The 230,686-nt window shown below is 44.9% G+C and carries 208 protein-coding genes, 4 tRNA genes, 3 rRNA genes, 2 pseudogenes and 1 riboswitch (1 of these 218 only partly in view); of the genes and pseudogenes, 113 read left to right on the plus strand and 104 right to left on the minus strand.

Annotation, left to right across the window (positions count from 1 at the left end; all coding sequences use genetic code 11):
* The 3 genes from ACRRS0_RS05050 to rrf (ACRRS0_RS05060) all read left to right on the plus strand — a co-directional run.
* Positions 1–2,404, plus strand: a 23S ribosomal RNA gene (locus tag ACRRS0_RS05050); it begins 484 nt to the left of the window's first position.
* 110 nt (positions 2,405–2,514) lie between these two features.
* Positions 2,515–2,630 (plus strand): 5S ribosomal RNA (gene rrf, locus ACRRS0_RS05055).
* A 90-nt stretch (positions 2,631–2,720) separates the two neighbouring features.
* Positions 2,721–2,836: ribosomal RNA gene (gene rrf, locus ACRRS0_RS05060) — 5S ribosomal RNA — on the plus strand.
* A gap of 110 nt (positions 2,837–2,946) precedes the next feature.
* Here the strand turns inward: rrf (ACRRS0_RS05060) and ACRRS0_RS05065 are convergent.
* The gene (locus ACRRS0_RS05065; protein ID WP_432454280.1) at positions 2,947–4,698 is read right to left on the minus strand and encodes an EAL domain-containing protein; all 1,752 of its coding nucleotides are present in this window, start codon (positions 4,696–4,698) and stop codon (positions 2,947–2,949) included.
* A gap of 345 nt (positions 4,699–5,043) precedes the next feature.
* Positions 5,044–6,021, minus strand: a complete 978-nt coding sequence (locus tag ACRRS0_RS05070; protein ID WP_432454279.1) for an aldo/keto reductase — start codon at positions 6,019–6,021, stop codon at positions 5,044–5,046.
* Between the two features lie 103 nt (positions 6,022–6,124).
* Here ACRRS0_RS05070 and ACRRS0_RS05075 point away from each other — a divergent pair, with 103 nt between their 5' ends.
* The 3 genes from ACRRS0_RS05075 to ACRRS0_RS05085 all read left to right on the plus strand — a co-directional run bounded on the left by ACRRS0_RS05075 (position 6,125) and on the right by ACRRS0_RS05085 (position 8,584).
* On the plus strand, positions 6,125–7,003 hold the full coding sequence (locus ACRRS0_RS05075) for a LysR substrate-binding domain-containing protein (RefSeq protein ID WP_432454278.1): 879 nt from the start codon (positions 6,125–6,127) through the stop codon (positions 7,001–7,003).
* Positions 7,004–7,101: 98 nt separating this feature from the next.
* Positions 7,102–7,668 carry a DUF1415 domain-containing protein gene (locus ACRRS0_RS05080; RefSeq protein ID WP_432454277.1) on the plus strand — a complete coding sequence of 189 codons (567 nt, stop codon included), beginning with the start codon at positions 7,102–7,104 and terminating at the stop codon, positions 7,666–7,668.
* A 70-nt stretch (positions 7,669–7,738) separates the two neighbouring features.
* The gene (locus ACRRS0_RS05085; protein WP_432454276.1) at positions 7,739–8,584 is read left to right on the plus strand and encodes an HDOD domain-containing protein; all 846 of its coding nucleotides are present in this window, start codon (positions 7,739–7,741) and stop codon (positions 8,582–8,584) included.
* Positions 8,585–8,639: 55 nt separating this feature from the next.
* Here ACRRS0_RS05085 and ACRRS0_RS05090 read toward each other — a convergent pair whose 3' ends face one another.
* From ACRRS0_RS05090 to ACRRS0_RS05105, 4 genes are all read right to left on the minus strand, one after another.
* Positions 8,640–10,793 carry a TonB-dependent hemoglobin/transferrin/lactoferrin family receptor gene (locus ACRRS0_RS05090; RefSeq protein WP_432454275.1) on the minus strand — a complete coding sequence of 718 codons (2,154 nt, stop codon included), beginning with the start codon at positions 10,791–10,793 and terminating at the stop codon, positions 8,640–8,642.
* 340 nt (positions 10,794–11,133) lie between these two features.
* Positions 11,134–12,042 carry an EamA family transporter gene (locus ACRRS0_RS05095; RefSeq protein ID WP_432454274.1) on the minus strand — a complete coding sequence of 303 codons (909 nt, stop codon included), beginning with the start codon at positions 12,040–12,042 and terminating at the stop codon, positions 11,134–11,136.
* Between the two features lie 632 nt (positions 12,043–12,674).
* The gene (locus ACRRS0_RS05100; RefSeq protein ID WP_432454273.1) at positions 12,675–13,151 is read right to left on the minus strand and encodes a PaaI family thioesterase; all 477 of its coding nucleotides are present in this window, start codon (positions 13,149–13,151) and stop codon (positions 12,675–12,677) included.
* Between the two features lie 249 nt (positions 13,152–13,400).
* A tRNA-Phe gene (locus tag ACRRS0_RS05105) sits at positions 13,401–13,476 on the minus strand.
* A gap of 428 nt (positions 13,477–13,904) precedes the next feature.
* Here ACRRS0_RS05105 and ACRRS0_RS05110 point away from each other — a divergent pair.
* Positions 13,905–14,378 (plus strand): Lrp/AsnC family transcriptional regulator, encoded by a 474-nt coding sequence (locus tag ACRRS0_RS05110; RefSeq protein ID WP_432454272.1) that lies wholly within the window; start codon positions 13,905–13,907, stop codon positions 14,376–14,378.
* On the opposite strand, the gene ACRRS0_RS05115 is transcribed toward ACRRS0_RS05110, so the two are convergent.
* Entirely contained in the window at positions 14,371–15,105 is a 735-nt protein-coding gene (locus ACRRS0_RS05115; RefSeq protein ID WP_432454271.1) for a DUF3581 family protein, read from the minus strand. The two genes, ACRRS0_RS05110 and ACRRS0_RS05115, sit on opposite strands and share 8 nt — an antisense overlap.
* 348 nt (positions 15,106–15,453) lie before the next feature.
* Here ACRRS0_RS05115 and ACRRS0_RS05120 point away from each other — a divergent pair, with 348 nt between their 5' ends.
* Positions 15,454–15,948, plus strand: a complete 495-nt coding sequence (locus ACRRS0_RS05120) for a hypothetical protein (RefSeq protein WP_432454270.1) — start codon at positions 15,454–15,456, stop codon at positions 15,946–15,948.
* Here ACRRS0_RS05120 and ACRRS0_RS05125 read toward each other — a convergent pair.
* Positions 15,910–16,965: a gluconeogenesis factor YvcK family protein gene (locus tag ACRRS0_RS05125; protein WP_432454269.1), complete on the minus strand. Its 1,056-nt coding sequence runs from the start codon at positions 16,963–16,965 to the stop codon at positions 15,910–15,912. The genes ACRRS0_RS05120 and ACRRS0_RS05125 overlap by 39 nt on opposite strands.
* 189 nt (positions 16,966–17,154) lie before the next feature.
* Here ACRRS0_RS05125 and ACRRS0_RS05130 point away from each other — a divergent pair, with 189 nt between their 5' ends.
* The 6 genes from ACRRS0_RS05130 (at position 17,155) to ACRRS0_RS05155 (ending at position 21,043) form a co-directional block, all read left to right on the plus strand.
* Complete coding sequence (locus ACRRS0_RS05130; RefSeq protein ID WP_432454268.1) at positions 17,155–17,973, plus strand: UDP-2,3-diacylglucosamine diphosphatase; 819 nt, start codon at positions 17,155–17,157, stop codon at positions 17,971–17,973.
* A 126-nt stretch (positions 17,974–18,099) separates the two neighbouring features.
* Positions 18,100–18,175 (plus strand) — tRNA-Thr (locus tag ACRRS0_RS05135).
* A gap of 128 nt (positions 18,176–18,303) precedes the next feature.
* A complete protein-coding gene (locus ACRRS0_RS05140) occupies positions 18,304–18,741 on the plus strand; it encodes a TerB family tellurite resistance protein (protein ID WP_432454267.1) in 438 nt (145 codons plus the stop codon).
* Positions 18,742–18,940: 199 nt separating this feature from the next.
* Positions 18,941–19,016 (plus strand) — tRNA-Trp (locus tag ACRRS0_RS05145).
* Between the two features lie 167 nt (positions 19,017–19,183).
* The gene (locus ACRRS0_RS05150) at positions 19,184–20,641 is read left to right on the plus strand and encodes an FAD-dependent oxidoreductase (RefSeq protein WP_432454266.1); all 1,458 of its coding nucleotides are present in this window, start codon (positions 19,184–19,186) and stop codon (positions 20,639–20,641) included.
* A 54-nt stretch (positions 20,642–20,695) separates the two neighbouring features.
* On the plus strand, positions 20,696–21,043 hold the full coding sequence (locus ACRRS0_RS05155; protein WP_432454265.1) for a RidA family protein: 348 nt from the start codon (positions 20,696–20,698) through the stop codon (positions 21,041–21,043).
* 65 nt (positions 21,044–21,108) lie between these two features.
* Here the strand turns inward: ACRRS0_RS05155 and ACRRS0_RS05160 are convergent, their stop codons facing one another.
* Positions 21,109–21,279: a hypothetical protein gene (locus ACRRS0_RS05160; protein ID WP_432454264.1), complete on the minus strand. Its 171-nt coding sequence runs from the start codon at positions 21,277–21,279 to the stop codon at positions 21,109–21,111.
* Positions 21,280–21,493: 214 nt separating this feature from the next.
* On the opposite strand from ACRRS0_RS05160, the gene ACRRS0_RS05165 reads away from it, so the two are divergent.
* The 4 genes from ACRRS0_RS05165 to ACRRS0_RS05180 all read left to right on the plus strand — a co-directional run bounded on the left by ACRRS0_RS05165 (position 21,494) and on the right by ACRRS0_RS05180 (position 26,323).
* A complete protein-coding gene (locus tag ACRRS0_RS05165; protein ID WP_432454263.1) occupies positions 21,494–22,735 on the plus strand; it encodes an imelysin family protein in 1,242 nt (413 codons plus the stop codon).
* Positions 22,736–22,818: 83 nt separating this feature from the next.
* Positions 22,819–24,216: a di-heme oxidoredictase family protein gene (locus ACRRS0_RS05170; RefSeq protein WP_432454262.1), complete on the plus strand. Its 1,398-nt coding sequence runs from the start codon at positions 22,819–22,821 to the stop codon at positions 24,214–24,216.
* A gap of 9 nt (positions 24,217–24,225) precedes the next feature.
* Positions 24,226–25,209, plus strand: a complete 984-nt coding sequence (locus tag ACRRS0_RS05175) for an imelysin family protein (RefSeq protein WP_432454261.1) — start codon at positions 24,226–24,228, stop codon at positions 25,207–25,209.
* Positions 25,196–26,323, plus strand: coding sequence for a DUF1513 domain-containing protein (locus ACRRS0_RS05180; protein ID WP_432454260.1), 1,128 nt, complete (start codon positions 25,196–25,198; stop codon positions 26,321–26,323). Before ACRRS0_RS05175 ends, ACRRS0_RS05180 begins: the two co-directional genes overlap by 14 nt.
* A gap of 35 nt (positions 26,324–26,358) precedes the next feature.
* Here the strand turns inward: ACRRS0_RS05180 and ACRRS0_RS05185 are convergent, their stop codons facing one another.
* The 3 genes from ACRRS0_RS05185 to ACRRS0_RS05195 form a co-directional block, all read right to left on the minus strand.
* Complete coding sequence (locus ACRRS0_RS05185; RefSeq protein WP_432454259.1) at positions 26,359–27,264, minus strand: DMT family transporter; 906 nt, start codon at positions 27,262–27,264, stop codon at positions 26,359–26,361.
* Between the two features lie 229 nt (positions 27,265–27,493).
* Positions 27,494–28,132 (minus strand): GTP cyclohydrolase II, encoded by a 639-nt coding sequence (locus tag ACRRS0_RS05190; RefSeq protein ID WP_432454258.1) that lies wholly within the window; start codon positions 28,130–28,132, stop codon positions 27,494–27,496.
* 244 nt (positions 28,133–28,376) lie between these two features.
* On the minus strand, positions 28,377–29,240 hold the full coding sequence (locus ACRRS0_RS05195; protein ID WP_432454257.1) for a virulence protein: 864 nt from the start codon (positions 29,238–29,240) through the stop codon (positions 28,377–28,379).
* 279 nt (positions 29,241–29,519) lie between these two features.
* On the opposite strand from ACRRS0_RS05195, the gene ACRRS0_RS05200 reads away from it, so the two are divergent.
* Entirely contained in the window at positions 29,520–30,146 is a 627-nt protein-coding gene (locus tag ACRRS0_RS05200; protein ID WP_432454256.1) for a hypothetical protein, read from the plus strand.
* 36 nt (positions 30,147–30,182) lie between these two features.
* On the plus strand, positions 30,183–30,329 hold the full coding sequence (locus ACRRS0_RS05205) for an AraC family transcriptional regulator (RefSeq protein ID WP_432456094.1): 147 nt from the start codon (positions 30,183–30,185) through the stop codon (positions 30,327–30,329).
* A 150-nt stretch (positions 30,330–30,479) separates the two neighbouring features.
* Here ACRRS0_RS05205 and ACRRS0_RS05210 read toward each other — a convergent pair whose 3' ends face one another.
* From ACRRS0_RS05210 to ACRRS0_RS05250, 9 genes are all read right to left on the minus strand, one after another.
* The gene (locus ACRRS0_RS05210; RefSeq protein ID WP_432454255.1) at positions 30,480–30,980 is read right to left on the minus strand and encodes a GNAT family N-acetyltransferase; all 501 of its coding nucleotides are present in this window, start codon (positions 30,978–30,980) and stop codon (positions 30,480–30,482) included.
* 544 nt (positions 30,981–31,524) lie between these two features.
* Positions 31,525–31,680, minus strand: a complete 156-nt coding sequence (locus ACRRS0_RS05215; protein WP_432454254.1) for a hypothetical protein — start codon at positions 31,678–31,680, stop codon at positions 31,525–31,527.
* A gap of 51 nt (positions 31,681–31,731) precedes the next feature.
* A complete protein-coding gene (locus ACRRS0_RS05220; protein WP_432454253.1) occupies positions 31,732–32,601 on the minus strand; it encodes a hypothetical protein in 870 nt (289 codons plus the stop codon).
* Between the two features lie 530 nt (positions 32,602–33,131).
* On the minus strand, positions 33,132–33,911 hold the full coding sequence (locus ACRRS0_RS05225) for a heme ABC transporter ATP-binding protein (protein ID WP_432454252.1): 780 nt from the start codon (positions 33,909–33,911) through the stop codon (positions 33,132–33,134).
* Positions 33,912–33,918: 7 nt separating this feature from the next.
* Entirely contained in the window at positions 33,919–34,986 is a 1,068-nt protein-coding gene (locus ACRRS0_RS05230; protein ID WP_432454251.1) for a FecCD family ABC transporter permease, read from the minus strand.
* A gap of 72 nt (positions 34,987–35,058) precedes the next feature.
* The gene (locus ACRRS0_RS05235; protein ID WP_432454250.1) at positions 35,059–35,925 is read right to left on the minus strand and encodes a heme/hemin ABC transporter substrate-binding protein; all 867 of its coding nucleotides are present in this window, start codon (positions 35,923–35,925) and stop codon (positions 35,059–35,061) included.
* Positions 35,918–36,340, minus strand: coding sequence for an ExbD/TolR family protein (locus ACRRS0_RS05240; RefSeq protein WP_432454249.1), 423 nt, complete (start codon positions 36,338–36,340; stop codon positions 35,918–35,920). The genes ACRRS0_RS05235 and ACRRS0_RS05240 overlap by 8 nt, the downstream gene beginning before the upstream one ends.
* Entirely contained in the window at positions 36,337–37,056 is a 720-nt protein-coding gene (locus tag ACRRS0_RS05245) for a MotA/TolQ/ExbB proton channel family protein (RefSeq protein ID WP_432454248.1), read from the minus strand. Before ACRRS0_RS05245 ends, ACRRS0_RS05240 begins: the two co-directional genes overlap by 4 nt.
* Before the next feature lie 4 nt (positions 37,057–37,060).
* On the minus strand, positions 37,061–37,918 hold the full coding sequence (locus ACRRS0_RS05250; protein ID WP_432454247.1) for a TonB family protein: 858 nt from the start codon (positions 37,916–37,918) through the stop codon (positions 37,061–37,063).
* A 172-nt stretch (positions 37,919–38,090) separates the two neighbouring features.
* Between ACRRS0_RS05250 and hutX the strand changes: the two genes are divergently transcribed.
* The 9 genes from hutX (at position 38,091) to ACRRS0_RS05295 (ending at position 52,058) form a co-directional block, all read left to right on the plus strand.
* The gene (gene hutX, locus ACRRS0_RS05255; protein ID WP_432454246.1) at positions 38,091–38,603 is read left to right on the plus strand and encodes a heme utilization cystosolic carrier protein HutX; all 513 of its coding nucleotides are present in this window, start codon (positions 38,091–38,093) and stop codon (positions 38,601–38,603) included.
* Positions 38,603–39,127 carry a pyridoxamine 5'-phosphate oxidase family protein gene (locus ACRRS0_RS05260; protein WP_432454245.1) on the plus strand — a complete coding sequence of 175 codons (525 nt, stop codon included), beginning with the start codon at positions 38,603–38,605 and terminating at the stop codon, positions 39,125–39,127. The genes hutX and ACRRS0_RS05260 overlap by 1 nt, the downstream gene beginning before the upstream one ends.
* 1,509 nt (positions 39,128–40,636) lie before the next feature.
* Positions 40,637–42,223 (plus strand): methyl-accepting chemotaxis protein, encoded by a 1,587-nt coding sequence (locus tag ACRRS0_RS05265; protein ID WP_432454244.1) that lies wholly within the window; start codon positions 40,637–40,639, stop codon positions 42,221–42,223.
* Between the two features lie 1,041 nt (positions 42,224–43,264).
* Positions 43,265–44,125, plus strand: a complete 861-nt coding sequence (locus tag ACRRS0_RS05270) for a helix-turn-helix transcriptional regulator (RefSeq protein WP_432454243.1) — start codon at positions 43,265–43,267, stop codon at positions 44,123–44,125.
* A gap of 80 nt (positions 44,126–44,205) precedes the next feature.
* On the plus strand, positions 44,206–45,858 hold the full coding sequence (locus ACRRS0_RS05275) for an ABC transporter ATP-binding protein (RefSeq protein WP_432454242.1): 1,653 nt from the start codon (positions 44,206–44,208) through the stop codon (positions 45,856–45,858).
* On the plus strand, positions 45,851–47,560 hold the full coding sequence (locus ACRRS0_RS05280) for an ABC transporter ATP-binding protein (protein ID WP_432454241.1): 1,710 nt from the start codon (positions 45,851–45,853) through the stop codon (positions 47,558–47,560). Before ACRRS0_RS05275 ends, ACRRS0_RS05280 begins: the two co-directional genes overlap by 8 nt.
* 73 nt (positions 47,561–47,633) lie before the next feature.
* Positions 47,634–48,890, plus strand: coding sequence for an MFS transporter (locus tag ACRRS0_RS05285; RefSeq protein WP_432454240.1), 1,257 nt, complete (start codon positions 47,634–47,636; stop codon positions 48,888–48,890).
* 71 nt (positions 48,891–48,961) lie between these two features.
* Complete coding sequence (locus ACRRS0_RS05290; protein WP_432454239.1) at positions 48,962–49,918, plus strand: helix-turn-helix domain-containing protein; 957 nt, start codon at positions 48,962–48,964, stop codon at positions 49,916–49,918.
* Between the two features lie 106 nt (positions 49,919–50,024).
* Positions 50,025–52,058 (plus strand): TonB-dependent siderophore receptor, encoded by a 2,034-nt coding sequence (locus ACRRS0_RS05295; protein WP_432454238.1) that lies wholly within the window; start codon positions 50,025–50,027, stop codon positions 52,056–52,058.
* A gap of 101 nt (positions 52,059–52,159) precedes the next feature.
* On the opposite strand, the gene ACRRS0_RS05300 is transcribed toward ACRRS0_RS05295, so the two are convergent.
* The 3 genes from ACRRS0_RS05300 to ACRRS0_RS05310 all read right to left on the minus strand — a co-directional run bounded on the left by ACRRS0_RS05300 (position 52,160) and on the right by ACRRS0_RS05310 (position 56,944).
* Positions 52,160–53,074, minus strand: coding sequence for a pseudouridine-5'-phosphate glycosidase (locus tag ACRRS0_RS05300; protein ID WP_432454237.1), 915 nt, complete (start codon positions 53,072–53,074; stop codon positions 52,160–52,162).
* Positions 53,067–54,158 (minus strand): PfkB family carbohydrate kinase, encoded by a 1,092-nt coding sequence (locus ACRRS0_RS05305; RefSeq protein WP_432454236.1) that lies wholly within the window; start codon positions 54,156–54,158, stop codon positions 53,067–53,069. Before ACRRS0_RS05305 ends, ACRRS0_RS05300 begins: the two co-directional genes overlap by 8 nt.
* A 200-nt stretch (positions 54,159–54,358) precedes the next feature.
* Positions 54,359–56,944 (minus strand): pectinesterase family protein, encoded by a 2,586-nt coding sequence (locus tag ACRRS0_RS05310; protein ID WP_432454235.1) that lies wholly within the window; start codon positions 56,942–56,944, stop codon positions 54,359–54,361.
* 361 nt (positions 56,945–57,305) lie between these two features.
* Here ACRRS0_RS05310 and ACRRS0_RS05315 point away from each other — a divergent pair, with 361 nt between their 5' ends.
* Positions 57,306–57,917 (plus strand): LysE family translocator, encoded by a 612-nt coding sequence (locus ACRRS0_RS05315; protein WP_432454234.1) that lies wholly within the window; start codon positions 57,306–57,308, stop codon positions 57,915–57,917.
* A gap of 90 nt (positions 57,918–58,007) precedes the next feature.
* A complete protein-coding gene (locus ACRRS0_RS05320) occupies positions 58,008–58,415 on the plus strand; it encodes a nuclear transport factor 2 family protein (protein ID WP_432454233.1) in 408 nt (135 codons plus the stop codon).
* A gap of 280 nt (positions 58,416–58,695) precedes the next feature.
* Here ACRRS0_RS05320 and ACRRS0_RS05325 read toward each other — a convergent pair whose 3' ends face one another.
* The 4 genes from ACRRS0_RS05325 to ACRRS0_RS05340 all read right to left on the minus strand — a co-directional run bounded on the left by ACRRS0_RS05325 (position 58,696) and on the right by ACRRS0_RS05340 (position 62,444).
* Positions 58,696–59,631: a DMT family transporter gene (locus ACRRS0_RS05325; protein WP_432454232.1), complete on the minus strand. Its 936-nt coding sequence runs from the start codon at positions 59,629–59,631 to the stop codon at positions 58,696–58,698.
* A 137-nt stretch (positions 59,632–59,768) separates the two neighbouring features.
* Positions 59,769–60,479, minus strand: coding sequence for a helix-turn-helix domain-containing protein (locus ACRRS0_RS05330; protein WP_432454231.1), 711 nt, complete (start codon positions 60,477–60,479; stop codon positions 59,769–59,771).
* A gap of 143 nt (positions 60,480–60,622) precedes the next feature.
* Complete coding sequence (locus tag ACRRS0_RS05335) at positions 60,623–60,910, minus strand: hypothetical protein (protein WP_432456093.1); 288 nt, start codon at positions 60,908–60,910, stop codon at positions 60,623–60,625.
* 352 nt (positions 60,911–61,262) lie between these two features.
* Positions 61,263–62,444, minus strand: coding sequence for an EAL and HDOD domain-containing protein (locus ACRRS0_RS05340; protein ID WP_432454230.1), 1,182 nt, complete (start codon positions 62,442–62,444; stop codon positions 61,263–61,265).
* Positions 62,445–63,179: 735 nt separating this feature from the next.
* Between ACRRS0_RS05340 and ACRRS0_RS05345 the strand changes: the two genes are divergently transcribed.
* Entirely contained in the window at positions 63,180–63,440 is a 261-nt protein-coding gene (locus tag ACRRS0_RS05345; RefSeq protein WP_432454229.1) for a hypothetical protein, read from the plus strand.
* A gap of 197 nt (positions 63,441–63,637) precedes the next feature.
* Positions 63,638–63,991: a hypothetical protein gene (locus ACRRS0_RS05350; RefSeq protein WP_432454228.1), complete on the plus strand. Its 354-nt coding sequence runs from the start codon at positions 63,638–63,640 to the stop codon at positions 63,989–63,991.
* A 1,468-nt stretch (positions 63,992–65,459) separates the two neighbouring features.
* On the opposite strand, the gene ACRRS0_RS05355 is transcribed toward ACRRS0_RS05350, so the two are convergent.
* A complete protein-coding gene (locus ACRRS0_RS05355) occupies positions 65,460–66,023 on the minus strand; it encodes a VOC family protein (RefSeq protein ID WP_432454227.1) in 564 nt (187 codons plus the stop codon).
* A gap of 187 nt (positions 66,024–66,210) precedes the next feature.
* Here ACRRS0_RS05355 and ACRRS0_RS05360 point away from each other — a divergent pair.
* Positions 66,211–67,184: pseudogene (locus tag ACRRS0_RS05360) on the plus strand (IS110 family transposase).
* A 489-nt stretch (positions 67,185–67,673) separates the two neighbouring features.
* On the opposite strand, the gene ACRRS0_RS05365 reads toward ACRRS0_RS05360, so the two are convergent.
* From ACRRS0_RS05365 to ACRRS0_RS05385, 5 genes are all read right to left on the minus strand, one after another.
* On the minus strand, positions 67,674–68,273 hold the full coding sequence (locus ACRRS0_RS05365) for a Vat family streptogramin A O-acetyltransferase (RefSeq protein WP_432469377.1): 600 nt from the start codon (positions 68,271–68,273) through the stop codon (positions 67,674–67,676).
* Between the two features lie 157 nt (positions 68,274–68,430).
* Positions 68,431–68,847, minus strand: a complete 417-nt coding sequence (locus ACRRS0_RS05370) for a hypothetical protein (protein ID WP_432454226.1) — start codon at positions 68,845–68,847, stop codon at positions 68,431–68,433.
* Positions 68,848–69,067: 220 nt separating this feature from the next.
* Positions 69,068–70,152, minus strand: a protein-coding gene (locus tag ACRRS0_RS05375; RefSeq protein WP_432451743.1) for an IS3 family transposase whose coding sequence is annotated in 2 segments (ribosomal slippage) — positions 69,068–69,903 and positions 69,903–70,152 — 1,086 coding nt in all. Because the reading frame shifts where the segments join, the coding sequence is not laid out codon by codon here.
* A gap of 1,902 nt (positions 70,153–72,054) precedes the next feature.
* Positions 72,055–72,819, minus strand: coding sequence for an alpha/beta fold hydrolase (locus ACRRS0_RS05380; protein WP_432454225.1), 765 nt, complete (start codon positions 72,817–72,819; stop codon positions 72,055–72,057).
* Between the two features lie 186 nt (positions 72,820–73,005).
* Positions 73,006–73,695 carry a pseudouridine synthase gene (locus ACRRS0_RS05385; protein ID WP_432454224.1) on the minus strand — a complete coding sequence of 230 codons (690 nt, stop codon included), beginning with the start codon at positions 73,693–73,695 and terminating at the stop codon, positions 73,006–73,008.
* A gap of 623 nt (positions 73,696–74,318) precedes the next feature.
* Here ACRRS0_RS05385 and ACRRS0_RS05390 point away from each other — a divergent pair.
* Positions 74,319–75,431, plus strand: a pseudogene (locus ACRRS0_RS05390) (HNH endonuclease signature motif containing protein); the annotation flags it as partial.
* 82 nt (positions 75,432–75,513) lie between these two features.
* Here ACRRS0_RS05390 and ACRRS0_RS05395 read toward each other — a convergent pair.
* Entirely contained in the window at positions 75,514–76,737 is a 1,224-nt protein-coding gene (locus tag ACRRS0_RS05395; RefSeq protein ID WP_432454223.1) for a threonine/serine ThrE exporter family protein, read from the minus strand.
* Positions 76,738–77,045: 308 nt separating this feature from the next.
* Between ACRRS0_RS05395 and ACRRS0_RS05400 the strand changes: the two genes are divergently transcribed.
* Entirely contained in the window at positions 77,046–78,761 is a 1,716-nt protein-coding gene (locus ACRRS0_RS05400; RefSeq protein WP_432454222.1) for an NAD-dependent malic enzyme, read from the plus strand.
* A 103-nt stretch (positions 78,762–78,864) separates the two neighbouring features.
* Positions 78,865–79,051, plus strand: a riboswitch (FMN riboswitch).
* Positions 79,052–79,209: 158 nt separating this feature from the next.
* Positions 79,210–79,863, plus strand: a complete 654-nt coding sequence (ribB, locus tag ACRRS0_RS05405; protein ID WP_432454221.1) for a 3,4-dihydroxy-2-butanone-4-phosphate synthase — start codon at positions 79,210–79,212, stop codon at positions 79,861–79,863.
* 214 nt (positions 79,864–80,077) lie between these two features.
* On the opposite strand, the gene mgrA is transcribed toward ribB, so the two are convergent.
* Together mgrA and ACRRS0_RS05415 are read right to left on the minus strand one after the other, a co-directional pair.
* On the minus strand, positions 80,078–81,103 hold the full coding sequence (gene mgrA / locus ACRRS0_RS05410; protein WP_432454220.1) for an L-glyceraldehyde 3-phosphate reductase: 1,026 nt from the start codon (positions 81,101–81,103) through the stop codon (positions 80,078–80,080).
* Positions 81,104–81,200: 97 nt separating this feature from the next.
* A complete protein-coding gene (locus ACRRS0_RS05415) occupies positions 81,201–82,736 on the minus strand; it encodes a phospholipase effector Tle1 domain-containing protein (RefSeq protein WP_432454219.1) in 1,536 nt (511 codons plus the stop codon).
* 1,023 nt (positions 82,737–83,759) lie between these two features.
* On the opposite strand from ACRRS0_RS05415, the gene ACRRS0_RS05420 reads away from it, so the two are divergent.
* The 9 genes from ACRRS0_RS05420 to ACRRS0_RS05460 all read left to right on the plus strand — a co-directional run bounded on the left by ACRRS0_RS05420 (position 83,760) and on the right by ACRRS0_RS05460 (position 92,568).
* Positions 83,760–84,683: a LysR family transcriptional regulator gene (locus tag ACRRS0_RS05420; protein ID WP_432454218.1), complete on the plus strand. Its 924-nt coding sequence runs from the start codon at positions 83,760–83,762 to the stop codon at positions 84,681–84,683.
* A 296-nt stretch (positions 84,684–84,979) separates the two neighbouring features.
* Entirely contained in the window at positions 84,980–86,473 is a 1,494-nt protein-coding gene (locus tag ACRRS0_RS05425; RefSeq protein WP_432454217.1) for an ABC transporter substrate-binding protein, read from the plus strand.
* Between the two features lie 65 nt (positions 86,474–86,538).
* A complete protein-coding gene (locus ACRRS0_RS05430; protein WP_432454216.1) occupies positions 86,539–87,483 on the plus strand; it encodes an ABC transporter permease in 945 nt (314 codons plus the stop codon).
* Complete coding sequence (locus tag ACRRS0_RS05435) at positions 87,480–88,298, plus strand: ABC transporter permease (RefSeq protein WP_432454215.1); 819 nt, start codon at positions 87,480–87,482, stop codon at positions 88,296–88,298. Before ACRRS0_RS05430 ends, ACRRS0_RS05435 begins: the two co-directional genes overlap by 4 nt.
* Complete coding sequence (locus tag ACRRS0_RS05440; protein ID WP_432454214.1) at positions 88,295–89,122, plus strand: ATP-binding cassette domain-containing protein; 828 nt, start codon at positions 88,295–88,297, stop codon at positions 89,120–89,122. Before ACRRS0_RS05435 ends, ACRRS0_RS05440 begins: the two co-directional genes overlap by 4 nt.
* The gene (locus tag ACRRS0_RS05445; protein ID WP_432454213.1) at positions 89,119–89,934 is read left to right on the plus strand and encodes an ABC transporter ATP-binding protein; all 816 of its coding nucleotides are present in this window, start codon (positions 89,119–89,121) and stop codon (positions 89,932–89,934) included. The genes ACRRS0_RS05440 and ACRRS0_RS05445 overlap by 4 nt, the downstream gene beginning before the upstream one ends.
* 58 nt (positions 89,935–89,992) lie before the next feature.
* Positions 89,993–91,378, plus strand: coding sequence for an amidase (locus ACRRS0_RS05450; protein ID WP_432454212.1), 1,386 nt, complete (start codon positions 89,993–89,995; stop codon positions 91,376–91,378).
* 297 nt (positions 91,379–91,675) lie between these two features.
* Positions 91,676–92,092 (plus strand): UPF0158 family protein, encoded by a 417-nt coding sequence (locus ACRRS0_RS05455; protein WP_432454211.1) that lies wholly within the window; start codon positions 91,676–91,678, stop codon positions 92,090–92,092.
* Between the two features lie 347 nt (positions 92,093–92,439).
* On the plus strand, positions 92,440–92,568 hold the full coding sequence (locus tag ACRRS0_RS05460) for a hypothetical protein (protein ID WP_432454210.1): 129 nt from the start codon (positions 92,440–92,442) through the stop codon (positions 92,566–92,568).
* Between the two features lie 303 nt (positions 92,569–92,871).
* Here the strand turns inward: ACRRS0_RS05460 and ACRRS0_RS05465 are convergent, their stop codons facing one another.
* Positions 92,872–93,198 carry a hypothetical protein gene (locus ACRRS0_RS05465; protein ID WP_432454209.1) on the minus strand — a complete coding sequence of 109 codons (327 nt, stop codon included), beginning with the start codon at positions 93,196–93,198 and terminating at the stop codon, positions 92,872–92,874.
* A 774-nt stretch (positions 93,199–93,972) separates the two neighbouring features.
* On the opposite strand from ACRRS0_RS05465, the gene ACRRS0_RS05470 reads away from it, so the two are divergent.
* Positions 93,973–94,290: a YciI family protein gene (locus ACRRS0_RS05470; RefSeq protein ID WP_432454208.1), complete on the plus strand. Its 318-nt coding sequence runs from the start codon at positions 93,973–93,975 to the stop codon at positions 94,288–94,290.
* A gap of 227 nt (positions 94,291–94,517) precedes the next feature.
* Here ACRRS0_RS05470 and rnr read toward each other — a convergent pair whose 3' ends face one another.
* Positions 94,518–96,860: a ribonuclease R gene (rnr, locus tag ACRRS0_RS05475; RefSeq protein WP_432454207.1), complete on the minus strand. Its 2,343-nt coding sequence runs from the start codon at positions 96,858–96,860 to the stop codon at positions 94,518–94,520.
* A gap of 524 nt (positions 96,861–97,384) precedes the next feature.
* Between rnr and ACRRS0_RS05480 the strand changes: the two genes are divergently transcribed.
* Positions 97,385–98,179, plus strand: coding sequence for a PEP-CTERM sorting domain-containing protein (locus ACRRS0_RS05480; protein ID WP_432454206.1), 795 nt, complete (start codon positions 97,385–97,387; stop codon positions 98,177–98,179).
* Between the two features lie 64 nt (positions 98,180–98,243).
* Here ACRRS0_RS05480 and yjjX read toward each other — a convergent pair whose 3' ends face one another.
* From yjjX to ACRRS0_RS05495, 3 genes are all read right to left on the minus strand, one after another.
* The gene (yjjX, locus tag ACRRS0_RS05485) at positions 98,244–98,789 is read right to left on the minus strand and encodes an inosine/xanthosine triphosphatase (RefSeq protein ID WP_432454205.1); all 546 of its coding nucleotides are present in this window, start codon (positions 98,787–98,789) and stop codon (positions 98,244–98,246) included.
* A 551-nt stretch (positions 98,790–99,340) separates the two neighbouring features.
* Entirely contained in the window at positions 99,341–99,853 is a 513-nt protein-coding gene (locus ACRRS0_RS05490; RefSeq protein ID WP_432454204.1) for a methylated-DNA--[protein]-cysteine S-methyltransferase, read from the minus strand.
* Positions 99,854–99,889: 36 nt separating this feature from the next.
* Positions 99,890–100,672: an isocitrate lyase/PEP mutase family protein gene (locus ACRRS0_RS05495; RefSeq protein ID WP_432454203.1), complete on the minus strand. Its 783-nt coding sequence runs from the start codon at positions 100,670–100,672 to the stop codon at positions 99,890–99,892.
* 149 nt (positions 100,673–100,821) lie between these two features.
* Between ACRRS0_RS05495 and ACRRS0_RS05500 the strand changes: the two genes are divergently transcribed.
* On the plus strand, positions 100,822–101,721 hold the full coding sequence (locus ACRRS0_RS05500) for a LysR substrate-binding domain-containing protein (RefSeq protein ID WP_432454202.1): 900 nt from the start codon (positions 100,822–100,824) through the stop codon (positions 101,719–101,721).
* Positions 101,722–101,925: 204 nt separating this feature from the next.
* Here the strand turns inward: ACRRS0_RS05500 and ACRRS0_RS05505 are convergent, their stop codons facing one another.
* Positions 101,926–102,399, minus strand: coding sequence for a DUF1203 domain-containing protein (locus ACRRS0_RS05505; protein WP_432454201.1), 474 nt, complete (start codon positions 102,397–102,399; stop codon positions 101,926–101,928).
* A gap of 158 nt (positions 102,400–102,557) precedes the next feature.
* Here ACRRS0_RS05505 and ACRRS0_RS05510 point away from each other — a divergent pair, with 158 nt between their 5' ends.
* Entirely contained in the window at positions 102,558–103,400 is an 843-nt protein-coding gene (locus tag ACRRS0_RS05510) for a methylated-DNA--[protein]-cysteine S-methyltransferase (RefSeq protein WP_432454200.1), read from the plus strand.
* Between the two features lie 116 nt (positions 103,401–103,516).
* On the opposite strand, the gene ACRRS0_RS05515 is transcribed toward ACRRS0_RS05510, so the two are convergent.
* Positions 103,517–103,996, minus strand: coding sequence for a GNAT family N-acetyltransferase (locus ACRRS0_RS05515; protein WP_432454199.1), 480 nt, complete (start codon positions 103,994–103,996; stop codon positions 103,517–103,519).
* Between the two features lie 346 nt (positions 103,997–104,342).
* Here ACRRS0_RS05515 and ACRRS0_RS05520 point away from each other — a divergent pair, with 346 nt between their 5' ends.
* Positions 104,343–105,332 carry a transposase gene (locus ACRRS0_RS05520; RefSeq protein WP_432454198.1) on the plus strand — a complete coding sequence of 330 codons (990 nt, stop codon included), beginning with the start codon at positions 104,343–104,345 and terminating at the stop codon, positions 105,330–105,332.
* 654 nt (positions 105,333–105,986) lie between these two features.
* Here ACRRS0_RS05520 and ACRRS0_RS05525 read toward each other — a convergent pair.
* The 3 genes from ACRRS0_RS05525 to ACRRS0_RS05535 form a co-directional block, all read right to left on the minus strand.
* Positions 105,987–107,174: a methyl-accepting chemotaxis protein gene (locus ACRRS0_RS05525; protein ID WP_432454197.1), complete on the minus strand. Its 1,188-nt coding sequence runs from the start codon at positions 107,172–107,174 to the stop codon at positions 105,987–105,989.
* Positions 107,175–107,470: 296 nt separating this feature from the next.
* On the minus strand, positions 107,471–109,303 hold the full coding sequence (locus tag ACRRS0_RS05530) for a right-handed parallel beta-helix repeat-containing protein (protein WP_432454196.1): 1,833 nt from the start codon (positions 109,301–109,303) through the stop codon (positions 107,471–107,473).
* 346 nt (positions 109,304–109,649) lie between these two features.
* Positions 109,650–111,068, minus strand: coding sequence for a PLP-dependent aminotransferase family protein (locus tag ACRRS0_RS05535; RefSeq protein ID WP_432454195.1), 1,419 nt, complete (start codon positions 111,066–111,068; stop codon positions 109,650–109,652).
* 212 nt (positions 111,069–111,280) lie between these two features.
* Between ACRRS0_RS05535 and ACRRS0_RS05540 the strand changes: the two genes are divergently transcribed.
* On the plus strand, positions 111,281–111,550 hold the full coding sequence (locus ACRRS0_RS05540) for a DUF1127 domain-containing protein (RefSeq protein WP_432454194.1): 270 nt from the start codon (positions 111,281–111,283) through the stop codon (positions 111,548–111,550).
* Between the two features lie 25 nt (positions 111,551–111,575).
* On the opposite strand, the gene ACRRS0_RS05545 is transcribed toward ACRRS0_RS05540, so the two are convergent.
* From ACRRS0_RS05545 to ACRRS0_RS05555, 3 genes are all read right to left on the minus strand, one after another.
* Positions 111,576–112,184, minus strand: coding sequence for a glutathione S-transferase family protein (locus ACRRS0_RS05545; RefSeq protein WP_432454193.1), 609 nt, complete (start codon positions 112,182–112,184; stop codon positions 111,576–111,578).
* 60 nt (positions 112,185–112,244) lie between these two features.
* Positions 112,245–113,402 carry an iron-containing alcohol dehydrogenase gene (locus ACRRS0_RS05550; RefSeq protein WP_432454192.1) on the minus strand — a complete coding sequence of 386 codons (1,158 nt, stop codon included), beginning with the start codon at positions 113,400–113,402 and terminating at the stop codon, positions 112,245–112,247.
* 107 nt (positions 113,403–113,509) lie between these two features.
* The gene (locus ACRRS0_RS05555; RefSeq protein ID WP_432454191.1) at positions 113,510–114,199 is read right to left on the minus strand and encodes a type 1 glutamine amidotransferase domain-containing protein; all 690 of its coding nucleotides are present in this window, start codon (positions 114,197–114,199) and stop codon (positions 113,510–113,512) included.
* A gap of 167 nt (positions 114,200–114,366) precedes the next feature.
* Here ACRRS0_RS05555 and ACRRS0_RS05560 point away from each other — a divergent pair, with 167 nt between their 5' ends.
* Positions 114,367–115,266 carry a LysR family transcriptional regulator gene (locus ACRRS0_RS05560; RefSeq protein ID WP_432454190.1) on the plus strand — a complete coding sequence of 300 codons (900 nt, stop codon included), beginning with the start codon at positions 114,367–114,369 and terminating at the stop codon, positions 115,264–115,266.
* Between the two features lie 66 nt (positions 115,267–115,332).
* Here the strand turns inward: ACRRS0_RS05560 and ACRRS0_RS05565 are convergent, their stop codons facing one another.
* The 3 genes from ACRRS0_RS05565 to ACRRS0_RS05575 all read right to left on the minus strand — a co-directional run bounded on the left by ACRRS0_RS05565 (position 115,333) and on the right by ACRRS0_RS05575 (position 117,005).
* Positions 115,333–115,650, minus strand: coding sequence for a 4Fe-4S binding protein (locus ACRRS0_RS05565; protein WP_432454189.1), 318 nt, complete (start codon positions 115,648–115,650; stop codon positions 115,333–115,335).
* Positions 115,651–115,707: 57 nt separating this feature from the next.
* The gene (locus tag ACRRS0_RS05570; protein ID WP_432454188.1) at positions 115,708–116,475 is read right to left on the minus strand and encodes a DODA-type extradiol aromatic ring-opening family dioxygenase; all 768 of its coding nucleotides are present in this window, start codon (positions 116,473–116,475) and stop codon (positions 115,708–115,710) included.
* Positions 116,476–116,612: 137 nt separating this feature from the next.
* Entirely contained in the window at positions 116,613–117,005 is a 393-nt protein-coding gene (locus ACRRS0_RS05575; RefSeq protein WP_432454187.1) for a DoxX family protein, read from the minus strand.
* A 139-nt stretch (positions 117,006–117,144) separates the two neighbouring features.
* On the opposite strand from ACRRS0_RS05575, the gene ACRRS0_RS05580 reads away from it, so the two are divergent.
* Positions 117,145–118,038 carry a LysR family transcriptional regulator gene (locus ACRRS0_RS05580; RefSeq protein ID WP_432454186.1) on the plus strand — a complete coding sequence of 298 codons (894 nt, stop codon included), beginning with the start codon at positions 117,145–117,147 and terminating at the stop codon, positions 118,036–118,038.
* Between the two features lie 139 nt (positions 118,039–118,177).
* On the opposite strand, the gene ACRRS0_RS05585 is transcribed toward ACRRS0_RS05580, so the two are convergent.
* A complete protein-coding gene (locus ACRRS0_RS05585; protein WP_432454185.1) occupies positions 118,178–118,606 on the minus strand; it encodes a GNAT family N-acetyltransferase in 429 nt (142 codons plus the stop codon).
* A gap of 55 nt (positions 118,607–118,661) precedes the next feature.
* Positions 118,662–119,123 (minus strand): acyltransferase, encoded by a 462-nt coding sequence (locus ACRRS0_RS05590; protein ID WP_432454184.1) that lies wholly within the window; start codon positions 119,121–119,123, stop codon positions 118,662–118,664.
* 251 nt (positions 119,124–119,374) lie between these two features.
* On the opposite strand from ACRRS0_RS05590, the gene ACRRS0_RS05595 reads away from it, so the two are divergent.
* The gene (locus tag ACRRS0_RS05595; protein ID WP_432454183.1) at positions 119,375–120,175 is read left to right on the plus strand and encodes a PhzF family phenazine biosynthesis protein; all 801 of its coding nucleotides are present in this window, start codon (positions 119,375–119,377) and stop codon (positions 120,173–120,175) included.
* Positions 120,176–120,200: 25 nt separating this feature from the next.
* On the opposite strand, the gene ACRRS0_RS05600 is transcribed toward ACRRS0_RS05595, so the two are convergent.
* The gene (locus tag ACRRS0_RS05600) at positions 120,201–122,123 is read right to left on the minus strand and encodes an alkaline phosphatase D family protein (RefSeq protein ID WP_432454182.1); all 1,923 of its coding nucleotides are present in this window, start codon (positions 122,121–122,123) and stop codon (positions 120,201–120,203) included.
* A gap of 144 nt (positions 122,124–122,267) precedes the next feature.
* A complete protein-coding gene (locus tag ACRRS0_RS05605) occupies positions 122,268–123,302 on the minus strand; it encodes a DUF2157 domain-containing protein (protein ID WP_432454181.1) in 1,035 nt (344 codons plus the stop codon).
* Positions 123,303–123,487: 185 nt separating this feature from the next.
* Between ACRRS0_RS05605 and ACRRS0_RS05610 the strand changes: the two genes are divergently transcribed.
* Entirely contained in the window at positions 123,488–124,246 is a 759-nt protein-coding gene (locus tag ACRRS0_RS05610; protein WP_432454180.1) for a hypothetical protein, read from the plus strand.
* On the opposite strand, the gene ACRRS0_RS05615 is transcribed toward ACRRS0_RS05610, so the two are convergent.
* Positions 124,232–125,167 (minus strand): pyridoxal-phosphate dependent enzyme, encoded by a 936-nt coding sequence (locus tag ACRRS0_RS05615; protein ID WP_432454179.1) that lies wholly within the window; start codon positions 125,165–125,167, stop codon positions 124,232–124,234. The genes ACRRS0_RS05610 and ACRRS0_RS05615 overlap by 15 nt on opposite strands.
* A 1,183-nt stretch (positions 125,168–126,350) precedes the next feature.
* Between ACRRS0_RS05615 and ACRRS0_RS05620 the strand changes: the two genes are divergently transcribed.
* Both ACRRS0_RS05620 and ACRRS0_RS05625 read left to right on the plus strand, forming a co-directional pair.
* Positions 126,351–126,821 carry a methyltransferase family protein gene (locus tag ACRRS0_RS05620; RefSeq protein WP_432454178.1) on the plus strand — a complete coding sequence of 157 codons (471 nt, stop codon included), beginning with the start codon at positions 126,351–126,353 and terminating at the stop codon, positions 126,819–126,821.
* A gap of 196 nt (positions 126,822–127,017) precedes the next feature.
* Positions 127,018–129,681, plus strand: coding sequence for a family 14 glycosylhydrolase (locus tag ACRRS0_RS05625; protein ID WP_432454177.1), 2,664 nt, complete (start codon positions 127,018–127,020; stop codon positions 129,679–129,681).
* 16 nt (positions 129,682–129,697) lie between these two features.
* Here the strand turns inward: ACRRS0_RS05625 and ACRRS0_RS05630 are convergent, their stop codons facing one another.
* On the minus strand, positions 129,698–130,198 hold the full coding sequence (locus ACRRS0_RS05630) for a GNAT family N-acetyltransferase (RefSeq protein WP_432454176.1): 501 nt from the start codon (positions 130,196–130,198) through the stop codon (positions 129,698–129,700).
* 659 nt (positions 130,199–130,857) lie between these two features.
* Positions 130,858–131,145: a DUF6471 domain-containing protein gene (locus ACRRS0_RS05635; RefSeq protein WP_432454175.1), complete on the minus strand. Its 288-nt coding sequence runs from the start codon at positions 131,143–131,145 to the stop codon at positions 130,858–130,860.
* 114 nt (positions 131,146–131,259) lie between these two features.
* On the opposite strand from ACRRS0_RS05635, the gene ACRRS0_RS05640 reads away from it, so the two are divergent.
* From ACRRS0_RS05640 to ACRRS0_RS05675, 8 genes are all read left to right on the plus strand, one after another.
* Positions 131,260–131,664, plus strand: coding sequence for a DUF2170 family protein (locus ACRRS0_RS05640; protein ID WP_432454174.1), 405 nt, complete (start codon positions 131,260–131,262; stop codon positions 131,662–131,664).
* Positions 131,661–132,356 (plus strand): PspA/IM30 family protein, encoded by a 696-nt coding sequence (locus tag ACRRS0_RS05645; protein WP_432454173.1) that lies wholly within the window; start codon positions 131,661–131,663, stop codon positions 132,354–132,356. Before ACRRS0_RS05640 ends, ACRRS0_RS05645 begins: the two co-directional genes overlap by 4 nt.
* Positions 132,357–133,400: an ion channel gene (locus ACRRS0_RS05650; protein WP_432454172.1), complete on the plus strand. Its 1,044-nt coding sequence runs from the start codon at positions 132,357–132,359 to the stop codon at positions 133,398–133,400.
* Positions 133,401–133,405: 5 nt separating this feature from the next.
* Positions 133,406–134,053 carry a YjfK family protein gene (locus ACRRS0_RS05655; RefSeq protein ID WP_432454171.1) on the plus strand — a complete coding sequence of 216 codons (648 nt, stop codon included), beginning with the start codon at positions 133,406–133,408 and terminating at the stop codon, positions 134,051–134,053.
* An 11-nt stretch (positions 134,054–134,064) separates the two neighbouring features.
* Complete coding sequence (locus ACRRS0_RS05660) at positions 134,065–134,478, plus strand: DUF350 domain-containing protein (protein ID WP_432454170.1); 414 nt, start codon at positions 134,065–134,067, stop codon at positions 134,476–134,478.
* An 8-nt stretch (positions 134,479–134,486) separates the two neighbouring features.
* Complete coding sequence (locus tag ACRRS0_RS05665; protein WP_432454169.1) at positions 134,487–135,086, plus strand: DUF1190 domain-containing protein; 600 nt, start codon at positions 134,487–134,489, stop codon at positions 135,084–135,086.
* Between the two features lie 2 nt (positions 135,087–135,088).
* The gene (locus ACRRS0_RS05670; protein WP_432454168.1) at positions 135,089–136,255 is read left to right on the plus strand and encodes a glutathionylspermidine synthase family protein; all 1,167 of its coding nucleotides are present in this window, start codon (positions 135,089–135,091) and stop codon (positions 136,253–136,255) included.
* A gap of 205 nt (positions 136,256–136,460) precedes the next feature.
* Positions 136,461–137,225 carry an exodeoxyribonuclease III gene (locus ACRRS0_RS05675; protein ID WP_432454167.1) on the plus strand — a complete coding sequence of 255 codons (765 nt, stop codon included), beginning with the start codon at positions 136,461–136,463 and terminating at the stop codon, positions 137,223–137,225.
* A gap of 385 nt (positions 137,226–137,610) precedes the next feature.
* On the opposite strand, the gene ACRRS0_RS05680 is transcribed toward ACRRS0_RS05675, so the two are convergent.
* The 4 genes from ACRRS0_RS05680 to ACRRS0_RS05695 are packed head-to-tail and all read right to left on the minus strand — an operon-like array spanning position 137,611 to position 141,303.
* Positions 137,611–138,966, minus strand: coding sequence for an AmpG family muropeptide MFS transporter (locus ACRRS0_RS05680; RefSeq protein WP_432454166.1), 1,356 nt, complete (start codon positions 138,964–138,966; stop codon positions 137,611–137,613).
* Positions 138,967–138,996: 30 nt separating this feature from the next.
* Positions 138,997–139,575 carry a peptidylprolyl isomerase gene (locus ACRRS0_RS05685; protein ID WP_432454165.1) on the minus strand — a complete coding sequence of 193 codons (579 nt, stop codon included), beginning with the start codon at positions 139,573–139,575 and terminating at the stop codon, positions 138,997–138,999.
* Entirely contained in the window at positions 139,572–140,141 is a 570-nt protein-coding gene (locus ACRRS0_RS05690; RefSeq protein ID WP_432454164.1) for a YajG family lipoprotein, read from the minus strand. The genes ACRRS0_RS05685 and ACRRS0_RS05690 overlap by 4 nt, the downstream gene beginning before the upstream one ends.
* Positions 140,142–140,163: 22 nt before the next feature.
* Complete coding sequence (locus ACRRS0_RS05695) at positions 140,164–141,303, minus strand: methyltransferase (protein WP_432454163.1); 1,140 nt, start codon at positions 141,301–141,303, stop codon at positions 140,164–140,166.
* Between the two features lie 82 nt (positions 141,304–141,385).
* Here ACRRS0_RS05695 and ACRRS0_RS05700 point away from each other — a divergent pair, with 82 nt between their 5' ends.
* From ACRRS0_RS05700 to nqrM, 11 genes are all read left to right on the plus strand, one after another.
* Positions 141,386–141,976, plus strand: a complete 591-nt coding sequence (locus ACRRS0_RS05700; protein WP_432454162.1) for an alpha-ketoglutarate-dependent dioxygenase AlkB family protein — start codon at positions 141,386–141,388, stop codon at positions 141,974–141,976.
* A gap of 3 nt (positions 141,977–141,979) precedes the next feature.
* Positions 141,980–142,282, plus strand: coding sequence for a BolA family protein (locus ACRRS0_RS05705; RefSeq protein WP_432454161.1), 303 nt, complete (start codon positions 141,980–141,982; stop codon positions 142,280–142,282).
* A gap of 55 nt (positions 142,283–142,337) precedes the next feature.
* A complete protein-coding gene (locus tag ACRRS0_RS05710) occupies positions 142,338–143,408 on the plus strand; it encodes a TRAP transporter substrate-binding protein (protein WP_432454160.1) in 1,071 nt (356 codons plus the stop codon).
* Positions 143,409–143,704: 296 nt separating this feature from the next.
* Positions 143,705–145,045 carry a Na(+)-translocating NADH-quinone reductase subunit A gene (locus ACRRS0_RS05715; protein ID WP_432454159.1) on the plus strand — a complete coding sequence of 447 codons (1,341 nt, stop codon included), beginning with the start codon at positions 143,705–143,707 and terminating at the stop codon, positions 145,043–145,045.
* Positions 145,046–145,047: 2 nt separating this feature from the next.
* Positions 145,048–146,259 (plus strand): NADH:ubiquinone reductase (Na(+)-transporting) subunit B, encoded by a 1,212-nt coding sequence (locus ACRRS0_RS05720; RefSeq protein WP_432454158.1) that lies wholly within the window; start codon positions 145,048–145,050, stop codon positions 146,257–146,259.
* Complete coding sequence (locus tag ACRRS0_RS05725) at positions 146,249–147,034, plus strand: Na(+)-translocating NADH-quinone reductase subunit C (RefSeq protein WP_432454157.1); 786 nt, start codon at positions 146,249–146,251, stop codon at positions 147,032–147,034. Before ACRRS0_RS05720 ends, ACRRS0_RS05725 begins: the two co-directional genes overlap by 11 nt.
* Positions 147,027–147,659, plus strand: a complete 633-nt coding sequence (locus tag ACRRS0_RS05730) for an NADH:ubiquinone reductase (Na(+)-transporting) subunit D (RefSeq protein ID WP_432454156.1) — start codon at positions 147,027–147,029, stop codon at positions 147,657–147,659. Before ACRRS0_RS05725 ends, ACRRS0_RS05730 begins: the two co-directional genes overlap by 8 nt.
* Positions 147,660–147,663: 4 nt before the next feature.
* Positions 147,664–148,272, plus strand: coding sequence for an NADH:ubiquinone reductase (Na(+)-transporting) subunit E (gene nqrE / locus ACRRS0_RS05735; RefSeq protein ID WP_432454155.1), 609 nt, complete (start codon positions 147,664–147,666; stop codon positions 148,270–148,272).
* Between the two features lie 31 nt (positions 148,273–148,303).
* Complete coding sequence (gene nqrF / locus ACRRS0_RS05740; protein WP_432454154.1) at positions 148,304–149,527, plus strand: NADH:ubiquinone reductase (Na(+)-transporting) subunit F; 1,224 nt, start codon at positions 148,304–148,306, stop codon at positions 149,525–149,527.
* A 9-nt stretch (positions 149,528–149,536) separates the two neighbouring features.
* Positions 149,537–150,556 carry an FAD:protein FMN transferase gene (locus ACRRS0_RS05745; protein WP_432454153.1) on the plus strand — a complete coding sequence of 340 codons (1,020 nt, stop codon included), beginning with the start codon at positions 149,537–149,539 and terminating at the stop codon, positions 150,554–150,556.
* A 19-nt stretch (positions 150,557–150,575) separates the two neighbouring features.
* Complete coding sequence (nqrM, locus tag ACRRS0_RS05750; RefSeq protein WP_432454152.1) at positions 150,576–150,812, plus strand: (Na+)-NQR maturation NqrM; 237 nt, start codon at positions 150,576–150,578, stop codon at positions 150,810–150,812.
* Between the two features lie 67 nt (positions 150,813–150,879).
* Here nqrM and ggt read toward each other — a convergent pair whose 3' ends face one another.
* The 4 genes from ggt to ACRRS0_RS05770 form a co-directional block, all read right to left on the minus strand.
* A complete protein-coding gene (gene ggt / locus ACRRS0_RS05755; RefSeq protein WP_432454151.1) occupies positions 150,880–152,616 on the minus strand; it encodes a gamma-glutamyltransferase in 1,737 nt (578 codons plus the stop codon).
* A gap of 619 nt (positions 152,617–153,235) precedes the next feature.
* Entirely contained in the window at positions 153,236–154,030 is a 795-nt protein-coding gene (locus tag ACRRS0_RS05760; protein WP_432454150.1) for a DODA-type extradiol aromatic ring-opening family dioxygenase, read from the minus strand.
* Entirely contained in the window at positions 154,027–154,977 is a 951-nt protein-coding gene (locus tag ACRRS0_RS05765; RefSeq protein WP_432454149.1) for a glutathione S-transferase family protein, read from the minus strand. The genes ACRRS0_RS05760 and ACRRS0_RS05765 overlap by 4 nt, the downstream gene beginning before the upstream one ends.
* Before the next feature lie 32 nt (positions 154,978–155,009).
* Positions 155,010–155,462: a DoxX family protein gene (locus tag ACRRS0_RS05770; RefSeq protein WP_432454148.1), complete on the minus strand. Its 453-nt coding sequence runs from the start codon at positions 155,460–155,462 to the stop codon at positions 155,010–155,012.
* A 112-nt stretch (positions 155,463–155,574) separates the two neighbouring features.
* Here ACRRS0_RS05770 and ACRRS0_RS05775 point away from each other — a divergent pair, with 112 nt between their 5' ends.
* Positions 155,575–156,477 (plus strand): LysR substrate-binding domain-containing protein, encoded by a 903-nt coding sequence (locus tag ACRRS0_RS05775; RefSeq protein ID WP_432454147.1) that lies wholly within the window; start codon positions 155,575–155,577, stop codon positions 156,475–156,477.
* A gap of 192 nt (positions 156,478–156,669) precedes the next feature.
* The gene (gene yiaK, locus ACRRS0_RS05780) at positions 156,670–157,671 is read left to right on the plus strand and encodes a 3-dehydro-L-gulonate 2-dehydrogenase (protein ID WP_432454146.1); all 1,002 of its coding nucleotides are present in this window, start codon (positions 156,670–156,672) and stop codon (positions 157,669–157,671) included.
* Positions 157,672–157,855: 184 nt separating this feature from the next.
* Here the strand turns inward: yiaK and ACRRS0_RS05785 are convergent, their stop codons facing one another.
* On the minus strand, positions 157,856–158,731 hold the full coding sequence (locus tag ACRRS0_RS05785) for a LysR substrate-binding domain-containing protein (protein WP_432456200.1): 876 nt from the start codon (positions 158,729–158,731) through the stop codon (positions 157,856–157,858).
* Positions 158,732–158,925: 194 nt separating this feature from the next.
* On the opposite strand from ACRRS0_RS05785, the gene ACRRS0_RS05790 reads away from it, so the two are divergent.
* Positions 158,926–160,056, plus strand: coding sequence for an S-(hydroxymethyl)glutathione dehydrogenase/class III alcohol dehydrogenase (locus tag ACRRS0_RS05790; protein ID WP_432454145.1), 1,131 nt, complete (start codon positions 158,926–158,928; stop codon positions 160,054–160,056).
* 94 nt (positions 160,057–160,150) lie between these two features.
* Complete coding sequence (gene fghA, locus ACRRS0_RS05795; protein WP_432454144.1) at positions 160,151–160,990, plus strand: S-formylglutathione hydrolase; 840 nt, start codon at positions 160,151–160,153, stop codon at positions 160,988–160,990.
* A 143-nt stretch (positions 160,991–161,133) separates the two neighbouring features.
* Here the strand turns inward: fghA and ACRRS0_RS05800 are convergent, their stop codons facing one another.
* On the minus strand, positions 161,134–162,588 hold the full coding sequence (locus tag ACRRS0_RS05800; protein WP_432454143.1) for an MFS transporter: 1,455 nt from the start codon (positions 162,586–162,588) through the stop codon (positions 161,134–161,136).
* Between the two features lie 109 nt (positions 162,589–162,697).
* Between ACRRS0_RS05800 and ACRRS0_RS05805 the strand changes: the two genes are divergently transcribed.
* Positions 162,698–163,534: a helix-turn-helix domain-containing protein gene (locus ACRRS0_RS05805; protein WP_432454142.1), complete on the plus strand. Its 837-nt coding sequence runs from the start codon at positions 162,698–162,700 to the stop codon at positions 163,532–163,534.
* A 26-nt stretch (positions 163,535–163,560) separates the two neighbouring features.
* Here the strand turns inward: ACRRS0_RS05805 and ACRRS0_RS05810 are convergent, their stop codons facing one another.
* Positions 163,561–164,739, minus strand: coding sequence for an MFS transporter (locus tag ACRRS0_RS05810; RefSeq protein WP_432454141.1), 1,179 nt, complete (start codon positions 164,737–164,739; stop codon positions 163,561–163,563).
* A gap of 99 nt (positions 164,740–164,838) precedes the next feature.
* On the opposite strand from ACRRS0_RS05810, the gene ACRRS0_RS05815 reads away from it, so the two are divergent.
* Together ACRRS0_RS05815 and ACRRS0_RS05820 are read left to right on the plus strand one after the other, a co-directional pair.
* Positions 164,839–165,756, plus strand: a complete 918-nt coding sequence (locus ACRRS0_RS05815) for a LysR family transcriptional regulator (RefSeq protein WP_432454140.1) — start codon at positions 164,839–164,841, stop codon at positions 165,754–165,756.
* Between the two features lie 709 nt (positions 165,757–166,465).
* Positions 166,466–167,485, plus strand: a complete 1,020-nt coding sequence (locus ACRRS0_RS05820; RefSeq protein WP_432454139.1) for a lipase family protein — start codon at positions 166,466–166,468, stop codon at positions 167,483–167,485.
* Positions 167,486–167,511: 26 nt separating this feature from the next.
* Here ACRRS0_RS05820 and ACRRS0_RS05825 read toward each other — a convergent pair whose 3' ends face one another.
* Entirely contained in the window at positions 167,512–169,002 is a 1,491-nt protein-coding gene (locus ACRRS0_RS05825; protein WP_432454138.1) for a UxaA family hydrolase, read from the minus strand.
* Between the two features lie 308 nt (positions 169,003–169,310).
* Here ACRRS0_RS05825 and ACRRS0_RS05830 point away from each other — a divergent pair, with 308 nt between their 5' ends.
* The 5 genes from ACRRS0_RS05830 to ACRRS0_RS05850 all read left to right on the plus strand — a co-directional run bounded on the left by ACRRS0_RS05830 (position 169,311) and on the right by ACRRS0_RS05850 (position 174,648).
* Positions 169,311–170,747, plus strand: coding sequence for a tagaturonate reductase (locus tag ACRRS0_RS05830; protein WP_432454137.1), 1,437 nt, complete (start codon positions 169,311–169,313; stop codon positions 170,745–170,747).
* 44 nt (positions 170,748–170,791) lie between these two features.
* Entirely contained in the window at positions 170,792–171,784 is a 993-nt protein-coding gene (locus ACRRS0_RS05835; protein ID WP_432454136.1) for a C4-dicarboxylate TRAP transporter substrate-binding protein, read from the plus strand.
* A 96-nt stretch (positions 171,785–171,880) separates the two neighbouring features.
* The gene (locus ACRRS0_RS05840; RefSeq protein ID WP_432454135.1) at positions 171,881–172,366 is read left to right on the plus strand and encodes a TRAP transporter small permease; all 486 of its coding nucleotides are present in this window, start codon (positions 171,881–171,883) and stop codon (positions 172,364–172,366) included.
* Positions 172,367–172,368: 2 nt separating this feature from the next.
* Positions 172,369–173,655: a TRAP transporter large permease gene (locus tag ACRRS0_RS05845; RefSeq protein WP_432454134.1), complete on the plus strand. Its 1,287-nt coding sequence runs from the start codon at positions 172,369–172,371 to the stop codon at positions 173,653–173,655.
* Between the two features lie 360 nt (positions 173,656–174,015).
* Entirely contained in the window at positions 174,016–174,648 is a 633-nt protein-coding gene (locus ACRRS0_RS05850; RefSeq protein ID WP_432454133.1) for a bifunctional 4-hydroxy-2-oxoglutarate aldolase/2-dehydro-3-deoxy-phosphogluconate aldolase, read from the plus strand.
* Positions 174,649–174,732: 84 nt separating this feature from the next.
* Here the strand turns inward: ACRRS0_RS05850 and ACRRS0_RS05855 are convergent, their stop codons facing one another.
* Positions 174,733–175,638 carry a GntR family transcriptional regulator gene (locus tag ACRRS0_RS05855; RefSeq protein WP_432454132.1) on the minus strand — a complete coding sequence of 302 codons (906 nt, stop codon included), beginning with the start codon at positions 175,636–175,638 and terminating at the stop codon, positions 174,733–174,735.
* A gap of 133 nt (positions 175,639–175,771) precedes the next feature.
* On the opposite strand from ACRRS0_RS05855, the gene ACRRS0_RS05860 reads away from it, so the two are divergent.
* Positions 175,772–176,791 (plus strand): zinc-binding alcohol dehydrogenase family protein, encoded by a 1,020-nt coding sequence (locus tag ACRRS0_RS05860; protein WP_432454131.1) that lies wholly within the window; start codon positions 175,772–175,774, stop codon positions 176,789–176,791.
* 134 nt (positions 176,792–176,925) lie between these two features.
* Here the strand turns inward: ACRRS0_RS05860 and ACRRS0_RS05865 are convergent, their stop codons facing one another.
* Both ACRRS0_RS05865 and ACRRS0_RS05870 read right to left on the minus strand, forming a co-directional pair.
* Entirely contained in the window at positions 176,926–178,116 is a 1,191-nt protein-coding gene (locus ACRRS0_RS05865; protein WP_432454130.1) for a class I SAM-dependent methyltransferase, read from the minus strand.
* Between the two features lie 133 nt (positions 178,117–178,249).
* Entirely contained in the window at positions 178,250–178,882 is a 633-nt protein-coding gene (locus ACRRS0_RS05870) for a glutathione S-transferase family protein (RefSeq protein WP_432454129.1), read from the minus strand.
* A gap of 264 nt (positions 178,883–179,146) precedes the next feature.
* Between ACRRS0_RS05870 and ACRRS0_RS05875 the strand changes: the two genes are divergently transcribed.
* Positions 179,147–180,085: a cation diffusion facilitator family transporter gene (locus ACRRS0_RS05875; RefSeq protein ID WP_432454128.1), complete on the plus strand. Its 939-nt coding sequence runs from the start codon at positions 179,147–179,149 to the stop codon at positions 180,083–180,085.
* Between the two features lie 116 nt (positions 180,086–180,201).
* Here ACRRS0_RS05875 and ACRRS0_RS05880 read toward each other — a convergent pair whose 3' ends face one another.
* The gene (locus tag ACRRS0_RS05880; RefSeq protein WP_432454127.1) at positions 180,202–181,635 is read right to left on the minus strand and encodes a peptidoglycan DD-metalloendopeptidase family protein; all 1,434 of its coding nucleotides are present in this window, start codon (positions 181,633–181,635) and stop codon (positions 180,202–180,204) included.
* A gap of 81 nt (positions 181,636–181,716) precedes the next feature.
* A complete protein-coding gene (locus tag ACRRS0_RS05885) occupies positions 181,717–182,166 on the minus strand; it encodes a Fur family transcriptional regulator (protein ID WP_432454126.1) in 450 nt (149 codons plus the stop codon).
* A gap of 361 nt (positions 182,167–182,527) precedes the next feature.
* Between ACRRS0_RS05885 and ACRRS0_RS05890 the strand changes: the two genes are divergently transcribed.
* From ACRRS0_RS05890 to ACRRS0_RS05905, 4 genes are all read left to right on the plus strand, one after another.
* Complete coding sequence (locus ACRRS0_RS05890; protein WP_432454125.1) at positions 182,528–184,408, plus strand: sensor domain-containing diguanylate cyclase; 1,881 nt, start codon at positions 182,528–182,530, stop codon at positions 184,406–184,408.
* 188 nt (positions 184,409–184,596) lie between these two features.
* Positions 184,597–185,112, plus strand: coding sequence for a GrpB family protein (locus ACRRS0_RS05895; RefSeq protein ID WP_432454124.1), 516 nt, complete (start codon positions 184,597–184,599; stop codon positions 185,110–185,112).
* Positions 185,113–185,205: 93 nt separating this feature from the next.
* Entirely contained in the window at positions 185,206–185,814 is a 609-nt protein-coding gene (locus ACRRS0_RS05900) for a MarC family protein (protein WP_432454123.1), read from the plus strand.
* A 256-nt stretch (positions 185,815–186,070) separates the two neighbouring features.
* Positions 186,071–186,146 (plus strand) — tRNA-Phe (locus ACRRS0_RS05905).
* 62 nt (positions 186,147–186,208) lie between these two features.
* Here the strand turns inward: ACRRS0_RS05905 and ACRRS0_RS05910 are convergent.
* Positions 186,209–186,772, minus strand: coding sequence for a helix-turn-helix domain-containing protein (locus ACRRS0_RS05910; protein ID WP_432454122.1), 564 nt, complete (start codon positions 186,770–186,772; stop codon positions 186,209–186,211).
* Positions 186,773–186,886: 114 nt separating this feature from the next.
* On the opposite strand from ACRRS0_RS05910, the gene ACRRS0_RS05915 reads away from it, so the two are divergent.
* The 4 genes from ACRRS0_RS05915 (at position 186,887) to bfr (ACRRS0_RS05930) (ending at position 190,074) form a co-directional block, all read left to right on the plus strand.
* Positions 186,887–188,074: a benzoate/H(+) symporter BenE family transporter gene (locus tag ACRRS0_RS05915; protein WP_432454121.1), complete on the plus strand. Its 1,188-nt coding sequence runs from the start codon at positions 186,887–186,889 to the stop codon at positions 188,072–188,074.
* Positions 188,075–188,207: 133 nt separating this feature from the next.
* Positions 188,208–188,900: a monofunctional biosynthetic peptidoglycan transglycosylase gene (gene mtgA, locus ACRRS0_RS05920; RefSeq protein WP_432454120.1), complete on the plus strand. Its 693-nt coding sequence runs from the start codon at positions 188,208–188,210 to the stop codon at positions 188,898–188,900.
* A 227-nt stretch (positions 188,901–189,127) separates the two neighbouring features.
* Positions 189,128–189,607 (plus strand): bacterioferritin, encoded by a 480-nt coding sequence (gene bfr / locus ACRRS0_RS05925; RefSeq protein WP_432454119.1) that lies wholly within the window; start codon positions 189,128–189,130, stop codon positions 189,605–189,607.
* Positions 189,607–190,074 (plus strand): bacterioferritin, encoded by a 468-nt coding sequence (gene bfr, locus ACRRS0_RS05930; protein ID WP_432454118.1) that lies wholly within the window; start codon positions 189,607–189,609, stop codon positions 190,072–190,074. Before bfr (ACRRS0_RS05925) ends, bfr (ACRRS0_RS05930) begins: the two co-directional genes overlap by 1 nt.
* A gap of 92 nt (positions 190,075–190,166) precedes the next feature.
* On the opposite strand, the gene ACRRS0_RS05935 is transcribed toward bfr (ACRRS0_RS05930), so the two are convergent.
* Positions 190,167–190,832 carry an HAD family hydrolase gene (locus ACRRS0_RS05935; protein WP_432454117.1) on the minus strand — a complete coding sequence of 222 codons (666 nt, stop codon included), beginning with the start codon at positions 190,830–190,832 and terminating at the stop codon, positions 190,167–190,169.
* Between the two features lie 111 nt (positions 190,833–190,943).
* On the minus strand, positions 190,944–192,311 hold the full coding sequence (locus tag ACRRS0_RS05940) for a pullulanase-associated domain-containing protein (RefSeq protein WP_432454116.1): 1,368 nt from the start codon (positions 192,309–192,311) through the stop codon (positions 190,944–190,946).
* Between the two features lie 220 nt (positions 192,312–192,531).
* Here ACRRS0_RS05940 and ACRRS0_RS05945 point away from each other — a divergent pair, with 220 nt between their 5' ends.
* Both ACRRS0_RS05945 and ACRRS0_RS05950 read left to right on the plus strand, forming a co-directional pair.
* Positions 192,532–193,575 (plus strand): NADP(H)-dependent aldo-keto reductase, encoded by a 1,044-nt coding sequence (locus tag ACRRS0_RS05945; RefSeq protein ID WP_432454115.1) that lies wholly within the window; start codon positions 192,532–192,534, stop codon positions 193,573–193,575.
* A 12-nt stretch (positions 193,576–193,587) separates the two neighbouring features.
* Positions 193,588–194,217, plus strand: coding sequence for a uracil-DNA glycosylase family protein (locus ACRRS0_RS05950; RefSeq protein WP_432454114.1), 630 nt, complete (start codon positions 193,588–193,590; stop codon positions 194,215–194,217).
* On the opposite strand, the gene ACRRS0_RS05955 is transcribed toward ACRRS0_RS05950, so the two are convergent.
* The gene (locus tag ACRRS0_RS05955) at positions 194,210–194,518 is read right to left on the minus strand and encodes a 4a-hydroxytetrahydrobiopterin dehydratase (protein WP_432454113.1); all 309 of its coding nucleotides are present in this window, start codon (positions 194,516–194,518) and stop codon (positions 194,210–194,212) included. The genes ACRRS0_RS05950 and ACRRS0_RS05955 overlap by 8 nt on opposite strands.
* 1,018 nt (positions 194,519–195,536) lie before the next feature.
* Here ACRRS0_RS05955 and ACRRS0_RS05960 point away from each other — a divergent pair.
* Complete coding sequence (locus tag ACRRS0_RS05960; RefSeq protein ID WP_432454112.1) at positions 195,537–197,735, plus strand: malate synthase G; 2,199 nt, start codon at positions 195,537–195,539, stop codon at positions 197,733–197,735.
* Positions 197,736–197,980: 245 nt separating this feature from the next.
* Here ACRRS0_RS05960 and ACRRS0_RS05965 read toward each other — a convergent pair whose 3' ends face one another.
* Entirely contained in the window at positions 197,981–198,451 is a 471-nt protein-coding gene (locus ACRRS0_RS05965; RefSeq protein WP_432454111.1) for a WbuC family cupin fold metalloprotein, read from the minus strand.
* 150 nt (positions 198,452–198,601) lie between these two features.
* On the opposite strand from ACRRS0_RS05965, the gene ACRRS0_RS05970 reads away from it, so the two are divergent.
* Together ACRRS0_RS05970 and ACRRS0_RS05975 are read left to right on the plus strand one after the other, a co-directional pair.
* Positions 198,602–199,015, plus strand: a complete 414-nt coding sequence (locus ACRRS0_RS05970) for a GFA family protein (protein WP_432454110.1) — start codon at positions 198,602–198,604, stop codon at positions 199,013–199,015.
* Between the two features lie 159 nt (positions 199,016–199,174).
* The gene (locus ACRRS0_RS05975; protein ID WP_432454109.1) at positions 199,175–199,384 is read left to right on the plus strand and encodes a hypothetical protein; all 210 of its coding nucleotides are present in this window, start codon (positions 199,175–199,177) and stop codon (positions 199,382–199,384) included.
* 10 nt (positions 199,385–199,394) lie between these two features.
* Here ACRRS0_RS05975 and ACRRS0_RS05980 read toward each other — a convergent pair whose 3' ends face one another.
* From ACRRS0_RS05980 to rsmC, 4 genes are all read right to left on the minus strand, one after another.
* Entirely contained in the window at positions 199,395–199,673 is a 279-nt protein-coding gene (locus tag ACRRS0_RS05980) for a late competence development ComFB family protein (RefSeq protein WP_432454108.1), read from the minus strand.
* Between the two features lie 78 nt (positions 199,674–199,751).
* A complete protein-coding gene (gene glgA, locus ACRRS0_RS05985; protein ID WP_432454107.1) occupies positions 199,752–201,230 on the minus strand; it encodes a glycogen synthase GlgA in 1,479 nt (492 codons plus the stop codon).
* A gap of 93 nt (positions 201,231–201,323) precedes the next feature.
* A complete protein-coding gene (gene glgC, locus ACRRS0_RS05990) occupies positions 201,324–202,544 on the minus strand; it encodes a glucose-1-phosphate adenylyltransferase (protein WP_432454106.1) in 1,221 nt (406 codons plus the stop codon).
* Between the two features lie 132 nt (positions 202,545–202,676).
* Entirely contained in the window at positions 202,677–203,708 is a 1,032-nt protein-coding gene (rsmC, locus tag ACRRS0_RS05995; protein WP_432454105.1) for a 16S rRNA (guanine(1207)-N(2))-methyltransferase RsmC, read from the minus strand.
* Positions 203,709–204,025: 317 nt separating this feature from the next.
* On the opposite strand from rsmC, the gene dapA reads away from it, so the two are divergent.
* Together dapA and ACRRS0_RS06005 are read left to right on the plus strand one after the other, a co-directional pair.
* Positions 204,026–204,898 (plus strand): 4-hydroxy-tetrahydrodipicolinate synthase, encoded by an 873-nt coding sequence (gene dapA, locus ACRRS0_RS06000; protein ID WP_432454104.1) that lies wholly within the window; start codon positions 204,026–204,028, stop codon positions 204,896–204,898.
* Positions 204,899–205,011: 113 nt separating this feature from the next.
* Entirely contained in the window at positions 205,012–205,782 is a 771-nt protein-coding gene (locus ACRRS0_RS06005) for a diguanylate cyclase domain-containing protein (RefSeq protein WP_432454103.1), read from the plus strand.
* A gap of 42 nt (positions 205,783–205,824) precedes the next feature.
* Here ACRRS0_RS06005 and ACRRS0_RS06010 read toward each other — a convergent pair whose 3' ends face one another.
* The 5 genes from ACRRS0_RS06010 to thiB form a co-directional block, all read right to left on the minus strand.
* On the minus strand, positions 205,825–206,685 hold the full coding sequence (locus ACRRS0_RS06010) for an SMP-30/gluconolactonase/LRE family protein (protein WP_432454102.1): 861 nt from the start codon (positions 206,683–206,685) through the stop codon (positions 205,825–205,827).
* 264 nt (positions 206,686–206,949) lie between these two features.
* A complete protein-coding gene (locus ACRRS0_RS06015) occupies positions 206,950–207,288 on the minus strand; it encodes a hypothetical protein (protein WP_432454101.1) in 339 nt (112 codons plus the stop codon).
* An 80-nt stretch (positions 207,289–207,368) separates the two neighbouring features.
* Positions 207,369–208,070: a thiamine ABC transporter ATP-binding protein gene (gene thiQ / locus ACRRS0_RS06020; RefSeq protein ID WP_432454100.1), complete on the minus strand. Its 702-nt coding sequence runs from the start codon at positions 208,068–208,070 to the stop codon at positions 207,369–207,371.
* Positions 208,057–209,625 carry an ABC transporter permease subunit gene (locus tag ACRRS0_RS06025; protein WP_432454099.1) on the minus strand — a complete coding sequence of 523 codons (1,569 nt, stop codon included), beginning with the start codon at positions 209,623–209,625 and terminating at the stop codon, positions 208,057–208,059. Before ACRRS0_RS06025 ends, thiQ begins: the two co-directional genes overlap by 14 nt.
* Before the next feature lie 10 nt (positions 209,626–209,635).
* Positions 209,636–210,619: a thiamine ABC transporter substrate binding subunit gene (thiB, locus tag ACRRS0_RS06030; protein WP_432454098.1), complete on the minus strand. Its 984-nt coding sequence runs from the start codon at positions 210,617–210,619 to the stop codon at positions 209,636–209,638.
* A gap of 50 nt (positions 210,620–210,669) precedes the next feature.
* On the opposite strand from thiB, the gene ACRRS0_RS06035 reads away from it, so the two are divergent.
* Positions 210,670–211,482, plus strand: a complete 813-nt coding sequence (locus tag ACRRS0_RS06035) for a phosphotransferase (RefSeq protein WP_432454097.1) — start codon at positions 210,670–210,672, stop codon at positions 211,480–211,482.
* Between the two features lie 139 nt (positions 211,483–211,621).
* Here ACRRS0_RS06035 and ACRRS0_RS06040 read toward each other — a convergent pair whose 3' ends face one another.
* Together ACRRS0_RS06040 and ACRRS0_RS06045 are read right to left on the minus strand one after the other, a co-directional pair.
* Positions 211,622–212,464, minus strand: coding sequence for a 23S rRNA (adenine(2030)-N(6))-methyltransferase RlmJ (locus tag ACRRS0_RS06040; protein WP_432454096.1), 843 nt, complete (start codon positions 212,462–212,464; stop codon positions 211,622–211,624).
* Positions 212,465–212,561: 97 nt separating this feature from the next.
* Positions 212,562–213,947 carry a PLP-dependent aminotransferase family protein gene (locus ACRRS0_RS06045; RefSeq protein ID WP_432454095.1) on the minus strand — a complete coding sequence of 462 codons (1,386 nt, stop codon included), beginning with the start codon at positions 213,945–213,947 and terminating at the stop codon, positions 212,562–212,564.
* Between the two features lie 116 nt (positions 213,948–214,063).
* Between ACRRS0_RS06045 and ACRRS0_RS06050 the strand changes: the two genes are divergently transcribed.
* Positions 214,064–214,657 (plus strand): LysE family translocator, encoded by a 594-nt coding sequence (locus ACRRS0_RS06050; protein ID WP_432454094.1) that lies wholly within the window; start codon positions 214,064–214,066, stop codon positions 214,655–214,657.
* A 190-nt stretch (positions 214,658–214,847) separates the two neighbouring features.
* On the opposite strand, the gene ACRRS0_RS06055 is transcribed toward ACRRS0_RS06050, so the two are convergent.
* Together ACRRS0_RS06055 and ACRRS0_RS06060 are read right to left on the minus strand one after the other, a co-directional pair.
* Positions 214,848–215,492: a PEP-CTERM sorting domain-containing protein gene (locus ACRRS0_RS06055; RefSeq protein ID WP_432454093.1), complete on the minus strand. Its 645-nt coding sequence runs from the start codon at positions 215,490–215,492 to the stop codon at positions 214,848–214,850.
* Between the two features lie 205 nt (positions 215,493–215,697).
* Positions 215,698–216,915 (minus strand): uracil-xanthine permease family protein, encoded by a 1,218-nt coding sequence (locus tag ACRRS0_RS06060; RefSeq protein ID WP_432454092.1) that lies wholly within the window; start codon positions 216,913–216,915, stop codon positions 215,698–215,700.
* A 159-nt stretch (positions 216,916–217,074) separates the two neighbouring features.
* Here ACRRS0_RS06060 and ACRRS0_RS06065 point away from each other — a divergent pair, with 159 nt between their 5' ends.
* Together ACRRS0_RS06065 and ACRRS0_RS06070 are read left to right on the plus strand one after the other, a co-directional pair.
* Positions 217,075–217,419: a DUF2956 domain-containing protein gene (locus tag ACRRS0_RS06065; RefSeq protein WP_432454091.1), complete on the plus strand. Its 345-nt coding sequence runs from the start codon at positions 217,075–217,077 to the stop codon at positions 217,417–217,419.
* Positions 217,420–217,428: 9 nt separating this feature from the next.
* Positions 217,429–217,971 carry a GNAT family N-acetyltransferase gene (locus tag ACRRS0_RS06070; protein ID WP_432454090.1) on the plus strand — a complete coding sequence of 181 codons (543 nt, stop codon included), beginning with the start codon at positions 217,429–217,431 and terminating at the stop codon, positions 217,969–217,971.
* Here ACRRS0_RS06070 and ACRRS0_RS06075 read toward each other — a convergent pair.
* From ACRRS0_RS06075 to ACRRS0_RS06085, 3 genes are read right to left on the minus strand one after another with little or no spacing between them, the layout of a single operon-like run.
* Entirely contained in the window at positions 217,968–218,465 is a 498-nt protein-coding gene (locus tag ACRRS0_RS06075; protein ID WP_432454089.1) for a hypothetical protein, read from the minus strand. The genes ACRRS0_RS06070 and ACRRS0_RS06075 overlap by 4 nt on opposite strands.
* A gap of 39 nt (positions 218,466–218,504) precedes the next feature.
* Positions 218,505–219,215 carry a glycerophosphodiester phosphodiesterase family protein gene (locus ACRRS0_RS06080; RefSeq protein ID WP_432454088.1) on the minus strand — a complete coding sequence of 237 codons (711 nt, stop codon included), beginning with the start codon at positions 219,213–219,215 and terminating at the stop codon, positions 218,505–218,507.
* Between the two features lie 8 nt (positions 219,216–219,223).
* Entirely contained in the window at positions 219,224–220,054 is an 831-nt protein-coding gene (locus ACRRS0_RS06085; RefSeq protein WP_432454087.1) for an ion transporter, read from the minus strand.
* Between the two features lie 246 nt (positions 220,055–220,300).
* Between ACRRS0_RS06085 and ACRRS0_RS06090 the strand changes: the two genes are divergently transcribed.
* A complete protein-coding gene (locus tag ACRRS0_RS06090; RefSeq protein ID WP_432454086.1) occupies positions 220,301–220,891 on the plus strand; it encodes an FMN-dependent NADH-azoreductase in 591 nt (196 codons plus the stop codon).
* 10 nt (positions 220,892–220,901) lie between these two features.
* Here ACRRS0_RS06090 and ACRRS0_RS06095 read toward each other — a convergent pair whose 3' ends face one another.
* Positions 220,902–221,780 carry a LysR family transcriptional regulator gene (locus tag ACRRS0_RS06095; protein WP_432454085.1) on the minus strand — a complete coding sequence of 293 codons (879 nt, stop codon included), beginning with the start codon at positions 221,778–221,780 and terminating at the stop codon, positions 220,902–220,904.
* A 104-nt stretch (positions 221,781–221,884) separates the two neighbouring features.
* Between ACRRS0_RS06095 and ACRRS0_RS06100 the strand changes: the two genes are divergently transcribed.
* Positions 221,885–223,117 (plus strand): MFS transporter, encoded by a 1,233-nt coding sequence (locus ACRRS0_RS06100; RefSeq protein ID WP_432454084.1) that lies wholly within the window; start codon positions 221,885–221,887, stop codon positions 223,115–223,117.
* 46 nt (positions 223,118–223,163) lie between these two features.
* On the opposite strand, the gene ACRRS0_RS06105 is transcribed toward ACRRS0_RS06100, so the two are convergent.
* Complete coding sequence (locus tag ACRRS0_RS06105; protein ID WP_432454083.1) at positions 223,164–224,390, minus strand: beta-ketoacyl-ACP synthase; 1,227 nt, start codon at positions 224,388–224,390, stop codon at positions 223,164–223,166.
* A 108-nt stretch (positions 224,391–224,498) separates the two neighbouring features.
* Here ACRRS0_RS06105 and ACRRS0_RS06110 point away from each other — a divergent pair, with 108 nt between their 5' ends.
* Positions 224,499–225,266 carry a substrate-binding periplasmic protein gene (locus ACRRS0_RS06110; RefSeq protein WP_432454082.1) on the plus strand — a complete coding sequence of 256 codons (768 nt, stop codon included), beginning with the start codon at positions 224,499–224,501 and terminating at the stop codon, positions 225,264–225,266.
* A gap of 210 nt (positions 225,267–225,476) precedes the next feature.
* Here the strand turns inward: ACRRS0_RS06110 and yjfF are convergent, their stop codons facing one another.
* The 4 genes from yjfF to ACRRS0_RS06130 all read right to left on the minus strand — a co-directional run bounded on the left by yjfF (position 225,477) and on the right by ACRRS0_RS06130 (position 230,123).
* Positions 225,477–226,478, minus strand: a complete 1,002-nt coding sequence (yjfF, locus tag ACRRS0_RS06115) for a galactofuranose ABC transporter, permease protein YjfF (protein WP_432454081.1) — start codon at positions 226,476–226,478, stop codon at positions 225,477–225,479.
* Positions 226,478–227,563, minus strand: a complete 1,086-nt coding sequence (locus ACRRS0_RS06120) for an ABC transporter permease (RefSeq protein ID WP_432454080.1) — start codon at positions 227,561–227,563, stop codon at positions 226,478–226,480. Before ACRRS0_RS06120 ends, yjfF begins: the two co-directional genes overlap by 1 nt.
* On the minus strand, positions 227,560–229,074 hold the full coding sequence (locus ACRRS0_RS06125; protein ID WP_432454079.1) for a sugar ABC transporter ATP-binding protein: 1,515 nt from the start codon (positions 229,072–229,074) through the stop codon (positions 227,560–227,562). Before ACRRS0_RS06125 ends, ACRRS0_RS06120 begins: the two co-directional genes overlap by 4 nt.
* A gap of 71 nt (positions 229,075–229,145) precedes the next feature.
* Positions 229,146–230,123: an ABC transporter substrate-binding protein gene (locus tag ACRRS0_RS06130; protein ID WP_432454078.1), complete on the minus strand. Its 978-nt coding sequence runs from the start codon at positions 230,121–230,123 to the stop codon at positions 229,146–229,148.
* Positions 230,124–230,686: the final 563 nt, after the last annotated feature.

The following is a 230,686-nucleotide window of genomic DNA, read 5'->3' on the forward strand; positions in this document are numbered from 1 at the left end:
GGAGTGAAATAGAACCTGAAACCGTATACGTACAAGCAGTGGGAGCCTCTTTGTGGGGTGACTGCGTACCTTTTGTATAATGGGTCAACGACTTAATTTCAGTAGCAAGGTTAAGCGAATAGCGGAGCCGTAGGGAAACCGAGTGTTAACTGCGCGCATAGTTGCTGGGATTAGACCCGAAACCCGGTGATCTAGCCATGGGCAGGTTGAAGATTGGGTAACACCAATTGGAGGACCGAACCGACTAATGTTGAAAAATTAGCGGATGACTTGTGGCTGGGGGTGAAAGGCCAATCAAACCGGGAGATAGCTGGTTCTCCTCGAAAGCTATTTAGGTAGCGCCTCGGACGAATACTAGTGGGGGTAGAGCACTGTTAAGGCTAGGGGGTCATCCCGACTTACCAACCCTTTGCAAACTCCGAATACCACTAAGTACTATCCGGGAGACACACGGCGGGTGCTAACGTCCGTCGTGAAAAGGGAAACAACCCAGACCGTCAGCTAAGGTCCCAAAGTCATAGCTAAGTGGGAAACGATGTGGGAAGGCTTAGACAGCCAGGATGTTGGCTTAGAAGCAGCCATCATTTAAAGAAAGCGTAATAGCTCACTGGTCGAGTCGGCCTGCGCGGAAGATGTAACGGGGCTAAGCTATGCACCGAAGCTACGGGTACTTGCTTTGCAAGTGCGGTAGAGGAGCGTTCTGTAAGCCGTTGAAGGTGATTCGTAAGGATTGCTGGAGGTATCAGAAGTGCGAATGTTGACATGAGTAACGATAAAGGGGGTGAAAAGCCCCCTCGCCGAAAGACCAAGGTTTCCTGTTCAATGTTAATCAGAGCAGGGTGAGTCGGCCCCTAAGGCGAGACTGAAAAGTGTAGTCGATGGGAAACAGGTTAATATTCCTGTACTTCGTATAATTGCGATGGGAGGACGGAGAAGGCTAGGCCAGCGCGGCGATTGGTAGTCCGCGTTTAAGGTTGTAGGCTGGACACTTAGGAAAATCCGGGTGTCTAAGGCTGAGGATTGATGACGAGTCACTAAGGTGATGAAGTGGTTGATGCCCTGCTTCCAGGAAAAGTCTCTAAGCTTCAGATTATACGAAACCGTACCCCAAACCGACACAGGTGGTTGGGTAGAGAATACCAAGGCGCTTGAGAGAACTCGGGTGAAGGAACTAGGCAAAATGGTACCGTAACTTCGGGAGAAGGTACGCTGCTGTTGGTGATGGGACTTGCTCCCTAAGCTGACGGCAGTCGCAGATACCAGTTGGCTGCAACTGTTTATTAAAAACACAGCACTGTGCTAAATCGAAAGATGACGTATACGGTGTGACGCCTGCCCGGTGCCGGAAGGTTAATTGATGTGGTTAGCGCAAGCGAAGCTATTGATCGAAGCCCCGGTAAACGGCGGCCGTAACTATAACGGTCCTAAGGTAGCGAAATTCCTTGTCGGGTAAGTTCCGACCTGCACGAATGGCGTAATGATGGCCAAGCTGTCTCCACCCGAGACTCAGTGAAATTGAAATTGCCGTGAAGATGCGGTGTACCCGCGGCTAGACGGAAAGACCCCGTGAACCTTTACTACAGCTTGACACTGAACATTGACCCTACATGTGTAGGATAGGTGGGAGGCTTTGAAGCGTTGTCGCTAGATGATGTGGAGCCGACCTTGAAATACCACCCTTGTAGTGTTGATGTTCTAACGTTGTCCCGTTATCCGGGATGCGGACAGTGTCTGGTGGGTAGTTTGACTGGGGCGGTCTCCTCCCAAAGAGTAACGGAGGAGCACGAAGGTTGGCTAAGTACGGTCGGACATCGTACGGTTAGTGCAATGGCATAAGCCAGCTTAACTGCGAGACAGACACGTCGAGCAGGTACGAAAGTAGGTCATAGTGATCCGGTGGTTCTGTATGGAAGGGCCATCGCTCAACGGATAAAAGGTACTCCGGGGATAACAGGCTGATACCGCCCAAGAGTTCATATCGACGGCGGTGTTTGGCACCTCGATGTCGGCTCATCACATCCTGGGGCTGAAGTCGGTCCCAAGGGTATGGCTGTTCGCCATTTAAAGTGGTACGCGAGCTGGGTTTAGAACGTCGTGAGACAGTTCGGTCCCTATCTGCCGTGGGCGTTTGAGAATTGAAGGGAGCTGCTCCTAGTACGAGAGGACCGGAGTGGACGAACCGCTGGTGTTTGGGTTGTTATGCCAATAGCATTGCCCAGTAGCTACGTTCGGAACTGATAACCGCTGAAAGCATCTAAGCGGGAAGCAGGCCTTGAGATTAATTCTCACTAGGACTTAAAGTCCTCTGAAGGGCCGTTGGAGACTACAACGTTGATAGGCAAGGTGTGTAAGTGCTGTGAGGCATTGAGCTAACTTGTACTAATTACCCGTGAGGCTTAACCATACAACACCTAAAGGGTGTTGCTTATAGATACTTTATTTTAGAACCAAGAGTGCTTGTTATGCTCGTGGGATATATCAGTTTTTTCGAATGTTAAAGACAACAAGTTTTTGCCTGGTGGCAATAGCGTTGTGGAACCACCTGAACCCATGCCGAACTCAGAAGTGAAACGCAACTGCGCCGATGATAGTGTGGGGTCTCCCCATGTGAAAGTAGGTCACTGCCAGGCACCTATTTTAAAAACCCAGCTATGTGCTGGGTTTTTTACTCTGAATTAACGCTATTTGGCTTAGACCTTTTTGTTCAGAGTTAAGTTTTGCCTAGTGGCAATAGCGTTGTGGCACCACCTGAACCCATGCCGAACTCAGAAGTGAAACGCAACTGCGCCGATGATAGTGTGGGGTCTCCCCATGTGAAAGTAGGTCACTGCTAGGCACCAAATAACCAAGCCCTGCTCTTAAGAGTAGGGCTTTTTTATTGCCTATAATAAGGTTGTTAGTTTTCTGCTTAACCGCGTATAGTTTGCTCTAGAATGCCTTTAGGCTTTAGCCGTAATTACTTGTTAAACTTACCGCTTGATCGATATATAGGCTGGACCTGTTATTTTGTTTGGCCGCTTTTTTCGCGCGACTCGCGGCTTCGCTGAGTGCTTCTATGCTTAGTTTATATTCAGCTAACCAACTTGTCACTCCAACGGCTAAGCCGATTAACGGAAAGAAACATTCATGGCCTTCACGGTTTTTTGAAATGATCCCTTGTGCGTCAAGATCTTTTTGGCGATAGAGTGTTTTGCTGCGTTGTTCGAAAGTTGCCAAGAGTTGCCTTACTGCTGTCTGCCAGTTATTTTCTATGAAAATGACAATGAAATCATCTCCGCCTAGGTGGCCAATAAAATGAGCTTTGCTACTTAGATGAGTCCTTAGCAATTCAGCGACTAGTTTTATCATTTGGTCGCCACGTTCATAACCACAACAGTCATTGAAAGGCTTAAAATTATTCAGATCAAAGTAGGCTAAATCGAAGGGCTTGCCGATCTGAATTAAGTTTTTTAGGCTGCGCTGTAAGGGCACATTCCCAGGTAGCAAGGTGAGTGGATTTGCATATCTGGCAAGTTGCAATTTGTATTCAGATAATTTGCGCATCACATCAACCGCGAGACCAAGTCCAAGGTACTTATCTTGTTGAGTAATAATAAAAGCGGCATCTAAGCCATTTGCAGTATGTTGGGTTAATCTTCTACCGATTTCGCTAAGGCTGGTATCACTCTCAATGATAAGGGGTTTGGCATCCATTAAGTCGGCTACTGATTTACGGTAATTCAGCGAATGTCCATAGGGGCTGGAATAACGGGATAAAAGCTCTTCTTTTTTGATTAAGCCTAATACCCGTAACTGCTGATCGACCACCGGTAAGCTGGTCATTTGTTTATCCTCGAGCATGGTGTTGAGTAGCTCTTTTGCCGACATATCTGGAGAGACAACGGTGACCGTTTTTGCCAATGAGAAGGCTGTTAAGAGTTCATTGTGGTTGGGTCGCTCTGGGGCGGTTTGTTGCTCCTTAGGGCGACCACTTGGTCGCGAAATATGGAAGCCCTGCATATAACCGAGTCCCAAGTTGCTTAGTTGTTGGTATTGTTCTGCATTTTCGATATTCTCGGCAATGACCTCGCTACCTATTTGTTTGGCTATTTCTAATATGCTGGATATAGCGAGTGGGATATTATTGTCATGTAATAATTCATTACAGAAAAATTGGTCGAGTTTTAAGTACTCAGGTGCTATTTGTAGCCAAGTTTTGAGGCCAGCGTAACCCGCTCCAAAGTCATCAAGGGCAAACTTGATACCGAGGTTCCTTAATTCGGTGATGCAGGCTAATAAGGTTTGGTCTACATTAATGGGGTGATGTTCGGTTAATTCGATAACTAGCTTTAAGTCGTCACTACGCAGGGCTTCAAATGCTGAAGTTCCCTGTCGATGGTAGATAGCCAATAAGGTATCAGGAGAAAAGTTAATGAATAAGGCGCCTTTTAACCGCATCCTACTGAATTGTTGTTTGGCTAAAATTGCACAATCTAGCTCCAGTTCTTGTAAGCGATCAAATTGTCGAGCATATTCAAAAAGAATCACTGGATGTCGGAAATAGCTATGTTTTGGACCGCGAGTGAGTGCTTCATAACCTAGGATTCGATTATTATTCTGGTCCCAAATCACTTGGAAAACGGTTGTTATTTCTCCTTCATCAACAATCCGATTAAATTCTAGCTGTAAGTCCTGTTGCATAAGCTGATTTACTCCCATTTCCTTATCCGCTAAGCAGCTATAACATGGTTTTTTTACTAAAAGATGACAGCCCTTAGTTTTTCTTGTCTCAAGTGTCAAGATTAGTGGTAAGAAAATTTTTTCTTTTTTCAGGAGCCTGTATCTAAATGTAGTCACTGAACAGACTGTTATAGAGCGAGTGATCGGGCTTGTTTATAAGGTCCTCATGTTTGATTAGGCTAGTTGCCTGATGATTGGCTGTGATAAAAAGATTTACAGACTTACTGTTGCTTGAGCGTAAAAAGTATTACAGCTGAGCCTCGCGGTGAATTAGTCACTGCGAAGCTGATTTGCTTGTGCGCTACTTTGCGGAGTCTGTTTCGGTTAACGGTTTCCGCGTACCCAAGGACTCACTTCAGTCTTATAGAATGTTGCGAGATCTTGGTGTAACTCGTTTGGCAATGGTGCCCGATTTGCATAACTTACATTTTGCGCGATTTGCTGTGGTTTACTTGCACCGGTAATCACGCTGGTGATTTGGGGCTGATCGAGCAGCCAGCGGATTGCGGCTTCGGCTAAGCTAATATTGATCGGTAGCAACTGTTGTAGTTGGGCGACCAGCGTTAAGGCTTTATCCAGTGGTAAGCCTGCAAAGGTTTCTCCTACATGAAAAGCCTCTCCATTTCGGTTGTAATTTCGATGGTCACTCTCGGCAAATTGTCGTTGCGCAGTGACGGCTCCGCTGAGCAGCCCGCTGGCATAGGGGAGTCGAGCGATGATACCGACTTGTTGCTGTTCTGCTTGTTCAAGTAGCTCAACTAGCGCCTCTTGGCGAAACAGGTTAATAATCACCTGAAGGCTGGTAAGCTGAGGATCGGCAAGACATAGTTTAGCTTCAGTCATAGACTCGATACTGGCTCCATAATGGCGAATTAAACCTTGCTGTTTAAAGTCTTGTAACCAACTAAAGACTTCACCATCTTGTAGTACTGGCAGCGGAATACAGTGTAGTTGGACCAGATCAAGCTGGTCGACTGTCAAACGCTTGAGGCTTGCTTCAATGCCTTTTTGTAGGCCTTGCTTATGATATTTATCGGGAAATAGAGCGGCGTCCCTGCCAATTTTAGTGGCGATGATGACGTCTTGGTGTTGCTTGGCAAACTGGCCGAGTAATCGCTCACTTCGCCCCGAGCCATAAACGTCGGCGGTGTCATAAAAGCGCACCCCACTGGCGTATGCTTGATCCAGAATTTGCTGGGCCTGCGATTCACTCACTGGGCCAAAATCGCCACCTAATTGCCAACATCCCAAGCCTAACTCAGTTAATGTTAAGCTACTTTTTCCAAGAATTCTGCTATGCATGTCGTTGCTCTCATAATGGGGTTGCGTGGCTTGAGTTTACCGTGCTTTTGTTATTATATATTTTACTAATATTCAGAAATATTGTTCATTAAATGGGGGTAATATGTTTGCTGGCGTGCTTGATTTTGTGGCCGTAGTGGACGCGGGCAGTTTTACCGCCGCGGCTGAAAAGCTAAGTCGCTCTAAAGCGAGTGTAAGCCAGCGAATCAGTGATCTCGAAGCACGTTTAGGCGTGCAATTACTGTTTCGTTCAACCCGTAAACTGCGTCTTACAGAAGCCGGACAAAGCTATTATCATAGTTGTCGGCTAGCCCTTGAACAGCTGGAACAAGGGGCGTTGGTCGCGCAGCAATCTCAGGAGCAGTTGCAGGGAAAGGTGGTGATTAACTCCGTCGGTGGCATTTTTGCCGAACAGTGGTTAGCGGGCGCTTTGTTAGCTTTTGGTCAGCGATATCCCAATATTGAGCTGGAGTTGGATTTATCTTCGCAACGCGAAGATTTGCTGGCCGCGCCTTTTGATATTGTTATTCGGATGGGGGCATTGCCAGACTCGGGGTTACCGGTTCGAGTGTTAGCGCATTTAGCGAGCCATGTTGTGGCGAGTCCAGCCTATTTGCGTCGACATGGACGCCCTCAGCATCCTGAGCAGTTAAAGTCGCATCAATGCTTGTGTGGAAGTCTCACGCATTGGCCTTTTGTTCAGGGCCAACAGCGGATCTCGGTGAGTGTAAATGGGGCCTTTGCGTGTGCCAATGGGCATGTATTAAAGCAAGCTGCTTTACAGGGCTTCGGTTTAATCCGCAGCCATGAGATGTACTTGCGTGATGCGATACAGAGCGGACGTTTAGAAGCGGTATTAGAAGATTGGCAAGCCGATAGTCAGCCTCTTTGGATGGTCTTTCCCCCGGCCCGTTTTCGAGCTAAACGAGTACTCATGTTGGCCGACTGGTTAGTTGACTACGCCAAATCTCACCCTATTTAATTTTTTAATTTAGCTGTATTTGGCTTTTTTAGAGTTGTAACAAGGGTGATTTAGATATAACTTCATGCGTGCTTATTTGCCAAGATTAAGGAAACGGCATGTCAGGTTCTACGATTAGCGGCGGTTCGCAACTCGTGTCAGCGATACAGCAGCAGACGCATCAATGGTTGCAATCTTTTGTGGTGAAATACAATATTTGCCCCTTTGCGAAGCGTGAAGTTGAACGTGGTTCTATTCGTTACAAAATTGTCGATAGCGACGATATTGAGGCGCAATTAGCGACATTGTTGGAGGAGTGTCAAATCCTGGATACTCAGCCTGAAATAGAGACCACTTTATTTATTATCCCTCAGTTAAGTGATTTTTATGATTATTTGGACTTCGTTGATTGGTCCGAAGGTTTGTTGGGTGAGCAAGGTTATAACGGTGTATACCAGGTGGCGAGCTTTCACCCTGATTATTGTTTTGCGAATGCGTCCAAAGACGATCCCAGTAACTATACTAATCGTTCTCCTTATCCGATGCTGCATTTAATCCGAGAGCAAACCATTACCCGTTTAAGCCGTTTACATCCTGATCCTGAAGGGATCCCCGAGACCAATATTAAATTGACTCAGCAACTTGGTCTTGAAGCGCTGAAGCAGATTTTATATAACTGTAAATGAACTAAGTTTGTTTAGATCTTTTATAGAAAACCCACAGCAACGAGACCCATCGTATAAGTCCGGAGACGGTATGTCATTAACCATTACAGCCGCTGAGAAAGCGATTTTAGCCGATTTAACTATTCCGCCTCGCCCCCAGGTATTGTTAACGATTACTCAAGAAACAAAAAAATCAGAACCTCATGTTGCAACTATCGCCGACGCCATTGCGAGTGATGTTGCGATCTCGGGGGCGGTACTACAAATTGTTAATTCAGCTGCATTTCGTCGTAGCCACGAAATTAAGTCGATCCATCAAGCCGTGATGACCTTGGGAATTAATCGGGTTTTTCCTATTGTGAAAGCGGTGGCGCTTAAGGGGGCGATGCCACAGTCTAAAGCTTTAGATGCATTTTGGCTTGAGGCTAATTTATTAGCGACTAGCGCTGCGGCCGCTGCTGAAGAGTTAGGGTTCGAAAGTGCGAAAGACAATGCTTATATGTTGGGATTATTTCATCAAGCGGGCGTACCTGCCTTATTGCATTCTTTTGCGGACTACGAAGCTTTGTTGGTTCAGGCGAATGATATGGGCTGGGCTAATTTTGCGAATGCCGAGCGTCAGCAATATGGAACATCCCACGCCACGGTAGCGGCTCTGATCGCGCAGCAATGGAATTTACCAAAGGTTATGGTGGAAGCCATTTATTACCAACATGATAGTGATGGTCTGTTTAGTTCACAGGAGTTGGGTAAATCCTCACTGGTGATGTTAGCCATTTTGAAAATAGCTCGTATCTGCGCTTATCGAAAGTTGGGCGTTAGTAGTGAAGAAGCCGTATGGCAAGACATTTATGATGCTTTGTTAGTCTTCTTGAATATTGAAGAGCAACAGTTGGAAGATGTATTGAACGCGGTAACAGAGACTCTGAATGCCTAATGGATACAGGCTATGTTCATATTGGAACACAGCCTGTAATCATCAGCTAGGGGTTTTAAAATTGATAAGCGACATCAACTCCCCAATTTCGGCCTGCCTGGCTATAACGATCCAGTCCTTGGGCGTCGTTATCTTGGCCGTCGAGGTCAGAATAATGCCAATATTTTTGATCAAAGGCATTAAATAAGCCCGCACGTAACGTGAGCTTTTCGAGAGGTTGGTAGTAAGCGGTTAAATCAACTAAGGCATAACCTGGCGCGTTGGCATTATCTTCATTTGACCAATCATCCCCTTGCTTCGCGGCGACCATGGTTAGGTTCAGTTCGCTGCCCCAAAGGTCTTGTGGTTGATCGTAGCCTAAACCCCAAACGATAGTCAGCGGTGCAACCGTGTCCAGTGCGCTACCATCTTGCTTATTCTTCCCTTGTGCATAGGCAACACTAATTCGACTATAACTGCCTTCTGGAGCACCCCAAGCTTCATCTAACCAATAGTTACCCTTGAATTCTACGCCGTATATTTCAGCTTCATCAATATTTTCGTTCGTTGTGATCCCTGCAGGATAGCTTGGGTTGCTATAGTCTACCGAAGCATTAATGAAGTCGGTGTAGTCGTTGTAGAAGCCAACTAGTTCGATGGTTGAGACGGCATTATTCGCTCGCAAACCTAGTTCATAACTTTGGCTTTGTTCAGGTTTTAGTTCCGGATTAGAAACCATGGCGTAGCCGTAGCTTGCATTGTCAAAATCGTAATATAGTTCCTTGATAGAGGGCGCTCTAAAGCCTTCACTATATTGAACAAAGGAACTGAAGTTCTGGTTCCAATGATACACTGCGCCTAATCGAGCGGTCAGTGCATCGCTGTTATGCTCTATCAAACCACTCGTCTCATTGGGTTTTGCAGTGTAGTCGTCGTAACGCAGGCCAGCACTAATGATCAGTGATTCATTGAGTAAATAAATATTATCCTGAACAAATACGCCGTATTTTTCTGACTCGGCATTTGGCACTTCTGGTTCTCCCGGGCTAACGGTGCCGGAATCGAATAAGTGAGTGCGATAGTCGAGCTCAAAATCACTATTGATAGCACTTAAGCCATAGCTGAGTTGGTGGCTTCCATACTCAAATACCAATTCTTTATCGAACTGAGCATCAAACTGAAGGCTACTGTCTTCGCCATTCCGTTCGCGGTTACGATTGCCGTAGATCCCCGTCGTATCAAAAGTATTGTGTTCGGTTTTACTTTGCTGATGACTGAGTTGCCAAAATAGTTTATCGAAGGCGACGTTTTCACTTAACCAGGTATGGTTTATGCCCAGACGCAGCCGAGTATCTTGGTCATCAGATCTCACATTGGTATAGGTAAAGCTTGGCGACATGCCATAGCCTTCATTGCTGAGGATCCTGCCCTCAGCTTGACGTTGATATAGTTCTGCAACTAAGCCAAATTTATGCGCTTGATTTGCCTGAAAATTTATTTTTGCCAATAAGTTATGTGAATCAAAGCTGTAGGGATCCGCCTGACCGCGGTCACGACCATTTATATCAGCACCAGAAGAATGGCTTTGGTACTCACTGCCATCGCGATAGGTGTAAATAGCTAAACCTTCCCATTTATCGTATCGTTTGGCGATTTCTATGGTGGTTTTGTAGGCTTCGTCGGCGCTGCTATAAGCACCTTTCAGTGCTACATGATTGGTATTGCCAGGCTCAAGGACATCCTCAGGGTTTTTGGTCCTTAGTAGCACAACACCACCCAGTGCATCACTCCCATAAAGGCTTGAGGCTGGCCCTTTGTTAATTTCTAGAGAGGTGAGGGTGTCAATTTCGTAGCTATTAGGGCCCTTGTTCATAACTTCCCCACCAGGATTATAGGGGGTTGGTTGTTCAATGCCGTCTACCATGAGTTTTACACGGCTTCCTTCCATCCCTCGAATGTTAAATCCGGTCGTACCATAGCGTCCTTGGCCTGTGGTGCTCACCCCAGGCTCGTAACGTACGCTATCTTTTAGGTTGTTCGCCATTTGTTGCTCTAGTTGCTCAGAGCCAACCGCGCTCACACTAGAAGAAATATCTTTAATGCTCTGTTCGGTTCGAGTGGCCGATACCACGACTTCATCGAAAACAGTACTGGCGGTTTCAGCATAAGCTGCGGGGCTTAAGCTGAGTAATACGGCGTTGGCAATAAGAGTGCGATTGAGTATTTTCATAGTGTCAGGCTCTATCCATATCCTGTGGAACAAATTAAGAAGGCTTACTATACACAATGCGAATACGAATTAAAATCATTTGTGTTTAATGGTTTGTTCTTTACTGTCGTCCTAAAACTTTGGCTTTGCTGGAGACAACATGAGAATAAGAGCGCAGACAAACGATCAGGGAGCGAGATAGAATCACTATTTTTATGTCTGCGCTGAGGCAAGGGGGGATTGGGAGGCTCACATTTTACTTGAATTATCGTGAGTCGTAATCCAAGACCACCAATTTAAATCGCTGTAAAACGTCAAGCTTGTAGAAGGAGCTGCTTGAGGAATTTGTTGAGCTTGGGGCTTATTTGGGGCTAAGCCGTCGTACCCCCTTAATGTAGCCACCAAATATGTTCAGCAGCAAGCCGAGGATAATGATGAGCGCGCCTAAGAGTTGCCCCGCGCTGAGTGTTTCTCCTAACAATAATGCTGCACTTAGAATGCCTACAACTGGAACCAATAAGCTTAAAGGGGCGATCCGCCAGGTTTCATATTGACTCAGTAGTCTTCCCCAAATGGCGTAGCCGATGATCGTGGCAATGAAAGCAAGATAGATCAAAGCAAAGATGGTTTTGCTACTAATTTTCGTTAGTTGAATAGCGTTGATCTGCGGCGCTTCAAATATAAAAGAACAAAGGAAAAAAGGCACAATAGGGACTAAGGCACTCCAAATCACCAAAGATAACATCGACACATTTGCATCGCGCATGATCAGCTTATTGCTAATATTTCCCAAAGCCCAAGACAGTGCGGCTCCGAGTGTAAGTACGATAGCAATTAGAGGGATCCCGCTTGAGTTTGCTGTGCTTAAACTTGCATCAGCCAGTAAGGCCATCCCAAGGCTTGCGGTGATGATACCAACAATATGATTCCATCTTAATTTTTCCGATAATAGCCACACCCCGAGCATAATAGTAAAGAAGGCCTGCATTTGTAGAACCAACGAAGCAAGGCCTGCAGGCATTCCCAAGTGAATGGCTAAAAATAATAGTAAAAACTGTCCAAAACAAATCGCCATTCCATACATCAATAAATATTTGAACGGCGTTTTAGGTGGTTTCACTAGAAAGACCGCGGGAAATGCGACCAAACTAAAGCGCAGGCCTGCCAATAGCATCGGTGGCAGTTCATACAATGCGACTTTGATTACCACAAAGTTTAAGCCCCAGACTAAAACAACGGTCAGTGCTAACAACAAATCTTTGAATGGCATTACCTTGTTTCCTTGTTCTGCTATGAGGTCATTTTTAAGTTTAAGCACTGCTATCTTTCGCGGCTCATTTTGACCTGCAATACACCCTTTTGGTTGCAGTGATTGGGGCCGACCAAGCATCAAATTCTGGGTACTCGCGGCGAAGCTCTTTCTTCGGTGGCAATGAATCGCTTCGGTGATGATTTGATACTGGACCAACATATTCATAAAAATAAGCTAAACAGAACATCACGCCTAGATTCATGAGTCAAGTGCAGCGTGGCGCTTGTGGGTATAAATGAGCGGGGTATAGCGGGTTTAGCATGGCGAACGTTAGCGCATCACACTGCTATTGAGCAACGTTCATTCATAGCAAACTCAATCATTATCTGTTGATTGTTGCCAGCTTAAATCACCGCTAACTGCGCTATGTATCTTTTAATTGGAGCCACAAGTTACGGCGCTTCATGCCTGACTATCGGCAGATTTATTCTGCGCAATTAGTTACTCATATCATTCATCAGATTGGGGGAGGGGGAACACGCTCTATGGTTGTTAATTCCATGCCCCCACCCAATATCGCTCTATAGCCAGAGAAATGCATTGGCGAGGCATTGCAGCCAGCTTGCCATGCACATGATGCCAAATACCGCTTATACAAGCGCCTTGAGCGATAGGGTTAATGAAAACTGTGCCACAACCTCATCCCCACTAATAGAAGGGCAGGTGGCGATGATAGTGACCGCTTGATTGACTCTCTCTCCACTGTTCATGGTGTGTTGAAGCATCTGGTCGATCAGTGCACCATCTCGACAGGTGAAAATAACGTCTGCCTCTGGCCGTTTAAGAAATTGCGCCTCCACGGCCTTAAATGCCAAGGAAACCCGTTTGCCATACTGTTCTGCTTTGGCAATAGCCAAGAAGCCTCCCGCAACATCGGCACCGACCGCTAAACTACCAAAATACATGCTATTGAGATGATTTTTAGTGCGCCGTTTTAAGGGGATTTTAACAACGACTTGCTGTTCATCTATCGCTAGAATTTTAGGGCGGCAATACCAGATGAGTGGCACTTTAAAGATCCCAAATAAGCGAAGGGTTGTGTTGGCTTTGCGGACACTGGGAAGCATAATGACTCCTAGTTAAAGAGGTCTTACCAGTAGAGCTTCTTGTTAACAAAAAGTCAACATCTTCTTTCGGCTGTGGAATTAACAGCAGCTTATCGGGGGGAGTCAATGAAGCACTTTTAAAGTGAACCGCTGGGCTAATTCCAGCCAATGCTGAGCATTGCAGCTTTTAAAGTTAATATGAGGGAGACTGGCAGCAATCAGCTTGTTTAGAAACGAAAAAGGCCTGCATTAATGCAGGCCTTTTAAAGGTGGTGCCCGGAGGCGGAATCGAACCACCGACACGAGGATTTTCAATCCTCTGCTCTACCGACTGAGCTATCCGGGCGACGGGCGCTATTAAACGAATTTTACCGGTTTAAGTCAACCGAATTTGGTAAAAAAAATGAAATAAATGGCGATCGACTAAATGCCATACAACAACTGCTAAAAGAATAAACAAAAAGGTGGCCAAGGCCACCTTTAGTCAGTTTCGATACTTTTGCAAAGGGTATTTGCTTTGGCTCTTAGTGGGCACTTGATTGATGCCTTAAGAGGGGGGTCGTTGCACTGGATAAATGCTATGACGACAATCAGTGGGTAAACTAATTGCTGTTACCTTGTATTTTTCACTGTAAATAGTGTATTTAAAATTTACGGGAGAATGCTTGCTAATATTGTTTTAATTGAGTGTTTTTTTGCAATGACTGTTGATGGTTTAGTGTAATTAGGGTGAAATGTGCTAAGGATGAATTAACATACAATAATGGGTGGCGTATGCGCTTAGATCGGACAGATAAAAAGATTTTGGACTTAATGCAAAAAAATGGGCGTATCAGCAATTTGGAACTTGCTGAGCTCATTGGTTTATCGCCTTCTCCATGCTCTCGCAGAGTTAAAGCTTTGGAAGATGCAGGTTTAATCGCCAAGCATGTGACCCTACTGAATAAGAAAAAACTCAATCTGAATTTAACGGCATATATTCATATTTCTATGGACCGACACACCCCCGAGCGCTTTGAGAATTTTCAGAACATTATTAGTGCTTATGAAGAAGTGATGGAGTGTGTGCTGGTGACAGGCACAGACGCTGATTATCAGTTAAAAGTAGTGGTGCCTGATATGGAACACTATCAGGCACTTTTACTGGGGAAGTTAACCCGTATCGAAGGAGTTACAGGAGTACGTTCAAGCTTCGTATTGCAGCAAGTGTTTAGCCATACAGCCTTGCCCCTGTCCCACATTAAGTAATTGAGTTGTTACTTGATTGCTGTCGCTCAAGAAAGGCCTGACGACAGCCTTCATAGTTGGCGATTAAAAGATCACTTTCAGATTGCTGGTAAGGTAATAAGCTCCCCAAAACCATCCGCTTCTGACCAGTCCCTATTGCTTGGCCATTTTCTGAAATGGTAAATTTCAATAGCGCTACACCACGCTTGCCATTCGGAATATATTCGCCACCGGCAAATTCTAAATGCGGAGAGGCGCTAGGGAGGCGGTCTAAGTGCAAACTCATGTTTTCGTATATGACTAAGGGACGTTTGCGGTTGAGCATCAGTCCTTGTTCTTTTAACAGAGGTACTAAAATATGTGGGAAGTTACGACCCGAGAAACGAACGTAGTCTTGAATGATGTCGCCGATGATCTGATCATCTTTAATTTTTTCACCACTGCGCTCTACTGTTAAATATTCCTTACCGCTTTGATCCACTAACTGACAGTGTTGCTCGGTTTGCAGAATGCTTAAAGGAACACCGTCGGTGACCATGCCTGCGAAAGTAAATTGCATATTTTGGCTTAGCCCAAGTTGGCTGAGCATGACCGAGAAAAGTAAGTCACCGGGAACACAAAATCGAGAAGAATCAGCGTCGTGGATTGCGTTAAAGTCATTTGCAACACCTTTTGCAAAGTTGCAAGCTTGTTGGCGACTAAACACAAATTGTTGATTATTCTGACTAAAATATTGGCTTACATTCATTTCTATAAGTTCACTTAGCTAGGCTGTTGGCGACCGGCGATTCTAACAAAAATTAAGGCCGAGGTGGTAATATCAGTATAAAATTTCTTTATAAATTTATTTTACGGGGATTATTCTAGGCCTAAATTGGGCCAATTAACTAAGTAATTCATTTCATTTGAGTATTCCCTTTTATTCAAATCGCTAACCTTTCCGCTAATATCTTTATTGTCATTAACAAGCTTTGCAAGTGCGACTTTCTCCCCTACCTTTAAATGATGTAACAAGTTACTTGCCATTCGTCATGTGCAGGGAAACAAATAATTGTTAACCAGCTTGAATACAATAGAACCCAAGGTGAACCATGATATGCCAAATCTGAGCAATAATAGAAACTGGATCATGCTGGCGATGATGATGCTGATCGCGGGTATCGTTAGCGCAGGGGGCATTTTATTTAACAAGGCGGTACCACAGTTCCAGTTAAGCTTTATTGCCCAAAGTTCGTTTGGAGAAACTCGTTTAACGCTTGATTGTGAGCATTATCATTATTCAGTACATGAAAATTTTGTTGACCATCGCAGTAGTCGTGAATCGGTACAGCATTTGTCCTCAAGCATTTGTGTTGAGGTTTATCGTTTATTACAGCAGGTGCCAAAACAATTAGCCTCGGTGTATAACGAGCAGCATCGCCCACAGAAAATGATGTTGTGGACCGAAGGGAACAAGCGTTTTCAGTGGCGTTGGCAAAACAAATATGAGCCTTCACTTAAACCCATATTTGCCCACTTAGATGATTTGGTTCAGCAGATACCTGCTTCAGCCCTAGCCGGAGGCTCCCACCTTGATCTGCGGATCTACTAGTACCTCAAGGGCGTCTTGCTGCAGATGTAAATCGCTTAAGTAAGGACTAAGAGCGTTCGCGAGTTTTTCAGAGTCATGGCGGACAATAGTACTATCGTCATCAATTAAATCTGTGTAAATCACTTGGTAGCGTTGCTGAAGTGCTTCAAGGTTATCAACCGCTACGACTTGAGCGCGCTCTAGATTGTAGCTGGCGATCATGTTTGGATTTGGGATGTGCTGGTTTACCACCACCACGTCGAGAGCTCGCCCTAGGTAGTGCTCTAGTTCGTCGATAAACTGTTCTAGATTGTAGCCGTCGGTCTCGCCAAATTTAGTCATAATATTACTGACGTAAATCAGTTTTGCCTGACTACTCATCATCGCTTGCTTCACTCCTGGGACTAATAAATTAGGAATGATACTGGTATAAAGATCGCCAGGGCCGAGGATAATCGCCTTCACGCTATTGATCCGCTCAATTACGGGGGGGTAAACGCGGACTTGCTCGGCGTGGTGCGGAACCAAGAAAACATTGGCGATTTTTTCTCGCTGGTCTCCGCGTGGTAAATCGATGGCGCTTTCACCGAAGACGCGCTCACCACTGGTCAATTCGGCCACTAAAGTTGATTTGTCTACCGTCACCGGCAGTATCTCTCCTTCAACATCGAGCATTTGTGCCAAGCCTTGGATCCCTTCAGAAAACGAGCCGCTATATTGTGACAGCATGGTGAGCAACATATTCCCTGCGCTATGGCCTGTCAGTCGTTTCCCCTTGGTAAAGCGTTTTAGCAATAGTTTTCGAGCCAGCTCTCGATAGGGTGAGAGCGCTAACACGCATTTGAGAATATCGCCAGGAGGGAGTATACCGAGTTCATCACGTAATCGGCCCGTGCTACCACCACTATCGGTCATTGATACGATGGCGCTAATTGCGAGTTGTTGGTTATCTCTTAAGGCTGACAATAAAACAAAGTGGCCACTGCCGCCGCCAATAGTAGCGATAGAAAGTAGCTTTTTAGGTGGAGGGGATGTCACGAGTTATGGTACTCCGAGAAGATTTATCACGCGCATTGCTAAACAATAGACTAATTGAGTTTAGTTCACCAAGCAATGCAACCAGAGCCGTGCTTTGTTAGCGTTGTCATACTCTGGTAATAAAATTGTCACTTTTTGATCAAGACGGTCTCTTAAATTAGCCTTAACAGGGAAAGTTTGGGCTAATGTATGGCGAATACACAACTTTATCAAAGCTTATGGCTATCAGATATTCATTTAGGGTGTAAAGATTGCAAGGCAGAGATGCTGTTGCAATTGCTACAGCAAACCAAGGCCAAGCGGGTATTTTTGGTTGGCGATATCGTTGATATTTGGGCTTTAAAACGCCGGGTATATTGGCCTGAATCGCATAATCAAGTGTTATTACATCTCATGAACTTGAATAAGAATGGCTGTGAGGTGGTCTATATTCCTGGTAATCACGACCAACTATTCAAGGCCTATCAAGGCATGCATATAGGGAGTATCGTGGTTGCTAAGCAGTATCTATATACCAGCCTCAGCGGTCATCGAATACTGATGTTGCATGGTGATCAGTTTGATGAAGAAGTTTGTTTTGGTCGTTTTTATGCCAAATTGGGTGACCACCTCTATGATTTGCTGTTGTTTTTAAATCGTAGTGTTGGAAAAGTTCGGCATCTATTGGGTTATCCCTATTGGTCTTTGGCGGGATACATCAAGTTGAAAATAGCGAAAGCGACTCAGGCGATTGCTAGCTATCGTAGAGCAGTCGTGAATGAAGGGCTTCGTCAGCAGGTTGATGTTGTTGTTTGTGGCCATATCCATCACCCAGAGTTGAGTCAGCAGCAAGGATTGATTTATGCCAACGATGGCGATTGGATTGAAAACTGCACCCTATTGTGTGAAACCATGGATGGACAATTAGAATTACATCGCTGGGACGATCGCTTGGAGACCACCGTGCTGGTTGATTCGGTGGCATTATTGGAGCCTGAGTTGTTAAAGTACGAGGATAAAGTAGCTTGATTGGCGAATAAATTAGCACTTGAATCATTGATGCTCTTTTTTTTGCTTTTCAGCGTTGACAAACTCACCGAAAATCCGTTTAATAGCGCCCCGTTGATAGCAGATATCAACGTGTACCAACAGTGTGCCGATTTAGCTCAGTTGGTAGAGCAACTGACTTGTAATCAGTAGGTCGCCAGTTCGACTCCGGCAATCGGCACCATTCTTTTTAAAGCCCCGTCATACGACGGGGCTTTTTCATTTTTAATGTTGATTCGGCTGGTAGATTTGGTTTTTAAAATCAGCTGGTTTATCCTGCTCAATCCTCCCTGCTTGTTTTTAGGATATGCGATGCTCAAGGCGCTTAAAGAACTATTTCAGGCCACAACTGGCTCAACAGAACAGCAACATCTTAGTGTCGAACTAGCGGCCGCTACTTTGCTAGTGCAACTGAGTCAGAGTGATAACCAACAAACAAATAGTGAAAACGCGATAATTTTGACCAAGATGAAGCGTTTATTCGAGTTGACCGAGGTTGAGGCGGAGAATTTGTTGTTGCAAGCGCAAACTCAGGCCCAACAAGCGATTTCGGTTTTCGATTTTACTCGCCATGTGAAGCAGCTCGATTACCAATTACGTTATCAATTTACCGAAGCCTTATGGAAGGTTGCTTATGTGGATGGAACCTTAGATCCATTTGAAGAAGCACTGATCCGTCAAATCTCCGACTTGATCTATCTAAGTCATAGTGATTTTTTAAAGGCAAAGATTAGCGCGCAAAACGTTTAGCCTCGTTTGTTGATGCTAATTAATGCTGCTTAAGCAAAGTGCTTCGCAGACCTTATCTTATATTGGCGCAATCAGCTGAATTGATGTGGCTAGAATGTTGATTTTTTAGCTGAATTGCTGGTTCTTTGTTCGCTTAAACAAAGCCGAGAGATAAACGCTTTACCTTTAAACAGGCTTATGTATAATTCGTTTCCGTTGCAGGGGCGTAGTTCCAATGGCAGAACGTCGGATTCCAAATCCGAATGTTGGGAGTTCGAATCTCTCCGCCCCTGCCAATATTTTAAAGGCCAGCTGATGAGCTGGCTTTTTTCATTTCTGAATTTTTCTTCTAGTTTTCTTCATATTACGATCGATCTATCTGTCAGTTGCGTATTTCATTGCACTATTGAGGCGGTTAGAATGATGAGCCTAGTGAATATTTTCAGCAGTGGATGACAGTGTAGTGACAAATACTCCCCCAGTGAGGACAGATTCAGACTTTTCTCCGCAGATTGCCATCGTGGGTGGTGGTATTGCCGGTTCCGCAGTTGCTTTAAAACTTGCCGAGCTGGGCGCGAAGGTTAGTTTATTTGAACAAGGTCCAAGTTTGGTGAACGGCCCGCCAGCCTGCCATTTGCATGCGGGAGGGAACCTATATCGAGAAATATCCGATGCACAGTGCCTTAAGCTGTTAGAGCAGTCGATTAATACCTTGCGGGTTTTTCCGCATGCGGTCAATCTTCGTCCTACGGTGATTAGCGTCCCCATGAATGATCCCGGTGAACCTGAAGCGCTGCTGCCTCGGTTGCGAAAGTTGCAGGCGCACTATGCAGATTTAATTCAACAAGATCCGCAAAATCAAAAACTTGGTGCCGCAGAAGATTACTATCGTTTATATAGTCGAGAACAACTGGAAGCGCTGGCTAAACGTGAGCCGCTACAGCAACCTCGTAGCATGGATGATTGGATGATCCCGGTGGCTAAATACTTGGATTTATCGGCTTTCAAATACCCTTTTGTACAGGTGCAAGAATACGGCTTAAGTTTGTTGCGGGTTGCCGCTACGGTGGCCTTGGCGACGCAGCGTTTAGCCGATTGTTCAGTGCTTACCTCAACCAAGGTGCAGCATATCGAACTGTTGCAAGGCGGTTCACCGCGTTGGCGCGTTGATTATCAAGATCAGCAGGGTCGCCAAAGTATCGAAGTAGACTATCTGATTAACGCCTGTGGTTATCGTAGCGGCGAGTTGGATGATATGGCTAAGTTAAGCCGCAGTCGTATGGTCGAGTTTAAAGCCGCTTACTTAGCCAATTGGCCGAGTCAAAATGGCCGTTGGCCTGAGTTGATCGTGCATGGTGAGCGCGGCACCCCTAATGGTATGGCGCAATTAACCCCTTATCCCGATGGCTTATTTCAACTGCATGGGATGACCGATACCATTACCTTGTTTAAAGGCGGTTTGGTTAAATCTAGCGAGCATAGCGCTCAGCCCGAGTTGAGTCCTTTACTGACTCGTAAGCTCACTCAAGGCTGGCAAAGCGAAGAGGTTGAGCTACGCACCGCAGAGGCTGTCAAACATATGTCCCGTTACCTACCTAGTTTTAAAGATGCTGCTGTGGCGGGTCGGCCACTGTTTGGGGCACAGCAAATCCCGGGGAGTGATCCAAGCCTACGTGCAGCCAGTGTATCTTTTGATAAGACACATTACGCACGAACCGAAATTGTTAAGTTTTCTTCTGCCTTAAGTGCCGCGGAGCAAATCATTAAGAATATTTGTGAGTTAGGTTTACTCAATGCCGAGGCCTCCAATGCGGTGATGAATGAATTACAAAGCACTCAAGGTATCGCCTATCAGCAGGTGCTGGAATTGGCTGAGCAATTGGCTGGGCAACGTCATTACCCGCTATCGTTAGCGCGTTAACATCATCTATTGTTTGCTTACTCGCACTGCGAGTCTATTTATTAAGGCCCTAACATGTCTATTCAACACTTTGAAAGTAAAGCCCGAATGAGCCGAGCTGTGGTTCACAATAATACCGTATACTTATGTGGCCAAGTGGCTAAAGACACAGCCCATGGTATTGCCGAGCAAACGCGTACCACGATTGAAAAAGTGGAACAACTGCTGGCAAGCGTTGGTTCCGATAAGTCGAAGCTATTAAGCGTGACTATTTATTTGCGCAGCATGGATGATTTTGTAGAAATGAACAAAGTGTGGGATGCATGGGTTAGTGATGTGACGCCGCCCGCTCGGGCTTGCGTGCAAGCACATATGGCTCGACAAGAAATTTTAGTTGAGATGTCGGTCACGGCAGCTGTCTAAGGCAGTAAATGCTTGATGTGCGAATAAGGCGGCTGGTTGTTGCACCTTTCCAAGGCTGATATTGCTTACTGAATACTGTCTAATACTTGCGCAAATTTAACGGGTATATAGCTACGTTCTTTTAAGTTATATACACTATTTAATGAACAATTGGCCTTCATTGCGAATACCGATGGCGGTATCCCCTTTTTGCGTAAAGCCTTCCAAAACTGTTTTCCATTCACGGTGCTAAGCATGATTTAATCCTCAAGTGAGTTGTAAAACAAACTGACGGCGAGCATTTAACAAAAATTATGTGACAGGCAAATGACATTTTGTAAGTTATTAAATGTCAGTGCATTAGGTTTCCTGTTGTGTTCTTGTTACAAAAGGTCAAGTTTTTGTTTACTTAAAAGCATGCCTCAAAGATAATGATAACAATTATCATATAGATTATCAAAAGGGATGACGATGCACGTATTTAAAATTGCCTTAGGGTCAGCGGCCTTGCTGACCACCAGTGTGTATGCTCAAGTGACACAAACAGAGGTTGTCGCAGATTATGCGGCATTGGCGCATGCTGTATATAGTGATGCACATAGCAGTGCTTTAAGGCTGCAAGAGACTACTCAGGCTCTTATCCAAGCACCTTCAGCTCAGCATTTACTGGCCGCGAAGCAAGCTTGGAAAGTCGCCCGTCGTTTTTATCAGCAAAGTGAAGTGTTTCGTTTTGGTAATCCAATCGTTGATGATTGGGAAGGCCAATTAAATGCTTGGCCCTTGGATGAAGGCCTGATCGATTATGTGGCGAGTGATTACCAATATGAACTTGGTAATCCTGGTGCGACTGCAAATATTATTGCCAATACCACTCTTCAGGTAGGCGAGCAAGCAATTGATTTATCGAATATTACCCCTGAATTATTGGCTTCACTGAATGAGCTTGCTGGCTCCGAAGCGAATGTCGCAACTGGTTATCATGCGATTGAATTCTTATTATGGGGGCAAGATTTGCATGGTACAGAGCCCGGCGCAGGAGAGCGATCTTATACTGATTATGTCAAGGGTGAAGCTTGTACTCATGGTCACTGTGAACGCAGGGGCGATTATCTAGCGGCGGTGAGTGAATTACTGGTGAGCGATTTAGCTTGGATGAGTCAGCAGTGGGCTAAAGGCGGTGATTACCAAACGCAACTCATGGCCGAACCGAGTGAACAGGCCTTGCGCCGAATGATGTTTGGCATGGGTAGCTTATCTTTGGGCGAGCTTGCTGGCGAGCGGATGAAAGTCGCTTTAGAAGCCAATTCCACCGAAGATGAGCACGATTGTTTTAGTGACAATACCCATAACTCTCATTACTACAATAACCGTGGCATCAGCAATGTCTATTTCGCTGAGTTTCAGCGTTTAGATGGTTCGCGCTTTAGCGGTGCCAGTTTGGCGCAATTGGTGGCGCAACAAGCCCCGAAAGTTGCCGAGCATAACCGTTACTCATTTGCTCAATCAATGGCGCAAACGGCTAAGTTAGTAGAAAGTGCCGAAACTAATGGGGTTCACTTTGACCAACTCATTGCGGCTGACAATCTGCAAGGTCATGCTCTGATTAATGGTGCCATTATGGCTTTAGTCGAGCAAACCCGAGCCATTGAAGCCAGTGCCAAAGTGCTCGGTATCGAAAACTTGAATCCTGATACCGCTGATCACGAATTCTAAAAATAACAGGTAAACCATATGAGGGAGCTATAGCTCCCTTTTGTGCTTTCAAAAATAATTATTCATCTTGGGAGAGAGTCAGCGTGAAAGTCACGATGATAAAGTTGATGGCTGTAGCGTTGCTGTTAAGCAACGCAAGTTGGGCCAATGATAAAAAACCGGGTGGGGGGACCACCGTGGGGCGAGTGGACGAGAATGCTTTTTCCTTGCCAGCAGCCAATTTAGATTTTGAAGGTCGCTTAAATTTCAGTACCGGGAATAGTTTCTTTCGTAATCCGTGGGTAGTTGCACCAGCAACCACGATTGCCAGAGATGGCCTCGGCCCCTTGTTTAATACTAATGCTTGCCAAAACTGTCACCTAAAAGATGGTCGTGGACATCCCGCTGAAGTTGGCGACGACAATGCGGTATCGATGCTGGTGCGGATCAGTATTCCGGCGGTGAGCGAGCAACAAAAGGCCCAACAACAGCATGACGGCGTGGTACCGGAACCGACTTATGGGGGGCAAATTCAAGATCAAGCGATTGCGGGTGTCGCGCCCGAAGCCCGGGTGCGTTTTCGTTATACCGATAAACCGTTTCAGTTTGCCGATGGGAGCCAGTTGACGCTGCGAGAGCCGCACTTGCAGGTGGATCAACTCGGTTATGGACCGATGCACCCCGATACCATGTTTTCGCCACGGGTGGCTTCGCCGATGATCGGCCTTGGTTTGCTGGAAAGTATTAGCGAGCAAGATATTTTGGCTAATGCTGATCCAGATGACCGCGATCATGATGGGATCCGTGGACTGGCGAATCGAGTATGGGATCAACAAACACAGCAATTCACTTTGGGGCGTTTTGGTTGGAAGGCCGGGCAACCTAGCTTAATGCAGCAGAATGCGGCGGCCTTTAATGGTGATATTGGCATTACCAGTTTGTTATTTAGCAAAGATCACTGTACCGGGCCTCAAACGGCTTGTTTAGCGGCGACTTCTGGGGTCGATCCCGATGGTTCGGAGGTGAGTGATAAGCTGCTTGGTTTTGTTGAATTTTATTCGCGTCACCTTGGGGTTCCTCGACGCCGTGATTATAACGATCCGCAGGTGAAACAGGGTGATCAATTGTTTACTCAATTGGCTTGTGATAGTTGTCATCGACGCAGCTATACTACGGCTAAACGCCCGCATTTACCGGCTTTAAGTGAGCAGCGAATTTATCCTTATACTGATATGTTGCTGCATGATATGGGCAGTGAGTTAGCTGATGGTCGGCCGGAATATTTAGCCAATGGCCAGCAATGGCGTACGCCGCCATTGTGGGGGATAGGTTTAACCAAGGTGGTGAATGGTCATAGTCAATTTCTGCATGATGGTCGGGCGCGCAATGTTACCGAAGCGATTATTTGGCATGGCGGAGAAGCCAAACCTGCTCGACAGGCCTTTGCTGGTTTAAGTCAAAGCGAACGAGAGGCTCTGGTCGCTTTTGTTAATTCCTTATAGGAAGTTGTCATGAATATTTATTTTTTACGAGTACTGACGTTTAGCCTATTGGGATTGCTGGGATTGACGTCGGTGCAGGCGGATAATAACCCACGAAGCCTTTGGTTGAAGCAGGAGCAACAGTATATCAGCGGTTTAGGGGGTCAGTTACTTGAGGCTGCGCAGGCTTATCAACAGCAAGTTGTAAGCTATTGTGCTGCGCCTAGTGCCGCTGCTTTAGCCGCCAGTCAGCAAGCTTGGCAAGCTAATTATCAGGCTTATTTACCCCTGCAGGCCAGTGCTTTAGGGCCGCTGCTGGACTTAAAATTAAATTGGGCGATTAGTTACTGGCCAGATAAAAAAGACACCACGGGACGCAAGGTAAAGGCAGCATTAAGTGTGGCCGAACCCAAGCTCAGTACCACACATAGTAATTTGCGCAGCCAAGCGTATTTATTATTTAGTGAATTGACGGCCAAACAGCGTTGCGATGTCTTATCGTCCCAGTTCAGTCGGTATTTACCCGTGGTGACGCTCGTGAGTAAAGGCCTGCAAAGCCTTGCAATACATCAAGACCAAGCGCCGCTCTTTCCACAGTTAAGCAGCGATCTACTGAACAGCTATCGTTTACAAAGTAGTATTATGCTGCGCAAGTACCGTGCGCTTTATTCCGAGAAACATCAGCGCTTGCGACCTTATCAAGGAGAAGCGTGGCGCGCTAATATCAGCCTGCACTTACTCAACCAACAACTCGCTTTATTACAGCAACGTTATACGAAATATTTGGCAGTTTATCTGCAACAGCTTGAGCCCACGCTTGCCAAGCAGGTTTCGCAACAGTTTGCGGCGGTGTTGGCCAGCATGCCTCAACAAGAGCCGTTAGCAGAGCAAAGCGATTTAAGTGCATGGCAGCAGGCTGAACCACAACTGGCACGCTTGGATAGTTTGTTTATGGAACAGATCCCGCAAGCCTTGTCGATTGATTTAGGGTTTAATAATAATGATGGCGACTAAATTAAATCGCCGTCAGTTATTGGTGCGGCTCGGTTGTTTAAGCCTGGGGTGTGGTTGGTTTCGTCCCGGGCTTGCGGCTAAATTATTACTTGAAGCAGACGATGCTCAAGCGAGCAACATGTTGCTCTTGGGCTGCTCCAAGCAAGCGCTGGAGTATCAATTGAGCGCGGTAACGCTTGATGGGGCAGTGCAATATCAAATCCCTTTGGCCGCGCGAGGCCATGAGGTGGCCGTGGCAAAACCGGAGTTTGATTTGGCGGCTTGTGTCGCGCGCCGCCCGGGGAAATTCATCGTGCTATTTAATCCTCGTCACGGTGAAATTCTCGATACTCTGCAGCCACCTATGGGCATGCATTTTTATGGGCATGCGAGTTTCTCTGAAGATGCTTTGCGCATGTTTGTTACCGCGGGCGAGCAGGATAGCAGTGAAGGTTATGTGCTGGTTTATTCACGCTCCGACTCGGCAACGGCTTGGCAGCTAAGTGCCCGTTGGCCGCTTGGCGGCTTGGGTCCCCATCAGTTATTGGTATTACCTGGGCAACGTTTAGTGGTGGCTGTGGGGGGGATCCATACTCGAGGCCGTGAAAAGCTTAACCTTGCGACGATGCGTCCGTCCTTGATTTATCTCAACAGCCTTAATGGTGAGCAGTTAATGCGTCGAAGCCTCGCTGATCATCAGCTTAGTATTCGTCATTTGGCTTACTCAGCGCATAGCGATACCCTATGGTTGGCTTGTCAGGGGCAAGATCCGGAGGCTGAAATTAGTTCTCTTGTGTACTCTCATCATGGTGAGGGGCCGCTGGTGGCTCTGGATCCCGATGCTGATTATTGGGGCTTATTCGATCGCTATGTTGGCAGTATTGCCTGTAGTCAGGGAGAAGTTTTAGCCAGTTCTCCTCGGGGGGCCAAATTGGGAGTGTGGTCGGAGGCGCAAGGCGAGTTGAGTCACTTAGTGCAAATGGATGATGTTTGTGGTTTGGCTGGTGGCGAAACGACTTGGGTAGCAAGCACTGGGCAAGGCCAATTACTCGGGCAACGAGGCTCTGGGGAAGATTGGCGGGCACAAAGCCCGCTGCAATGGGATAACCATCTTAATCTGATCGCCTTACCCTAAGTCACAGTGCTTTGTCGTGGCTAAGCGCTGTATTGCTAGTTGGCGAGCGGTGGTTGAGCACGACGGCGAAGCGGATTGCCCTTGGTAAATACAATCAGATTCCCAATGAATACGGTGGCGACTCCCAGCAAGGCTAGTGGTGTCCATTGGTAGCTTTCGAACAGGGTCGATAGGCCTAAGGCAACCACAGGAAACAGCACCGTAGTGTAGGCGGCTTTTTGTGGGCCTAAGCGTCCCACCAAGATCAGGTAGAAGCTAAAACCTAACACCGACCCCACTAAGGCAAGGTAGAATAAGCTACTCAAATACTTCACAGAGCTAGTGAGATGAAAACCTTGGCCGCTGAGCAGGCACCACAATAGCAGGAAGCTTGCGCCATAGGCCATGCCATAGGCATTGACTGACAACACCGGCAAGCCTTGCTTTTGCTGTTTTGCTGAAAGCACATTGCCTAAAGAGAAGCAGTAAGTGCCCGCCAATGCCATCAAAAGCCCAAGCACTTGCTTACCCAAGCCTTCACTTTGTTGTAGATTAGGGTAAAACAATAACACGATACCACTAATCCCAATGGCTCCGCCCACTAATAGCCTTAGACTCGGACGTTGTTTATAGAACAGCCAACTGTTGCCCATATTCATGATGGTGGCGATGGAAAATATAATCGAGATCAGTCCACTGGGGATGTATTGTGCGGCATGATAAAACAGCATGAAATTACAGCTAAATAGGCACAGGCCTAATAGTAAGCAACTGAAGTGTTGTTTTGGGTTGAGCTTTTGTAAGCGTCCGCTGAGGCGTAAAAAAATCATTAATATTAACGCGGCGATAGCAAATCGATACATGATGGAATTAGCGATGGGCACATCGCCAATTTGATAGGCTATCGCTAACCAAGTTGTCCCCCAGATCCCTACGGTTGCTACATAAATAAGAGCAATCATTTAAGCTTTCCTTGCGCGGCCATCGATACCCAATTAAAGAGTTCTATTATGCTGGAGTCGTCAGGCCGATGATTACAGATCTTTGCGCAATTTTAGGTGTTTTTATCGAATCTTGCGCATTTTACAAAAAGAGCAGCCGCCTCGCGGTTTGTATTGTGGCGGTGAAGTGCCGCTCAGGGCACTCTTCGCTTGGACTGTTTTGTTCGTTACTCGGTAGGGACTGAGTGGTTTACTCAGAAGACAGCAGATCTTTACTGAGTTTGAGTCGATGTTTACCGCGGGTGGCTTTGGTTACTAGGTAATAATGGTTGTCGACTTTACGATAGACCCCTGTGCTTTCCATTTCGCTGACGATAATGCCATTTTCTTCGAGGGCAGTTTGTTTACGTGGGTTGTTGCTGAGTAGCTTCAGCTGGTTCACTCCCATCGCTTTAAGCATTTGAGCTGCTTCGCCAAAGTCTCGCAAGTCGTCATCAAAGCCCAATTGATTATTAGCGCTATAGGTGTCGATACCCTTAATTTGCAGCTGATAGGCATCCAGCTTGTTGTATAAACCGATCCCACGGCCTTCTTGGCGCATATACAGGATAATGCCACCTTGCTCGGCCATTTTTTCGATGGCTTCATTGAGCTGTTCACCGCAATCACACCGTGAAGAACCAAATACATCGCCGGTTAAGCATTCAGAATGGATCCTCACTAGAGGGTTTTGTTGTTGGCTGTCGGCATTTTTGAAGACCAGTGCGACATGTTCTTTATCACTACTCAGATCTCTAAATGACAGCATTTCGGCAGGAATATCGCTGCGGCGTCCAACTTGAAAGGGGACTCGGGTGCGAATACGGGTGGTGTTTTCTGCTGGCTTCATCAATGCGCTCCATTACAACGGCGATGGCGAAGTGTATAAATTCATTCTAGCAAATGCAAAGCCTTCCTCTGCGTAAAATTTACTGGTTGTGGTTCAGCTATCCTAAAAACCTGATGGAGATGACAATCAAAAGCATTTTCACCATCCCTCTTACAGAAACGTAAATTGATTTTTTTGGGGGGGGGCTAAACTTGAACGACTCAGCTTTTTAAGGTGAATGATTTAAGTGAAGATTCCAGCTAAATTAAAAACGGTAGCCTAGGTTTAACATAAGGCTGGTACGTTGGCCCATTCCTAGTTCTAGTAGTGCCGCCAGTCGGTCGTTGAGAGAGACTTGAGCGCCTAATAGTGCATTCCATTGTGTTTTTAATCGCTGATTTACATCAAACCTCGTATTACTCGGAAATTGCGGAGGGAGAGCGATCCCGAGTTCGGATATATCACCATGAAAACTTTGCTCTAAGTTTTGGTACATCATTCCCCCCCACAGTTGAATGCTGTGGCCGCTGACTTCCCAGCGATAGCCAAGGCGAGGGCTAATGACGAGCGTATTGACTTCACCATTCAGAATATCGAGATCGGTGCGGCTATAGTTAATGTCGAATACACTAAACCAGTTGCCAATTCCCGCGACAAGGGTACTGCCGACGCCATAGGTAAGGCCTTTAAACTCGAGGTCTATTTGAAAAGGACTTAATAAAGGCTGACCTGCGAAGTTGATTTGTGCGTCGCTAATGCTGCTACCTTTGGTATAGCCGAGTAGCCCGTAAACATTTAAAAAGGGGCTGAGCCACAGATCGGCTTTAAAACTCAATGTTTCGGAATCTTGCACTGCATCACTGGTTTCAATATCAATTAAGGGCTCTAGTGCTCCTAAGCCTGAGAAAGAAATGTTATCGCTCGTTAAAGATTGCGACATTCCCAGATAATTTAGGCTGAAGCCATAGGGTTTCGGCAAGCTTTGGTTGCGCTGTTTTGCCTGCTCTGCCCCCATAGGAAAATAGGGTTTCTCTTCAGAATCGAAGTTATCTTCGACGACAGCCTCGGCGAAGAAGGGGGAATAGAAAGCGATAAATAGGCTTGCTTTCAGCCACTGAAGCTTAGTCATGAGATCCTTCTTTCGGTGATTACAGTGAATATTTTTAGGGGCGTTAAAGCCACCTTGCTATTGAGCGAAGAGTTACATCCGGATGTTACTAGGAGGGATGCCACAGCCGAACAAGCTTTGTCGTAAGTCTATCGACCGTGCTTATCATTTTGCCGTGGATTCTATTGAAAGTATTCAATTAAAACAAGCCATCTTTGCTTCTGATACGCTTGCTTAATCTTAATTCGTACTTATGATGGACGAATCTCCCTGAGCAAGCAGCCATGCGCTGGTGGCGTGATGAATTATTCACATTTATATCAACAAAATCAACGAGTTCATGTTTTCGAACGGCTGAGCAACGCTCGGGCAGTGCTGCATAACCGTGTCAATTTGAATCGGCAGTTAGGTTTTGCGCTGTGGTCTAATCAGGATGATGTGACTTCCTATCAGAAGCCAGAACACCACACCCTAAGTCTCTATCTGTCTGGCGGATATCAAACCAAACGGGTGCTTGGAGCGCAGTCGATTGGCGGTGGAGCACCGGGCAAGTTATGCATCATGCCTGCAGGGCATGAATCACATTGGCAGGTTGATGGCCCCTTGCGTTTTGTACATCTGTACTTTTCAGATGATGATCTCAGTCGCTGTATCGAGCAGACTTGGGATAAAAGTGCGGCACAAGTTAGCCTACAAGATTTAACTTTTATCGACGAACTGGCCATCAGCAGCCTACTGCAACACTGGGCTTTGAAGTTAAACTGGCAAGACGGCAGTGCGCAACTGGCCTTCGAATCAGTAAGCCAACTATTACTTGGCTATTTGCCGAAAAACTATGTCGATAGGCGTTTTACTGACTTACCAAGCAGCGGTGGTGTAGCTCCATTTCCGTTGCAGCGTTGCCAAGATTTCATCGAACAAAACTAGCTTCCAACTAAGCTTACACCAGTTAGTCAGCTTAGTCTGGTCGAGCTTGCTTACCAGCTCGGATTTTCTTCTCAGGCTCACTTTAGTGCTCGTTTTAAAAGCTTTACTGGGTATCGTCCCTTGGCTTATCGTCGCTCGCACAAGAGAGCAGCCCAATTTATCCATGTTGGTGGCTTCCTATAAGCGCAGCTGTCGCTTGCAAGGGATTCATTGCTATCCATATTGTGATTAATGTGAATATTTGGAAAGTCTGACTTAGCGTGGCGATCTGTTGAACAGTTATGCTGCTTGCAGGCAACATTGCAGGGCCGGGTCGTGAATCGTCATCACGCCTTAGCTGGCAATGAAACCATGGTCTGGTCGTATTCTGGACATGATGTGCATATCGATATAGCGACCCGATTTAAAGGTACTTAGCCTTTTTGTTCCTTCTATTTCAAAGCCGACCCGTTTATAAAGTGATATCGCCGCTGAGTTGTCAATATGTACTTCCAACTCTAAACGAACGAGGTTAAGCCAATTATCAGCTTGGTTTATCGCTTCTTGTAATAGTGCTTTGCCAATACCTTTGCCGTGAGCGTCGGGGTGTACTGCAATTGCAATCCCTGCACAGTGTCTATCTCGAATTTTGTTGGTTAAGAAAAGCGTTATGTGGCCTACAACTTTGCCGTTACTCTCAGCTACTAAGGTGTATTGCTCTAGATTATCAAATAAATTAGCCACAATATCAGAGCTAAGAAAAGGTAACTGAGAGGTATTTTCAGAAACCGATGAAAAGCTATAGATATCAAATAAATCGGTATTATCTGATCGTTCCAAGCGCCTGATTTTCATTGTTCAATTCACTCCTGATTAAAATCTATGGTGAGTACATTATGCGACTGAGCTAGAAGTGTATCGTAAATCTGGGGAAGTCCAAATAGCTTACTATGTTCGTTGGATTGCTTATGCATCGCTTATCTAAAGCCCCACAGGGCGCAGCAATTGAATTGATTATTTGCTAAAAGTAGGTCAAAGTATCGCTGTGAAAACCGCTATCCTTCGTGAAGCAATAATCAGGATGGTCAATTCCAAGCTGGTTGTTTCCTTATTAACTTACTCATTCAAATCAAATTTTTCTAAATTAGTCACTTATCTAGAGATTGTTGCGTTAGCGGACCAATTTGCAGATTTAGTGCTCTAGATTTTAAATATCACTGGTAATCACGTCCTAAAAATTCTGATGCTTGTTGCGCATCCACTGTGTCAATTAACCGTCCCAAGTAAAGCGTCAATCACTTTGGACTGACGCTTTACCTAAGCTTAGGTAACTGAGCAAATCGATTGTGAACCAGGAAGGTTTAATGTTTATCGAGCCAACGGTTTTGGTTTCTTAGACTTAAATAACGACCGGGAATCTGTACTGGGGGGGACGCATAATTTGTGGCTGATAATTAAATACCGAGCCAATTTGTTGCTCGGTGAGCACTTGCTCAGGAGAGCCACGAGTCACTGCGCTTGATGTCTGGTTATCGGCAAATTTATTCTGCGTCATAAGTTGCTCATATAATAAATCAGATTGGTATAAGTTGTGAGCAGCGTTCGCTTACTCAAGACGATAGAACCATTTTGCATCAATCGCATTGAATTTCTCACTGTTCAATGGGTTTTTAATATGGATGGCGGTTCGCGTTGCAAGCTGAGCTTTGCCGAGACCCTCCTTCATAAATGGATGGTTGCTCATTAGTCGCTGATAACTCCCTTGCGAGTAGGCGTTTTCTAAGCCCTTGATGATGTCGGCATAGAGTTCGGTGTTTTCTTTATTGACATAAAAGAAATGCCCCGATGGATAGACCAGCACCAGGCTATTCTCAATCACCAGATTTGGCAGTTTTGCTTTGTAGAACCGGAGGAATCCGTAGATTTCTCCCGCCCCTAATGGAAAGAAATCAAACCGTTCTCTATCAAGCATTTTAAGTAAGTTCTCGATCTTGGACGAGGTTATTACCTGCAAACCTGCGCTTTTTAAAATGACCACATCCGGCCAAGCTCTTCCCTGACCCGCAGTTTTGCTGTGAAGTTGTTGTAAAGTTTTAATCTTGGCAAAATCTTCAACTTGATTTTGGTGGATAATAAACAGTCGCCACCCCAGCAGTCCGCCATCGAGGGGAATGGGAACCATGTTGAACTGTTCTTCCAGCGAACTATCGGCCGCGTTGTCTGCGGCAGAGAGTTTACCCTCGCTCAACAGGCTAAAAGCCCGCTCTGTGTTGACTGCTAAGGGATAGAGTTGCAGTTGATATGGTTTTCCACTGTTCTTGAGCGCTAAGGCCATCATTTGATAGCCAAAGCTGGCTTCCTCAAGTCCATCAATATTTGGATACATAACGATAGTCTTGGCTGAGCCATCGCTGAATATACTGCTAAATCCGAATATGAGGCAAACAGATAAAAGCAGAATGGATACTCGTTTCATAAGTTCTCCTTTGAGCAACGTTACAACGTTCTACAAAAGAGGGGCCTTTCTCCCGGCGGCGCTCACTTTCAGGGGGAGTCCAGCTTGCTAGTAAAGCCTGAACATCATGCTCCTCAAGTCCTGTGTTTGTTATAGGCCAGTCAGACAAAAGTCTCCTGTTAGCTGTAAAGCACCATGCTCTAAGTTCAACACGTTTATACATATAAATTTAGCACATTTATCCTAGACTGAGGCTGATTCAGCATCATTTTGGTGCTATTTATGGCTTGGATAATTGGCGTCAAAACAATAAATGCTTAACCTGAATTAGGTGGTCAATGAATCGTCCATGATACTGCTATTTTTATTGCGGTCCAGATTGCTAAAATTAGATAAATATCTTTTATTTCTGTGTGTTACCCGTGATTGATGTTTTGAATATCAGTCGCAGGGCAGTGAACGCTTCGCTTAGTTAAGGGGGAACAGGCTTATTGCAAGCCTGCTGAGGAAGTACACAGAGGAGGATGACCGATAGTCTGAGCGACTACAGTTTAAATGATCACCGGAAAGCCATATTTGGGGTGGCGCATAATTTGTGGCTGATAATTAAATACCGTGCCAATTTGTTGCTCGGTGAGCACTTGCTCAGGAGAGCCATCGCCACATATTTCACCTTGCTTTAATAATACGATTCGCTCGCAGTAACGTGAGGCAAGGTTGAGATCGTGCACCACACTGATCACCGTGGCACCTTGCTGGCTTAGTTTTGAGGCATGTTGCATCAAGGCTTGCTGGTGGTTTAAATCTAAGGCGCTGGTGGGCTCGTCTAAGAGTAAGATTTGTTGTTCTATTGGGGTGTCGGCGAGTTGCGCTGTGACGCGAGCATAGTGAACCCGCTGTTTTTCACCGCCCGATAGTTGCGGGTAGGGCGTATCGCGATAGTGCCAAATGTCCATCAATTCCAGTTGTTGTTCAACGATTTGTAGCTGCTGCTGGTGGCTTAATTTACTGTTGATTAAGCCGAGACTAACTACCTCGCTAACGCTAAAGGCAAAGCTTAAGGCTGAACTTTGCGGGAGTACCGCGAGATGGCGGCTTAATTCTGTGCGTCGCCAGTGTTTGCGTTGGCGTTGTAAAATACTGAGTATGCCGGTGGGGGCTTCAAGATCGCCAGAAATGAGCTTGAGTAGTGAGCTTTTACCTGCCCCATTAGAGCCCAACAAGGCGGTATGTTGGGCTGGATAAAACGCCAGTGATAGGTCTTTAAAGAGTTGCTTTTTACCCAGAGTGAGACCGATGTTGCTGAGCTGTACGGTAGTTGAAAGAGTCATAGTCGTCCTAGGCAATGCGTTGCCGCTGTTGTAACAGCAAGAATATGAAGAAGGGCGCGCCAACCAGTGCGGTCACGATGCCTACGGGGAGCTCAGCAGGACTAATGATCATCCGTGAAATAAGATCCGCCATTAACAATAGTGCTGCGCCGAGTAAGCCGCTAAAAGGAATGAGTTGTTGGTGGTTGGGCCCAAGTAACATTCTCACTAAATGGGGAACCACTAAGCCGACAAAACCAATTAAGCCGGATACCGACACTGCAATCCCCACTCCCAGCGCGGTAAAGAAGATCAGTTGACTCTTGAGTTTTTGTACATCGATGCCTAGGTGGCCAGCTTCTGCTTCGCCTAATAATAGTGCGTTTAAGGCCTTGGCTTTGCGGCAAAACACTACCGTGAGTATGGTCAAGGTAATAAAAGCCAATAAGATATTATTCCAGCTGGCTCCCGCCAGTGATCCCATTTGCCACAGGCTCAAGTCGCGTAGCATTTGATCGTTAGCCAAATAGCTTAATAGGCCGATCCCAGCACCAGAAAGCGCACCAATGGCGATGCCCGCTAATAACATCATGACCACCGAAGTCCCATTGGCTGTTGTCCCCAAGCGATAAACCAAGATAGTGGTGATAAAGCCGCCGACAAAGGCAAACAGTGGTATTGCCAGACTACTCACCACGTTTGGGAGCTGCCAATCTAATAGACTCAGCAGCACAATGGCTATGGCAGCGCCAGCAGCACTGCCGCTTGAGACGCCAATAATACCGGGGTCGGCTAAAGGATTACGAAATAAGCCCTGCATGACCGCGCCGCACATGGCTAAAATAGCTCCCACGGCGATGCATAACAGGGTGCGCGGTAGGCGGATACCGGTGATCACTAGTTGGTAGTGAGCTGGAGCATCTGAATGCAGAGAAAAAGGCACTAAAGCTCTTAAAGCGTCTGCCACGGGAATGCTCATCGGCCCTTGAGTGACAGACAACAAGCCTGCGGCAATGAGTAACAGTAAGGAGGCCAACATAAACCAGCGAGACAAGCTGATTTTGGGGGAGACCGACTTTGGCGAAAATAGCGACATTAATACAACCTTGTAAAGGTTAAATAGCGAGTAATTGAGCTTATACATTCAGCTCTGTTTATATTATTGGGCTTATTGTAGGCGTTGGCTTAGCCGTGTTGCTTGTTCTAAGCTTGCTAAACCTAAGCCACCAATTAGTGCATGTCCATCAATCGCATAAATTGCGAGCTGTTGTCCAGCGGGCGTCGCCGCTAATACCGGAAAACTATCAATTACACCTTGTGGCCCACCGAGGGCGTCTAAACTTCGTTGGCTAAATAATAACAGTTCTGGTTGCAAGGCTAAAATGGCTTCGTTCGAGAGCGGTTTGTAGCTGTTAATATGCGGTTTTGCAAGGTTTACTGCACCAGCCAGTTCGATGATGCTATTGGCGGCTGTGTGATCTCCCGCCGCCATTAGTTTTTTGCCATCGTGGCTGATGAAAAATAAGCTATTGAGTTGGCGAGCAGTTTTAGCTTGTTGTTTTAAGTGGCTAATTTGTTGTTTTAGTTTGGCTTGTAGCTGTTGCCCTTGTTGCGGATGGCCTAATAATTCTGCGAGTTGGACTATCCGTTGCTCGAGGCCAGCGATAGTCGCTTCACTATTTAAACGATGTACTGCAATTCCAGCTTGCTGCAATTGAAGCAAGCTACTTTCGGGCCCCATTTCATCACTGCCAATTAAACCATCTAGACCTAAAGCGAGTAAGGCTTCGGCGCTGAGTTGGCGATGATAACCAACCACCGGTAGCTTAAGCCGAGGTGGCAGGTCACTGGTTGAATCTACTGCTACCAGTTGTTTCTCAGCGCCAAGGGCTATCACTATTTCGGTAATGTTAGCACCAGCACTCACCACGTGTTTTAGTGGCGACTCTGCAACGCTGATTGACGAGTAGAATAGGCTCGCGATAGTTAGGCAGAATAGCGGTGAAAGAAAGCGCAAAGGTTGATGCTTAATCATGTTTTTTTTCCATTAAAATTTGAGTGGTCTCTATCTTGAGTTGTTGTAATAATTCAAGCAATTTGAGCAATTGTTCGACTGGAACTTGGCGCTCGCTGGCGAGGCTGGTATGAGCCAAAGGTTGTTGTTGGCTCTGCTGTTTTAAGGCAGCGGCAAAGGTTTGAAAGTTTTGATAACGTTGTTGTCCAAGCCCCCATTTAGGTGATTCCGCAAATAGACTCAACTGTAGCTCGGCGGGTTGCTTTGCAGCTTGGGGCTGTGCTTGTTCGGTTTGTGGCAGGTTCATCTTCATCTGATAAACCCGAGAGTTTGCCGTGAGCAGCAGAAACACCAATACAATGAAGATAATGTCTAATAGGGCTGTTAGGTCCGGCATCATGCTGAAGCCACTATTTTTTTGTTCTATACGGATCATGCGGGGCTCTGAAGTTCCGGTTGAAAGGCCGCAAGGGTTTTTGCATCGTCGGCAAGGGTATCGACACCTTCAATCATCAAGTTGGCTTGATTGATCATTGTTTCCAGTTGGTGCACGATTTGATCCTTCCACAAGCTCAAAGCATGCGCAAAGGCAAGTGCGGGAACCGTCACCATTAAGCCTGCTGCGGTGGTATACATCGCTGTCCCAAGGCCTTGTGCTAGCATTGCTGGGTTAATTGCTTGCTCGGTACTGGCCAGAACATCGAACATCTCAATTAAGCCAAGCACGGTGCCGAGTAAGCCGAGTAAGGGACTAATTAGCGCTAGAATGTGTAAGGCTTTGAGACCTCGAGAGAGTTTTTGTTGCTGTTGGCGTAACCAAACGGCTGCTATTTCCTCACGAAGTGTCTTGCTTTGATGACGATGAACCAGCAATAGGCAAATTGCTTTGCGGGCGAGGCTACGAGATTGGGAAAAACAGCGAGCTCCTGGCTGGCAGGACGTTTGATTATTGACCAGCAGGTGAGTAGCTAATTGTAACCAATTTCGTTGATAGTTACTGAGTTGCACCGTGGCTAAGCTGATCACTCGTTCGGCAATGATTGCGCAGGCGAGTATTGAACAGGCGATGATTGGCCAACGTAAGTCGCCGAGCTGGTCTGCGGTGATGATTTGGCTAAAAGCCGTTAGTTTATCCATAGAGAATATTTGCATAGGGTCAACTTAATTTAAATTTAATCGGAATAAATACGCGAGACATTTGCGCTTGACCGTCAATCACTAGTGGCTTAAAGGGCCATTGTTGAACGGCGTTTAATGCGGCTTGGTCGAGGCTACTAATGCCTGAGCTAGTGCTTATTTCCCGCTTGATTTGCCGTCCTTTAGGGTCTAACCAAACTTCCACTATCACTTTGCCCTGCTGTCCGCGTTTTTTTGCCAAGCGTGGATAGACCGGGGCTTTCGGTGGATGGGCAAATTGTGGCTGGCTATTGAGTCTTGGTAGTTGTGCTAGACCTTGTTGCGGACTCGGTTTCGAGCGGCTAGATTGTTGCGGTATTCCTGAGGTGGTTTGAGTTAATTGCTCAGCCTCTGGTATTAATTTGTTAGGGTTAGTGCGCTGCTGATTAACTGGCTTTGCTTTGGGGTGAGTTGTGGGCAGAGGCGTCTTTTTAGTTTGTTGCGGTTGCGCTGCTTGGGTTTGGCGGACGGCGTGAAGCAGTGCGTCTGTTGGGGGCTGTTTTTCATGCTCAACGATTCCTATCGATTTAGTTGGTGTCGTTTGGGGTTTAGGCTTGCGCTTTGGTTTTTGAGCGGGGGGCGGAGATAACTCGCTCTGCATCACCGACTGAGGAGGATGTTCGACCAGAGCTTGGGCGACATCTGGCTCGCCTATAAAAGGAGCTTCAGCTTGCTCTGGCGCATTCAATATTTTGGTACTAATACTGATTCCATCGACCTTCGATGCCACAATGTCGCCACTACTATTTAGTTGCAGAGGGCTTGGTGAAGGTTTAAGTAATATAAAATAGGCGTGGATAGCAGCGGATAGCGCGATCGCGATAGTTAACTTTCCCATCTATTTTTATTCCGCTATTGCCCTCAATTAAGCAACAGAATATCGATAAAACAAATTCAAGTAAATACAAATGATAATGATTTGCATTCGATTGATGATTGGGTTAAGGTGGTTATATTGTTGTTAAGCGGACGGTCGCGTTTGCTTAGTCAGTGGTCGATAGGAGAGTTAAATGACGCTATCTGTAGCAGACGTGCTTGAGCAGTATCCCGATTTAAGTGTGGCTCAATTAGCCCAGAAAGCTCAATCTAGTGAAGCAGAAGTTGTCGCCCACTTGCCAGAACACATGGCATGTTGGTTAGTCACTGAACAATTACAATGGTTACTCTATGATTTGCCGAGTTGGGGACCATTAACCACAATTATTCAGATTGCGGGTTCAGTTTTTGAAATTAAGGATAGTTTTCCAGCCGGGAAATTGGGTCATGGTTATTACAACTTAATGGACAAGCAAAGCCACTTACATGGTCATCTTAAGTTAGAAAACATCGCTCAAGTGGCCTTAGTGAGTAAACCTTTGCGCGGTACAGAAAGTTATTGCTTCCAATTTTTTGATGATAGGGGAGACACCATTTTTAAGGTGTACTTGGGGCGTGATCGTAAGCGAGTCTTATTCGCCAATCAAGTGGAACGTTTTGAGTTATTAAAGCAAAAAATGGCTGTGAAAGAAGTAGAGGATTGCTAGTGAGCAGTGACAAGAGTGAGAAACAGCAGCGTTTGGCCTCGCGTTTAGGGCCCGAAATTGCAGATTTTATCGAACAACAGCAGAGTTTAATACTGGCTTCTCAGGGGGAAGATGGTTTCCCTCACAATTCGTATTCGCCGTTTGTTTTTTATCAGGCTGCATTTTTTATTTTTATTAGCGACATCTCCAAACATGCTCACTATTTACGTGCGCATGAAAAAGCCGCGCTAATGTTGATTGAAGACGAGACTAGTTCTCAGCAAATTTATGCCCGTAAACGCTTGAGCTATGAAGTGATTGCGCAACAAGTCGATGCCGAGCCCAGAGAGCAAGTGCTGGACTTATTAGCCAAACGCCATGGCGATATTGTCGAAAATCTTCGTCAGTTAAGTGATTTTAAGTTATTTCGTTTAACGCCGATTAACGGACGTTATGTAAAAGGATTTGGTCAAGCTTTTGATATTAAAGGTTATGACGATGTCGATTTTGTGCACTTGAAGGAAGGGCACAAAAAGCGAGCTTAAGGGCTCGTGGTTTACACCCGGGGTATAGCTGCCCCTGTACGTAAGTACTCTCTCCACACTCAGCGCAAGCTGAAACATTAGGTCTAATTGGACTAGAGCGGCACAACATTTCGTGCCGCTTTTTTTATGTTTTAAATTAGTGTGACGACTCGACCTATTTTGCGGCGAGAACCAAAGTGAAGGCTCTCCGCCATTGATGCAGCGCAAGCTGAAACATTAGGTCTAATTAGACTAGAGCGGCACAACATTTCGTGCCGCTTTTTTTATGTTTAAAATCAGTGTGACGACCCGCTCCATTTTGCGGCGAGAACCAAAGTGAAGGCTCTCCGCCATTGATGCAGCGCAAGCTGAAACATTAGGTCTAATTAGACAAGCGTGGCACAACATTTCGTGCCGCTTTTTTTTATGTTTAAAATCAGAGTGACGACTCGGCCCATTTTGCGGTTAGAGTAAAGTGAAGGCTCTCCGCCATTGATGCAGCGCAAGCTGAAACATTAGGTCTAATTAGACTAGAGCGGCACAACATTGCGTGCCGCTTTTTTTATGTTTAAAATCAGTGTGACGACTCGGCCCATTTTGCGGTTAGAGTAAAGTGAAGGCTCTCCGCCATTGATGCAGCGCAAGTTGAAACATTAGGTCTAATTAGACAAGCGTGGCACAACATTTCGTGCCGCTTTTTTTTATGTTTAAAATCAGAGTGACGACCCGCTCCATTTTGCGGCGAGAACCAAAGTGAAGGCTCTCCGCCATTGATGCAGCGCAAGCTGAAACATTAAGTCTGATTAGACAAGCGTGGCACAACATTTCGTACTGCTTTTTTTATGTTTTAAATCAGTGTGACGACCCGCTCCATTTTGCGGCGAGAGTTAAAGTGAAGGCTCTCCGCCATTGATGCAACGCAAGCTGCAACATTAAGTCTGATTAGACAAGCGTGGCACAACATTTCGTGCCGCTTTTTTTATGTTTTAAATCAGTGTGACGACCCGATCTATTTTGTGGTTAGAGTAAAGTGAAGGCTCTCCGCCATTGATGCAGCGCAAGCTGAAACATTAGGTCTGATTAGACCGTGGCACAGAACGGAATACCGATTTTATTTCTTGAATGTATGTAAACGATAGGCTTGTTCTGGTGACTTTGTAAATGATTCTTGCCATTCACGCTATATCTGTCGATTCCCTATTCTTCTGATAGGCCGCTGTTCATTATAAAATAAAATACCGTTTTATTTTTTAGGTTGGATACGTTTTATATTGATTTGTGATCCACTTGCTATGCAGAATAAGCGCCTTTGGCTTGCTGAACGTGAGCCATCGTTGTGGTGAAGGGGAGTGATTGCTTGATGAACGTCTTATCTGCTTGAAGATAATCAAGTACTAGGCTTTGTTTTAGTGCTAAAAATTTGTAAAAAAAACGCGATTAAATTGGCTAGAGTGAAGGAGGCATTCCATAATGTACTTATTCGCTTGGCTAAGTGATGGATAATAAAACTATGGATAAATGGAATTGCATATGAAGCTTTCAAGACAACTAACTTACTTAATGATCGTTGTTATTTTGGGATTTATTTCACTGGGTATTTTTGGATTAACGGAGTTAAAGTCTAGTTTGATCGAGAGCCGTAAACATGAAATTCAGTCAATATTAACTTTTGCCCGTACTCAGTCTCAACTTTATATTGATCAAAACAAAAAGGGACTAATTACGCGCGAAGAGGCAGAAGCAAAAGTCGTTGAAGTTCTATCGGGGATCCGGTTTGGTGCTTCCTATGTATGGTCGAATGATAACAAGGGCATGTCTAGGGTACATATTCGTCCCGAGAAGATGGGCATTTTTCAGAAGTCTTATCAGGAGCATATGGAGAAGCTCCAGAATAAAGACTTTGCCTTCTCTGTGGGAAGTAACCTTAAACCCAATACCAACATTAAAGTGATTAAGGTAAATGGGATGACTAAACTTCCAGGGTGGAATTGGGTAGTGGGTTACGGCGTCTATATGGATGATGTTGAGCAAACTTACTGGGATTTTGCTTTTAAGTTTTTGTTAATCGCGGCTGCAATCATTATTGTGGTGGTTGGTTTAACGATATTTATGTTGAAACTCATTTTGTCTAAGTTAGGCGGAGAGCCAAATTACGCGGTTGAGGTGACCAGTCGCATCGCTAAAGGAGACTTGTCGGAAAAAATTGAAGGTAAGTTTTCCGATGATAGCTTGCTTGGTTCAATTGCTTTCATGCAAAACTCATTGAAGACAATGGTTGCTGATATTCTTAAAGGTTCAAATCATCTGACGGAAGCGACCGCAGCTTTACATGAGCAGGTAGCGATGATTACCAATACTTCAAAGGGCGCTTCAGACGCATCGATTTCTACCGCCGCATCGATCTTTGAGATGTCCAGTTGTATCAAAGAAATATCTTCTAGTTCAGAAAAAACTGAGAAAAATTCAGAGCACTCTTACGAGGTCTGTAAAAATGGTGAATTATTGGTGCAGCGCTCGAGTGATGTGATTAATCAAATTTCTGAGCAAATTAGCACTTCAATGTCCGACTTTAAAAACCTACAAGATCGCTCTAATCAAATCGGCAGTATTGTGAAAGTGATTCGAGACATTGCCGACCAAACCAACTTGTTAGCACTGAATGCGGCAATTGAGGCGGCTAGAGCGGGTGAGCAAGGTCGTGGTTTTGCAGTGGTCGCCGACGAGGTGCGAACCTTAGCTTCACGTACCGCAACCGCAACCGCTGAAATTACAGAGACTATCAACGTGATTCAGAATGATACTGACGTAGTGGCGAAGGCTTTAGAGTCTATCCTTCCGAAAGTTCAAGATAGCGTTTCTAGCTCAGTTGAGGTGACTCAAATGCTTGGTGACGTGCAAACCAGTTCAACCGATACCTTGAATATGATCCGTGAAGTATCAAGTGCGACCTCCGAGCAGGAGCAAGCCTCAAACGAACTCACTATGCACGTCGAAAATATTTCAGGAATGGTGCAAGGCACTGCGGATTCAATTGAACAATGTCGCGATACGGTAGCTGCATTGGATGAATTGGCCAATGAGTTGAATAAATCGGTGAGTTATTTCACCCTGAAGTAACTTGTATCCCTCTCGCTGAAACAGTCGCAGTTTATGAGATTGTTTCAGCTTGTTTCATTTCCTCAAGATCCCATCCTCTATTTCCATTGGTTATTGCACTAGTCCCGGTTCTTCACTCACTTGGTATTTCCTAGATTTTCATGGATACAGTCTGCCGGTTTTAGTGGGAGTCTAAGCTTAGGCATTACTCATTGTTGATTGTGCGAGCTCAAAGGAGTCGCAGCGCCTCGTTGGCTGTGATAGCTGCCCTCTAGTAGGACATACATTAGCAATAGCTGGTTGCTTGCTTAACGAAAGTGCTCAGGCTTCCTCAGAGATAAGCTTAAATCTTAATAAATGTTCTTTTTTTGTCAGAAAGGTAAAATAATTACAAATATAAGTTGATCTATGTCACATATAGGTAGAGAATTGTGATGTGGATCAGGTAATCATTCGGAGAAAACAACATGAACTCATCAGTAACTACAGAATTTGACGTAAACAACACAAAAAAATCAAGCAGTAATGGCAAGTTGCACAAAACTCTAACTGACATCGCTACTTTGGTAACTATGTTTGCAGTGACAGCTACTATTCAATTATTGCTCACTTTAAGTTGGGTGAACTAACGAAAGGTAGTTAAACATTGTTTTATTGGTGGTTTGGCCTTGTAAGCTTATTTAGTTAATTTTATTTGGGGTCGAAAAATCGCCATTGCTAATCAGCAATTGATTGAGACAGGCTTTGTTTGACGTTTATCAGTCTTTCGTAATTTATTTTTAGCACGGAGCAGTGCACGCCTATTTGCTTGCTCAGTATTGCCAGGGACATGGCCTTATCTGCTTGTCGTTTATCGATTCTTGACGCAATTGAGCTTATTCCTCGTATCCTATCGCAATATTCATCTTCCTCTACTTCGACATTGTTCCATAAGTCTCCTATATCATCTTAAGTCAAAAATTGCCCATCTTAGCCAAAACAATTAGAGATCTATTTATTGCCATTTAAATGATAATCATTATTATTTAAATGAGTGATTAATAAGCATAACAGTGAAACCATATGGATGATTTGGTTACTCAAATAAAACAAGCACAATCGCTTATTGGTTGTTTAGATACGGTGTACCTTGATGGTCGATTAAGAGTCGATATCATCAATGTTCAAGCATCCCGAACCACCATATTAAATGATCCTGTCAACGCGGGTGGTTATCTTACTATTATGGGAAATAATGGTGCTTACAATCCTGACTTCCCTGACTATCCCGCATCTGCATTTGTACATCGTTTTATGGTGACAGTGTTACCCGAATCGAGGTGGCATGACACACTAGTTCTCCCAAGCAATGCGCAAATTCAGGCGATCCGGATCCATTTTCCTCAAGAGCAACCACCTTGTCAGTTATTGATGAAGGATAGTGTGGATGATTTTTTTGTGCCGTTGCAGTTGTACCAGGCCGGATGGCAGTTTCAGTTATTAGGGGAGTTGCGTTATGTGGTCAATTCAGTATGGAATTGTCGGCTGTCAGGAGAAGCGCGAAGGATGTGGATGCTCGGCAAGATGTATGAAATCTTAGCTTTAGCTATATCCCAGTCGAGACCTCAATCGTTAGCTGAAAAAGCAACAACTTTGGTTCGACAACAAATTGATTTGAACTGGACCATTGCTAGTTTAGCAAAGGCCCTGGCAACGAATGAATGTTATTTGAAGCAAGCTTTTCATCAAGAGTATGGCATTGGGGTTGCATCCTGGATCCAGCAATACCGTATTCAGCAAGCTCAACATCAGCTTAAATCGGGATTAAAGCCTGTGACAGATGTTGCATTCTCACTTGGATTTCAAACTAGTAGTTATTTTGCCAAAGTTTTCAAACGTCATATCGGACTTACTCCCTCTGAGTTTCGAAAGATAAATTCCTAAATTTACCTTTTCATTTCCTGAAAGTGACAGCAGACTTTTACCACTCATATAACAATGATTCTTATTTGCATTGGTGGCAGATGTTAGTTAATCAGTCGATGTCCAGAAAGCAGGCTTTTCTTTCGATACTAAAGGAGACACATTTACGCGTCATTACATCAATCGTGTGTGCAGTTCTAGCTTCTATCATTGAGCTCATTCCATGGTTATGTGTTTATCTCGGTGCTCAATCCATGCTTGCTCAGCAGCCAATTGGTGATTATGTTTTGTTGTTGAGTGGAGCGCTAATTATTCGCTATCTGCTTCACTCTTGCGCATTGTGGCAAGCTCACCTTGTGGCCTACCATGTAATTTCGAAACTACGCCAACATATTATTTTATCCTTGGCTGAAATGCCCGTTGAGCGATTAAAAACTTGGCACAGGGCAGATCTTGAGAAACGAATCTCAGAAGATTGTCAGGCCTTGGAGCCTCTAATTGCTCACCACAGTACTGACATCATCAATGGGATCTTGATGCCTATTTTGTTGGCTGGTTTGCTTTTTTATATCGATTGGCGAATTGGCCTAATAGCTTTTATTCCCTTGCCCATTGCAGCAAGTATTCAATTTTTATTTATGCGTGGATTTTCAGGCAGGCTCCATAAGTACCATGATGTTTTAGCTCGAATGCATGCCGCTCAGCTGGAGTTTTTACGCAGTGTTGGCGTGATGAAACTATTTTCGGTGGATGCGAAAGCTTATCAGCAGTTATATCAGGCAATGCGACGCCACCATCGCCTTGTGATTAGTTATACCCAACAAATGATCCGTGGCTGGATTAGTTTTGTCACGATTGCCCAGTGCTCATTTATGCTGGTTGTTCCATTTGCGATTGCTTTTGTGATTGATGGTTCGATGACCAAACCCGACTTGGTGATGGTTGCAGTGATTACTGCTGGTTTGTTAAAACCGTGGTTAGACTTAACCCAGGTGGTGGGTCAAATGCAATCTTCACTTCTCTCATTAGACCGAATCATTCCGCTATTTGGCCAAAAAATACAGCAACAACAGCGCTGGAGCGAGCCCGTTAAAGCAGTGACATGCCGTGATGTCTGCTTATATCAGGGGCAGCAAACGATACTCAAGCAAGCTGAGGGCACCATATTACCGGGTGAACGTGTACTTATTTATGGTGCATCTGGCTCGGGTAAAAGCTCTCTTATCGGAATTCTAAGTGGCTCATTAAAGGCTGACCGAGGTGATTGGTACATCAACGATACACCGGTGAGTCAGTTAAATGATCAACAACGTGCAGGTTTAATCGCCTTGGTTGGTCAACAAGCGATATTTTTTAAAGCTTCGCTCAGAGCTAACTTACTGATTAGCGACTTAAATATTAAGGATGAAGTGATTTGGACCGTTCTGAATTTAATGCGCTTGAGCGATATGGTTGAGCAGTTACCACATCAACTAGATACCCAAATGGATGAAACTCGACGTAGTTTTAGTGGTGGCGAAATGCAGCGCCTTGCCATAGCTAGAGCGATGCTAGCGGATACGCCTATCTTAGTGTTAGATGAGTCTACAGCCCACCTTGATGCTCAAACTGAGTTAGAGGTTCTTGAGGCGCTACGTGGTTATTCGCCGCATCAAATTCAAATTATTATTACTCACAAGCCGAATCAAGTCAGTACTGCGAATCGTCGTTGGCGATTGTGTGATAGCGCGATAGTAGAGGAATACCATGACTAAGTTTCGCTTCTTACTTCAATATAGTGGCGCCAGTTGTCGCCAATTTTGGCTCGGGATTATCGGAAAAATGTTGGCCGAACTAGTGCCAGTTGTGCTTTGGAGTCTGCTATTTATCTTTTTACTCCAAGGTATGACGCTGCCACTGTATGTCTTATTCTTGTTTGCGATTGGCTTAATTGCGTTGCAATTTGTGATAGGGCAAACGGCAAAAAAAAGTTTTATTGGCGCCTATCATATTACGCATCAATTGCGAGAGCGGCTGTTAAATGATCTTCGAAAGCAGCCGCTGGCTTGCCTCGTTGGCAAAGGACTTGGCGAGCGAATGAAACAAATTACCACCGATCTTAAGTTGTTTGAGGATATTCTTAGTCACTTGGTGGCTGATTTTTTAGCCGCAGGCGTGGCGCCCTTTGCGATGTTGATTATGCTGAGTTGGATTTCTCCGATACTCGCAGTATTGCTGGTCGTGATGATTGTTTTGGCATCGACCGTGTTGCTGTTACTAGAGAAACGTTTTAACCAAACCGCGCAACATTATCACCTACATAGTAACCAGACCGCCGATAAACTACTCGAGTATATTGCTTGTCTTCCAATGCTTAAGAGTTTTGGCAATGCAAGAAAGTTGGCGATCCCCCTAAATGATGAAATTGAACAAGTCCGAAAATCAGGACTAGCGCTAGAGGCTACCGGAGGAAAGGGGTTGAGGGCGGCCTGTATCTTACTTGAGCTAGCCTTACCCTTGGTTATGTGGCAGGGGGCTCGTATGGTCGATATTGGGACGCTCACCGCAACCCAATGGTTGGTCGCTGTTGCCGCCACGATCGCCTGTATCAAGCCCTTAACTCGCATGGCTTTTTTCTCAGCGATGTTACGTTACTTTGTGAATGCTGTATTTCGTTTGTATGCTTTGGCGAATACCCCCCTTCAGCAGCAACATGGTCAAGCGCTCACCAGTTATGAGCTTGAATTAGACGCCGTCAGTTTGCATTTAAATCAACAAACAATATTAGATGCTATTTCTATGAAAGTTGCGGCTGGTGAGCATGTCGCTATTGTTGGTCCAAGCGGAGCGGGAAAGTCTAGTCTATTAGATCTGATTGCGGCTTTTCATATGCCCAGCCAGGGGACCATCCGAATCGGCGGTTTAAGTCTCGAACAATCAGGTACCGAACACCTCTATCGCAATATTGCATATGTAACTCAAGACGTTCAATTATTTGCCGGAAGCCTGAAAGATAACCTATTGATTGCCGCTCCTGATGCTTCTGAACAAAGCATGCAGCAAGCCATTGTTGCGGCAGGTTTGGCACCGATGTTACAGCGCTTACCAAAGGGGCTGGAGAGTGAGGTTGGTGAAAATGGTAATCAGTTTTCACAAGGAGAGCGGCAACGGATTAGTATTGCTCGAGCGATTTTGCACGATGCACCGATCCTGCTTTTAGATGAGATTAGCTCAGCTTTAGACATTAATACACAAGCGCAAGTTATGGCGGCTTTAAAGCAATTGAGTATCCAAAAAACGGTGATTACGGTTGCTCACCGTCTAGATACGGTGCTTGATTCAGATCGGATTTACTTATTAGAAAAGGGCCAGATTAGTCATGTTGGCCAGCATGAAGCGTTGTTGTGTTCTAGTTCAAGCTATCAACAGCTATGGAAAGCGAATTGTTCGGGTTATGAAACCGCGGTAGGCATTTAACCACCGCTCAGCTGCCCTTGTAGAATAAGTACGAATCATTACTAAATATTGAGTCATTAATTGAGGTTATCGGATGCAAACGGCAACACCATTATCTTCGAAATTGGGTTTGGGATCTCTGCTGAGCATTATGGCGGGGGTGTATACCATCCAAAGCATTATTGGCATGTTCACCTTACAGGGACTTCCCGCCATCTTGCGCTCCGAAGGTGTATCGACTTCCCATATTGGCCTGTTTTACATCGCGATGTTGCCATGGGCGTTAAAATTTATTTGGTCGCCCACAGTGGAAGAAATACGTAAGCGAGGTGCGAATTTTAGCCATCATGGGTATCTAATTTTAGGTGCTCAATTATTGATCATTTTGTTGCTGCTGTTCTTTGCGACAAAAATAGCACTTACACAGCTCTGGTTGTTGTTTTCCGGTATATTTTTATTAGCCTTGTTGTCGACTTTTGCTGATATTACGACCGATGGTTTAGCGGTGGATCAGCTTGCGCCCCATCAGCGCCACATTGGGAATGTGATGCAAGTGGGCGGAGGGTATCTGGGGGCTATTTTTGGGGGGGGCGTGTTCATTTATTTGAATGGCATTTTTGATTGGAAAACCGCACTGCTGTTGTTGATAGTATTGGTTGGATTGATGTCCTTACCTTCGCTGAAATTATTCACCAGCAAAGTCGTTGTGTCTGCTGTTAAAAGTAAGACTCGACCTTCGCTTAGAAATGCCTTGGTCAAGCACCAAGTGCGACAAGGTTTAGTCGTGGTTTTTCTTTGTCAGTTTGGAACCCGAAGTGTGTTAGCGATGATGATGCCTTTTTTATATGACCAAGGGATCCAGCTTGAAAGTTTAGGTTTGCTGGTGGCTGGAGGTAGTGCCTTGACCGGATTTATTGGTGTTGGCTTGAGTGCTTGGCTGATCAAGCACAGCAGCGCTGGTAAGTTATTGTTGGGATGTTTATGCCTTGAATTATTGTTGTACATTGGATTTTTCTTCTATGCCGCAACGTTTTTGACTCAAAGCCAGGGCTTGGTGGTGCTATTTACCCTGAACGCAATTGTCGGTTCAGCTAAATTTGTTGTTTTATATACCTTAATGATGGACTGGTCATACGGTGAGCAGGCGGGAGTCGACTTTTCTCTATTCCAATCTATGGATATGGTTGTGGGGATCCTCATGGCGGTCATTTGCGGCTGGTTAATCTCTCAATTTGGTTATGCGGTTCATTATGGCTTAGCTATTTTAGCCAGTGGCTTTGCGATTTTTAAATTACGTGGTTTGTTATTAGCCAGACCTTTTAATGCGGTAAGCGAAACCCATCTCGCTTAAATTGAGGGTTTACTGCTCATCTTGAGTCAGTGATTCATCGAGGGATGTATGTTAGTTAAGGATGCGTTTTTATGGTTTCACCGTTAAATCTTCAAGCGGAAATTTCGCTCACCCAATTATTGTTAGATACACCAATGCAAGATACTTCAATACAAAATCAATGCCGATTATTACGTTGCAAGTTACAACCAGGCATTGATTTATTTATCTGGCAAAGTCAGCTGGTAGAGCCATTTAAACTCAGGGCTTACGATGATTTGGGGATGATAAATTTCACTTGTGCATTAAATGGTCAGTCAGAATTTTCTCTTAAGCATGAAAAGGCGCGTCGAAGATATCAGGTTTCTGAGGGGGCTAATTGTATTAGCTTCACCCCTGGTTGCCACGGCACTGCCTTATATCAAGGGCAATTTGAGAGTTTGGTTGTCGCAGTGCAGCCACGTATTTTGGAGCAATGGGGGATTGATCCAGGGGCGGTTATTCAAGCTCAGTTGAAGGCTCAATGTTGTTTCCTACAAAGTCCTTATCATCGCGAAATTCAAACCACCGCAGCTTTATTAAAACATAAATTACTAAAAATGGCTGCATACCCTCCAAGCCAGCGAAGTGCATCTTCGTTGTGGTTGTTGGGACATAGCATCATCTTTGTTAGCTTGATGTTGGAACAGTATCAGCAACAAACGGTTACGGGCTTCAAGCTGACTCAACAAGAGCAACAAAAGCTACAAGTTGCAAAAGAGTTGCTGCTCGCCGATTTAACTAAGGCACCTAGTATTTCTAGTTTGGCCTCCGAAACGGGTTTAAGTGTGCTGAAGATAAAACGTGGATTTCGCTTACTATTCGAGAATAGTGTTTATGGATTATTTCAAGTGGAACGAATGAAAGAAGCAAAAAAGCGCTTGTCAGCAGGGAATGTACAAGTTTTAACCGTTGCTTCCGATCTTGGCTATGTGAATGCGAGCCATTTCTCTAGCGCCTTCTATAAACAATTTGGGGTGAACCCTTCAACTTATAAACGTAGTTTCTAAAAGATGTTATGGATACCGAAACGGGCATAAGAAAAACCTTTTCGGGTAGTCTTTAGTGTTGCAAATGATTATCATTTGCAACACTAAAGGATGACAAGGAAACAACATGAACCTTAATGGCTTTTATCTATTGGTCTTTATCAGTACGTTAAGTGCTCCGGTAGTTGGTGCGGAACCAAGTCCCGATGAGGCTGGGGCCTTAGGCACCATGGTCGTGACGGCGAGTAAACAATCCGCTCACGCGGCATCATCAATTAATGTGTCTTCGAGTGTTGTGGATAAATATCAGCTTGAAGATGCCAGAGTCACTCAGGTTGAAGATTTAAGCCGAGTATTACCAGGTTTGAAAATTGAAAAGAGTGGTAGTTTATTGTTTCCTATCGTTTCTTTGCGGGGGGTGTCGTCGGCGCAAGATTTTTATCACCCTTCGGTGAGTATCTATGTGGATGGTGTTCCACTGCTCGCCACCGACATGTTACAAGTTTTAAATAATGTTCAAAGCGTTGAAATGTTACGTGGTCCTCAGGGAACGCTATATGGGCAAAGTGCGCAGGGTGGGATCATCAATATTGTGACAGCGAAACCAGGCAATCGAACCCAAGCTTTTGTCGCTGGAGGTTGGGCAAGCCGTCACAGTAATCATGGCAAGATACACGTAAGCGCGCCGATACAAAAAGGCCTGTTGTATGCGAGTGTGACTTTATCGAGACAAGATGATAATGGTGACTTCACTAACCCTGCCACCGGCAGTGATGACTTGGGTGGGGCAGCAAGTGAGTTGGGCAGCATGGCATTTCGTTTGGCGCCCGATGACCATCCTTGGGAAGCCAATTTAAAGATCAGTCATAGTTGTACCGAAGCGAGTCAAGATACCTATATCGATTACGATGATATTGACAATAAAACCTTAAGTCTTCTTGACGGATCGCCAGATCCCTATTTGAAACGTTGCTCCAATAGCCAATCGCTTGCTGGAACTTATACGGCGGCCGATTGGGAATTAATGATGCTTACGGCTTTTCAACAACAAGATTATCAACGGCTTTTCCCAAATGGTTCGGTAATTGCCAATATGCCTGAAGATTGGCAGCAAAATGTACAAGAAATTCGGCTCGCTACCCGCGGAGCTAAACGTACAATAGACGCTGTTTTCGGGCTCTATCGTCAATATACAAAACAGCAACTTAATCTTTCTTATGATTTGTTATCAGGTCCCAATTATCAAACTAGTGATGCTCAAACCACAATGCAAACGATCGCTGCCTACAGTGATTTAACATGGCATGTTAGTGAGCGATTTAATCTTGGAGGTGGTCTGCGTTTCTCGCATGAGCGGGCTAAAACTAGTTATGCTATTTCGCAAATGGGGACCCCTTATAATGCTCAAAATAGTTTGCAAGATAATCACTTACTTGGGCAGTTATCCTCTGGCTATCAGCTCAATCAAGCATGGTACTTATATTCAAGAATAGCCCAAGGCTACAAAGCGGCGGGATTCAATATTATTCCTACCGCGAGCTCATCAGCGGAGCCATATGAGCAAGAAACGTCTATCAACTATGAGCTGGGTTCACGTTATCAGGCGGGGCCGCTGCAAATTCAGAGTGCAATTTTTCATACCCATACCAAAGATATGCAGTTGTATTTTGGTCCTTTGGGTGGGCAAACACTATCGAATGCGGGAACAGCAGATGCGACGGGGATCGAATTGAGCTCTAGTTGGCAATTTAACCCTATTTGGACTTGGGATATTGATGGGACTGCAGTACATGCTGAATTTACCGATGACAGTCTTTTATATGCTGGAAACAAGGTGCCTTTTGTTCCTGAGTTTAGCGGGTCGACGAGTTTGAATGGAGCCATTGATGGGGCCTATGGCATGTTGACGCCTCGCGTGGCTTTGAATGTTGTAGGGCCGCATTATTTTGATGGTGATAACCAGCTTCGACAAGCCAGCTATGCACTCACTGATCTTCGGCTTGGATGGCAGGCAAATGACAAGTTTAATCTTTCGGTGTATGCCAATAATGTATTTAACCGTCGTTACCGAACTTATGCCTATAGCAGTGGTAGCTCAAATTATGCTCAGGCTAATGTTGGTCGAACCATTGGTATCGATTTACGTTACGATATTTATTAGTTGAAGGACTGTTATCAAACGGTAGCTTAGTTCGAAATGTTTAAGCTACCGATTTTAAACAGGCAAGTAATCTGTCGATTACTTGCTTAGCTGTATATGACTTAGGCGCAGTAGGCGATGGCAATCGCCGCGCCAAGGCGTGCATTGTTCAGCACCAGCTGAATATTACTCTCTAAGCTATCCCCACCTGTCAGCTCACACACGCGGGCCAGTAGGAAGGGGGTTGATTGCTTACCACTAATCCCTTGCTGTTCGGCTTCTTGTAAGGCTTGCTCAATGGCAGCATCAATGCTGGCCTTAGGCATTGCATATTGCTCTGGAATGGGGTTGGCAATGACCGCCCCACCTTGCAATGCTAACTGTTGTTTAGCTTTTAAAACGTCAGCTATTTGCTGGGCTGAATCTAAGCGATAATCTACTTTAAAGTCGCTTTCACGAGTGTAGAAGGCGGGGAGGCTGTCGGTTTGGTAGCCGATGACCGGAACACCATTGGTTTCTAAATACTCTAAGGTTAAGCCTAGGTCGAGAATCGATTTGGCACCGGCGCAAACCACCGCGACATTGGTTTGCGATAACTCTTCTAAATCCGCAGAAATATCGAAACTTTGTTGAGCACCGCGATGCACCCCACCAATTCCGCCAGTAGCAAAGATTTTCACACCAGCCATGGCGGCTAAGATCATGGTTGCCGCTACTGTGGTTGCGCCATGTTGACCCGCTGCAACCACAAAGGGAATGTCACGACGGCTGACTTTAGTGACCGACAGTCCGGCTTTACCTAGTAGTTCAATTTCGTCCTTTTCTAAACCAACTTTGAGTCGTCCATTAATAATCGCGATGGTCGCTGGAATTGCGCCTTCTTCGCGCACGGTCGCCGAAACCTGCAGGGCCGTTTCAACATTTTTCGGGTAAGGCATACCATGAGAAATAATGGTTGATTCCAGCGCGACAACTGCTTGGTTGGCTGCGAGGGCTGCGGCGACTTCGGGATGAATGTCGAGAAAAGAATTAAGCATGGTGACTCTCCATATGGCGGCGTACCGCTCGTTCAGAAATAAGTGGATTGATCGTGTGTTCGGATTGGGTGGCAATTTGCGCGCAGGCGAAGGCAAATTCGACACTGTCTTGCCAGGACCAGTTTTGTAAGCTTGCGTGGCTCATGCCTGCCATCATCGCATCTCCGGCACCGGTGACATTGATGACTTGCGGGTTTACATTGCTTAAGCGGATCACTTGCTGCTGATCACTGGCGTAGATCCCGCGCGCCCCTAGACTCAGTAGCAGTTTGTTCACACCAGCCTGATGTAAGGCTTCGCAAACCCGTGGCAAATCATCGTCACTATTAATGGTGACGCCGCTGAGCAGCTCGGCTTCGATTAAATTTGGTTTTAGCAGCTCTATTTGTCCCAGATAAGGCCTTAGTTTATGGGCCTTATTAGTGGACACTGGATCAACGAAGATTGATGGTGTTTCAATACAATCAAATAAGTAGGCCAGCGCATCTTCGGATAGGTTGGCATCGAGGATCAGAAGGTCTGCATAACTTAGCAATGACTTGTGTTTCACTAACTGACTTGAATCTAGTTCTTCTAAGATCCGCATGTCGTTGAGTGCCAGTTGCATCTCACCCGAGGCATCATGGATTGAAAGGTAAGTGGCGGTATGACTGGTTTGACTACGTAATAAGTGGCTCACGCCAATACCTGCTTCTTGGCAGGCTGCAATCAGTTGCTCTCCCCATTGGTCTTTACCGATATTGGAAACTAAGTCTACTTTACTGCCCAGTCGCGCAAGGTTATCGGCGATATTACGGGCTACGCCGCCGGGGCTATTGTGCAGGGTGCCTAGGTTGGAATCGCCAGCAATTAAAGTGCCGCTGGCTTTGCCGCATAAATCCATATTGGCGCCGCCAATCACCACCGCACTACGTTGGGAGGCAATAATATATCCCTTGCCTTTAATCAGACCTTTATTGGTTAAATTCATGATATGACCGGCCACCGCACTGCGGCTAATGCCCAGTTGGCTGGCCAGTTCTTGCTGGGCGATCATTGGGTTATCGCGCAGTATCGTGAGAATTTGTTGCTCTCTATTTGTCACAAACAAATGTCCGTTTTGCAAACTTAAGTTCGTATTGTAGTCTACTGCTCAGAAAAATAAAGTACAAATTTTGCTGCTTGGGTGCTGGCCAATATTCATTCGCAGTTCAACTTTTGCTGTAGCGATTGGGGGCGCATCTCAAGCGCAAAAAAAAGCCCCTCCTACCAATGGGTGGGAGAGGCTCGAGACTCGTGGTGAGTTTACAGTTTTTCGGCCAGAGCGCTTAAGTCTCGGTTGGACTTGATTTCTTTCAGCACTAACTTGGCGACCACTTCGGCTCCGGTTTGTTGGAAGTGAGTCGTATCGGGCTTATCCAAGCGCCCAGTCCGGTTTTTATAGAAAGGATACTCGGCGGGGTCAACGGCTAACCAATAGGTTTTCCATACGTCTTCACCTTTTTGGTTAGCGGCTGCAATCACCTTACTTTGCATATCGAGTAAAGGGACGTGATTTGCTTTAGCTGTGTCTTTCACGGTTTGGGTGTAGCTGCCATAGAATTGGTAGCCACCGTCAGAACGTTTCTTGGTGACATGCTGAACAGGATTAAGCGGCACACCAAGTTTCTTTTTGGCGGTCTTGGCGCGAGGCACCGAGGTGAGTAGCACCGGGTGTAATTGTTTCTCTTTGGCAAAAGCCAGGTAGCGCTCTAAAGAATGTTGGAAAGAGTATTCTGACTTACCTTGTGGGAACTGCGGTTGACCTTCTGGTGTATTGGGGTAAGTACATAGGTTGGCGACATCAATTGGGCCGCGTTTTTTCTTCGCGCCATTACATTTTTCATCGTTATGACTAAATTGGATGAATAGGTAATCGCCGGCTTGCACTAAGGAGCCCATTTCGCTAAACCAACGTCCATTAATATAATCACGCGAACTGCGTCCGGAACGTGCTGCATTCACCACCATCAGTTTAGGATTGTCAGCGAGCAATTGGTCTAAAGCCTGGCCCCAGCCCATGCGCGGATAAACATCGGCTTCGTAGTTAGAAGCAGTTGAATCACCAACAATAAATAAACGCGTTGCGGCTGATTTTAACGCTTGTTGGCTTTCGGCTAACTGGATCCCATCGATGGTATATTCTGGGATGCTGGCTAAATTGATGATCGGTTTAAAGCTTAAGTCGGTGAGCGTAGTTTGAGCCGCCAAACCGGTCGAGGTTTTATAGGCGCGATTATGCACCACTTGCTGGCTGATGCTTGTCATGAGAGGGTGTAACTTGGCATCGTAGCTCACTGGGTCGAAAGACTGACTGATACCCTGTTGCGCGGCAAGTTCAGCAAAGGTTTGTTGGAAATTTTTAGTGGCGGTCTGCCAGGCTTTGTGGGAGAAAGCGGGGAGCTTGTCGGCGCTGACTAAAAGTTGCGGGCCGTTGATCCCTTCTGTCTTGGCAAGGCTGGAAACGATTAAGTCCGAAAATGGATTTACATTGCCTAAGGTTTCCCCTTGATTATTCACCTCAACCACTAGCGCACTGGCGCAGAGCGAGCGTTGGGTTTCGCTGCGCAAGCAAGACTCACCACTATTGTCATTGGCTGATACCAGCAGTGGTGGGGTCATACCGGTAATCGACAGTTGGTAGCGACCCTGAGCATCGGTGTTGCTGGTGAGTGTCTTACCTAAGCTGTCTTTAACCAAAATACTGGCTGGAAATTGCATGCTACGATGTAAGACTTCGCCCTTGAGCAGGCTGTTATCGCCTAAACTTATGCTGGGTTGCCAACCCGCTAAGATGTTACTCGTGGTGTATTTTGAAGCCTGCTGCTGGCTCAGCTGTGGGCGTTTTTCTAGATTGGTTTTGGCACCTGCACCGCGTGAGGCGTACTCCCAAAAACGTGAGTCTTCAGGATGGAACCAGATCTTATTCTTGTTGATATCTTTACCACTCATTTTATCCCAGCCGTAGATATGGTCGTCCATTTCGCAGTTGAGATAAGCGCTGTGGCCAATCGCATCGGGATCAGCATAGCGCCCGTCAGTAAATCTAGTAGTGGGATGCCAAGGGCGACCTAAGCCATAACTGTTGGCGGGCACCCCAGCTTCTTTGCTCAAATGACAATTTTTAAAGACTAAGCCATATTCGTGGTCAATATTGGTGGCAGGCGCTGTCATATAACCATAGGCATTACCAGTTTTCACATCGTTGCGATTGCGCGCAACAATATTGCTGTTTTCAAATAATCCGGTGCCGTGACCGAAGATAAAATCAACAGTACCGCTAATTTGGGATTGGTCGAAATAACTGTGTCCGCCACGTAGATAAAGGGTGTCTTGATAGCTGCGCAGATTCACATCTTTAAACTGTACTCGCTCGCCCTTTTTACCCACATATAGAGCCACAGCTTGGGTTCCGCGTTGGCGAGTTGGGTCATCGGCGCTTTTGGCTTGGTTTGCAGGAAAATCAAAGCCGTTTTCGATGGTGAGAGAGCGGGCGCTAAAGTCTTTTGCATCAACGTTGACGGTACGGCTACCAGTGGTGCCAAACTTCTTCCCATTGGGTTTTAACATGCTATTGGCAGTGGTGGCGGTAATGATGGTCTTGTCGCGATCTTCGCCTATGAGATAGATATTATCGCGTTTTATTTCTAGTTTTTCTTGATACTGTCCGTTGCGGATATAGATAACATACGGTGAACCATCGGACGGAGCGCTATCGATAGCCTGTTGCACCGACTGGAAATCGGCTGAGCCGTCTAAGGCGACGACGACATCGTATAGTGGTAAGGAAAATGCTGATGAGGCATACAGCATCACGCCAATGCTTAGCCCTCGTGTAAGATGTTTTTTCATATGCTATCCCTATAATAAAACAGTAATTCTTTAATTAAGAAACATCGGTTTATTATATTTCAATTCAATCTATTAACTGTGATCGCAATAATAATTGCTAACAATAGTTGGCTGATGAAGCCGTTATCGATGACATCTTTAGGACTCAGTTTTGTTTGGATTTTCCTGTCATTAGCGTGATTTGGAGGCCGAATCTTTGAGTTGGCAAGCGATTTGTTATTGTATAACATCGACGATGAATGTTGGTCTTAGCGCTTGAAAGTGTTGCTTGTGATTCCAGCGATACGCATCATGATCGCTTAATCCTTGTAAGCTGCTATGACTTGCAGGCTGATTGTTTATTCTCAAGGAAAATGCAGAGATGATTAGTATTGAGTTTTTGCTTACCTCGCTGGTGGTGGTATTAATCCCTGGAACAGGGGTGTTATATACTATTTCTGCGGGTTTGTTTATTAGCGCGAGGGCGAGCGCCGTTGCTGCAGTGGGTTGTACTTTGGGAATTGTACCTTCCTTGTTGGCGAGCATCTTGGGTTTGTCAGTGATTATGCATAGCAGTGCACTTGCATTTCAGGTACTGAAATATGTTGGACTAGTTTATTTATTTTATTTGGCATGGTTGATGTGGCGCTCTAGTGGGGCGTTGTCGTTGCATCAACCGAGTGCTCAGCGGGGAATGATGGCGGTGGCGCTGAAGGGTTTTTTAATCAATATTTTAAACCCCAAACTCACAATTTTCTTTGTTGCATTCTTGCCTCAATTTTTGCCAAACAATGCTGTGGATAGCTCGCAAATGCTGTGGTTAGGCGCGATATTTATGCTGATCACCTTGTTTGTGTTTATCTTGTATGGCTTGTTGGCCAGCCGTATTCGCCAGTATATTTCTCATTCTCAAAAGTTGAGTAAATGTATACAGCGCTGTTTTGCCGGTAGTTTTGCTTTATTGGGGATTAAACTGGCATTCACTGAGCGTTAGGCTTCAGCCGGGCTTAAGCTTTCGGCTTGGCATGTTACGTGGTCTTTGAGTGGGAAAGTTATTTACAGATAAATGAAGGAAGAAAATGATATGACATCGGCTCAAACGCATCATTTTGTTGCGCCGAAACAAGTGGTTCGGTCATTTTGGGAGGCAATGAGAACGAATGATTTTTACGCTGCTGCGGCATGGCTGGCTGAAGATTTTGAAGGTTTCTGGCCGCAATCCGCTGAGCGGATCGTCGGGCGAAATAATTTTGCAGAAATTAATCAGCAATATCCGGCTGAGGGACGCTGGACCTTCCAAGTGAACTCATTGCTTGCCGAGGGCGATCAAGTGGTTAGTGATGTATCGATCAGTGATGGGGTGTTACACGCCAGAGCGATTACCTTTCACACCGTTAAGGATGGGCTAGTCGCGAAACAAGTGGAGTACTGGCCAGAAGATTTCCCAGCCCCTGAATGGCGAGCCCAATGGGTTGAATTGAACCAAGCGTAGACTCCCCCGCCGATACTATGAGACCACTATCGGCTAGCAGAGGTCACCAGAGGGAATAGGTTTTTGCCTCGCTTGATGTGGGGCTGTCACTCACGGGAATGGCATGATAAATCAACCTTCGGTTGTTTTGGCACCAAGCTCGCTACAGTCGTATTTGCTTAAATTAATCATGCTAGCAATGCCCTTATCGGACGGTAAGGTCACTATTTTTCAATGTGATGAGTCTTTTGTTCGCTGCAAGCATTGCGCAATCGTTAGACCTCTCGAGAGGTCAATTGATTTACGGTTGTTGATTGCCACGGTTGGGGGCATTGCTTTGGCTCTGGATCACTAAGCAAACGCTAATCAATAACATGCCTGTCCAAGCACTCAGCGAGAGCCGTTCTCCAACAACCAGTACCGCTAAAACGGCTGCAACCACCGGTTCGAATAGGGTTAACAGAGTCGCTCGGCTAGCATGCAGGGTACGCAGCCCGAAACCAAAGGCGAGATAGCCAAGAAACATTGGGACCAAAGCCATATAGCAGGCCAGAGCGGTATTTTGTATGCTGGAGAATAACTGTTCTCCAGTGACCAGTAGTGAGGGCAGCAACAACAGAGATGCGAGTCCAAATAAGCTACCTATTGCAGATTCTGATTGGACACCCTTGTCGATCAGAGATTTGGCAAGCCAAGCGTAGATAGCGTAGCTTAAGCCCGCGAGTAAGCCGAGTAAGATCCCGAGTAATTTAGCGGTGTTGGCTTGTTTAAACTCTGTGCTGGATGATGCGGCATAGGTCAATAGTGCAATTCCTAAAGCACCTAAAGAGAAGCTGAATAACCACTGTTTGGTGATATTATTTTTTTTGCTCAATAGACATTCCAATAATACCGTTGCAAAGGGGGCGGTCGCGATCGAAATCACCGTTCCAATTGCGACACCTGCGAGTCGCATTGAGCTATAGAAAGCCAAAGGATAGAGTGCCACAGCGAAGGCTCCGAGAACGAGCTCTTTCTTCAATGTTCGTAGTTGTTGAAGGTCAGATTTGAGTCGATGCCTTGCTATTACCGCTTGCATTAGCCCACCAAAACCCATGGCAAATGCGCCGATGGCTAGAGGGTCTACTTCTGGGGCAAAGCTTGCAGCAGTGCCAGTGGTACCCCATAACAATGAGGCAAATAGTATTGCAAGACTGGCTTGTTGTTGAGTTGAGTGATTGTTGGTGGTGAATTTCATCTGCTTGACGATCCTTGCTTGTGGCCGTTAATCGCTTGACTAGCTGCACGGCATGTTGGCTTTAGGATAAACAGAATGAAATAGAATTAGTTTGCTAAACGGACGCAATCTTTGTTTCGATAGGCGTTTTTTAATCGCTAGCGAGTACACTCTCGAGGAGAGAGCCCAAAGTGGATGGAAAATCGACGGCTAAAGGCCGATAGGTCCTTGTAACCGACACGTTCGGCAACTAATTGTACTGGCAAGTCGGTATGAGTAAGCAGCGCTTTGGCTTTCTCCATACGTTGTTGAGTAATAAATTGATGGACGCTCAGCCCTAGCGCAGTTTTGAATAATTTCTTAAATTGAGTCGGGCTGAGGCATGCTCGCTCGGCGAGCTGATTGATGCTTAGATCAATATTCAGATGTTCGTGGATAAAAGCCTGAATTCGCCGGATCCGAGGATCCATCGCTTGGTATTCTCCTTGCTGCTTTAACAGAGTGTAGAACAGCTGGAAGATAGACTTCTCTATCTCCGGTTGGAGTTGGTATTCTAACTGAGTTTCGATGAAGGAAAGGTAGCTGAGTAGCGGTGGCGTCACCGAGAAAATCATGGCCTTTGTTGGTGCCAAATTAGCAGGTAAGTCCTGCATATCTGCGACCACAAAACGGGCTGCTTCATCGGCATGGAAATGATGTCGCTGTCGTGAGGGGACCACCACACACTCACCTACAGCCACTCTGCCTTGATAATCAGCCAATGCGATATGGATCGCGCCTTGGATCGGTAACACCAACTGATGATGGTGATGCCAGTGACTGCAACGTTGCTTGCTATAGGCTCGAATCGTTAAGCTATTTTCTGTCATTGGAACAATTATGATCAATAAAGCAGCAGTATAGTATAAACCGCTGAGCGCCTATAGTGTCATTTTTTGCAGTAAAAAGGCCTATGGCGAGGCGGGAGTTGGAAACTAATGTTTTAGTGGCTTAGCCATCGGTTATAGCTTGACTAGCGATGCTTACGTTGTTGCTTGAGCTCGTCCGGTGTGGCATTGAAGGAGCTTGGTAATACATCCACACCGAATATCTTCCCTAACTTGACGATCAGGGGAATGGTAATGGGCGCGAAAGGTAAAACGGCAAACATACTTAATCCTAAGCTCTTGAGTACATCGGCAAATTGTTTATTCGCCTTGCGTAACTCTTCGGCACTGGCCTGCTTCTGGGTGTAACGTCGATAAGTACTTAGCATTTCTTTGGTTTCTTGTTTTTCTTGAGCTAAGGCTTCTTTTACCATCAGTAAGTCACGCCTTAAACGTTGCCATATACTCAGTTTTTTTACTCGACTCAAAAATCACTCCATTGGTTTACAAAACGCTAAGGTGGTTATTGTTCTAATATTTGCGGCAGTTAAGCAAGAACTATTCACTATATTTCAGTATAGCGGTGGTTTGGATTGTTTATTCCAGGCGCAGCTGATCTTTGCTCTCCAGTGCCATAAGCGTTGTCATTGTGACAGGAAGCGTGGATTTTGGTGTTTTATAATTTTAGCCGAAGGCAATCTTGCATATGACGGGTCTGGCTTGAATCAAGCATCAATAGCCGCAAAGCATCACCAAAGAGCAGCTGTTCTTAATAAATAATTTATTTTACAAGAGATTATAAAACTCAAGTAATGTATCTACATTGACTTTTAAGGCTTCGGCATTGGTTTCGAGCCGTTGCCATTGACCAAGTTCAATGGCATCGATCAGTTGCAGCATTTGCCCCCAACGACCGACTCTTGAGGTGAGAGCCTGGCTAATATCTTCCGGCAGTTTTAACTGTTGACATATAGCTGTCATCTCTACCGCAAGGATGGCATCAAACAGGGATAATAGACCGACGCTATACGCAATATCTGGATCACAGCTTAGCGGATACTGCTTCGTCATGAAAGCTAAGGTTTGAGCTCGTTTTAAGGCATTTGCATAGAGGATCTGTGGTCGATTCACTGCCAGTTCTGAGGTGATTACAATATGGATTAATTTTTTGAGTTCAGCCATTCCCACATAGCTCACAGCATGCTTAATACTGAGAATTGGTTTGCTTACCATACGACAGTTGTCGTTGGCTTTGCTGAGTAGTATCGCCATTAACGCCGCATCGTTGGCGATATTATCGCTAATGTCTTCCACCGACACATTGCTTTGGCCAATTTTATTCAGTAGTTCCAAGAGGTAGAGTTTTCTGGGGGTCAGCACTCGTAGCTTCGACATGCTCGGCTTATAAAAGTGAAACCCTTGAAAAAGCTGGTAGCCATATTCTAAATAGCGATGAAATTGTGATTCGGTTTCGACTTTTTCGGCTAATAGGGTCAGGTTAAGTGGCTTAAATCGAGTGGCAATGGCTTTTACATCCTCCTCTGGGGCGACGAGGACATCCACCTTAATTATATCTGCATAATGGGCGTATTCGAGCCAAGGGCTACTTAATTCAAAGTCATCTAGGGCAATGGTATAACCTAATTCACGCAGGTTTTTGATGGCTTTTAACAAGGCTTCGGTGGGCTGACAGTGTTCTAAAATCTCTATGACGACACTTTTTTTTGGCAGTAAGGTTGCCTTTTCTTCGAGTAAATCTTGTTCGGTAAAATTAATAAAACTACGATGTTCACTGCCCAACTGATTCAGCACCCCTAAGATAAAATTACCACTGATAATATGGTCGGTTGCTCTGTCTACTTGGTCGGATTGGTTACGAATACTGTCTGCGCCGCGAAACAATAGCTCGTAAGCAACGATTTGATTGGTAGCATCTACAATAGGTTGTTTAGCAAACTGAAACTTCATTAATATTCTTACCATTCAGGATCAAGCTTGAGTTTAATCATGGCAGAATATGAGGTGTTTTATCAAGAGTGGCGTCAATGATATGAGGGGGGGGGGCTTATCCTGTGAGCTTATTCTGAAAAATATAAGGCATTATCTGCTTATTTGTGGACGATGAGGCGGTGTTGTTAGGAGTAACGACAAGTTGTGGATTCACTTTTGTTCGATGCAAAAAGGACTAAATTGTGTTGAGTTGTATGTTATTTCGAGAGGTAAGTCGTCAAGCGTCACTTTCCCTTTGAAGTAAAATCAGACTCCTTTCTAGAGGGTATTTTGAGCTGGTGCTACGCACTCAAGGATTCTGCTTTCCCATCGCTGATATTAGCTCGGCTGGTGCTGTTTATTTGATTCAATAGTAAGAGCTAAGCATTCCTTTAAGCTTATCTGCCCCTCGGATGGGCAGAGATATTCACCTTTAAAGCTTATTAAGCTGATATTCGAAAGTCGAGTTCTAAGCTATTGACGCCGATCGGCGACAGCCTTGCGGTAGGCCTGCACAGGCGTCGTCACTCATAGCATTTTATTGCGTCGTTAATCAACAACACCTTCGCTTACTTTACACCTCTAATTTATAGTTAAGTCATTGTTATTTAATTGCTTTTAACTTATGGCCTAAGCCTTGCTATTAGCTTGTTGCCTCGCTGCTTTGTTAGAGCAGCATATTTTAAGAGTGTTCATTATCACAGGAGTTATATCATGAAATTAAAATATACTTTTCCAGTACTAGCCGTGTTTGTTGCGAGTTTGGCGTCTGCCAATGATGATATTTTTAAAGGCTTAGATACCAACCAAGACATGGTTGTGAGTCAAGAAGAAGCGGCTGATTTGCCTATTTTAGCTGAAGTTTGGGCGAGTTTAGATACCGATAAAGATGGGGTATTAAGCCAAACTGAGTTTAATAACCTAGATTTATCTACTGATCCAGCAAAGGCTGAAAATAGTGAGGTGTCTGAATAACTTCTGCTCTAGTTATCGCGAAGTAATCCTTTTGGGTTGCTATCTGGACTTACGGCGGTAGATACATTTGGTCTAGTGATGATGCCGCTTCATCTAAGGTAGTTTCCAGCGCTTAAGCCTGTGCTCGCTTAAGCGCCTTTTTTAAGGTCAAGACGCTACGCCTATGTTGATGGGCATATTATTTACGGAGTTTTATCATGAAATTAAAATATGGCTTTCTCGTCTTAGCCGTGCTGGTAGCCAGTTTTGCTATATATAAGGGCTTAGATCCGAATCAAGAGTTGGTGGGGACTCAAGAACAAGCTGCTGAGTCTACCCAGAATGAATTGAACAACTTGCAATTGTCGGCCGAAGCAGATCAAGCTGCAAATGGCGAAGTGTCTGAAAATAGCGACGTCGTTGTGAATCAGGCGATGCCTAAAGATATCGAGTCGTCTGAAAATGATGCCCCTGCTGACAATCTCCAAGTATCTGAAGATAAGGCGGTCGTTGAAAATTATGAAACGGCTGAAAATAACGAAATTTCTGAAAATAGTGAGGTCGCTGAATAGTTTTCCATTTTAGTTTATCGCGAAGTAATCCTTTTTAGGTTTCTATCTTGCTGAGGCTGGCGAAAACAATGGTCTAGTTATGCTGCGGCTCCAGTTGAGATAGTTTTCCAGCGCTTAAGCCCGTGCTAGCTTAAGCGCCTTTTTATATGCTTTGCGGATGGTTTTCTCAAGACATAAAGCTTGAACCATAAATTTCAAGCCATTGCAGAGTATGTCGCTCGCGGTTTGCTCCAAGGCATACAATTGCCTGAATAATAAAGCGATTATTTGCATCAGTTTGATCGTTGGTAAATGGTCCGCAATACGCAAAGCACTCTTTTCATATATTTTACTCACGGGTGTAAAACCGTCCATAGCATCGGGTTGCCGCTTGTTTCGCAATGCTGAGTTCTCGAGTACATGCGCTAACAATTGTAAATCCTCAATAGTTTGCCAATTATCGCTGATGATTTACATATTTTGTGCTGTTACGCCCGCCGTTGGATATTTAAAGCTTGTTGTATGATGCCGACTCATCATTGTTGTTAAAATCATGTGGTCGAGTTGAAACATTGCTTGATACCTCACTAATTTTACTGCCATGACCCAGAAAATCTAGTGTCGCTGGAACTATAAAGTGACATAAGGACCTGCGTTACATCTAATGCAAATCCAAAATTTGAACCACAGTTTGACATAAAATGGAACCATAGTATGGCATAGTGCATTTCGTATGTTTGCCGCCCGCCAAACACACTTTTGGACAAAAGTGAGTTACGCTGATTGTTTGTTCAAAGGTATGCTGGATTAGATTCAGTATGGCTGAGACGGAGATAACGCCGAAAGCAGCGGCGCGCGTTAGCGCATCCAGCCCGTAGGGCGATGCTGCCTATGTTTGTGTACGCCCATGGGCATGAACTTACTAGCGAATGGCAAGGGCGTTACCGTGAGGGAATGTCTGAAGGAAGCCGGACGCCTTTTTATCTAAAGAGAGGGCGAGCTGATGAACAAGAACATCATATGAGGCGTAGGCTGGAGGCGAGTTGGCACAAGACAACGAAGCCATGTGATCTAACGGCCACCGTAAATGATGCAGCAGTGCAGAGAAAAGAGAAAGTGCATGTTCTACTTCTTATAAACAAAGAGTGGGGAGATCTGCTTAACTTGCGATCGTTTAACTCACTCCATGGCGGTTATCAGCAGACGGCGTTTTTAGATAAAGAGCCCAATGCCGCTTTATTGTGTAATAGTTGGGACATGGTGAAGGCCTGAACCTGAAAATCAATGAGGAGCCTGTGCAGCTCATTGTCTCCGTATCCGACCGGACTGAGGAGTCATGGCGCAAAAACAGAAGCCATCATTGGAATGCAAAGGAGCGAATCGGCCGTTGTATTTTAACCGTTTTCAGGAAACGCCCTGTGCGGAGCCGCATGCAGGGTGTTGTGGGGGCTGGAGGTTAGATTCCTCCGGCTACCCGATTAGGATATGGCTAACCAAGCACACCTAAACTATTCTTATGAACTATTTCCCAATCACTATTTGGAGAAAATCCAGGCATATTTCTAATCTCATTCTCTGTAAATTTGATCAACTCTTCATGAGATAACTCTAAATTTACAGCAAACTTACACGGTTGATTCACATGCCAGGGAGTATCTGTGAAAATTTCAAACCTATTGTTTTCAGGATCACGAAAATATATAGACCAAGTTGTGCCATGAGATACTGTTTGCAAACTTATTTCAGAAACTGACTTTAATGATGAATTGAAGGCTTTCAATTCATCAATATTTTTAACTCTAAAAGAGATATGATCAACTGGACTTTCAAGAGCCCTATGCGATTGCACTGGACTTAAAACAATTTGATGGTGCTCTTCTGGGTTCCGACTTAAAAAAACCATACCATTTTGTCCTTCACCTCTATCAGTAACAACAAAGCCTAACTTACTTTTGTAAAAGTCTTCCATCTTAGCTAGGTCTTGAACGTATAATTCAATATGACTTAACTGAATGTTTGGAAAGATAATCTCATCCATAATATCCATTTTCATCCTTAATATCCTAACGCCCTAATAACTGGCGTGTAGGTTGGCGTTGTTTTTGCCATGTTTTTCTTTTGCAAAAACGATGACAACCGTTATGCGTCCAGTTGATTAGCTTGATAATCATTGAGCCTCCTCCCTAGCAAACCGTATCAGCGGTATGCTTAAGGTGACCAAACCAACAGGAGAAAGCTCAATGAGATTTTATAATAACTCACATCCATACTACTGTGGCATTGATTTACATGCACGCTTACTTTATGTCTGCATCATTGATTCTAAAGGGGAAGTTGTCGTCCACAAAAAGATTGGGGCTAATAAAAATGACTTGTTACTCATACTCGAACCCTATATCGGCAATGTCATTGTCGGGGTTGAGTGCATGCATTGCTGGTATTGGGTCTCTGATTGGTGTGCTGAACTGGGCATCGATTTCATTCTAGGTCATGCCCTTTACATGAAAGCTATCCATGGCGGTAAAACCAAAAATGATAAAGTAGACTCCTTTAAAATTGCCACACTACTGCGTGGTGGTAATTTCCCTATTGCTTACAATTACCCTCGCGAAATGCGTGCTACGCGAGACTTGTTACGCCGAAGAATGAAGATTGTCCGTCACGGAGCCATGCTCAAAGGCCATGTGGTTAACACCAACAGTCAATACAATCTGCCTGCCACTGACTTAAACCTTAAAAACATGTCTGCAAGACAACAACTACGCGAGCAATACCAAGACCCTATCGTGCAGCGTAATATCGACATGGATATGGCAATACTGGATTTCTACGCCAAAGAACTTGCCCAAGTGGAATGGTTCATTGAAAAACAGGCCAAAAACCATAACCCCGTTTATTTAGAATTGCTAAAGACCGTACCTGGGATTGGCAAAATTTTATCCCTGACCATCTTGTATGAAATTGGTGATATCGCCCGATTTGAATCAGTACAAAAGTTTGCATCGGTAATGCTCATTTGAAATGGGCATTCTCAGAAGCGGCTGTGCTTTACCTGCGTGGCAATGACAAAGCCCGCAACTACCTTAATCAATTACAAAAAAGGATGAGCAAAGCTAAAGCATTATCGGCACTGGCACATAAACTTGGCCGTTGTGTCTATTTCATGTTGAAGAACAAAACGGTGTTTGATGAACAGCGATTCTTGAAAGGGTAAGTCGCGCAATAAGGTGAGCTGAACGTCTAACTAGATACTCTTAAAAAGAGAAGCGAGCATGACCGTGAATGATGTGGCTAATGAAGCAATAACTCATCACCATCATCACTATGCCAAAGGCTATTTAAGCTACGCCGACTTGATTAGACACCTTATTGGCGCGCATTAAGTACAATCAACAAAATCGTTTACACCTTAAATGAGCCTGACACTAACTGTGCATAAAGCCCCTGTGACTTGAATAGTGCCATCTTAGGGTTAACCGATAAATGTCTAGTGCCCCTGACATTCCGAAGGACCGGATAGCCTCAGGCAGCGATAAGATCGCACTAAGAGAGCCTCTATATGTGTTTGCTGTAAACGATGATTTGACAGCTAACTGACAGACGAAGTAGATGCATTTGTTGATTGATTTTAATTTGACTGCAAGAGCAGTCAAATAAGTTAGGCTCGCCTATTGACTACCCGGAGGCTCATATGTGTTAAATGTCACTTGGCACAATCAAGCTTTGAAATGTCTGCACCTATAATTGCTTCAAGATTCAAGGTTATCTTTTCTGCAGACCAATCCCACCATGCTAGTTGAAGTAACTTATCAATAATAGGTTGTTCAAAGCGATTTCTTATTATTTGTGCAGGATTCCCCCCGACCACTGTATAAGCAGGGACATCTTTAGTAACTACAGATTTACTCGCAATTACAGCACCGTGTCCAATTTTAACACCAGGCATTATTGTTGCTTCATAACCAATCCAAACATCGCTACCAATTTCCGTGTCACCTTTAAATGGTAGCTCACCTTCTTTAGGCATAGCTTTTTCCCAGCCATTCCCAAATATATAAAATGGATAAGTAGAGAAACCAGAGTCTTTATGATTAGCACCATTCATTATAAATTTCACACCTTTTGCAATAGCGCAAAACTTTCCAATAATTAATTTATCTCCAATAAATGGAAAGTGGTAAAGCACGTTACTTTCGAAATTTTCAGGACCGTCAGGATCATCATAATATGTATAATCACCGACTAAAATATTTTCACTTTTTATATAATTTTTAAGATATCCAACTTGTGGAAATCCTTTCATCGGCTCTTTATTATTTGGATTTGGACCAATCAAGTTATACTCCTTACTATTCGTGACATTTAACGCCCGGTTTTGGGGCGGACTTGGAGCTGCGAAGCAGCGGAAAGGCCGTCCCAGCCCCAACGGGGCGATAACAACCGCTTGTTAGGTGATTCATTTATGACAGCCGTAGAAAACTCTTATACTCAATCACGATATCGTACTTAACTCCCGCTTGCTTTAATCGACCTACGATATGATTCGCGACCTCATTTGGCCGCTCGTGCGCATATTGGACATCAACAACTAAGATATATTTCCCATCTCTCTTAAGTTCGACAAGCATGACGGCCTCCCCCTCATACTCACCACTCCAAGATCTCAACAACTCGTTACGAGGGCTGTTAGCCCAGCGGTTATAACTTCGTATCCAAGGCTTTTTATCCTGAACCAAGCCATTATCACTGCAAAAATTTTCAATGGCGCTATCAGTAATACCGTTGCTATCAGCTAATTCAATCACTGCAAAATTACCACATGCAGTCAACGGAAGGATAACGAAAAATAAAGCCACTCGAAGCATCATACTTTTCATCTGACATCACCTAACAGTATATTAATATGCAAATTCCCATCTTTCACGCATGCGAAGTTACCACCTATCACGCAGCACAGAAATTCACACAGCCTTTAATATTCAACTTTGTCAACAGCATATCAGTGAATCACCATTTTGACCATGCGTGAAAGATGGTCATGTATTTGCAGAAAGATGGGGTAATCCTCCCATTATTAACCGCATTTATTCGTAGAATTCATGCTGCCGTTTTTAGTGGTGGGAACCCTCCATTTGCAAGGTGTGGTCGTTGATGATTGTAGAACCATAACCATTGGGTCGCCCGATCTTGAACATCTTCAAGTGTGTCAAACAAATACTTACTCACTAAGCCAAACCTCATAGTACGGTTGAACCTTTCTATATAGGCGTTTTGTTGTGGGTTTCCTGGCTGAATATAATCGATTCGAATGTCGTGGTTGTTGGCCCATTTAATAAACGCATGGCTAATGAACTCAGGACCATTGTCGCAGCGGATCGCAACAGGTTTGGTTCGTTGTTCGATGAGCTGCTCTAAGATCCGAGTGACTCGTACTGTGGGCATTGAAAAATCAGGTTCTGACGCCAGACCTTCACGTTTGTAATCATCTATCACATTGAATAAACGGTACTTCCGGCCATCAGATAGCTGATCATGCATAAAGTCCACGGACCAAACTTGGTTTGTTTTAATCGGCTCTTTAAGAGGCTCTGGCGTATGGCGATTCAGGCGTCGTTTTGGCCTAATACGTAAGTTTAGAGCCAATTCGCAGTAGATCCGATAAACCCGCTTATGGTTCCATGTATACCCTTTAACGTTCCGCAAATGGTGAAAACACAGGCCAAAGCCCCAGTCAGAGCAGTCTTCACTGTTGCACAGCGTTACTAACTCCTGAGCTATCAACTCATTCTCAGGTTGAAGCTTCGATTTATAGCGATAGCAGGTCTCGCTGATCCCAAACCAATAGCATGCACTTTTAATGCTGATGTGATAGTTCGCCACCGAACGCTGAGCCATCAATCGACGCTCACAGGGCTTCACCACTTTTTTGCCATCGCCTCTGAGATCACCTCTGCTTTAAGGCGTTCTTCCGCATACATCTTTTTAAGCCGTCGATTTTCATCTTCGAGTTCTTTCATCCGCGCCATAAGGGATGCGTCCATACCGCCGTATTTCGAACGCCACTTGTAAAAGGTTGCGTTGCTCATTCCATGCTCACGACAGAGCTCAGGAACAGGTGTACCAGCCTCAGCCTGCTTGAGAATAGATAAGATCTGACTGTCCGTGTAACGTGACTTTTTCATGTTGAATCTCCTGTATTTACTATACGAGAAAATTCTACTTTTGCATGGGATTAATTTTCGGGGGGATTACCATGGGAACCCACTTAACTGTGTATAATTGCAGTGAAAAGATCGACATATGAGCCCAGCATATCTCGCGTTTATCGAGGTAAAAATGCGCAAAAACGCTTTAGAGAAACAACAATTCGAAGGGATTTAGCATGGATATAGCGCTTTATTTTATTCAACAAGAAACTAGACACTAATTTAAAAAAACCTTTCACACTCTCGATAGCCAAGATTACGCTTTTAAATCCCATCATCTTCGCCGAGTAGCGCAAATAAACAAGGGAGCAAAGTTGAAGTCTGTTTGAGCGTAGTGTTTACTTCAACGCCCTTGTGAATGCGCAACGCAGGATCTAAGAAGATGCAGGGCGAGCTTTCTTTTTGCTTAGCTAAGCTTTTACCTCGTTGCTAACACAGAACTGGACAAATGAGTGATTCGTTACATGTATTGATTATTAGAATGCAACATAAAAATCATTACTACTCCTAATGCGCTATTAATAAACGAGTACAACCCCGCCAAAAATTCAAGTTTATACAGTCTCACTTTCTTTTTGTAGAATGAGAATAGAGGTATCAATAATAAAGCTACCCATACTATCAAGAAAATTGGTGTAACTACATCAAAGTAGTGAGGTGCATAACCAGGAAAAGTAAATACGAAGATAACAGTCAATATTGATGTAGCAAAGTAGAATAAAAAATGTAAATCATAAATAAAGGGAAATGAAAGGGCTATTCCAGCAACAGGCCATAGAATCATTGGTGCTGAGTGTCTAAAAGCGAAAGTATTTTTTATTTCCATAGTCATTAATCCCAACTTGAAAAATATACTTCATTCAACAACTTCTTACATGAAGCTGCCGTTAGCTTATTAGAGTATTCGACTGATTGTAAGTGTTTAGAAAATGATAGCAATTTTTCCTGATTGTTACTCAACCCAGCTATTTCCTCACCGATATACAAACTTACACTCTTAACACAGGCACCAGAATAATATCTCTCAAAGTAGGCCCCGCTCCAAAATAAGAGTGCACCGAAGACAACAACGGCTGGAATAATATATGACAATTTCACTCTTCACACCTTACTAACTTTGAACATATTGGATTTTGGAGTGTCTGTCGAACCTCAGCCTTTATCACGAGATAAAGTGTTCACAAAAACATGGCTGGAGATTGGAGGTAACCATTACTAGAAATAGCCTTGTATCACTGCACTCACTTAATCAACAAAATATCAAATAAACAAAGACTTGGCTACTTTACTATAAGAGAGTTTAGATGCAGGTGGGTTTATTAGACTTTTAAGCTCGTCAGACCTCCCAGCAGAAAGGTCTCTGAAGCAGCCAATAATCAGTAAATGCGACAACGATTAGTATGTTTAGGTCAAGCGATAATCTGATAAAGCAAAAAACCAAATAGGTAAGGCCTAAGATTTGTCGACAGAATTATGATAAACAATGCATATCATCGGCTTGCTTTTTCTCATTTTTGATATTTTTCACTAAAACACAATGAGGCAAAAGCACGTGAGTGTTGCGATAACTCTACAAACACTATTGGTTAGTAATCATTCTTCAACTCATACTAATCTAACTCATTATTTGTTCATTCTTGCAGGCCTAAATCATCGTTAACTGCGTAATGTATCTTGTAATCAGAGCCTCTCGTTGTTGCTCTTCATGCCTTGTTATCGGTAGATTTATGCTGCGTAATAAGTTGCTCATATAATCAATCAAATTGGTTGCGCATTGGTCTGGTGAACGTTGCATTAGTTTCGCAAAGCGTGATCAACTGGGATGTGAGGGTTTAAGCTGACGCTTCGAGTGCGTCAGCGTATCGGATAAGACTGTTTTTAAAGAATAAAATTTGCAATTGTTTTGGCGACCGCGCTTGGGTTTTCCCACAACATGGAGTGACCAGACTCGGGAATGACGTCCACTTGAACGCCCACTTTAGGAAGCTTGGTATAGTCATCATCGGGCAATGAGTATTCCCCAAAGAGTACCATTTTGGGGCATGGAAACGCGATCAATTGTTGTCGCCATGACGGAATCGAACCCGTCATCAGAGAACTCGATAGTTGATGCACCGCGCGAGGGTTGGCAACCTGCATTGTTCCCGCCCAAACATGGTTGTCATTTGAGATACAATCTTGAATTTGTTGCTGATGACCATGCTCGCAATAATCGGCTAAGGGTTGATTAGCGATGCCTTGACTAAAAAAACCACCGCCAGTATCTAAATTGGGCTCAGAGAGTACTATTTTTTCCACTCGTTCTTGGCACAGAGACGCTAGCGTTACCGCGATTGCCCCGCCAGCACTATGTCCAAAAATCACAAATTTAGTTAATTTTATTGCCTTGATGAGCCCTAGTAGCACTTTGGCATGCGCCTCGACAGAGTAGGCAAATGTTGGTGGGTGATCGCTAAATCCGGCACCAAATAAATCAACCATAATACAGCGGTGTCCAAGTAGACTTTGATCCGCAACCACGGCGGGGTAGTCACTTGATGAAGCGCAGCCTAAGCCATGGATAAATAGAATGGGCAGCTTTTCACCAGGAATATCGTGATATCGCAAAACGGCTTGATATTTTTCATCATAATGAGCGTTCATATAAATCCTAAGTGTGAATGTTGTGTCAATGCAACGTCGATTGGCAGGCAAGCGTGTGGATCAGAGTGTATAACAATAGGTGAGCGGTTTAGGCTTTATTTTATGATTTGTCACTCTATATTTCGTTGATTTAAAACAGTAATTTTAAGCACTTGGCGCATTGGGAAGTAATTTGAAATGGCGGGTTTACTTGGTGAATGATTGGATCTCATCGTTTGTTAAATCACGCCATTGCCCAGTCTTAATATCTAGGCTAACTTCGCCAATTTTTTCTCGATGTAAAGACAACACTCGGTTACCCACGGCCGCGAACATCCGTTTTACCTGATGGAATTTACCTTCGGTGAGGCTTAACAGCACCTCGGTTGGCGTAATTAATTCTAAGTGAGCAGGCAGGGTGAGTTGTGGTTCCCCTTGTAATTGAATGCCTCTTTTAAACAGAGAGCGGGCGTCTTCCGTTATTTTTTTTGATAAACCCACCCGATACACTTTACTGCAGTGTTGGCTTGGCCGCGTGATATTAAATGACCAACGTCCATCATCGCTGATTAAAACCATCCCTGTGGTATCGACATCTAAACGTCCCACAATATGCAGTTCGGCGACGTTTTCAAGATCTAAATAGTTGAACAATGATGGATAAACTTCATCGATGTTGGAACAAATGGTTCCCGCGGGTTTATGCATCATGATGTAACGAAAAGGTCGTGTTTTGAGCGGGTTGCCATTCAACAGGATGATGTTGTTTTCATGAACTTGAGTCGCTTCATTGTTTGCGATATCGCCATTTACCTGCACTTGGCCTGAATGAATCCGTTGGCTTGCTTCGATTTTTGTTAAGTTGGTACTTTTACAAATAAATTTATCAAGGCGCATATTGACAACAGATTAGGTGAAAGAGTTGATTATTATCCGGAACTCTCGCGAATGATCAAATACTCTGGCTGATTTCTCCATTGGTTTTTGTTGATATGTTTACTCTGGGCTTATCCTAAGGTGAAGAATCCCGAGGTGAGGAGAGAGTTTTGAGCAGATTTAGGCAATGTGCGAATTGCTTGTCTGTATCGCTACCGTCAGCTTGTTGTTAAACACCACAAAATAGCAGCTAGATATCGATTAAAACTCAATTAAATGTGATGAGCATGGCAAATAAATTGTCAAGCGATTGGTCAGGTTTTGGTGGCTGCTATGCTCAAATTTTGAGCGGTCAATATACAGAGTGGATCAATCGCTGTTCAGAAACGCGCTTGCAAAGGTTCGCCGTTAAACTTATTGCGCAGAATTAATCTGTCGATAATCAGGCGTAAAGTACAGTAACTAGTGGTTCTAATTACAAAATATGTAACGCTGTTGGCGCTGATTTAGGCCAGCAAGATGAACCGATAATGAGTGAGATGGGTATAACCAAGGGATTGGATGAACAGATGAAAAAATTACGCTTATGGGGAGCTTTGCTGTTCGCTCTACTTTTTTCTTCGCAAGCAGTATTCGCCGCAGATACATGTAGTGCTCATCGTCTGAATCTGTCGTTATTGACTGATAATTACGCTTCAGAAACAAGCTGGAAAGTATTGAGTGGTAATATTTTAGTCGCCAGTGGTAGTGATTATAGTAGCAATAAACAGTACACCGAGACCCTATGTCTTGAGGATGGTGATTACAGCTTTATTATCGACGATAGTTACAATGATGGGATCTGTTGCGGTTATGGGAGTGGCAGTTATAGTCTCACAGCAAACGGTTCAAGCTTAGCTAGCGGTGGAGAATTCACCAGCTCTGAAAGTACCAACTTTAGCTTTAGTTCTGACAGCTCTGCTGGCAGTGGTTATTCTTCGAGTCACACTGATAGCTATTATGCGGCGACTGCGGGCCTAAGCGGTGATGCACTTAAAACTGCTCTTTATAAGCTCATTAAAGAGCACCGCTCGCAAAGCTATAGTGCTTTGTGGTCGTTTTACAGCACTTATGAGCAAGATCAGTATTATGAAAACGACGCTAGCATTGTTGATATTTACTCCGAGCGTCCGAGTGCTAGTGATCCCTATCTCTTTACGCCAAGCAGTGATCAATGTGGTTCCTACACTGGCGAAGGAGATTGTTATAACCGTGAGCATTCTTTTCCTCGAAGCTGGTTTGGTGGCGCTGTTTCTCCGATGAATACCGACATCCATCATGTTTTCCCTACCGATGGTAAAGTGAACGCTTACCGCAGCAGCTATCCCTATGGGGAAGTTGGAACCGCGACTTATACTAGTAAAAATGGCTCCAAGCTCGGCTCTGCGGCATCTGGCCTTGGTTATTCGGGAATGGTATTTGAACCGATTGATGAGTTTAAAGGTGATATCGCTCGCGCTTACTTTTATATGGCGACTCGCTATCAAAATTTAATTGCCAACTGGGAAAACAATAGTCGTTATGGCAACGCTGTATTAGATGGCTCTAGTGAGCAGGTCTTTGAAGCTTGGACACTGCAAATGTTGAAAAATTGGAATAACGCCGATCCGGTGAGTCAGAAAGAGCGAGACCGAAACGACGCCGCATTTATTTTTCAGGGGAACCGTAATCCATTTGTCGATCATCCTGAGTATATTGGTGAAATTTGGGGAAATTAAAAGCTTGTTTGATGAAACCAGCCTGGACTCAATCAGTGAGAGGCGCGGTGCGCCTCTCACTGTGATGTCTTAAAAGGTGTGGCTACAAAGAACTGCGTGGCGGAATTGCCACATTTGCAAATAAGATCCCCCCAACAATCGACATGAAAATTAAGAAGGTTTGTGAGCCGATGTTGGGAATACTGACCAATGATTCGCCAAATACCATAGAGTTTAAACTAAGGTAGGCTTTGCTGCCTGGGACTAACAACACAATCCCTTGTAGCAGTACCACTGATGCGGGGGATTTGGTGAGTTTGGCAAATAAGTTGGCATATAACGTCACCACGAAAGCGCCCACGAAGGGGCCTAAGGCGTCGCCTAAATAGACACTGCCAAGTAATGCGGATGCATAGGCGATAGCTCCCGACAATAAGCCCCAAATCATATCTTTATTGCGCATCTTAAACACAATGCTTAGGCCAAGAGAGAGCAGTAAAACTCCCAACCATTTAATCCACCAGGTGCTGGTGGCGTATTGATGTAAATCTACTTGTCCCCAGACCAGAGAACCAATCGCCATCCCTAACACGGCACCAAAATACAGTTTAAATAACACCATGCTGCCATCCATTACTCGCGCAGTTCCCGACATTAATTCACGAGCGGCCAGCTCGGTGAGCCCAAGTGTAAGCGATAAGCCGGGGATCAGGATGATGATGGAAGATAAGATAACAATGCCGATATCAAGCTCGGGCAAAAATTGGCCTAGCGACACCGCGACAAAGGAACAGACCAAGGCGGCAACGGGTTCTAAGGCTTCTGAAAAATCGTCTGAGCGTTCTGCCTGTCGGGCTAAGTAATAACAGACAATGCTTAATAGGCTGGCACATAAAATGGTGAGCCAATCGGCAGCCATTAACATCGCAAAGCCGCCGCCAGTAATCGCGTAGGCCCCAAGCATGATCATTGGCGGATAGGGTTCGGGAAATTGCGCCCATTTGTTGAGGCTGTCCATCGCTTCGCCGAGCGTGATTTGTTGGTTGCTGACCTTTTCCACCAGTTGGTTGGTTCTGGCGAGCATACCCAAATCGATTTCACCGGGCTTGACACGCATCACGTAATTGTATTCTTGGGTATCATCGGGCGCCCAAAGTACAAAGGTGAGTGAGGTCGGAGTGACCAAAAAGTAGCCGTCCAAGCCAAGAGTTTCCGCAACATTTCGTAGATGAGACTCTAAACGAAAGGCTGGGGTGCCGTATTTATGCAGAGCTTTGCCAAGTTTAATAATGAAGTTTCTTTTTACTTCAAACAGTGATTGTTTCAATGTGGGGGTTGCTAAAAAGTGGAGATGGCTAATTGTATATCAGTCGGCACACATTGGTGTATAGCACTGGCTAATTAAATCGAGTTTGATTTCGTTTGAAGGTGATTTTAGCCGCGAAGTGCTGCCTTGTTTCAATATTTATCCCCTGATCTTGCGAATCATCTCAAAAAGGACTGCGCGGACGGCAAATTATTTGTTAGTTGATTAAATTTAGACGATTTTTGAATGAAATAGCGTACAGATGTAGTGGGATCATTTACTATTTAACTTTGTTCTATCTTTTCTTACGCGCTGTCTCGGAGGACAACATGCCTACAGGTAAATATTTACGCTGGAAAGACGAAAATGGTAACGAATTTCGCCCAGTTTCAATTTCTGGAACCGCACTACTGAACGATCGCACTTTGAATAAAAGTACTGCCTTTAGCTACGAAGAGCGAGAAGCCTTTAACTTAAATGGTCTGTTACCTCCCAAGCCACAAACTTTCGATGATCAGTTGCAGCGAGTCTATCAAGGCTTTTTGAGTGCTTGTAGTGATATTGAAAAATATCAATATCTACGGGCTCTGCAAGATCGCAACGAAACCCTGTTTTATGCCTTGATTTCACGCCATGTTGAAGAAATGACGCCGATCATTTATACCCCAACCGTGGGTAAAGCCTGTCAAGAATTTAGCCATCGCTATCAAAAAGCCCGTGGTTTATATGTGACCGCAGATAACATCGATCACATGGGAGAAATGGCACGCCATTTTGCCGGCAAAGAAATTAAAATTATTGTCGTGACCGACAGTCAAGGGATCCTTGGTTTGGGTGATTTAGGCATCGGTGGTATGGGGATCCCGATTGGCAAGTTGTCTTTGTATACCTTAGGGGCAGGCATTCATCCTGCACATTGTTTACCGGTGGCTCTTGATGTGGGAACGGATAATCAAGATCTATTGGCAGACCCTATGTACTTGGGGATGCCGAAGAAGCGGATGCGAGGTGAGGAATACCAGAATTTCATCGAAAAGTTTGTAGCGCAAACTAAGTTACATTTTCCTAAAGCCGTTTTGCAATGGGAAGATTTTAGTAAATCGAATGCCTTCGATAATCTTTCAAAATATGAAGATGTATTACCTTCATTTAATGACGATATTCAAGGCACCGGATCGGTGGTATTGGCTGGGGTGATTGGTGCAACCAAAATTAAGGGTGAAACCTTGGCTGACCAGGTGTATGCGGTTTATGGCGCAGGCGCTGGTGGGGTCGGCGTTGCCGATCAAATTTTTGCGGGTTTACTCAAAGAGGGCTTAAGCCATCAAGATGCGCGTGACCGAATTTATATTTTAGACTCTCGCGGCGTGGTGTTTGATAACCGCGAAGGTTTAGATGATTATAAAAAGCGTTACGCCAAACCAATTGGATTTGCCGAGGATTGGCCTTTGGCCGAAGCCGGAAAGGCCAGTTTAAGTGAACTGATCGATAACGTTGCGGTGACCGTGTTACTTGGTTGTAGTGGTGTCGGCGGGGCATTTAAAGAAAGTCATGTGAAGAAAATGCTCGATTATACTTCGCGGCCAATGGTGTTTCCTTTGTCTAACCCGACCAGCAACTGTGAAGTCTTGCCCGAAGAAGTCTACCGTTGGACCGATGGCCAAGCCATTGTCGCAACCGGAAGCCCCTTTGATGATGTAGAACACAATGGTCAGCGCTACCGCATTGGTCAGGGAAACAACGTATTCATTTTCCCTGCTGTGGGCTTAGCAACCATCGTTTCTGGGGTGAAAAAAATCACCATGGAAATGTTTACCACCGCATCGTTTGCGTTAGCTGAGTATGTTTCGCAAGAAGATCTAGACAGTGGTTGTGTATTCCCAAGAATGCGAGAGTTAAAAGAAGTCTCTAGTTTTGTGGCTAAAGCAATTTTGAAACAAATTAAAGAGACCGATCCAGATGGCTGCCTTAGTGGCAAAGATATAGAGCGTGAAATTGCCGATCATATGTGGGAGCCGATTTATCTGCCTTACCGCCGGGTATAGCAGAAAAATTTCTTCATCATGAGCAGTAAGGGCCTTAGGGCCCTTACTTGTTTTTGGGCCAATTTAGGTGCACCATTAGGTCTGGCACAGTATCGTTGTGCCAGAACATTCTCAGGGCGGGGTGAAATTCCCCACCGGCGGTAGTTAAGTTTTCTTAAAAGCCCGCGAGCGCCCAGTTGATTCTGGGGTCAGCAGATCTGGTGCCGATTGAGTCCATGACTCAAGCGAAATCCAGAGCCGACGGTAATTTGCAGCTGTGCTGTAATCAGTCCGGATGGAAGAGAATCAACAAGTAGTATTTGCAGTACGGCAACTAAGCGTAAGCTTATTGCTGTGTTGTTGGATTGGTGCTGCTTTAGATAAAAAAGCATAAAGTGTCACTTTATGTTTCAATTCCTGCGTGCCCTGATTCTGGAAAACCTAATGTTGTTATTAAAGGATTTTAACCATGAATCAGTCTTTACTTGCCCAATATGGCAATTCTAATCAACGTGTTGATGCTGCGCTTGATGCGCTTCGCAAAGGCCAAGGCGTACTGGTGGTCGATGATGAAGACCGTGAAAATGAAGGCGACCTAATATTTTCCGCTGAGTCGTTAACTCAGCCACAAATGGCGATGTTAATTCGTGAATGTAGTGGCATCGTCTGCTTGTGTTTAAACGATGATAAAATCAAGGCTCTCGATTTACCGCCCATGGTGAGCGATAACTCTAGCCAGTTTGGTACCGCCTTTACTGTGAGCATCGAAGCAAAACAAGGGGTGACGACCGGAGTGTCTGCGGCCGATCGACTGACCACCATACAAACTGCGATTGCTGATGATGCCAAGCCGAGTGATTTAGCTCGCCCTGGTCATGTATATCCACTGAGAGCCCAACCTGGCGGAGTATTTACTCGCCGAGGACATACCGAAGGTACGGTCGATTTGATGATTTTAGCAGGGCTTAAACCGGCGGGCGTCTTGTGTGAAGTCACCCTAGCGGATGGCACAATGGCGCGATTACCTGAAATCGTTCAGTTTGCCCAGCAACATGGTATGCCTGTATTGACGATTGAGGATATCGTTGAATATCGCAGAGCTTTATTAAGCCAGGTCGGTTAAGCTTCAAAAGCTTTCCACAGCGCAAATAAAAGGGGCCGAGGCCCCTAATCGATTTAAGCGTTTAGTACTTATTGTTGTTGTAATTATGTAAAATGACTTTAATTTTATTCTAACTAAATAAAAAATATATGCAGTCCAGAATTAAAGTATTTTATGGCTTATTTGTCAATAATGTGACTTGAGCTGGATTTAATATTGAGAGCATAATTCTCTTTCAAAGTGCAGTCCCCGCCAGTATATATTCAATGCTTGATAATTCTTCAGTGCTAAAGTCTAGCTTATCAAGGGCTTTCACCGAATCGTAGAGTTGTTCGGTGCGACTCGCCCCGATTAGGCAGGTCGTGACGGCATCATTACTCAGGGTCCAGGCGATGGCCATTTGCGCAAGGCTTTGTTGACGAGCTTCCGCAAGTTGATTTAACGCTGCCACTTTGGCTATTTTTTCTGCAGAAATATCGCTTTGTTTTAGATGAATGATCTCGTTGCGCGATGCTCGTGAGTTTTCAGGGATCCCATTTAAGTACTTATCCGTTAAAACCCCCTGTGCCAGTGGCGAGAAAACAATGCTGCCAATACCCTGTTGTTTTAAGACATGGCACAAGCCATCTTCTATCCAGCGGTCAAACAGATTGTAACGTGGCTGGTGAATCAGCAGCGGTGTGCCGAGCTGCTTTAAAATAGCCGCTGCTTGTTCGGTCTGTTCGGCAGAATAGTTGGAAATTCCGATATATAGGGCGCGACCCGAGCGCACTAAATAATCGAGAGCCTGCATGGTCTCTTCTAGCGGAGTCTCAGGATCGGGTCGGTGGTGATAAAACACGTCAAAATAATCCAATCCTGTGCGTTTTAGGCTTTGATCACAGCTCGATACTAAGTATTTACGCGAGCCGCCACTGCCATAAGGGCCTGGCCACATATCGTAGCCAGCCTTACTGGAAATAAATAGTTCATCGCGGTAGCCAGCCAAGTCTTGTTGCATGATTTTGCCGAAGGTTTGTTCTGCTGCCCCGTAACTAGGACCATAGTTATTAGCTAAATCAAAGTGATTAATGCCTAAGTCGAAGGCGGTTCGCAATAGGTTTCGAGCATTTGCCAGTGGATCGCTTGAGCCAAAGTTTTGCCATAAGCCAAGCGCAAGTCGGGGAAGTTGTACACCACTCTGTCCACAACGCTGATATTGCATCTTATGGTAGCGTTCGGGCTTAGCCACGTAGATAGGATTAGGGGTTGTTGTAATCAATGGGTCATTTCCAAACAGCAAGTACTATCGTATTATAAATAAAATTATTGATAAGCGCGAGCCCTAAGTCGCGCGAAGGTCGTATTATTTGTTTGATTTATAGACGTTGCACTTGAACCCGCAGATGGCCCGTATTGTTGCCGTAGTAGCTATTTAAGTCGTTGGCAAATAAACATAACTCTCCGGTCTTGGTGGCCGTGAACTGGATCCGATTACCCACATAGAAGGCGTCCTCATCACTGTCATGAATAGTGGCGCATAAACTAAACCAATCGGCATCTGGCACCCGCCGATATGCCTCACTAATTTGTATGGGAAGCTCGCCTAGACCCAGTTTCACATCACTGCGATCCCAGCCCTCACCATCAACCTCTTGCAAATTGCCGTCTTTCCAACGAGCTTGATGGGTATTCTCAATTAAATACTGTTTGCCTTTCACTAAGATGATCCCTGTATGATTGTATTTTCGATGCGCTAATACTTTGCTTGTGATGGGCTGATCGGCCAGTTGATAGTTGTTTAATAAGCCGAGTTCATGAATGGCGGTCCCTTGAGATGGTTCTGGTGCGGTGCGCCAAGGGTCATACATGATTTGGTGTGAGACATTTTTTAGCGATTTGGGGCGATAATTACGATCCCCAGCGATGCGTAAAGCGACGGAAATGTGAACTTTCGGCTTGATGTTGGGTGATACTTGGTCATTTTCTAAGGCGCAGCACAAGCGGTCATCAACGGTGAAAAATGTTGCTAAAAGGCCGCGTTGCTGTTGATGATTCACCCCGTAGCAATAGGGTTCAATTAACATGTCATCGATACTAATGTTTAAGCGGGAGTTATCGGGGAAAATACTTAAGTAATCGATGGTGGAGGGGCTGTTAAATTGAATGTTTAAGTCGTCGAGGTTCTCCAGCCAATCCATGGCAAAGCGTAAACTGGTATCGGATAAGCCATCATAATTATACCCACCACCGACGTCGGAATGGGCGCCTGCAAACCATATTTCGGTTACTCGTTTATCGATATTCATTAAGGTCGGCTGAAAGGCGGCCCGTTTATCATCAAGTGATAGCATATGCAGTGCATGGCAAACTTTGTTTGGGAGAGTATGACCATATTCAAAAACAACGTCAGTGCTGGGGCGTTCGGATTTTTTCAAGTTGGGCAGTCCAATGGAGGCTACGGTATCAAATACCACTTCGATGATCTTGAAACTGGCGTTGGGATAATCACGTGAAATAATTGAGGCAAAACGTCGTGCTAGTGCAGCCCCGCGACTGAAACCAGTAATTAGAACCTGTTCGGGGGGATGCAGCTGATAGTGTTTGGCAAAGTCTTGCTTGGCAGAGGCTAAAATGGTTTTCACATCTGAATTTTCCAAGGCTAAGCCGGCATTAAATTTACGTTCAAAGTAATTTCCATAGGTTCCCACGCCTTTGTAATAAAAGCTGACACAGTGCTTACCTAAGTCGCTTTTCCCATTGTGATCTCTTAAATTGCCGCCAAGCAGTAAATGTAGTTTGAGGATATTGGTTATGCTGTCATCTTCAATAACACCACTGTCTCGCTTGTCTTGCATTGCATCTGCAGGTTCGTTATCTGTACCATCAAAGTTGAATATTAGTAGGTTTTCCATTGTTGCTATCTCCTGGGTTATTTTACTAACCCTAGTTGGCTAATTAATAATCAGCAAAGTAATCGAGGTGAAGATAAGCTTGGTGTCCGACGGAGGGAAAATACCGTTGGATACAGGCCCACTCATCCGCTCGATATCTAGCTTTGGGGGGCCAAGAATAGGGGGATCAGTTTCGCCAAATGAATTGCGCCATAGTGATTTATTGCTCTCTATGTCAATAAATCGAAGAGAGTTTGCTTCAGAGTGATGTGTTACTCGTGCGGATGATAATTAAAAAGTCATTTAATTCAATACGTTGTAATTTTTAGCGATGATTGCGTTGGCATGGTTAAGTGCCTGTACTCGCACTGTGGGCATGTTTGAGTAGATCCAAGAGTGTGCTCCTACAAGAGCGTGCACCTTTTGTGCTAATTATGCGGGGATTTGGCAAGTGATTTCTTCCATTGATGCTGCCGACGGTCATGGTAGTGGTCGTCGTATCAAGCCGCTCTTTTCCGTCAGCCAGCAACAATGCAACTGAACGCTAGCCGATGGTATTTGAGGCAGCATTCAAGTGCAGTCAATCAACTGGGTGTTGCCGCCAGTAGAGCTTACAGGAGGTATTCTCAGTCTAGCAACGGCAGATTAGCGGCGTCTACCAGTGGCAGTGGAGTCATGGCTGTGTTACTTGCTCTGGCAGCTCTTAGGTGGCGGGGCGTATCTTGGCGGGTTTAGTTGTCACACCGCTAAAGGCGGGCATACTTGGCGTTATTGGAATGGGATATCTAGTGAAGTATTAAAGGGTATTTCTCGATTTATAAGCTCCAAACTGAGTTTTACAATTCCCCTAGATAGCGGGGTCGATCAGAAACCTGCGCCTATCGATAGCGGTTCAAGCATCGTGATTTGTGCTCTGAAGCGCACGCTCTAGCTGGGATAGGCTAAGCGAGCACGCATTGAATGTGCTTCCCATCATGTAAAAAAGACTTGCCTGAGGCAAACCACTTCGATTGAATGAGCGCATCACTCATTTCAGAGAATGATATGAAGCTTCAGGCTATTACTTATTTCAATGAGCTGGTTCGTTCACGTTCGATTCGACAGGCATCGGAAACTTTAGGGGTTTCTCCGACCGCGATTAGTCGCCAGCTGGAAAATTTGGAACACTATTTTGGTGCGCCCTTAGTGACCCGAGGTGCGCGAGGTATTATGTTAACCGCAGCAGGGGAGCTGCTAGCGACTCGCTCTAAAAGTATGATGCGTGATCTCGATAATGCCCGCCAAGTGATCGATGATCTGCGAGGTCTTAAGCGTGGTCATGTGTCGATCCATATTAACGGCGCAGCAATTAATGCCATCTTGGCTCCTGCGTTGTCGGAATTTTATAAGCTGTATCCAGGGATATCGATTGTGGTGACGGTTTCATCGGCACAAGAAGCCAAGAATGCGGTGATTAATGGTGACACCGATATGGCTGTCACGATGTTCTCTTCTCCCGACTCAAAAATGGATGTGCGCTTTAAACTGCCGATTCACCATGAAGCGATAATGGCAGCTAATCACCCGCTGGCTAAGTTTAAGCAGATTTCCTTAGAGCAGATCCGCCAACATCCGATTGCGATGCCAGATCACTCATTTGGGATCCGGCGTAATTTTGACCAGCGCCAACGTTCTGCTGGTTTTGTGCCTGTGGAGGCAGTGTTTACAACCTCGTCTCTTGAATTACAAAAGGAACTCGCCCTGCGCGGCGCGGCGGTGCTGATTTTACCTGCGATGTCGGTTATTCGTGAAATTAAGGCCGCAGAGCTTGTGGTTCGCCCTTTTGTTGAGGCATCCGAAATCGTAACCGCGCTGCAGCTTGGACGAGCGATGACGACAGCGCCAAGCTTTGCCGCTGCTAAATTAGCCGATTTTCTAGAAGAATTTTTGCCAGAGCAAGCGCAATCGATGCAGCGAGCCAATCGTTAAATGAGTGGGGGCGAGAGGTATAGTATATGAGTTATGCATTCACTGAAAAATTGTTGGCTTAGGGCTGACGCGGCTCGCCATAAAGCCAGCGAACTTGCTGATTTGTTTAGAAGGATCTTTCATCGACTAAACGGGTCAAGCCGCGATAAAATTGCTTAAGCTTTAGAAACAGTGCAACGGTTTTGGTTGCACTGTGCGCTAATAAATCTTATTGCATTTACACTACGTTCTCGGGCAAGGTAAAGGCATAACGAACAGAAAGGGTTTCTAAAACCACTATCAGAGGTTTCCGTTTTATGATACGTAATTTTCGTTCTCTCTTGATTGCGACAGCAGCCATTGGATTGTTTGCGACGGGCAGTGTGATTGCTCAGCCACGCAGTGACCTTATTTTAGGCATGAGCTTAGAGCCTTCTGGTCTTGACCCGACAGTTGCTGCACCAGTGGCCATTGGACAAGTGGTTTGGCAAAACCTTTTTGAAGGTTTGGTTGCAATTGACCAAGACGGCAACATTGAGCCACAGCTTGCCGAAAGCTGGCAGATTTCTGATGATGGTTTGACTTACACTTTTGATATGCGTGATGGAGTCGCTTTCCAAAATGGTAAATTGTTCAATGCGGAGACCGCGAAATATACCCTTGATCGACTACTTGCCAATGATTCGGTTAATCCACAAAAAGTGCTCTATAAGCCGATAAAAAGTGTTGAGGCGCCCGATGCGGATACCTTGGTTCTCAAACTGTCGAAACCATCTGCAGATTTGCTTTATTGGTTAGGTTTTCCTGCTGCGGTCATGGTTGAGCCCTCAAGTGAAGCAACAAATGCTACCCATCCAATTGGGACGGGCCCGTTTCAATTTCTTCATTGGAAGAAAGGTAATCAGGTGACGTTGGTCAAAAACAACAATTATTGGGGCCAAGCAGCACCACTGGATAAAGTCACTTTTCGTTTCATTAGCGATCCACAGGCACAAGCCGCGGCACTTAACTCCGGTGGGATTGATGCGATCCCAGAATTTAACGCACCAGAGTTGGTGAGTCAGTTCAAACGCAATCAAGCCTTTAATACCGTTATCGGAACCACCAGTATGGAAGTGGTTGCTGGTATGAACAGTGCTAAAAAGCCATTTAATGATGTTCGGGTGCGTCAGGCTCTGATGATGGCGACGGATCGCCAAGCCATTATTGATGCCACTAACGAAGGTTTTGGTACGCCAATTGGTAGTCATTTTTCCCCGTCCGATGCGGGTTATGAAAATCTGACGGGGGTATGGCCCTATGATCCAGTGAAGGCCAAGCAACTACTCGCCGAAGCGGGCTATCCGAATGGCTTCAGTTTTACCATGAAAATGCCGACCCGAACCTATGCTGAACGCGCAGCTGAGATCATGCAGGCCTACTTTTCTATGATAGGCGTGACCATGAATATCGAAACCTCCGAGTTTCCTGCGAAGTGGGTTCAGGATGTTTTTAAAGACACCAACTACGATATGACGGTGATTGGTCATGCAGAGCCTCTTGATATTGGGATTTATGCACGCCATCCGTACTACTTCAATTATCAAAATCCTGAGTTTGATGGAGTGATGGCGGCCATCTCTGATGCAACAAGCGAAGCTGAACGGATTGCGGGATACAAGCGCGCCCAGCAAATTCTCGCCCAAGACGTGCCGGCGTTGTTCCTTTACGCCGCACCTAAGATCGGTATATGGAAAAAAGATCTTCAAGGGATGTGGCGCAATGAGCCAGTTCCATCGAACGATGTTAGCGCTGCTTACTGGCGCGAATAAGCGTGCCGAGTTCCAAAAGTAAACGCAGTCAACAGCGAGCAACATACACTCAAAGGTGAGAGCCAATGCGCCATATTATGCAATCGCTGGTAGGGTTAATCGTCACCCTGCTGGTGGTCTCTTTTGTCATTTTTTTAGTGATGGAAGCTGTGCCAGGGGATCCTGCTGAAATCATACTCGGTATGTCTGCAGCGCCCGATACATTAGAAGCACTCCGAAGCCAGTTGGGATTAGATCAATCATTTCTGGTTCGCTATGTAAACTGGCTGGTCGGTTTATTACATGGAGATTTGGGAAACTCTTATACTTATTCTACATCGGTGGCGCAGCTGATTGGTGAACGACTCACTGTGACACTGCCGCTGACTGGGCTGGCGGTGTTTCTTTCGGTGCTGATTTCACTGCCTTTGGGGGTGATTGCTGCCGCAAAACCCAACGGTATAGTTGATATCTTCGCTTCCTTATTCTCGCAAATTGGCATAGCAGTTCCCAATTTCTGGATCGGCCTATTACTGATCCTTGGCATCTCACTCAGTTTTGGTTGGTTTCCCGCGGGTGGTTTTCCTGGCTGGGAGGCGGGTTTTTGGGCTGCGCTTCAGGCGCTAATTCTCCCTTCCATTGCATTGGCAATTCCGCAGGCGGCGGTACTCACTCGAGTCACTCGGGCTGCCGTGATAGAGGTGACCAATGAGGATTTTGTGCGCACCGCTCGAGCCAAAGGCGCAACGCCAAACCAAGCGCTTTGGCGGCATATCATGCCCAATGCCCTGATCCCTATTGTGACCATGTTGGGGATGCAAATCTCGGTTTTAATCGCTGGAGCTGTACTCGTAGAGAATGTGTTTAGTCTACCGGGGATGGGCACACTGGCTTACCAAGCGCTGGCACAACGTGACCTGATTGTAATTCAAAATGTGGTGTTATTCTTTGCCGCCATTGTGATGATTATTAACTTTATTGTTGATGCCTTGTATACCGTACTTGACCCAAGACTGAGGACTCGCCGATGAAACGTCTTCCTTGGTCGCTGATCATTGGTGGCTCGATTACCACGGTGCTTGTGATTGCAGCCATCCTTAGTCAATTTTGGACACCATTCGATCCTACGGCGATCAACATCATGAATCGTTTGAAAGGACCGGGAGTGGGTGGTTTGCTCGGCGCTGACCATTTTGGGCGTGACGAATTGTCGATGATTATGGCTGGAGCCTGGGTGTCTCTCGGGATCGCTTTTTCGGCGATTACTATCGGCGGGTTGATTGGCACAGTGCTTGGTGTGGCAGCGGCCTGTAAACGAGGCCGATTTGAATCGCTGGTGATGCGCGTGAATGATGTGTTATTTGCTTTTCCTCCAGTACTCTCAGCGATTTTGCTGGCAGCAATTCTTGGTGGAGGACCGACCACCACGATTGTCGCCATCGCACTGTTTATGATCCCGGTGTTTACGCGTGTGACCCGTGGCGCAGCCTTACAAATATGGGCTCGAGACTACATTCTTGCGGCGCGTATGGCTGGTAAAACCAATACCGGGATCACCATTGAACACGTGATTCCGAATATTGCGGCGCAAATTATTGTTCAAGTGGCAATTCAAACGGGCCTCGGCATTTTGACCGAGGCTGGCTTGTCATTTCTTGGCCTCGGCATCGCGCCTCCCACGCCGAGTTGGGGACGCATGTTGGCAGATGCGCAGACTTATCTTTCTATCGCCCCTCATCTGGTGTTGGTGCCTGGTTTGGCGATTTGTACCGCGGTACTGGGTCTTAATTTGTTGGGTGACGGGCTACGCGATCTTACGGATCCGAGAAGGGGGCAATCAACATGATGCTCGATATTAAAGACCTTCGGGTGAGTTTTCAAAATGACGATGGCCAAGAAAATGAAGTAGTGCATGGCATCAATCTGTCGCTCAACAAAGGTGAAACGCTGGGAATTGTTGGTGAGAGCGGCTCCGGAAAATCAGTATTATCGCTGGCCACAATTGGTTTGCTTCCTAAGACTGCAAGGGCTTCTGGAGAGATCCTTTTCAAGGGCGAAGATATTTTAAGGATGACCGAGCGGCAGTTGTGTGCATTGCGTGGTTCTCGAATTGGAATGATTTTTCAGGAACCAATGACCGCGCTCAATCCTGCGATGAAAGTAGGAAGCCAGATTGCCGAAGGCCTAAGGTTGCACCGTCATCTCAGTCGTAGAGAAGCAAGTGCGGAAGCGCTTCGCCTGCTGGAGATGGTGCGGATCCCTGATGCTAAGCGGAAAATGCATTGTTATCCTCACGAAATGTCTGGCGGGCAGCGCCAGCGTGTTGGGATTGCGATTGCGCTCGCACTTAAACCGGATCTGTTGATTGCAGACGAACCAACAACCGCCCTCGATGTCACTGTGCAGGCAGAGATCTTGGACATTCTTGACGATCTAGTGAGTGAATTGGGGATTGCCTTGATCTTGATTTCTCATGATCTTGGGGTGATTGCTCGTATCGCCGACCGAACGTTGGTGATGTATCGCGGCAATGAGATGGAGCAAGGGGAAACCGAACGGGTGTTACGAGAGCCGAGTCATGAGTATACCGTTAAGCTTCTCTCTGCCTTGCCACAACGGGTGCGAGTGGGGCTTGAAATCACCACGCCAAATTCAGAAGGTAAGGCATGAGCAAAAAAATTCTTGAAATTATTGGCCTTACACGTGAGTTCAAGCTTGGTGATAGCAGTGTGAAAGCACTTAACAATGTATCGCTGTCACTTGAAAAGGGACAAATACTTGGGGTGGTTGGTGAAAGTGGCTCAGGCAAGTCAACCCTTGCTCGTATCGTGATGGCGTTGGATAAGCCTAGCGATGGCAATGTGCTGTTTGAAGACCAAGATATTTTTGCGCTTACCTCAGCCAAGTTACGCCGCCTGCGCGCCTGTTTTCAAATGATATTTCAGGATCCTTATGGGTCCTTGGACCCGCGGCATAAAATATCTCGGATTATCGCTGAACCTCTTCATCTAGAAGAAAACGCCCCAAAAGGTAACGCGCTTAGGGCGCGTATCGCAGCGCTGCTTGAAGAAGTGGGTCTAAACGCTGACGACATGGACAAATATCCACATGAGTTTTCTGGTGGTCAACGGCAACGTATCGCCATTGCGCGGGCACTGATCACCAAGCCTAAGTTAATCGTCGCAGACGAAGCTACTTCTGCCCTCGATCTGACGGTGCAAGCTCAGATCCTAAAGTTGCTTGTGAGCATGCGAGATAAGCACGGTATATCGGTGCTGTTTATTACTCACAATATCGGCGTTGTTGATGAAATTTGCGATAGCGTTGTTGTGATGCAATCCGGCCAGTTGGTCGAGATCGGCCCGGTTCGGCAGGTCCTCGATAATCCTCGTGAAGCGTATACCAAACGACTGCTGTCTGCCGAACCCACGCTTAAACAGATTGGTCGAAAAAAGTGTCGGCAAGATCCAATGGCTCTCTGAGCGCTTAGCAGCCAAGACCTTTCGACTTAAGCTATTAATATTAGATGGATTTCGTAAGATGATCGATTTTTCAAAGTTAAACACCCGCGCCCTCTTACAGGCTTATGCCAATGGCGATACCACGCCTTCCGAATATATGCGCTGGCTGATTGAGCGGGTTGAAAAAATAGAGCCACAGGTTTGCGCACTTTATGCTTATAAGCCTGAACAAGCCATGCAACAGGCGGAAGCGTCGACTCTGCGTTGGCTTAAGGGGGAAACGCTTGGTCCGCTCGACGGCGTACCTGTTACCGTGAAAGAGTTGATTGCCACCCAAGGCGATCCAATCCCGATGGGGACGGCAGCATCAGATAAAGCCCCAGCAAGCGAAGACGCCCCAATCGCAGCACGTCTAAAAGAAGACGGTGCGATTATCTTTGCCAAGACCACTTGCCCGGACTACGGCATGTTATCGTCTGGCTTGTCAACCTTTCACCATCTGAGCCGTAATCCGTGGGACTTAACTCAAAACCCAGGAGGCTCTTCGGCCGGGGCCGCATCGGCGGGAGCAGCAGGTTTCGGGCCATTGCATATTGGGACCGATATCGGTGGTTCAGTTCGCCTTCCTGCTGGCTGGACCGGACTGTTTGGCTTTAAGCCAAGCCTTGGGCGAATTCCAATTTATCCCTATTATACGGGGCGTTCAGCAGGCCCAATGACCAAAACAGTTGATGATGCGGTGATGGTCATGCCAACTTTAGCAAAACCAGATTGGCGAGATGCCACTTCGCTTAAGTTCGAAGCGTTGGATTGGAATGTTCCGCCTGCAGACGTTCGCGGGATGAAAATCGGTTTGCTCTTAGATGCGGGGTGCGGCATTGAAGCGGAGCCAGAAGTGAAAGCCGCAGTGCTTGAAGCGGCTCAACGATTTGCCAGCGAGGGTGCCGAAATCGTTGAAATAGATCCGGTTCTAAAAAGGGAATGGCTAGATGGCTTAGACGTATTTTGGCGCAGCCGTTTCTGGGGAAGCATGCTAGAACTGAGCCATGAGAAGCGCCAATCGATACTTCCTTATATTTATGAATGGGCAAAAACGGGGGCAGACGCCAGTCCGCTGGATGTAGTGAAAGGCTTCGATGCTACTTTGGCAATGCGAGACCGCTGTGCGGAGGTCTTCACCGAAGTTGACGCAGTGCTTTCTCCGGTGAATCCCAATGTTTCTTATCCGGCAGAATGGGCGTCACCAACCAACGATCCTCAGCAACCGTTTGAGCATATCGCGTTTACCGTGCCATGGAATATGGGAGAGCAACCCGCCGCCTCGATCAATTGTGGTTTCTCTAACAGTGGGATGCCGATTGGCTTACAGATTGTGGCCCCACGGTTTGAAGACCTAAAAGTAATTGCATTGGCGAAGGCCTACGAAAATTGGCGTGGGCCAATAAGCAATTGGCCTGAGCTCTAATCAAACACTTTCGATCGTATCCACGTACGGTTCCCAGAATAAGGGGCGGGAATGGTGTTGTGGCTTGAAATGGTGATATTCCTAAGTGGACCACTTTTAGTCAGCGCATAGCATTGGCTCTGGTTTTGACGTGCTTCGCACAGAGAAACAAGGATAAGCGTCGCTAAAGCCAGTTTCTGCAAGCGTGGTTGGATACTTCTTGTATAATTTTTACGCAGTATCCTCTGTTTCGCGAAAAAAGCTATGTTATCCTCGTAAAGGCCTTAGCTGCTCAATAGAAAACAGGAGGTGAACAGAATGGCGATTAAGTTCAGTGATATCTTGGATTTGTTTGAGTTGGTCAACTTTGGCTCGCCATTCGAACATCAAGGATATATTTGCAAAGTATCTGGTAAAAGCTATTTTTACTCTGAATTTGGCGATAACGAAGAGGCGTTGCCCGATGATATTGATGATGAGAAATATCTAGCGATTCCTGATAAGAATGACCTAGCTTTAGGTACCGAGCTGGTTTTTGACTTTGTGCAGCAATACTTGCCGTCAGAGTATGACCGTGTCCGTTCGATTTTTCGACATAAAGGCGCCTATTCAAGGTTCAAAGCATTGCTGGAACACGCCGAAAAAATTGAAGCATGGTATCAATTTGAAGCAGAGCATACTGAACTAGCATTACGGGAATGGTGCACTGCACAAGATATTGAAATTATCGGCTAGCAGTTTTTATCATGGATGCCCATACTTCGTTCGTTAGTGGTAGCTATGATAAAAATATTATTCTTTTCTTAGTTATTTTTTATTTGGTTATTATGGTACTAGGCCAAGCTTAATTAATGGTCTAAATGAAGTTGGCCATATAGGTATAAATTATGAAAGCGGTCTTTATTATGAAGCCCATCCTCCTTGCAAAAGTGCCTTTGTTGGTCGATTTTGAGATCAAATTAGTCGTTTAGTTGTCTCAACAAAGAGTGGGTACAAATTTTTATTGGAAAATGAGGAACTAGTAAGTCGCTTGTCTAAAAATCCTAATTATGTAGTTTGGGTTGTTAGGGAGAGTGGAATTAATGACGGTAGTTTTGAGTCTTTCTTTGATTTATGTTTGGCTGACTGATTTTGCACTCGATATTTCTAAAGTTCCATACCCTAGCGTGGCGGTTGGCCTACCTGATTTTATTGGTTACTGCAAAAAATAGATGTGAGGATATAAAATTATTACAGAATTTGATGAGTCTGAACATTAGGTAGGGAATAATTATATAATTTCTATTATAGAAAATAAATATTCTCGTGAAGTTCCTGAACGTTTAGAGTCTGTCACAACTGAATATGGTGCTTGTGCATTAAGGGATGGTGGTACACCTGCATGTAGAATTGAGTTACGGAGGTATCTTGGTGTTGTTTAAAAGGGGCGACCTTAACAGTTACTACTAGTAAATTTCGACGAATTCTTTACTGCAGGTTAAGCTTATTTTCTGTGTTGGGTTTGTTACAAGATCTTACTTTAATATTTCTGCATTGAAGTAGTTATTTATTAAGCCTTTAACTTCAGACGCTTTGCCTTCTTTCCAAGTGAGCGAGCGTTCTTCTACATATATGAGTGAGTCAAGATCCACTCCTGCTGCTTCATAATAAGAAATGAAATCTTCAAGTACTGATTTTTCAGCAAATATGAAACTAGGAGTATTAGCTTTTTCTCTTTCGTTGAATACTTTTAAGACTAGTTCGGTTGCTATATCTTGATCTTCATAGCTGTATGTTATGGTACCAGATTGATCGACTTCAAACGAAATTCCCTCTTCTTCAAAAAGAAGTTGTAGCTGCATTGCTTCATCTCCGCTGAGCTTTATGCTCGGTCTAGATTCTTCATTGCAAGATACTAACAAAAGTAACGACAGTAAAAAGAATGATTTCAATGGTAAAGTGAAGTCCTTAAAATACCGCATAATAACTGCGACTTTATGTTGAATTGTGCCAGTGTAACACTTCAAGTAGCTGCCGACCATATTATGAAGGTTAAGTTGGGACTTGCCCTAACTAGTATTATATCGTTGTTTATTTTGTGCTGGAACACGCCGAAAAAATTGAAGCATGGTATCAATTTGAAGCAGAGCATACTGAATTAGCCTTGCGGAAATGGTGCGCCGCGCAAGATATTGAAATTATCGGCTAGCAGTTTTTCTAATGCAGTATCATGGCCCCAAAATTAGCTAATACGTGGGATTAGGGGATGATTTTAGATACTGGGTGTTATTTTTTACTGGCGATTCACCCGCTGACTCGTTAAATCAATGGGAAAACCCATTGTACGGTTCTGAATAAAATTACAATTTCGAATCGACAACGATGAATCATTTCCATACTGTAAATGTAACTACAGAATTAATTTATATTTATACGGCAGTCTCTGAACCAGCATCGGTGTTGCTCTTTTTGTTTTGGGTTGATGGGGATAGTTTTAAAAGATACACTGGCTCAGATTCCAATTCGCAGCGATGCTTCATACAAGCGTCTAGAGTGGATGGATTGGCGAGGCAAACTATTTCGCTGATAAGGGCTGGCAATACCTCAATTTTTAACCACAGGTCGGAGAATAACAATTGCGTAAATTTGTGGCGTTTCTTTCAGATAAAAATAAAGACCTTTTTAGTGAGCAATTGTTACTTGCACATATCAAGCATTTACAGCAACTTGATGCATCAGGCAAGCTTCATTTATGCGGACCTTTTACCGACAATGATTCAGCCATTCAAATTTTAATGGTGCAGAACATTGAAGAGGCAACGGCGCTTGTAAATCAAGATCCATTTGTACATTACGGGTATTATAAAACGGTCGAAATTAAGGAATTGATTGAAGCAAATGCGGATAACAATTGGCTTACGAGTCATCCACAGACAGAAGAAAAACGAAATTAATGCGCTTGTATGATTGTTTGGCTTAAGCTCTCAAGTCAAAATTTAATCATTAAATTCTGGTTTTCAAATGCGTATCTCGACTGCATTTGAATACTTTTTTCAGTGAGGTGCAAGATTCCGGTGCCATGCGCCCACGGCTAAACGCGATAATGACTCGCGTCAGAGGACTGGGGGAACGCTTAATTTAGTGATCAGCGTAACCCCAAAATATGCAGAAAAGCAGCGCCTTAGGCGGCTTTTATCGATTTGGTTTTTGCCTTCGATTTGGCCTTCGACTTACGCTTGTTACTTTGGCCTTGTTGTTCGGCAAGCACCAGTTCAATCTTACGTTGCTCCATGTCGACTCGAGCTATTTTCACTTGGATTTGTTGGCCGATGGCATAGCTTTTACGGCTATTCTCTCCGGTTAAACGCTGTTTAGCGGCATCAAAATGATAGAAATCACCTTGTAGCGCAGAAACATGCAGCGCACCTTCGACACCGCTGTCTTGCAGCTCGATATATAAACCAAAGTTGTTCAGGCCACTGATCATACCGGTAAAGCATTCGCCCACACGGTCTTGCATATATTCGCATTTTAACCAGGCATCTACGTCCCAGCTGGCGGCATCGGCACGACGAGCGACTTGCGAGCAATGCTCGGCTAAGATCAACATTTGCTCCGTTTGATAGGGATAGTTGACCTTTGGTGCCGAACTAGGTGCGCCAGCAATACGGCGAACGGGATCTAAGCCTTTACCACTCATGCTTTTTAAGGCGCGGCGTAGTAAACCGCCGCTCTCTTTGGCTCGGATCACCGAGCGGATCGCACGGTGGACCAATAGGTCGGGATAGCGACGAATGGGCGACGTAAAGTGCGCATAGGCGTCAAAGTTTAGGCCAAAGTGACCTTGGTTTTCGGGGCTATATATTGCCTGACTCATTGAACGTAGCAGAATGGTTTGGATCACTTGCGCATCGGCGCGCTCACTGGTGCTGTTTAGTAAGCGATTATAATCTGCAGGGGTGGGGGCTTCGCCACCGCCCAATTGTAACCCCTGTTCGCCAAGAAAAGCCCGCAAGCTGGTGAGTTTCTTCTCTTTAGGGCCTTGGTGAACCCGGTATAAGGCTGGCAGTTTGAGTTGCTCTAGGAAGCGAGCAGTGGCGACGTTGGCGCACAGCATACATTCTTCAATTATTTTGTGAGCGTCGTTGCGAACCACCGGTACGATCTGTTCTATTTTTCGTTGCTCATCAAATTTGAAGCTGGTTTCCTGGGTTTCAAAGTCAATGGCACCGCGCTCATTTCGAGCCTCACGTAGTACTGCGTACAAGCTGTGTAAGTCGTGTAGCTGTGGCAGTATCGCTCGATAGTGCTCGCTTAAACGGATACCTTTGCGGCTGTCACTGCGTTCTAAGATACAAGCCACTTGGCTATAAGTGAGCCGAGCGTGAGAGTGGATCACCGCTTCAAAAAATTGATAGTTAGCTAGTTGGCCAGTGGCGTCAATATTCATCTCACAAACCATGACGAGGCGATCCACATGCGGATTTAATGAGCACAGACCGTTGGAGATGGCTTCTGGCAACATCGGAACCACATGCCCCGGAAAATACACTGAGGTGCCGCGTTTTTGTGCTTCTTCGTCTAAGGGGCTGTTTGGGTGGATGTAATGCGATACATCGGCAATGGCCACTAATAAACGCCAGCTACCTTCGGCTGCGGGTTCGCAAAATACGGCGTCATCAAAGTCTTTGGCGTCTTCCCCATCAATGGTTACAAAGGGGGTGGTACGCAGATCGACACGATGGCGCTTGTCTTGTTCGCTCACTTCACTGGCCATTTGTTTTGCTTGCTCTAGCGCCACTTTTGGCCAGATATGCGGGATCTCATGGCTACGGATCGCCACGTTAATTTCCATACCGGGTGCCATAGGGTCACCGATTACTTCGGTAATTTTTGCCATGGCGTTATTACGCTTGTAGGGATAGCTAATAAGCTCGGCCATCACATATTGACCCAGCTTCGCACCGGCGAGTTGAGCAACAGGCACTTCAATACGGTGGGTGATCCGCTGGTTTTCTGGTTCAACATAGTGTTGGCCATCTTGCGATTTTAAACAGCCGATAATGCGGTGCGTATTTTGCTCGAGGATTTTGATGATGCGAGCTTCTTCGCGACCTCGGTTATTAAAGCCATTGGGTAAAGCTTGCACTACATCGCCATCAAATACCTTGGCCATTTGGCTACTATGCAGCACAAAATCAGTGTCGCGCCCAGGGCATTTTAGAAAGCCAAAGCCTTCTCTATGACCAATCACCGTACCGGTGACGAGTTCGCTGTCGTCCACCGGCCAATAGGCTCGGCGACGATCACTGTGAAGCTGCCCATCACGACTCATAGCGATTAAGCGACGGCGCAGTGCTTCTAAGTCATCGTCGGTACTGAGCCCTAATGCACTGGCGATTTTTTCGCGAGTGAGGGCTTCACCGTGTTGGTCGAGTAGGGCGATGATCGCTTCGCGATCAGGGATTGGATTCGCATATTGCTGCGCTGATTTGCTAGTTGCTGAGTTTGAGTCTTGACTCATCGTTATTGCTCTCTTTAATTCGGGGCCAATAACCTTGCACTAGATGAAATGTTCTGTTGATGCAGTTCAGATATAACTCTCAAGGTTGTTAGGCTAAATGCGCTCGCGTTGCGAGTCGCTCAAATGGTCTCTTGCGGCTGTTACGCCGAGTAAAATTAGGCTGGCGAGCAAGAGTGGTTGCGCATTGACTTATAAGTGGTTTGTATGACGTTTTGGTGACAAACCATGTTGCAGAGTCGATGCTCTCAATTGGAAAAACAAGCTGGAATTTAAAACGACGGAACGAAGGTTAAATGAAGGCAACCAAAGCAGAGTTCAAAAAATAGACTGATTTTCTAATGTTTGCCACTGTATACACTTGTAGAAAATTGTCAACCTATTGTTTCGCTTTGCGGCTTTCAAACCTCAAGCCAGCCTGTGTTCACAAATCGAACACTTGCTTGTGGCACTTAAAAATTAGTGACGTTATTGTCACCAGCGCTAACAGTTCAATAAAAAATATAAATAATACATCCGGGAATTTTATGAAAAAAATATTAATCAGCTTGTCGCTGCTGCACTTTGGTGCTCAGGCGATGCCATTTACCGATCATGTGCTAAATGACCACTATAATGGTCAGGCCAATGGGATCCCCACCGCGAACGATCATAACGATGGTGTGCCAGATCTATTTGATGCCGCAAATGTATTGCTGGGTACCTCTTATACCAGTAATGCCGACCTCGACGCACGCTTTGTTGCCGATGATCAAGTGTTTATTGGTCAGGGGCAGCATAACATTGCCTTAATCGGCTTAACGGCAGGGAACTACAATACTCTGGGGGTTTATACCGACAAGGGAAAAGGCCAAGATAAGCTCGCCTTATTGCCTTCCGATCCTCAGTTTGGTTTTACTGGTGATGGCTCTTCACTCAATCCTTTTAGCGGTGCAGCGTTTGATCTGGTCGGCGAGTTTGCGTGGTATTTAGAGCAAGGTGGGCCCTATAACCAAACCACTTACTATTCAGAAAATCAGCTCAATGGCGGTTGGGATCATATGATGACCTTTGCCATGCCGGAGCTTAACGGCATCACTAAATTCTTGGAAATTGGTGGCCAAGTGCTGGAATACAGTTTTAGCAATGCTTTTTTGATTGGTTGGGAAGACCTTCCCTATGAGTTTCAATCAGCTGGCGTATTAGGCGATGATGACTATGACGATATGATGTACTTAGTCGACTTCAAACCTGCCAGCACGGTACCCGAGCCTACCAGTGCTTGGTTAATGGCGGCGGGCCTCATCGGCCTTGGCTTTACTCGGCGTCCAGCGAAAAGCTAGCTAAACGCCTAAGTGGTTGCCTACCGTCATTCACTCTGTTAGCTAGCGGGTAGGCAGCTTCACTTTATTCGTTGCTAAATAATTCACGATGAGCAAAGCTTACTAAAGCGAGGATCAGCGCGTGAGTATAATTACCTTGGCGGGTCGCTAATCCGTTGGTGAGCAGGCCAATTGCCCCTCCTTTTTGCTTAATGTTGGTGGTATTAAAAAGCTTGTCCATCAACGGGCCGAGTTCGTCACCTTGAGCAAGAGCTTGATAAACCGACGCAGGCAAGGGCATATTGGCCCCACGTCCCACCGACATCTGTTGTCGATCGGCAATCACCGCATAAGCAAAGGTAGCTGGACCATCTTCAAACAAATCGACACCGCCCTCGATGGCCGCATAAAAATCAGCATCTTGTTGTTGCTGACAATAGCGAAGTCGGTTCACTGCTCCATCGCGAGTCTCCTGGCTGGTCATGGGCTGTTCTGCAACCAGAGAAGGGGCATGCATGCCCTGGCAATCAATCTGCTGCTCCGGGTAATAAAGCGCTAAGGCCTCTTTAACGGCAGCAATTTTTACCGGATTAAGTGAGCCTACAATCACTTTAAGTGTTTTATTCGCCATCTATGATTCCTTGGTAGGGTTTATAGGGTGATGCTAACACAGCTTGCTTCGGCTGCGGAATGACTGTTTGGTGATGAGATAGCGGCTTGATACGATGAAAACCGTATTGGTGAGATCACTGCTTGGGGGGATCGATCAACAAGTTTTAAGGCTGGTATAAAACGGAAGTAGAAAATACGGCAAGAAATTTAAGTGACTAAAGCTCTTGCGGGTTAAGCGGCTTTATTATCTTTTCCTGCTTCGTTCGGTGGTGAGCAATTTAGAATAACAGGGCTTATATCTATAAACAGGAAATGGAAATGCTTACAGGGCGAAGAGTAACGAGGCATTCGCGGTCGCAGAGCAGGGGGGCGCAAACATCCCGCTCAGACAGATAAAATGTATCTGCCCCCTTTATTTGAACGTTCTCTGTAGGAAGGTCACCGTTTAATAAAACTTTGATGATTAAACGCTGGCGACTAGCGAATGGCAAGGACACTACGGTGGCGGGGATTAAGCAAACCGGATGCTTTTTATGTAAACAGAGGCTTTGTTATTCGTAGCGTTTTAAGCTAAATGAAGAGATTTTGCTCTAACGATAAAAGACGTTTTTTTAATGACAATCCGCCAGCATAACCTACCAGCGTACCTTGAGAACCAATAATACGGTGACAAGGAATGATAATCGCCAAACTATTTGCGCCATTTGCATTACCGACAGCTCTCACTGCCGCTTCATTTCCAATTGAACGAGCTAAATCTTGATAAGTGGCGGTGTGACCGTATTCCACCTTTTCTAATGCGCCCCATACCGACTTTTGAAAATCTGTACCTATCAGCAATAGGGGAATATCAAAAACGCGACGTTCACCAAGAAAGTATTGTTCAAGCTGAGTCTTGGTTGATTCCAAAATATCGTCGTTTTGTTCTGTAAATGATGCATTCAGACCAAGCTGAATGCGTTTATCAACAGACGCTCTCATTTTGCGATATCGAAAGTCGCACAAACAAAGCTGACCTTGATACGAACCGAGAAGAAACTCCGCATAAGGATGTTTGAAATACTGAATATTGATCTGTTGCACGGTGTCTGCCCCTTAAACAAAATGCTATAGCTAAAGTCACATCGACAGCTGTTTTTCTTGAGAAAATAAAGACTGCCAGTTTCCTGTTTCTGTTATCTCAAGTAATTGGTGTTGTAGTCTTTTATGCATAGCTTGATGGGCAAAGTTACCCATGCTTATACGTTTCACTCCTAAACTTGCTAATACCTCGAAGTCAGGTAATTCAGGTATTGTCATTACATTGATCGGGAGTGACGCAGCTTTGACGATTGTTTTGATATCATCAATTTGGCTCAGGCAAGGAAAGAATAGTCCATGAATTCCAGTCCTTTGATAAGATGCTATTCGTTTTACTGCTTCTGCAACGGCATTATCTATACCTAGTAAAAAGACATCACATCGTACATTAATAAATACATCTATCTCACGTTGCTGTAATTGATAACAAATAGCAGCGAGTAGCTTGGTAAATTCACTGGTATCAACCAAGGTTCTGTCTGAGCCGACTCGACTGTCTTCAATATTGATACCGACAACACCAAGCTCAAGCAATTGCTGAATATTGTCGACAATGATTTTAGGATCTCGACTAAATCCCGCTTCAATATCCACTGTTAACGGAAGACAACTCGCTGCTTTAATACGCGAGACAATGTATCGTAATTCTTTAAAAGGAATTTCTTCACCATCTTCGTAGCCCAGCAGGCCGGCGATAGCGGCACTGGACGTTCCCAAAGCTTGATATCCTGCATTTTGTGCACATTTTGCGCTGATTGCATCCCACACATTTGCGATTAAAAGTGGCTGCGCTTGTTGGTGCAGAAGTTTAAATTCTTGCATCTTACATATCCTCTATTGGTGGTCGCTATCGTGATGCTGTTGTAGGTGATTATTCAGAAAAATGAGAATGTGTACCAACAATATGAATCGACTTATAATATAAGTCATGCTTATAATACCTGCTGCCGTTAACCCTGGGTTTATCTGTTTTGTTTAAAAATATCAATCTGTTAGTCACATTTGAATGTGCAGCCAGACATAAAAGCTATAGTTTAGCTTCGACTGAGCTGTGTATTTCTCAAGCGGCTGTTAGCCAACAAATGCGACAACTGGAGCAGGCGCTAGGCGGGCGCATGTTTATCCGTAAACGCAGACAGATGGTGTTAAGTCAACAAGGACAGTTATTATTCGAACATACTCAAAAAGCACTCGGGATTATCAATCAAGGTTTAAGCCAAGTTCGCCAAGAAGTTATCGCTGGTGAACTTACGATTAGCTCAACCCAAGCCTTTACCTCGCTGTGGCTTATGCCACGATTGCAGTGTTTTTCTGAGCAGTATCCAGATATACAAATTCGCGTTGTGTCTTCTCCTCATTTTGAAGACTTGAAACAAGCACATATTGACTTGGCTATACGTTTTGGCAGTAAAGTCGCTGAATATACGCCAGATAGTCTTGCGTGTGATTATTTGGGTCAAACAGATGTATATCCAATATGTTCTGCACAATTAGCGAAAAAACTGCCGTTAAACTCTCCTATCGATCTGCTTTCTACTTGGCTTGTCACTTTGGAAAGCCCAGGCGCTTATGATTGGAAAAGCTGGTTTAATCACATCGGTATTACGGAGTATGAACAGCATAAGCAATGGACGAAGGTAACAAGCACCGATATGGCGTTAAACGCGGTTGTAAATGGTCATGGTGTTACGCTAGCAGTGCCTTATTTATGCCAGCGTCAGCTTGATTCTGGCGAGCTAGTGATTCCTTTTAAACTTGCTCATCCTTACCCAGTGAAGCGCTATATGGTCTATGACCCGCACTCTTCCAAATTAGCTCGTTTAAAAGTATTTATGGCGTGGTTAGCAACCGAGATGCCAACCAGCAATTAAACGAGTTGGGGGCTTAATAGCCACCCAGGTACCCTCAATTTATGAGGCTTTGGCTTTTTTATTGTCATACATCTATAAGCCATCAAACTTCAAAAATTACCAAGCTCCCATCAAAAAGCTTTTTTAAGATGGGGCTTAAATCTAGGTTCCATATATAGATGGTATCGATGACTTATTTTTGTCGTCAGGTTGCTCTTGGGCCTGTCAATCTCGTTCAATTTTAAGGGCGTAGCATCCATATGCCGCAAATCTTAGCAGCACAAACTCGACAACAGGATTGGATAAAAAATTATCCAGCACGAGCTGAGCGTTACTTGGGCTAACCAGTTCGGCATCTACAATTTCTTCGCCGCGATTGTAGGCTCTTAGTACAAAGTTTTGCCCCAAGTAGTCGGTATCTTTGCCGCTTGGCAATGGGAGTTGAGTCAGATCTGGTTGTTCATCGCTTGCTTGAGCACGAATAAAAATTGGCCCATATTCTTTGTAGGGACCGGGAGCGCCGAACGGACAATAACTAGCAAGAATAATTTTTTCCCCAGCACGGGCCCTGCGTAAAATATCGCGACATGGCTCACCGCCTTCAGCAATTTTAAATACGACCGCTTGGTTTTGATCGTCGAGCCCTGCATTTCGTGCTTTCAATAAAAAGTCGGGACGTATTGGTGTAATAAGCGCCATAAATTATTCCTTGTAATCAATGTATTGATGAACAGCTTACGAGGAAAAATTAAGTTATACGCTCCGATTCTTGCGCACTTGAAAGCGCAAGAATCGGATGGCTGCGAAATAGACCATGGGATATGATGAGGGCAAACAGCTCCCTTGGATATAGAATCATGGCCGATACAGATGCACGTATAGTGCAGGTTGCTCAGAGAATCGAAACCGATGCCGACGAAGCGCTTAATCTTGAAGAATTGGCTAGGCAAGCAGCGATTAGTCCTTGCTACTTACAACGTAAGTTCAAGGCCATGTTTGGCGTGTCGCCCAAGATTTTTCAGAATGCCATCCGCATCAATCGATTAAAGCAATCACTTAAAAAAGGGGGCGGTATCAGCGATGCGATATTTGAAGCGGGTTTTGGTTCAACCAGCCGAGTCTATGAGCAAGTCAACCGAAAGCTAGGTATGACACCTTCTGCTTATCGTGACGGGGGCAAAAACCTCACCATCTCATTTGCCTTAAGGACCACCGTCTTCGGTCAGTTAATGATGGCCGCCACCGAGCGAGGCGTATGCTTTGTGCACTTAGCCGACGACGCAACGCATCTTCTACAAACACTGCACCGTGAGTTTCCCAATGCGCAGCTGGTAGCAAGCCCTGAAGATATGTCTCATGAGTTGGACTTGTGGATTGAAGCCCTGGAGAGTCACCTTGCCGGCAAAGGACCAAAGCCCGACTTACCGCTACACCTGCGCGGTACCGCATTTCAAATAAGCGTCTGGAAATTTTTAATGAGTGTCGAAGACGGACAACAGGTATCGTATAAACAAGTCGCGGAAGGTATCAATGCACCAAAATCGTTTCGTGCGGTGGCTAACGCCTGTGGTGCTAACAATATTGCAATATTGATCCCCTGTCACCGAGTACTACGCGGAGATGGTCAGCTCGGAGGCTATCGTTGGGGGGGACAGCGCAAAGCAAAACTACTCTCTATGGAAGCTGATCGTAAAAGATGATTTTATTTAAGTGATTGCTTTTAAATATAAAATTGTTGATTATTCTAGCCGCTCAGACAGTGACCCCTTTTATTTCTGATCCGCATTTAGGGGGCTAGCTCCCTTTGGCAACCCAATTATGGCTTGATGATTTTACGCATGTTGTGACTAACCATTTGATAACCGATGCTATTGTATAAATATTGGGCACCAGTGTTTTGATTAAAAACATGCAGCCCTATGCTCGTGACTCCCTGCTCTGCGACGACTTTTTCAATTAAATGAAGTGCAGATTTTGCGTAACCTTTTCTACGATAATTTTCATATATACCAACGTCATATATAAAAGCAGATTTGCTACTCGCTTGATCTTCAACTTTAACCCAAATATAGCCAGCATGATCACCACTTGTGTTTTCTATCACATCAAATAAGTAATTATTTTTGCTCTTTAATCCCTCGGGTAAAAGATTAAAACACTCGTTTTTAGACCTCTCTAATGCTCCTGATTTATCCCAACGGCCAGATTGAACATTTTCATTTGCATAAGCAGGGATCATTATATTTTGATACTTCGAGAATGACTCATCATTCATCGGTTTTAATGAAATTTTCATACGATTGTAAACTCTTGATTGGGGCACACTAGGCCAAGTTATGGGGCTACGTTGAGCGTTAGCGGAAAATTCGCCTGAATGAGTAAGGATAAATGCGCTGAAAGCCCACTATAGGGGCTGACTATCCAGTAACTATCTGATGATTAAACGCTAAGGTCTAGTGAAAGGCAAGGGCATGAGCGTGAGGAAATTTCTGAAAGAAGCCAGACACCTTTTTACTTAAAGAGAGGGTGAGCTGAACAAAAAATAAAAAAAATAACAAAAAAATAACAAGACAGCCATCCCAACTAGCCAAATGATGATAATAATCTAAAATATCAATAGTTGGTTTTAGGGAGTTATTGCCATGCCTCGGTCCAGACAGTCGCAAGTGAGCTTATTGGATACACCTTATTATCACTGTGTTTCCCGCTGTGTTCGGCGGGCTTTTTTGTGCGGTAAAGACCAACACACAGGTAAAAGCTATGAGCACCGCCGCCAGTGGGTGGAAGATTATTTGCTGCAACTTACTGCGGTTTTTGCCATTGATGTCTGTGCCTATGCTGTCATGAGTAATCATACCCATATGGTATTGCACATTGATAAGGCTAAAGCCGAAGCCTGGTCCATGGATGAAGTGTTAGAACGCTGGCATATTCTGCATCAGGGCACCTTACTGACTCAAATGTATCTCAATTCTGAGTTACGTCCAAAGTTAAGTGAGGTGCAATTACAGGCCATTCACGCCACAGCTGAAGTCTATCGGACTCGCCTTTTTGATTTAAGCTGGTTTATGCGCCATTTGAATGAATACATTGCTCGAGCTGCCAATAAAGAAGACCAATGTACCGGTCGTTTTTGGGAGGGGCGTTTTAAATCTCAAGCGCTTTTAGATGAAGCAGCCCTCGCAGCTTGTATGGCCTATGTGGATTTAAACCCGGTTCGCTCAAATATAGCGAGCACGCCTGAAACCTCAGACCACACCAGTATCAAACAGCGCATTCAGCAAGCCAAACAAGGTCAGCAACCCAAGCCGCTAATGCCTTTTGTCGGTAACCCCAGAGAAACCATGCCTAAAGGTTTACCCTTTGAGCTACAAGACTACCTGCAACTGGTGGAGCTCACCGGCCGCGTTATCAGAGAAGATAAACGTGGGTATATCGATGATGCACAAGCGCCCATTTTACAGCGCTTACAAATCGATGAAGAAAGCTGGTTAGCCTTGAGCACGGGTTTAGAGCATCACTTCGCCAGTGTGGTGGGAGCGGGTCACTCGCTAGAGCGCTACAAGCGTGAGCACAATCAACTTCGCATCAAAGGCATGGCAGCGGTTAAACGCTGGCTTGATGCTGGGTAAGTAATTTATTTATAGTCTGATTTTTTGTCGACTGAGTAGGTATTTAGCATATCTCGAATCACTATGTCTTTCGCCCTCGTGAATCGCTTCGCATTGACTAAAGCCCCAATATTTAGCGTTTTCAAGAACAAGTTGGCTCTTCAAAATTGATTTGAGTTGATGACATCGACGGATGCTCATTGGATAGTTAGAATGGCTGTCTAATTAGTTATTTTTCGCCCTCATGAATCGCTTCGCATTGACTAAAGCTTTGATTAACGCCCCAGTATGTAAGGTTTTTAAGAACAAGTTAGCTCTTCAAAGTTGATTTGAGTTGATGACATCGACAGATGCTCATTGGATAGTTAGTATGGCTGTCTAATTAGTTTATTGGATAGTTAGAATGGCTGTCTAATTAGTTTAGATTTGAGTTGATGACATCGACAGATGCTCATTGGATAGTTAGTATGGCTGTCTAATTAGTTTATTGGATAGTTAGAATGGCTGTCTAATTAGTTTAGTCTAATTAGTTTAAAACTCGATACACCAGCCAAGGGGAAGTCGCATCAAGTTAACCAGTTTTGGTCGGATACAACTAAACGATTTTAGCCTCACTAAAATATTGACGCTGATACTCAAGCTGCCTTAATTCTGTGAATTACAAAGCAACTACCCTCATGTGGTTTTTTGAACATTAAGACTGAAACGAGCCAAACGCGTTCTTAATTGTAGAGACTCATCTCGTTGGCTTGTGCTCTGGTTCGCTAATTTTAGTACTGCGTTGCCAATCTCGGCTAATGAGTTGTTGATCATCACAACGTTTGTATTGATTTCTTCGGTGACGGTTGTCTGTTGCTCTGCTGCGGTGGCAATCTGCGTGACCATGTCACTAGCCTCAACCACATCAGAAAAAATAGATTTTATTTCAGTCGCTTGATTATTAATAGCGTTAACGGCTTGTTCTACATTACTGGCAATAATATGCATCGCATCTAGCGAGTGTTTAGCCTTCGAGTTTAGGCTTTGGATGGTATTTTGAATTTGATGCGTCGATTGTTGAGTGCGGCTAGCTAGGTTTCGTACTTCATCTGCGACCACAGAAAAACCTCTTCCATGGGCTCCTGCTCTTGCCGCTTCGATGGCCGCATTGAGGGCTAACAAGTTAGTCTGTTCGGAAATATCTTCAATCATCTTAGTCATCTCATTAATCTGAATCACACCGCTGTTAAGTTCATCAACATGTTGACTGGATGAATGAATATGCGTCGCGTCCGCTTTGGTTCCTTCGGCCATTTTTTGCATAATAAGGCTACCGTTTTGAGCGCTGGCACTTACGTTTTGAGTTTTATTGGCGGCCACTTCGGCATTTGATGCGATTTGCACAATGGTCGCCGACATTTGAGTCATCGCTGAGCCGAGTAGCTCCATTTGTTCTTGTTGTGATTGAATTTGCGCACTACAACTATTTCCTAGTGTGTGAAATGTTTGTCCATCGTGATCTGCTTGATCTAGTAAAGCCATTGAGTCACACAAAATTTGTCCAATCGTTTCTCTGAGCAAGGCTACGCTTTGGGTGATTTTAGCGAATTCTCCCTTTTCGAAAGGTTCACTCTTTACAGAAAAGTTGCCGAGATTCATTTCTTCTAGCTGTTGACGGACTTGTCTGATCTGGGCGACCAAGCTTAGATAAAATCGAATAAAGGCCAGAATAATGGCAATCGAACAAAGTCCAAGAGTGACGATTAAATAGTTATTTTGAATGTTTGTAGAATAATGCACGAAGTTTGTAATGAAGAGGGCTGACAAGGATACGAACATCAGAAATAACAGGCGCAGCTTGATGGAAAAAATAGTATTCCGCATAAAAATTCAACCAGTAATGGATCGCAATCTATGATCTCATATTCCAAATGCGGTTTACCAAAGCATCTAAGGGAAGTGATTTTTCACCGATGAAACATCGGCCTGAAGGCGCGTTGATGTTGACTAACTATCGAGTCAAACAGGTCATATCGAACGATAATAAAGCTCGAGCATTTTTGTTTACTGGGATAAGTTCATTTATTGGGGGTGTTGGTCGTAAGGGAAGGATTGAATAGGGGCTAGCCGAGTGGCTTTGTCCGGCAGATGCGGCCTATTCGCCACATCTACCGAGATGTTTATTGCTTCTCAAAAGCACCTAAATCTGGGGCATGGCCTAAGCTGGGTAAACCTACGTCAACGCCAGCATCGATTAAGTCGCTGTCTGATTTCAGTTTAAATAAATCGTTATCGGCTAAGCTACCATCGATATTTCTTTCCATGGTGGCTAAAGAAAGATCCAGGCTGAGAAAATCTGCCGCGCTGAGCGATACACCGCCATTCCATGAATTCGCCAGCTGGTCGGCATTGCTAATATTCTCACTGCTAGATAAGGATATATTGTTGCGGAAGATGTGAGTCTCGCCATCGTTGAGGGAATTACTAAAGCCAAAATTAATGCCGTTATCATAGGCGGTGTTGTTGAGCAGCGTGATCCCGCCAGCATTGTTGTTTTGGTCAAAACCTTTCAGCGGATTCCCAAAAGCGACTGAGTTGCTGATCCGATTATTGGCCGCCTTAAAATTTCCGCCTAATTTAAATCCATTACCGTTGCCGGAGAAGCCGCCATAGCCCCATACGTCAACGCCATTACGAAAAGCCCAGCTATTTTCGATAATCACCACTTCATCACTGTCGTAGGTATCAAAGCCATCGTCGGAATTTTCCCAAGCACGACAACCAATAAACTTATTGCCCGGCCCTTGGGTTTGCTTAGGGCCAAAGCCATCGGCCATACTGCCATCCTTTTTAGGATCGTAATTACGATAAGCATCGGAGTTAATCACCGTGGTATAGGCTCCCCCTTTATTAATTTCTAAACCAGTATTGCGATTGTGGTGGAAAGCGCAGTTTTCAAAAGTATTATGTTTGCCCTTTACATAAACCCCTTGATAGCCAGCACGAGTCACTTCAATGCCTTTGAAATACCAATAATCACCATTTAAAGCAAAGCCATAGGAGTTTTGTACCCATTGCTGTTCGGGGAAAGAAAAATCGATGATGGCTCGCCCGCAATTGGCGGCCACCACACTGATTGGTGCGCCAGCCTGTCCCGATTTGGCGAGAGTGATGGTATTGGCAACGCCGCTGGTATAAGGAATGTTGTAGCTGCCAGCTTGCAATAGGAGCATTTCGCCTGCACCGACTAAGTTCAGTGCACTGTTAAAATCTAAGGCTGAGTTGAAGCTGTCGCCATTGGCCCAGCTGGTTCCTGTGGGGGATACGTAGTAAATATGATTGGCGGTAACGCCGCTGGTTTCCCCTGCACAGCTGGCTGCCCCGCTAGCCGTCGCTTGCGCGGTATTCGAGTTATATTGGCTGCCCGCTAAACCATATTTGATCCAATAGTAATAGGTGGTTCCCGCGCTGGTATCCTGATCGACATAAGTCTGTGCGCTATTGCTAAGACTAGCGATCCGCACTCGGCCACTGGGATCGGCATCTGTATCGCGATATAGTTGGATACTTGATACCTCTCCAGCCTTCGACCAATTTAAATCAATGGTTGCGTTGTTGGCTCTGGCATTTAAGCACAGGTATTCGCCACAGACTGTATTGTAAGTGGTGGCACTGGCTACGGCTGAATTATACTGCTGACCATTGGCGGTGAATTTGAGCCAGTAATAATAAGGGCTGGCGAGTTGTATGGTGTTATCGCTATAGCTGGTGGTTGTAGTATTTAGGGTGGCTATGCGCGTTCGGCCACTGGGGTCGGCGTCGGTATCGCGATAAAGCTGAAGATTGCTTACGGTTCCTTCAATGGTCCAATTAAGAGCGATTGCTCCGGCACTGGGGCTGGCCGCTAAACAAACACTGGCACCGCCGCCACTGCCACAATTTGCCGCGAGTACTGCAATACTTGAAGAGCCGCAGCCAAATAATAATAAGCTGATGAATACGGTACGTAACATGTTTAAATCCCTCTATTTATACCTAGTCCGTTGATAAGGATTACAGTTGGCCTCTGTTGTTTGATCGTTAGCTGCTATCTATGGCGTATATACGAGTTATCGCTTCGGCTAATAACAATCAAATAACAGGATGCTTAAATTAATCGAGAGCTTACGGATTACAGCTATTTCGCAGGCTCTTGCTATTTGTAATATCTTAGCATTAGAAAATTAGCTCGGGCATGAAATGCTACTGATTATTTGAATCATGTGGAGTCGAGCAACTTTTGCCTCTTGGTGCTGGTGACCGCAATTGATAAAGTTGTGCCAATTTTGATTGGTGAGGGAGCACAGACCCTGCGCAAGTTTAGGCTTGCTGCAACATCAATTGAACTTGCTTACCAATAGTTTCGATGGCTCGCTCTATTCGCTGGTTGGGAAGGTTGGCATAATTGAGGCGTAAACAGTGCTGATACTTATTGGCTGCCGAAAACAAGTTTCCCGGAGCGATACCAATGCGTAATGGTTTTAAGCGTTCATTCAGTTGTTCGGCATTGATTTGTTCTGGTAGTTCGACCCACAAGAAGAACCCGCCTTGCGGACGACTGATTTTGGTTCCTTTGGGGAAGTAGCGCTTGAGCCACTGTAGCATCAGGTCTCGATTGCTTTGGTACTGTTGTTTGGCCAGGCGGAGGTGTTTTTCGTAATACCCTTGTTCAATAAAATCGGCCACTGCCAATAACGGTAGGCTATTGGCGCCTAAGGAACTTACAAATTTTAAGTGGGTGAGCATTTTACCGAAACGTCCGGGGGCAACCCAGCCCACTCGTAAACCGGGGGCGATGGTTTTTGAGAACGAAGAACAAAACAGCACGCGCTCGTTACTATCGTAAGATTTAAGGCTGCGTGGCCGAGGGTGTTGATACACCGTATCCCCGAGGATGTCATCTTCAATAATGGCGAAGTCATACTTTTCTGCCAAACGAAGGAGTTTGAGTTTATTTTTTTCGGGCATCTGATAACCCAGCGGGTTATTTGAGCTAGGGATCAGCTGTAGTACCTTAATTGGCCATTGCTCTAGCGCAAGCTCGAGAGCGGGCAGACTAATTCCCGTTTCGGGGTGGGTCGGAATTTCTAAAACTTTGAGCTGATTTGACTGAATGGCCTGCATCGAACCGTAGAAGTTAGGAGAGTCTATTGCAACAATGTCACCGGGTTGGGTGAGAGCTTTTAGGCTTAAGGACAAGGCTTCTTGGCAGCCAGCGGTAATTTGAATGTTATCGGGATGGATATGGCAGCCTGAGTTTTGCATTAAGCGTGCGATCTGTACCCGAAGCTTATACAGGCCATTTCCTTTGTCACAGCTAAATATTTGTTTGCTGTTGTTTTTAATTTGCTCGGTCATCAAGCGCTTTAAGGGCTTTAGGGTTGTCGCAGTGGTATCCGGTGAGCCTCGACCAAGCGCCAGAAAGTGGTCGTTACTTTCGGTCATGGTGAGATCTAATACCTGCTGCCAGTTATCAATTAGCACTGGGCGCTGTTCGGGTTGACTCAGCGAAGGTAAGGGTTGCTCTTGTTGGCGCGGACTAACGTAGTAACCGGACTTATATTTGCTATGCACAAAACCAGCGTCTTCTAACAGGCGGTAAGCCTCTTGAACGGTTGAAATACTCACGCCGCGTCGTTGACTCATTTCGCGGATTGACGGCAGCTTTTGCCCAATCGGGTAATAGTCTTGCATGATCTGTATTTGTAGTTCGTGGGCAAATTGTTGATATAAGGTCATCCTACCTCCTCCTCTGCAGGGCTCAGTAATAACATGTCTAAGTACAGATTAGCAAAATAAGTAGAAGAGCATGACAGATAGATGGATGAAAAGCATTACAGATGGCCATTTTGTGGTTCTGTCATGTAAAGATAAAAATTATCTGAATCTGTCATGCTTGGTGACTGAATTTTATACTGAAAGGGTCATCATCAAAGTACAGGAGAGATGCAATGAGACCCATATTTCAAGCTCGTTTATTGGCTCACCGTTTACAGCAAACACTCGCTGCTTATCAAATGCTCGCACGTAGCCGTCGGGCCTTGGCAAAGTTGAGTGATGATCAGTTGGCTGACATTGGGGTAAGCCGAGTGCAGGCCCAACGGGAGGCTTACCGTTTTTTTTGGCAGCGGACAAAGTCTCGCCCGAAAGTAAATTTACAGCGTTCTGCGCCAGTGGCTACAAGCCATAAATCGGCCTCATTGGGCCTCTCAGGCTCTTAAGCTTGTTGGGCCGCGCTCCAGTCAATTATCCTTGTTTTGCTGCTTTTAAATAAGCGGGGCGTAGCTGAACTTTGGCAAGGTAAGCTTGGGTATGGCTTCGCTCTTGCAGTAAGCCTTGGCTGTCGGCAATTTCTAATACAATTGTCATCATAATGTCGGCAGCACTGAACTGCTGGCCTGCAAAGTAGGGCTGCTGGCTTAAATGTTGTTCAATATAAGTAAAATCAACGGCGAGTTCTTTGCCAATGTAAGAGTCTAAAGGCTGACTTGCATCGCGTTGTTCTAAACCTAACAGCAGGTGAGTGATCACCGGTAAGGCGAGTGAGCCTTCTGCAAAATGCAGCCATTCCACGTAACTGTAATAGTTTGGGTTGTCTTTTGCGGGGCGAAGCGCTTGTTGCTCGCTTTTGTCTAACAGATATTCCATGACTGCTCCCGATTCACATAGAGTTCGCTGCTCATCAACAATAATCGGCGCTTTTCCCAGAGGATGGATTTTTTTCAAACTTGGTGGCGCTAAATTACTCACCGGATCGCGTTGATGAACGACGACTTGATAAGGCATGGTGAGTTCTTCGAGTAACCACAAAACGCGCTTGGAACGAGACTTTTGTAGATGGTGCACAGTAATCATGAGTTTTCCTTGGAGATGTTGAATGGCGCTTCAAGATGTAATGAAGCGCCGCTGTTTGGCTTATAGCGCCGCTTGGTAGATTTGACGGCTAAGATCTAGGTTGATTTGTTGGTCTTCGCCGAGTGCTAGCATTTGGTGTTGTTCAAGCTTGGCTAATAATAATTCGACATCTTGGTCGCCCAAGTCTATTTCCGATAAACGGGTTGGCACCAGCATCGCTTTAAAAAATGCTTCGGTGGCGGCAATTGCTTGCTCGATCCGTTGCGGTTCATCGCCTTCGGTGATGCCCCAGATCCGCTCGGCATATTGTAATAACTTGGCGGCTTTGGTCTCTCTACGGATTTTCATTACTGCGGGGAGAGTGATCGATAAACTGCGGGCGTGATCCACACCAAACGCGGCCGTGAGTTCGTGGCCAAGCATATGACTCGCCCAATCCTGTGGTACCCCGGCACCAATTAATCCGTTTAAAGCCATGCTGGCGGCCCACATAATATTGGCGCGAACCTCAATGTTATCTTTGGTTTCGGCGGCTAGGGCTTTTGGCCCTTCTTCGATGAGGGTGAGTAAGATCCCTTCGGCGAAGCGGTCTTGAATTTTGCCATTCACAGGATAGGTGAGGTATTGCTCCATCACATGAACAAAGGCATCTACTACGCCGTTACTAACTTGGCGCGGCGATAAACTCAACGTGACACTGGGATCGAGGATAGCAAATTGCGGCCGTACAGCTGCCGCCATGAATGGCAATTTGTTCCCATCACGGGTCACGACCGCACCTGCATTGGTTTCAGATCCGGTGGCTGGCAAAGTGAGCACTGCACCTAAAGGGAGGGCGCTGTCTACCGGATGGCGTTTAGCAATGATGTTCCAAGGATCATCACCTTGATAAAGCGCCGCTGCGGCGATGAATTTACTGCCATCGATGACCGATCCACCGCCAACGGCGAGAATGTAGTCAAGCTGTTCTGTTTTGATTAATTCAACGGCTTTGATCAAGGTCTTGTACTGCGGATTTGGCTCGATCCCAGAAAACTCAACCCAGTGATGGCCTGCCAAGGCTTCGGTGACTTGCTGATAGACGCCATTATTTTTAATCGAGCCGCCGCCATAGGTGAGTAATACCCGCGCATCGGCAGGTAGCTGTTGTTGTATATTGGCGATTTGACCTTCACCAAAATGAATTTGGGTGGTGTTTTGAAAAGAAAAATTTAACATCTTAATTCCTTCATAGTTTGTTTTTTCGGCTCAAGGCTGTTGAGTGATGCCGCTTTGTCAATGAAACAAAGCAGCATTCTTCAGCACAGTATCAACAGGTCTTAAACTTAAGCGAGTTGTTGTAAGAGTTTCTCGGCGGTCATCTCAGATGAGGCTGGGTTTTGACCGGTAATCATTAAGCCATCTTGTACAGCATAGGGATTCCAGTCGGCGATACTTTGGTAGTCTGCACCGCGGGTTTTGAGTTCATCTTCTAGTAAAAACGGAACTACCTCGCTTAACTGCACTGCATCTTCTTCACTATTGCTAAAGCCAGTAACGCTTTTACCTTTGACTAATAAATCACCATTGCTTTGCTTCACGTTGAGCAGTGCAGCAGTGGCGTGACAAACGGCAGCCACAGGCTTGTGTTGTTGGATAAAGCTTTCCAATAAGCCAATTGATTGGGGGTTATCGCTTAAGTCCCAAAGTGGGCCATGACCGCCAGGATAGAAGACTGCATCGTAGTCACTGGCATTCACATCAGCAAGTTTTAGTGTATTGGCAAGATGTTTCTGAGCTGTTTCATCTTGGTCGAAGCGACGAGTGGCGTCGGTTTGAAAATCGGCTAGTTCACTGTTTGGATCGATTGGTGGTTGGCCGCCCTTAGGAGATGCAAGGCTAATCGTTGCGCCAGAATCTAAGAATACGTAATAAGGGGCTGCAAACTCTTCTACCCAAAAACCAGTTTTGTGGCCGGTGTTGCCTAGTTCATCGTGTGAGGTTAGAACCATTAAGATTTTTTTTGCGTTGCTCATATCGCGATACCTTATTGAATTTATTTGTTTAGGGCGTGGGCATCACGCCAATGACCAGCAGTGTAGTCCTCTATAAACAATGCGACAATGCAGATTAAATAGACATTATTGGTTTAATTATTGATACAATTGTAGCCAGATAGCTAATTAACTAGGGGACTGGTCCCATGAGTATGTCTTTTGAGCAGTTAAAAAGTATGGTGGTATTTGCTCAAGTGGTTGAACAAGGCAGTTTTAGTGCTGCGGCCAAACACATCGGGATTACCCGTGCAGTAGTGAGCTATCACGTTAAAAAACTTGAGTCTAACTTAGGTGTGAGTTTGCTTAATCGCTCCACTCGCAGTTTGCATCTGACTGAGGCGGGAGAACAGTATTATCAGCGCTGCCATAATATTGCCGAGCAAGCTAAGGCTGCCAACATGCAAATGGAAAATATCAAACAGGAACCGGAAGGTTCGTTGAAAATTTCTTGTCCGGTGAATGTTGGCTTACGGATTATTGTGCCTGCGCTTAATTTGTTTCGAAGCTTGTACCCCAAAATCAATATCGATTTAGTGTTGAGTGATGAAGTGGTAAATGTCATTCAAGAGGGGTTTGATTTAGCGATCCGTGGCGCTGTATTGGAAGATTCAGGCTTGCAAGCCAGCAAACTGATTACGCTGAATACTTGTTTATGTGCCTCGCCACAGTATTTAAATCAGTATGGTCGTCCTCGTTTGCCTGCGGACTTAGATGCTCATCAATGGGTGATTTATACCACGGGTTCGAATACTTTAAACCTGCGTAAAGGGCACCGCTCTTTTAGTATTCGCACCAAAGGCGGGATTAGCACCAATAACGCAGCAGCTCGTACAGCCTTCATTGAAGGGGGCCATGGCCTAGGCCGAGTACCGTTATATGATGCTCAACCTCGGATAAAACTGGGTTTGTTAGAAGTGCTTATGGAAGATTATCAGCTGGATGACATTGATGTGTACGGGGTTTATCCCAAGGGGGCCACAAGGTCTAAAAAGTTGCGTTTACTCATCGATTATTTAAAGCCTTATTTGGCCAAACAGGCTCGTTAGTCAAGTCAGTGGCATCAAGCAAGGCCATCGTGAGTCATGGCTTGTTGTATGGGCAGCGGGGCTTCGTTATCTCGCCCCTTCGCGCCTGTTAAGCGTAATTGCCTTTTCTGGGCATGCCGCAACACATAAGCCACAACCTTCACAGGCCTCAATGTTGGGCATTAAAGCTTGCTGCCAGCCATGTGCCAAGCCTTTAAGTTTTCCTAGTAAGGAAAGCTTGCTGCGTTCCGCTGCGGGTAATACATCGATGAAGAATACATTTTTTGGGCAAACGACTGCGCATTCACCTTTTCCCTCGCACTTGTTGCGATTAATCACCGGCACAATAACACCAGGCTCTTGTTTGCAAACTCTAGTCTGAGAATGTTGTTGATGACTCATCATCTGTACCTTTGTTTGTGGTGTTGTAAACGAAAACTATGTGGCATGAAAGATCTGCTGTTAACGCCATAAAAAGCCAGAAATACGTTTGCCGAATAAGAGTCCTGAATAGATTTTTTCGGCGGACTCGGTGCGTTTCATCGCAGCTCCAAAGCAGATATGCATTGGTAATAAGTGATCTTCTCTACGATGGCAATCTCGCGCCGATGGCGCAAGCTCCCAATTTAGTAATCTATTTATGGTTTCTTCGATTGGTGTTGCTACGAGTGTCTCGGTGAGCCAATCATCAAACGCCGCGCTATGTTCGAAGCTTCCGTTACGTTCGTGGAACGACATCCCCGATCCAATGATCAATATGCCTTGCTCCCGTAAGGAGGCGATTGCTTGCCCTAAAGCGATATGTTTAGCAGGGTCTAAGGAATGTAATAAAGATAACTGTACAACTGGAATGTTGGCCTCAGGATACATCAGCATTAAGGGCACGAAAGTACCGTGATCATAACCTCGATGTTGATCCAAATTGCAGTGGATATCGTGAGTCCGTAATAAATCGGCTACGTTTTGAGCGAGGCTTGGCTCTCCCGGCGCAGGATATTGGTATTTATAACATGCCGCTGGAAAGCCACCGTAGTCATAGATCATTTGTGGCTGAAGAGCAGATGAAATGGCCGCAATATGACTCTCCCAATGAGCGCTAATCATTAAAATTGCTTTGGGTGTCGGCAGTTGTTTATGCACGCTTTTTAAAAAAGCAGTGAGATCTTGATGGCCGGGTTCATCTAAAAGTGGCATGGGGCCACCACCGTGCGGTAAATATAAAATCGGCATCAATTCCTTGTGCCCAATATGCTGATGAGTCGCGAGCATGAAAATACCTATATAGACCAGTTGTTATTTAACTTACTGTGATAGCTTGATATAGAAAGACCACCCAAATTGGTGGTCTCTTATTGAACGTTTCGATCTTATGAGGAAAGCTCAGCACTTGGTGTTGTTTTTTTAGCAAACAGCAGACTGTCTTTTTTACGAGCAAAGAAAATGATGATCGAAAAGACCAATAGCAAGGCAGCAGCGGGCAGTCCTTGAGGATCGTACTGAAAGTGGTAGTAGATCGCTCCAAGCATGATCAGAGCTAGGCCTACGGCCGCGAGTGAACTGAGTTTTTTGATGAAAATGCCAATCGCACCAGCAATTTCACATAAGCCAATGAAGTAGCCAAAAAAAACTGGGAGGCCGAGAGTGGCAAATGATTTATGCAGCATTTCAACGCCCATTAATTTACCAATGCCGCCAGCAAGAAAAGCCAAAGCCGTGAGAGCAAGGATGACCCAAAGGCCATACTGTTTAAATTTATTCATAGGTCACCTATTGAAGTTGTTGAGTTAATTTTCGTCAGTATAGGCTTAAGCTAATTAATTAAAATTGATTGTATTTCATCAAGAGTATAACTTTAGGTTATGATTTTGGGCGGCGGCTACAATAAAGGAAGATGACAGCATGACATTAGAGCAATTAAGAATGCTACAAGCCGTGATACAAGAGGGCTCATTACAGGCAGCCAGTCATCGACTGTTTAAAACGCAACCGGCGATAAGTAAAGGTTTACAGCAGTTGGAAAGCGCTTTAGGCATTAGTCTACTTGATCGCTCTGGATATAAATTGAAGTTGACTCAGCAAGGAGAGCAGATCTATCAAAAGGCATTGATGTTGCTTGAGCAGAGTGAACAACTCAATGAAATGGCGAAACATTATAAAACAGGTTATGAACCTAAGGTGGTGATTGCGGTGGATGCCATGTTTGATTTGGCAACCCTGGTGCCCATCTTTGAACAAATTCAAAATGAGTTTCCGCAAACCCAAATTATATTGAAGCAGGAATTTGTTACGGGTGGAATTGACTCGGTGGTTCAGCGAAATGCTCAGCTTGCTATTTCTGCTTCAGAAGCTGATTTTCTCAATAGTTTTAAATTGGTAACTCAGCATATTCATACCCAAAGTATCGTTAATGTTGCTGCGCCAAAGATGCTTTCTAGGTATCCGCATCTAACCGAGTCTTCTCAATTAAAAGACGAATATCAAATTATTGTTCAGGACTCCGGCAGTTTGACCAAGGATGTTGAGTTAGATGTACAGCAAGGCCAGCGAAAATGGTATGTGAATGATTTTCATAGTAAGCGCACCTTGTGTTTAAGCGGTATTGGTTGGGGGCGTTTACCATATTTAATGGTAAAAGAAGATATTCAAATGAAAAGATTAACTCCGATTGAACTGAGTGATACCCCGGTGGAAATTGAAGTTAAAAGTTACGTGATGAAGCTTAAAAGCCAAGTATTGGGCCCCGTCGCAAATCGCTTATGGGACCTAATTAGTCGCTTGGAACATCGATCATGAGCGTTAAGCTTTAAGGTATTTGAATTCTGATTGATGACATGTTCTAGCTCTTTCTAGGGCTGCGCTGGAGAAAACTATTATTGGTTTACTTAGGTATTAGCCCATGGGGGAAAGCTATGATTAGTTGTTCATGGTCGTGTTATTGATAAACCTTAGGTTGCCATATTTGCATTAAGCTTTCTGGGTTTTCAATGGCTGTAAATCCGTATTGAGCATACAACTCGTGTGCATCTCTGGTCGCTAATAACATACGCCTTAAGCCTTGTAATTCAGGATGAGAAATAATCTTTTCAAGCAGCCATTTACTCAAGCCTTGTCCGCGGTGCGATTCAACGATGAATACATCGGCTAAGTAGGCAAAAGTGGCCCTATCCGTAATTAGGCGTGCAAAGCCAACTTGTTTTCCAACTGTTTCGAATACCCCAAAACAGAGTGAATTCAAAATCGCTTTTTTGAGGGTTTCTCTAGGGATCCCATTTGCCCAATAGCTTTGAGATATAAAGTGATAAATAAACTCAAAATCTAAGTCATTTGGATCGGTACTGATCTGAAAACCTTGCACTGACATTTTCTCCTGAAGTATCAAGTACTATCGATGTAAGTTGTTTATTGGCTTGCGCGGATTAGCAGCGCCGTAATAATCGAGCGGGATTACCAGCATAAATACCCGGTTTGGTAATATCTTTGGTGACGACGCTACCGGCACCAATCACCGTTTGGTCACAAATAGTTACAGCTAAAATGGTTGCATTCGAGCCAATCGAGACTTGGTCCCCAATTCGGGTTCTGCCCCAAGAATCAGGGTCTGCGTTTGGCTTACCATCTTTAAATAAATCGTTGGCAAACATGACGCCGTGTCCGATAAAACAATCTGCGCCAAGGGTGACAAATTCGCAAATAAAGCTATGAGACTGAATTTTAGTTCGAGGGCCAATCGAGGTGTTGTTTTGTATTTCGACAAAAGGGCCGATAAATACATCATTCGCGAGTGAACAACCATACACATTGGAAGGCTCAATAATGGTAACGTTCTCGCCGCATTCGACATCTACAATTTGTGCTTTTAAGAGCCGAGGATTTGCCATCTTGCCTCCAAAATATAAGACCGAACAATCGGCGAGCAATTGTCTCGAGCTGCTACTTTGCCTGATTTTGCAGTTTACCTTTGTAAGCTAGAGTTTATGAGGCTTGGCTAAATGAATCAATGCTAATGCGACTTAGTACCCATAGAGGCTGAACTGATGACATATTGGGCACTCATTTTTAGCTTGCTATTCTTTACTAGATGGGTTGTATTTATCGACTTTGGTGTTGGTTTTAGGTGCAGGGCGGTTGAATGGAATTACAGATATATCAGGTGGATTCTTTTACACAAGAACTATTTAAAGGGAATCCTGCTGGGGTATGTATCACTGATAAACCCTTGGATGAATCATTAATGTTTTCGATTGCTACGGAGATGGCTATATCGGAAACAGCTTTTCTATCGCTCAATGATATGAATTTGCGTTGGTTCACGCCCAAAGTTGAAGTGAAACTGTGTGGTCATGGTACCCTTGCTGTGGCGCATATTCTGCAGCAGAGCGGTGTCGCGGAGATAGGCCAACAGCTCGCCTTTTCCACTTTATCTGGAACTTTGTTGGCCAACATTCAGCCTCAACATATTGCCATGGACTTCCCAGAGCCTGTGCTCGAAATGTCCCCGACCGTTGAAACTCAGTTTCTTGAGTACTTAGGGATTAGGGGGGAGCAAATCTTGGGGATGGCAAGCTTTGATGACAAGCTGTTAATCGAAATTGAGAGCGAGCAACAGCTTTTAGCGCTACAGCCCAATTTTGAGGCCTTAAAACAGTTGGTGGGACGTGGCGTATTGGTTACTTGCCATGCTTCTCGCGATGATTTGGATTGTATTTCTCGTTACTTTGCGCCTTGGGTTGGAGTGAATGAGGATCCGGTGACAGGCTCTGCACATTGTGCCTTAGCGGCCTATTGGGGCGATAAATTGTCTCGTACTTATCTCAAGGCTTACCAAGCTTCAGAGCGGGGCGGTTTTGTTCAACTTGAACGGCTTGGTAAGCGCCGGGTTAGTTTGATTGGTAATGCCGTGACCAGCTTAACCGCAACTCTTAAATTGTAATGATTGAATGAGATACAAGCCGTTATTACTCCCAGTGAGCGGCTTGTTCTTCTAACTCAAAGGCGATGGAACGGCCTTTGTCCACTAGCTGTGTCACTGTGCTTGGCGAGCCATCGGCATTCAAGCTCACTAAACCAATACCCGAAGCATTTAGTAAACGCTCACCTCGTGCGGCTTGTTCTGGTCGATGAGGGATAATCTTCATTCGCCGACGTTTAGTGAACCAGTTAAGTGGTGAACCAGGCGAATAGAGCCAGCGATTGGCTCTGTCTAGCCAATCGAGTAAACGGCTGGGGAATTGATTTTTAATACCGCTACTGGTGATCTGCCAAATATCTGGGCCAGCGTTTTGTCCTCGTAGTTCAATGCGATAGGCAAAGGAGTAATGTACATCTCCTGATAGGATCACAAAATGACGGGGAGTGTTGGGGTGTCGAAATAAGTTTAATAGCGCGTTTGCCGAACCGGGGTGCGCCATCCAGTTTTCGGCATCAACTAACAACGGTTTGCCTAACCAAGTAAATAGTCGTTGAATCGCTTCAATTAGTTTCACCCCAAAAATGGGGGCAGGTGATACCATGATGACCGCATCGAGGCCGAGTAACTGCTGCTGTAGATCGGTTAATGCTTGCCAATCCATGAGTCCCGAAGGGGCGCTTAGCTTGCGCTCGGAACGCCAGCGGTGGGTGCGAGTATCAAGCACAATTAAGGGCGGCTGAGTCTTCCACTGGTAATGCCAGTCAGCAAAGCTGAGCAGCTGATCAATTAAGCTTAAATGGGCTTCGCTGCCGGGTTGCTGTAAGGCTGCTTGTAAGTCGTTAAGCATATTTGCAGAAAACTGTTGAGGATTGTTTCCCCAGGCCTGACAAAGTAAATAGCCACACAAGGCATTGCCGATAATTCGTTTGGAAAAAGCATGTGAATAGGCACTTTGCTCCCATGCGGCGGATAGGTTCCAATCGTCGGTTATATCGTGATCGTCAAACATCATAGCACTAGGTAAGTGAGCCAGTATACGCTGTACCTGAGTGAGGTCAGCAGCGAAGCGAGTGATCACTTCTCGTTGTTGCTGATAGTGCGCGAGTTGCTCGGGTTTGAGTGCTTCCGGGGGCGTTAAATCAATATTTTTCCATACACTGGGCGACCACACTAACAGATACATGGCTAATACTTCAGCCAGTGAAATCAAGTGATTTTGCGCGCTGTCAGAGGTGAATATGGGCTTTTTCACGCCGCCAAATAGAGCTTTAGCGACTCCACCTTGTTGTTGCTCTACAGGAAGTAACTGTTGTCGAGCCATATAATGGGCTTGTTGCCGATGTAATTGTTGGCTGTTTTGAATTTGCGCGGCAGTAAAGCTTTCCTCGGCGATGGCCAGCTGTTCGATTAGTTGGTGGATCGCGACCAACATGGGGGTGGCCACGTCGTCTGCGTAAATTTGATCTCCGCTCATCATGAGCAAGCTAGGCCATTGCGCGTGAGGGTGTTCAGCTAGGTAACGGTCGGCCATGACTAAGCCGTCGGCGCTCGCAAAATGAGGCTTGCGGCATGAACCATGGAACAAACGATTGATCTGCTGCGGGACCTTAAACCCTGGGAGTTTACGTGGTGGATATACGAGATCCGGTGCCCAATCTTGCCAACTTAAAGCTTGTGTTTGTTGCGCTAAATACAGCTTTAAATCGTAGCCAATCCAGGTCTCCAGTGGCAGGGTACGAGGCAGTTTAATGTCGAGTAAGTGGTAGTAGAGCTTCTCACCAGCAACGATACTACATAGGCTGTCGGCCAGCTGCGTTTGGGTGAGCTCAATCGCCGATTGCTGCTCAGGATAGAGCTTGAGGCTGATCGATACCGCTTGTGAAGTGGCAAACCAAATGGTCACCTGCTTGCGTTCAATACGGCGGAGTATAGGACCTGCTAAAACCAATGCTAATTCATTATCATCCATGAGAAAAGTATACTAACGATGCTGTAAATGGCCACTATTCCCCCAAAAAACATCGTATTTTGGTCATGAAATCAAACAGTAATCGCTACTATTCTCGCTAGCTTTGTTGTTGAAGATGGATTTTAAAGTCAAAGCTTGCTCATATTAGTGTTGTTTGTTCTCGAGTAATTGCTGTAGCGCTAGTGGTAAGTAACTGCGTAAGCGTTGGCTTAGATTGTGTTGTTTTTTTTGCCAAAGGATCCCCAAATAAACAAGTGCTAAACCAAGCAAACTTAAGGATATGGGGAATAACCAGCTATCTTTGAAAACGCTATAAGACAAGTGGTACAAGTAATAACAGCAGCCGAGTGAGCCAAAAATCACAAATACGCGACGCACCAAGATCACTCCACATAGCATTAAGCCGAGATTGATGAGGCAGTAAACCAATTTGGTTAACTCACTATCCGATTGTTGCATGCTTAAACCACCCCAAAAGCTTAATACGCCGAATAGATAGAGCCAAAAAGCATAGTCGGCAGAATGTCGGCTGCGAATGTCGACCCAGAAGGCAATCAAACACATCATTAAACCAAAGTACATCGACACCAAGGCTCTGAATTGGTAGTCAGGACGTTCACCAGTCAGCATCACGGCAACATCCATGCTTAGATACCAGAGGGTCACCGAAATCGGAAATAGCATGAAGGGAAAGCGATATATCCAGCTGAGTAGCAGGCCCACCGCTAAAGTGGCCAACTCCATATACAGCCATTGCCATTGCACATAACGATGGTAATCTTGATAGTGACTTTTTGAAGGCCACCACCCCATGGCTTGTTGTAAACCATAGACTGCTAGTGGGGTGAGGCAAATCACCAAGCTGGCCGTTAGCCCCGCGGGGATGAGATGACCCTGTTTTTTAAAATGTTGGCAAAGAAATATAGCCAGCACCGCATAGCTTAAACTGATGCCCACCAAGCCCCATCCGCCAAAACTTTCCCAGCCTAGATTCATAAACACGGTCATCGCGCCAATCGCGATTAGTCCACCAAAGTAATACAGCAAATGTGTGAGATTAAAGCGCGGACGACTATTTTCTTGTTGCTGTAAAAATTGAAATAGGGCTTCGGCTTGTTGAAGGCTAATAATGTTGGCTTTTGCTGCTTGGCGTAAGTTCTGCAGGGTAATATGAGGCATTGAGTCGATCCGTGATGGCGATTGGTCTGCTTGTAGTTTGCCAAGATTTCGCTTAGAAATCTCATGTTTGAGCTAACTTTGCGAAAGCTAATTGTGGATGCTTGTTTACCCTTGAGCGTGGTTCAATTTAAGGGCGCGAGCTTTGAACTACACTTGAATGACATGAGGGAAAAATAGGACTCAGCATGAAGCGAGTACTCACATACTGGATAGGCTTTTGCTGTGGTTTATTTAGTGGCGATAGTTCAACTGACGATTTGCTGGTTGGTAAAGTCTGTCCGGTAAGCTATCAGCAGCAAGCTTTGGGGATATTGGTGTTTTCTCAAGCTTGGTATCATAGTGGCCGACAGCAGGCTTCTTATGTCGCCCGTGATAATGCCACTGGCGTGGGGGTCGAGATCCATCTTTTCACCAACCGTTCAGGAGAACTCGAGCTAGAAAATCAGGCGAATTGTTCTCGTTATCGGATGTTGCAAGTGCGAACCACGAATCGGCGTTTACTCGCCGATGAACTTGGCTCTCAGGTCGATGCTCCTGCTCAGTTGTTAGAGCCTTTCTATGATACCGAGCCTCTTGAGTACGGTTATGGGGTGCATGCCACGCCACAAGATCACTTCGATAAACCTTGGCAAGGCCGACCTAAACGGGCCTCAACGCTTGCGATTTACGATACCCCTTTTGTCTCCGATGCGCTGGGTAAACTTGGTCAGAATATTGAGGTCGATTTTGAAACCTGCGTGGTATGCCAACGAGACGTAGGTTATGACAGTATATTGTCCTGTGGGCGCTGGGGTTATCAGCGCGAGTTTTTAGATGAGCGTAGCGGTTGGGCGGAACCGGAGTATAAAGAGGCGACCTGCCTTAACTTTCCCAGTATTGGTTTTAGGAAAACGGTAGATTTAGCTGAGCCTTTCGAGTATCAACATTGGCTAAATTGGCGTTAAGTCGGGATATTTTCGCTGGTATCTTGGCAGCATGCTTTGATTACCCAGTAAACCTCCTTGGTGGATGTACAGGGTTGGCGTTGTTTCTTCTTGTTTATCGAGAAAATCAATTAAGCACTGCCAGCCGATGGGATCGTAGAGCAAATCAAATTCAACTTGGCTTTGCTGTATCAAGGTTAGCCATAACTGGTAGAGTTGACGATACAACTTACCAAAATGGTAATTCTTTCGGCGTGGTAAAATCTGCGGATGACAGTTGCTGTCCGGGTTGAGTAGGCTAAATTGCTGGCTTAGGTAAGCCTCGTTCCCAACACAGGCACAGCTCAATACTTTGACTTTACTTTGGCGTTGGTGAAAATACTCACTCAAATATAAGGCGGTGGTGCCAGTGCCCGCTGGTAGCATAATGTTTAAATGGCTAATGTCTCGCTGAATCTGCCATTGCTCTATTTCTTGGCCGAGCAGTTGTACACCTTCTCGCGCATAGTGGCAACGGCCTCCTTCGGGGATCAATAGTTGATGATTTAATAAGGTTGGCTTTATTTGTCGTTGCATAAATGCGTCTAAATTACGTTGTTGTTGTCCGGTAATTTCGCTGACATCGATAATATTCGCACCGAGCGCCAGTGCCGCTTGATAATTACCACAGGGGTTTTGGCGAAGCTGTGAAGGAATATGATCGACGTAAAAATCGCATTGTAAGTCTTTGAGCTGGGCTAAGGCTGCTAATGAATATAAAGAATTTGCCTGCGCCGAACCGCTGCCCACGAGGTAAGTGATACCAGGTAGATCGTTAACTAAAAAATGGTAGAACTTGCGAGCTTTATTACCTGAAAACTGTGGATGAAGTAAATCATCACGTTTGAGATAAAAGTTATGGTCATTGAAGCGAAGTGACTGAATGGGTGAGGGATTAAACAACAGTTGGCCTTAATGAGCGCTATAAAACGATGGCTTAGTGTAACGTTTCACTGTTGGCAGCGAAATGGATTCTTGTTGCTCTCCTATAGAACTGTGGCAGATACTTTACGCGACTAGTTATTTTCAAGTTTATGTGAAATTATTGTGACGGATTGAGGTGAGTAAGAAGGATCTCAATGATGTGGTCGTGATCCCTTATTGATCAAGCTCGCTGCCCCGTATTTACGGCAAATTAATTTTTTTGTGGACGATGACAGAGTTCTAACAAATAAATGTAGAAGCCTTTGTTGAATTTTTTGGCCCTCGAGATAGTTACAGCTGGATTGGGGATAAAAAGCGATATATTCCACTGTATTTACAGCTTTTTACCAAACAGATTTTCCCACAAAAACAGTGCACAAAGCTGTGGATAAAATTCTACACGCTATAGAGAACGTGGCTTGTAGCCAATTGACTTTTTGCGTCAAGATTGTCACTTAAAATTAGTAAAAAATTCTTTTTTGATGCTTCTTTGTCAATCATCGTTGACATTTTTACGTTAGTCAAAATAAATACCAAAATTGAATATTTATTGACGGTTATTCTCCGTGGTAAATCTTTACCTTAGGAACAAATTACTTTTTAATTTGCTATTAAATTATTGATATTAATGTTCTTTTTTAGCATGCCTTGTGCTTTGCATTATGTTTTTTATCGGCTGTTCATCGAGAGTGAAGTGCTTAGCTCCCATGTTTGATTGTTGTCACAAGATTCACTTTCGATGCCTAATTCTTATTGAAGTTTGGAGTTTCATCAATTGGTTTGATAGCAGACTATTTTCGACTTAGTTGGAATTTTAGTTACCTAGTTTAGATAAATGTTAATAGCTTGAGCTTATGTGTATAAGTTTATCCAAATATGTTGATGTGACATCTAGAGCGGCCGTTTAGCGGTCGCGACTCATGATCGATATTCCTAAGGCGCAGCTGTTAGCAGACACTTACTTTGTTGCTTTTTTGTTGTAGCAGTAAGGATCATATAAGTAATACAAGATCCGAAAAGCAACTTGAATGCACCCGATAGCTTTGCGGCTAAGCATAACCACTATGATTTACTGTCGGGTATCCTAGAGTTTTAATGAGGATAAATACGATACGCTTTTTTTGCTGTAAAATTACAAAATGGATACATGTCTAAAGGGTCGATGATGAAACGTTTTCAGCTACTCATACCGCCACCAGTCTTGTTGGCTATCGCTGCTTCGCTTGCTTATGGTTTGGCGTATTTAAATACCTATTGGCTTGTTGCTCGCTTACCATACTGGCTAAATAGTTTACTGTGGCCTGTGGTGCTTTTAGCCTGCGTGGTGGGGGCAGTGAGTTTGCTTCCTTTTATGAAAAAACGGACGACGATTAATCCGCACCATCCGGAACGCAGCCGGCAGTTAATTATAGATGGATTATATCGATACAGTCGCAATCCGATGTACCTTAGCTTGTTGCTGTTATTAACTGCCTGGTGTTTTCATTTGCAGGCTTTGCTGAGTTTGCTGAGTATTTTGGTATTCGTATACTTGATTAATGAATTGCAGATCAAACCGGAGGAGGCTGTTCTCGACTCACATTTTGGTGAGCAATATCAACAATATTGCCGTAAGGTTCGCCGTTGGTTGTAGCTTTAAGGCCTTAATAAAACCGTTTGTTGTCGCTTATGCCGGGTGAATCACTTGGCAATTTGCAAGATTGGTTTACACTGATGAATATTGAAAATGTGATCTGGATCTCTTTTTTTTCAGCTGAAAAGCTTTGCAGACTTGCTGTTCAGCCGCTGACTAGGGATAACTAGCAAAGTTTTTTTAGAGTAAGCTAACAATGGCTAATCCAATTACAGCGCGCAAAGCTTGGGTAAAGGGATCTTTACCTTTGGCTGAGTATGCGGCTTCTTGTTCCGAGGTTCAGCTTCAGAACCTTTCTCCACAACTTTGCTCTTTGCGCCAAAATGGAATTGACGCTTTGGTTGTTCCTGTTCACTGGCGTTACATCGCCCCCTTTAGTGAACAACAGTTGTATCAGGCTGACTCTTGGCAAGCCTTACAGCGCCTGTCGAAACATTTGTTATCCCATGGCTTTAAACTGCAGTATCAATTGTTTTTCTCTTCGGATATCCAGCAAGATACCGAGCAGCGTCTCCCCGATTGGTTTTGGGGTTCGATGTTGGACCTGTTGCCCACGGAACTGAGTGCTGATGCAATTAAATATGTGAACCAATATGGTCGTGATAATACCCAAAGTCCCAGTTTATGGGCTGGCGAAGGTTTGCTCGAAATGTTTGCCAAGTGGATGCAATGTTTTGCTAAACATATGAGGGAATTTGCCCCCCATTGTCAGGCGATTTTGCTGGGGCTAGGACCGAATGGGGAGGCCTGTTTACCGTGGAGTGAGCGTGATGGCCAACCTGTATATCAAAGTTTTAGCCCAACGGCTTTGGCGGCACTAGCTGCAGATATGCAACAACAATATGGCGAGCAACAATCGTGGTTGAGTTTGTGGGAGTTAAATGAAGCACAAGATTGGCCGTCGCAACTCAGTGATAAATTAATTCGAAGTTACCAAAGTAAAACTAACAATACTTGTTTTAGAGAATTTAATCTTTGGTACGCTTCGCGTTGGCAAGCCTATGTGGCGAAGATGCTGGGGCAAGCGGAGCTTGTCTTCAATCAAGCTTGGGCGACTTGTCAGTTGAGTTTAACGCTCCCCATGCTTGAGTTAAGCGCGAGCGATCATCCTTGGCTGAGTTGCTTAAGTGGTTTAAATCCCTCGCCTTGGCAAGAGCGACAGCAGTTAGTAGATTATCAAACGGAACAGCTAGGCCGTTGGCAGAAACAGGCCAAAGGGCGGCTATTATTGATGGTGAGTGGCGCAGAGTCGAGTCATGCCACACGAGTCAATCAAACTTTGCTTGTGGCAATTCGTAGCCTAGCTATTCCAGCGTTGGTGCAAAATAGTCAACCGCAAGCGTTGGCCAGCCATCCGGGGTGGGATCAGCTGTACCATTCAGTATTGCATGGCAACAGCTTTGTGGGTTGGTTATTCAATGATATGTCTCAGCTTAACCAACAGGCAATTGTGAAAGGACGTTTGTCACAGCTTAACAAGTTTAAGTATCAAGAGGCCGAAACTAAGCAGCTTGGTAAAAAGCAATTTCGAGTGATGGGACCCTTGCACCTAAAAGTTGCCAATCAAAAGCAGATGCTTGAAGAAGAAAACTGGCAACAGTTTGAGGCGCAACTCCGTCAACTGCGCAGTATTGGCGTGACTGCTATTTCCACCGATATTTGGTGGGGCTTAGTTGAAGGTGATAAACCGGGTAAATTTGATTGGAGTTACTACGATCGGGTGGTTGCGCTGTTAAAACGTTTGGGTTTGCAGTGGGTGCCGATTTTGTCTTTCCACCAAGCGGGTGGGAATGTTAATGATGATTTTATGCAAGCAATCCCGCTGTGGTTATGGGGGCGTTTGTTAGAGAGTCATGATCAACTTAATTCGGTGCAAGACTTACAGTATGTGTCTGAAACCGGTGATGCCTCGATGGAATATGTATCGCTTTGGGCTGATGAATTTGTGATGCCCTATTATCAGCGATTTATGGAAGCGTTTAAGCAGAATTACATCAACAAAGCGGGTTTGATGGATGAAATCAACATCAGCTTAGGCCCCGCTGGGGAGTTACGCTATCCCAGCTATAACGCCCATGACTGGGGGAATTACCCAAATCGTGGAACCTTGCAATGTTATAGTCGCTTAGCAAAACAAGATTGGCTGGGTTACTTGAAGCAAAAATTTCATAGTATTTCGGCTTTAAACGCCAGTTTTGGTTTTACTCTGGAGCGTTTTGATGAGGCGACTATTCCTGATGCAGATTGGCTGTTTAGCCATAAGCGTTATATTCATAATGCTTGGGCGCGGGAGTTTTTAACTTGGTATCATCGTGCTTTAGTTGCTCATGGACGTCGCATTTTTGAGACTGCCTTGGCGGTATTTGCAGACGATTCTTTTGGCCAGGTGCCTGTGGGGATTAAGATCCCAGGGATCCACTGGGTGGTGAGTGATCCCAAGTTACCTCGTGCCGCCGAAATTACAGCAGGCCTGATTGCAGTGCACCCCACCTTAAGTCGTCACAACCAGCAAGAATATTTAGGTTTGCTGAAGGCCTTGCTACCGGAAGGTAAGCAGAATCGAGCCGCGATCCATTTCACCTGTTTGGAAATGATCAACAAGGATTACGAAGGCTATTCTCGCGCTGCCGATCTGGTGGATTGGATGGCTGATGCGGCGACTGAATGTCAGGTTTCCTTGATGGGGGAAAATGCCTTGGCTGGTGAACTGTACGGTGAACAAGGCTGGAAACAAATCGCGCGCGCACTGACTCGCTCGCCTGGATACGATGGCTTAACCTTATTACGGATGCAGAATTTCTTCGATGATGAGCCGACACCAATGAATCAGTTAAAAAAGCTGATTAACCGGATTTCTTAATTTCTGTTTGATTTGTTTAAGCGCAGTTGCGGTAGTGCCACTGCGCTTTTTTGGGAACGGCAGCCTGTGCTAAAAGCTGAGATGATTTGGCCAAGCTGAGGTAGTGCTGATGTCGCGTATAAGGACCAAAGGGTGCTGTCGTTTGGTAGCCATGCTTTTGATAAAATTGTATCGCTTGATGATTAACTTTGCGGGTTGCCAAATTAATTTGTTGATACCCAAACTCTACAGCGAGCTGTTCTAGCGCTTGTAACACGAGTGTCCCTGCACCCGCTTGATTAGAGAACAGGCGTTTAATTTCACATACGCCCGGTTGTAAATATCTAAATCCACCGCAAGCAATGGCTTGCTCCTGGTTTTTTACCAGTAAGAAGACGCCTGTGTGGTGATTAAATTCAGTTTCATCGAACTGTTCAACAGCTTGGTTACCGCTTAATTTAAGCAGCGAATCGGCAAGCGCGCTAATCAAGGTTTGACTCTCGGAACTGAAGGGATCTGCGCGGCAAATACTCAACATGGGGATAACTCACAGGGCACTCATGTCGCTAGTATTACCAACAATGATTGCAATTAGGTTAAAGCGAGGTGTTGATTGTTTTAACCGTAGATTTAGTTATACCAATCTAAGTCATTATCGGTTCATTCTCACTGGACTCCATCACCGTAAACTGCTTGATGTATCGAGTAATTAGAGCCACGAGTGACTGCTCTTCATGGCTCGTTATCGGCAGATTTATGCTGCACAATACATTGTTCGTATAATGAATCAGATTGCTATTCATCCCTCAATAACGCTTATTTATATCTAATAAACTATTGCGACGAACTTAAAAATCTAGTTGGCGTTGTTCTATAAAGTGGAGTTATGATCTGAGCTGAATGTTGGGTGCCACTGGCGGCCTTTATGTTTGGGCTCAGCCAGAAATTACGATGACTCCTTTTGCAACTCGCCTCACTTTGCAGACTGTGGTAAAGGTGGATAATACAGGTTCAACCTAGATTGGGCTGTGCCAATGTTAAGCTCTTGGTGGTAGCGAGTGTGCTTGTTATGCTTGCCCCGTTCTATTCGTTTTTGTATTTGCCGGCTTGCTGGTGTCGTTCATTCATCACTGGCTAACGCCTGGTTTGCCAAGTGATATAATCCGCTCATGTTGCGAGGCCAGAGCACGCCTTTGATCACTCGTCTAAACTCTTATCTTTGTGGCTAATAATATCGCGGAGTGCATGCTCGGGCATTTCGAGAATTTCCACTAATACGATAAATAAATCGGTTGGTAGGGTGCCCGCATACACCTTACTACGCAGGTTCCCTTCCTTCATTTCGATATCGCGCTTAGCCAGTTCATCGGATAAATATTTATATTGAACGCCTTTTAACTGCATCGCTGCACGAATATAACGCTTAATACTATCTTTATAAGGCTGCAAGGCTTGTCGATTTCTAATACTCTGTTCTGGGTTCATCGCGTTTGGTAACTCATTCTATTTTTATTTATCTGCAACGAATGTTAGTAAACGTTGACACAAGAGTCAAACTTGCTATATTTGTTAGCTATAACTAACACATAAGGAAAAATTATGTCGTGGGATTCAGCATCACTTGAATTACTCGCTAAAGCACATCCAGATTGGAGTGTTGATAGCGAAGGTGGTTGTTTGTGCATTAGTAATGATGAAGGTATCGATGCCTTTGCTTACATTGGTGAGCAACAAATGCTAATTGAAGTTGTTTTGTTTAGCTGCGATTCGGTGACCGATAGTGTGAAATTGAATGATTTGATTTTACGCACGCATCACCTGTTACCCTTGTCGGCCGTTGGCATTAAACGCATCGGTGATAAAGATTACTACACCGCATTTGGTGCCTTATCAACCCAAAGCGTTGATGCTGTCGTCATTGAAGAAATAGAAACCCTCTATTCGAATGTGAGTGAGTTTATCGAATTGTATAGTGAGTTTACCCAGCAGGAGATATCAGTATGAGCTTAAAACGTATTTGGAATGCCATTCGCGGTGCGACCAATGAAAGCTTAGAGGCTGTCGCAGATAGCCAATCAATGCGGATTTTGGACCAAGAGTTACGCGATGCTAAATCGGAGCTTGAAGCCTGCGATCGCAACCTCACCACCATTATGGCGAAACGTAAGTTAGCCCAAACCAAGGTTGAAAGTTTAAGCGCAGATATCGATACTTATACCAACCATGCGGTTGCGGCGAGTGAAAAAGGAGATGAAACCTTGGCGCTTGAGTGTGCCGAGCGGGTGTCTAATTTGGAAGTGCAATTAGCCACTGAACAAGAGATCTATAATAGTTACCTGAATACCGAAACGTCGCTTAAGAGCAATATCGCTAAAGCCAAGGCCAGCGTGAAACGTTTGGGGATCCAAATTGATCAGGTGAAGGCGACAGAGTCTTTACAAAAAGCTCAAGTTGCGGGATCTTCACATCATGTGGGTGCGAATTCTAAAGTGAAAACTGCACTTGACAGTTTAGAGCGGATAAAAGAGAAACAAGCGCTGCGCAGTGCCGAGCTTTCTGCCGCTGAGGAGCTGGCCGCCGAAGATAGTGGTAGTAACTTAGACGAGCGACTCAAACAAGCGGGCATTGAACCTGGCGGTCAATCCACCGGTAGTGATAAACTCAAGCAGATATTGGCCCAAAAAAAGGCAAAATAAGTGCTGCTATATAAAGTGCGCCGATTATTTTCGGCGCTTTTTTTTCGTGCTAACGGCACCGCAATAGCCATCTCAGTGCTATTGTATGTTCTCATTTCTTATTACAGCTTAATGCTGGTAGGCGAACGCGCCTTAGTTCATAGTGAAACCTTTCTATATTGGATAGTGGTGACTGCATCGACTGTTGGCTACGGCGATTTTGGGCCCAGTACGCCACTGGGACGTTTAATTGTCAGCTTGTGGGTTATTCCAATTGGGATCAGTATCTTTGCGGTGGTGATTACCAAAGTCGGTTTTGTGATCAATGATATTTACACTAGAGGGGCACGAGGGAAACGCATGTTGAAACTCTCCAATCATACTGTGATTATTGGCTGGAATGGCGCCAGAACATTGCGCCTAGTCGAGCTACTCACTGCTGCGACCAATGATTCTACAGAGACCGTGTTGCTCTGTGTCGACAGCGATATAGAGAATCCTTTGCCCGGTAAGATTGAGTTTGTGCAGGTTGACTCTTTTTCTCATGCTGAGACCATGGCTCGTACTAATCTTGCCCAGGCGAGCAGAATTATTATTGATACTGAGCAAGACGATGTGACGCTGACCTGCGCGCTCTATTGTGCCAAGCTCAATCCGCAGTGTCACAAGACGGCCTACTTACAAGACCCTACCATTGCTGAACTATTGCTCAGCCATTGCCCTCGGGTTGAAGTGATCCCATCGGTTACTGTGGAAATGTTAGCCCGCTCGGCGATGGATCCCGGTTCGGCTCAGGTTCATCAACAGTTACTTGATACTACCCACGGAATGACCCAATATGCTGTGCACTATATGGACTCATCTTCGCTGCCATTTTCCGATGTCTTCCAGCATTTTAAAGAAAACTTACAGGCCACCATTATTGGTTTAAAAGTGGCTGGTAGTCAGCACTTACAACTGAACCCGAGTTTGGATACCACGCTCAACCAAGGAGATGCCTTGTATTATATTGCGGCGCGGCGCTTAAACTCTGATGAGTGTTTTAATTCACCGAAGATAGGATAGTTGCTATGTTTAAGTCTTTGTTTAGTCGACATAAGCCTGAACCTGACAAATATGCAGGGACCCCCGCCATTATGGGGCTTAAGTTGGGTGGCAGTTTTGAACTGGACGCGCTGGCACTGAAGTTAGTGATGGCCGATATGGTGGTGAGTCAGGTCGCTCCCACTCAAATTATTCAATCGGCAGGCATTGTCGACTTAGATGATACGACCATCTATCGTTTTTACACCGATGATGAAGGTTTCTTGCAAGTGGTAGCCAATGGTGAAGGTGAAGAAAATGTGGTGGATGTGAAAATGTTTCATTACTACGATACCCTCGATGTGGCTAATCAAAGCGAATGGGATCGTTTGCTGAAGCAGGAAATTGGCGCAAACACTTATCAGTTGGAAGGACATACATATCATCGGGTATGGACCTCGACCACCGATTATCATAATCCGGTACATATGGAAGAGAAGACCTATCAGGATAATATGGACTTTTCCAGCACCGACCAGTTTACTATGCTATTTGAGCGTGAATTGCCTAGCGGTGAAATGGAATCGCTGTTTCTATCGGCCGAAGAGGTGCTGAACAATAACGCTTTGGAACGCTGCCTGGTGATTAGCACCGGCATGACGATTTCACCAACCCAAATTACTATTCACGGATAAAGGACCAGAACATGGAATCATCGGAACTATTACTCGCCGTCGCAAATTTTGCGATTTACTTTATCGCATCTATTGTTTTCTTGATGTTATTTAAGGTGATTTATGTGCGTGTAACGCCGCATGACGAGTGGGCGCTGATTAAGGAGGGCAAAAATACCAGTGCTGCCATCGCCTTTGGTGGGGCTGTTTTAGGTTTTGCTTTAGCTTTAGCGGGCGCTGCCAGTAACTCTATTTCTTTTGTTGATTATGCGCTGTGGGGACTCATTGCCTTAGTGGCACAAATTGCCGCTTTTGTGATTGTGCGTTTTGTATTTATCCCTGGCATTGTGTCGCGAATAGAAGCCAACGAAGTCAGTGCTGGGATCATGTTAGCCGCGACCAGTGTGTCGGTAGGATTATTAAATGCAGCTTGCATGACCTACTAGGAGGCGCTATGAAACGTTCTAAGTTTATTAACTTATCGGCAATGCGCAAACTCCCTGTTAGCGCTCCTTCATTTATAGTGAAACCTCTAGTCGTGGCGGTGTCGGCAGCCATGTTGAGTGCCTGTTCTGAGCCTCAAGAAGATGCGATTGTGATTGAGTCCATCGATGATTGTGTTACTAAAACGACCTTTAACGAGCAACAATGTGCAGCGGTCTATCGTAATGCGGAGTTAGAAGCCGAGCGAACTGCACCTAAGTATAGTAGCCGCCAAGACTGTGAAGAAAGCTTTGGTTATGACGGTTGTCGAGCTAGCAGTAGCGGTTTCTTCATGCCGTTGATGTACGGCTATTTATTTGGCCGGATGATGGATCCCAGCCGCCCATCCTCGGTGTATAAATATAATCAGCCGGGGTCATCCTATCGCGATTCGATTATCACTGCCGATGGTTCGGTGATTGGTAAAGCTGGCCAGAGAAACTATAAAGTAGGACAGTCGGCTTATAAGAGTAAACCGACTGTAACCAAAACCGTCTCTCGTGGCGGCTTCGGGGCGAAGGCCTCGGCGAAGTCTTCCTGGGGGGGCTCTAAATCGAGCTGGGGTGGTTAAGGGTGCTACGCGTTCCCACCGGTGAACGACCGCATTGGCAGCAACAAGCCAAAGAATATGGCTTTAACTACCACACCATGTATGGTGACAAGTATTGGGATGAGTCGGCCTATTATCAATTCACCCTTGAGCAAGTTGAGCGTGGTATCGAAGCGCCCACCGAAGCTATCCACCAAATGTGCCTTGAAGTCGTCGCGAAGGTGGTTCACGATGAACAGTTAATGCGGCGTTTTTGTATACCTGAAAAGCACTGGGATTTCGTTCGACAATCCTGGTTAAAAGGCGATCCCTGTTTATATTCGCGACTAGATTTTTGCTACGACGGTAAAGGCGACGCGAAGTTATACGAGAACAATGCCGACACGCCAACCTCGGTATACGAGACTGGCTTTTGGCAATGGTTGTGGCTTAAAGACAAGGTTGATCATGGGCAATTGAACCCAAATAGTGATCAGTTTAATAGCCTTCAGGAAAAGTTGGTTAACCGCTTTAGTGATTTACAATACTTAACGCCCGATCGGGTATTGCATTTTTCCTGTTGTAAAGACACTGATGAAGATCGAGGCACGGTGCAATATTTAGAAGACTGCGCCATTGCCGCAGGCCTTGAGACCAAGTTTGTATTTGTCGAAGATATTGGCATGGATAGGGAGCAGCGCTTTACTAATCTTGATGATGAGGTAATCAGCTGGATGTTTAAGCTCTATCCTTGGGAATTTATGTTAGATGAGCAATTTGGTGAGCATCTCGGGCAACAAAATATTCGTTGGTTGGAACCGCCTTGGAAAAGCATTCTGTCGAATAAAGCCCTGTTGCCGATGTTGTGGAAGATGTTCCCCGGCCACCCCAATCTACTCCCGGCTTTTTTTGAAGATGAAGTGAAACAGGCGAATTTCAGTAAGGGCATGGTGAAAAAACCAATTTTTTCTCGTGAAGGCTCAAATATATCCATCTTGCATGGCGACGCTGAAATAGAGCATACGCCAGGTCCCTATGGGGAAGAGGGTTATATTTATCAGGCGCTGCACCAGTTACCTAAATTTGCTGAAAATTACACTTTAATTGGTAGTTGGCTGGTAGATGATCAGGCTGCAGGCATGTCGATCCGAGAAGATAGCAGCTTAGTTACCCAAGACATGAGTCGTTATCTGCCGCATATTATTTTATAAATTGAGGCGCGCATTGCAAGCACGCCTGCTTGGTGAGTTGATTCGCCAAGCCAAACCTCTGCACGGCTTTTATATGTACCTAAGCCGTGTTTATTTTAAGGTTTTTTAGCCTGAGTTAAGCCTGCTACAATAAAGCTCTTATTTGATTCAGTGTCGCCTGTAGGCGTTGTTGAAAACCACTTTTAATTATCTAAAGGAAGGGCGAATGCGCTTAGTTTCGTGGAATGTGAATGGGATCAGGGCGGTGATGAAAAAGGACTTTATGTCCTTTTTCGAGGCGATGCAAACCGATGTCTTGTGTTTACAAGAAACCAAGGCCCAAGACGATCAAGTATTGGCCGCTCTGGAATCCTTGCAAGGCTATCATATTTACAGTAACTCGGCGGTGAAAAAAGGCTACTCTGGTACTGCGATTCTGAGTAAAGAAAAACCGCTTGCTGTTGAATACGACATGGGGATTGAAGAACACGACCAAGAAGGTCGGGTGATTGCAGCCGAATACCAAGAGTTCATTCTGGTTACTGTATATACACCCAATTCGGGCAGCGAATTAAAGCGTTTAGATTATCGCCAACAGTGGGATGCGGACTTTTTAAGCTACTTGAAGAGCCTCGAAGCGCGTAAGCCCGTGTTAGTTTGCGGTGACTTAAATGTGGCCCACAAAGACATCGATTTGGCTCGGCCCAAGCCAAATTACAATAAAAGTGCTGGTTATATGCAGGCCGAGATCGATGGCATTGATAATTTAACTGCCGCAGGTTTTGTCGATACCTTCCGCCTGAAGAAGCAAGATGAAGTTAAATACAGCTGGTGGAGCTATCGAGCTGGTGCTCGTGGCCGTAACATTGGCTGGAGAATTGATTACTTCCTTGTCTCTGAGGCTTTTGCTGATAAGGTGAGTGATGCCGATATTCTTAATGAGGTGATGGGCTCCGATCATTGTCCTGTGCAGGTTGATTTAGCCCTATAATTTCCCGAGCTAGAACCGATGGTGAGTGAGTCTTTGCTTCCATCGGTCGGCTTGCATTTTGGTGCAACATTCCGCTTTGTCTTAAATTTACATTCGCCACTAAAGGTCAACACTTTCTCATCTTGGAGCTAGCCCGCCTACCGCTTTTGGGTTGGATACCATCGACGCAATTTGGGGCGCATCTTATTATAGGATCTAGTCGGTAGTCCTTATGGGGATGCCCATACCAAGCTAACTCATCATCTGTTGATTCTTACTGGCCTAAATCAGCACGAACTGTGTTATGTATCTTGTAATTAGAGCCACTAGTTACTGTACTTCATACTTGGTTCTTGGCAGATTTATTCGGCGTAATAAGCTGATCATATTATCTATCAGATTGGTATTAGTGTTTGCTGTCGTGATTATCTTGCAATATCCGTCCAAAATAACCGCGTAGGCTAATCAGCATGATGAGGCTCGGCACGACCATTATAGCTGTGAGAACAAAGAACAGTGGCCAAGAGTTGAGCATATCGGCCAGCGAGCCACTGAAGGAGGCGAGGGTGGTTCGGCCTAGGTTACCTAAAGAGGCGAGCAGCGCATATTGAGTGGCTGAAAAAGCTTGGCCAGTTAATGTGGTTAAAAACGAGACAAAGGCGACGGTGGCAAAGGCACTGGTAAAGTTGTCGACGATGATGGTGGCCAAAAACAACTGCTCGTCTGGACCCGTAGAGGCTATCCAGGCAAACATTAAGTTGCTGCTTGCCATCGCAACGCCGCCTAACATGAGTCCTTTTATCACGCCAAAACGCACGTTGAAGGCACTACCGACTAAAGTAAATAATACCGTTGCCCCCCAACCAATGAGTTTAGAGTAATGACCAATTTGCTCATTACTAAAGCCAATTTCCCGATAGAAGGGGATCGACATGCGCCCTAAAAACGCTTCGCCAATTTTAAATAGAAAAACAAACATCAGTAGGGTGATCGCAACTCGCACGCCGTTGCGACGAAAGAAGTCGATAAACGGTTCGGCCACGGTCACCGTGAGCCACGCGACAATCGGTGAATGGGTACCAAGATACTGGGCGTGCCGTTGTTCCGCTTGTTGTTGCAGAGCATCCCGATCGGTGATGGGTTCTTTAACCAACAGGGTAAATAACATGAGCAACGCTACGATGCCACACATCCCTAAATAGACACCATTCCAACCAATAGCATCGGCGTTAATAAACGCTAAGTATCCGGGAAGTGAATATCCTGTCCACCAACCGATGACCGCCATGGCCGAGGCTTGGGGCAAGCGATGCGAATCGGCTTTGCTAAAACTATCGATGCGAAAGGCATCGATAGCGATGTCTTGGGTAGCAGAAGCCGTGGCGATACACAGGGCTAGCATCGATGTGACCATTAAACTATTGGCTGGGTTAAACTTTGCGATAGCAAAGGTGCATATCAAGACGATAGCTTGACAGCAAAAAATCCAACTTCGGCGTTGGCCAAGCCAGCGATGAAATAGTGGCAATTTAACTCGGTCGACTAAGGGCGCCCATAGAAAGTTAATGGCATAAACAATGAACACCGAGCCAAAGTAGCCGATGGCAGAACGGGTGAGTCCTGCATCAGTGAGCCAGCCAGACATGTTTGAGCCAATCAGGACCCAAGGAAAACCGCTGGCACAACCGAGCATAAATACCCATAGCAGTCGTTTATCTAAATAAGAACGAAAGGTCTGTGACCAAGTTGGCGATGAGTTCATTTACTGCTCAGTTGTGTTGTAACAGAATTATTAAGGTTGAGATGGGTCTATTAATACCACGTCTTCGATGATCACTTTCTGGACTGGTACGTTACGCATCCCTGGGACGGGACCAGTTTTTGTGGGTTGATTGACTATCTTATCGATGACATCCATACCAGAAATGACTTCGGCAAATACCGCATAACCGAATTTTTTAGGGCTGCCATCGAGGTAGGGGTTATCAACAACATTGACAAAAAACTGGCGGGTTGCGCTATTGGGATCATTGGTTCGTGCCATCGCTACGGTGCCACGCTTGTTGTTTAAGCCATTTTTAGATTCATTTTCGATGGGTTTGTAGCTATCGACTTCTTCATAATTAATAGAGTAGCCGCCTGCTTGTACCATAAAGCCGGGAATGGTGCGGTGAAACAAAGTGCCTTTATAGCTACCGTCTTCGACATAACGTAAAAAGTTGGCCACGGTTTTTGGGGCTTGTTGTGGTTTGAGCTGTAATTGGAATTCACCGAGATTAGTCACAAACTTTACTGTTTGCGCCCAGCTGGCGACGCTGAAAAGTGCCAGACTGATGGTGAACAGGGTATTGCGGAAAAAACGCCAATTCATGGTTGATACTCCATTACTTCTATTAGTTGTGGGTCACTTGCGATTTCAGCTAATAACTCAGAAAGTTGTTGATTCATTGCCTCGGCTTGTTTATTTACATCTACTTTAAAGGCGCCTTCATTGGTATGAATTGAGCGAAATTCCTTATCTAAAGTTTTAGTCGGGGTGTCTACGGTCACTTTGATGCGTATGGTCGTGCTGGCACTGTATTTTACGCTCCCTTGCTCAACACGAGAGGCGAGTTCGTTAATATCTACCCGGATTGTGTTGGGTGAGGCGGGGACAAACCCCAGGCCTTGTTGCTGCCAAGCTGCGCTAAGCTGCTGCTCAATGGACGAACGTAAATTGCTGCCACTGGCAATTAGTTCGGCTTGCTCTTGATCACCGTGATGAATGCTGATTAAAAATCGATTTGGGCGTAAATCTTGGGAATGAATCGCCGCAATAATGGAATGCTGGGTGACATCGCTCAGTTGTACCTGTGGATTTAACTGCACTTGTTGTGGTCGACTACTACAAGCGCTTAAGCCGAATAGTAATATCACCAATGTAAATAGATTCTTCAAGTGGTTCACCTTTTCTGGTTAATTAACGTTTCGTGCAACCGAGGATAACAAATTTGTTATTGCTCGCCAGCAACTTATAGCCACCAAAGTAAGATTTTAATAGTGCTTGGTAGCTCAAATGGCGATTTGCGACGACGGCGAGCATGCCATTGCTACGTAAACAGCGTTTGGCGTCGCGAAACATTTGCCGAGCAATATGAGTAGAAATGGTGTTTTGTTGATGGAAGGGCGGATTACATAATACCAGATCCGCAGAGTTGTCGGCTTGATGTTCTAAAGCGTTATCATGAATAAACTCACATCGATTAAGCGCCTCAGGATGATTCAGTTGTACGTTATTTTTTGCTGAGGCCAAAGCCATCAGTGATTCGTCGGCAAAGGTGACCGAGGCCTCGGGGTAGAGTTCTAGGGCTCTTAAGCCGAGTAGACCATTTCCACAGCCTAAATCGACAACGCTGGCAAACTCACCTCGCGGCAAATGTTGTAGCATGAAGCGGGTACCAATGTCGAATTTGGCGAAACAAAATACGTTGGCGTGATCATTCAGTTGCCACTGGTATTCCTCTATCGTCCAAGCTTTGGGATAGCGAGAGCTCGAGCACTTACCTTGATAGTGACTAAATAGGAGGCGGGCCTTCTTTTTCGCTAACGAGGTGTTCACTTCACCGAGATGTTTTTCAAACAGATTAAACACCGATTTGGGCAATCCTTTGAGCATCACGCCACAAACCAGTAAGCTTGCGTTATTCATGGCATTTTGTAGTGCAATGAGCTGGTGTTCCAGATAGTTTAAGCTCTTGGGTAAACGCATTAGGACTAAGTCAGCTTGAGGCATGACATCGATGCTACTAATTATATTTATGCTTTCCCCATTAAGCTGATTAGCTTGAATATTTTGCGCTAAAGCTTGCTGGGCGATAAAGGAGTCACTCAACCAAGTGATTTGGCAATGGCGTAAATTAGGGTGAGCCAAGAGTGCGCAGGCTAGGCCGCCAAATTCATCGTTGAGCAGCAAAATATGTTGAAGGTTTGTACTAAGCTCAAAGGCATACTCTAACAATAATTCGTCAGCAGCGTTCCAAGCGCGTAGCTCATCAGCAGACTGTTTTGGGTAACGAGCTAAGTTTAACTCTACGGGAGCGATGATGAGTTGTTGATGCATATTGGAATGGTAGCGTGCTGGCCTTGAATCGTGCCAGCAGTGTATCTAAGTTAATGGCTAAACGAAAGGCGCAGAAAAGGTCGTGAATCAGTTGTCAGATGAGATTATTCTTTATAAGCATTGGTTAAGTCCGGCAAATGTGGATAGATTGTTCCAATCTTTGCTTGCAGAATTGCCCTGGCAACAGCATCAAATTCGTTTATTTGGGAAGACTTGTTTGGAGCCCCGATTGTCGGTTTGGTTAGGTGATGCGGAGGCGGCGTATCGCTATTCTGGAGAATGGCGACAACCTTTGACTTGGCCTGAATTTTTAATACCAATAAAGGCTGCATTGCAGCAGCATACAGGGCAGCGTTTTAATAGTGCTTTGGTGAATTTATACCGTGACGGTCACGACTATATGGGCTGGCATAGTGATAATGAAGCCCAATTAGGTCTACGACCGATTATCGCTTCATTAAGCTTAGGCGCGTCCCGGCGTTTTGTTTTCCGTGACAAATCCACCAGATCTAAGCTGCAGTATCTGCTTGGATCTGGTGATTTATTATTGATGAATGGTTTGTCTCAACAGCAGTGGCAACATAGTTTGCCAAAAGCGCTTAAAGTAAAACAGCCGAGGATCAATTTAACCTTTCGTTATACAATGCCAACAATTGAATCTATGAAGGAATAGAAGATGCGGGTTGAAACACAAGTTAGCGAGAAATTAAAGCAGCATTTTTCACCTGAGTACTTAGCGGTGGTTAACGAGAGCCATATGCACAATGTGCCCGCAGGCTCTGAAAGTCATTTCAAAGTCACGATTGTTAGTGAACTATTTCAAGAAAAAACTCGTATTCAGTGTCACCGAGAGGTTAATAAAGTTCTTGCTGAGGAACTAAAGCAAGATATTCATGCTTTAGCAATCCACGTATTTACCCCCGAACGATGGGATAAACAACAGCAAGTGCCAGTATCACCAAACTGTCGTGGTGGTTAATCGTTCTGCACGAAGCGTTGCTTAAACACATGAGCATTAAAATAAGGATTGTTTTATGCGGGTGTATATTAAATGCCTATTTCTAGGTTTTTTGTTGAGTGCTTGTAATGGTGACCAGAGTGATAGTCAATCAGCGCAGCGAACTCAATATAAATGGACTTTGGTAACTTCATGGCCTAAAAATTTACCGGGACTTGGGGTGACCTCGGAACGTTTTGCTGAAGAAGTCTATGCAATGAGTGGTGGGCGAATGCAAATAAGTGTCTATGGTGCAGGGGAGCTTTATCCAGCCTTAGATGTATTTGATGTTGTTGCTCAAGGTAAGGTCGAGATGGGCCACAGTGCGGCCTATTATTGGCAAGACCGATTGCCAGCTGCTGTTTTTTTTAGCGCGCTGCCTTTTGGGATGGCAGCTAAAGATCTGAATGCTTGGTTGTACCTTGGCGGCGGTTTGGCGCTATGGCGAGAACTCTATGCGCCATATAATTTGCTGCCTTATCCCGGAGGAAACACCGATGCGCAGATGGGAGGCTGGTTTAATAAAAAAATAAACACGATGGATGATTTCAAGCAGTTGAAAATGCGTCTTCCCGGATTAGGGGCCAAGGTGCTGGAAATGGCTGGAGGTTTGCCCTTGGCTTTACCTGCGGATCAACTTTATCAAGCGCTGCGTGACGGCGATATTGATGCGGTGGAGTGGGTCGGCCCATATAATGACTTGGCGTTTGGCTTTCATAAAGTTGCCAAGTATTACTACTATCCGGGGTGGCATGAGCCAAGCACTACCCTTGAATTTATTATCAATAAGGAAGCCTTTGCTACACTACCCGATGATCTAAAAAGAATTATTGAGAATGCGACCAAGGTCGTAAATCAAGAAACTTTGAGTGAGTATGTGGTCTACAATGTGGAGGCATTAACCATATTGGCTAATGAGCATGGTGTGGATATTGTTCCGTTCCCACCACAAGTATTGGCGCAATTAAAAGACTATAGTTTGACGGTTATAGAACAACTTGCGAACAAAGACCCGTCTTTTGCAAAGGTGCTTAACAGTTACCGACGGTTTCAATTTGGCGTAAGTAAAAATAATCAATTAAAACTGGCTCCGACCAGTTTAGAATAAACGTAAGTTAAGCAAATTTAAGGTGCTTATCGCAAATTATTAAAAAGATTCTTGTTAAGTTATTAGCTAACCCATTGTTTAAGGTTGATAACAAGCTCGTAACACTTAAGTCGAATAGGTTATATTTTTGGGCTTTTTCTTTGGAGAATTGGGGTTGATTGGTGCTAGAATACAGTCGTTTTCTGTGGCTTGTTAGTTAATTGTCGAAGACTTGTTAGCTAATTACTTAAATTTAAGTGCAAAATTCACACAGGCGTTATTGCTCGTCTTCCGACCCAACACATGTGTAAGAGAGTATGATTACAATAAATAAAGGACTTGATCTGCCTATTAAAGGCGATCCCAAACAGCAAATAGTAGACGCGTCTATTGTTACCAGAGTGGCTGTACTCGGCGAAGATTATGTTGGCATGCGTCCAACAATGAAAGTACGAGTGGGTGATGTGGTAAGCCAAGGTCAGACGTTGTTCGAAGATAAGAAGAACCCCGGCGTTGTATTTACGGCTCCTTGCGCTGGAACCATTCAAGATATTAACCGCGGCGCGCAGCGGGTATTACAATCTGTCGTGATTGAGAAACAGGCAGGTGACAGTATTGATTTTGGTGCTTTAAGCGATGCCGAAATTGATAGCGTAGCGCGATCTGAACTTGTGGATAAACTCGTAAATTCTGGCCAATGGGTCGGTTTTAGAACGCGTCCATTTAGTAAAGTGCCAGCGATAGATTCAACACCTTCCGCAATTTTTGTGACCGCGATTGATACCAATCCTTTAGCCGCGGATCCGACGGTTGTGATTGCGCAGAACGAAAGTGCTTATCTTACCGGATTACGGGTGTTATCTCGTTTAACTGATGGAGAGATATTCGTTTGTAAGGCTAATGTGAGTTTGCCGAAGTCGGATGCTGCTCGGGTCGAAGAGCATGTGTTTGCAGGACCGCATCCAGCAGGTTTAGCGGGGACTCACATTCACATGCTAAAACCAGCAAGCGCACAACGTACCGTTTGGTCGGTCTCTTATCAAGACGTGATTGCGATAGGGCATTTGCTGCAAAGTGGTAAAATTTATAATCAGCGAGTGATTGCCTTAGCGGGTCCGGTGGTCAAAGAACCACGCTTGTTGCGCACCGAACTCGGTGCCGAGATTAGTCAATTGATTGATGGCGAACTAGTCGATGGTGAGCACCGAGTGATTTCTGGCAGTGTATTGCTGGGCAATCATGCGGTTGGTCCGCATTGTTTCCTAGGCCGTTACCATCAACAGGTTGTGGCTTTAGAAGAAGGTTATGAGAAAGAGTTTATGGGCTGGGCTGTACCCGGCACCAATAAGTTCTCCTTAGCGCGTATATTCGTCTCTGGTCTGAATAAAAGTAAGTTGTTCTCGTTCACCACGACTACTGGCGGTAGCGCCCGTGCCATGGTGCCGATTGGTCAATATGAGCGGGTGATGCCCTTAGATATTTTGCCAACATTGTTACTTCGAGACCTATTGTCAAATGATAGTGATAGTGCGCAACAACTTGGTTGCTTAGAGCTTGATGAAGAAGATTTAGCGCTATGTACCTTTGTATGTCCCGGCAAATACGAATACGGTAGCGTGTTACGTGATTGTTTGACCAAGATTGAGAAGGAAGGTTAAGCATGAGTCTTAAGCATTTTATTGAAAAAATCGAACCTCAGTTTCTACCTGGCGGTAAACATGAAAAGTGGTTCGCGCTTTATGAAGCCACCGCCACCTTTTTATATTCACCGGGTTTAGTGACCAACAAAAATACCCACGTTCGTGATGCAATTGATTTAAAACGGATCATGATTTTTGTGTGGGCGGCACTAATGCCCGCTATGTTTTTTGGTATGTATAATGCCGGAATGCAAGCGAATGAAGCCATTATTGCGGGTTACTCGGCTCCTGACGATTGGCATATTGCGTTACTTGGTTTGCTCGGCGTGCCGATGGGCGCAGATGCCGGTTGGATAGCATCGATGCTCTATGGCGCGGTATTCTTCCTACCGATTTACTTAACCGCATTTGTGGTGGGTGGATTCTGGGAAGTTTTATTTGCCTCGGTACGCGGCCATGAGGTTAACGAAGGTTTTTTTGTGACCTCTATTTTGTTTGCTTTAACTTTGCCAGTGACGATGCCTTTATGGCAGGTGGCACTGGGGGTTACTTTTGGCGTAGTTGTTGCGAAAGAAGTGTTTGGAGGCACCGGAAAGAACTTCCTTAATCCTGCTTTAGCGGGGCGTGCGTTCTTGTTCTTCGCATATCCAACCGCGATATCTGGAGATGCAGTTTGGACCGCTGTGGATGGTTATTCTGGCGCGACACCACTCAGTGTGGTTGCCGCTCAAGGTATCGACGGTTTAGCAGCGCAAGGCATTTCTTGGAGCGATGCATTTTTTGGCTTTATTCAAGGTTCTAGTGGTGAAACTTCAACTTTCTTACTGGCTTTGGGCGGATTGTTCCTCATTTTCACTCGTATCGCTTCGTGGCGAATTGTAGCGGGTGTATTGGCGGGAATGGTCGCAACCAGCTTGTTGTTGAATGTTATTGGTTCAGATAGCAATATGATGTTCCAATTACCCCCGCATTGGCATTTGGTACTTGGTGGTTTTGCCTTAGGTATGTTCTTTATGGCCACAGACCCAGTATCGGCATCGTTTACTAATAAAGGTAAGTGGTGGTATGGCGGGCTTATCGGCTTGATGGTGGTGCTTATTCGAGTCGTGAACCCAGCTTTCCCCGAAGGTATGATGTTAGCTATTTTGTTCGCCAATTTATTTGCTCCAATCTTCGACTACTTTGTAGTTCAAGCCAATATCAAACGGAGGCTTGCTCGCGATGGCCAGTAATGATTCCTTAGCCAAAACCATTAAGGTTGTTATTGGCGTTAGTTTAGTGTGTTCTATTGTGGTCTCGCTGGCAGCTGTAGGTTTGCGTGGCATGCAGCAGCAAAACGCATTGGAAGATAAGCAGAAGAATATTTTAGCGGTATCTGGGGTGGCCCTCGATGGTCGTAAGGTGGCAGACGTTTATGCTGAAGTCATTGAACCGCGCGTGATTGATTTAGATACCGGAAGCTTCGTCGCTAAAGATAAGGTCAATCCAAATACCTTTGAACAACGCAAGGCTGCTAAAGATCCGAGTACCAGTATTCGGATGCCGGGCGATGAAGACATTGCAGGTATTATACGTCGTTCTAATTTTGCCAGTGTTTACTTAGTAAAAACGTCTTCTGGAACCATTGACCGAGTGATTTTACCCTTGCATGGTCGTGGCTTGTGGTCAACGATGTATGCCTTCTTGGCGGTACAGCCAGACGGTAATACGGTCGATGCGCTGGTTTATTATGACCAGGGTGAGACACCGGGACTTGGTGGTGAGGTGGCTAATCCACGTTGGCAAGCCAAATTTGTTGGCAAGAAGCTATATGATGCTGGCGGTCAAGCAGCGATTACCGTGATTAAAGGGACTGCTCCTGCAGACTCACCCTCTGAGGTCGATGGTTTATCAGGTGCGACCCTTACGAGTAAGGGGGTCGATAACACCTTTAAATTTTGGTTAAGTGACAAAGGCTTCGGTAAGTTCCTGACCAAATTGCAACAAGGAGAGCTAATCAATGGCTGATGCTAAGGAAACCAAAAAAGTTTTATTTGGCCCAGTTATCGCCAATAACCCCATCGCATTGCAAGTGTTGGGTGTTTGTTCAGCGTTAGCAGTGACCAGCAAATTAGAAACGGCATTTGTAATGACCATTGCGGTTATGCTGGTAACAGCCTTTTCTAACCTGTTTATTTCGATGATTCGGAATCATATTCCAAGCAGTGTGCGGATTATCGTGCAAATGGCAATTATTGCCTCCTTGGTGATTGTGGTTGACCAAGTATTGAAAGCTGTGGTTTATGATATCTCCAAACAACTTTCGGTATTTGTTGGCTTGATTATTACCAACTGTATTGTGATGGGGCGTGCCGAAGCATTTGCCATGAAAGAGCCACCATTGAAGTCTTTTCTCGATGGTATTGGGAATGGCCTGGGTTACGGTGCGGTATTGATGTCGGTCGGTGTGATTCGAGAACTATTCGGTTCTGGTTCGTTATTTGGGATTGAAATCTTACCATTGATTAATAACGGCGGTTGGTATCAACCTAACGGCTTGTTATTACTGCCCGCATCAGCATTCTTTGTGATTGGTTTATTAATCTGGGGATTGCGTAGCATTTATCCAGAACAAGTAGAGCCGAAGGAGTAGGCGCGTGGAACATTATATTAGTTTGTTAGTGCGCTCTATTTTTATTGAAAATATGGCGCTGGCTTTCTTGTTAGGGATGTGTACTTTCCTAGCCGTTTCAAAGAAAGTTAAAACAGCCTTTGGTTTAGGGGTCGCGGTCACCGTGGTTCTGGGTATTTCGGTACCGGTAAACCAAATTATCTATTTCAATTTGTTAGCACCTGGCGCGCTGGATTGGGCTGGTTTACCCGATGCCGATCTAAGCTTCCTTGGCTTCATTACCTTTATTGGGGTAATTGCTGCGTTAGTACAAATTCTTGAGATGGTATTGGATAAATACTTTCCTGCACTGTATCAAGCCTTGGGTATTTTCCTACCACTGATTACTGTGAACTGTGCCATCTTTGGTGGTGTTTCATTCATGGTGCAACGTGAGTACAGCTTAGCTGAGTCCGCTGTGTATGGTATCGGTAGTGGTATTGGCTGGATGTTAGCGATTGTTGCTTTAGCGGGTATTCGTGAAAAAATGAAGTATTCAGATGTGCCTGATGGCTTACGTGGTTTAGGGATTACCTTTATTACCGCGGGTTTGATGGCGATGGCGTTTATGTCGTTCTCGGGCGTTCAGCTTTAAGACGGCCAATAACTACAAGGAAAATTAGTCGATGGAAATTATTCTCGGCGTAACTATGTTTACCTTGCTTGTCTTGGCTTTAGTGACAATCATTTTGTTTGCTAAGTCGAAGCTGGTAAGTTCTGGTGACATACAAATTCTTATTAATGATGATCCAGCCAAGGCAATTACTACTCAGGCGGGTAATAAATTGTTGGGTGTACTGGGTAATTCAGGCATTTTTGTATCATCGGCTTGTGGCGGTGGTGGCTCATGTGGCCAGTGTCATGTGCATATTCATGAAGGTGGTGGTGATATTTTACCCACCGAGCTTGATCATATTAGTAAGCGAGATGCGGCAGATGGCATGCGTTTGGCTTGTCAGGTGAACGTCAAGCAAGACATGAAGATCTCTTTACCCGAAGAAATTTTTGGGGTAAAAAAATGGGCTTGCGAAGTTATCTCTAATGACAACAAAGCTACTTTCATTAAAGAGTTGAAGTTGCAGATCCCTGATGGTGAGTCAGTTCCGTTTCGTGCGGGTGGTTATATTCAAATTGAAGCGCCGGCCCACCATGTAAAATATTCAGATTTTGATATTGAAGAGCAGTATCGTGGCGATTGGGAACACTTTGGCTTCTTTAATTTAGAATCAAAAGTAGATGACGAGACCATTCGAGCTTACTCAATGGCCAACTACCCAGAGGAAGAAGGTATTATTATGTTGAACGTGCGGATTGCAACGCCGCCGCCAAACAACATGAGCCTACCCTGTGGTAAAATGTCATCGTTTATCTTTAACTTAAAAGCGGGTGATAAAGTCACAATTTCTGGGCCATTTGGTGAGTTCTTTGCCAAAGATACCGAAGCAGAAATGGTGTTTATTGGTGGTGGTGCAGGTATGGCGCCAATGCGTTCGCATATCTTCGATCAGCTTAAGCGTCTTAGCTCTAAGCGTAAGATTAGCTTCTGGTACGGGGCTCGTTCTCGTCGAGAGATTTTCTATGAAGAAGATTTTGATATGCTGGCTCGCGAGAATGAAAACTTCGAGTGGCATGTCGCCTTGTCTGATCCGCAACCGGGAGATGACTGGGAAGGTAAAACTGGCTTTATTCATAATGTCTTGTTTGAAAACTATCTACGAGACCACGATGCGCCTGAAGACTGCGAATACTATATGTGTGGTCCTCCGGTGATGAATGCTGCGGTGATTAATATGCTTAAAGAGCTCGGTGTTGAAGATGAAAACATTCTACTTGATGACTTTGGTGGTTAATTGGTGAGAATGATTAAGTTTTGGCTAGCCCTTATTGGGCTAGCTTTTTTCGTTAGTGGCTGTAGTGAGCAAAACAATTTGTATACCTTACAAATTGAGGGGCGCACTATGGGAACTTACTATCAAATTAAAGTGGTTGAACCTCGAGATCAGTTACCGAAAGGCGCAGCGTTACAGCAAAAAATTGATAAGTTGCTACGTCAAGTTAATCTAGAAATGTCAACCTATTTACCGAACTCTGAATTGTCTTTGTTTAATCAATTTCAAAGTGGAGAACCGAAACACATTTCGGCAAATTTAGCTAAAGTGATGGCAGCGTCATTACAGATCTCTGAAGAGTCAGCTGGCGCTTTCGATGTCACGGTGGGTCCTTTGGTTAATTTATGGGGCTTTGGTCCAGAAGGTCGTCCCAACAAACGTCCCGATGAGCAAGCGCTGAAACAAGCCAGAGAGCGTATTGGTTATCATCACCTTACTTTAAATGGCCAATTACTGAGTAAAGATTTAGCGAGTTTATACGTCGACCTTTCCGCTATTGCTAAAGGCCATGGTGTTGACCGTGTTGCTGAATTGATCGAGAGTGAAGGCTTTCATAATTTCATGGTGGATATTGGTGGTGAGCTACGCTTAAAGGGTCATAATGACAAGGCTCTGAGCTGGCGGATCGCGGTAGAAAAACCAGTGGTAGAGCAACGCGCAGTACAAAAAATTATAGCGCCCGGAGATAACGGTGTTGCAACCTCGGGTGATTATCGTAATTACTTTGAGCAAGATGGTATTCGTTACTCGCATACCATTAATCCTAAAACGGGTCAGCCGATTGCCAATCATATTGTATCGGTCACAGTGATCGCTGCTACCAGTATGATGGCAGACGGCTACGCGACGGCGCTTACGGTTATGGGGGTGGATCAAGCCTTAGCTTTTGCCGAAAAGCATCAATTGGCGATTTATATTATCGATAAGCAAGGGGATGAGTTTGTTGAACACCTTAGTTCAGCTTTTATTCCCTTTATCATCCAACAATAAACGAAGGAGTACTGTCGAAATGGCTTATTTTCTTGTGACATTTGTGTTTTTTGTTGTGGTGATTACCGCGATGGCTGTGGGCTATATTTTTCAGAAGAAAACCATTAGCGGGAGTTGCGGTGGTATCGCATCGCTTGGAATTGAAAAGGTTTGTGATTGTCCTGAGCCTTGCGATAAACGAAAAGCCAAGATGGCTTTAGTCGAACAGAAACAAAAAGCGCGCCAAGCGATGTTAGATGAACATCGGATTATTTAAAGCGCGTGCTAGGCATGATGCGATATTTAAAACAGCGCTTTACAGCGCTGTTTTTGTTTATGTATTTTTAGTCCCCTTTTGCGATACCTTCACGGCGAGGATCGGCTGCGCCAACCAGCCTATCTGGGTAAATCCTGATCCCTTGTAGACCCGAGGTCATGGCTTTTATTTTGGTTTGGTAACCTAACGCTTCTAATGCCGCTTGTTTATCCACCGCAGCGCTATTGGCTTCCAATTCATATACGCCGAAACGGTTGTTGATGTGCGGTTGCTCAATGGCTTGCTGTAAGCTCATGCCCCAGTTTAAATGACTCACTAAGGTTTGAGCCACGTAACCAATAATACTGCTGCCGCCGGGCGAGCCGATAGCCACGATCGGCTGGTTGTTTTGCAGTACGATAGTTGGAGACATCGATGAACGTGGGCGTTTATTGGCTTCAACTCGATTGGCCACTGCTTGGCCATCTTTTTCGGCAATAAAAGAAAAGTCAGTGAGTTGGTTGTTTAATAGGAAGCCATTAACGAACAGCCGTGAGCCAAAGGCATTTTCGATGCTAGTGGTCATCGATAATACATTACCTTCACTATCGACGATACTGATATGGCTGGTGGAGGGAAGTTCGATACTGAAGTTTGATGCTTGGGCGGATAAATCTGCCACATCTCCAGCAGACACGCTGCTAAGGGCCTTATCACCTTTTAATAATTGGGCGCGTTTCGCCAAGTATTGGGGGGCGAGTAGGGCGGTGCTTGGTACGCTTACAAAGTCACTATCGGCAAGGTATTTCGCTCTGTCGGCAAAGGCGAGTCTTGAAGCATCGCCGAGGATCCGCCAGCTTTGAATATTATCGGGGCCCCATTTATCAAGTGGGTAGTGCGCGGAAATTCCAAGGATTTGACCGACGGTGCTTGCGCCAGAACTTGGTGGCCCCATGCCACAGACCGAATATTGTAGGTAAGGGCTGCATAAAGCGGGGCGTTGTTTGACTTGATAAGCGGCTAAGTCGCTTTCACTGAGCAGCCCCGGATTAGCTGCTGCCTGTTGTACCGCTGCGACCATTGCTTTTGCGGTTACGCCTTGATAGAAGCCTTTCGCCCCTTGTTTGGCGATTAAATTTAAGGTCGAGGCATAGGCTGGATTTTTGAGTAGGTGGCCGACCGCTAAGGGTTTACCTTGGGCATCATAAAAGTAGTTTCGAGCACCAGGATAGCGGTCTAGTCGGTGAGTATCACCGGCAATCAGTGTGGCTAAGCGAGGACTAACTCTAAATCCCTGTTGTGCTAAGCCGATGGCGGGTGAAAATAATTGAGGCCACTCGGTTTTTCCATAGCGTTGATGCAGGGTTTCAAATAGGGCTACCACCCCCGGCACCCCAACGGATCGCCCCCCCACAACGGCATCATAAAATTTTAATGGCTTGCCATTGTCATCTAAAAATAAGGAAGGCGAAGCCTTGGCTGGAGCCTTTTCACGAGCATCAAAACTGGTGATTTGTTGCTTTGTAGCATCGTAATACAGTACAAATGCTCCGCCACCAATACCAGAAGATTGGGGTTCGACTAAACCCAGAACGGTTTGTACTGCAATCATCGCATCTACGGCACTTCCACCCGCTTTTAGTATCTCATAGCCAGCCTCAGCGGCTAGCGGATTGGCGGCTGAGACCATAAATTTATGGGCGATAAACGCGGTTTTTTGGCTCGAACCGCTGGCAAGTTCGGGGGCGTAAGCATCGCTGCTTTGGCTCTGAGCCATACAATGAGTCGATATCAACAAAGCGAAGCTCAATAAACGACGAATCATCTGATTATCCTTTTTCAGTGAGTATTTAAGGGTGTTGACCTATTCATGCTGTTGCCGTTGTTCAGTGATTCTTAAACAAAGCAGATCAAATGTTATGTCACCATCGGCATGAATCAGCGGTTAATGTGGGATCAATACTGCTCTAGAGTTCAATTAAATTTATGATTATTTATTCCTTATTGAGAAGGCTAAGCGAAGGGCTCGTTCTCAGGATTGTTTAAATTGAGTAAGAGTAAAGCTTCAACATTAAAACGCTTCTAGCCAGTTTAACAGTATCGAGTAAGCTTGCCATTGCCTAATCAAGCATTATTGATGAAGGTGTTAACTAGAATTTACATGTTTTAGTGCTCGGTGACAGATTGAGCGCTGTTTGTGAGGGGCGATTGGCTTGAATATTGGTGATGCTGATCAGTTACCAAACAAAGTTAAAAAGTTGCTATCGCTACAGGGAGGAAGCGATAGCAGAAGGCAAATCAGTTTAAGTAGGATGTTATTCCAACTCGATTAAGTTTGGCTCTATGTTTGCGGGTGAAAGTTATGAGCTGCAAATCAAGATCTTCGCTGCGCGAATACAAGAGCACTTATTTATTGTGATTGGTATTATTTTAAAGTTAGATGCTTAGCTAAAGGCGTAAGCATCCAAGGCCAAAATTTCAAGTTCGACGTCTTGATGGATCTGGTGAACTTTATCGCCTTCGTTCCAAGCCCCCAAAATCGAGAGCAGCGGGACAAAGTGTTCAACGCTTGGATGATTAAAGCGACTAAAAGGTGCCTGATTTTGATAATCCAACAAAGCTGGGATATCTTTCGCTAACAGTTTCTCTTTTACCCATTGAGTAAACGCCGTCACTTTTTCAACCCGCTGTGGATCAGGAACACTAGCAAACACTTCTCGCAGGTTGTGGCTAATCCCTCCAGAGCCAAGCAGTAAAATATTTTGCTCAGATAAGTAGCTTAAGGCTTGACCTAGCTGGTAGTTATGCTGACTACTTAAGCGACTGTTGATAGAGATTTGTAGCACTGGAATATCCGCTTGCGGGTAGATTAAACGCAGCGGGATCCATACGCCATGATCCCAGCCGTGCTGTTCGTCCAGTATTGGCTGATAACCCTGACTTTGTAAGCGCTCTGCGACTTGTTTTGCCAAGTCTGGCGCACCCGGCGCCGGATATTGCAGTTGATAAAGTTGCTCGGGAAAACCATAGAAATCGTGAATGGTTTTTGGTTTTGTTGCACTGTTAATGATGATATCTGCAGTAGCATCAAAGTGAGCAGAAAAAACCACAATAGCATCCGGTTTGTGTAATTGCCGACCCAAGTTTTTGAGAAAAGCGCTAGTTGCGCTATTCTCAATGCCCATCATCGGTGAGCCATGGGAAATAAACAGAGCTGGCTGTTTGCTGACCTGATTCATGCAATATTCTCCGGACCCTTAGGCACGATACCTGCTGGGTTGAGTGCTTTTAGTGAATAATAGCCTTGTTTAATATGTTCAATATTAACTGTATTTCCAATGCCCTCAAGCGCCAAAATTCGCTGCACATATTTGGATAAATAGGGCATTTGGGCAATCAGATTTCGATTACATTTGAATAAACCATAATAGGCAGCATCAAAACGGATCAAGGTTACAAAGCTTCTGATGTCGGTTTCAGTGAGTTGTTCACCGAATAAAAATGAACGACCATCTGCTAATTTGGCTTCTAGTTTATCTAAAGTGTTAAACACGCCTTGGTAAGCTTCTTCGTACGCAAACTGCGAGCTGGCGAAGCCCGCTTTATACACGCCATTATTGAGCAGGTGATAAATCTGTTCGTTCAGTGTATCAATCTGCTCGGCCAGCTCTGCAGGATATAAATCCAATTTTGAGCCGGTGAGGTGATCAAAGGCACTGTTTAACATGCGAATGATGTCTGCGGATTCATTGTTTACAATCACATTATTGTGTTTATCCCACAGTACCGGAACCGTCGCTCTGCCGGTGAATTTAGGATCGGCGTGAGTGTACAGCTGGTGAGCAAATTGATAGCCATTTAAATGGTCGGCAGTCGCATCGGCATAACCATCAAATTGCCAGCCTTGATCGGTCATCACCGGATTGACGATGCTAATCGAAATATAGTCTTGAAGTTGTTTGAGTTCCCGAAGCATCAAGGTTCTAGAAGCCCAAGGACAGATATACGCAACATATAGATGGTAACGACCTTTCTCTGCTTTAAAGCCGGCATCACCTGTGGGGCCAGCGGCGCCATCTTTGGTGATCCAATGCCTAAAGCTAGAGGTTTGGCGTACAAAGCGCCCTTGCTCATCTTTTGCCTGTACTGGTTGCCAGTTTTCTGTCCAAACGCCTTCGACTAACATAATCAAGTCCTCAATATGGGTTAAGTTTAGGGTTATTTATTAGCACTAAGCAGCGCATGGATTTTATTGTCTAAAGCAAAGCGCCCAGCGCCTTGAACAGCTAAAAACAAAGTGACCGCTAACAGGGTTAATGCATACTCATAACCATTTGCGGCTAAAAACAGGCCATTACCAATATGTACTGTCATCGCCATCAGCATAGTAAATGCAAGTACCAGGGCAGCAGGGCGGGTTAGTAAGCCAAGTAGTAAAGCAATACCGCCAAAAAACTCGGCGCTGCCAGCCATTAAAGCCATGAGGTAGCCGGGTGCAAACCCTACGCTTTCCATCCATTGGCCGGTGCCTTCAAGGCCATAACCACCAAACCAGCTAAACAGTTTTTGCGAGCCGTGGGCAACCAGTATCAAACCTAAAGGTAGACGCAGAATTAGAGGAGCAAAGCTGGCTTTGCTAGCAACAAGTTTGTTTAAGAGTTGAGTATTCATGGTATGTCCTTCACTGGGAATTTAATTAACTAAGTTGTGCTAACTATAATGCTTGGCATTTCATTGATAAATGCTATATTTGTTGAGTTATTATCAATGTATGGTTGTTAATATGGATAAGCTACAAACCATGAGAGCCTTTGTAAGTGTGGTCAAGCAGGGCTCATTTGCGAAAGCGGCTGAACACTTAAGTTTGTCTCCTCAGTTGGTGAGTAAATATGTCTCCCATTTGGAAGACAATCTACAGTCGCGATTACTGAACCGAACTACGCGTAAATTGAGTTTGACCGAGGCCGGACGTTTTTATTTTGAACGTTGCACTCAGTTATTAATTGACCTTGAGGAGATGGACAATGCGCTTGCCCATGAGCAAGGACAGCCTTCAGGAAAACTTCGAATTACCGCACCTATGTCCTTTGGCATGCATCACTTACCGAAGTTAGTCGTTGATTATCAGCAGCGCTACCCGCAGGTGGATATCGACTTGCAACTCAGCGATAAAAAAATCGATATTGTTGAAGATGGCTACGATATCGCATTACGGATTGGTAAATTGCAGAGTTCTTCATTGATCGCTAAAAAAATCACCGATATTCGAATCGTGGTATGTGCCGCCCCCAAGTACCTGCAGCAATATGGTATCCCCAAAAATTCCCAACAATTAATGGATCATCGTTATCTGAGTTATAGCTATGCCGATAGCGCAAGTTTATTTGCTAAGTTTGAACAGGTACTGGGTTACAACAAGTTAAACTCGACCTTGATCTCCAATAATGGCGATTTATTGGTAAATGCGGCGATCCACGGCGGAGGAATTGCTATTCAGCCCTCATTTATCGCTGGTAAAGCTATCAGCCAGGGGGAGTTGCAGGAAATATTACCCGACTATGCCCCCGATCCACTGGGACTTTATGTGGTTTATGCCCATCGTAAGTTTTTAAGTAGTAAGGTTCGCAGTTTTGTTGATTTCATCAGCGAGTATTATGGAGAGTGTCCTTATTGGGATGACTATTAAAGGCAGGCCGTGGTTTAAGACTTGGCGAGGAGCGATAGTGCTGGCTGAACAACATTGTGCTCGAAGTACTAAGGGATTTTTTAGTAAAATCAACACCTAGTCAAATTTATGTCTTGTTCTTCCCAGTTTTTTCGAGACAAGTTTGGGATGATTGAGTGTTCTAACATGGTATTCGCGAAGAGGAAATAAGCGGTGGCCCTAGTAACAATTGAACAACTATACAGTGAATATTTACGCGTTTTATTAGCGCGAGATATGAATCCCGACCGGGCTGAGCAATTGGCGACCGGCTTTGTGGATATGGCCAATGAGGGGGTCTACTCGCATGGCATTAATCGCTTCCCGGTGTTTATCTCGCAAGTGGATAAAGGTCAAATCAAGCTAAATGCAGAGCCGGAATGTGTTGCCAGCATGGGCGCACTGGAGCAGTGGGATTGTCATCTCGGTCCTGGTGTATTGAATGGTCATATTTGTGCTGATCGTGCCATGGTACTGGCCAAGCAGTTTGGGATTGGCATGGTGGGTATGCGCAATTCAAATCATTGGATGCGTGGTGGCGCTTACCCTTTGAAGATGGCTCGTCAGGGCTTTGCTGCGATTGCCGCGACCAACACCGTGGCGATTATGCCGCCTTGGGGAGGGAAAGACTGTCGCATCGGAAATAATCCATTGATCATGGCGATTGCAGGCGATCCGCCGGTTTTACTCGATTGTGCGATGAGCCAGTTTTCTTATGGTCAAATTCAAAATCATCATCTCGCCGATAAGCCTTTGCCGGTGGATGGCGGCTTCGATGACGAGGGCAATTTGACCAAAGATCCGCAAGTATTGATGAACAATAAACGGGTGTTGCCGATGGGGTTCTGGAAGGGCTCGTCGATGTCTATCGTATTAGATATGATGATCACCGCGATTAGTGGCGGCTTATCGGTACCAGCCTTAACGGAAGATCAAACTGAAGAGTATGGGGTATCGCAATTCTTGATCGCCATCGATCTGAGTAAAACCATGGAAAGTCATCGTTTTGCTCAAGAGATGCAGCGGATCCGCGATTATGTAATGAGTGCTGAGCCTGCCGAGGTCGGGCGGCTTAAGATCGGTGGTTCAGAGATTCAAGCCTATATTGATAAACACCAACAGCAGGGTGGCATCGAAATTCACTCGCAAATTTGGCAGAAAATTAAGGCCCTGTAAGGCCTTGCAGATTTGTGGTGTGACATCGAGATTTGTGGCGATACAGGTTTTGCTACGCCGTAAGATGGCCAGAGTCACGGCTAAGCTTGTTGAACCAAGGCTTAGCCATCATGATTCGCCATGGTAGCGACCAGCAATGAGTCAACAGCTCCCCGACGATTCATACTGGTCTCGCAAAGCCAGATTAAATCTCAGCCAAGCGTTGTTGTAGGTGAGATAACATTAAACTCACTTTATTGGATAGGTGTCGGTTTTGTGGGTATAAGGCCCAAATGCCTTCGGGGCCTTTTTGATAAGGTATTAATAGCTCAATCAGAGCTCCACTTTGTAAATGCTTTTTAACGTAACTGTCGGGCAATTGCACAATGCCCAAACCTTTTAGTGCGGCATCCAGCAAGGCATAACCATTGTTACACTGCAGCCGTCCGCTTATTTTAAGCGCCATCGCTTTCCCCCGTTCGACAAACCGCCAGTACTCGATAGTTCCTTGTAAACAGTTATGCTGAGCCAACTCACTCACCACATGCGGTGAGCCATGTTGCGCCAAGTAGGCTGGGGAAGCACAAACATGCAAGCTGCGCTGGGCGAGGCGCTTCGCCATCATACTCGAGTCGGGCAGTTCGCCCAGTCTAATCGCCAAATCTATGGCTTGATCGACTAAGTCAATTTTTTGGTTACTGAGTTGGAGTGATACCTCCAACTCCGGGTATTGCAGGCAAAAATCATTCACCGCTGGTGCAATATGTTGTTCACCAAAGGTCACCGGTGCGGTCATACGTAACTTACCTCGAGGCGTATTCTGTAAGTTGTTTAAGCTGCGCTCGGCGTCAAGCAAACCCTCGATCAATGGCCTACACTGTTGATAAAACAACAGGCCACTGTCGGTAGCCGATACTCGCCGAGTGGTGCGATAAAACAACTTAGTGGCTAAACGTATTTCCAGCTGAGAAATTTGACGACTCACCTGAGCGGTAGAAATACCTAAACGTTGTGCGGCAGCAGTGAAACTTTCGGTTTCAACGACCGAAACAAACTCGTTAATACCGTCCCACTGGAACATAGCGGCCAACCTCGTTGCAGATACTGATTGCTTAAACATTATCAGCCATCATCAAGCAATGATTTAGCCGATATTGTTACTACACAGTAAAAGTGAATTAATGAATTGCTAGATTATCACCAATTAAGAAACAAATATAATATTGTGATGAATACGCCTTTTAGGCGACAACGAATACATAGTGAGGAAGCGCGATGACTGCCAAAACCATTCAATCAAAAGCTGCCGTAGCATGGGCTGCTGGCCAACCATTAAAAATGGAAATTGTTGATGTAGCCCCCCCTAAAGCGGGTGAAGTGCGGGTAAAAATTATTGCCTCAGGTGTATGCCACACGGATGCATTTACCTTATCGGGCGATGATCCGGAAGGGATATTTCCGGCGATTCTGGGCCATGAAGGCGGCGGCATTGTCGAATCGATTGGTGAAGGGGTAAGCAGCGTTAAGGTGGGCGATCACGTGATCCCGCTTTATACACCAGAGTGTGGCGAATGTAAGTTTTGTAAATCGGGTAAAACCAACCTTTGTCAAAAGATCCGCGAAACTCAAGGCAAGGGGCTAATGCCCGACGGAACCACTCGCTTCTCTATCAACGGTCAGCCGATTTTTCATTACATGGGGTGCTCGACGTTTAGTGAATATACGGTATTACCGGAAATCTCACTCGCCAAAATCAACCAAGAGGCACCTCTCGAAGAAGTCTGTTTGTTAGGTTGCGGCGTGACCACTGGGATGGGTGCGGTTGCCAACACCGCCAACGTTCAAGCGGGCGATACGGTGGCAGTATTTGGTTTGGGTGGCATTGGTTTATCCGCCATTATTGGCGCTCAGATGGCCAAAGCTGGCCGCATTATTGCTATCGACATTAACGAATCGAAATTTGAATTAGCCCAAAAGCTTGGTGCGACCGATTGTGTTAATCCAAAAAATTTCGACAAGCCAATTCAAGAAGTGATTGTCGAGATGACCGATGGTGGTGTCGACTTCTCGTTTGAATGTGTGGGTAACGTTCACCTGATGCGTAGCGCTTTAGAATGTTGCCATAAAGGTTGGGGCGAGTCGGTGATTATTGGTGTTGCCGGTGCCGGCCAAGAAATATCAACTCGACCATTCCAGTTGGTCACTGGGCGTGTATGGAGAGGCTCGGCATTTGGTGGCGTAAAAGGTCGCTCCGAGTTACCTGAGTATGTAGAACGTTATATGGCTGGAGAGTTTAAGCTAGATGATTTTATTACCCACACTATGGCCTTAGATAAAGTTAACGAAGCTTTTGACTTGATGCACCAAGGGAAGAGTATTCGTAGTGTTATTCATTTCGATAAATAATGAATAAACCACATGCAAAACAGTGTGCTAATGCATTAAACCAAGCGTATTGGCACTGTTATTTTATTCACTTTGACCAATAAGGATAAGCTAAATGCACGACATTGAACTTATCAGTGCCAATAAAAGCTTTGGGGGCTGGCACAAACGCTACAGCCACCGCGCGAGCAGTTTAAATGGGCTCGCGCAGTTTGCGATTTTTTTGCCGCCACAGGCTAGCGCTAAGCAGCCAGTACCGGTCTTGTACTGGCTGTCAGGGCTAACTTGTAACGACGAAAACTTTATGCAGAAAGCTGGTGCACAGCGTATGGCTGCCGAGTTAGGCATTGCCATTGTTGCGCCCGATACCAGCCCTCGTGGTGACGAGGTGGCCGATGATGAAGCTTACGACCTAGGCCAGGGCGCGGGGTTTTACCTAAATGCCAGCCAAGCCCCATGGAAGCAGCATTACCACATGTACGACTACATTGTGAGTGAACTGCCTGCATTAATTGAGTCCTGTTTTCCGGTCAGTAGCAAGCGGGCAATTGCTGGACACTCGATGGGGGGACATGGCGCCTTAACCATTGCTTTGCGCAATCCGCAACGTTTTAGTTCGGTATCGGCATTTAGCCCTATTTGTAATCCTAGTGCGGTGCCGTGGGGTAAAAAAGCCTTTACCGCTTACTTAGGCAGTGATCCGCAACACTGGGCAGAATACGACGCTAGCCTGCTCATGAGTGAAGCGAAGCAGTTTGTTCCTGCGTTGGTTGATCAGGGAGAGGCAGACCAATTTTTAGCAGAGCAACTAAAACCAGAAGCATTAACGGCAGCGGCGAAGCAAAGCGCTTATCCCTTACGCCTCAATATGCATACTGGTTACGACCATAGCTATTTTTTTATCGCCAGCTTTATTGAGTCTCACCTGCTGTTTCACGCCAAACACTTCGCTTGAAGTTCGTGAAATACCATGGCAATCATAGCTTTATTGCCAAGTCATAAAAACCAGGCTGCGCCTGGTTTTTTACCAACAATCAAGACACCGCGGCTAACGAGCGGAAGGTTCGAATGGCTGTTTTGGTCTATTCGGTCTCATCATTAGGTATCCGATGGCATGAAACCAGTACCGACATCGGCCGTAATTTTAGTTGAACCATTTGACTGCACAGAGCTTAGTTTTGGACTTTGAAAAAATATGAGCGTGCCAATGATGAATAGCCATGTACAAAGCAATCCGGTTGTTGTTGCCATCGCGACCAGATAACCATGCGATAACATGACTGCGTAAATTGCGCCAAAAAAAGCGGTTCCGAGAGCAAAGCATGCTTGCTGTACGGTGATTAATGCACTACTTGCTTCACTAGCATGCTGTTTTCCAACATGAGAAAGGGCAATTCGAAAAGCGGAGGTAAGCATCAAGGCGTTCCCTATTCCGACTAAACCAGTTGCGCTAACAAGATGCCACACCTGTAGCGTACTCCCAAATAACCAGAACAAACCAAGCGTAAGTAAGAAACCGAGAAAAGATAAAACCACGCCAAGGACAAAGCTCCAATAGTGACCGATGCGCTGTGTTATCGGTCGACTGAGTAATGAGCCGACAAAGAACATGATTCCCAAGGCAATAAAGCTATTACCTGATTGAAGTGGCGTAAAATGAAGCTCTGTTTGCAAGCACAGCGCGGTTACAAACAGATACCCAGGATAGGTAAAGGTAACAGTTGCTTCCGCCATGAAACCGCTCATCACCATTGGCGTTTTAAATAATGAAGGAGGGAAGAGTGGTTGTTGACCGCGGATTTCTTTGCGTTTTTCTATGCCCCATAAGCCACAGCCGATAGGGAATAGACCAAGCAATAAGCACCATAGCGTTGGCCATCGTTCGCCCAACGTCACTGGTAGTAATAAACAGAGTAACAACAGTGCGAATAAGGTGATGCCAGCCAAATCCATTTCCGGTTTATGCGCTGCACGGGTTTCAGGAATAATGAAATAACCTACAGCTAAAATCAGCAGGCACACTGGAATATTAACAAAAAATGCAACCCGCCAGCTTAAGCCAAATAAATCAGCGGAAACAAGCCATCCTCCAAGCACTTGCCCAATCGCGACCGAAAGCCCAGCGACTGCCGTATAGAGCCCAACCGCACGACTATGACGCTCACCCGCTAAGGTTGCATGGATCGTAGCAAGAATTTGCGGCATCAATAAGGCGGCAAATACGCCCTGTAAAAGACGACCAGCCAACATCGTAATAATATTTGTCGCAAGCCCACATACTGCAGAAGCAACACAAAACCCAACGATACCAAGCATAAATAGACGCTTTCGACCATAACGCTCGCCTAGGCGTCCGCCCGTCGCAATCAGCGTTGCAAAACTAAGCGCATACACCGCAACAATTAACATTAGTCCTGTTTCATCCGTGACTAGGGTTTGCCCCATCACATCAAGTGAGACGTTCACAATAGAAAAATCGATCTGTGGTAAAAGTTGCCCCATGACCAATAGCAAAAGAGCAAATATTGAAAGCGATTGATGCTTAAGGTTCATAAAAGGTCCCTGAAACGTATCTCAAATCATAATGTCGCGCTATTATGAGTGGAATTTAGAGTCGTACAAGAAACTACTTAGACACGTATAACTGATATCAGGATAGAAGATGCTCGGTAATAACTTGCAAGTTATCGGCGATTTTTTACGTCGTAAACGAGAGAATTTAGCGCCAGAGATGATAGGGCTCCCCAAACCAGCTCGCACTCGAACGCCCGGGTTGAGACGCGAAGACGTGGCCGCTATCGCAGGGATAAGTACCGTGTGGTATAGCAAAATCGAACGAGGAAAGGCTGCAGGTATTTCTCCTGAAGTACTCGCAGCGCTCTGTCAGACACTGCGTTTAAGCTTATCAGAAGAACAATACCTCAAGACGCTTGCCTTATCTGGGCAAACCGAGGTCAAAGATCCGTGTATGTATATCACTCGAGAAACGCAGCGGCTTTTAACACAGTTGAATCCGCTTCCTGCCTTGCTGGTGAATGACTATTTCGACATTATTGAATGTAATCAATCATTTAATCGATTGTGTGGGTTTGATGTGAATGCTCTTCCGGAAGAAGAGCGAAATTATATCTATCTCACCATGACTCACAGCAAATGGCAGCAGTTTTTACAGATCGACGATAAGCATATTCTGGCAGAGCAACTGACCCGGATGGCAGGCTTTTTACGCAGTGCAAGCGCCTCACGTTCCAATGATCTGATCTTAAAAAAACGGGTCTGTCATTTTCAGAATACCTCAGCTATTTTTACTGAAGCATGGGCGCGCAATACCGTGCTACAGCCGGAACAGTTTCAGTTTGATTTTGTACATGCCGAACTAGGTTTGCTCTCGCTTAAAAAACAAATATGGTGGAGCTTTAGTGGCGATACGACTAGCGGTCGATTAAATATTTATCACCCTCAAAATGACGAAGATTACCAACGTTTAGCCAATATCTGATGGCATTCTGTGGTGATAAATAAGGGCTAGTAAGCGTCTGCTAAGCTAGATTTTTTTTGATGAAGACGCCCACGTCTGAAGTACAAAACCATAATCAAGCCAAGCACTGCGGTGCCAGAACCAGCTAAAGGAACCGAAGACAATCCTAGCTCCGCACTAATCACTGCCCCACCGAGCACTGCGCCAAGTGCATTACCAAGATTAAAGGCACCAATATTCATAGCAGATGCCAGATTGGGCGCTTCTTTGGCCTCCTGCACAACCAATGACTGCAATGGTGGAACCATAGCAAAGCTGGCAATGCCCCAGAGGAAGATCAAGGGTGCCGCGAGTATCTGAGATGATGTGCTTACTGAAAAAATCGCGAGTAAGACAATCACTGAAACCAAAGAGACGATCAGCGTTAAATCCAGCGAGCGATCCGCGTAGCGACCACCGAGAATATTTCCGATGGCGAGACCTAAGCCATACAACATCAACATCGCAGTGACAAAAGCCGTTGAGGCATGCGTTTCATCTTGCAAAATTGGCACAATATAAGTAAATACGGTGAACATTGAACTGGCGCTGACGACAGTTAATAGTAACGCCGCCAGTACGGGGCCTTTGGTTAATACCCGAAGTTCATCACGCATGTTCACTTTACGCTCATTAGCAAGTGGTGGTAATGAAATCCTCAAGGCGAACATGGTCACTAAGCCAATTGCAGCAATGGCGAAAAAAGCGGGACGCCAACCAATGGTTTCACCGATAAATGATGCCAAAGGAACGCCACCAATGGTTGCAAGGGTGAGTCCTGAAAACATCGCCGCCACGGCACCCGCACGCTTTTCTATTGGAACTATGCTGGTTGCGACGACAGCACCAACCCCAAAGAAAGCACCATGATTGAATGACGTGACGATTCGTCCAATCATTAATGTGGTATAGCTATCGGCCATCGCGGACACCAAATTACCTAAGGTAAAAATACCCATCGACAGCAGCAGTAAACGTCGGCGTGACATATTGGCAAACGCCAACGTCATGACTGGGGCCCCAATTAAAACCCCAAAGGCATATGCACTAATTAGCAACCCGGCTGTAGGAATCGAAACCGCTAAATCGTGGGCAATAACCGGTAACATCCCCATCGGGGAAAACTCGGTCACACCAATACCAAAAGCACCAATGGCAAGTGCGAACAAAGGAGCATTGAATTTCATATAAAATCTCGTTAATTTATGATGTAAAGGAATATAGCTAAATCGCTAGCCTATGAATATCCTGTTGAATGGTCACACAGCTTTGCATTGGAATCACAAATGAAACAGGGCAAAACAGATAGAACCGCAGAAATGGAAACCTTTCTGTCGGTAGCGTGTACTGGCAGCTTAAGTGGTGCAGCGAGAGAATTAGGGCTCAGCCCATCAGCAGTTAGCCGTATCATGACTCGAATTGAAAAACGACTCGGTATTCGTCTGATTGTGCGCAGTACACGCAGCCTTCATCTTACCAGTGAAGGTGAATCTTACGCACTTGCAGCCCGCAGGATCTTAAAAGATTTAGACGATACAGAATCAGCGCTCGCTAACCGTGGACGCCCCAGTGGGATCATCAAAGTCAGCACTGCGACGGCACATAGTCGGCTAAGCATCGTGCCTTTGTTTAAGGAATTTCTGCAACGCTATCCCAATATTGTGGTCGAGATGGATGTCAGCGATCAAATCAGTAATGTGAGTGCAGGCGATACCGATATTGCTATCCGTTTTGGTCCATTACCAGACAGTGGACTGCATGCCCGTCGCTTGGGAGAGACCGGCCGAACCGTGGTCGCTTCACCCGAGTATCTTGCTGATGCAGGTATTCCACAAACACCAGCGGACTTAAAATATCATAATTGTTTGGATTTTAGTTTTCGACGCTTAGAACCCGGCTGGCCGTTTCGAGAAAATGGTCAGGATTTTATGCTACCGGTAAGCGGTAATATCATCGCAAATAACGGTGAAACTCTCGTTGAACTCGCGCTACAAGGAATTGGAATTACTCGGGTAGGTAATTTTCATATTGAACAGCTTTTGGCCGATGGACAGTTAGTGCCTTTATTAGAAGATTTTAATCCCCAAGACCGAGAATCCATTCATGCTGTTTTCATCGGTGGTCAAAATATCCCTGCGAGGGTTCGTGTATTTGTCGACTACTTGGTTGAGAAAATGATGCAAAGCAGTGCTTCGCAATCATGAAAAGAACATCGTTGTCCAGCCATCATCCGTTAGTTTTTAGCTTGGTATATGCCAATGGCTAGTGATTCCCTTGCTGTAACAAGGCGCTGTTACTTTTCATAAGCAGTTCTCTTTACAAGGAATATGATGAATCAGTGTTTTCAATCTCGATACATTATTGGGCTACATTTCGAAGGAAGTACCGATCGATTAATACTAAATAATCGGGATTTATATCATGAAAAACACAAAAGAGTTTTAAGGGGCAATTCGGGCATGTAAAGCAGGAAGCATTTTGAAAAAAGCAGTGCTATTCAGATTGTCCATTTTGTTGGTATTTGCTTCTGGTTATGGGGGTTATCTGTCTAACTGGATTAGACACAAGAGATAGTCAGGTCAGCCACATTTATAGTCATTTAAACTGCTCTGTCTGGAGTGTTTTTTTTACGTCTAAGCAACGAATCAGTCATATCTGAATTGCTCTCCATTCAGAAATGAACCTCGTGAAATGGACAGTATTCGCTACGATGAGTCCTCTTTAATCCTTGATATGTGATGGTTTCGGTGTGCTTTGTCGTGATTTTAAAAGGGATATTGCTTATTTATTGCTGCGGCTTTCGCGGTGTTGATATTAAACTCGAATGAGTTGATGGGCTTACTTTAAAGTTGGCCGTTGAAAGCGCTATAATTTGGCTTTGATTCATCATGAGTTGCGACATTGATAAAACCGTTGCCCGACCCAAAAACCTACCCGATTGTACCGCCAGATATGGATTACTGTTACTTTGATGAGGCAGAGACATCTCCATTTGAGGCACATAATCAAAGCTTTTCTTTAGTGAATGCAAGTTGGTTAGCCGACTGTGCCTTATTAGTTTACGCCCATCCCGGTTTTGCGCGTTTGGCGTTTAAGTTGGCAGGCTTTGAACATTTTCATTTTTTTAAAGGAACTGGCACCGAATGCATGGCCGCTTGGAATGAGTGTTGTTTGCTGATTAGTTTTCGCGGCACCGAGCTTAAATCGCTCTCTATGCTGTATGAGATGAGTACTAATCTTCAGGCTATTCCAAGCTCATTTTCGCAAGGTGGCAAAGTGCATACTGGGTTTTCTAAAGCCTTAGATGAAATATGGGGGGGCTCCGAAGGATTACATAGGTTTATTCAACAGCGTATTGCTGAAAATCCAGATCGTGCTATTTGGATGACGGGTCATAGCTTGGGGGGCGCTCTGGCTAGCTTGTGTTTTGCTAAAGTGAAACAAGCCACTGGCTTATATATTTTTGGTGCGCCGCGGGTTGGCAATCAAGCTTTTACGGATTTGCTTAAAGGTAGGCCTGTATGGCGTGTGGAGCATGCGAAAGATCCCATCCCGATGCTGCCGCCCAATCTACCTGCGTTGCATTTTTGTTATCATGATTTAGGTGAGTTGATTTATATTCAAGCAGATCAACAGTTGCGTTTTCAACGACCAGAAAAAACCGCTGAAGAATACAAGCAACTGATTTGGGATACCATTAAAACTCAGGAAAGTCGGCGCAAAGCCTTAAGCATGAAGCTTCCTGACATAAATCAGCATGTGCGTGAATCGGTGCAGCAATGGTTAGACAACATTAAGCAATTGCAAGGGGATAAGGCGATCAGTATTCGCGATCACATGCCGATATTTTACTGCGTGAAATTATGGAATTTGCGAGCGGCTCAAACCGAAGGTGTAGTCGACCTAACCGAGAATGAACGGCTAGGTCAATGAGTTGGTGGGGTTTATCGGCGTTCGCGTTACAGAGTGACCCCCGATTTAAAAATAGCCAGTTCACGAATGCCGTTCACTTCATTTTTAGTTGGCGCTCCATTGGCAATATCACAGACTAAATCAATAAAACCTTCTAATAGCTGTTCCATTGTTTGGCCGTCAATTAAGGCCCCGGCGTTAAAATCGATCCAATGTGGTTTTTTATTGGCAAGCTCTGAATTTGTTGCAAGTTTTAAGGTGGGAACAAAGCCGCCGTAAGGTGTTCCTCGACCGGTAGAAAATAATACGATATGGCAGCCACTGGCGGCCAATGCCGAGGTTGCTACGGCATCATTACCTGGAGCACTCAGTAAATTAAGCCCCGGAATCGTGAGCCTGTCGGTGTATTTTAATACGCCCATGACCGCGCTAGAGCCAGCTTTTTGAGTGCAGCCCATCGATTTATCTTCAAGGGTTGAAATACCACCTTTTTTATTACCGGGAGATGGATTTTCGTAAATCGGCTGCTTGTGGTCGATAAAATATTGCTTGAAGCTATTAATCATTTCTACGGCAGCGCTGAAAGTGGGTTCGTCGATACAACGTTCAAATAGTAGATGTTCTGCGCCAAACATTTCAGGTACTTCGGTTAAAACTGAAGTGCCACCAAGGCTGATGAGGTAATCAGAGAATCGGCCAAGTAAGGGATTAGCAGTAATACCGGATAGACCATCGGAGCCCCCGCATTCGAGACCTACTTTAAGTTTGCCGATACTCATTGGGGTGCGTCGATCCTGTTTCACCACCGCATAAATTTTCTCTAGTTGCGCAACCGCCGCAGTGATTTCATTGTTTTCTCGCTGCGCTTCCATGTACTTCACGCGTTCGTGGTCAACGTCTCCGACTAATTGTTTAAAGGCATCCACTTGATTATTTTCACAGCCTAGCCCCATCACTAAAACTCCGCCTGCATTTGGGTGTTTCACCATATTGGCTAATATTTGGCGGGTATTCTCGTGATCATCACCGAGCTGGGAGCAGCCATAATTATGGGGGAATAAATAAACACCATCGCAGTCTAAGTCTGGGTATTTGCTTCGGAATAGAGTGATCGCTTGTTGAGCGATGCCGTTTACGCAGCCAACCGTTGGGATCACCCATATTTCATTGCGAATAGCAACATCACCATTAGGGCGTTGATAACCGTTAAAGGAGCGTTCAGCCTGTTTTATATCCGCCGGCGGACAAGTGATGGGTTGATAGTGATATTGATGGGTATCGGCAAGATTGGTTTTAATGTTATGGGTATGTACCCATTCACCTTGGCGGATATCGACACTGGCATGACCGATCGCCGAACCATACTTAATAATGTTACAACCTGCGGCAATGTCGCTGAGTGCAACTTTACTGCCTCGATCCAGATCGCTGCTGAGTTCGATGGTTTTATTGCCAATGACTAATTGTTGCTGTTTGTTTAAAGGCTCTAAACAAACTAGAACATTATCTTGAGGATGGAGTTGAATATACTGTTTCATGGGCACCTTTATGCAAGTTACCCTGTCCGACGTAATCAGTTTATTCCCATCGCTGTATTTAAATCAATAAAAAACCGATAAAAATTCCTTAATGCTTAGTTTCTGGGAGATATAGGTAAATTGAATGCCTTATTTGCTCATTCGCTAGCTATTAAAATCATAAAGAACAGATAAAAAACAGATAACAATGATCGATGACACGTTTGCTTACTTTGTTTAATAAAAGCTTATTTTTAACAAATACACTTCAAACACATTCGATAACACCTGTCCGACAAACAGCTTCCCTATCGCATAGGAATAAAGTAATGGAACAACGATTAACCAGAGATAGCGCAGTTTTTCCGACCCGGCCTGAGAAAATAATTCAGTTTGGCGAAGGTAACTTCTTACGCGCATTTATAGATTGGCAATTTGATCTATTGAACGAACATACCGATTTTAATGCAGGTATTACCATTGTTCGGCCAATTGATGCCGGACACCCTAAGTTAGACCAGCAAGGCGGTTTGTACACGGCATTGATTCGAGGAATTAATGAAGTCGGCGAAAGTATCTCTCAGCCTAGAGTGATTAGCTCTGTCAATCGAGAACTGTTGGCATATGGTGAGTTTGACCAGGTGATGGCTATTGCACAGAACCCAGAGCTTGAATGGGTAGTCTCAAATACCACTGAAGCTGGGATTAGCTTCAATGAAAATGACCAACTGACTGATTACCCACCGACATCTTTTCCCGCGAAGGTGACAAAATTTTTGCATCATCGCTTCGTTCATTTTAACGGCAGCGAAGATAAAGGTTTGATTTTTTTACCCTGTGAACTAATTGATTATAATGGGGAAAAGCTACAAGAGTTCGTGATAAAATACGCCCAGCAATGGCAGTTATCAGAAGCGTTTATTGCTTGGGTTAATACGGCCAATACTTTTTGTTCTACGCTGGTAGATAGGATTGTGACTGGCTTTCCAAAAGATGAAATTAATCAACTCGACATTGAACTTGGTTATCATGATGATTTTCTAGTCGCTGCGGAACATTTTTATTTATTTGTGATTCAAGGGCCAAGTTGGCTGAATGAAAAACTTCGTTTAGAGCAGTGCCCACTGAATATAAAGATTGTTTCAGATATTAAGCCTTATAAAGAAAGAAAAGTCGGTATCTTAAATGGTGCACATACGGCGATGGTACCAGTTGCTTATCTTGCTGGTTTAGATACGGTGAGCGAGTCGGTAAATGATCCTCAAATTGCCGAGTTCCTAGAGTGCTTACTTGATGACGAAATTATTCCTGTTCTTAACATGGATAAACAAGAGCTTGATGAGTTTAAAGTAAGTGTTATTAGCCGATTCAAAAACCCATTTATCAAACACTACTTAACTTCGATTGCACTTAACTCTTTAACTAAATTTAAGACTCGCTTATTGCCTCAGCTTATTAGCTATGTTCAGCAAAATGGCTCTGCGCCTAAACATCTTTGTTTTAGTTTGGCTGCATTGTATTGCTTTTATTTAGGGAAAAGAAATGATGAAGATATTCCACTTTCCGATAATCAAGACTTATTAGATAAATTTAGTGTTTGGCGTAAAAAATCAGATAACCATGCTTCAAATATAGAAGGGTTTTTATCGATGGCAGAACACTGGGGTGTTGACCTCACTCGTTTAGCCAATGTGCAATCACTGGTTACCGAATCCTTTAGCAATATAAAAACATTGGGCGTTAAAGAAGCACTATCGCAACTTTAATACTTATTCACGTGAAGTAATAGATAACTACATAAGGGACGTATATGAACATCATAAAAAGAAACTTAAAAAAAGTCGCTGCCGTGATTGGCGTAAGCTTGGCGATGAGTGTTTGCGCGCATGCTACTACTAAAGTAATGATTGCTTATGGTAACCAACCGGGTGAACCGATTGATAAAGCGATGCACTATTGGGCTGAGCAAGTCGCCAAAAAATCAAATGGTGATATCGAGTTCAAATTATTTCCATCAAGTCAGTTGGGCGGTGAAACTGAGCTTTTAGAGCAAGCTAAATTTGGTGCAAATATTATTTCAATCAGCTCTTATGGTTATTTAATGGATACGGTGCCAGATCTGGGGATTATCAATGCGCCCTATCTTTCACAGTCCTTTGAGAAAAAATCAAAATTACTTCATAGTGAGTGGTTTGAGGGCTTAAGTAATCAACTGAGTGAAAAAGGGCTAAAAATTGTCGTTCCCGATGTGGTGTATGGGACTCGCCATTTGTTGTCTAGAAAAGCGGTTTTCTCTCCTGCTGACCTCAAAGGCGAAAAAGTTCGCGTTCAACACTCTAGATTATTTGTGGCAACCGTGAAAGCAATGGGTGGGGTACCCGCACCGATGTCTCTTTCTGATGTTTATCCTGGTCTATCTCAAGGTGTGATTGATGGTGTCGAAAACCCAGCGGTTGTTTTGTTGGGCGGTAAATTTTATGAAGTCGTGAAGAATCTTAATTTAACGGCGCACACCAAGCATATGTCACCATTTGTTGCCGGTACTGATTTCTGGAATAGCTTAAGCAAAACTCAACAGAAAATCATTCTGGATACCAGCCGAGATATGGTTCGTTACGACGCTGAGCTGATCAACAAGGCCGAAAAAGAAGCTATTGATCAGTTGAAAGCTGAGGGTGTTACTGTAAATGAAGTAGACATCAAGGCATTTGAAGCGTCTGCTCGTAAGGTGGTACAAAGCGAATTCCCTGAATGGTCTCCAAACCTTTATCAAGATGTACAAGCTAAGTTAGCTGAGATGTAATTGATTGAGGGGCCACTCTTGGCCCCTCAATATGTGAAACCGGAGAGTGTCATGCACACACAACTTTCTTTAAGTAATTCAAAGGCTTTTAGCAGTATGAAAATAGCTAAAATAATCGACAAAATTAGTCGTGTCGATACTGTAGTGGCCGCTGTTTTTCTTGCGATTATCGTTTTACTTATGGGTTATGGAGTGATTACCCGATATGTATTTAATGCACCTAGTTCATGGGTGGAAGAAGTTTGCCTCAGCCTTTTTGTTTGGATGACGTTTATGGGAGCCAGTGCATTGATGAGAAGCGATGAATTGGTTCGAATCGACTTTCTAGTTCGAAAATGTCCTCAGCCAGTGGCTTATTTTATCGACAATATATTTAGGCCGATCCTGATGATCATTGCTATCGGCTTTATGATTTACTGGGGTTTTAAGTTATTACCTTTTTCACAAGTGCGTTTTACCCCAGCCTTGAAGATCCCGTACATTTATATTTATGCAGCTGTCCCCGTTAGTGCTTGTCTCATGCTTTATCACCAACTTTGTCAGCTCTATTCGTCTTTAATTTCTCACAATAGGGAAGACTAGTTATGTCTGTCATATTGCCTATTTCTGCATTGTTATTGCTATTTGCCATTGGTATTCCAGTCGCTTTTTGTATATTTATTGCAACCTTATCTTACTTTTTACTGAACGATCATTTACCGATGATGATGCTGGTACAGCGTTTAGCTGGCGGTCTTGAATCGGTGACGCTGTTGGCAATTCCATTTTTTGTGATGGCCGGTGTGTTTATGAATCATTCGGGCATTAGTAATCGCTTACTCAAATTTGCAGAAGTATTGACTGGCCATTTGAATGGCGGTCTTGCTCAGGTCAATGTGGTATTAAGCACTTTAATGGGGGGCTTGTCCGGCTCTAATATTGCTGATGCTGCGATGGGCTCGAAGTTACTGGTTCCACAAATGGTTGCCCGTGGCTATAGCGCCTCGTTTTCTTCTGCGGTAACTGCCGCGTCTTCATTAATCACCCCGATTATTCCACCGGGTATTGCTTTGATTATCTATGGTTATGTGAATAACGTTTCCATTGGTAAGTTATTTTTGGCAGGTTTAATGCCTGGCTTATTACTGTGTTTGATGATGATGGCATTGGTGTCGGCGATTTCCCATAAACGAAATTACGCGCCAATCAGAGAAAAACGAGCCTCAACTAAAGAGATCGCTGTATCAGCAAAAGATGCCTTCTTAGCTTTATTGCTTCCGGTCGTGATTATCGGGGGGATTCGTTTTGGTGTGTTTACGCCAACCGAAGCAGGGGCTGCGGCAGTGTTGTACGCATTGGTACTTGGTATGTTTATTTATAAGGAAATGAATACCAAGTTGTTGTGGGAGGCTACCAAAGAATCCGTTTTATCTGCGGCTAACGTATTACTGATTATATGCGTTGCGGTTGGTTTTTCTAAGTTCCTCACTTGGGAGCAAATTCCCCAAAGTTTAGCCGCTTGGTTAACGAGCTCGGTTGAAAGTCCTTTTACCTTCTTGTTGTTAGTGAATGTGTTCTTACTGATAGTGGGGATGTTTTTGGAAGGTAATGCAGTGATGATCGTACTGGCTCCCCTGTTGGCACCGGTGGCAAAAAGTTATGGCATCGACCCGGTTCATTTTGGCATCATTTTTATCTTCAATAGTGCAATTGGTACCATTACGCCGCCTTTAGGTACGGTGATGTTTACTACCTGTTCCATCACCAAGGTGGCTATCGAAGACTTTGTGAAAGAAGTCTTACCGTTCTGGCTGTTATTACTCGTTGCTTTGGTATTTATTACATATATCCCAATGATTTCTATCGCTTTACCTAATTTGGTGTTTGGTTAAGCATTGGCTGATGGGTCTGCAATAGTTGCTACGTTTAACTTGAACTGTAGCTGCTATTGCATTCGTTGAGGAGACCCGATCACGATATGTAAATAACGAAATAACGAAATAACGAAATAACGAAATAACGAAATAACGAAATAACGAAATAACGAAATAACGAAGTGATGAAGAAGCTTGCGGCTTGTGTTGGTGTGGTTGAACGCTGTCATTATTGGATATTTATAGTGTATAGATTCAGCCTAAAATCCACTCGTAAAGCAGCTGAAAAATAGTTTTGAAGTAAACTTCACCTATCTTAAGATCTTGTTTTATTTAAGATCTTTAGCAAAATTACCATCTTAATGAATAGGATTAACGATGAGTCCGATGATTCAACGGCTCAAGGCTTTAAAAATTATTCCTGTGATTGCGATTGAGAATGCACAGCAGGTCATTCCTTTTGCCAAGATGCTGATTGAACATGGCTTTGTTGCCACCGAAATTGATGGTTGTTGTGAGCTATCGATTGATGCAATTAAGTTATTAAGAGAGCGCCTACCCGAGATGTTGATCGGTGTCGGCGGCTTGTCGACGCTGCAGCAAGTGTTATCCATAAAACAAGCGGGAGCCCATTTCATTGTTAGCACCGCGCCTAATCCACAACTGGTAAAATTTTGTCAAACTGCAGCGCTCCCTCTGGTGATTTCGCTTAATCAGCCAAGTATGATTGAAGTCAGTCGTGAAAAGGGCTTAACCACGCTAGAATATTATCCAGCCGAAGGGATTGAAAATGGTATTTCGCAAGCGCTGCTATTTGCTCCAGATGTTAGTGTTACGCAGCAACAGACTGATGAGGCACCAGATATTCTGCAGATCCCAAGAGTGATATGTCACTTCGATGATTGTGAGGTCGAAAGATTAATCGAGGCTAGGGGGCTGGGTGACAAAATGCTACAGCTGATTAATCAGTCGAATTCAACAACTGAACACTCTCGCTATTTTCTATGGTAGTGAGCGCATCAATATAATTAGAAAATGGATATTGAATTGTTTATTTGACTACGTCATAAAATATAGCTTGGGATTTTAACTGCCTTATAGATTATCCATAATTAAACTATTCTCCATGGACTTTTTAGCTGAATCTAAATGATGACGTAACTCTCCGACTGCACCAATATCATCGCCACTGAGAATTTTAGTTAGTATTGCCATATGTTCTGAAATAGCGATCATATTTCTTTTCCGTAAATCACTATTGTCCCATTGATAGTGGTAGTGAAAAATGACGGAAATAATGTCACAGAACTGGTCCATAAAAGGATTGTTTGCAGCCGATAGGATTAAAGTATGAAACTTATGATCCAAATCGGAAAAGGCTTGATATTCATCAACCACAACATCTCGAAGCTCTCGATGTGAATGCAATAAATATTGTGCTTCTTGCCAGCGCGGATCACTGCGAGGCAGATTCATAAACCGACTTAAGGCATGACATTCCAACATCTCTCTCAGTTCAAATAAACTTGCTGCATAGCTTTTTTCAAATTTCACCATTCGCCAACGACCTCGCTCAATATTTTCAATTAAGCTAAATCGAGAAAAATGAATTAAAAATTCACGTACAATCGTGGTGGAACACTTCGACTGTTTCGAGAGTTCTAACTCGGTAAATTCTTGTCCTGGGAGAATGTATCTTTTTTGGATAGCATTACTAAAGAAATTTTCAAATTCAATCGATTGTAAATCTTTAGACGACAGATAACGTAGAAAGCTATCTTCTTCCATCGGCGCTCGAGCAATTAAATACTCACCAGATTCAAACTCTAATACACCTTTGTCACAAAGATCTTGCAGCACATAACGTACCGTTGTGCGACTCACACTAAAAAGTTCTGAGAGTGAAGATTGTGAAGGCAAAGGCGATTCGATATGTCCCAAACTGATCGCGTCCAGTAATTGGTTTGCGGTGCCTTCCCTCAAATTCTTATTTCTAGCCATTTTTTACCTCCGAAGCCATTAAATACCATTTAAAAGCAGATTAAATGGCGCTGCGTCACAAACTTTGTTGCGATAAAAATAATAAAAAGCAAGACTAATAAAATAGAGGGAAATCATCAATTAGAGAAAGCTTATGAAGTCATTAATTTGTGAAAAGCCCTACGAATTACAATATGTTGAGCTAGACATCCCCTCAGTGAAGCCAGATGAGGTATTAATAAAAATATCTTCAGTAGGGATATGTGGCACCGATATACATGCCTATACTGGTAATCAACCTTTCTTTAGTTATCCCAGAGTATTAGGTCACGAATTGTGTGGCGATATTTGCCAACTCGGAAGTGAGGTGGGGACTGAGTTTGAAGTTGGCGACAAGGTCGCATTGATCCCTTATGTAGCCTGTTATCAATGTGCCTCTTGTCGCAGCGGAAAAACCAACTGTTGTGAAAATATTTCGGTTATTGGCGTTCACCGAGATGGTGGTTTTAGCGAATATCTTGCGGCGCCTAAAACCAATATTTTGAAAGTGAACGGGGTGGATAATAATACTGCGGCATTGATCGAACCTTTTGCCATTAGTGCCCATGCGGTGCGTCGTGCGCAGCTCGAGCCTGGTGAAGCGGTGTTAGTCGTTGGCGCAGGACCGATTGGTTTAGGCGCTGCGGCGATAGCTGCTGCCGATGGTGCGCATGTGATTGTGGCAGATACCCAATTGGAAAGACGGCAACATGTCGCAAAAGAGCTTAACTTAGCAACGCTTGACCCCTTAGACGAAGGCTTTCAGGCGGCATTGACAGAAGCTTTTGACGGTTCACTGGCGCAAACCATTATTGATGCGACAGGTAATCGACATGCGATGAATGGCGCGGTGAATAACATCCGTCACGGTGGTAAGATTGTCTTTGTTGGCTTGTTTAAAGGAAATCTTGAGATAAGTGATCCTGATTTCCATAAAAAAGAAACCAGCTTATTTGCCAGTCGTAATGCTACTCAAGAAGATTTTGCCAAGGTACAGGGACTCATGAAGGCAGGTAAACTTACCGCTAACATGATGCTTACCCACCGTTTCAATTTTGATCAACTTGGCGAAAACTATCAGCAAAATGTGGTCGACAACAGAGACTTGATTAAAGGCGTGATTGAGTTCAATTAATTTGAACAATGAGATCCACCAGAGGCGAGATTACTATCTTAGAATGAGTTAAAAAAGGGCGTCAACGGAGTTCTTCAGTGACGCTCTTTTTAGCTTTTTGTTAAATAAATGTCTTTAGTTGATACCTTCCGCTGTTATTTGACTCGGCATAAGAAGCCTTTGAGGTAATGGCCTTCGGGGTAGGGGCCACCCACAGGATGGTCTTCAGCCTGTTCCAGACTCTTTAAAAACTGCAGCTCACGTTTGGCATCAATGGCTGCATCGGCAACAATCTTTTGAAAGAGACTGCTTGGCATGAGTCCTGAGCAGGAATAAGTGAGTAACAGGCCGCCTGGGCGAAGCATTTGCATGGCCAGCATATTAATATCTTTATAACCTCTACTGGCGCGGTTTAAACTCGCCTTGCTGTCGACAAATTTTGGTGGATCAAGCACGATCATATCAAATTGTTCATTGCAATCTCGGTATACCCGTAACTGCTTGAAAACGTCGGCGTTGAGTTGGGTGATTTTGCTCGGGTCTAGATTGTTTAACTGGACATTTTGGGCGGCTATTTCAAGGGCTGCGTCGGAGACATCGACGTTGATGACCTTTTTGGCGCCGCCAGCTAGGGCGTAGGTGCCAAAGCCACCTGTGTAACAGAAGCAATTTAGCATTTTCTTATCTTTGGCCAGTTGACCCACTAACTTGCGATTATTGCGTTGGTCGAGGTAGTAACCGGTTTTATGGCCAGTTTCGATATTAATCAGTAGGCGTAAACCATTCTCTTCAATCTCCATCGGCTGAGCGGGAAGCTCGCCATGGAGTAAACCTTGTACCGGTTCTAAACCTTCTTTTTTACGCACATCGACATCTGAGCGCTCGTATATTGCATCGTTGGGAAAGCATTGCTTGAGTGCTTCAATTAAGTTAGCTCGTTGAAATTCGGCACCAGCGCTTAATAGCTGAATCACTAATACATTGGCGTAGCGGTCGATAGTAATGCCGGGAAGGCCATCATTTTCGCCAGCCACTAAACGATAAGCATTGGTGGCGCTAAATTGGCTCAGAATGTCTCGAGCCGCTGCGGCATCTTGCAAGCGCTTAACAAAGAAAGCTTTATCGATGAGCTGAGTTTGCTGGAAACTCCATACTCGGGCGCGGATCTGGGATTCAGGAGAATAAGCGGCAGTGGCTAAATATTTTCCCTCAGCGCTGTAAATTTCCACGGTTTCACCGGATAAAGGCTTACCTGAAACTTTATGAATACCGTTGGAAAAAATCCAAGGGTGGCGACGTAACAAAGCCTTGTCACGTTTTGCTTTAAGAGTAATGATACCGCTCATGATGTATATCCTAGTCTGTAATGCCGCGCATTATAGTCGTCATCTTAGGCATCACCAAGTAGAGTCTGGCTTTATTCGTTAAGCAAGCGGCGAGATGGTCAATTGTCGGTACTGCCGCAAGCAATTCTGCAGCTTAAAGGTGACTCATCGCTTTGCCATTGATTTCTTTTTCCAAACCTCGGTTTAAGGCGGGTCGTTGGCTGACTCGCTTGCGGTAGGCCATTAATTTAGTCGGTAAGGTTTGTTGGAAGCTCATTGCCCAGTTGAGCGTATGACAAAGTAGAATATCAGCCACACTAAATTGCTCCCCTAATAGATAGTCTTGTTCGGGAAGCCATTGCTCGGCAATGGCGGCGGCTTTTGCAAACTCCCAAGTTGCCACTTCTACCATTTCTGGAATACGTTGCGCTTCTGGCAGGGCAAAGCGATGTTTACCAATGCTCCATAGGCCTTGCTCTAATTCACTGATAATGAAACTTAGCCAGCGATGGTGGAGAGCGGCGGCGGCAGTCGCTGGTTGTGGCAACAGCTGCGGACCATATTTTTCAGCAAGATAGAGGCATATTGCTGCCGATTCACTGATGACAAGCTGATCGTCTTTTAGGGCGGGTACTTTGCCACAGGGATTAATTGCGAGATACTCTTCGCCATGATGCTCGCCCGCTTGAAAATCAATGTAGTGGTAGTGCCATTCGAGGTTTAATTCTTCGAGCAGCCAAGACACACGTAGTGAGCGAGAGCGTGGGGTTCCATATAAGGTGATCATCAAGCTATCCTTTTTACAAGTAATCTGTTGGTCGCTATAGCATAGGGGGTAGTGACAGCAAGCGCTATGCTTAAACGGTTTTATTGTTGCTTAAAACAAATACTTAGTCAGCACGATGTGATGAACGATCGACTTGAATCCTTAAAAGGTAAATACGAATTATTTTCAATAACTTAGCTGTGTTTTTATCGCCAGCTTCGACTCGTTTTTATCGATTGAACTGGGTACAATAACGCCTTACTCTTGGTCATTATCGGATAGGTTATGCAACAGCAAGTGCTGAACACGGTTCGCAAAGCAACATGGATAGGCTCAATTGCTAACGTATTTTTAGCGGTATTGAAAATTGGTGTGGGTAAGTTAACTGGTAGCCAAGCCTTGGTGGCTGATGGTGTGCACAGTTTTTCTGATTTGGTCACTGATGCTGCTATTTTACTCGGCTCGCGGTATTGGGCGGCACCAGCCGACAAAGAACACCCCTATGGCCATGGTCGTTTCGAAACGCTCACCAATATTTTTATTGGTGGCTTGTTGGTGGTTGTGGGCTTAGGGATCGCTTGGGATTCAATTAACTCCTTTAATGCTGAGGCGAATCCCAATCCTGGGGTGTTAGCTTTGTGGGCTGCTATCTTGTCAATCGTGGTGAAAGAAGCGTTGTATCGTTGGACTGTGATTCAGGCAAAGAAAGTTAATAGCCGGGCTTTACATGCCAATGCTTGGCATCATCGTAGTGATGCCCTGAGCTCGATGCCTGTTGCAGTCGCTGTGGTGGCGAACTATTTCTTCCCCTATCTCTCCTATTTGGATCAAATAGCGGCTTTGTTGGTGACGGCTATGATTTTAAAAGCTGCTTGGGAAATTGTCTGGCCAGCGATTCAAGAGATCAGTGAAAAACAAGCCGATGAAGATTTAGAACAACGGATTCAACATCACGCCAGCTTAAATGTAGATATTCAAGAAGTGCATGAAATTCGCAACCGTCGAGTGGGAAGCGCTATTCTAGTGGATTTTCACTTGTTGGTTGATCCGCTGATGAGCGTCGAAAAGGCGCATGATATTAGTGAAGAGTTTAAAGAACACTTGATGAAAGAGTTAGATGAGGTGGTTGATGTTATTGTTCATATCGAGCCTTACAACTGTGCGGAGCGGATCATCAATCCTTGTTGTGATGAATGCGCGAGTGACAACTTGGTTTCATCTTAGGCTTCGCCGCTGAGCCATCATGTCGAGTCAGCGTGTATTTTTCAAGCTGACTCGATGTTCTTCGCCGATAAAAAAACGGACTATCTCGTCCGTTTTTTTATCGGGTATATCGTGCATTACCCTGCTTGGATCAGTTGGTTCATTTGATTGACTAACTGTTTAAAGGCTGGACGCTCTTGTTTGTCGATGGATGAAGCCAATGGAATTTTTGCGGTCATTGGATTGACTGCTCGACCGTTTATATGGAATTCATAGTGTAGGTGAGGACCCGTTGTGCGTCCGGTATTTCCGGACTCGGCAATCACTTGACCTCGGGTCACCCGTTGGCCTTTTTTCACCTTAAATTTGTTGAGGTGCAAATAGCGTGAACGATACTTACCGCCGTGTTGGATGACGATGTATTTTCCCGCATAGGGGTGATTTTCGACTCGCATCACCACGCCATCCCCAGCGGCCAGCACAGGGGTGCCAATGGCCACCGAAAAGTCGGTCCCATTATGAGGCGAAATTCTGCCGGTTACTGGATGTTTGCGGCGTGGATTAAATGGCGAACTAACGCGTTGATTATGTTTGAGTGGCACCCGCATAAAAGCCCGAGCAAGGCTTTCGCCTGCTTGGTCGTAATAGTTACCATTGTTAAATAAATAAGCACTATATTGTTTTCCACGATTAAAGATCCGTACCGCACTAATTTCACTTTGGCCAGTGAGAGCATCATCGATAAACTGGCGATTTCTTACCACTTGAAACACATCCCCGGCTCTAAAGTCTCTTTCAAAGCGGATCTTATCTTGAAACATCTGTGCAACTTGCTCGATTTCGCTAGGCGTTAGTCCTACTTTGCGAGCTGATAAATAAAAGCTACCTTGAATCGTGCCTGTAATTGCCTGTTTTTGCCATTGACCATCAATACTAATCGTTTGGTACTCAAAGTTAGTCGCATCGACTCGGGTAAATATAATTTGTTGTGCTGGGTTAAAGGCTAAACGCAAGGACTGTAGCTGTTGGGTGTCATGGTCGATGGTAAAGGTGAGTTTATGCCCTGGGCTTAAGGTATCCAATGCCAGTACCGAAACATCAGCTTCAAGCACTTGGTACATAGTCGTTTGATCTATTTTGAAACGGTTAAAGATCTTGCCTAAGGTATCACCTTCTTTAATGGTATAGCTGTAACTCTGAATGCCGCCAACTTCGGCTGATTTAGTCTGTTGCTGGGGTGCTTTACCTTCCGAGAGTGAGCTCGTTTGGGTATCGGTTGTTGTATCTGTTGGCTTAAATTGTTCGGCGCTGGGTTCTGAACGGGCATCTTGTTTTAGTAAACTAATCGCATCACGCGAGTTGTGAGATAAGGTAAATACAGGACCCTGATGCTCACTGCTAAACTCATTTTCTGGCAACTCAATGAGTTGGCGAGATTGGCTGGTGAGTGGTTGAGTATTTGGCCAAATGCTGGCGATGGTTATCACCGCGCCACAAGCAAGGATAAGCTGCCAGTGTTTACTGGGCAGTCTGCTTGGTCGACGAAAAATGGGGGCTTTGTTGTTAAACATGAAATCTATTACCTGTTACATGCTGTTTTGATACAGCTGTTGTTATTATTCGAGTCAAGTGAGTGGATGTGAGCAAAGCAATCATAAGGTTGCCTTTTGTTGGCAGTGAAGACATAAACCATGAAATTCGTAGCTTTGTGGATGCAAGTGAAAGCCTTGCTGGTCGGCAAAGTGCTGGAGTTCACTTCTTAGAGAGCTCGATAAACTCGGTTGAGCTACTTGCTGGCAATTACTACAAATTAATAATGGTTTGGGACTAAATGGTGCGAGTTGTTGGCTCACCAGATAGCGGCTGCTTGACTCGATATGCTGGATAAAGTGATGTTGAAGCAAAAACTCGAGTGCTCGATAAACCGTGGGCGGTTTAGCTTTGGGTTGTAGCTGTTGTAGCTCAGCCAAAATATCGTAGGCACTGAGTGGATTTTTACTGCGATGTAATATCGCCAATACGACAGAACGGTTGGGGGTGAAGTTAAGCTTAAGCTGTTTACAGTAGTCACTGACATGTTGTAAATAATTTGCTGTAGACATCACTGAACCATTCAAGGGAAAGTATCAGTTGTACCCAAGTCGGGGCTAACTGTAAAAATTGAACGTTACATTATAACAATGAGGCTTTTTTGGCAAGCCATCAGGCGCTTTCAAAAGCAGTCGCCTGATTTTTTATTCGATATGTTATTTATTTGGGTGCGGGTTGTTAGTCTATTGAGTGTTTTGGCTAAAATGAATTGAACTTAAGTTCATGAGCTTCTTTCCGGTAAGCTTGATGGGTTCAAGTTTACGGCTAAAAGCTAAATTGATAAATACCACAAATAAATCACCTATAAATGTTAGCTGAGTGTTTTTAAGGTATACAATTAGTATCTGGTAAGGGAATTTAAGGCGCTCGTCGATGCTCTTGAAAAAAACCAGCTTAAAATTTGGTATCATGCGACTGATGAGCCGGAAAATTTATCTATTTTTTACGTTTTGCTTTTTATTTTTCGGTATTTTGGTTGCGTTATTTACGTCCTTAGTTAATTACCGTATGCAAGTGGTCAATATTGATAATGCACTTGCGCTTGGCTTTAAAAATGAGAAAGCTTCTAAAACTCATGTGTTAGAAGAGTTCTTAGCAGGGTTTGATGCGAGTTTGTCATCGATTGCTTCCAATCCTATCACCCAAAGATATATGGTTGAGCAAAGTGTGGTAAATATGACTGCACTTGAAGAATTTCTCCTGGGGATTATCGCTTCCAAACCAATATTCATGCAGCTCCGCTTGCTTGATCATAATGGGGTGGAAGTCGTTCGCCTCAATCAAGATGACCTTGGCAAGATCTCTTTCACTCCTCATTCTCAATTACAAAACAAATCACAGCGATACTATTTTCAAGAAGTCAGCAAGCTTAGCCAGAATCAACACTGGCATTCTAGAGTGGACTTAAACATGGAAAATGAGCAAGTTGAATTACCCTATCGTCCAACGATACGAGCAGCGACACCGCTCTATCAAGAAGGGGAGTTTTTTGGAATGCTTATTATCAATGTTGATTTTTCTGAGGTATTACAAACGTTGACAAATTCTAGTGAGTTTACAATTTTTGTTGTAGACAAAGAGGGGGAAATTCTCTATCACCCAAATGCAGCGCTTGCTTGGAGTGCCTATATTCCAGGGCGAAAGTCATTTGATGAACTTTATTCAACATTTAATAACGGCATATATGAAATGAATATTGAAGCCATTATTAATAATAATGAAGGCTTAAAACTCGTTATGCTTCCTCAACAATCCTTACTCGATGCGATGCATAGTAACAATCGATATACGGCTTTAGTCATCGCAGGGATTGTGTTGCTTATTTCTTTTCCGCTGTCTTGGCTGGTGGCTCTATTTCCTGCTCGTTTACAAAAACGCTTGTCTCAAACATTGGAAGCCTTGTTGCGTTCTGATCAGCTGTTGGATAAGCATGTGATTACCAGCCACACCGATGTGGAAGGCATCATTACAAAGGTGAGTGAACGGATGTGTTGTATCTCTGAGTACAGTAAGGAGGAATTGCTTGGGAAGACTCACAGTATGTTGAAGCATCCCGCGGTGAGTTCTCAAGTACATACAGAGTTATGGGGAACGATAACCAAAGGTGAGGAGTGGCATGGCGAGCTTCGTGATTGTAAAAAAACTGGTGAAGAATATTGGCTGAATAGTAAGATTATGCCTGAGTACGATGAGGACCAGAAATTAATTGGTTATGCCCAAGTCGCCCAAGATATTACGTCTGAAAAAGTACTGGAGCGTTTATCGGTCACTGACCCACTGACTCAGCTTTTTAATCGACACAAATTGAATCAAGTGTTAGTTAAGGAGCTGGAGCGTTTTTATCGATACGACGAAGTATTTTCGGTGGTAATCATTGACCTCGACCATTTTAAGTCGATCAATGATACCTGGGGACATCAGGCAGGAGATGAAACTTTGGTGAAAGTGTCACAAAGGCTGAAAATGGTGACTAGAAAGGTTGATTATGTTGGTCGATGGGGGGGAGAAGAATTTTTAGTCATTAGCCCTTCGACCAAGCTTGATGGTGCTAAAATATTGGCTGAGAAGTTAAGAGTTGCTATTGAGGAACTTGATTTTTCTCATCAATACAAAGTGACTGCAAGCATGGGGGTTGCGGCATCACAAGAAAGCCAATCTGCAGAACAATTGGTGGCGAGCGCAGATAAGGCGCTTTATCAAGCAAAATCCTCTGGGCGAAATCGAGTGATAGTTGCTTCTATAGAAAATAGTTAGCGCTAAACCTGTCACCCGATAACTATTGTTGTCGCGAGGCTTGATGGCTCAATTTAGTTCTTAGACTGTATCTGTAAAGTATTGGCGAATACACTTCTGTTGTGGCTTCTGTGCACTCTTGTTTTGAATCAGGAACTTGTGCATAGTGGTGCATTTGACTTCCCAATATGTTTGATAAGTTCACCGCGATGAATATTTTAAAGTATGAAAAAATTAAAGCTGAATTTAAGCCTTGGACAGAAACTTACTTATTGATTGCCGAGTCACTGATTAGTTTGATACGCACTGAGCAGTTAGACGTAATACATATTGGTTCTACATCAGCGAAGGTCGGTGGAAAAGGAATCATCGATCTTTCCGTTCTTTATCCGGTTGGCAAATTAAGCATTGCTGTTGAACACCTGAAATTACTCGGTTTTCAAGACCAGGTCAGTGCTAAGCCATTTCCAGTTGAGCGTCCTCGGAAGGATGGGGCCGTAGTCTATAAAGGCCACAAATACTTTGTTCATGTACATGTAATTGAAGATGGCTCAGAGGAGCATCACAAGCAGCTAAAATACAAACAATATATGCTTGCTAATCCATTAGCGCGATATGAGTATGAACAGTCAAAACAGGCGATTATTGCTACCGGAATCTCTGAACAAGAGGCTTATGGTAAATTGAAATCACCGTTTGTGAAGTCGGTTTTACAGCATTTATAAGTTTTTACCAATCGATGGACTGGCCCACGATTCAAATTCCCTGATTTAGCAACTGTTCACCACCCAAGAGCCATCTGCTTAGGAGAAAGGATTATGCAAGAGTTTATCGCGACGTTTATTTTCTTTTTTGCTGTAATCGACCCGATCGGGACCGTACCGGTTTTTATTTCGGTGACCAGCCCTTATGCAGAACAAGATAAACGAAAAATCGCTATAAGGGCCATTTTTATCTCTGCACTGATTTTGCTGTTTTTTGTGGTTGCGGGGGAAATCATTCTCACGGCGATTGAAATTCCTCTACCTGCGTTTCAAGTTGCTGGTGGGATTGTGCTTTTCTTATTCGCGCTTTCAATGATATTTGGAGAGAGTAAACCAGAAGAAGAACTTAAACTGGTTAATAAAATTACTGAAACTGCAGTTTTTCCTCTCGCGGTCCCTTCAATCGCAAGCCCTGGAGCAATGCTCGCTGCTGTATTGTTAACCGAAAACAGCCGCTATAATTTCTTTGAACAAGTTCAAACAGCGACCAGTATGTTGTGTGTATTACTGGTCGCTTTGTTATTGATGCTTGCGGCAAGCCCGATCCATCGTTTGATTGGAAATAGTGGCGCGAGCATTGTTAGTCGTGTAATGGGCCTCATATTAGCATCTGTTGCGGTCACCAATATTTTGTCTGGAATTAAGCTCTATTTCTCATTATAAATAACTCGAGGGTTAAGTGAGTCGGGGCCGTTAGCAAGCGACTATTGCGAGAGTAAAGCACTACGTGTAAATCTTTGGCAGTATGATTTGGTCATTAGATATCAGCTTCCTTGGTAGAACTGACGCAAACCTGTTTCATCTCGCTGGGGAAAATTGCTGATTTTTTGCTAGCTTTGTTCGCTTTGTAGGCACTCAGCACCAATTTGAGAAAAAGCGGTTGACTTGTTTATGCTAAAAACGTTTAATAGCCGCCGTTGCCCGGATAGCTCAGTCGGTAGAGCAGAGGATTGAAAATCCTCGTGTCGGTGGTTCGATTCCGCCTCCGGGCACCACCTTTTAAAAAGCCTGCTTTTAGCAGGCTTTTTTCGTTTGAGAGCCTCGCTTTAAAGTAGTCTTAGCTCTGCGAGTAATGGATTAAATTGTGGAATACCGCTGGCTGTGGATTCAAATTGCGATAGCCGTGTTCTTTATCACCAGCAAAGCGCAGCGCTTGTCCCTCTGGTAGGGTTATCCATTGTCCCTCGACTAACACATCCATTTCCCCACGAATTACGATCAAATGCTCGCTGACGCCTGCTTCATGTGGCTCAGAAACTCGTTGATAACCAGGCAATAGTGTGAGTTCAAACATTTCAAAACCAAACCGTTGTTCAAAAGGAAATAAGGTCGCGACCAGCATATCGTCGGTTGCAGGTTGTTGGCGGAGTTGTTCTGCAATTCTTACGATAGTGCCCTGAGCTTCGTTTAAGTTGGGTTCTAAGAAGCTGGAGAGTGAGGTAGAAAATCCACTGGCGATTTTCCAGAGAGTCGCAACCGTAGGGCTAGACTCGCCCCGCTCAATCTGACCCAGCATCGCTTTACTGACGCCGGTTTTTTGAGCTGCCTGAGTTAAACTCCAATTTTTCTGTTGACGCTTGTGCTTGAGTACTTCCGCTAAATACTGATTGACGGCTTGCAAATTAGTCCCTTCATTAACGCAAATTTATTATTGTATGTTATAGCGCACAAATGTTAGGCTTGTCTATATTGTGCGTTATAACGCACAAAACTCATGTTTAGGGAGTGATATGAGATGAATGAAGTATTTAAGGTATCACGGATTTCTGCGGGATTTATCGCGGTGTTAGTTGGATATACCAGTTCGGCGGTGATTATTTTTCAAGCTGCTGCTGCGGTGGGGGCGAGTGAGCAGCAAATTAGTTCTTGGTTATGGGCTCTTGGCTTGGGGATGGGCTTAAGTAGCATTGGTTTATCTTTCTATTATAAGCAACCGATCCTTACTGCTTGGTCTACTCCGGGAGCCGCCTTACTGGTGACTAGTTTGTCTGGTTTGTCGATGCAACAAGCCGTTGGTGCATTCTTGTTTAGCTCTTTGTTGATTAGCCTATGTGGTATCAGTGGCTTGATTGATAAACTCATCCGTTGGATCCCTCAGTCTTTAGCTGCGGCCATGTTAGCCGGTGTCTTACTACCTTTTTGTTTACGATTATTCAGCGCTTTGCAAAGCCAAAACTTGTTGGTCGCAAGTATGCTTGTTTGTTATCTCATCGGTCGTCACTTGGTGGCTCGTTATGTGATGTTATTGACCTTAACAGCGGGTTGCCTGAGCGCTTATAGCCTAGGCTTACTTGAACTGGGTTCGGTGAGTTTTCAATTGGCAAGTCCACAATGGGTGACGCCCGAATTTTCAATGCAGGCACTTGTTGGTGTGGGGCTTCCTTTATTTATTGTCACTATGGCGTCGCAAAATATGCCGGGGATCGCAGCGCTGCATGGCAATGGTTATCGGCCTCCAGTTTCACCGTTGATTAGCTGGACGGGTTTCACTGGGTTATTGTTGGCACCTTTTGGCGGATTTGCCTTTAATCTAGCGGCGATTACGGCAGCTATTTGTATGGGAAAGGAAGCTGATGTTGATCCGAGTAAACGTTATTGGGCTTCTATATGGGCGGGTTGTTTTTATATTTTGATTGGTCTGATGGGCGCGACTGTGGTGAGTCTATTTTCGGCCTTTCCTCAAGCTTTAGTCGCTGCGATTGCTGGGCTCGCCTTATTAAGTACGGTGGCAAATAGTTTGCTTGCCGCGCTAGTGGATGTGCGTGGTCGAGAGGCCGCGATGATGACTTTTTTAGTCACTACTTCGGGGATTAATTTGTTGGGGATTGGCAGTGCGTTTTGGGGTTTAAGCCTTGGTTTATTGGTTCATTATTTAACCGAGTACTGGTCTAAAAGACAGCAAAGACCTAAACACAGCCACTAAATAAGGTGAAGGCATATAAGGGCTTTGCATAGATCCACTGCAGGGAGTGATATCTTGTCTAATGAATGAGTCCTTCATTTTGCGAGTAAATTTATCTAAAGTAGTTGTTTTAAGCTGATCGCTAAGGAATGTGATGCTAGGTCGCATTGGTGCAAAGCTCTTGGGCTTATTGTTGGTTCTAACAATGATGCTGGAGCTGATGGTTCTCGGTTTACGCTGGATTGATCCGCCGATATGGGCATGGCGGATCCATCGTAGTATTTATCCCCCCGTGAGTTACCCACAGAAAGTTGCTCATCAGTGGTCACCGATCAATCGTATCTCTCCTTATATGAGCTTAGCGGTGGTCGCAGCGGAAGATCAGCGTTTCCCGTTGCATTGGGGTTTAGACTTTGCCGCGATCTGGCAAGCTTATCAAGATAATCATCGGGGGCAGAGTCTACGTGGGGCGAGCACAATTACCCAGCAAACGGCTAAGAATTTATATTTATGGCCGACTCAGAGTTATTGGCGCAAGGCTATAGAAGCGGGACTGAGTCTATTACTGGAGGCCAATTTAAGTAAGACCAGGATCCTGGAGATTTATTTGAATATTGCTGAATTCGGCCCAGGGATCTATGGTGTCGAAGCCGCGAGTCAACAGTACTTTAAACGCTCTGCAGCCGATTTAACCGTGGAACAGTCGGCTAGCTTAGCGGCGCTTTTACCCAGCCCTTATCGTTATCACCTATGGCCAAGAACCGCTTATATAAACCAGCGAGTGAAGTGGATTAGTCAACAAATGCGGCAACTTGGCAGCCATTATCTACAGTTATCTTCAAATTGATGTCATTCCAGACTTTGGGTGCGAGGCCTTTGCGTTTTACCTCCAGTGCATGAAACGTTTTGGCCGTTTCACGGTGAACAAATATTGAACTATACGAATGCAATTACAAACAGCAATCATTCTTATTAATCGGCTGTAAGTTAATGAAATGTAAAAAATAATGTGCGAATTCTTGGTTCAAGGTATATACTCAATGGCTAATGAATATCTAAGTATGGAAGGCCTTTATGAAGTCAGATCCTAAGATAATTGCCTTGTTAAACAAGGTGCTAGTTTCGGAGCTAACCTCGATTAATCAGTATTTTTTGCATGCTCGAATGTACCGGAACTGGGGCTTCGAGTTGCTCAATCAGCGCAATTATAAGAAGTCTATTAAAGACATGAAGCAGGCGGATAAGTTGATGGAACGAATTTTGTTTCTCGAAGGCTTACCGCATGCACATATGTTGGGTAGCTTACGCATTGGCGAAGCCGTTGAAGAAATGCTGCAATGCGATATAGATTTTCAGCTGGAGCAGTTGCCGATCCTTAAAGATGCGATTAGCCAATGTGAGCTGGCGAAAGACTACGTAAGCCGTGATTTATTGGAAGAGATTTTGAATTTCGAAGAAGATCATATTGATTGGATCGAAACGCAACAATATCAAATTGAAAAGATGGGCCTCGAGAATTATTTGGCGGCGCAAATTAGCGAAGGAGACGACTAATGAAGGGTGATAGTGACGTAATTGATGCTCTAAATCGTTTATTAATGAATGAGCTGACTGCGATGGACCAATATTTTATTCATTCTAGGATGTATGAAGATTGGGGAATTAATAAACTGTTCGAACGCATTGACCACGAATATGATGATGAAAAAGGACATGCTTCTTTATTGATTCAACGTATTTTGTTTCTAGAGGGGACGCCTGATTTAAGTCAACGCGAACCATTACGAGTAGGGAAAGATGTCCCAAGCATGCTAGAAAACGACCTTAAAGTGGAATATGAAGTCGATGCGATGCTCAAAGAAACCATGGCCTTATGTGAGCTTAAAAAAGACTATGTGACGCGTAATATGCTACAAGCCCTGATCGATGATACCGAAATGGATCATGCTTATTGGTTGGAACAACAATTGGGTCTTATTAAGAAAATTGGCCTTGAAAATTATATTCAGAGTCAACTTTAAAAGCCCGCATCAGAACAAAAACGAAAGCCTAGCTTTCGTTTTTAACTTAAACTCAGAATCTCGAAAGCACGAAAATTTATCCTTCATTCGTTTTATTGATGGCTGATTTGCCAGTTGATTTCCGGCCAGCCTTTACTTTTGGCTACGGCCTGAAGCTTAGGACAAGGATTGACTACATAAGGCTTATCTACGTACTCTAATAAGGCTTGATCGTTGATTGAGTCGGAGTAGAAGTGTAGCGTTCGATATTTTTCGGTTCGGGTTTGTAGCCACTGTTCTAAACGTGTTATTTTCCCTTCTCGGAAGCTGGCGACTCCTTTTATGCTTGGAGTATAACACTGGTTGACTTGTTCAAGATCGACACCGAGATGATATTTGATGTGTAGTTGTTGTGCTATTTCTTTCACGATAAAGCTTAATGTGGCAGAGATGAGTAATATCGTTTGTTGGTGATGGCTTAAGTCACTAATCAGTCGTTTGGCTTCGGGGTAAATAATTTGTGGAATGTACTGTTTCACGAATATTTTGACTAATGTTTCGACATCTTGGTGATGGAGTCTCTGGATAGGCTTTAGACTAAAGGCAATATACTGTTCAAGTTTTAATTCCCCTTTGGCATATAGCTGCATCATCGCGATATCTTTGCTTAAGAAGTCCTTGTCTGTGACGATTTCTGCATTGACTAAAAATTGATGCCATAACATGCCACTATCGCCTGCAATCAAAGTTTCATCTAGATCGAATATATGCAGTTCCATTCCACTCTCATGATGTAAGGGTTGAGAGCTAATCATAGAGCCTGTGCTTCGCTTGTTCCAAGTCTTTCTACTATTGGGTGAAGAAAAGGCCAGCAAGCTGGCCTAAATGTTTTAAGCGGTATCTTTTCTTAAGTTGTGAGGTAAGCCGTCGGGCAGAGGGGCCCAAGTTTGTTGTTTCGCTTCGGCGTGCAGCACTTTGCGTAGTTTTTCGTTGGCTGCTGCTGCGTAGATTTTTTCGGTTTTAATTTCGTCTTCTTTAAGCTTTAAGCGTTCTTCCATTTTTAATTGTTGCTCTTTGTAACGTTTGCTCATACTGAGGAAAATAAAGGTGATGGTAATGATTAAGGTGGCAACGATGGCTGCAAATAACCACCAAGTGCTTTCATTGGCCTGATTTGGTATTGGGCTATCTGAATTTTGAATTAATTCTACAATATGAGAGCTGAGCTTCGCGTTTTGTTGTTGCAATTCATCTCGTTCGCTTTGTAACTGAGGGAGTTGTTGCTGTAAATTTTGCAGCAGTTGAGCATCACTATTATTTTGATTGAGATCGTTTTGTAATCCTAGTAATTGCTTATTTAACTCGCTTAATTGTTGTTCCAATTGTTGATTACGTTTAATTAGTTGCTGCTCTGCTGGGTTGTTTTCGCGAGTTTTCGTTTGTCGAAGTAAGCTTTGATTTGAAGCGGTTAATGTTCTGTTTTCATTGCTTATTTTGTCATTGAGTTGCAGTAGTTTTTGATAATCTAGAAGTTTTTGATTGAGATTATTTTGCAAACGCTGATTGATATTTTGGCTGCTATTGAGAGCCGATTGTAATTTGCTAATGGTTTTGTTTTTCTTATTAATATTGTCTTTTAATATCGTTAAAGAATGCTGAATATCGGGTTTTTCTGAGGCATTTTCAGTGGTCGCTGTTGTGACGATGTTTTTGGCGACTGTGGTTTTGTTGGTCTTCACTTCCGCAGAATTAACCATCGCTTGGGGGACGGGAAGCATCAGCTGAGGGCTTGCGGCCACCGATTTTACTTTTCTATTGGGGCTAACAGTCGCGACATTATCATATTGCTCCGGTAGGGAACGATAAACTTTAGGATCGTTTTCGACCAACCATATATTGAATCCCTGTTTGTTTTTAATCCACTTCCATTCTGTAATCCCCATATGATGGGATTTACCATTGGTGACCGTATAGGAGAACTGTTTGGCATCGCTTTTAACTGGGATCGTAAATACGACACCAAAATTGTCGAATTTATCCGGCATGAGTGGCTGGTTTGGCGAGGTTCCTTGGCGTAGTCGAAAATCGGTTTTGGCTGGTACAATTTTGCCATTAACCATTTCTTTACCAGCCCAGATATGCAGGCCCCATCCGTCGTAATTATTGCTGATACTCTTATAATGTATGGTTACATTGGCTGCGCTGGCTGCGGCACTTATACTCCACAATAGTGCAATGAGTAGGGATCCTTTCTTCACAATTACTCCATGAACTTGTTTTAAGTCGTACCGTTTCATAATAACTAAAAAATTAATATGGAAGTATCCGATAGATCACCAATATGATCTTAATATTTATAGAAAAATAGATTTAGCTCAACAAATGATTCACAACTATTGATTAATCAGTCATATTTTACTCTTCGCTGGGATTGGCGTTAACATGGTATTTTGAGGTGACGGGTTTGAGGATATAAATATGAGATATCGGCGTTTGGGTAGTTCCCATTTAGAGGTGAGTGAAATTTGTTTAGGAACGATGACTTGGGGCGAACAAAATACTCAGGCCGAAGCCTTTGCTCAGTTGGACTATGCGCTTGGTAAGGGCGTTAATTTTATCGATACCGCCGAGATGTATCCAGTACCTCCTCGAGAAAATAGCCAGGGAGATACCGAAACCATCATCGGAAACTATCTGAAATTGCGTGATAATCGTGATGAGGTGGTGTTAGCCTCGAAAGTGGCTGCGCCCTCTAAGTCTGATCGCGGGGGGTATATTCGCCCGGATATGTCCTTGAACTGGAATAGTATCCATCAGGCGGTTGAGGATTCGTTAAGTCGTTTGCAAACTGATTATTTGGATCTGTACCAAGTACATTGGCCGGATAGAGCAAGTAACTTCTTTGGTCAGCTTAATTACCAACATCAAGAAGGAATGCCACAAACGCCGATTATTGAAACGCTTGAGGCATTGGCCGATTTAGTCAAATCAGGAAAAGTTCGTTATATCGGCATCTCTAATGAAACGCCTTGGGGGATGATGCGTTATTTGCAATTGGCCGAGAAACACAACTTACCAAAGATTATATCAATCCAAAATCCTTACAATTTATTAAATCGAAGCTATGAAGTGGGCTTGGCCGAGATCTCTCATCGGGAAAATGTCCCTTTATTGGCGTACTCGCCTTTGGCCTTTGGGGCCTTGTCAGGCAAGTATCTAAACAATCAATGGCCGGAAGGCGCTCGTTTAACCTTATATAAACGTTTTGCTCGTTATGGTTCCGAAGTTGCGCATAAGGCGATTCAAGCTTATGTTGATTTGGCGCAAGAGTTTGGACTTAGCCCTGTGCAGCTTGCGCTAGCCTTTGTGAATCAGCGGAGTTTTGTTGGCTCGAATATTATTGGGGCTACCTCACTGGAGCAACTTAAAGAGAACTTAATGAGTGTTGAACTGGTGATCTCCGAAGAACTTGAGGCGCGCTTGCAGTATTTAGGGGATGAATATCGGCTCCCTTGTCCTTAGGTGCTCAGATCAATGACTGCTGATCATCAGACTCAATCTCTAACAAAATTGTTAAGTGATATTCGTGCATGCCGTTTGTGCCAAGCTCAATTGGTACCTCGGCCAGTGATCCAAGCGAGTGTAGATGCGCGGTTGCTGATCATTGGTCAAGCACCGGGGAGCAAAGTCCATCAAACTGGGGTTCCTTGGGATGATGCGAGTGGCAAGCGATTGCGGCAGTGGCTGGGTATTAGTGAGCAAATATTTTATGATCCGCATTGCGTTGCAATTGTACCTTGTGCGTTTTGTTATCCCGGTAAAGGAACACAAGGCGACTTGCCACCGCCAGTGGTTTGTTATGAACAATGGCATACCGCCATCATGGCGAGCTTAACTAAAGTTGAAATGACCTTGTTGGTGGGGCGCTATGCCCAGGCTCGCTATTTAGTCAGACCAACCCAATCAAATTTAACCGAGAATGTGGCGAACTATTCTGAGCATAGCATGAAGGGTTATTGGCCTTTACCTCATCCTTCTCCGCGTAATCGGCATTGGTTGCGCAACAACCCATGGTTTGAACAGCGTTTGCTCCCAGAGCTTCAACAAGCGGTTCGCAGGATATTTAGCGATGATGGAATATCATCCTCAAACAACCTCACTTGACTGAATAATACTGGGTGAATAGTTGTTCAATGAGTTTGGCTAACTTGAAATCACGATCACTGACCCCTTTACATTCGTGGGTTGTGAGGCGAATATTGACTCGGTTGTAGGTATTGCTCCAGTTGGGATGATGCTGTTGTTGTTCTGCGTAATTGGCCACTCGGCTCATAAACTCAAATGCTTCAATAAAATTTTTAAATTGATAGTCTTTGCTAATAAAACCTTCTTTATATTGCCAATTGGGCAGGTTTTTTAATCCCACTATGATTGCTGGTTTACTTAAGGGTTTGACGGTATTCATTTTGCTTCTCACAAACAGCAGAACCTAATTTAGCTTAGCTCAGCTGAGCCGAGGCGGTAAGTCAGCTTGACCAATCGTGGCAATAAACAGCTCGATAGTTGTAGGCTTCCCGTATATACCCAATGTTCGCTCCCTAAAAAGGGCCATCCGCAGTGAGTGAGCCATCGGTTTTGACAGGCAGCTGCATCATGCTAGTTTTGTGGTGTCTTGCCTGTTGTATCGAAAGTAAGCGTTGAGCGCCAATAATTATCGGTTGAGATGGTATTGGGTGATTTCTCGTGGAGTGTCTATTTGGATGCTTGCTCCAATCTCTTTCAATTAAGCAAATTGAGCACAAAATTACTGACATAATGATGGTTAGCAGCTTGGGCTTGGTGAACCATACTTCAATCCAGCTTTGGTAAACCAAGCCAAGTCGCAGAAAGCTGAAGCGTATTGGTAAATAATTAAGATGGTAGAGTATTGGGTATTCACGAGCAAATTCAGGTGCAGTTGTCATTGCCAAATGGCCATGCCACATTGACTCATAAAGTTTGCCACATTCGTGAGCTGGCAAAGCGCAGTCCGCTGCTACAATTCGTTTACTACAATGATGTGCCATAAGTATCCCTCACATGACTAAGAGATGCTTACCCAGCGGTGTGGCTGAGCAGATAAGGTTACGCTGGGCTTTGAGTTAAACCGGGTCGCGGTGATGGAATGTCGAGTCGTTACTTATTGCACTAAAGATGTTTTTACTTAATAAAATCATATTATTAGTATTTGTTGTTTAGTATTGTAAACAGCTCATAGCGAGTTGATTTAAACGAGTGTTTGAAAAAGATTGGTGAAACGCTGTATTATGGTGCATACGACATTTGGCTGATTGTTATGTTGTTTCTTTTTATGGGATGATACTTATTCGAATATGTAAATTTGCTATGAGATAGAAGCAAGGTTGAACAAGGTCACAATAACTAAACGCTAAGCATGAGCTAACGCGAAATAAATTATAACTATAAATTTAAGGGAGCATTTGATGGATACGCAAATCAACAAGGAATCGAACTACCTTCCGCTCGAACATTTCAAAGTATCGAATTTACTTTACCAATTTATCAATCAGCAAGTATTGCCCGGGACGGGAGTCGAACAAGCAGATTTTTGGCCTAAACTCGAACAATATTTACAGCAGTTCATTCCTCGTAATCGGCAGTTACTGAGCAAGCGTGAGCATTTACAATCCCAGATTGATCTGTGGCATCAGCAACATCCCGCGCCCATTGATGCCGAGTCTTATCAGCACTTCCTTAAAGATATCGGTTATTTGGTTGAAGTTCCTCAAGCGGTGAGCTTGGATACCAACAAAGTGGACCCCGAGCTGGCGGTATTAGCTGGCCCGCAGTTAGTGGTTCCGGTGATGAATGCACGTTACGCCTTGAATGCGGCGAATGCTCGCTGGGGCAGTTTATACGACGCTTTATATGGGACCGATGTGATTTCACAAGAGGGAACATTAGCGCCGACTCAGCAATATAATCCAGAACGGGGGGCGGCGGTTATTGCCTATGGTCGCGCCTTGCTCGATAAGTTTTGCCCCTTAACGCACGGTAGTCATGCCAACGCTTGTAAATACAGCGTGTTAGCGGGTGGATTGTTGGTAAGATTAAGTGATGGTTCAAATACCACCTTAGCTGAAGCCGCTCAATTGGCTGGCTATCAAGGCGAGGCCGAAGCCCCTAGTGCGATCTTGCTTAAACACCACGGTTTGCATCTTGAAATTCAGTTTGATGGCGAGCATTTGATTGGTTCTAGCGATAATGCGTCAATCAAAGATATTGTATTAGAAGCGGCTTTAACCACTATTATGGACTGTGAAGACTCGATTGCTGCGGTTGACGCAGAAGATAAAGTTGCGGTGTACCGTAATTGGTTAGGTTTAATGCAAGGTAGCTTGAGTGAGCAACTGGTTAAAAACGGGGAAACGATTACTCGCTCATTGAATGCAAATCGTCATTACCTTAATCCGCAGGGACATGGTTTTAGCCTGAGTGGTCGCTCCCTGATGTTTGTGCGTAATGTTGGGCACTTAATGAATAGTGACCTGATACTCGATAGCGAAGGCAATCAAGTGCCTGAAGGTTTGCTAGATGCGGTATTTACCAGCTTAATTGCCAAGCACGACTTACTCGGCAATAGCCCTTATCGAAATTCCAGAGAAGGGTCGATTTATATCGTCAAACCGAAGATGCATGGCCCTGAAGAAGTTGCCTTTAGCAATCAGTTATTTGCCGCTGTAGAAGAATTACTCGGCCTCGCAGAGAATACTATTAAACTTGGTATTATGGATGAAGAACGCCGTACCAGTGTGAATTTAAAGGCTTGTATTGCTGAAGCGAAGCAACGTGTTGTGTTTATTAATACAGGCTTCTTGGACCGAACTGGTGATGAGATCCACACCAGTATGTGCGCAGGTGTGATGGTGCCAAAAGGGGAGATTAAAGAAAGCCAGTGGATCAAGGATTACGAGCTGAGCAATGTTGAAACTGGTTTAAGTTGTGGCTTAAAAGGTAAGGCGCAAATCGGTAAGGGAATGTGGGCGATGCCAGAAATGATGGCCGATATGATGCAGGCAAAAGTCGCTCACCCTAAAAGTGGTGCGAGTACCGCATGGGTTCCTTCTCCAACCGCCGCAACTTTACATGCGATCCATTATCATCAAGTGGAAGTGTTTGGGATCCAACAGCAATTGCTCGAGCAATTGAGTGAGCATTGTGAGCCGCGTTTGGCTGGGTTATTAACGCCGCCTTTGGCGGTGAATAGCGATTGGACTGAACAGCAGCTAGTGGATGAACTGGATAATAATATTCAGGGTATTTTAGGTTATGTGGTGCGCTGGGTTGAGCAAGGTGTAGGTTGTTCTAAGGTCCCCGACATTAATGGCGTGGGTTTAATGGAAGACCGGGCTACCTTGCGTATATCCAGCCAGCATGTGGCGAACTGGTTGAAACATGGCGTTGTAAGTGAAAATTTGGTGATGCAACGCTTTGAAGCTATTGCTGCTTTAGTCGATCAGCAAAATAGTGATGATCCTGCGTATCTTCCCATGATCGGTCGCTTGACCAGCAGTTGTGCCTATTTGGCTGCGCTTGATCTAGTCTTTAAAGGCTGCGAGCAACCCAGTGGCTATACTGAGCCCTTATTACATGCTTGGCGAGTTAAGTTTAAAGCGAGCTAATGTCATGTGAAAACGCCCTCATTGAGGGCGTTTTTTGGTTTTGCTGCTTGCATTGTTTTTCTAGGTACAATCAGAGAGTAAAAGTTTAAACCGATGACAATACGATAGTTATTTTCTGGATTTATCTGATTTCCCGCGCTCTCATCACTGGCATTTATCATTCATCCTATGCCTGTATATCAACCATAATTCAGCACCAAGTGTTTAATTTTAATGCCGATAATTAGGTAATATAAAGCTGATATTTATTCGACTTGAGCGGTACGCATCCAATCTCGATAGTGACTGGCTTTGGGATCACTTTCTGCGGGAGACCAAGGGGCGAAATCTTCATCGGGAGTTGGTTGATAGGCTCCTTCTTTGATTTCCAGTCCAATAGTCCCTGTTTGCATGCAAGCATAGCCGTGCCAGGTGAGTGGTGGAATTTCAATAGCGCGATTGGTTGCAGGAGATAAGCTATGGCGTTCGGTCAATTTGCCTTGCTCATTAAAGATGAGTAAATCGAGTTGGCCTTGTAAAACCAAGAATAGTTCCCACTTATGGGCTTCACTATGCCGATGAGGACGCATATAGGTATTGGGTTCAGTTGCGATAAATAAGCGTTGTACCATGGCATCATGAGACGGGTGCAAGTTATGATGACTGCGTTGGCGTGGTGCTGCTTTAGCTTGTTCGCTAAAGTTGGCAAAATCTTGCCCATTAACTATTTTTAACATCTAAAATTTACCCTTATGCCGTCGTACGCAAGGCTTGTGAAAAAGTAATAGTTTACTGACTAATGGTTACACATTCTATGAGTGAGTCCAACTGAGCAGATGCTTGCTATGTGTTTTGGTTAATATCAATGATAAATGAAGGAGTAAGTGATGAGTCCGTATCTCGGTCAATGTTTGTGTGGTGGTATCCGTTATCAAGTGGATCAAATTGAGCCCCAAATGGGGCATTGCCATTGTGGTATGTGTCGTAAGTTTCACGGCGCAGCTTACGCCACTTATGGTGAAGCAAAACAAGAACATTTTCATTGGCTCAGCGGCCAAGATCTGTTGCGTCAATTTAAAGCGGATAATGGGACCACCCGGCAGTTTTGTGGGCGTTGCGGCTCGAGCCTTACGTTTGCTCCGGCTAACGATAACGGCAAATTAGTCGAGTTTAGTCTCGGTACGCTTGATAGTGATATTGATGAAGCGCCAGATGCACATATTTATACGGCTTATAAAGCGAACTGGAGTCAGATTAGTGATGACTTGCCACAATACCCAGAGGGAAGAGAAGATAACTGATCGTTTCTGGGGCTGATTAAAAGCAGAGCTAGATAAACTCAGTGATTCAACCAGTGTGATGGCTCCAGTCTCAGCAATAAAGTACGGCTATCAAAAAACCGTTTGCATCGAACTCTGCTTATCTCTAAGGTTGGGGGGTATCGCAAAGAGAAGTAAAGAATGTCTGGATTTAAAGAGCTTAACAAACGTAGTGCAAATTCCTATCAGCAGCAGCGTCAGCTGATCAAACAAGTGTTAGCTGGCAAGGCAAAAACTTGTGAGCAATGTCGGCAGCCTTTATATCTAGTTTTACCGAGCCAATCGCAGACCCAAGCCTCTGGTATTTATTGTGCTAAGGACTGCACTCATATTGAACTGGAGATCTGTTGAGTTTCTACCGTTAGTCGCGAGAACCTTGGCGGCGGTCTTGCTTCAAGTATATTAAGCCTTCTTCAATCGCTAACTTGGTTTTCTCTATTAACTGAGCCCGTTCCTCATCGCTTATCGCGCTAAGCACATCCACATTATGGCGGATATAGCGAGGGGGAAGACGGTTTAATACCAAGCAACATAAATCCTGCAAACGCTCTGGATCACAACGATTCTCGACATCTAAAGCGATCAATTGTTCGCCTAAGAGAAACTCAGTGAAATTATGAACTTCCTCTGATATACGCATAAAAATTCCCTTAAATTAAGTCCTTATGTTCAGGTTAGATAATAATAGCCAGGGTCGCCACTCCCTGACGATATATTATTATTGATGTTGAACTGGCTCCACATTTAGGGCTTCATTATACAAGGCTTCATATTGCCAAACTGATTGCTGCCAATGGAACAGCGATTCCATTGCTCGGTGACGCATGGCTTTGAATGCTTCATAATCTTCTAAATAAAGCAGTAAAGCTCGGCGCAAGGTATTGAGCAAATCAGCGGGTTCGGGATCATAAAAGATATGCCCTGTGGCTTTTAAGGGATCTTCATCAAAGTCGGTCACGGTATCTTTTAAACCACCAACCCCACGAACGATGGGGAGGGTGCCATAGGCTAAGCTATACATTTGGTTGAGACCGCATGGCTCAAACAGAGATGGCATGAGGAAAAAATCCGCACCAGCTTCAACTAAGTGGGCGAGCTCGTTGCTAAAAGCATGAATAAAGCGCAATTTATTTGGCCATTGCTGCTCTAAAGTCTGTAGCTTGGCAACGATCCCACTATCCCCAGTTCCGACAATAATCACCTGCACGTTGTGGCGTAAAAATTGTTCTAAGGCTGGAAGTAGTAAATAAAAGCCTTTTTGCTCGGTTAAGCGACATACCATGCCAAAGATCGGCGCATTGGTTTGTGGCAAGTCGGCATTTAGTTGCAGGGCTTGCCGACATACGGCTTTACCACTGAGATCACTTTGAGAGTAGTTGCTTGGAATTAGTTGATCGGTTTTTGGATCCCAATCTGAATAATCGCAGCCATTGAGAATACCAACCAAATCGGCACGACGTTGTTCAAAGTAGTCACATAATCCATGAGATCCTAAACGGGTCAGTAATTCCTGTGCGTAATTTGCGCTAACGGCATTGATTTTGTCGGCAAAGCGGATCCCCGCTTTGAGTAAATTAATACAATTATAACCATCTAAAATTTGATCTACTAAGCCATCGGCTAAGCCTTCTAATAGATGGAACTGGTGTTTTTCAAAGATACCTTGAAAAGCAGCATTGTGAATGGTTAACACCGATTTACTATTGCAGAAAAAAGGGTGATGGGCGTATTTTTGCTTCAGAAGGTAGGGGACTAAAGCGGTATGCCAATCGTTGCAATGAAAAATATCGGGTTTAAAGTCTAGGGCTTTGGCGACTTGAAAAACGGCTCGAGAGAAAAAAGAAAAACGCTCGCCGTTATCGTCGTAAGCAAATTCACCTTCACTATAAAGTTGATCTCGATCGAAGTAGGCTGGTTGTTTAATGAGATAAACAGGCACATCTTCTAACATTAAACGATATACCGAATATTCTATATCGTCTATATGATTGGCGGTATGCAGTCGCAAGTCGAGCAGTTTTTCAGCCTCATCATGTCGTTTCAAAGTTTTATAAAAAGGCATGATGATTCTTACGTCTTGTCCATGCTCTTTGAGGGCAAGTGGTAAGGCTTTAGCTACATCGGCAAGACCACCAGTTTTGGCTAGGCTTTCTACTTCAGAGGCTAAGAATAGTATCCTGACAGGATGGGCTGTCACAGGTCGCTCCTTTACTAGTGAGGCACCAAATGGTTCCTCATAAGTGACGATTCTAGAGTAAATGCTTGGTTGTTTTCAAGGCAAATCGATGGATTAAAATCCAACCTTGGCACTTTTCGGAACAACAACAATACCTTCTGGTGATACAGTGAAACGTTTGCGGTCTTCCTCTAAGTTTTCTCCGATGACTGTTCCGGGGGCAATTTCTGCATTTTTGTCGATAATTGCGCGACGAATATGACAACCTTCACCAATCCGACAGTTGGCAATTAACACCGATTCACTGATCACTGAGCCGGGGCGAACATGGCTTCTAAAGCCGAGTACGCTACGATTGACTTCGGAGCCTAAGACAAAACTTCCTGCTGACACTAGGGATTGGCTAATACTTACTTTTTTATCACCGACATCTTTAAAGGTGGCAGGCGGAAGCGGCGGGTAATAAGTGTGTAACGGGAACTGGGGATTATATAACGAGAAGGGGGGCTCTTCTTCAAGCAAATCCATATGGGCAGCCCAGTATGCGTCGAGAGTTCCTACATCACGCCAATAGCCGCTGGTGGTTTCGCCAGGGATATCATTTTGAGTAAAGTCATAAGCAAAAACTTTACCCAGAGGATACAGTTTTGGAATAATGTCGTTGCCGAAATCATGGCTAGAATTGGGATCGACTGCGTCTTCATAGAGGGCTTCAAGCAGTACTTTTCTTTCAAACACATAGTTTCCCATCGATGCCAGTACATGATCGGGGTCACCGGGGATGGTCTTAGGATTCTGTTTGGGTTTTTCTTCGAAGCCGATCATCCGACCTTCTTCGTCAACTTCAATAATACCGAACTGATCTGCTTGTGCTTTCGGAACTTTAATTGCCGCGACGCTTAAAGCCGCTTCTTTGCGACGATGTTCATCGACCATTTGTCGAACGTCCATCTTATAGATATGGTCACTGCCAAAAATACAGACGTGTTCCGGTTCGTTGATTTCGATAAATCGGGCATTTTGGTAAATCGCATCTGCGGTACCGTCATACCAACGTTTACCAACTCTCATTTGTGCAGGTACGGCATCGATGAAGCGATCGGTAATTCCAGATAAGTGCCAAGCTTGGCGTAAGTGAATGTTGAGTGATTGTGATTTGAACTGGGTGAGAACGTAGATTTTTAGAAAGTCAGAGTTTACAAAATTGTTTAAAGCGAAGTCTATGAGTCGGTAACTTCCTCCAAAAGGTACCGCTGGTTTGGTTCGACTTTCGGTAAGTGGGTAGAGGCGAGTGCCTTCGCCGCCAGCGAGGATCATCGTAAGTATTCCAGCCATTAGACCTTGTCCCTTAATTTATATGTATTTTGAAATCGTTTTCATTGTGCCTAGGTTTAGTTTGCAGATATTTACTTTAAAGTAAATAGCAGACTCTGCGTTTTAATTAATCCGTGAGCAATTAATATTTTTTTAGTGACAACATCGTAAAATTTTGAATTTTTTGTTGTCAAATACGCTTTCATAGGAGGTGAAATGCTGCTTAATTAAGGTTTCGTATTTTAGAAAACTATTGGCCACAATCCATAGCTCACCCTGTGTATTTAAGTGTTGCTTGGCTTGCGCTAGAAACCTTTCGGTGGTTTCATACTGGGTATCGATGCCTGCATGAAAAGGCGGATTACTCACTATAAAATCAAAGCATTGTTTCACTTCCATTAAACCATCAGAAGCAATTACCGTTCCATTTAAGTTATTTATCATTAAGGTCGCTTGGCTACTGGCGATAGCGTATGCACTTACATCGAGCAGGCTGATATCGATTTCATACAATAGTGCTTGGCTTGCACCAATAATGCCCGCGCCACAACCGAAATCGAGCACCTTACCGTGAAGTGGCGGCAAATGCTCGAGCAAAAGTTGACTGCCATCATCGAGTTTACCGTGATTAAATACGCCAGGTAGTGAACTGACTTTCAATCGCGTTTCACCTAATTGAACTTCAAATGTGCTATCCCAATGCTCGGGCAGAAAACCAGGGGCGACTTGCAGCAGTTGTCCGTAATACAGGCCACAACGTCGGGCACTATCTATCTTATTCAGCCTCACTCCAAATTCAGCCAACATTTTTTCACAGCTTTTTACGCCAGTTCGGTTTTCTCCTATCACAAAAATATCGGCACCTACTTTTAGCTGTGGCAGTAAGCAAGCGAATAAGTAAGCCGCTTCCTGTTTCGACTTGGGCATGTAAAACAATAGTGCGTCACTATGGGTCGCTAACTTTGGAGTCGCCGAAAACTGACTGTTTATTTTGGGATCTGCGATCGATTGAAAATAGCTAAATTGGCCATAATGGCTGCAACATAGTTGCAATGAGGCAACTTGTTCTAACAGCTCTTTGGGGTAGTTATCGTAGAGTTGGCCTGCAACCACTAAATGTTGTTGTACAAATAAATCTTGATGACGGGCGAGTACTTGACTAGTTGGGTGCAGTGAGCTGTTCATAGTTTGGCTTTGGTTACTCAGTTTTGTGGCCGCAATAATAGAAACTTTTGCCGAAAAAGGCTATCTCATCACGGCTTCTGCGGATTTATTTTTCAGGTTACTTGACTTTTTATACAAGCTAAGCAAACTAGCTAGCAGCTATTCGTTTTATTAAGGATACTTCCTGTTGCCATATGTTATAGAGTTTAAAAAGTATAAACGGCCCGCAATTAAACGCGGGTGGTTAATGGCTGGGTGTGAGTAAAACGTAACAACTTTTTTGAACCCGGCCACTGTGACCGGGTTTTTTTATTTTTGATGTAAGTGATGGAGCGGGCATGTTTAGAGGATCGATTGTAGCGTTGGTGACGCCCTTTATTGAAGGCAAAGTAGATTATGCGGCGATTCGCGAGTTAGTTGAATGGCATATTAATCAAGGTACCCATGGTATTGTTCCGGTCGGAACCACCGGCGAGAGCCCAACCTTAAGCCACGATGAGCACATCGCTGTGGTGAAAACAGTGGTTGAGCAGGCGAAAGGGCGGGTTCCAGTGATTGCTGGTGCGGGGTCGAATAACCCACTTGAGGCGATTGAATACACCAAAGCTGCACAGCTAGCCGGCGCTGATGCCACCTTGCACGTGGCGGGTTACTATAATCGGCCGAACCAAGACGGTTTGTATCAGCATTTTAAAATGCTCCACGATGCTACCGATATTCCGATTGTTTTATACAATATTCCACCACGAGCGGTGGTTGACCTGAGCCCTGTTACCATGGCTAAGCTGGCACAGTTGCCGCGGATTGTTGGCGTGAAAGATGCCACTGGCGATTTGTCTCGCCCTTTGTTTGAGCGTCAGTTAATCGCCGATGATTTCTGTTGGTTAAGTGGTGAAGATGCGACCGCTGTTTCTTATAATGTGAGTGGTGGACAAGGCTGCATTTCGGTGACGGCTAACGTGGCTCCTAAACTGTGTGCGCAAATGCAACAAGCCACTTTAGACGGGGATTATGCGAAAGCCAGTCAAATTCAAGATAAATTGCTGCCCTTGCATCAAGCAATGTTTATTGAACCGAGCCCGGCGGGTGCGAAATATGCAATTTCATTGCTAAACAAGTGTCAAGAAGAATGTCGTTTACCGGTGACGGCTTTATCCGAGAGTACTAAAAATCGTATTCGCCAAGCGATGCAAGCACTCGAATTAATTTAGTCGCCTTCGCTTTCCCTAAGCCGAGCATACTCGGCTTTTTTTGGGCTGTATAAGTCTAAATATCCCTTTTGCTATACTTCTAGCTACTAGCCGCTTATTAAGGATGGGTTGTGGTGGAAATTGATTTAGTAGGTTTTTTTCATCAGGTGGTTGAAGATGATAGCGGTTATTGGTTATTCCAAGCGGCGGAGGGTTTAGTCAGTGTAAAATACCCTTGGCAAGGTCAAGATTTGGAAAGCTTACCAGTAGAGCAATGGTTAAAACGGGTTGACTCTCGTTGCCGGAGTGCTTTTCAACAAGCCTTGTACGCTAGCTTATCGGCGAATACCGCCTTTACTTGCCATTACTGCCACACTGAAGACGAGTGGCTGCGTATTCATGGCGTGCCAATGGCGATCCAAGGGAAGCAAGTCTTACTGGCGAGTGTACTCCCGCTAACGATCCCTTTAATTAATGATGAAGCGAAGTTACGTGATCCGCAAAGTGGCTTACTGTCGGCGTCTTTATTCCGCGAACTGTTGATTCAGGCGATGCGTTTAAGTCATCGTAATCAAGAGCCTTTCGCCATTCTCACCCTGCATTATTTAAGTGATGATGCCGCTTTGGTATGTGCCATCGTTGCAAAGGTATTACAGCAGCAATTACGCCGTTCAGACAGTATTGCTCAGTTTAGTGATGGCGAGTTAATCGCCTTGCTTTACGGTGCCAGTCAAACCGCTGCTGCCGCCATCGCTGAAAAACTCAGCTCGCAGTTACAGCAACAGCTACAAGGCGTGTCGTTGGATAGCTTCCAGCTGGGGTGGGCATACTATCCTGAACATGGTGATAACGCAGATACTTTGTTAGCGCATCGTTTAGATATTAAGCAGCAGCTCAGCTTCTAATTAATATCTGTTTAGCTCAGGTTTTGAGCGGGTACTTGTTGCCTAAATCGGTAGCTTAACTTGGCATAAAGTTGCTGCTCTGCCTGTGTATTTTGAGTCAAAATAGTAGACATGGCCCGATGATTGTCGTTGCTTATCTTGAATGGAGGTCACTGCAATCGTGCTAAGTTGAGGTCCAATAAAGCAGCATTTGCTAACTAACTTACTGGGAAGTTGATAACTATCAACAATTCGTCGTTGTTCCAGATCGAATCTGAGTAGTTTACCGGAATCAATACCAGCCAACCAATAGCCAGCTTGGGAATCAAACATTGCCCCATCGGGCCTAAAATCCAAATCAGTGGTATTTAAGAATTTGCGATGATCAAGGATCTGGCCAGTTTGTTGGTCATATGCACATTGCCATATTTGCTGTTCTGTCGGGAACGAATCCGAATACATGAGGGTTTTCCCATCGGGAGCGAAGGCCATTCCGTTAACGGTATATAGCGACGACACCTGTTGGCTGACTGAGCCATCTAAGTCCATTCTATAAATCGATGCTCGGCCATCAAGTGACTGACTGCCAAACCACCATCGACCCAAGTTGTCGCAGCAAGATTCATTAAAGCGATTATTGGTTTGGTTCGCTTCAAGCTCCTGTAGCTTGACGTAGTTATGGTTGTTGGGGCTTAAATAACCGAGCTGATTTTCTAGTGCGAGCAAAATTGCGCCAGATTGATGTAAGGTGAGACAACCAACCTCTTCAAACAATAATACTTCGGAATACTGCTGGATGGTGAAGTCATAGAAGCATACTTTTTTGGCTTTGATATCTGCCCAGATTAACCGGTTGCGGCTTGCGTCCCAAAGCGGACTTTCTCCGAGTTGATTCGCTGGGCAATCTAAAACGTGAACCGACATGGGGCGTTATTTCCTTGAATAGATCTGTTGTTGGCAATTGAATAGGGGTAATTTGCTTTAAAAACAAATCATTATCAAGTGAAAGTCGGGATGATTGTTTTAAGAACTGAATTTGAACTTTTACTTTATGATCTACGGTACTCGGCCTGCGTTATGTCTGCATATGGCCGTAGTTTGCGAGCAGATTGCCCAGTTTTAGTTGGCGCTTTCGATATCATTTTTATTGGTAAGAGAGCTGTGTATGTTTGCAGGAGCCTTGACTCTTCAGGCTCTTGCTAGCAGTTGTGGACCACGAGTGCCTTTTTCTTCCATGTATTGATAATACAGGCGAATATGGGTTGCCGATTGGTCGACACTGGCGCCCATGGCCTCGCGGATCTGTTTACGATTGGCTTGTTTTGCATCATCGCTATCACGCAGCTGGGTTGCGGTTAAACCGGGTTTTACATCGTTATTGCCAAATACAGCGGAGCCGGGGTTGCTCATTTGTCGCCGTGCCGTATATTCGGTTAAGGTTTGCCGAGGCGCCGTATTTTCTATTCGTTCTCGAGCTTTATAGACGGATTCGAATGAGGCAGCTTGTAAATTGTAATTAACTTGCATAGAGAGCGACCTTGCCGATGAATTAGATACTTTATTGATCCGCTAATTTATCGGCCAATTGTCATTCATCTTTAGGATTATTAGCTGCAGGCTAAGTAATGAGCAATGTGCGCATTAGCTGGATGCGCTGCTAAGTGCTCGGTTGCGGCGAATTGACGAGTCTGACCTTGTTCTATAAATGCTACTCGCTTGGCGACGCGCTGCGCATCTTGCCATTGGTGAGTGACCATGAGCACTGCAAATTGCCATTGCTTGGCTAAATCTTTCACTAAATCTAAGCATTCTAGGCGTAGCACAGGGTCGAGGGCACTAAAGGGCTCATCGAGTAATAAAATTGGTTGCTGGCGCAATAAGCAACGCGCTAAGGCCGCGCGTTGTTGTTGCCCACCAGAGACTTGGTCGGGGCGTTTGTCGAGCAGACTCGTAATGCCTAAGCTGGAGGCAACTTCATGTAGCTGTTGCTGTTGCAGTTGGGTGAGCTTGAGTGCAGGGCTAATGCCCAAGGCGATGTTTTGTTCTAAGCTCAGATGATGAAACAAATTATGTTGCTGGAACAACGAGGTGACAGGGCGCTGCGCGATTGCTAGGCTTAACAAGTCTTGCTCTTGCCAAGTGAGTTGGCCTGCACTCGGCTTGACAAAGCCAGCGATCAGTTCCAATAACGTACTTTTACCACTGCCACTGGCACCTAGTAGCGCGACTACTTCACCCGCTTCAACGGTTAATTGATAAGTGAACGGTTGCTGTTGCCGAAGGCAAGTGAGTTGTTCAATTTTTAACATGCTTGCGCCCTAAACTGATATCGAGTAATAAAAATATAGCGCCGCAAAGGAGTAATAGGATCAAAGCGGTGGCACTGGCTAAGGCATACTGATAGCTGCCGAGTTGTTGGTAGAGTAACAGCGGCAAGCTGACCACATCAACATTCCCAATCAATGCGATTACCCCCATATCTCCCAGCGACAATACCATGCATAAACCTAAAGCCATGCTTAGCGGTTTACGCAGCAGGGGCCACGCGAGGTAGCGCACCTGACTGGTGAAGGGCAGTGCTAAGCTTAGACTCAACTTACGATACTGATTTAGCATATCGTTGAGTGCTGGTTTCATGCTACGAATAAAAAATGGCAAGCTCATTAAGGCGTTAATCAGGGCGACTAAGTATTGGGTGTAATGGTCGATGTTAGCGCGGCTGATAAGTAGGAAAAATAGCCCAGTGGTAATCACCATCGCTGGTGTTAACAACATAATTGATGCCAGTAGTTCCTGCAATTTACTGGTATGTTGCCGGCGTTGTTGCTGTTGGTTATTTGCATATTGGACGAGTAAAGCGGTGCCTAATAGTAGCACCCATAGGCAGCTTTGCAGAGCAATATTGAGCGACCAGTAGGTGCTATTGAGCCACAGCTGCCAAGGGAGTTGCTGCCAGTTTAACTGCTGCAGCGGACTAAAAATGCCGATAATGACTGATAGAATAAATAAATAGTAGAACGCAATCAGTAGGCGATAGCTGCTGCGTTGTCGGGCGCTTGTAGGCATTGGTTCCAGGTAGGACTGCTGCAAGCGGAGCGCATCATTTTGTTCTCGCCCGAGCAAGAGCCAGCCAAGACTGGCAGCAATCAGTAATTGTAACAATGCGCATTGCAGTGCAAAGAGCGGGTCAAAGTCGTAGCGTAAGGCTTGATAAATCGCCACCTCAAGCGTGGTACTTTTAGGGCCTCCTCCCAACGCTAATACGATGGTGAAGCTGCCAAAACAAAGTAGAAAAACTAGGCCAAACAAGCCGTTGAGGCGGGAGCGTAGCAACGGCCATTCGATATTGCACCAGCGTTGCCAGTCACTAAAACCTAGCTGTTTCGCTTGGCGCCAATAGCTGGCGGGGACATCGTTTAGTTGCAGGTAGCAATAGCGGGCGACTAAGGGCATATTGAGAAAACAATGAGCCAATAAAATACCGGGTAAACCGTATATATTCCACGAAAATGGGCTCAAGTGTTGCAAAAATCCATTATGTCCAAAACTTCCGACACATCCTAGTACCACTAAAATCACTGGACTGACAAAACACAAATTGGCTAAACGTAATTGCCATGGGATGGTTTTGCTGGGTAGATAAAACCAGGCTCGGGCGACTAATACCCCGCCAACACAGGATAGTAATGCCGAGAGTAAGGCTTGCCATAGGCTAAAGCGTAGCACTCGCCAAAGGTAGGGGGCGTGAAAGGCTGACCAACTTAGCGCTGTTGCTTGTTCGGCTAAGCCATAGAACGCGGCGACCACGATCAAACAGATCACCGTGGTCGCGCTGTAGCCGAGAAGGGCGGGAAGTTTAGACACCGAGGTTCGTTTATTGACTTACTGCATTACGCCATTCTTTAGTCCATTGTTGACGCTGTTGACTCACAGTTTGTGGGTCGAGCGTTAGGTTTTTGGGGCTGATTAATGTACCGAAGGCTTCGGGTAATTCAAGGTCGTTTGTCACCGGTAACATCCAGTTGCTGGTGGCAATAGTTTGTTGCGCGGCTTTGCTTAACAAGAAGCTTAAAAACTGCTTGGCTAGCTGTGGTTGTTTGCTAGTGGCGCTAATGGCAGCCACTTCAATTTGGCGCATATGTCCTTCACTAAACTCTGCCGCATGGTAACGATTTTCTTGTTCGACGATTATATGGTAGGCCGGTGAGGTGGTGTAGCTCAGTACTAAATCAGCTTCGCCTTTTAAAAACATGCCATAGGCTTCACTCCAGCCTTTGGTCACAGTGACAGTTTTTGCCTGTAACTTTTGCCAGGCTGAGCTGGCCTTGTCGCCATATAGGGCTTTAACCCATAACATTAAACCCTGACCCGGTGTACTGGTGCGAGGGTCTTGATACAAAATCGTACCATCGAAGTTGTTGATCAGTTGATCCATCGATGTCGGTGGCTGTTTGAGTTTTTGATTATCGTAGATGAAAGCAAAATAGCCGTAATCGAAGGGGATAAAATCTTTATCTTGCCAATCGATGGCAAGTTTAGGTAAGTCGAGTTGGTGGGCTTGCACCGCATTTAGTGCCTTTGTTTCAGGAATAAGATTGGTATCTAAACCTAAAATTACGTCGGCTTGGTTGCGTCCGCCTTCTAATTTAAGACGATTCAAGATGGCAACCCCATCATCTAAGCCGACCCAGTTAATGCTACAGTCGCATTGCTTTTCAAAGGCTTTGGTGAGCGCCGGTCCTGGCCCCCATTCAGAGACAAAGCTCTGGTAGGTATAGACTGTTAGCGGTGTTTTAGCTTGGCTATTAAAGCCGACAAGGCTGATTGCACAGCAGGCTAGCCATAGCAGTTTTTTCATCTTACACTCCTTGATTATTGATTGCGCTTGGACCATTGTTGGATGTTGATTTGTTAGATAATGCGCTGCCCCCGTCAATTTACGGGTACCTGCAGCGACACCTCGCCCCTTTGTTAAAAATTGAGCGTTTGGCCGGCGGTCATCAGCACTCGTGGTTACTGGAAACGGAAACCGAACGGCTTGTCTTACGCTTAAATCAACAACAGCCTTGTTACGGCTTGGATTATCAACGCGAAAGGGAAGTATTACAACAGCTTGAGGGGCTTCCGTGGGTAATCAGTTTACATTCTTTAAGTTATCGTCATCAATTTTTGCTGTATTACTATCAAGTTGGTGAGGTGGTTAGTGCGCAGCAGTGGCAGCAACCGACCTTATGGCAACAAGTGCTCGCGATCCTTGAGCAATTACCAGCGCGAGGTCGGGGCCTGCCTTTTTTCGATATGCCGAAGTATTTACAGGCTTACGTTAGTGATGTGAAGGCCAAACCGGCACAAGGCTGGCGGGCTAAAGCTCTAGCATGGCTCGAGCGACAACAATGGCCTAGTGGCGTAGCCTTTAATCATCACGATCTGCATCTAGATAATCTGTTGCTGACTCCAGAGCAGCGTTTGTTGGTGCTGGACTGGGAATATGCGGCTTGCTCGATGGCAGGCTGGGATGCCGCCAGTGTTGCTCAGCGTTGTCCGGTCGATCTCCTGCAACGACAACAGTTACAACAGCTCTCTGGTTTAAGCGGCGCTCAGTTTGATTTGTTAGTGAATGCAGTGGCGCTGTTAGACTTGGCTTGGTATTGGCAATATCAGCCAGAGTTGCCGTTACTTGCCGAGCGCAGCCAAGCATGGCTGATGACAGTGAGCGCTTAGCTGAGGATTGGTGTTAAATATTTGCTTGAAGTTAGCGCCAAGCTAAGCAGTTCATGTTCACAGCTCACCGACGAATAAGCTTTTACTCACGCTGTATCCAAGAGCAGCCAAGTGCTGGCTGTTCTTGGAGCCTTGTCGTTTACTCTTCGGCTAAGATTTCGGCGCGCCAGTTGCCTTCGCCGTTTTCGCCTAAGGTGTCGGCCAGGTAGGGCAGTACTTGTTGCATCTCTTTCATTAAGGTCCAGGGCGGATTAATCACGATCATGCCACTGGCGGTCATGCCAAACTCGTCGCTGTCGTGTTGAATGCCTAATTCAAATAACTGGATATTCCGGATCCCGCTGTTGAGCAGCGCTTTTTCCAGTTTGTCGATGCGAAAGCGTTCGACCACCGGATACCATAGTGCATAGCTACCCGAGGCAAAGCGTTTGTGCGATTCAATCAGGGTTTTGACCACCGTTTGATATTCATCTTTAACTTCGTAAGAAGGATCGATCAATACCAGGCCGCGACGTTCTTTTGGTGGCATCAAAGCAATACAAGCTTGGTGGCCATTCTCTTGACGGATCTTACAGCGACGATCTCGTTGAAACAGGCTGTGCAGTGGTGCCTGTTCGCTGGGGTGTAGTTCGTGCAGAAACAAACGATCATCGCGGCGGAGCATCATTTTGGCAATCCACGGCGAGCCCGGATAATACTGACGGGTTTTCTCGGGATGTAATTGATTCACCAGTTTCAGATAGCTTTTTAACAACTCCGGCAAGTCGTCGGCATCCCATAACTTGCCGATGCCATTTTCGAATTCACTTCTTTTGTTGGCCTCTGGACTATTTAAGCTATAGGCGCCGGCACCCGCATGAGTGTCGATGTAGCACAGTGGTTTATCTTTCTGGGTGAGATAGGCAATGATCCGTTGTTGTACTAAGTGTTTCAGTACATCGGCAAAATTACCCGCGTGGTAGGAGTGGCGATAGCTTAACAAAGTGTAGTCTCGGCTTTACATAAAAAGGGCATCGGCGAAAGCCGATGATAATGCGCTAGTCTAGGTACAGACCCGAGCAGATGCAAGGTTAACAAGGCTAAATGATCTGTTGTGGCGGGGAAGGGGCGGTTTTGAGCAAGTCCACTAAAACTGCCAGCGCCTGATTCAGGTGCAGATTCGACTCCGCCTGGCCTATCGATAGACGCACCGCATTGGGGATCGACCGGTTATCCACCACAAAATGTTCGGCGGAGGCCACTTCTACGCCTGCCTGGCGGGCTGCCTGCACAAAGGTGTTACAGTGCCAGCCCGGCGGTAAACGCAGCCAGCAATGCAGGCCCCCTGTGTGGTAGGTATAGTCCATGCCAGTCAAATGATGATGGAGTAGTTGTGCGCGCTGATTCATCATTCTTGCTTGCTGTTGCAGAGCCCGATCGGCGTGACCCGCCTGGATCCATTGAATTGCAATATCCACCAATAAGGGGCTGATATTCCAGCAACTGCCGCGGATCGCGCTATTGAATGCACTGAGCAATGCCACGGGGGCGTGTAAGTAGGCAAAACGCAAGCCTTTAAAAGCACCTTTGGAAAAGCTATTCAGATAGATAACCTGCTCGGGAGCCAGCTCAACCATGGCGCGCGGACGCTGTTCCGGGAGCAAGCCACAAACGTCATCTTCGATGATCATGAGCTGATGTTGCTGACAAATCTCGATAATTTCTAGGCGGCGCTGCTCAGACATGATGGCGGCGCTAGGGTTTTGCAGGGTCGGCGTCAGGTATAGTGCTCTGGGATGATACTTCTCGATGTGCTGTAACAAACTGTCTGGACAGATCCCCTGTTCATCCAGTTCCAGACCTATCAAATCGATTTTGAGTTGCTTGGCCAGCGTGATTAAACCCGGATAACATAGTGACTCGCAGAGTAGTCGTTCGCCCACTAAATCCATGGCAATCAGACATAGTTGCAAGCCATGCTGTGCCCCATAGCTAAAGAACAATTGTTCCGCTTGAAAGTGAAAACTTTGCTGCTCGGTCCAGTGACACAGCGCTTCTCGTTGGCTAAGTAGATTTTGACTGCCATCGCTATCTAACAGTTGGTCCAGCTGTTCACCTGCGTGGCTGTAGTTTTCCATCAGCTGGCAAAGCGATTTAGCCCGGGCCTGCTTAAAGGCAGTATTTTGCCACATGCCAATATGCTGATGACTGCTCTGCAGGCTGCCCCACTGCCGACGAAAATCGTTTGGCTGTTTGACATAGCTGCCGCTGCCCATTTTGGATTGGATTAAGCCCTGTTGCTCGGCCTGAGCGTAAGCGCGACTAATGGTTCCTACCGTGACTTGAAGCCACTCTGCCAGATGTCGCTGCGGGGGGAGTTTTTCACCTTGCGCCAAGCTGCCTTCGGCAATTAATTGTCTCACTTGTTCTACGATTTGAGTCGCTTTATTACCTTCGCTCGCGAGCTTTTTCCAAATTGTCATCATAACAATAAACCTTTTGACTGATTTTCAACCCTAGGTTAGCGTGAAAATACAATGGTGTGGGTATATTTTTTACAAAAAAAACAAATTGTATCGATTCAATTTTTTGGGGCTAGTTTATGGATATTGCAATTTTTACTTCAATGTTGTTATTTGCGTTGGTCATGGCTGGGACGCCGGGGCCCAATAATATGTTATTAACGTTTTCCGGGGCTAATTTTGGTTTTAAACGCACGCTACCGCAAATGGCCGGGATCCCGGTTGGTCTTGCCACGATGTTGATATTAATGGCGCTGGGTTTGAGTTGGGTGTTTCAACATTATCCGCCCTTGCAGTGGGGGCTTAAAATTGTGGGGAGTGTCTATCTGTTGTATTTGGCCTATCGGATCTTGGGGCAAACGAAGTTAGCGCAGCAGCAGATGAGTAGACCACTGAGTTTTTTTGAGTCGCTGGGGTTTCAGTACCTCAATCCAAAGGCCTGGATGATGAGTTCTTCAGCAGTTGCCAGTTTTGCCCTGCCCGGGGAGCAATACTGGCCATCAATTGCTGCCTTGATCCTATCATTTTTCATGATTAACCCGATTACAGCCACGGTTTGGATAAGCTTTGGGAAACTGATCGCGCGTTGGCTGAACGCGCCGCTTGCCAGGCAACGCTTTAATCTGACTATGTCATGTTTAACTGCCGCTTGTGTGGTGTTGTTATGGGTTTAAACATGAAAAATGGATTGTGTTTGCCATTTAATTACAGTGCTCTTTTGCTATTGTAAACATTAATGTTTATTGGGATTAATCCGAATCAAGGCAGGGCGAACGGTTGAATGTTGTTCACCCAAATTGGGATGATTTCACTCAATAAATGAGCATGTTTTAGGATAACTATTACAAGAGGCCAACTATATATTTATTGCCATTTTACAGGCCTTTTTCTTCTGAACACAATTCCTGTTAAACCCAAAGTGAAAAGAGCTAATGTCGCAGGTTCCGGTACTTGATTATTTGATACTGAAACAACATCTCCGAATACTAAGCTATCCATTCCATCTGTATCAGTTGAAGGCGTAAAGGTTACGCTATGAATAATGGGGATATCGAGATTGATATTGACAGTCTCCGAAGAGCCTGTACCAAGACCCGATAATAAGCTGTTGCCCTGTATATCAAAAGCTTCATATCCCCAGCTAGCCGTCTGCTCTTGGATATAATCAATGACATCAAACTGAATGTTGTCTGTTGCACCTGGATTATTGAGGTCCCCGTTTTTAAAAAATTGAATACTAAAGGCACCCGTGGCGCTACTGGTTGCGCCGGCATATATATAAGTTAACCCACTAGTGGCTAAATTTTGCCCCCCATATTGTGGTGAGGGATCTTGCCATGCATACATTTGATCGCTGGCAAAATAAACTTCGTCATTTAAGTATCGGTCCGCTTCCCACGCGACGCCTCTGCCTATGATGTCATCAAAATTTATTTGGCCTGCCATCGCATTACAAGATAACAATAAACTGTAAGTTGTAGCAGTAATGACTAATGATTTAATTTTCATAATTAATATAATCCATATGTGATTTAATTTTTATTGATTATATTGTTTTCTATGGTTTTTTCAGGGGTTAAGAATCAAATAGTGAGGGTGTTAAAGCTCATTTTAGACATTTATCTGCTCTCTGTTTGCGATTTCTGATTTGAGTTTGGAGTCGATCGAGAGGTTTTTTAAAAACGAGCTCATTTTAATAAGCTCGTTTTTCAGTTTATTTGTCGCTTGTTTTTGGCTCTTGTGGCAGTATCAGATTCAGAATAATCGCCACAATACCGCACAAACCAACCCCTTTTAGGGTGAACTCGCCGAGGCCTACTGCCATCCCGCCAATCCCAAACACCAGAGTCACCGATACAATCACTAGGTTGCGAGGAATGCTGAGGTCAACTTGTTTGCTGATCAGGGTGTTTAAACCAATGGCTGCGATTGCACCAAATAACAAACACATAATGCCGCCCATCACCGGAACGGGGATCGACAGTAATAGTGCACCGGTTTTGCCAATAAAGGCTAAGGCGATTGCAAATACTGCGGCCCAGGTCATGATCACCGGATTGTAGGTTTTGAGTAGGCTCACAGCGCCGGTGACCTCGCCGTAGCTCACCACTGGCGGCGCACCAAAGCTGGCGGCAGTCATTGTCGCAAGACCATCACCGAGCAATGAACGGTGAATGCCCGGGTTTTCGACGAAGTTCTTCCCGGTCACGTTGGAGATTGCCAGAATATCGCCGAAGTGTTCAATGGTCACAATCAGGCCAATTGGCGCAATAAACAGGATGGCTTGCCAATTAAACTCGGGAGTCACAAATTCAGGCAGGGCAAACCACGCAGCGCTGGCAACCGCGCTAAAGTCGACCAGGCCAAAAAACAAGCTCAGAACATAACCCACCACCACACCACAGATAATTGGCATTAATTTGAGCATGCCTTTGGCAAAAATGGAGACAGCGATGGTGGTAAATAGAGCGGCTAAAGAAATGAGTAGGGCAATATCTTGATCAACTAATACTGCACTGCCATCACCGGTTTTCCCTAAGGCCATATTTACCGCAACTGGAGCTAGGCCTAAGCCAATCACCATAATCACCGGACCAACCACCACTGGGGGTAAGAAGCGTTCGATGATTTTTACGCCGCGTACTTTGACTACGGCGCTAATGATAATAAACATCACACCAGCGGCCATTAAACCGCTTAGGGTGGCTGGCAGGCCAAACTGTTGGATGCCTAAAATAATGGGGCCAATGAAAGCGAATGAGCTCCCTAAAAAAATCGGTATTTGTCGGCGAGTACACAGTTGGAAAATTAAGGTACCAATACCAGCACCTAATAAGGCGAGGTTTGGACTAATACCGGTTAGAAGTGGAACTAAGGTGGTAGCACCAAATGCAACAAGTAGCATTTGAGCCCCCAACAGTGGGGTGTTCATTCGTTTTTCTCCCTGAGTTAAAAGTGCCTCAGTGTACGCTGATGTCACGACTAAAAAAATGATCGCGATGATACTGGCTAAAAAAATATATAGGATGATGGGAAAGTTTGGACTTGCTGAGAAGTTTGGTTCAAAGTAATTGAAACAAAGGGAGGCATTGTGGCAAAACCAAGTAAAGTAAAAGTATCTACTGAAACTATCGCAACCGCAGATAGCATCGCAAAAGCAACTCAACGCCCTGGGCAAACCAAAGAGCAAACTAAGCTCATTTCGCAGGGGATCCAAAAGGGGATCGAGCAGTATAAAAAGCAACATAAGACTAAAATGCGTGAAGCCGACAAACTGCGTAAAAAGCAACTAGCCAATGTTGCGCCGCAGCAAGAGGAATCACCTAGTCTCGACAACGGCAAACCAAGAGCTGAGGGGCGATGGTTGCCTTGGTTATTGCTTGCTGCGTCATGGTTAGGCTTTGCTGGGTATGTATTGAGTGGCGTTGGCCAATAGGAGGATAGAATGCTAGGTAAGCGATTACTGATCCGACCCTATTTGCCAGAAGATGCGCTGGCTCATGCCGAGGCTGTTCGTGAAACCGCTGAGTCAGGTCAGCGCTGGCTTAACTGGATGGATGAAGATTATCCTGATTCTGAGAGTCGTTCATGGCTGGCCTTAAGCCAAGCAGCGCTGGCTAAAAACATTGCTTTTGACATGGGGATCTTTGAGAACAAAGGAGGCCGTTTTGTGGGGGCTATTGCCATTAATCGGCTGGAATGGAATTACCGATCGGGCAATCTAGGTTATTGGATCCGCGCTAGCGCTAGTGGCTCAGGCTTCGCCACCGAAGCGGTTCAATTAATGGCTGATTATGCTTTTCATGCCTTACAACTCAACCGCTTGGAGTTGGTGATTGCTGAGCAGAACTGGGCCAGCCGTCGGGTCGCAGAAAAGGCCAATGCGCAATTTGAATGCCTAGCTCGCTCACGAGTGATTGACTACGGTAAACCAGTACATGCCGCAATTTATTCGTTGATCCCTGGTGATTTGTTGACTTCTATTTAGTTGTCGATACTTTTGAGACGAATATGACCACGCTGATTAATGAAACTGAGCATCGATTTGCCCAGTAACCAAGGTAAGTCTTGATTGACCGCTTGATAGCCTAGTTGGCTCGCCACATGATTGGTGAATTGACTCCAACCTACATTGGCTAGTCGCCAAGCGATATTATTTTGCTGTGAAGCATCAATGAATAAACGCACGATGGCTCGAAATCGTGGCGATTCGAGACTATTTAGCCAACTGAGCCTTAGGTTTTCACGACTACTGAGGTCTAAATGCTGAATAAAATTACGGGTGAGGCGACTGTTGATTGCTGCGGTCACCGATTGCAGATTGGGAAAGCAGTCATTGAGTTCTACTTCGGTTATATGGCAATGATTGGCGATATGACTCATCTCTAGTTGTTGCCAGTCGCCTTTCAGCAGGAACTCTAATACTTGATCGAGGATCATTTGTTTCAGTTGTTGTTGGGCTGATAAACTGACCTGATTCATGTTCCGCTTCCTGCAGCAACTCGATTCTCACTCAATGATTCATATAAATCGCTCAGGAAAGTCACTAATAAGCATATCTAGCCAAGGCAGTAATGCGGTGATTTCGGTGGGCTCATTTACAGTGTAAGTAGACAAACGATAACCTGCCAGTTTGATTTGTTTTGCTAGTTCTGGTGTGAGCCGACGATAGTCACAATGGCAGGCCACGGCATTCATGTCTTGCAGCTGTAACTGCCAGTTTTCCGGAATATCTTCGTATAATTGAGCAAGATCGACCTCTGGGGCGTGGTGATGAATGAACAACATCAATTGATGGTCGAAACTAGATATTAATAGATCACTTAAGGGAAAGTCACAATGCTCAATTTCAGAGAGCACCGCCTCAACCAACTGTTGGCGTGGCTGTTGGTGATATTTCAGTTCCAGATTGAGTTTTAAACCAAGTTGTTTAGCGTGTAATAGGTATTGTCTTAGGCTGGGAATATGCTCTCCAGTGAAGCGTGGGTCAAACCATGAACCCGCATCTAAGTGCTGTAATTGGGCTAAGCTGTAGTCGGCGACCTTCCCTCGGCCGTTACTACAACGCTCCAGATGTTCGTCGTGAAAGACCACCGGTTGATGGTCTTTCGTCAAAAAACAGTCAAATTCCACCCATGCTAAGCCAAGTTCGGCGGCTCGATCTAAACCTGCTAAGGTGTTTTCTGGGGTGCTGCCTTTCGCACCACGGTGTCCTGCGATGATTAACATCATTTATCCCCTTATTCGTTGCTTAGGCTTGCGCCACAATATTTACAGTAATCGGCATCTTGGTCATGGCCACTACGTTCACAATGTAGGCAGCTGACTGATTGATGCTCTTTACGCATTTCGTTGACTAATTCAGCGCCAATGATGCCAGTCGGCACCGTGATAATCGAAAAACCAGTAATCATCACTAATGCAGCTAGGGCTTGACCTAAGGGCGTTACTGGCGAAATATCGCCATAGCCGACGGTGGTAATGGTGACGATAGCCCAATAAATTCCCTTGGGGATACTGGTAAAACCATTTTCTGGGCCTTCTATGGCATACATTAATGCGCCGTAGATAGTGGTCATGAGGCAAATACAAAATAAGAAGACCAATATTTTACGACGTGCTAATAATAGCGATCGTAGTAATACATTGGCTTCGCTGACATAACGAACCAGTTTGAGCACTCGTAAAATACGTAAGATCCGAAGTAGCCGGAACAGCAGCATCACTTGAGCGGGCGGATAGAGTAAGGCAAGGTAAGTGGGCAAGATCGCCAGCAAATCGACCACCCCATAGAAGCTTTTGGCATATTCTTTAGGGGCTGGGGAGCAATATAAGCGAGCCAGATATTCAATGGTGAAAAATACTGTAAACACCACTTCAATACTAATAAACCACTGATCATACATGTTTTCTATTCGGCTGACTGAGCCTAAGATAACCACACTGACGCTGGCAAATATTGCGGTGACTAACAGTAAGTCGAACAATTTTCCCGCAGGACTCTCATAACCAAAAATGATGTCGTAAAGCTTGGTTTTAAAACTGCTACGATGGGGACTCTTTAGTGCCACAAGTCGATCCTTTGCCTATTTCATTGCTCTTAGTATATCGACAAATACGCGGAATAGAAGTCACCGCAGTCTCTGCTCAGGTGATGCGAAATGAGTGGACGAATCAGGGTTGAGATGGATACCGATTTCTCATTGATGGAATGATTAATCATTCTATAAAATAGATATTTTATTGCTATTTTTTGTTGTTTATATTCTAATATTTTGATGATAAAGTCTTATTATCAACACTTGGAGACTTAATCTATGACAAAAATTCTTACCCTTAAATCTAGTATTCTTGGTGAACATTCTAGTTCATCGGCCCTGATTGACCAACTGAACGCTCGCTACCTTGAACAGGGATCTGAGTTGGTGAGCCGTGATTTAGTCAGTGAAGCATTACCGGTACTGACTGGTGAAATTGCACTGGCCTTACGCGGCGCGCCAGACTTAAATGCTGTTCAACAACAAGCGCTTGAGTTATCAGATAGTTTAATCGCAGAGTTGAAAAGCACCGATGTATTGGTAGTTGCGGCACCCATGTATAATTTCTCTATTCCGACTCAATTAAAAAATTGGTTAGATTTGGTTGCGCGTGCTGGCGTAACCTTTCGTTATACCGAAAATGGTCCAGAGGGCTTAGTAGAGGGCACGAAAGCCATTATCGTGACGACTCGTGGCGGTATGCATAAAGATGGTGCAACCGATTTACAGATCCCTTACTTAAAATTAGTATTGGGCTTTATTGGCATTAGTGACGTTGAAGTGGTCTATGCGGAAGGCCTTGCCATGGGTGAAGATCAAGTACAACAGCAAATGCAAGCAGCCCAGCAGCAACTTGCCTCTTTGGTATAAGCCCGCCCTGTTAGTTCGCCTTACAATGAGCTAACACAAAGTCTTTAAAACGTTGGTTGGCGCGCGATAGGTAAGCATCGCGTCGCCAAGCTAGCCCCAGTTCCAGATAAAACGGCGGATCAAAACTTAAAAAGTGTAGAGCATCTCCCGGTTGCACTACCATGCTCAGCAGCGTAGTGATCCCAAAGTCTCGCGCCACAATTGACTTAATTAGCGGGATCAAATTCGTTTGAAAAGACACTTGAGGCAGCATCTGTTGTTCACGACTAATTTGTTCAATTACCCGATGATGAAAATACCCTTCGCGAAATAGTACTAGTTCATGGCTTAAAAACTCTCGATGGCTGATCTGGTTCTGTTGGCTCAGTGGGTTATCTTGACTGCAACAGGCCAGTAGCTCTCCACGATAAATTGGCTCACAAACCAATTCGGCAGGCATATTTTGAGTGACCACAATCCCTAAGTCTAACTCTTCGCTGAGTAGTTTTTGTCTGACCAATTCGGTACCCGCATCCACCACCGACAAATTAAGCTGCGGGTATTGGCTTTTAAAGGCCATTAGTAGTGGTGGGAAGAAGTATGAGCCCATCATGCTGGGGATGCCAATGGTGACGGTGCCACTTTCTAGGCCGCGCAGCGATTGCATGGCTTGTTCGGTGTCTTCGGCTTGTTTTAGCAATTGAATGGCATGTTGATAGAGCACCTTACCCTCGGTGCTTAAGCTAACTTTTCGTTCATTTCGCTGTAACAGTTGCAGTGATAGCTGTTGCTCCAGTTTTTTGATGGTTGCACTAATCGCTGGTTGTGCGATGCCAAGCTGCTTTGCGGCGGCAGTAAAGCTCCCTAATTGCACCACTGCGACAAATTGTTTGAGTTGTCGAAGGTCCATGACTCTCATCTATAAATAAAATTTATAACTACGATAATACTAATATATTTTATTTATTCAATATGGAGGCTTAGTATGAGATATCCCACTTCGAGAAAGCAGTCATGAAGTATTCACAAAATAGCAAAGGTTTTTGGCGAGTCACCGCTGCCGTGTCGGCAGCTTCCTTAGTTACTTTTTTTAATCTGTATTTAGTGCAGCCTTTGCTGCCAATCTTTGCTCGTGACTACCAAATATCTCCCCTAACAGCCAACAGTGTCTTGTCGGCAGCCATGTTGGGGATGGCGCTAGGTCTATTATTATTGGCGTCTTTATCCGATGCGATTGGGCGACGCAAAATTCTATTAAGTTCGATTATTCTGGTGCCCTGTATTAGTTTGTTGATCGGTTTAGTACCTGCGCCATCGTTTCATTACATCGTTGTATTGCGGTTCTTTCAGGGGCTATTTTTAGCCGGAGTTCCCGCAGTCGCGATTGCTTACCTAGCCGAGCAGTTGGATGCTAATGCCTTGATTAAATCGGTGGGGATCTTTATTGCTGCCAATTCATTGGGCGGGATCGGTGGGCGTTTGTTGGGGGGCTGGGGAGCGGAACTACTTGGTTCTTGGTCGATGGCCTTTGTCTTGGTTGCACTGCTCAGTTTAAGCATGGGGATAGTAGTGTGCTTTTTACTACCGATGGAAGCCCCCACAGCCGCAAGTCCTTGGCGCTTGCGGCAAAGTTTAGTCAACTATAAGCAACATTTGGGGAATTCTCAGTTAGTGGCTGCTTACTTAGTCGGGGGCGTTGGTTTTGGAGTATTTATTAATCAGTTCTCTTATCTAACTTTCATTTTGGCTGACGCACCTTATTCCTTGCCGAGTAGCTTAAGTTCGTTATTGTTTTTAAGTTATCTCGGAGGCACCTTCACAGCTTCTTCCGCTGGACGGATTGCCGATAAAATTGGTGGTAAACGTTGTATCATGGCAGGGCTTAGTTTAATGGCTTTAGCCAGCCTGTTGAGCTTATTTGGGCAATTGTGGCTATTGCTTTTGGCAATGGTTGTTTCTTCTATGGGCTTCTTCTTTTGCCATGCGCAAGCCAGTGCTTGGGTTAATCAGCATGCGACGCAAGCCAAGGCTAGTGCTTCGGCCTTATATACTATTAGTTATTATTTGGGGGCTGCTTGTGGTGGGGTGTTGTTACAGCCCTTCTTTAGTGTTTGGGGATGGTCTGGGATCGTATTCGCTAGCGTGAGTGCGTTAACGGGGGTGTTGTGGGTGGCCGGTCGGTTTCTTAAAGGTGGCGAGCTAAGCGCACAACAATTGCTGTTAGATCCCAGTGGTACCCGTCGTTAAGTTAAAACAGTGCGATGCAACAAGCCGTTTGCTGCATCGCGAATCATTATAATTTTTTGAAAATCATCGAAGTATTAATGCCGCCAAAGGCGAAGTTATTCGACATCACAAATTCGCAATCCAGTACTCGCCCTTCGCCTCGAATATAGTCAAGCTCGCCACAGCGACTATCGATGTTATCTAGGTTGAGAGTGGGAGCATACCAATTGCGTTGTAACATGCATAAGCTTAACCATGCTTCGATGGCTCCACAGGCACCTAAGGTGTGGCCGAAATAACTCTTCAAACTGGATAGCGGTGTTTGTGAGCCAAATAAACGATGAGTGGCAGTAGTTTCAGCGATGTCGCCTAGCTCGGTTGCGGTCCCATGGCCATTCACGTAGCTAATATCTGCCGGAGATAAACCTGCATCTTTGAGCGCCATTTCCATGCAAATCTGCATGGTTTCAGCGCGTGGTTGGGTGACATGCGCAGCGTCACAGTTGCTCGCAAAACCAACTAGTTCAGCAATGGCTGTGGCCCCCCGAGCCTTGGCAAATTCGGCATTTTCTAAAATCAGCGTACCAGCCCCTTCACCAATGACTAAGCCATCTCGATCTCGATCATAGGGGCGAGGGCTAAGTTCGGGAGTATCATTTTTTAGGCTGGTGGCAAATAAGGTATCAAACACCGCCGCTTCGGTGGGACATAGCTCTTCGGCACCACCAGCGACCATCGCGGTTTGCATGCCGTACTTTATGGCTTCGTAAGCATAACCAATCCCTTGACTGCCCGAGGTACAAGCGGTGGAGGTTGGTATCACCCGACCGCGTAAACCGAAAAACAATCCGGTGTTGACCGCGGTGGTATGTGGCATCATCGCTACATAGGTATTGGCGTTAATATTACGGGTACTATGCTCGAGCAACATGGTCGCAAAGGCGGACACTGGTCCGGTGCTTCCGGTTGACGAGCCAAACGCGATGCCGGTGCGGCCATCGGTGAGCGCTGGCTCGTCAATTAGCCCGGATTGGATCAACGCTAGTTCGCTGCTGCGAGTCGATAATTTTGCAACTCGACCCATGGAGCGAATTTTTTTTCGGGTGTAGTGTTTGGGTAATTCAAACTCTAGGATCGGGGCCGCTAAGCGGGTATTTAAGCCATCATACTTATCCCATTCGTCGATGCGTATAACCGCATTTTTTTTGGCTCGTAAGCCTTGCCACACCTGTTCTTGCTCAGTCCCTAAAGCTGTGATGCCAGCCATGCCAGTTACGACTACTCGGTTGGTCATTAATATAGGCCTCCGTTTTCTTTTAGTTGTTGATGTTTTTAATATCCTTACTTGATGTTATTCTTTACGCTTGATTTAAGCTTCACTGTGACCACGAGGATCCGGTTTGTGACGATAAGGAAAGCTAGTCGCTTAGTGGTTCTTTTCATAGGTTTTTTTTATTCCCAGTTTATCTATTCGACCCACTTGAATTTAGCAACTTTAGATGATTTTAAACCCTTCGTTTGGTGCAATGGTGCTGGGGCGCAAGGGATTGACGTGGAAATTATTAGGGAGTTAGCGCGACGAACAGGCTTCACTTTCAAGATTCGCTGCTACCCTTGGGCGAGGGCCTTAGAGAATGTCCAGTATGGAGTTTCTGATGGTGCATTTTCAGCATTTAAAACTGAAACGCGAGAGCGTTATGCATTTTTTAGCAATACTCCGCTTCATGTGAGTACATTTAAAGTTTTTGTAAGAAAAGACCATCAATTTGTTTTTAATCAGCTTGAAGATTTATATCAGCGCAATATTGGCTTAGTTCGCAATTTTACAATCAGTAGCACATTTGATCAGGCTGTGCAGCGCGGACAGATTCATGTAGAAGCGGTGGTCAATACCGAGCAGAATATAAAAAAACTGATTAAAGGACGGATCGACGCTTTTATTGAAAATGAGTATGTGGCTCTTTATACCATCAAACAGATGGGTTTGAGTGAACAGATTGTTGCCTTACCCAAACCGGTTATTCAACCTCGAGAAGCCTATTTGATAGTCTCTAAAGCTGCCAAGTATGACCGCAAATCTGAGGTTATGGTGACGTTGAATCAGACGCTGTCTGAGATGATGAATGATGGTAGCATTAGCCAAATTACGGCTCATTTTATCTCGAAATAAATCGTTTTGTTTACCTTTCCAGCTTCATCTAGAGCTTAAGCTTGGCTATTATCACCGCAAAATTTTTTGGTGTACATTGGCTTAGCATCTTTGCCTTACAAACTAAGCTTAAACATCTCCTTGTTCATATTAAGTCTGCGATTTAGCATCTCTGATTTGCGTTGAGCAATCCAGTTTTACAATGAAATACTGGATTGCTGGGTGAGTCACTTATTGTTCGGAGGGCGAGGCTGCTTGGTTTTGCCAATAGCCTGAGTAGCGATCCACGACAATTACGATTAGTTTTTGCAATACAATAAAGAAGAACAATAAGGCTCCAATGGCTATCTTGGTCCACCAACTGTTTAAGCTGCCATCGAAAGCGATGAGGGTTTGAATGACTCCTTGGATCATTCCGCCAAAGAAGGTGCCAAGCACAAAGCCGACTCCACCACTAAGCAAGGTGCCGCCAATCACCACGGCGGCGATCGCATCTAACTCCACGCCAACTGCTGCTAGGGGATAACCAGAACCAGTATAAATGGCAAATACAATTCCCGCTAAGGCGCTAAAAAAACCACTCAAGGCGTAGATTTTAATAGTGGTTTTTTTGATGGGTACCCCAAGTAATTGCGCCGAGACGATATCGCCACCATAGGCGTATACATTCATACCGAAACGTGTTTTGCGAGACACCACAATACCAACCGCTAAGGAGAGTAGCATCACCAAAGCAATGAAGGTGAGGCCGCCGCGTCCTGGTATTTCAAGATAGAAGTCGGAGAGGGCAGTGATAAATGGATGACTAATTGCCACCGAATCAAGATTGATCAGGAAGGCTAAACCACGTAAGAAAAACATGCCCGCCAGGGTAACGATAAAGGCTTGAATTTTAAAGGTGTAAATAATGTAGCCAACAATGCAGCCATAAAGGCTACCAATAATTAGCGCCAAGCCGATAGCGAAGAGAGGGTGAAGTCCTAAGGTGGTCACCAGGTGCGCAAAAAATACACCAATGAAGGCGATCATCGAACCTACCGAAAGATCGATACCACCAGCAAGGATCACAAAGGTCATGCCGATGGCGGTGGTAATCACGAAGGCGTTATCGGTTAATAGATTGGTGAACACCAAAGTATCTCTAAATCCGGCATATTCCACCATGCCATAAGCGTACAGAGTCACGAATACGACAATGGTGGCGAGTAACGGGAGGGTTCGCTCATTTAACATTACGCTGACTCCTTATTCTTTTTAAATAACTGCTTGAACTTATCCTGAGTGGTGGACGATTGGATGAGCAGAACCAGTAGGATGATAGTCGCCTTCACGATGAGATTGTATTGTGCTGGAATACCACTGGTTAAGATGGCGGTGGTTAGCGTTTGAATAATGAGTACCCCAATCAGGGTGAGGCCTAAATAGATCCGTCCGCCAGCTAAGGAAGCACCGGCAATGACCACCGCTAAAATGGCATCAAGCTCTAACCATAAGCCAGCATTGTTGGCATCGGCACCGCGAATGTCTGCCGCGAGTATTACCCCTGCGAGGGCAGAGCAAAGGCCTGAAAACACATAGGCGAGCGTGATAATTTTTTTCGACTCGATCCCAACTAAGCGTGAGCTGGTCGGGTTGGCTCCGACCGCTTCCAGGAATAATCCTAAGGCGGTTTTGCGGATCACTATTGCCACTAATAAGGCAACGCCGAGCAAGATCCAAACTCGCGTTGGAAGTAGCCAAATGAACTCGTTGCCGAGCAAGTTGAAGAAGTCGGAATGGAAGGTGACAATTTGGCCACCGGTAATCATCTGTGCAATACCACGTCCAGCCACCATGAGAATAAGGGTGGCAACGATCGGTTGCATTCCGACATAAGCAACGAGCAGTCCATTCCATAAACCAAAGGCTAACCCACTGGCAAGCGCGATCAGCAATATGTAGATGGGGGATAAGTCGCTTGTGCTCAGTAAGACCGCCATCACTGCACCAGCAATCGCGGTGATGGCACCTACCGAGAGGTCGATGCCACCAGTTCCGATCACCACAGCCATGCCGAGGGCGACTAAAGCCGTTGGCATACCGCGATGAATAATGTCGATTAGGCTCCCATAGAGGTGGCCATCAACCATTTTGAGTTGTAAGAAACCTGGTGAAAGAATCGCCGTTGCCACGAGGATTAACACCAAGGCGATGATTGGGCTCATTGTTTTAAGATTGAGCCGTTTTTGCTTAGGCATGGTTTGTTCTACTTTGTCATTGGCGCTGAGTTGTAGTTTGACCGGATGTTCGATTATTTTGGCGGAGTTGCTGGATTTCATTGTGCGATTGCCTCAATAATTGCGCTGCGATTGATCTCTTCGCCGCTAAGTTCTGCGACCATTTCCCTATCTCGCATTACTAATACGCGATCGGCAAATACCACTAATTCTTCTAGCTCGGAGGAAACGACCAACATGCTCATGCCTTTTTCACAGAGCTTGCGGATCAGCAAAATGATGTCATGGTGAGCACCTACGTCGATCCCGCGAGTGGGCTCATCCAGGATCAAAAGATTAGGCTCAGTGATTAACCAACGTGCTAGGATCACTTTTTGTTGATTTCCGCCGCTGAGTTCAGCCACTGGCCGCTCGACATCGTGAGTCGCAATATGTAGGCCCTTGACCATTTCATCGACCAGTTGATTTTGCTTCGCTTTAGTGATTTGTTTTAACCAGCCTTGGCGGGACTGCAGAGCGATAATGATGTTTTCGCGCACGCTGAGTTCGGCGATTAAACCTGAATGCTTGCGATCTTCTGGGCATAGTCCAAAGCGTTGCTGCATTGCCTGTTTGGGAGTATTGATGGTGACGGCTTGATTATTAAGTGTAATTTTCCCACTATCCGCATGGTTTACGCCGTAGACTAATTCCACCAGTTCAGTGCGTCCCGAACCGAGTAAACCGGCGAGAGTCACCACCTCTCCTCGGCCAACTTTTAAGTCCACAGGGGACAAGACATTGTGTTTGGCTAAGCCTTCAATTTCTATATATTTAGGAAATATTTTAGGACAGTTATCATGATGCTCATGATTCCGATTTAAATCACCGAGTTCATGACCAACCATATGTTGTATGAGGGCTTCACGGGGCAAGTTTTTGGTCTCAAAACTGCCGACATGTTTGCCATTGCGTAATACGCTAATCCTATCGCAGACTTGATAAACTTGATCTAAGAAATGGGTGACAAAGATAATGCCGATGCCCTTTTGTTTTAGTTGGGTCATTAAGGCAAATAGTCGAGTTATTTCTTCTTTATCCAGGCTCGCGGTAGGCTCATCGAGGATCAGTAATTTGGCTTCAAAAGATAAGGCTCTGGCGATGGCAATCATTTGTTGAATTGCGACTGAAAAACTACCGAGTAAACGATTGGGGTCGATGCTTAAACCCACCACTTTGAGCATCTCTTGAGCGCGTCTTTTGGCTTTGTGGGTGTCAATTAGGCCCCATTTTCGAGGTTGAGATTGTAGGGTTAAATTCTCCATCACAGTCATGCTGGGAACTAAATTTACTTCTTGAAAAACGGTGCTGATCCCGGTGCGTTGAGAATCTCCCACGCTTTTGTTATTAATTTTTTTACCATTTAAATATAATTCACCAGAGTCTCGCTGGTAAACACCGGTAAGTACCTTAATAAAAGTGGATTTTCCAGCACCATTCTCACCGAGTAAGGCATGAATATGCCCTGCTTCTACCTGAAGACTCACCTTATCTAAGGCTTTAATCCCACCAAAGGAAATTGTAATGTCTTTCGTCGATAGTAGCGGCGGGGGGACTGCAACAGCTTGATTCATCGCTAAGCTCCTAACTAACATGGCTTGGTAAGCACCGTCCATTGGTGCTTACCAAAGCGACTTGGTGAGTATTACTTACGTTTTTGGTATTCGGTGGCAGCTGTATCAGGTAAGTAAAGTGGACCGTTGGCCTTAATCCATTTAGGAACCTCTTTGCCAGCAGCCGCTTGTCGAATGGCTTCAAACGCTGGGCCACCTAAATGTGGATTAAGTTCGATAGTGGCGTTTGCTTCACCCTCTGACATTGCTTTAAAGATATCTGGAACAGCATCAATGGAAACGACTAACAAATCTTTGCTGGGTTTAAGACCTGCTTCTTTAATCGCTAGAATTGCACCTAAGGCCATATCATCGTTATGTGAGTAGACGGCACAGATATCTTTGCCACCGTTTTCGGCTTTCAAGAAACTCTCCATCACTTCTTTACCGCCTGCGCGGGTAAAGTTACCGGATTGTGAACGAATAATTTTCATATTTGGAAAGCTTTTAATGACCGTTTCAAAACCAGTTTTTCTATCGATGGCCGCAGAAGAACCAACGGTGCCTTGCAATTCTACGATGTCACAGTTACCTGAAGTTTTCGCCGCTAACCAAGCTGCCGCTAAAGAACCTTCTTCGGTAAAATCGGAGGCTATTTTGGTTAGATATAGCGATGGATCGGCATTCACGCCACGGTCAATTAATACCACCGGAATTTTGGCGCGCTTGGCTTCTTTTAATACCTGATCCCAGCCGGTTTCAACCACTGGTGCGAGTAAAATTCCATCGACCCCTTGAGCAATATAAGAGCGAACGGCCTTAATTTGGTTCTCTTGTTTTTGTTGGGCATCGGAAAATTTTAAATCGATGCCTTGGCGTTTGGCCTCGGCTTTAATGGATTCAGTTTCCGAAGTTCGCCAACCACTTTCCGACCCGATTTGTGAAAAACCATAGGTTTCAGCAATTGTCACGCCTGAGGCTAGCGGCAGGGCAATAGCCAAAATTGCAGGTAGAAGCCGTTTTAACGGATGATTGCCTGTATTACTCGAAGTTACTTTGTTTATTAACATTTTCATTCCCTTTTTCATCAATACCAGCTTTGAATCATCATCTTAACTACTTGTTTTTAATGACGATGAAAAGGGTATAGCACTATTGCAAATTAACACAGTGCATCTAGCTGAAACGTCCATGTTATTGACCAGAACATACTAAGTGAACACTCAAAAATATGAGCTTGTTCAAATATTACGTAATGACAAAATTATTGTTAAATGAATGTTTTGTATTTGTTAATGCCTGGAGGTGTTGTCGATTGTCGCTTGTAATTTTTTTCGCTGTACTGGTAATCAAAGTTAGCTATTTATCAATATAAAGGTTTCTGGTTTCAAATTAAGTTACTGATTTTTATGTTAATTAATGGTGTGTTTCGAATATGACAATGATTGTGCGCTGTCGGTTTTGCGACAATTTCTAAAAGATCAAATCTATGTAATTGGCTTATCAGTGGCTGGTATAAAGATTGCTTAGTCATCAGTGCTCAGTATTAGTGATTTGATGTGACACACTCAAAAAATTGAGATAAATACACTGGCTTGCCAATATTTGATAGGGGTAAATACTTGTATTTTAT

This window comes from Agarivorans sp. QJM3NY_29, from assembly GCF_050870835.2.
In the GTDB taxonomy this organism is placed as follows: domain Bacteria; phylum Pseudomonadota; class Gammaproteobacteria; order Enterobacterales; family Celerinatantimonadaceae; genus Agarivorans.

Bases quoted from the DNA above. Each gene is read 5' to 3' on its own strand.
- ACRRS0_RS05065 (WP_432454280.1), bottom strand. From the start codon at position 4,698: ATGGGAGTAAATCAGCTTATGCAACAGGACTTACAGCTAGAATTTAAT.
- ACRRS0_RS05070 (WP_432454279.1), bottom strand. From the start codon at position 6,021: ATGCATAGCAGAATTCTTGGAAAAAGTAGCTTAACATTAACTGAGTTA.
- ACRRS0_RS05075 (WP_432454278.1), top strand. From the start codon at position 6,125: ATGTTTGCTGGCGTGCTTGATTTTGTGGCCGTAGTGGACGCGGGCAGT.
- ACRRS0_RS05080 (WP_432454277.1), top strand. From the start codon at position 7,102: ATGTCAGGTTCTACGATTAGCGGCGGTTCGCAACTCGTGTCAGCGATA.
- ACRRS0_RS05085 (WP_432454276.1), top strand. From the start codon at position 7,739: ATGTCATTAACCATTACAGCCGCTGAGAAAGCGATTTTAGCCGATTTA.
- ACRRS0_RS05090 (WP_432454275.1), bottom strand. From the start codon at position 10,793: ATGAAAATACTCAATCGCACTCTTATTGCCAACGCCGTATTACTCAGC.
- ACRRS0_RS05095 (WP_432454274.1), bottom strand. From the start codon at position 12,042: ATGCCATTCAAAGATTTGTTGTTAGCACTGACCGTTGTTTTAGTCTGG.
- ACRRS0_RS05100 (WP_432454273.1), bottom strand. From the start codon at position 13,151: ATGCTTCCCAGTGTCCGCAAAGCCAACACAACCCTTCGCTTATTTGGG.
- ACRRS0_RS05110 (WP_432454272.1), top strand. From the start codon at position 13,905: ATGCGCTTAGATCGGACAGATAAAAAGATTTTGGACTTAATGCAAAAA.
- ACRRS0_RS05115 (WP_432454271.1), bottom strand. From the start codon at position 15,105: ATGAATGTAAGCCAATATTTTAGTCAGAATAATCAACAATTTGTGTTT.
- ACRRS0_RS05120 (WP_432454270.1), top strand. From the start codon at position 15,454: ATGCCAAATCTGAGCAATAATAGAAACTGGATCATGCTGGCGATGATG.
- ACRRS0_RS05130 (WP_432454268.1), top strand. From the start codon at position 17,155: ATGGCGAATACACAACTTTATCAAAGCTTATGGCTATCAGATATTCAT.
- ACRRS0_RS05140 (WP_432454267.1), top strand. From the start codon at position 18,304: ATGCTCAAGGCGCTTAAAGAACTATTTCAGGCCACAACTGGCTCAACA.
- ACRRS0_RS05155 (WP_432454265.1), top strand. From the start codon at position 20,696: ATGTCTATTCAACACTTTGAAAGTAAAGCCCGAATGAGCCGAGCTGTG.
- ACRRS0_RS05160 (WP_432454264.1), bottom strand. From the start codon at position 21,279: ATGCTTAGCACCGTGAATGGAAAACAGTTTTGGAAGGCTTTACGCAAA.
- ACRRS0_RS05165 (WP_432454263.1), top strand. From the start codon at position 21,494: ATGCACGTATTTAAAATTGCCTTAGGGTCAGCGGCCTTGCTGACCACC.
- ACRRS0_RS05175 (WP_432454261.1), top strand. From the start codon at position 24,226: ATGAATATTTATTTTTTACGAGTACTGACGTTTAGCCTATTGGGATTG.
- ACRRS0_RS05180 (WP_432454260.1), top strand. From the start codon at position 25,196: ATGATGGCGACTAAATTAAATCGCCGTCAGTTATTGGTGCGGCTCGGT.
- ACRRS0_RS05185 (WP_432454259.1), bottom strand. From the start codon at position 27,264: ATGATTGCTCTTATTTATGTAGCAACCGTAGGGATCTGGGGGACAACT.
- ACRRS0_RS05190 (WP_432454258.1), bottom strand. From the start codon at position 28,132: ATGAAGCCAGCAGAAAACACCACCCGTATTCGCACCCGAGTCCCCTTT.
- ACRRS0_RS05195 (WP_432454257.1), bottom strand. From the start codon at position 29,240: ATGACTAAGCTTCAGTGGCTGAAAGCAAGCCTATTTATCGCTTTCTAT.
- ACRRS0_RS05200 (WP_432454256.1), top strand. From the start codon at position 29,520: ATGAATTATTCACATTTATATCAACAAAATCAACGAGTTCATGTTTTC.
- ACRRS0_RS05210 (WP_432454255.1), bottom strand. From the start codon at position 30,980: ATGAAAATCAGGCGCTTGGAACGATCAGATAATACCGATTTATTTGAT.
- ACRRS0_RS05215 (WP_432454254.1), bottom strand. From the start codon at position 31,680: ATGACGCAGAATAAATTTGCCGATAACCAGACATCAAGCGCAGTGACT.
- ACRRS0_RS05220 (WP_432454253.1), bottom strand. From the start codon at position 32,601: ATGAAACGAGTATCCATTCTGCTTTTATCTGTTTGCCTCATATTCGGA.
- ACRRS0_RS05225 (WP_432454252.1), bottom strand. From the start codon at position 33,911: ATGACTCTTTCAACTACCGTACAGCTCAGCAACATCGGTCTCACTCTG.
- ACRRS0_RS05230 (WP_432454251.1), bottom strand. From the start codon at position 34,986: ATGTCGCTATTTTCGCCAAAGTCGGTCTCCCCCAAAATCAGCTTGTCT.
- ACRRS0_RS05235 (WP_432454250.1), bottom strand. From the start codon at position 35,925: ATGATTAAGCATCAACCTTTGCGCTTTCTTTCACCGCTATTCTGCCTA.
- ACRRS0_RS05240 (WP_432454249.1), bottom strand. From the start codon at position 36,340: ATGATCCGTATAGAACAAAAAAATAGTGGCTTCAGCATGATGCCGGAC.
- ACRRS0_RS05245 (WP_432454248.1), bottom strand. From the start codon at position 37,056: ATGCAAATATTCTCTATGGATAAACTAACGGCTTTTAGCCAAATCATC.
- ACRRS0_RS05250 (WP_432454247.1), bottom strand. From the start codon at position 37,918: ATGGGAAAGTTAACTATCGCGATCGCGCTATCCGCTGCTATCCACGCC.
- hutX (WP_432454246.1), top strand. From the start codon at position 38,091: ATGACGCTATCTGTAGCAGACGTGCTTGAGCAGTATCCCGATTTAAGT.
- ACRRS0_RS05265 (WP_432454244.1), top strand. From the start codon at position 40,637: ATGAAGCTTTCAAGACAACTAACTTACTTAATGATCGTTGTTATTTTG.
- ACRRS0_RS05270 (WP_432454243.1), top strand. From the start codon at position 43,265: ATGGATGATTTGGTTACTCAAATAAAACAAGCACAATCGCTTATTGGT.
- ACRRS0_RS05275 (WP_432454242.1), top strand. From the start codon at position 44,206: ATGTTAGTTAATCAGTCGATGTCCAGAAAGCAGGCTTTTCTTTCGATA.
- ACRRS0_RS05280 (WP_432454241.1), top strand. From the start codon at position 45,851: ATGACTAAGTTTCGCTTCTTACTTCAATATAGTGGCGCCAGTTGTCGC.
- ACRRS0_RS05285 (WP_432454240.1), top strand. From the start codon at position 47,634: ATGCAAACGGCAACACCATTATCTTCGAAATTGGGTTTGGGATCTCTG.
- ACRRS0_RS05290 (WP_432454239.1), top strand. From the start codon at position 48,962: ATGGTTTCACCGTTAAATCTTCAAGCGGAAATTTCGCTCACCCAATTA.
- ACRRS0_RS05295 (WP_432454238.1), top strand. From the start codon at position 50,025: ATGAACCTTAATGGCTTTTATCTATTGGTCTTTATCAGTACGTTAAGT.
- ACRRS0_RS05300 (WP_432454237.1), bottom strand. From the start codon at position 53,074: ATGCTTAATTCTTTTCTCGACATTCATCCCGAAGTCGCCGCAGCCCTC.
- ACRRS0_RS05310 (WP_432454235.1), bottom strand. From the start codon at position 56,944: ATGAAAAAACATCTTACACGAGGGCTAAGCATTGGCGTGATGCTGTAT.
- ACRRS0_RS05315 (WP_432454234.1), top strand. From the start codon at position 57,306: ATGATTAGTATTGAGTTTTTGCTTACCTCGCTGGTGGTGGTATTAATC.
- ACRRS0_RS05320 (WP_432454233.1), top strand. From the start codon at position 58,008: ATGACATCGGCTCAAACGCATCATTTTGTTGCGCCGAAACAAGTGGTT.
- ACRRS0_RS05325 (WP_432454232.1), bottom strand. From the start codon at position 59,631: ATGAAATTCACCACCAACAATCACTCAACTCAACAACAAGCCAGTCTT.
- ACRRS0_RS05330 (WP_432454231.1), bottom strand. From the start codon at position 60,479: ATGACAGAAAATAGCTTAACGATTCGAGCCTATAGCAAGCAACGTTGC.
- ACRRS0_RS05335 (WP_432456093.1), bottom strand. From the start codon at position 60,910: ATGGTAAAAGAAGCCTTAGCTCAAGAAAAACAAGAAACCAAAGAAATG.
- ACRRS0_RS05340 (WP_432454230.1), bottom strand. From the start codon at position 62,444: ATGAAGTTTCAGTTTGCTAAACAACCTATTGTAGATGCTACCAATCAA.
- ACRRS0_RS05345 (WP_432454229.1), top strand. From the start codon at position 63,180: ATGAAATTAAAATATACTTTTCCAGTACTAGCCGTGTTTGTTGCGAGT.
- ACRRS0_RS05350 (WP_432454228.1), top strand. From the start codon at position 63,638: ATGAAATTAAAATATGGCTTTCTCGTCTTAGCCGTGCTGGTAGCCAGT.
- ACRRS0_RS05355 (WP_432454227.1), bottom strand. From the start codon at position 66,023: ATGAAAATGGATATTATGGATGAGATTATCTTTCCAAACATTCAGTTA.
- ACRRS0_RS05365 (WP_432469377.1), bottom strand. From the start codon at position 68,273: ATGAAAGGATTTCCACAAGTTGGATATCTTAAAAATTATATAAAAAGT.
- ACRRS0_RS05370 (WP_432454226.1), bottom strand. From the start codon at position 68,847: ATGAAAAGTATGATGCTTCGAGTGGCTTTATTTTTCGTTATCCTTCCG.
- ACRRS0_RS05380 (WP_432454225.1), bottom strand. From the start codon at position 72,819: ATGAACGCTCATTATGATGAAAAATATCAAGCCGTTTTGCGATATCAC.
- ACRRS0_RS05385 (WP_432454224.1), bottom strand. From the start codon at position 73,695: ATGCGCCTTGATAAATTTATTTGTAAAAGTACCAACTTAACAAAAATC.
- ACRRS0_RS05400 (WP_432454222.1), top strand. From the start codon at position 77,046: ATGCCTACAGGTAAATATTTACGCTGGAAAGACGAAAATGGTAACGAA.
- ribB (WP_432454221.1), top strand. From the start codon at position 79,210: ATGAATCAGTCTTTACTTGCCCAATATGGCAATTCTAATCAACGTGTT.
- ACRRS0_RS05415 (WP_432454219.1), bottom strand. From the start codon at position 82,736: ATGGAAAACCTACTAATATTCAACTTTGATGGTACAGATAACGAACCT.
- ACRRS0_RS05420 (WP_432454218.1), top strand. From the start codon at position 83,760: ATGAAGCTTCAGGCTATTACTTATTTCAATGAGCTGGTTCGTTCACGT.
- ACRRS0_RS05425 (WP_432454217.1), top strand. From the start codon at position 84,980: ATGATACGTAATTTTCGTTCTCTCTTGATTGCGACAGCAGCCATTGGA.
- ACRRS0_RS05430 (WP_432454216.1), top strand. From the start codon at position 86,539: ATGCGCCATATTATGCAATCGCTGGTAGGGTTAATCGTCACCCTGCTG.
- ACRRS0_RS05435 (WP_432454215.1), top strand. From the start codon at position 87,480: ATGAAACGTCTTCCTTGGTCGCTGATCATTGGTGGCTCGATTACCACG.
- ACRRS0_RS05440 (WP_432454214.1), top strand. From the start codon at position 88,295: ATGATGCTCGATATTAAAGACCTTCGGGTGAGTTTTCAAAATGACGAT.
- ACRRS0_RS05445 (WP_432454213.1), top strand. From the start codon at position 89,119: ATGAGCAAAAAAATTCTTGAAATTATTGGCCTTACACGTGAGTTCAAG.
- ACRRS0_RS05450 (WP_432454212.1), top strand. From the start codon at position 89,993: ATGATCGATTTTTCAAAGTTAAACACCCGCGCCCTCTTACAGGCTTAT.
- ACRRS0_RS05455 (WP_432454211.1), top strand. From the start codon at position 91,676: ATGGCGATTAAGTTCAGTGATATCTTGGATTTGTTTGAGTTGGTCAAC.
- ACRRS0_RS05460 (WP_432454210.1), top strand. From the start codon at position 92,440: ATGACGGTAGTTTTGAGTCTTTCTTTGATTTATGTTTGGCTGACTGAT.
- ACRRS0_RS05465 (WP_432454209.1), bottom strand. From the start codon at position 93,198: ATGCAGCTACAACTTCTTTTTGAAGAAGAGGGAATTTCGTTTGAAGTC.
- rnr (WP_432454207.1), bottom strand. From the start codon at position 96,860: ATGAGTCAAGACTCAAACTCAGCAACTAGCAAATCAGCGCAGCAATAT.
- ACRRS0_RS05480 (WP_432454206.1), top strand. From the start codon at position 97,385: ATGAAAAAAATATTAATCAGCTTGTCGCTGCTGCACTTTGGTGCTCAG.
- yjjX (WP_432454205.1), bottom strand. From the start codon at position 98,789: ATGGCGAATAAAACACTTAAAGTGATTGTAGGCTCACTTAATCCGGTA.
- ACRRS0_RS05495 (WP_432454203.1), bottom strand. From the start codon at position 100,672: ATGCAAGAATTTAAACTTCTGCACCAACAAGCGCAGCCACTTTTAATC.
- ACRRS0_RS05505 (WP_432454201.1), bottom strand. From the start codon at position 102,399: ATGGCGCTTATTACACCAATACGTCCCGACTTTTTATTGAAAGCACGA.
- ACRRS0_RS05510 (WP_432454200.1), top strand. From the start codon at position 102,558: ATGGCCGATACAGATGCACGTATAGTGCAGGTTGCTCAGAGAATCGAA.
- ACRRS0_RS05515 (WP_432454199.1), bottom strand. From the start codon at position 103,996: ATGAAAATTTCATTAAAACCGATGAATGATGAGTCATTCTCGAAGTAT.
- ACRRS0_RS05520 (WP_432454198.1), top strand. From the start codon at position 104,343: ATGCCTCGGTCCAGACAGTCGCAAGTGAGCTTATTGGATACACCTTAT.
- ACRRS0_RS05525 (WP_432454197.1), bottom strand. From the start codon at position 107,174: ATGCGGAATACTATTTTTTCCATCAAGCTGCGCCTGTTATTTCTGATG.
- ACRRS0_RS05530 (WP_432454196.1), bottom strand. From the start codon at position 109,303: ATGTTACGTACCGTATTCATCAGCTTATTATTATTTGGCTGCGGCTCT.
- ACRRS0_RS05535 (WP_432454195.1), bottom strand. From the start codon at position 111,068: ATGACCTTATATCAACAATTTGCCCACGAACTACAAATACAGATCATG.
- ACRRS0_RS05540 (WP_432454194.1), top strand. From the start codon at position 111,281: ATGAGACCCATATTTCAAGCTCGTTTATTGGCTCACCGTTTACAGCAA.
- ACRRS0_RS05545 (WP_432454193.1), bottom strand. From the start codon at position 112,184: ATGATTACTGTGCACCATCTACAAAAGTCTCGTTCCAAGCGCGTTTTG.
- ACRRS0_RS05550 (WP_432454192.1), bottom strand. From the start codon at position 113,402: ATGTTAAATTTTTCTTTTCAAAACACCACCCAAATTCATTTTGGTGAA.
- ACRRS0_RS05555 (WP_432454191.1), bottom strand. From the start codon at position 114,199: ATGAGCAACGCAAAAAAAATCTTAATGGTTCTAACCTCACACGATGAA.
- ACRRS0_RS05560 (WP_432454190.1), top strand. From the start codon at position 114,367: ATGAGTATGTCTTTTGAGCAGTTAAAAAGTATGGTGGTATTTGCTCAA.
- ACRRS0_RS05565 (WP_432454189.1), bottom strand. From the start codon at position 115,650: ATGATGAGTCATCAACAACATTCTCAGACTAGAGTTTGCAAACAAGAG.
- ACRRS0_RS05570 (WP_432454188.1), bottom strand. From the start codon at position 116,475: ATGCCGATTTTATATTTACCGCACGGTGGTGGCCCCATGCCACTTTTA.
- ACRRS0_RS05575 (WP_432454187.1), bottom strand. From the start codon at position 117,005: ATGAATAAATTTAAACAGTATGGCCTTTGGGTCATCCTTGCTCTCACG.
- ACRRS0_RS05580 (WP_432454186.1), top strand. From the start codon at position 117,145: ATGACATTAGAGCAATTAAGAATGCTACAAGCCGTGATACAAGAGGGC.
- ACRRS0_RS05585 (WP_432454185.1), bottom strand. From the start codon at position 118,606: ATGTCAGTGCAAGGTTTTCAGATCAGTACCGATCCAAATGACTTAGAT.
- ACRRS0_RS05590 (WP_432454184.1), bottom strand. From the start codon at position 119,123: ATGGCAAATCCTCGGCTCTTAAAAGCACAAATTGTAGATGTCGAATGC.
- ACRRS0_RS05595 (WP_432454183.1), top strand. From the start codon at position 119,375: ATGGAATTACAGATATATCAGGTGGATTCTTTTACACAAGAACTATTT.
- ACRRS0_RS05600 (WP_432454182.1), bottom strand. From the start codon at position 122,123: ATGGATGATAATGAATTAGCATTGGTTTTAGCAGGTCCTATACTCCGC.
- ACRRS0_RS05605 (WP_432454181.1), bottom strand. From the start codon at position 123,302: ATGCCTCATATTACCCTGCAGAACTTACGCCAAGCAGCAAAAGCCAAC.
- ACRRS0_RS05610 (WP_432454180.1), top strand. From the start codon at position 123,488: ATGAAGCGAGTACTCACATACTGGATAGGCTTTTGCTGTGGTTTATTT.
- ACRRS0_RS05620 (WP_432454178.1), top strand. From the start codon at position 126,351: ATGATGAAACGTTTTCAGCTACTCATACCGCCACCAGTCTTGTTGGCT.
- ACRRS0_RS05625 (WP_432454177.1), top strand. From the start codon at position 127,018: ATGGCTAATCCAATTACAGCGCGCAAAGCTTGGGTAAAGGGATCTTTA.
- ACRRS0_RS05630 (WP_432454176.1), bottom strand. From the start codon at position 130,198: ATGTTGAGTATTTGCCGCGCAGATCCCTTCAGTTCCGAGAGTCAAACC.
- ACRRS0_RS05635 (WP_432454175.1), bottom strand. From the start codon at position 131,145: ATGAACCCAGAACAGAGTATTAGAAATCGACAAGCCTTGCAGCCTTAT.
- ACRRS0_RS05640 (WP_432454174.1), top strand. From the start codon at position 131,260: ATGTCGTGGGATTCAGCATCACTTGAATTACTCGCTAAAGCACATCCA.
- ACRRS0_RS05645 (WP_432454173.1), top strand. From the start codon at position 131,661: ATGAGCTTAAAACGTATTTGGAATGCCATTCGCGGTGCGACCAATGAA.
- ACRRS0_RS05655 (WP_432454171.1), top strand. From the start codon at position 133,406: ATGTTTAAGTCTTTGTTTAGTCGACATAAGCCTGAACCTGACAAATAT.
- ACRRS0_RS05660 (WP_432454170.1), top strand. From the start codon at position 134,065: ATGGAATCATCGGAACTATTACTCGCCGTCGCAAATTTTGCGATTTAC.
- ACRRS0_RS05665 (WP_432454169.1), top strand. From the start codon at position 134,487: ATGAAACGTTCTAAGTTTATTAACTTATCGGCAATGCGCAAACTCCCT.
- ACRRS0_RS05675 (WP_432454167.1), top strand. From the start codon at position 136,461: ATGCGCTTAGTTTCGTGGAATGTGAATGGGATCAGGGCGGTGATGAAA.
- ACRRS0_RS05680 (WP_432454166.1), bottom strand. From the start codon at position 138,966: ATGAACTCATCGCCAACTTGGTCACAGACCTTTCGTTCTTATTTAGAT.
- ACRRS0_RS05685 (WP_432454165.1), bottom strand. From the start codon at position 139,575: ATGAATTGGCGTTTTTTCCGCAATACCCTGTTCACCATCAGTCTGGCA.
- ACRRS0_RS05695 (WP_432454163.1), bottom strand. From the start codon at position 141,303: ATGCATCAACAACTCATCATCGCTCCCGTAGAGTTAAACTTAGCTCGT.
- ACRRS0_RS05705 (WP_432454161.1), top strand. From the start codon at position 141,980: ATGCGGGTTGAAACACAAGTTAGCGAGAAATTAAAGCAGCATTTTTCA.
- ACRRS0_RS05710 (WP_432454160.1), top strand. From the start codon at position 142,338: ATGCGGGTGTATATTAAATGCCTATTTCTAGGTTTTTTGTTGAGTGCT.
- ACRRS0_RS05715 (WP_432454159.1), top strand. From the start codon at position 143,705: ATGATTACAATAAATAAAGGACTTGATCTGCCTATTAAAGGCGATCCC.
- ACRRS0_RS05720 (WP_432454158.1), top strand. From the start codon at position 145,048: ATGAGTCTTAAGCATTTTATTGAAAAAATCGAACCTCAGTTTCTACCT.
- ACRRS0_RS05725 (WP_432454157.1), top strand. From the start codon at position 146,249: ATGGCCAGTAATGATTCCTTAGCCAAAACCATTAAGGTTGTTATTGGC.
- ACRRS0_RS05730 (WP_432454156.1), top strand. From the start codon at position 147,027: ATGGCTGATGCTAAGGAAACCAAAAAAGTTTTATTTGGCCCAGTTATC.
- nqrF (WP_432454154.1), top strand. From the start codon at position 148,304: ATGGAAATTATTCTCGGCGTAACTATGTTTACCTTGCTTGTCTTGGCT.
- ACRRS0_RS05745 (WP_432454153.1), top strand. From the start codon at position 149,537: ATGATTAAGTTTTGGCTAGCCCTTATTGGGCTAGCTTTTTTCGTTAGT.
- nqrM (WP_432454152.1), top strand. From the start codon at position 150,576: ATGGCTTATTTTCTTGTGACATTTGTGTTTTTTGTTGTGGTGATTACC.
- ggt (WP_432454151.1), bottom strand. From the start codon at position 152,616: ATGATTCGTCGTTTATTGAGCTTCGCTTTGTTGATATCGACTCATTGT.
- ACRRS0_RS05760 (WP_432454150.1), bottom strand. From the start codon at position 154,030: ATGAATCAGGTCAGCAAACAGCCAGCTCTGTTTATTTCCCATGGCTCA.
- ACRRS0_RS05765 (WP_432454149.1), bottom strand. From the start codon at position 154,977: ATGTTAGTCGAAGGCGTTTGGACAGAAAACTGGCAACCAGTACAGGCA.
- ACRRS0_RS05770 (WP_432454148.1), bottom strand. From the start codon at position 155,462: ATGAATACTCAACTCTTAAACAAACTTGTTGCTAGCAAAGCCAGCTTT.
- ACRRS0_RS05775 (WP_432454147.1), top strand. From the start codon at position 155,575: ATGGATAAGCTACAAACCATGAGAGCCTTTGTAAGTGTGGTCAAGCAG.
- ACRRS0_RS05785 (WP_432456200.1), bottom strand. From the start codon at position 158,731: ATGTTCCAGTGGGACGGTATTAACGAGTTTGTTTCGGTCGTTGAAACC.
- ACRRS0_RS05790 (WP_432454145.1), top strand. From the start codon at position 158,926: ATGACTGCCAAAACCATTCAATCAAAAGCTGCCGTAGCATGGGCTGCT.
- fghA (WP_432454144.1), top strand. From the start codon at position 160,151: ATGCACGACATTGAACTTATCAGTGCCAATAAAAGCTTTGGGGGCTGG.
- ACRRS0_RS05800 (WP_432454143.1), bottom strand. From the start codon at position 162,588: ATGAACCTTAAGCATCAATCGCTTTCAATATTTGCTCTTTTGCTATTG.
- ACRRS0_RS05805 (WP_432454142.1), top strand. From the start codon at position 162,698: ATGCTCGGTAATAACTTGCAAGTTATCGGCGATTTTTTACGTCGTAAA.
- ACRRS0_RS05810 (WP_432454141.1), bottom strand. From the start codon at position 164,739: ATGAAATTCAATGCTCCTTTGTTCGCACTTGCCATTGGTGCTTTTGGT.
- ACRRS0_RS05815 (WP_432454140.1), top strand. From the start codon at position 164,839: ATGAAACAGGGCAAAACAGATAGAACCGCAGAAATGGAAACCTTTCTG.
- ACRRS0_RS05825 (WP_432454138.1), bottom strand. From the start codon at position 169,002: ATGAAACAGTATATTCAACTCCATCCTCAAGATAATGTTCTAGTTTGT.
- ACRRS0_RS05830 (WP_432454137.1), top strand. From the start codon at position 169,311: ATGGAACAACGATTAACCAGAGATAGCGCAGTTTTTCCGACCCGGCCT.
- ACRRS0_RS05835 (WP_432454136.1), top strand. From the start codon at position 170,792: ATGAACATCATAAAAAGAAACTTAAAAAAAGTCGCTGCCGTGATTGGC.
- ACRRS0_RS05840 (WP_432454135.1), top strand. From the start codon at position 171,881: ATGAAAATAGCTAAAATAATCGACAAAATTAGTCGTGTCGATACTGTA.
- ACRRS0_RS05845 (WP_432454134.1), top strand. From the start codon at position 172,369: ATGTCTGTCATATTGCCTATTTCTGCATTGTTATTGCTATTTGCCATT.
- ACRRS0_RS05850 (WP_432454133.1), top strand. From the start codon at position 174,016: ATGAGTCCGATGATTCAACGGCTCAAGGCTTTAAAAATTATTCCTGTG.
- ACRRS0_RS05855 (WP_432454132.1), bottom strand. From the start codon at position 175,638: ATGGCTAGAAATAAGAATTTGAGGGAAGGCACCGCAAACCAATTACTG.
- ACRRS0_RS05860 (WP_432454131.1), top strand. From the start codon at position 175,772: ATGAAGTCATTAATTTGTGAAAAGCCCTACGAATTACAATATGTTGAG.
- ACRRS0_RS05865 (WP_432454130.1), bottom strand. From the start codon at position 178,116: ATGAGCGGTATCATTACTCTTAAAGCAAAACGTGACAAGGCTTTGTTA.
- ACRRS0_RS05870 (WP_432454129.1), bottom strand. From the start codon at position 178,882: ATGATCACCTTATATGGAACCCCACGCTCTCGCTCACTACGTGTGTCT.
- ACRRS0_RS05875 (WP_432454128.1), top strand. From the start codon at position 179,147: ATGCAACAGCAAGTGCTGAACACGGTTCGCAAAGCAACATGGATAGGC.
- ACRRS0_RS05880 (WP_432454127.1), bottom strand. From the start codon at position 181,635: ATGTTTAACAACAAAGCCCCCATTTTTCGTCGACCAAGCAGACTGCCC.
- ACRRS0_RS05885 (WP_432454126.1), bottom strand. From the start codon at position 182,166: ATGTCTACAGCAAATTATTTACAACATGTCAGTGACTACTGTAAACAG.
- ACRRS0_RS05890 (WP_432454125.1), top strand. From the start codon at position 182,528: ATGCTCTTGAAAAAAACCAGCTTAAAATTTGGTATCATGCGACTGATG.
- ACRRS0_RS05895 (WP_432454124.1), top strand. From the start codon at position 184,597: ATGAATATTTTAAAGTATGAAAAAATTAAAGCTGAATTTAAGCCTTGG.
- ACRRS0_RS05900 (WP_432454123.1), top strand. From the start codon at position 185,206: ATGCAAGAGTTTATCGCGACGTTTATTTTCTTTTTTGCTGTAATCGAC.
- ACRRS0_RS05915 (WP_432454121.1), top strand. From the start codon at position 186,887: ATGAATGAAGTATTTAAGGTATCACGGATTTCTGCGGGATTTATCGCG.
- mtgA (WP_432454120.1), top strand. From the start codon at position 188,208: ATGCTAGGTCGCATTGGTGCAAAGCTCTTGGGCTTATTGTTGGTTCTA.
- bfr (WP_432454119.1), top strand. From the start codon at position 189,128: ATGAAGTCAGATCCTAAGATAATTGCCTTGTTAAACAAGGTGCTAGTT.
- bfr (WP_432454118.1), top strand. From the start codon at position 189,607: ATGAAGGGTGATAGTGACGTAATTGATGCTCTAAATCGTTTATTAATG.
- ACRRS0_RS05935 (WP_432454117.1), bottom strand. From the start codon at position 190,832: ATGGAACTGCATATATTCGATCTAGATGAAACTTTGATTGCAGGCGAT.
- ACRRS0_RS05945 (WP_432454115.1), top strand. From the start codon at position 192,532: ATGAGATATCGGCGTTTGGGTAGTTCCCATTTAGAGGTGAGTGAAATT.
- ACRRS0_RS05950 (WP_432454114.1), top strand. From the start codon at position 193,588: ATGACTGCTGATCATCAGACTCAATCTCTAACAAAATTGTTAAGTGAT.
- ACRRS0_RS05955 (WP_432454113.1), bottom strand. From the start codon at position 194,518: ATGAATACCGTCAAACCCTTAAGTAAACCAGCAATCATAGTGGGATTA.
- ACRRS0_RS05960 (WP_432454112.1), top strand. From the start codon at position 195,537: ATGGATACGCAAATCAACAAGGAATCGAACTACCTTCCGCTCGAACAT.
- ACRRS0_RS05965 (WP_432454111.1), bottom strand. From the start codon at position 198,451: ATGTTAAAAATAGTTAATGGGCAAGATTTTGCCAACTTTAGCGAACAA.
- ACRRS0_RS05970 (WP_432454110.1), top strand. From the start codon at position 198,602: ATGAGTCCGTATCTCGGTCAATGTTTGTGTGGTGGTATCCGTTATCAA.
- ACRRS0_RS05975 (WP_432454109.1), top strand. From the start codon at position 199,175: ATGTCTGGATTTAAAGAGCTTAACAAACGTAGTGCAAATTCCTATCAG.
- ACRRS0_RS05980 (WP_432454108.1), bottom strand. From the start codon at position 199,673: ATGCGTATATCAGAGGAAGTTCATAATTTCACTGAGTTTCTCTTAGGC.
- glgC (WP_432454106.1), bottom strand. From the start codon at position 202,544: ATGGCTGGAATACTTACGATGATCCTCGCTGGCGGCGAAGGCACTCGC.
- rsmC (WP_432454105.1), bottom strand. From the start codon at position 203,708: ATGAACAGCTCACTGCACCCAACTAGTCAAGTACTCGCCCGTCATCAA.
- dapA (WP_432454104.1), top strand. From the start codon at position 204,026: ATGTTTAGAGGATCGATTGTAGCGTTGGTGACGCCCTTTATTGAAGGC.
- ACRRS0_RS06010 (WP_432454102.1), bottom strand. From the start codon at position 206,685: ATGTCGGTTCACGTTTTAGATTGCCCAGCGAATCAACTCGGAGAAAGT.
- ACRRS0_RS06015 (WP_432454101.1), bottom strand. From the start codon at position 207,288: ATGCAAGTTAATTACAATTTACAAGCTGCCTCATTCGAATCCGTCTAT.
- thiQ (WP_432454100.1), bottom strand. From the start codon at position 208,070: ATGTTAAAAATTGAACAACTCACTTGCCTTCGGCAACAGCAACCGTTC.
- thiB (WP_432454098.1), bottom strand. From the start codon at position 210,619: ATGAAAAAACTGCTATGGCTAGCCTGCTGTGCAATCAGCCTTGTCGGC.
- ACRRS0_RS06045 (WP_432454095.1), bottom strand. From the start codon at position 213,947: ATGATGACAATTTGGAAAAAGCTCGCGAGCGAAGGTAATAAAGCGACT.
- ACRRS0_RS06050 (WP_432454094.1), top strand. From the start codon at position 214,064: ATGGATATTGCAATTTTTACTTCAATGTTGTTATTTGCGTTGGTCATG.
- ACRRS0_RS06055 (WP_432454093.1), bottom strand. From the start codon at position 215,492: ATGAAAATTAAATCATTAGTCATTACTGCTACAACTTACAGTTTATTG.
- ACRRS0_RS06060 (WP_432454092.1), bottom strand. From the start codon at position 216,915: ATGAACACCCCACTGTTGGGGGCTCAAATGCTACTTGTTGCATTTGGT.
- ACRRS0_RS06070 (WP_432454090.1), top strand. From the start codon at position 217,429: ATGCTAGGTAAGCGATTACTGATCCGACCCTATTTGCCAGAAGATGCG.
- ACRRS0_RS06075 (WP_432454089.1), bottom strand. From the start codon at position 218,465: ATGAATCAGGTCAGTTTATCAGCCCAACAACAACTGAAACAAATGATC.
- ACRRS0_RS06080 (WP_432454088.1), bottom strand. From the start codon at position 219,215: ATGATGTTAATCATCGCAGGACACCGTGGTGCGAAAGGCAGCACCCCA.
- ACRRS0_RS06090 (WP_432454086.1), top strand. From the start codon at position 220,301: ATGACAAAAATTCTTACCCTTAAATCTAGTATTCTTGGTGAACATTCT.
- ACRRS0_RS06095 (WP_432454085.1), bottom strand. From the start codon at position 221,780: ATGGACCTTCGACAACTCAAACAATTTGTCGCAGTGGTGCAATTAGGG.
- ACRRS0_RS06100 (WP_432454084.1), top strand. From the start codon at position 221,885: ATGAAGTATTCACAAAATAGCAAAGGTTTTTGGCGAGTCACCGCTGCC.
- ACRRS0_RS06105 (WP_432454083.1), bottom strand. From the start codon at position 224,390: ATGACCAACCGAGTAGTCGTAACTGGCATGGCTGGCATCACAGCTTTA.
- yjfF (WP_432454081.1), bottom strand. From the start codon at position 226,478: ATGTTAAATGAGCGAACCCTCCCGTTACTCGCCACCATTGTCGTATTC.
- ACRRS0_RS06120 (WP_432454080.1), bottom strand. From the start codon at position 227,563: ATGAAATCCAGCAACTCCGCCAAAATAATCGAACATCCGGTCAAACTA.
- ACRRS0_RS06125 (WP_432454079.1), bottom strand. From the start codon at position 229,074: ATGAATCAAGCTGTTGCAGTCCCCCCGCCGCTACTATCGACGAAAGAC.
- ACRRS0_RS06130 (WP_432454078.1), bottom strand. From the start codon at position 230,123: ATGTTAATAAACAAAGTAACTTCGAGTAATACAGGCAATCATCCGTTA.